This window comes from Streptomyces sp. NPDC050147, assembly GCF_040660195.1.
GTDB lineage: Bacteria > Actinomycetota > Actinomycetes > Streptomycetales > Streptomycetaceae > Streptomyces.
Genome location: NZ_JBFALJ010000024.1, coordinates 1 through 161,506, shown reverse-complemented (window position 1 = coordinate 161,506; position 161,506 = coordinate 1). Strand labels below are relative to the sequence as shown.

The 161,506-nt window shown below is 70.6% G+C and carries 156 protein-coding genes, 1 pseudogene and 1 riboswitch; of the genes and pseudogenes, 72 read left to right on the top strand and 85 right to left on the bottom strand.

Annotated features, from left to right (window positions below):
- Positions 1-386: 386 nt before the first annotated feature.
- Positions 387-1,028: a DNA-3-methyladenine glycosylase gene (locus tag AB0I94_RS31325; protein WP_363313072.1), complete on the bottom strand. Its 642-nt coding sequence runs from the start codon at positions 1,026-1,028 to the stop codon at positions 387-389.
- Positions 1,029-1,187: 159 nt separating this feature from the next.
- On the opposite strand from AB0I94_RS31325, the gene AB0I94_RS31320 reads away from it, so the two are divergent.
- The 3 genes from AB0I94_RS31320 to AB0I94_RS31310 all read left to right on the top strand — a co-directional run bounded on the left by AB0I94_RS31320 (position 1,188) and on the right by AB0I94_RS31310 (position 3,222).
- On the top strand, positions 1,188-1,970 hold the full coding sequence (locus AB0I94_RS31320; protein ID WP_363313071.1) for a sporulation protein: 783 nt from the start codon (positions 1,188-1,190) through the stop codon (positions 1,968-1,970).
- Between the two features lie 60 nt (positions 1,971-2,030).
- Positions 2,031-2,570, top strand: a complete 540-nt coding sequence (locus tag AB0I94_RS31315) for a YbhB/YbcL family Raf kinase inhibitor-like protein (RefSeq protein WP_363313070.1) — start codon at positions 2,031-2,033, stop codon at positions 2,568-2,570.
- Between the two features lie 145 nt (positions 2,571-2,715).
- Positions 2,716-3,222: an HNH endonuclease gene (locus AB0I94_RS31310; RefSeq protein ID WP_363313069.1), complete on the top strand. Its 507-nt coding sequence runs from the start codon at positions 2,716-2,718 to the stop codon at positions 3,220-3,222.
- A 61-nt stretch (positions 3,223-3,283) separates the two neighbouring features.
- On the opposite strand, the gene AB0I94_RS31305 is transcribed toward AB0I94_RS31310, so the two are convergent.
- From AB0I94_RS31305 to AB0I94_RS31295, 3 genes are all read right to left on the bottom strand, one after another.
- Positions 3,284-4,225 carry an SPFH domain-containing protein gene (locus AB0I94_RS31305; protein WP_363313068.1) on the bottom strand — a complete coding sequence of 314 codons (942 nt, stop codon included), beginning with the start codon at positions 4,223-4,225 and terminating at the stop codon, positions 3,284-3,286.
- A gap of 137 nt (positions 4,226-4,362) precedes the next feature.
- Positions 4,363-4,791 carry an NfeD family protein gene (locus tag AB0I94_RS31300; protein ID WP_363313067.1) on the bottom strand — a complete coding sequence of 143 codons (429 nt, stop codon included), beginning with the start codon at positions 4,789-4,791 and terminating at the stop codon, positions 4,363-4,365.
- 95 nt (positions 4,792-4,886) lie between these two features.
- Positions 4,887-5,684: an ABC transporter ATP-binding protein gene (locus AB0I94_RS31295; RefSeq protein WP_363313066.1), complete on the bottom strand. Its 798-nt coding sequence runs from the start codon at positions 5,682-5,684 to the stop codon at positions 4,887-4,889.
- A 123-nt stretch (positions 5,685-5,807) separates the two neighbouring features.
- Here AB0I94_RS31295 and AB0I94_RS31290 point away from each other — a divergent pair, with 123 nt between their 5' ends.
- Positions 5,808-6,587, top strand: coding sequence for a hypothetical protein (locus AB0I94_RS31290; RefSeq protein WP_363313065.1), 780 nt, complete (start codon positions 5,808-5,810; stop codon positions 6,585-6,587).
- A gap of 198 nt (positions 6,588-6,785) precedes the next feature.
- Here the strand turns inward: AB0I94_RS31290 and AB0I94_RS31285 are convergent, their stop codons facing one another.
- The 3 genes from AB0I94_RS31285 to AB0I94_RS31275 form a co-directional block, all read right to left on the bottom strand.
- Entirely contained in the window at positions 6,786-7,031 is a 246-nt protein-coding gene (locus tag AB0I94_RS31285) for a chaplin (RefSeq protein WP_363313064.1), read from the bottom strand.
- A gap of 170 nt (positions 7,032-7,201) precedes the next feature.
- Positions 7,202-7,876 (bottom strand): response regulator transcription factor, encoded by a 675-nt coding sequence (locus AB0I94_RS31280; RefSeq protein WP_363313063.1) that lies wholly within the window; start codon positions 7,874-7,876, stop codon positions 7,202-7,204.
- The gene (locus AB0I94_RS31275; protein WP_363313062.1) at positions 7,869-9,014 is read right to left on the bottom strand and encodes a GAF domain-containing sensor histidine kinase; all 1,146 of its coding nucleotides are present in this window, start codon (positions 9,012-9,014) and stop codon (positions 7,869-7,871) included. The genes AB0I94_RS31280 and AB0I94_RS31275 overlap by 8 nt, the downstream gene beginning before the upstream one ends.
- Positions 9,015-9,206: 192 nt before the next feature.
- On the opposite strand from AB0I94_RS31275, the gene AB0I94_RS31270 reads away from it, so the two are divergent.
- From AB0I94_RS31270 to AB0I94_RS31260, 3 genes are all read left to right on the top strand, one after another.
- On the top strand, positions 9,207-9,923 hold the full coding sequence (locus tag AB0I94_RS31270) for an SDR family oxidoreductase (RefSeq protein WP_363313061.1): 717 nt from the start codon (positions 9,207-9,209) through the stop codon (positions 9,921-9,923).
- Positions 9,920-11,002, top strand: a complete 1,083-nt coding sequence (locus tag AB0I94_RS31265; protein ID WP_363313060.1) for an S-adenosylmethionine:tRNA ribosyltransferase-isomerase — start codon at positions 9,920-9,922, stop codon at positions 11,000-11,002. Before AB0I94_RS31270 ends, AB0I94_RS31265 begins: the two co-directional genes overlap by 4 nt.
- A gap of 290 nt (positions 11,003-11,292) precedes the next feature.
- Entirely contained in the window at positions 11,293-12,003 is a 711-nt protein-coding gene (locus AB0I94_RS31260) for a transglycosylase SLT domain-containing protein (protein WP_363313059.1), read from the top strand.
- Between the two features lie 102 nt (positions 12,004-12,105).
- Here AB0I94_RS31260 and AB0I94_RS31255 read toward each other — a convergent pair whose 3' ends face one another.
- Entirely contained in the window at positions 12,106-14,715 is a 2,610-nt protein-coding gene (locus AB0I94_RS31255; protein ID WP_363313058.1) for an FHA domain-containing protein, read from the bottom strand.
- A gap of 264 nt (positions 14,716-14,979) precedes the next feature.
- Here AB0I94_RS31255 and AB0I94_RS31250 point away from each other — a divergent pair, with 264 nt between their 5' ends.
- Together AB0I94_RS31250 and serB are read left to right on the top strand one after the other, a co-directional pair.
- Positions 14,980-16,836 carry a streptophobe family protein gene (locus AB0I94_RS31250; RefSeq protein ID WP_363313057.1) on the top strand — a complete coding sequence of 619 codons (1,857 nt, stop codon included), beginning with the start codon at positions 14,980-14,982 and terminating at the stop codon, positions 16,834-16,836.
- A gap of 466 nt (positions 16,837-17,302) precedes the next feature.
- Entirely contained in the window at positions 17,303-18,517 is a 1,215-nt protein-coding gene (gene serB, locus AB0I94_RS31245; protein ID WP_363313056.1) for a phosphoserine phosphatase SerB, read from the top strand.
- 91 nt (positions 18,518-18,608) lie between these two features.
- On the opposite strand, the gene AB0I94_RS31240 is transcribed toward serB, so the two are convergent.
- From AB0I94_RS31240 to AB0I94_RS31225, 4 genes are all read right to left on the bottom strand, one after another.
- A complete protein-coding gene (locus tag AB0I94_RS31240; RefSeq protein WP_363313055.1) occupies positions 18,609-19,127 on the bottom strand; it encodes a histidine phosphatase family protein in 519 nt (172 codons plus the stop codon).
- Between the two features lie 88 nt (positions 19,128-19,215).
- Complete coding sequence (locus AB0I94_RS31235; protein ID WP_363313054.1) at positions 19,216-19,440, bottom strand: hypothetical protein; 225 nt, start codon at positions 19,438-19,440, stop codon at positions 19,216-19,218.
- 179 nt (positions 19,441-19,619) lie between these two features.
- Complete coding sequence (locus AB0I94_RS31230) at positions 19,620-19,736, bottom strand: SGM_5486 family transporter-associated protein (protein WP_107059069.1); 117 nt, start codon at positions 19,734-19,736, stop codon at positions 19,620-19,622.
- 146 nt (positions 19,737-19,882) lie between these two features.
- Positions 19,883-21,187: an MFS transporter gene (locus AB0I94_RS31225; RefSeq protein ID WP_363313053.1), complete on the bottom strand. Its 1,305-nt coding sequence runs from the start codon at positions 21,185-21,187 to the stop codon at positions 19,883-19,885.
- A 126-nt stretch (positions 21,188-21,313) separates the two neighbouring features.
- On the opposite strand from AB0I94_RS31225, the gene AB0I94_RS31220 reads away from it, so the two are divergent.
- Positions 21,314-22,006, top strand: coding sequence for a FadR/GntR family transcriptional regulator (locus tag AB0I94_RS31220; protein WP_363313052.1), 693 nt, complete (start codon positions 21,314-21,316; stop codon positions 22,004-22,006).
- 87 nt (positions 22,007-22,093) lie between these two features.
- On the opposite strand, the gene AB0I94_RS31215 is transcribed toward AB0I94_RS31220, so the two are convergent.
- The 6 genes from AB0I94_RS31215 to AB0I94_RS31190 all read right to left on the bottom strand — a co-directional run bounded on the left by AB0I94_RS31215 (position 22,094) and on the right by AB0I94_RS31190 (position 28,649).
- Entirely contained in the window at positions 22,094-22,429 is a 336-nt protein-coding gene (locus tag AB0I94_RS31215; protein ID WP_363313051.1) for a hypothetical protein, read from the bottom strand.
- Between the two features lie 136 nt (positions 22,430-22,565).
- Positions 22,566-23,327, bottom strand: coding sequence for an enoyl-ACP reductase FabI (gene fabI / locus AB0I94_RS31210; protein ID WP_363313050.1), 762 nt, complete (start codon positions 23,325-23,327; stop codon positions 22,566-22,568).
- Positions 23,328-23,332: 5 nt separating this feature from the next.
- Entirely contained in the window at positions 23,333-24,052 is a 720-nt protein-coding gene (gene fabG, locus AB0I94_RS31205; RefSeq protein WP_363313049.1) for a 3-oxoacyl-[acyl-carrier-protein] reductase, read from the bottom strand.
- 215 nt (positions 24,053-24,267) lie between these two features.
- The gene (locus AB0I94_RS31200) at positions 24,268-26,424 is read right to left on the bottom strand and encodes an AIPR family protein (RefSeq protein WP_363313048.1); all 2,157 of its coding nucleotides are present in this window, start codon (positions 26,422-26,424) and stop codon (positions 24,268-24,270) included.
- 51 nt (positions 26,425-26,475) lie between these two features.
- Positions 26,476-27,981 carry an N-6 DNA methylase gene (locus AB0I94_RS31195; protein ID WP_363313047.1) on the bottom strand — a complete coding sequence of 502 codons (1,506 nt, stop codon included), beginning with the start codon at positions 27,979-27,981 and terminating at the stop codon, positions 26,476-26,478.
- 197 nt (positions 27,982-28,178) lie between these two features.
- Positions 28,179-28,649 carry an ATP-binding protein gene (locus AB0I94_RS31190; RefSeq protein ID WP_363313046.1) on the bottom strand — a complete coding sequence of 157 codons (471 nt, stop codon included), beginning with the start codon at positions 28,647-28,649 and terminating at the stop codon, positions 28,179-28,181.
- A gap of 93 nt (positions 28,650-28,742) precedes the next feature.
- Between AB0I94_RS31190 and AB0I94_RS31185 the strand changes: the two genes are divergently transcribed.
- Complete coding sequence (locus AB0I94_RS31185) at positions 28,743-29,666, top strand: DUF5753 domain-containing protein (RefSeq protein ID WP_363313045.1); 924 nt, start codon at positions 28,743-28,745, stop codon at positions 29,664-29,666.
- The gene (locus AB0I94_RS31180) at positions 29,666-29,887 is read left to right on the top strand and encodes a DUF397 domain-containing protein (protein WP_363313044.1); all 222 of its coding nucleotides are present in this window, start codon (positions 29,666-29,668) and stop codon (positions 29,885-29,887) included. The genes AB0I94_RS31185 and AB0I94_RS31180 overlap by 1 nt, the downstream gene beginning before the upstream one ends.
- A gap of 65 nt (positions 29,888-29,952) precedes the next feature.
- On the opposite strand, the gene AB0I94_RS31175 is transcribed toward AB0I94_RS31180, so the two are convergent.
- Genes AB0I94_RS31175 through AB0I94_RS31165 form a run of 3 tightly spaced genes read right to left on the bottom strand, consistent with a single transcriptional unit; the run spans position 29,953 to position 36,721 of the window.
- Positions 29,953-31,563 (bottom strand): class I SAM-dependent DNA methyltransferase, encoded by a 1,611-nt coding sequence (locus tag AB0I94_RS31175; protein ID WP_363313043.1) that lies wholly within the window; start codon positions 31,561-31,563, stop codon positions 29,953-29,955.
- 8 nt (positions 31,564-31,571) lie between these two features.
- Positions 31,572-32,987, bottom strand: coding sequence for a restriction endonuclease subunit S (locus AB0I94_RS31170; protein ID WP_363313042.1), 1,416 nt, complete (start codon positions 32,985-32,987; stop codon positions 31,572-31,574).
- Positions 32,988-33,037: 50 nt separating this feature from the next.
- Positions 33,038-36,721, bottom strand: coding sequence for a DEAD/DEAH box helicase family protein (locus AB0I94_RS31165; RefSeq protein WP_363313041.1), 3,684 nt, complete (start codon positions 36,719-36,721; stop codon positions 33,038-33,040).
- Positions 36,722-36,940: 219 nt separating this feature from the next.
- Here AB0I94_RS31165 and AB0I94_RS31160 point away from each other — a divergent pair, with 219 nt between their 5' ends.
- The 3 genes from AB0I94_RS31160 to tyrS all read left to right on the top strand — a co-directional run bounded on the left by AB0I94_RS31160 (position 36,941) and on the right by tyrS (position 41,212).
- Positions 36,941-38,464 carry a TldD/PmbA family protein gene (locus AB0I94_RS31160; protein ID WP_363313040.1) on the top strand — a complete coding sequence of 508 codons (1,524 nt, stop codon included), beginning with the start codon at positions 36,941-36,943 and terminating at the stop codon, positions 38,462-38,464.
- Positions 38,461-39,852, top strand: a complete 1,392-nt coding sequence (locus AB0I94_RS31155) for a TldD/PmbA family protein (protein WP_363313039.1) — start codon at positions 38,461-38,463, stop codon at positions 39,850-39,852. Before AB0I94_RS31160 ends, AB0I94_RS31155 begins: the two co-directional genes overlap by 4 nt.
- Before the next feature lie 73 nt (positions 39,853-39,925).
- Entirely contained in the window at positions 39,926-41,212 is a 1,287-nt protein-coding gene (tyrS, locus tag AB0I94_RS31150; protein WP_363313038.1) for a tyrosine--tRNA ligase, read from the top strand.
- An 83-nt stretch (positions 41,213-41,295) separates the two neighbouring features.
- Here tyrS and AB0I94_RS31145 read toward each other — a convergent pair whose 3' ends face one another.
- On the bottom strand, positions 41,296-41,571 hold the full coding sequence (locus tag AB0I94_RS31145; protein ID WP_363313037.1) for a GlsB/YeaQ/YmgE family stress response membrane protein: 276 nt from the start codon (positions 41,569-41,571) through the stop codon (positions 41,296-41,298).
- A gap of 215 nt (positions 41,572-41,786) precedes the next feature.
- On the opposite strand from AB0I94_RS31145, the gene AB0I94_RS31140 reads away from it, so the two are divergent.
- Both AB0I94_RS31140 and AB0I94_RS31135 read left to right on the top strand, forming a co-directional pair.
- Entirely contained in the window at positions 41,787-42,176 is a 390-nt protein-coding gene (locus tag AB0I94_RS31140) for a DUF3099 domain-containing protein (RefSeq protein ID WP_363313036.1), read from the top strand.
- Positions 42,177-42,365: 189 nt separating this feature from the next.
- Entirely contained in the window at positions 42,366-42,581 is a 216-nt protein-coding gene (locus AB0I94_RS31135) for a hypothetical protein (RefSeq protein WP_363313035.1), read from the top strand.
- A gap of 17 nt (positions 42,582-42,598) precedes the next feature.
- Here the strand turns inward: AB0I94_RS31135 and moaA are convergent, their stop codons facing one another.
- The 3 genes from moaA to AB0I94_RS31120 all read right to left on the bottom strand — a co-directional run bounded on the left by moaA (position 42,599) and on the right by AB0I94_RS31120 (position 45,813).
- Positions 42,599-43,606, bottom strand: a complete 1,008-nt coding sequence (gene moaA, locus AB0I94_RS31130) for a GTP 3',8-cyclase MoaA (RefSeq protein ID WP_363313080.1) — start codon at positions 43,604-43,606, stop codon at positions 42,599-42,601.
- Positions 43,607-43,813: 207 nt separating this feature from the next.
- The gene (locus AB0I94_RS31125) at positions 43,814-45,448 is read right to left on the bottom strand and encodes a cation acetate symporter (protein ID WP_363313034.1); all 1,635 of its coding nucleotides are present in this window, start codon (positions 45,446-45,448) and stop codon (positions 43,814-43,816) included.
- Positions 45,445-45,813, bottom strand: a complete 369-nt coding sequence (locus tag AB0I94_RS31120; protein WP_363313033.1) for a DUF485 domain-containing protein — start codon at positions 45,811-45,813, stop codon at positions 45,445-45,447. The genes AB0I94_RS31125 and AB0I94_RS31120 overlap by 4 nt, the downstream gene beginning before the upstream one ends.
- A 328-nt stretch (positions 45,814-46,141) precedes the next feature.
- Here AB0I94_RS31120 and AB0I94_RS31115 point away from each other — a divergent pair, with 328 nt between their 5' ends.
- The 4 genes and pseudogenes from AB0I94_RS31115 to AB0I94_RS31100 all read left to right on the top strand — a co-directional run bounded on the left by AB0I94_RS31115 (position 46,142) and on the right by AB0I94_RS31100 (position 51,923).
- On the top strand, positions 46,142-47,677 hold the full coding sequence (locus tag AB0I94_RS31115) for a S8 family serine peptidase (protein WP_363313032.1): 1,536 nt from the start codon (positions 46,142-46,144) through the stop codon (positions 47,675-47,677).
- A 14-nt stretch (positions 47,678-47,691) separates the two neighbouring features.
- The gene (locus AB0I94_RS31110) at positions 47,692-49,275 is read left to right on the top strand and encodes a S8 family serine peptidase (RefSeq protein ID WP_363313031.1); all 1,584 of its coding nucleotides are present in this window, start codon (positions 47,692-47,694) and stop codon (positions 49,273-49,275) included.
- 122 nt (positions 49,276-49,397) lie between these two features.
- Positions 49,398-50,780 (top strand): annotated as a pseudogene (locus AB0I94_RS31105) (CoA transferase).
- A gap of 84 nt (positions 50,781-50,864) precedes the next feature.
- Positions 50,865-51,923, top strand: a complete 1,059-nt coding sequence (locus AB0I94_RS31100) for a CopD family protein (RefSeq protein WP_363313030.1) — start codon at positions 50,865-50,867, stop codon at positions 51,921-51,923.
- Here AB0I94_RS31100 and AB0I94_RS31095 read toward each other — a convergent pair.
- From AB0I94_RS31095 to AB0I94_RS31070, 6 genes are all read right to left on the bottom strand, one after another.
- Positions 51,853-52,593 carry a lysoplasmalogenase gene (locus AB0I94_RS31095; RefSeq protein ID WP_363313029.1) on the bottom strand — a complete coding sequence of 247 codons (741 nt, stop codon included), beginning with the start codon at positions 52,591-52,593 and terminating at the stop codon, positions 51,853-51,855. The two genes, AB0I94_RS31100 and AB0I94_RS31095, sit on opposite strands and share 71 nt — an antisense overlap.
- On the bottom strand, positions 52,590-53,498 hold the full coding sequence (locus tag AB0I94_RS31090; protein ID WP_363313028.1) for a sterol desaturase family protein: 909 nt from the start codon (positions 53,496-53,498) through the stop codon (positions 52,590-52,592). Before AB0I94_RS31090 ends, AB0I94_RS31095 begins: the two co-directional genes overlap by 4 nt.
- A gap of 169 nt (positions 53,499-53,667) precedes the next feature.
- Positions 53,668-54,906 (bottom strand): amidohydrolase family protein, encoded by a 1,239-nt coding sequence (locus AB0I94_RS31085; protein ID WP_363313079.1) that lies wholly within the window; start codon positions 54,904-54,906, stop codon positions 53,668-53,670.
- A gap of 47 nt (positions 54,907-54,953) precedes the next feature.
- On the bottom strand, positions 54,954-56,246 hold the full coding sequence (locus AB0I94_RS31080) for an amidohydrolase family protein (RefSeq protein WP_363313027.1): 1,293 nt from the start codon (positions 56,244-56,246) through the stop codon (positions 54,954-54,956).
- Positions 56,247-56,256: 10 nt separating this feature from the next.
- Entirely contained in the window at positions 56,257-57,141 is an 885-nt protein-coding gene (locus AB0I94_RS31075; RefSeq protein ID WP_363313026.1) for an SDR family NAD(P)-dependent oxidoreductase, read from the bottom strand.
- 1 nt (position 57,142) lies between these two features.
- Positions 57,143-57,940, bottom strand: coding sequence for an acetoacetate decarboxylase family protein (locus AB0I94_RS31070; RefSeq protein ID WP_363313025.1), 798 nt, complete (start codon positions 57,938-57,940; stop codon positions 57,143-57,145).
- Between the two features lie 107 nt (positions 57,941-58,047).
- On the opposite strand from AB0I94_RS31070, the gene AB0I94_RS31065 reads away from it, so the two are divergent.
- From AB0I94_RS31065 to AB0I94_RS31045, 5 genes are all read left to right on the top strand, one after another.
- The gene (locus tag AB0I94_RS31065; RefSeq protein ID WP_363313024.1) at positions 58,048-58,716 is read left to right on the top strand and encodes a TetR family transcriptional regulator; all 669 of its coding nucleotides are present in this window, start codon (positions 58,048-58,050) and stop codon (positions 58,714-58,716) included.
- 31 nt (positions 58,717-58,747) lie between these two features.
- The gene (locus AB0I94_RS31060; protein WP_363313023.1) at positions 58,748-59,755 is read left to right on the top strand and encodes a DEDDh family exonuclease; all 1,008 of its coding nucleotides are present in this window, start codon (positions 58,748-58,750) and stop codon (positions 59,753-59,755) included.
- Positions 59,756-59,841: 86 nt separating this feature from the next.
- Positions 59,842-60,075 (top strand): hypothetical protein, encoded by a 234-nt coding sequence (locus AB0I94_RS31055; protein ID WP_363313022.1) that lies wholly within the window; start codon positions 59,842-59,844, stop codon positions 60,073-60,075.
- A 95-nt stretch (positions 60,076-60,170) separates the two neighbouring features.
- Complete coding sequence (locus AB0I94_RS31050; RefSeq protein ID WP_363313078.1) at positions 60,171-60,965, top strand: SURF1 family protein; 795 nt, start codon at positions 60,171-60,173, stop codon at positions 60,963-60,965.
- 42 nt (positions 60,966-61,007) lie between these two features.
- On the top strand, positions 61,008-61,763 hold the full coding sequence (locus AB0I94_RS31045) for an SDR family oxidoreductase (RefSeq protein WP_363313021.1): 756 nt from the start codon (positions 61,008-61,010) through the stop codon (positions 61,761-61,763).
- Positions 61,764-61,801: 38 nt separating this feature from the next.
- Here AB0I94_RS31045 and amaP read toward each other — a convergent pair whose 3' ends face one another.
- The 5 genes from amaP to AB0I94_RS31020 all read right to left on the bottom strand — a co-directional run bounded on the left by amaP (position 61,802) and on the right by AB0I94_RS31020 (position 64,183).
- The gene (gene amaP, locus AB0I94_RS31040) at positions 61,802-62,380 is read right to left on the bottom strand and encodes an alkaline shock response membrane anchor protein AmaP (RefSeq protein WP_363313020.1); all 579 of its coding nucleotides are present in this window, start codon (positions 62,378-62,380) and stop codon (positions 61,802-61,804) included.
- 7 nt (positions 62,381-62,387) lie between these two features.
- A complete protein-coding gene (locus AB0I94_RS31035; RefSeq protein WP_363313019.1) occupies positions 62,388-63,074 on the bottom strand; it encodes a DUF6286 domain-containing protein in 687 nt (228 codons plus the stop codon).
- Positions 63,071-63,415: a hypothetical protein gene (locus AB0I94_RS31030; protein ID WP_363313018.1), complete on the bottom strand. Its 345-nt coding sequence runs from the start codon at positions 63,413-63,415 to the stop codon at positions 63,071-63,073. The genes AB0I94_RS31035 and AB0I94_RS31030 overlap by 4 nt, the downstream gene beginning before the upstream one ends.
- Before the next feature lie 3 nt (positions 63,416-63,418).
- Positions 63,419-63,607: a hypothetical protein gene (locus AB0I94_RS31025; RefSeq protein ID WP_249590721.1), complete on the bottom strand. Its 189-nt coding sequence runs from the start codon at positions 63,605-63,607 to the stop codon at positions 63,419-63,421.
- A gap of 78 nt (positions 63,608-63,685) precedes the next feature.
- Entirely contained in the window at positions 63,686-64,183 is a 498-nt protein-coding gene (locus AB0I94_RS31020; protein ID WP_363313017.1) for an Asp23/Gls24 family envelope stress response protein, read from the bottom strand.
- Between the two features lie 93 nt (positions 64,184-64,276).
- On the opposite strand from AB0I94_RS31020, the gene AB0I94_RS31015 reads away from it, so the two are divergent.
- The gene (locus AB0I94_RS31015; protein WP_363313016.1) at positions 64,277-65,014 is read left to right on the top strand and encodes a nucleopolyhedrovirus P10 family protein; all 738 of its coding nucleotides are present in this window, start codon (positions 64,277-64,279) and stop codon (positions 65,012-65,014) included.
- Between the two features lie 5 nt (positions 65,015-65,019).
- Here AB0I94_RS31015 and AB0I94_RS31010 read toward each other — a convergent pair whose 3' ends face one another.
- The 4 genes from AB0I94_RS31010 to AB0I94_RS30995 form a co-directional block, all read right to left on the bottom strand.
- Positions 65,020-65,832, bottom strand: coding sequence for an enoyl-CoA hydratase/isomerase family protein (locus tag AB0I94_RS31010; RefSeq protein ID WP_363313015.1), 813 nt, complete (start codon positions 65,830-65,832; stop codon positions 65,020-65,022).
- Positions 65,833-66,000: 168 nt separating this feature from the next.
- A complete protein-coding gene (locus tag AB0I94_RS31005; protein WP_249590717.1) occupies positions 66,001-66,222 on the bottom strand; it encodes a helix-turn-helix domain-containing protein in 222 nt (73 codons plus the stop codon).
- A gap of 391 nt (positions 66,223-66,613) precedes the next feature.
- Positions 66,614-68,212: a ribosomal protection-like ABC-F family protein gene (abc-f, locus tag AB0I94_RS31000; protein ID WP_363313014.1), complete on the bottom strand. Its 1,599-nt coding sequence runs from the start codon at positions 68,210-68,212 to the stop codon at positions 66,614-66,616.
- 92 nt (positions 68,213-68,304) lie between these two features.
- Positions 68,305-69,090 carry a hypothetical protein gene (locus AB0I94_RS30995; RefSeq protein WP_363313013.1) on the bottom strand — a complete coding sequence of 262 codons (786 nt, stop codon included), beginning with the start codon at positions 69,088-69,090 and terminating at the stop codon, positions 68,305-68,307.
- 284 nt (positions 69,091-69,374) lie between these two features.
- Between AB0I94_RS30995 and AB0I94_RS30990 the strand changes: the two genes are divergently transcribed.
- Positions 69,375-70,265 (top strand): neutral zinc metallopeptidase, encoded by an 891-nt coding sequence (locus AB0I94_RS30990; RefSeq protein ID WP_363313012.1) that lies wholly within the window; start codon positions 69,375-69,377, stop codon positions 70,263-70,265.
- Positions 70,266-70,281: 16 nt separating this feature from the next.
- Here the strand turns inward: AB0I94_RS30990 and AB0I94_RS30985 are convergent, their stop codons facing one another.
- The 3 genes from AB0I94_RS30985 to AB0I94_RS30975 all read right to left on the bottom strand — a co-directional run bounded on the left by AB0I94_RS30985 (position 70,282) and on the right by AB0I94_RS30975 (position 73,781).
- Complete coding sequence (locus tag AB0I94_RS30985; protein WP_363313011.1) at positions 70,282-71,763, bottom strand: hypothetical protein; 1,482 nt, start codon at positions 71,761-71,763, stop codon at positions 70,282-70,284.
- An 87-nt stretch (positions 71,764-71,850) separates the two neighbouring features.
- Entirely contained in the window at positions 71,851-72,987 is a 1,137-nt protein-coding gene (locus tag AB0I94_RS30980) for a prolyl oligopeptidase family serine peptidase (protein ID WP_363313010.1), read from the bottom strand.
- A gap of 116 nt (positions 72,988-73,103) precedes the next feature.
- Positions 73,104-73,781: a class II aldolase/adducin family protein gene (locus AB0I94_RS30975; protein ID WP_363313009.1), complete on the bottom strand. Its 678-nt coding sequence runs from the start codon at positions 73,779-73,781 to the stop codon at positions 73,104-73,106.
- Between the two features lie 267 nt (positions 73,782-74,048).
- Between AB0I94_RS30975 and AB0I94_RS30970 the strand changes: the two genes are divergently transcribed.
- The 9 genes from AB0I94_RS30970 to cobI all read left to right on the top strand — a co-directional run bounded on the left by AB0I94_RS30970 (position 74,049) and on the right by cobI (position 86,970).
- Positions 74,049-75,323 carry an inorganic phosphate transporter gene (locus AB0I94_RS30970; protein ID WP_363313008.1) on the top strand — a complete coding sequence of 425 codons (1,275 nt, stop codon included), beginning with the start codon at positions 74,049-74,051 and terminating at the stop codon, positions 75,321-75,323.
- A 12-nt stretch (positions 75,324-75,335) separates the two neighbouring features.
- Positions 75,336-75,572, top strand: a complete 237-nt coding sequence (locus AB0I94_RS30965) for a hypothetical protein (protein WP_363313007.1) — start codon at positions 75,336-75,338, stop codon at positions 75,570-75,572.
- 141 nt (positions 75,573-75,713) lie between these two features.
- Positions 75,714-75,856: riboswitch (cobalamin riboswitch) on the top strand.
- 108 nt (positions 75,857-75,964) lie between these two features.
- Positions 75,965-76,906 (top strand): cobalamin biosynthesis protein, encoded by a 942-nt coding sequence (locus tag AB0I94_RS30960; protein ID WP_363313006.1) that lies wholly within the window; start codon positions 75,965-75,967, stop codon positions 76,904-76,906.
- A complete protein-coding gene (locus AB0I94_RS30955; RefSeq protein ID WP_363313005.1) occupies positions 76,903-78,411 on the top strand; it encodes a cobyric acid synthase in 1,509 nt (502 codons plus the stop codon). Before AB0I94_RS30960 ends, AB0I94_RS30955 begins: the two co-directional genes overlap by 4 nt.
- A complete protein-coding gene (cobN, locus tag AB0I94_RS30950) occupies positions 78,408-82,082 on the top strand; it encodes a cobaltochelatase subunit CobN (RefSeq protein ID WP_363313004.1) in 3,675 nt (1,224 codons plus the stop codon). Before AB0I94_RS30955 ends, cobN begins: the two co-directional genes overlap by 4 nt.
- Before the next feature lie 46 nt (positions 82,083-82,128).
- Positions 82,129-84,180: a putative cobaltochelatase gene (locus AB0I94_RS30945; protein ID WP_363313003.1), complete on the top strand. Its 2,052-nt coding sequence runs from the start codon at positions 82,129-82,131 to the stop codon at positions 84,178-84,180.
- Complete coding sequence (gene cobO, locus AB0I94_RS30940) at positions 84,180-84,788, top strand: cob(I)yrinic acid a,c-diamide adenosyltransferase (RefSeq protein ID WP_363313002.1); 609 nt, start codon at positions 84,180-84,182, stop codon at positions 84,786-84,788. Before AB0I94_RS30945 ends, cobO begins: the two co-directional genes overlap by 1 nt.
- Complete coding sequence (locus AB0I94_RS30935) at positions 84,782-86,224, top strand: cobyrinate a,c-diamide synthase (protein ID WP_363313001.1); 1,443 nt, start codon at positions 84,782-84,784, stop codon at positions 86,222-86,224. The genes cobO and AB0I94_RS30935 overlap by 7 nt, the downstream gene beginning before the upstream one ends.
- Complete coding sequence (gene cobI, locus AB0I94_RS30930) at positions 86,221-86,970, top strand: precorrin-2 C(20)-methyltransferase (protein ID WP_363313000.1); 750 nt, start codon at positions 86,221-86,223, stop codon at positions 86,968-86,970. Before AB0I94_RS30935 ends, cobI begins: the two co-directional genes overlap by 4 nt.
- 29 nt (positions 86,971-86,999) lie before the next feature.
- Here the strand turns inward: cobI and AB0I94_RS30925 are convergent, their stop codons facing one another.
- A complete protein-coding gene (locus tag AB0I94_RS30925; RefSeq protein ID WP_363312999.1) occupies positions 87,000-87,731 on the bottom strand; it encodes a ZIP family metal transporter in 732 nt (243 codons plus the stop codon).
- A 92-nt stretch (positions 87,732-87,823) separates the two neighbouring features.
- On the opposite strand from AB0I94_RS30925, the gene cobM reads away from it, so the two are divergent.
- From cobM to cobC, 6 genes are read left to right on the top strand one after another with little or no spacing between them, the layout of a single operon-like run.
- Positions 87,824-88,648, top strand: coding sequence for a precorrin-4 C(11)-methyltransferase (gene cobM / locus AB0I94_RS30920; protein WP_363312998.1), 825 nt, complete (start codon positions 87,824-87,826; stop codon positions 88,646-88,648).
- Positions 88,645-89,925, top strand: coding sequence for a precorrin-6y C5,15-methyltransferase (decarboxylating) subunit CbiE (cbiE, locus tag AB0I94_RS30915; protein ID WP_363312997.1), 1,281 nt, complete (start codon positions 88,645-88,647; stop codon positions 89,923-89,925). The genes cobM and cbiE overlap by 4 nt, the downstream gene beginning before the upstream one ends.
- On the top strand, positions 89,922-91,646 hold the full coding sequence (cobJ, locus tag AB0I94_RS30910) for a precorrin-3B C(17)-methyltransferase (protein ID WP_363312996.1): 1,725 nt from the start codon (positions 89,922-89,924) through the stop codon (positions 91,644-91,646). Before cbiE ends, cobJ begins: the two co-directional genes overlap by 4 nt.
- The gene (locus AB0I94_RS30905) at positions 91,643-92,263 is read left to right on the top strand and encodes a precorrin-8X methylmutase (protein ID WP_363312995.1); all 621 of its coding nucleotides are present in this window, start codon (positions 91,643-91,645) and stop codon (positions 92,261-92,263) included. Before cobJ ends, AB0I94_RS30905 begins: the two co-directional genes overlap by 4 nt.
- On the top strand, positions 92,260-93,198 hold the full coding sequence (locus tag AB0I94_RS30900; RefSeq protein ID WP_363312994.1) for a sirohydrochlorin chelatase: 939 nt from the start codon (positions 92,260-92,262) through the stop codon (positions 93,196-93,198). Before AB0I94_RS30905 ends, AB0I94_RS30900 begins: the two co-directional genes overlap by 4 nt.
- Positions 93,182-94,264: an Rv2231c family pyridoxal phosphate-dependent protein CobC gene (cobC, locus tag AB0I94_RS30895; protein WP_363312993.1), complete on the top strand. Its 1,083-nt coding sequence runs from the start codon at positions 93,182-93,184 to the stop codon at positions 94,262-94,264. The genes AB0I94_RS30900 and cobC overlap by 17 nt, the downstream gene beginning before the upstream one ends.
- 247 nt (positions 94,265-94,511) lie before the next feature.
- Here cobC and AB0I94_RS30890 read toward each other — a convergent pair whose 3' ends face one another.
- Complete coding sequence (locus AB0I94_RS30890; RefSeq protein WP_363312992.1) at positions 94,512-95,447, bottom strand: SCO1860 family LAETG-anchored protein; 936 nt, start codon at positions 95,445-95,447, stop codon at positions 94,512-94,514.
- Positions 95,448-95,775: 328 nt separating this feature from the next.
- On the opposite strand from AB0I94_RS30890, the gene AB0I94_RS30885 reads away from it, so the two are divergent.
- The gene (locus tag AB0I94_RS30885) at positions 95,776-96,543 is read left to right on the top strand and encodes a 2-phosphosulfolactate phosphatase (RefSeq protein ID WP_363312991.1); all 768 of its coding nucleotides are present in this window, start codon (positions 95,776-95,778) and stop codon (positions 96,541-96,543) included.
- 126 nt (positions 96,544-96,669) lie between these two features.
- On the opposite strand, the gene AB0I94_RS30880 is transcribed toward AB0I94_RS30885, so the two are convergent.
- A complete protein-coding gene (locus AB0I94_RS30880; protein ID WP_363312990.1) occupies positions 96,670-97,758 on the bottom strand; it encodes an amidohydrolase family protein in 1,089 nt (362 codons plus the stop codon).
- A 76-nt stretch (positions 97,759-97,834) separates the two neighbouring features.
- On the opposite strand from AB0I94_RS30880, the gene AB0I94_RS30875 reads away from it, so the two are divergent.
- The 5 genes from AB0I94_RS30875 (at position 97,835) to thpD (ending at position 102,784) form a co-directional block, all read left to right on the top strand.
- Positions 97,835-98,938, top strand: coding sequence for an aminotransferase class V-fold PLP-dependent enzyme (locus tag AB0I94_RS30875; RefSeq protein ID WP_363312989.1), 1,104 nt, complete (start codon positions 97,835-97,837; stop codon positions 98,936-98,938).
- A 446-nt stretch (positions 98,939-99,384) separates the two neighbouring features.
- Positions 99,385-99,978 carry a diaminobutyrate acetyltransferase gene (ectA, locus tag AB0I94_RS30870; protein WP_363312988.1) on the top strand — a complete coding sequence of 198 codons (594 nt, stop codon included), beginning with the start codon at positions 99,385-99,387 and terminating at the stop codon, positions 99,976-99,978.
- A 75-nt stretch (positions 99,979-100,053) separates the two neighbouring features.
- Positions 100,054-101,325: a diaminobutyrate--2-oxoglutarate transaminase gene (gene ectB / locus AB0I94_RS30865; protein WP_363312987.1), complete on the top strand. Its 1,272-nt coding sequence runs from the start codon at positions 100,054-100,056 to the stop codon at positions 101,323-101,325.
- Positions 101,326-101,378: 53 nt separating this feature from the next.
- A complete protein-coding gene (locus AB0I94_RS30860) occupies positions 101,379-101,783 on the top strand; it encodes an ectoine synthase (RefSeq protein ID WP_363312986.1) in 405 nt (134 codons plus the stop codon).
- A gap of 101 nt (positions 101,784-101,884) precedes the next feature.
- Positions 101,885-102,784, top strand: coding sequence for an ectoine hydroxylase (gene thpD / locus AB0I94_RS30855; protein WP_363312985.1), 900 nt, complete (start codon positions 101,885-101,887; stop codon positions 102,782-102,784).
- A gap of 53 nt (positions 102,785-102,837) precedes the next feature.
- On the opposite strand, the gene AB0I94_RS30850 is transcribed toward thpD, so the two are convergent.
- Entirely contained in the window at positions 102,838-103,905 is a 1,068-nt protein-coding gene (locus tag AB0I94_RS30850; protein WP_363312984.1) for an alkene reductase, read from the bottom strand.
- 122 nt (positions 103,906-104,027) lie between these two features.
- Here AB0I94_RS30850 and AB0I94_RS30845 point away from each other — a divergent pair, with 122 nt between their 5' ends.
- Positions 104,028-104,534: a MarR family winged helix-turn-helix transcriptional regulator gene (locus AB0I94_RS30845; protein WP_363312983.1), complete on the top strand. Its 507-nt coding sequence runs from the start codon at positions 104,028-104,030 to the stop codon at positions 104,532-104,534.
- Positions 104,535-104,684: 150 nt separating this feature from the next.
- Here the strand turns inward: AB0I94_RS30845 and AB0I94_RS30840 are convergent, their stop codons facing one another.
- The 4 genes from AB0I94_RS30840 to AB0I94_RS30825 all read right to left on the bottom strand — a co-directional run bounded on the left by AB0I94_RS30840 (position 104,685) and on the right by AB0I94_RS30825 (position 108,146).
- Positions 104,685-105,731: an aminotransferase class V-fold PLP-dependent enzyme gene (locus AB0I94_RS30840; protein WP_363312982.1), complete on the bottom strand. Its 1,047-nt coding sequence runs from the start codon at positions 105,729-105,731 to the stop codon at positions 104,685-104,687.
- A gap of 71 nt (positions 105,732-105,802) precedes the next feature.
- The gene (locus tag AB0I94_RS30835; RefSeq protein ID WP_363312981.1) at positions 105,803-106,510 is read right to left on the bottom strand and encodes a DsbA family oxidoreductase; all 708 of its coding nucleotides are present in this window, start codon (positions 106,508-106,510) and stop codon (positions 105,803-105,805) included.
- Positions 106,511-106,587: 77 nt separating this feature from the next.
- Positions 106,588-107,067: a GNAT family N-acetyltransferase gene (locus AB0I94_RS30830; protein WP_363312980.1), complete on the bottom strand. Its 480-nt coding sequence runs from the start codon at positions 107,065-107,067 to the stop codon at positions 106,588-106,590.
- Between the two features lie 65 nt (positions 107,068-107,132).
- On the bottom strand, positions 107,133-108,146 hold the full coding sequence (locus AB0I94_RS30825; RefSeq protein WP_363312979.1) for a helix-turn-helix domain-containing protein: 1,014 nt from the start codon (positions 108,144-108,146) through the stop codon (positions 107,133-107,135).
- Between the two features lie 197 nt (positions 108,147-108,343).
- Here AB0I94_RS30825 and AB0I94_RS30820 point away from each other — a divergent pair, with 197 nt between their 5' ends.
- Positions 108,344-109,621 carry an MFS transporter gene (locus AB0I94_RS30820; protein ID WP_363313077.1) on the top strand — a complete coding sequence of 426 codons (1,278 nt, stop codon included), beginning with the start codon at positions 108,344-108,346 and terminating at the stop codon, positions 109,619-109,621.
- A gap of 100 nt (positions 109,622-109,721) precedes the next feature.
- On the opposite strand, the gene AB0I94_RS30815 is transcribed toward AB0I94_RS30820, so the two are convergent.
- Both AB0I94_RS30815 and AB0I94_RS30810 read right to left on the bottom strand, forming a co-directional pair.
- Positions 109,722-110,330: a DUF1349 domain-containing protein gene (locus AB0I94_RS30815; protein WP_363312978.1), complete on the bottom strand. Its 609-nt coding sequence runs from the start codon at positions 110,328-110,330 to the stop codon at positions 109,722-109,724.
- Between the two features lie 5 nt (positions 110,331-110,335).
- The gene (locus AB0I94_RS30810) at positions 110,336-111,865 is read right to left on the bottom strand and encodes an aldehyde dehydrogenase (NADP(+)) (protein WP_363312977.1); all 1,530 of its coding nucleotides are present in this window, start codon (positions 111,863-111,865) and stop codon (positions 110,336-110,338) included.
- Between the two features lie 136 nt (positions 111,866-112,001).
- Between AB0I94_RS30810 and AB0I94_RS30805 the strand changes: the two genes are divergently transcribed.
- The 6 genes from AB0I94_RS30805 (at position 112,002) to AB0I94_RS30780 (ending at position 118,095) form a co-directional block, all read left to right on the top strand.
- On the top strand, positions 112,002-112,772 hold the full coding sequence (locus AB0I94_RS30805) for an IclR family transcriptional regulator (protein ID WP_344529914.1): 771 nt from the start codon (positions 112,002-112,004) through the stop codon (positions 112,770-112,772).
- A 30-nt stretch (positions 112,773-112,802) separates the two neighbouring features.
- Positions 112,803-113,273, top strand: a complete 471-nt coding sequence (locus AB0I94_RS30800; protein WP_363313076.1) for a GNAT family N-acetyltransferase — start codon at positions 112,803-112,805, stop codon at positions 113,271-113,273.
- Positions 113,274-113,529: 256 nt separating this feature from the next.
- Positions 113,530-114,540 carry a hypothetical protein gene (locus AB0I94_RS30795; RefSeq protein WP_363312976.1) on the top strand — a complete coding sequence of 337 codons (1,011 nt, stop codon included), beginning with the start codon at positions 113,530-113,532 and terminating at the stop codon, positions 114,538-114,540.
- Complete coding sequence (locus AB0I94_RS30790) at positions 114,537-115,817, top strand: histidine kinase (RefSeq protein WP_363312975.1); 1,281 nt, start codon at positions 114,537-114,539, stop codon at positions 115,815-115,817. The genes AB0I94_RS30795 and AB0I94_RS30790 overlap by 4 nt, the downstream gene beginning before the upstream one ends.
- Positions 115,818-115,849: 32 nt before the next feature.
- Positions 115,850-116,518, top strand: coding sequence for a response regulator transcription factor (locus AB0I94_RS30785; protein WP_363313075.1), 669 nt, complete (start codon positions 115,850-115,852; stop codon positions 116,516-116,518).
- A 128-nt stretch (positions 116,519-116,646) separates the two neighbouring features.
- Positions 116,647-118,095 carry a penicillin-binding transpeptidase domain-containing protein gene (locus tag AB0I94_RS30780; protein WP_363312974.1) on the top strand — a complete coding sequence of 483 codons (1,449 nt, stop codon included), beginning with the start codon at positions 116,647-116,649 and terminating at the stop codon, positions 118,093-118,095.
- Positions 118,096-118,159: 64 nt separating this feature from the next.
- Here AB0I94_RS30780 and AB0I94_RS30775 read toward each other — a convergent pair whose 3' ends face one another.
- The 8 genes from AB0I94_RS30775 to AB0I94_RS30740 all read right to left on the bottom strand — a co-directional run bounded on the left by AB0I94_RS30775 (position 118,160) and on the right by AB0I94_RS30740 (position 125,302).
- On the bottom strand, positions 118,160-118,873 hold the full coding sequence (locus tag AB0I94_RS30775; protein ID WP_363312973.1) for a hypothetical protein: 714 nt from the start codon (positions 118,871-118,873) through the stop codon (positions 118,160-118,162).
- Positions 118,870-119,232: a PadR family transcriptional regulator gene (locus tag AB0I94_RS30770; RefSeq protein ID WP_363312972.1), complete on the bottom strand. Its 363-nt coding sequence runs from the start codon at positions 119,230-119,232 to the stop codon at positions 118,870-118,872. Before AB0I94_RS30770 ends, AB0I94_RS30775 begins: the two co-directional genes overlap by 4 nt.
- Positions 119,229-119,987 carry a CPBP family intramembrane glutamic endopeptidase gene (locus AB0I94_RS30765; protein WP_363312971.1) on the bottom strand — a complete coding sequence of 253 codons (759 nt, stop codon included), beginning with the start codon at positions 119,985-119,987 and terminating at the stop codon, positions 119,229-119,231. Before AB0I94_RS30765 ends, AB0I94_RS30770 begins: the two co-directional genes overlap by 4 nt.
- Positions 119,988-120,132: 145 nt before the next feature.
- Positions 120,133-120,936 carry an HAD family acid phosphatase gene (locus AB0I94_RS30760; RefSeq protein ID WP_363312970.1) on the bottom strand — a complete coding sequence of 268 codons (804 nt, stop codon included), beginning with the start codon at positions 120,934-120,936 and terminating at the stop codon, positions 120,133-120,135.
- Between the two features lie 145 nt (positions 120,937-121,081).
- Positions 121,082-121,669 (bottom strand): TIGR03086 family metal-binding protein, encoded by a 588-nt coding sequence (locus tag AB0I94_RS30755; RefSeq protein ID WP_363312969.1) that lies wholly within the window; start codon positions 121,667-121,669, stop codon positions 121,082-121,084.
- 96 nt (positions 121,670-121,765) lie between these two features.
- Complete coding sequence (locus AB0I94_RS30750) at positions 121,766-123,115, bottom strand: S28 family serine protease (protein ID WP_363312968.1); 1,350 nt, start codon at positions 123,113-123,115, stop codon at positions 121,766-121,768.
- A gap of 70 nt (positions 123,116-123,185) precedes the next feature.
- The gene (locus AB0I94_RS30745; RefSeq protein ID WP_363312967.1) at positions 123,186-124,352 is read right to left on the bottom strand and encodes a hypothetical protein; all 1,167 of its coding nucleotides are present in this window, start codon (positions 124,350-124,352) and stop codon (positions 123,186-123,188) included.
- Positions 124,349-125,302, bottom strand: coding sequence for a 5-dehydro-4-deoxyglucarate dehydratase (locus tag AB0I94_RS30740; protein WP_363312966.1), 954 nt, complete (start codon positions 125,300-125,302; stop codon positions 124,349-124,351). Before AB0I94_RS30740 ends, AB0I94_RS30745 begins: the two co-directional genes overlap by 4 nt.
- 239 nt (positions 125,303-125,541) lie before the next feature.
- Between AB0I94_RS30740 and AB0I94_RS30735 the strand changes: the two genes are divergently transcribed.
- The 7 genes from AB0I94_RS30735 to AB0I94_RS30705 all read left to right on the top strand — a co-directional run bounded on the left by AB0I94_RS30735 (position 125,542) and on the right by AB0I94_RS30705 (position 133,029).
- Positions 125,542-126,351, top strand: coding sequence for an NAD(P)-dependent oxidoreductase (locus AB0I94_RS30735; RefSeq protein WP_363312965.1), 810 nt, complete (start codon positions 125,542-125,544; stop codon positions 126,349-126,351).
- A 309-nt stretch (positions 126,352-126,660) separates the two neighbouring features.
- Positions 126,661-127,431: a DeoR/GlpR family DNA-binding transcription regulator gene (locus AB0I94_RS30730; protein ID WP_363312964.1), complete on the top strand. Its 771-nt coding sequence runs from the start codon at positions 126,661-126,663 to the stop codon at positions 127,429-127,431.
- Between the two features lie 108 nt (positions 127,432-127,539).
- A complete protein-coding gene (locus AB0I94_RS30725; protein WP_363312963.1) occupies positions 127,540-128,913 on the top strand; it encodes a sugar ABC transporter substrate-binding protein in 1,374 nt (457 codons plus the stop codon).
- Positions 128,910-129,866 carry a sugar ABC transporter permease gene (locus tag AB0I94_RS30720; protein ID WP_363312962.1) on the top strand — a complete coding sequence of 319 codons (957 nt, stop codon included), beginning with the start codon at positions 128,910-128,912 and terminating at the stop codon, positions 129,864-129,866. The genes AB0I94_RS30725 and AB0I94_RS30720 overlap by 4 nt, the downstream gene beginning before the upstream one ends.
- Positions 129,863-130,732 carry a carbohydrate ABC transporter permease gene (locus AB0I94_RS30715; RefSeq protein WP_363312961.1) on the top strand — a complete coding sequence of 290 codons (870 nt, stop codon included), beginning with the start codon at positions 129,863-129,865 and terminating at the stop codon, positions 130,730-130,732. The genes AB0I94_RS30720 and AB0I94_RS30715 overlap by 4 nt, the downstream gene beginning before the upstream one ends.
- Entirely contained in the window at positions 130,729-131,718 is a 990-nt protein-coding gene (locus AB0I94_RS30710) for a zinc-dependent alcohol dehydrogenase family protein (protein ID WP_363312960.1), read from the top strand. The genes AB0I94_RS30715 and AB0I94_RS30710 overlap by 4 nt, the downstream gene beginning before the upstream one ends.
- A gap of 84 nt (positions 131,719-131,802) precedes the next feature.
- A complete protein-coding gene (locus AB0I94_RS30705) occupies positions 131,803-133,029 on the top strand; it encodes a TerD family protein (RefSeq protein ID WP_363313074.1) in 1,227 nt (408 codons plus the stop codon).
- A gap of 133 nt (positions 133,030-133,162) precedes the next feature.
- Here the strand turns inward: AB0I94_RS30705 and AB0I94_RS30700 are convergent, their stop codons facing one another.
- The 4 genes from AB0I94_RS30700 to AB0I94_RS30685 form a co-directional block, all read right to left on the bottom strand.
- Positions 133,163-133,390, bottom strand: coding sequence for a CarD family transcriptional regulator (locus tag AB0I94_RS30700; protein WP_363312959.1), 228 nt, complete (start codon positions 133,388-133,390; stop codon positions 133,163-133,165).
- A 196-nt stretch (positions 133,391-133,586) separates the two neighbouring features.
- Positions 133,587-134,609 (bottom strand): 1-aminocyclopropane-1-carboxylate deaminase, encoded by a 1,023-nt coding sequence (locus AB0I94_RS30695; RefSeq protein WP_363312958.1) that lies wholly within the window; start codon positions 134,607-134,609, stop codon positions 133,587-133,589.
- Positions 134,610-134,635: 26 nt separating this feature from the next.
- Entirely contained in the window at positions 134,636-135,280 is a 645-nt protein-coding gene (locus AB0I94_RS30690; RefSeq protein WP_363312957.1) for a GntR family transcriptional regulator, read from the bottom strand.
- 96 nt (positions 135,281-135,376) lie between these two features.
- Positions 135,377-136,816: an alkaline phosphatase PhoX gene (locus tag AB0I94_RS30685; protein WP_363312956.1), complete on the bottom strand. Its 1,440-nt coding sequence runs from the start codon at positions 136,814-136,816 to the stop codon at positions 135,377-135,379.
- A gap of 104 nt (positions 136,817-136,920) precedes the next feature.
- Here AB0I94_RS30685 and AB0I94_RS30680 point away from each other — a divergent pair, with 104 nt between their 5' ends.
- The 4 genes from AB0I94_RS30680 (at position 136,921) to AB0I94_RS30665 (ending at position 139,781) form a co-directional block, all read left to right on the top strand.
- Positions 136,921-137,688, top strand: coding sequence for an SDR family oxidoreductase (locus AB0I94_RS30680; RefSeq protein WP_363312955.1), 768 nt, complete (start codon positions 136,921-136,923; stop codon positions 137,686-137,688).
- Positions 137,689-137,859: 171 nt separating this feature from the next.
- The gene (locus tag AB0I94_RS30675; RefSeq protein ID WP_363312954.1) at positions 137,860-138,087 is read left to right on the top strand and encodes a hypothetical protein; all 228 of its coding nucleotides are present in this window, start codon (positions 137,860-137,862) and stop codon (positions 138,085-138,087) included.
- Between the two features lie 64 nt (positions 138,088-138,151).
- Positions 138,152-139,306, top strand: a complete 1,155-nt coding sequence (locus tag AB0I94_RS30670; RefSeq protein ID WP_363312953.1) for a hypothetical protein — start codon at positions 138,152-138,154, stop codon at positions 139,304-139,306.
- A 28-nt stretch (positions 139,307-139,334) separates the two neighbouring features.
- Positions 139,335-139,781 carry a hypothetical protein gene (locus tag AB0I94_RS30665; protein WP_363312952.1) on the top strand — a complete coding sequence of 149 codons (447 nt, stop codon included), beginning with the start codon at positions 139,335-139,337 and terminating at the stop codon, positions 139,779-139,781.
- Positions 139,782-139,887: 106 nt separating this feature from the next.
- Here AB0I94_RS30665 and AB0I94_RS30660 read toward each other — a convergent pair whose 3' ends face one another.
- Positions 139,888-141,345, bottom strand: coding sequence for a hypothetical protein (locus AB0I94_RS30660; RefSeq protein WP_363312951.1), 1,458 nt, complete (start codon positions 141,343-141,345; stop codon positions 139,888-139,890).
- 240 nt (positions 141,346-141,585) lie between these two features.
- On the opposite strand from AB0I94_RS30660, the gene AB0I94_RS30655 reads away from it, so the two are divergent.
- Positions 141,586-143,451, top strand: a complete 1,866-nt coding sequence (locus tag AB0I94_RS30655) for an endonuclease/exonuclease/phosphatase family protein (RefSeq protein WP_363312950.1) — start codon at positions 141,586-141,588, stop codon at positions 143,449-143,451.
- Positions 143,452-143,461: 10 nt separating this feature from the next.
- Here the strand turns inward: AB0I94_RS30655 and AB0I94_RS30650 are convergent, their stop codons facing one another.
- From AB0I94_RS30650 to AB0I94_RS30630, 5 genes are all read right to left on the bottom strand, one after another.
- Complete coding sequence (locus AB0I94_RS30650) at positions 143,462-144,202, bottom strand: SRPBCC domain-containing protein (RefSeq protein WP_363312949.1); 741 nt, start codon at positions 144,200-144,202, stop codon at positions 143,462-143,464.
- A gap of 183 nt (positions 144,203-144,385) precedes the next feature.
- Positions 144,386-144,949 (bottom strand): antibiotic biosynthesis monooxygenase, encoded by a 564-nt coding sequence (locus AB0I94_RS30645; RefSeq protein WP_363312948.1) that lies wholly within the window; start codon positions 144,947-144,949, stop codon positions 144,386-144,388.
- Between the two features lie 76 nt (positions 144,950-145,025).
- Complete coding sequence (locus AB0I94_RS30640; RefSeq protein ID WP_363312947.1) at positions 145,026-145,814, bottom strand: SGNH/GDSL hydrolase family protein; 789 nt, start codon at positions 145,812-145,814, stop codon at positions 145,026-145,028.
- A 171-nt stretch (positions 145,815-145,985) separates the two neighbouring features.
- Positions 145,986-146,654 carry a hypothetical protein gene (locus AB0I94_RS30635; protein ID WP_363312946.1) on the bottom strand — a complete coding sequence of 223 codons (669 nt, stop codon included), beginning with the start codon at positions 146,652-146,654 and terminating at the stop codon, positions 145,986-145,988.
- Positions 146,651-146,833 (bottom strand): hypothetical protein, encoded by a 183-nt coding sequence (locus AB0I94_RS30630; protein WP_363312945.1) that lies wholly within the window; start codon positions 146,831-146,833, stop codon positions 146,651-146,653. The genes AB0I94_RS30635 and AB0I94_RS30630 overlap by 4 nt, the downstream gene beginning before the upstream one ends.
- 195 nt (positions 146,834-147,028) lie before the next feature.
- On the opposite strand from AB0I94_RS30630, the gene dapA reads away from it, so the two are divergent.
- Positions 147,029-147,973 carry a 4-hydroxy-tetrahydrodipicolinate synthase gene (dapA, locus tag AB0I94_RS30625; RefSeq protein ID WP_363312944.1) on the top strand — a complete coding sequence of 315 codons (945 nt, stop codon included), beginning with the start codon at positions 147,029-147,031 and terminating at the stop codon, positions 147,971-147,973.
- Here dapA and AB0I94_RS30620 read toward each other — a convergent pair.
- The 6 genes from AB0I94_RS30620 to AB0I94_RS30595 form a co-directional block, all read right to left on the bottom strand.
- The gene (locus AB0I94_RS30620; protein WP_363312943.1) at positions 147,960-149,183 is read right to left on the bottom strand and encodes a WD40 repeat domain-containing protein; all 1,224 of its coding nucleotides are present in this window, start codon (positions 149,181-149,183) and stop codon (positions 147,960-147,962) included. The genes dapA and AB0I94_RS30620 overlap by 14 nt on opposite strands.
- Positions 149,180-149,788: a SigE family RNA polymerase sigma factor gene (locus AB0I94_RS30615; RefSeq protein WP_363313073.1), complete on the bottom strand. Its 609-nt coding sequence runs from the start codon at positions 149,786-149,788 to the stop codon at positions 149,180-149,182. Before AB0I94_RS30615 ends, AB0I94_RS30620 begins: the two co-directional genes overlap by 4 nt.
- 89 nt (positions 149,789-149,877) lie before the next feature.
- On the bottom strand, positions 149,878-150,474 hold the full coding sequence (locus AB0I94_RS30610) for a hypothetical protein (protein WP_363312942.1): 597 nt from the start codon (positions 150,472-150,474) through the stop codon (positions 149,878-149,880).
- Positions 150,475-150,581: 107 nt separating this feature from the next.
- Positions 150,582-151,571, bottom strand: coding sequence for a 2,3,4,5-tetrahydropyridine-2,6-dicarboxylate N-succinyltransferase (gene dapD / locus AB0I94_RS30605; protein ID WP_363312941.1), 990 nt, complete (start codon positions 151,569-151,571; stop codon positions 150,582-150,584).
- Positions 151,572-151,706: 135 nt separating this feature from the next.
- A complete protein-coding gene (locus AB0I94_RS30600; protein WP_363312940.1) occupies positions 151,707-152,252 on the bottom strand; it encodes a TetR family transcriptional regulator C-terminal domain-containing protein in 546 nt (181 codons plus the stop codon).
- Entirely contained in the window at positions 152,252-152,572 is a 321-nt protein-coding gene (locus tag AB0I94_RS30595; RefSeq protein WP_363312939.1) for a multidrug efflux SMR transporter, read from the bottom strand. Before AB0I94_RS30595 ends, AB0I94_RS30600 begins: the two co-directional genes overlap by 1 nt.
- Before the next feature lie 135 nt (positions 152,573-152,707).
- Between AB0I94_RS30595 and AB0I94_RS30590 the strand changes: the two genes are divergently transcribed.
- Positions 152,708-153,814, top strand: a complete 1,107-nt coding sequence (locus AB0I94_RS30590; RefSeq protein ID WP_363312938.1) for a hypothetical protein — start codon at positions 152,708-152,710, stop codon at positions 153,812-153,814.
- A 55-nt stretch (positions 153,815-153,869) separates the two neighbouring features.
- On the opposite strand, the gene AB0I94_RS30585 is transcribed toward AB0I94_RS30590, so the two are convergent.
- The 8 genes from AB0I94_RS30585 to AB0I94_RS30550 form a co-directional block, all read right to left on the bottom strand.
- Positions 153,870-154,205 carry a metal-sulfur cluster assembly factor gene (locus AB0I94_RS30585; RefSeq protein WP_160504340.1) on the bottom strand — a complete coding sequence of 112 codons (336 nt, stop codon included), beginning with the start codon at positions 154,203-154,205 and terminating at the stop codon, positions 153,870-153,872.
- Positions 154,202-154,672 carry a Fe-S cluster assembly sulfur transfer protein SufU gene (gene sufU / locus AB0I94_RS30580; protein WP_363312937.1) on the bottom strand — a complete coding sequence of 157 codons (471 nt, stop codon included), beginning with the start codon at positions 154,670-154,672 and terminating at the stop codon, positions 154,202-154,204. The genes AB0I94_RS30585 and sufU overlap by 4 nt, the downstream gene beginning before the upstream one ends.
- 16 nt (positions 154,673-154,688) lie before the next feature.
- The gene (locus tag AB0I94_RS30575; RefSeq protein ID WP_363312936.1) at positions 154,689-155,957 is read right to left on the bottom strand and encodes a cysteine desulfurase; all 1,269 of its coding nucleotides are present in this window, start codon (positions 155,955-155,957) and stop codon (positions 154,689-154,691) included.
- Positions 155,954-156,718: a Fe-S cluster assembly ATPase SufC gene (sufC, locus tag AB0I94_RS30570; RefSeq protein ID WP_363312935.1), complete on the bottom strand. Its 765-nt coding sequence runs from the start codon at positions 156,716-156,718 to the stop codon at positions 155,954-155,956. Before sufC ends, AB0I94_RS30575 begins: the two co-directional genes overlap by 4 nt.
- Before the next feature lie 5 nt (positions 156,719-156,723).
- Positions 156,724-157,041 (bottom strand): bifunctional 3-phenylpropionate/cinnamic acid dioxygenase ferredoxin subunit, encoded by a 318-nt coding sequence (locus AB0I94_RS30565; protein WP_363312934.1) that lies wholly within the window; start codon positions 157,039-157,041, stop codon positions 156,724-156,726.
- Complete coding sequence (sufD, locus tag AB0I94_RS30560; protein WP_363312933.1) at positions 157,038-158,231, bottom strand: Fe-S cluster assembly protein SufD; 1,194 nt, start codon at positions 158,229-158,231, stop codon at positions 157,038-157,040. Before sufD ends, AB0I94_RS30565 begins: the two co-directional genes overlap by 4 nt.
- A gap of 70 nt (positions 158,232-158,301) precedes the next feature.
- Positions 158,302-159,723 carry a Fe-S cluster assembly protein SufB gene (gene sufB / locus AB0I94_RS30555; protein ID WP_363312932.1) on the bottom strand — a complete coding sequence of 474 codons (1,422 nt, stop codon included), beginning with the start codon at positions 159,721-159,723 and terminating at the stop codon, positions 158,302-158,304.
- Positions 159,720-160,442, bottom strand: a complete 723-nt coding sequence (locus tag AB0I94_RS30550) for a metalloregulator ArsR/SmtB family transcription factor (RefSeq protein WP_363312931.1) — start codon at positions 160,440-160,442, stop codon at positions 159,720-159,722. Before AB0I94_RS30550 ends, sufB begins: the two co-directional genes overlap by 4 nt.
- 161 nt (positions 160,443-160,603) lie before the next feature.
- Between AB0I94_RS30550 and AB0I94_RS30545 the strand changes: the two genes are divergently transcribed.
- The gene (locus AB0I94_RS30545; RefSeq protein WP_363312930.1) at positions 160,604-161,419 is read left to right on the top strand and encodes an AAC(3) family N-acetyltransferase; all 816 of its coding nucleotides are present in this window, start codon (positions 160,604-160,606) and stop codon (positions 161,417-161,419) included.
- The last annotated feature ends 87 nt before the right edge of the window (positions 161,420-161,506 follow it).

The following is a 161,506-nucleotide window of genomic DNA, read 5'->3' as shown; positions in this document are numbered from 1 at the left end:
GGCGTTGACTTTTGGCACGCTGTTGAGTTCTCAAGGAACGGACGCTTCCTTTGTACTCACCCTCTCGGGCTTTCCTCCGGGCGCTTCCCTTCGGTATTTCGTGTTTCCAACCTTACCAGATCCGTTTTCCGTTCCGTTTCCGGTTCGGATTTCATTTCCGGTGGCCGTTGGAGGGCCTTTGCCTTTCGGCGTGTTCACTACGTTAGCGGATTCCCTCCGCAACTCATAATCGAGTTCCGCGAGTTCGAATTCCGGCATGCGAGCATGCGAAATGCGCCCCCGCTGAGGGGAAGTCGTAGGTAGTGGTTGGCCGCTCCCGGTTGCCGGCAGATTGCCGTACCCGGGTCAAGCGGCTCGGACTACATTACGGTCCGCCCAGGGCCGCGTCAAGTTCGGCGGCGGCGGGGCGTGTGGGCTCGATAGGGGCTCACCGTCGGGTCGTTGGGCGCCCAGAAGCGCCAGGGATGGACGGCGCCGTCGCCGCCGACTCCCGTACGCGGGCCACTGCTGACCTGGGCGGGGTCCATGGGGGTGCCCGCGAGGAGAGTGAGGGGGGCGTCCCCTCCCGCGCAGAGGTCGGAGCCGTTCAGACTGCGGTCCACGTCGAGGGCTGTGGCCAGGCGGGCCGGGCCTTTGGCCAGTTCCCTGTCATTGCGGGCCGAGAGTCGACGCTTGCGGGCGATGTCGGCGCCGGTCGTGATCTCCCCGGCCCGGAGCAGGACTCCGCTCGCCTTGCCTTCCGGACCACACACGACGTTGAGGCAGTGCCACATGCCGTAGGTGAAGTAGACGTAGGCGTATCCGGGCGGACCGAACATCACGCTGTTGCGGGCGGTGGGGCCGCGATAGGCGTGCGACCCCGGGTCGGCCTCGCCCGCGTAGGCCTCCACCTCTGTCAGGCGCAGCTCGATCGGACCCTCCGGTGAGCTGCGCACGAGGATGCGGCCCAGCAGATCCGGTGCCACGTCGAGGACAGGGCGCTCAAAGAAGTCATGGGTAAGGGGCGTACGGTCAGGGGCCTCGATCATGGCGTCCGAGCGTACTGGAGAGAGTCCGTGTGAGCGGGTGGTCTCCTGCTGGACGGATCGCCAGGTGAGGACGCGGAACCGGATGTGGGTTCACCGCGTTTGTATGGATCAAGGATTCAAGTCGAGACGAACCACAGGCGGGGCCTGGGGAGGAGAGTCATGGGGTTCAAGAAGCTGCTTGCGAGCCTGGGGGCCGGCGGTGCGTCGGTGGAGACGGTGCTGACCGAGGTCAACGTCGTACCGGGTGGTGTCGTCCAGGGTGAGGTGCGGATCCAGGGCGGGTCCGTGGACCAGGAGATCGAGGGTCTCTCCGTCGGTCTGCAGGCGCGGGTCGAGGTCGAGGGCAACGACCAGGAGACGAAGCAGGACATCGAGTTCACCAAGCTGCGGCTCGGTGGGGCCTTCACGCTTCAGGCGGGCCAGGTGCACGCGGTGCCGTTCGGGCTCGAGATCCCCTGGGAGACGCCGGTCACCTCCATCGACGGGCAGCAGCTGCGCGGGATGAACATCGGTGTGACCACCGAGCTCGAGATCGCGCGGGCCGTGGACTCCGGCGACCTGGACCCCGTCAACGTGCACCCGCTGCCGGCGCAGCAGGCCATCCTCGACGCGTTCGTCCAGCTGGGCTTCCGCTTCAAGAGTGCGGACATGGAGCGGGGTCACATCCGTGGCACGCGGCAGAAGCTGCCGTTCTACCAGGAGATCGAGTTCTTCCCGCCGCAGCAGTACCGCGGGCTCAACCAGGTCGAGTTGAGCTTCGTTGCCGACGACCGCGAGATGGACGTCATCCTGGAGATGGACAAGAAGCCGGGCCTCTTCAGTGAGGGCAGCGACTCGTTCCGGTCGTTCAAGGTCGGTCTGAACGACTTCCAGGGCACGGACTGGGCGGCGTACCTCAACGAGTGGCTGTCCCAGGTCGGCAGCAAGCGCAACTGGTCCTAGGCTCGGGAGAGCAGAGCTGTAGAGCTGCCGACGAGTAGGAACCAACCAGGAGGTGCCGACGTGACCGAGCTCAAGAGGCCGCCGCTTCCGCATGACTTCCATCCGCCCGTGCCGTCGTTCACGGTCGTGAGCGAGGACTTCGAGCCGGGTGCGGTCCTTAAGGACGCTCAGGTCCAGGCGGCCGGGAACACCTCGCCGCATCTGCGGTGGGAAGGCTTCCCGCCGGAGACCAAGAGCTTCGCCGTGACGTGCTTCGACCCGGACGCCCCCACGGGCAGCGGGTTCTGGCACTGGTCCGTCATCGACATCCCGGTGTCGGTGACCGAACTGCCCACCGGTGCGGGCAGCGGCAAGTTCGAGGGGCTGCCCGAGGGCGCGGTGCAGGTGCGCAACGACTACGGGGCGAAGGAATTCGGGGGCGCCGCGCCGCCTCCCGGTGATCCGGCGCACCGTTATGTGTTCACCGTGTACGCGGTGGACCAGGAGAAGCTCGGGCCGGACTCCGACGCTTCGCCTGCCGTCGTCGGATTCAACCTCCGGTTCCACACGCTGGGGCGTGCGCAAGTCCTTGCCGAGTACGCGGCTCCCGCCGACAGCTGAGCGTTCACTGAACGTTTGCCCGCCCCTGGTCATGGAAGTGATCAGGGGCGGGCATTTTTATTGCGTTGTCCATCTCGGCGTGCCCGGCCAAAGTTGATCCCGACCCGCCGGGGGTGGGTCGGTGTGGATACGGGAGGTGGGCGAAATGCGGGACACGCTGGTACTGAACGCGAGCTTCGAGCCGCTGTCGACGGTGACGCTGAACCGTGCCGTCGTGCTGGTGCTGCAGGACAAGGCAGTCGTCGAGCACGCCCACCCCGGACTCCGTGTGCGCGCGGCAGCGGTCGAGATACCGGTGCCTCGGGTGATCAGGCTCTGCAGGTATGTACGGGTGCCTTTCCGAAGACGGGCTCCCTGGTCGCGGCGGGGTGTTCTCGTACGGGACCAGCACAAGTGCGCGTACTGCGGGAGGCGGGCGACGACCGTGGACCACGTGGTGCCGCGGGCACAGGGCGGTACGGACTCCTGGCTGAACACGGTCGCTTCGTGCGCGACGGACAATCACCGCAAGGCGGACCGTACGCCTGAGGAGGCCGGGATGCCCTTGTTGCGGCAGCCCTTTGAGCCGACTCCCGCGGACGCCATGCTGCTGGCACTGGGCCGGAACGAGTTGGCGGCGCTGCCGGAGTGGCTGGCGGCGCCTGCCGCGTAGCCGCCCGGCCCTGGCTGAGCGCGCAGTTCCCCGCGCCCCTTCGGGGCGCGGGTTTCTTGCGTCAGTCGATCGGCGGCTGTTCGCGGCGCTCCTTGCCCTGTGCGGGCACCGAACCGCCGCCGCCCCCCATGGGGCCGAAGTTGCCGAGTGCGCCACCGAGGCCCTTGAGTGCGTCGCCGATCTCGCTGGGGACGATCCAGAGCTTGTTCGCGTCGCCCTCGGCGATCTTCGGGAGCATCTGGAGGTACTGGTACGCGAGGAGCTTCTGGTCCGCGTCACCGGCGTGGATGGACTCGAAGACCGTGCGGATCGCCTGGGCCTCGCCCTCGGCGCGCAGGGCCGCGGCTTTCGCCTCACCCTCGGCACGCAGGATCGCGGACTGCTTCTCGCCTTCGGCGCGCAGGATCTCCGACTGCCGTACACCTTCGGCCTGGAGGATCGCGGCGCGCTTGTCGCGGTCGGCGCGCATCTGCTTCTCCATCGAGTCCTGGATGGAGGTCGGCGGCTCGATCGCCTTGAGCTCGACGCGGTTGACGCGGATGCCCCACTTGCCGGTGGCCTCGTCGAGGACGCCGCGCAGCGCCGCGTTGATCTCCTCGCGGGAGGTCAGGGTCCGCTCGAGGTCCATGCCACCGATGATGTTGCGCAGCGTGGTGACGGTGAGCTGCTCGATCGCCTGGATGTAGCTGGCGACCTCGTACGTCGCGGCGCGGGCGTCGGTCACCTGGTAGTAGATGACGGTGTCGATGTTCACCACGAGGTTGTCCTGGGTGATCACCGGCTGGGGCGGGAAGGGTACGACCTGTTCACGGAGGTCGATGCGGTTGCGGATCGAGTCGATGAACGGGACGACGATGTTCAGGCCCGCGTTCAGCGTCCGTGTGTAGCGGCCGAAACGCTCGACGATCGCCGCGCTGGCCTGCGGGATGACCTGGATCGTCTTGATCAGGGCGATGAAGACCAGCACCACCAGAATGATCAGGACGATGATGATTGGTTGCATCGTTGTTTCCCCGTACCCCTCTTGCCTCGGTTTTCCCCGGCAGATCCGCAGAGCCAGAACGCGGTCGGCGAAGATCTTGCTGGTCGAGTCTGTCAGACCGTCGCACACCCCGTGGTCGAATCACATGACGATGGCCGTCACATGACGATGGCGGTCGCTCCGTCGATCTCGACGACATCCACCTCGCGTCCCGCCTCGTAGCTCTCGGCGGTGTCGAGCGAGCGGGCCGACCAGACCTCGCCGGCGAGCTTGATCCGGCCGCCGGAGGCGTCGACGCGTTCCAGGACGACGGCAGTCTTGCCCTTCAAGGCCTCCACTCCCGTGGCCAGTTCGGGCCGTTGGGCACGGTGTCTCGCCGCAACGGGGCGCACGACCGCGATGAGCGCGACCGACACCGCGGCGAATACGACGACTTGGAGCACGGTGCCGCCGCCGAGGCCCGCGGTCACGGCGCCCGCGACGGCGCCCACGGAGAGCATGCCGAACTCCGGCATCGCGGTCAGTACGAGCGGGATTCCGAGCGCGGCGGCGCCGATCAGCCACCACACCCATGCGTCGATGTCCACATGGTCATGGTAGGACCGCGGGACCTTCCCGCACAGGGCACGTGATCTACCGACCGGCGTGGGCCCGGCAGTTCGCGCCGGTGCCGGGTAGGCCGTCAGCCGAGCGGGAGACCCTGGGCGCTCCAGCGCTCGCCCCGCTCCTCGACCACCAGGGGCAGTCCGAAGCACAGGGAGAGGTTGCGGGAGGTCAGTTCGAGCTCCAGCGGGCCCGCGGCCATGATCTTGCCCTGGCGGATCATGAGGACGTGGGTGAAACCGGGGGCGATCTCCTCGACGTGGTGCGTGACCATGATCATCGAAGGGGCGATGGGGTCACGGGCCAGGCGGCCGAGGCGGCGTACGAGGTCTTCGCGGCCGCCGAGGTCGAGGCCCGCGGCGGGCTCGTCCAGGAGGAGCAGCTCGGGGTCGGTCATCAGGGCGCGCGCGATCAGGGTGCGCTTGCGCTCTCCCTCGGAGAGGGTGCCGAACTTGCGGTCCAGGTAGTCGCTCATGCCGAGGCGGTCGAGGAAGGCGCGGGCGCGCTGCTCGTCGACGTCCTCGTAGTTCTCGTGCCAGCCGGCGGTCATGCCGTACGCGGCCGTGAGCACTGTCTGGAGCACGGTCTGGTTCTTGGGCAGCTTCTCGGCCATCGCGATGCCGGCCACGCCGATGCGCGGGCGGAGCTCGAAGACGTCGGTGCCGGGCTTCCCCAGGGTCTCGCCGAGGATGGTGGCGGTTCCGGTGCTCGGGTAGAGGTAGCTGGACGCGACGTTCAGGAGGGTGGTCTTCCCCGCGCCGTTCGGTCCGAGGATGACCCAGCGCTCACCCTCCTTGACCGACCAGGAGACCTGGTCCACCAGAGCCCGGCCCTCGCGGACCACGGATACGTCCTCCAGCTCCAGTACATCGCTCATGAGCGCGTTGTCTCCCATTGCAGTCTCGGCTTTCGCTTGCGTCTGTGGACGCAGTCCCCTGGGAGAAAACCTACGCCACCGGTCGAGCACTCCAGCCCTTAGCCCGGTCCTTAGGCTGTACGCATGCTCTCGGAACCACGCTCAGGACGCTTGGCGGCATGGGGAAATGCCCTTCTTGCCGGACTTGTCTCACCGGACGACGCGGTGCTCGCGATCGTCGGTGACGACGCCGTACACCGGGTCGAAGGTCTTCCCGGCGAGTCGGGGCCCGTCGGTCTCACGCTCGCCCTCGGACGACTGCGCACGCTCGGAGTGACCGGGTTCCGGGTCGCGCTGCCCGCGCCGGGGCATCCGCTCGGGCTGAGCGGGCCGCCCGACTTCAACGCGCGGGCCCTGGACGCGGAGGAGGCGGTCGTCGCCTTCGGGGCGCCGTACGGCCTCGTGCCCGAGGTGTCCGAGGCGGGGCCCGCCGGTGATGTGCACGTGGAGGTCCTCTGGCACTGCCTGCCCGTTCGGGAGGCGCCGCCCGCCGATGTGCCCTCGCTGAGCGAGGCGGAGCGTGAGCTCGCCGAGGCGCTGCGGGATGCGACGGCAGTGCTCTCACGGCTCGACGTCGCGGGCTCGGGGCCGGTCGCCGAGGCGGCGGTGGACGCGTACCGGGCGCGGGCGGAGCGCGGGCGTGAGGCGCTCGCGCCCGGATATCCGGCACGTGCCGTACGGGTGTTGGAGCTGGCGCAGCGGGTCGGCCTGCTGATCTCGGTGGCGTACGAGAACGGCCATGGCGGGGCCGTGAGCGCCTCGGAGATGGCGGCGCGGGGTGAGGCGCTCCGGCCGGTGGAACGGACGGCACGGCGGGCACAGGTGGCCGCGTACAACGCTTATGTGGAGGAGCGGGAGCGGTAGCCCTGGGGGCGCCTGGGCGGTTCCTGGGTGCGCCTTCGGCCGCGGGTGTTCCGTGGCTTGTCGCGCCCACGCGGCGGAGCCGCATATCGATACAGCCCCGCGCCCCTACGGGGCGGCCCCTCGGCGCCCCCAGGACGCCGGACCGGCCCCCCGGGATTTTCGAGGGGCCGGTAGTCACTGCTGCGCCTGGGGGATGCGTCAGGCGTTGAGACCGTCGTTCGCGAAGGCCGGGTTGAGGGCGCCGATGACCGACACGGTGTTGCCCACGGCGTTCACGGGGATGTGCACAGGCGCCTGGACGAGGTTGCCCGAGCCGACGCCCGGCGACTGCACGGCCTTGCCGTCGGCGTGCGCGCCGCCCGAGGCGGACGCGAGACCGGCACCGGCGACGACGAGGCCACCCGCCACCATCGTGACAGCAGCGGCCTTCTTCAGGTTCTTCACTTCTGGACCCTCCTAGCGATCGCTGCGGCCAGCCGCCGCAGCACGCACTGGAGAACGGCCGGGCGGCGCGCAGGTTGCGCCATACGAGGGACATCTACACGACGGTATGAATCTCAGCCCGGAACGCGACGGCCCGCTTCGGCGGTTGACGGAGTGCGCAGAAACGTTAATCAGCCGGTCACACCGTGTCGTACGGCCCACAGGGCGGCCTGGGTGCGGTCGGCGAGGTCCAGCTTCATCAGGATGTTCGAGACGTGGGTCTTGACGGTCTTCTCGGAGAGCACGAGGGCCCGCGCGATCTCGCGGTTCGAGCGGCCGTCGGCGATGAGCCCCAGGACCTCGCGCTCCCGCTCGGTGAGCGAACCGCCCCTCCCCTGCCCCGTGTTGGCCTCCTCCTGGGACAGCAGCGCCCCCGCCACCTCGGGCTGGAGCAGCACATGCCCCGCGTGCACGGAACGGATGGCACCCGCGAGAGCGTCCGGGTCCACGTCCTTGTAGACATACCCGGCGGCACCGGCTCGCAGGGCCGGGACGACCGTGCGCTGCTCGGTGAAGCTGGTGACGATGAGCACGCGCGCGGGGTTGGCCAGTTCGCGGAGCTTCCGCAGCGCCTCGACCCCGTCCATGCCCGGCATCTTGACGTCCATGAGGACGACGTCCGGCTTCAACTTCTCGGCCTGCTCGACCCCTTCGGCGCCGTCCGACGCCTCGCCCACGACCTCGATGTCGTCCTGCACCTCGAGGAACGTACGCAGACCGCGGCGGACCACCTGGTGGTCGTCGACCAGCAGCACCCGGATGCCCGTCTTCGGGTCGGGCTTCGGATGGGACACAGCGTCAGCCACCGGGAACCTCCATCTCGATCGTCGTGCCCTTGCCGGGCTCCGATTCCACGGTCAGCCGTCCGCCGACCCCGCCGGCCCTGTCCCGCATCGAGACCAGGCCCAAGTGCCGCCCCGCGCGCCGGATCACGCGCGGGTCGAAGCCACTGCCGTCGTCCGAGACCCGCAGCACGGCTCCGGCGCCGCGCCGCACCAGGGTCACGCGGACGCTTTCCGCGCCGGAGTGCCGCAAGGCATTGTGCAGCGCCTCCTGGGCGACGCGCAGCATCGCTTCCTCCTGGGCCGCGGGCAAGGCGCGGACCGCGCAACTCTCGAAGGTGACCGCGGCGGAATGCGCGCGGTCCAGGACCTGCGTGTGCGTGCGCAAGGTGGCCACCAGACCGTCCTCGTCCAGGGCCGCGGGGCGCAATTCCACGACGGCGGCGCGCAGTTCGTCAGCCGCCTCGGCCGCGAGCGCGGCCACCTGCTGGAGTTCGCCCTTGGCGCGCGAGGGGTCGCGGTCCACCAGGGCGGCCGCGGCCTGGGCGGTCAGGCGCAGCGAGAACAGCTTCTGGCTGACGGCGTCATGCAGTTCGTGGGCGAGGCGCGAGCGCTCCTCGGCGATGGTCAGCTCGCGGCTGCGTTCGTAAAGGCGTGCGTTCGTGAGGGCTATCGCGGCGTGCTGGGCGAGGATCGTGAGGAGCTCTTCGTCCTCCGCGGTGAAGCCGCAGCCGCCCGTCGGCTTGGGACACCTCTTGTTGGCGAGGAAGAGCACGCCGAGTGTCTCGTCCCCGTACCGGATCGGCAGGCCCAGGAAGTCGGACATGTCCGGGTGGGCGGACGGCCAGCCCTCGAAGCGCGGGTCCTCGCGCACGTCGGCGAGGCGCTCGGGCTCGGCCTTGTGCAGCATCGCGGCGAGGATGCCGTGCTGGCGGGGCAGCGGGCCGATGGCGCGCCACTGCTCGTCGCTGACGCCGTCGACGACGAACTGGGCGAACCCGCCGTGGTCGTCCGGGACGCCGAGCGCCGCATACTCCGCGTCGAGCAGTTCGCGGGCCGAGGCGACGATCGTCTTCAGGACGTCGCGCACCTCGAGTTGCCTGCTCATGGCCAAGAGCGCGGAGCTCACCGCGTTCAGGCCGGACCGGGGACCTTGACTCATGGCCTCACCGTACCGGCGGGGTGTGACAGCGCGTATCGGACCTGTGATGGCCATCGCCTAGGGCGGTGGGCGTAGGCCCAAGGGCCCTGCGCTGTTGCGGCCGGCGCACGAGGCGCCTGGAGCGGACCCGTTCCTACCGTGAGGTCATCCGCTGGAGAAGCGGACGCAGGGCGACCCGAGGGGACGGATGTCATGCCGGTAGCGATCATCACGGGGGCTTCGAAGGGACTGGGGCGCGCGCTGGCGGCGGCGCTCGCCGAGCGGGGCTGGGGTCTGGTGCTCGACGCGAGAACGGCCGGCGCGCTCGACGAGGCCGCCCGGGATCTGGCGGGGCGCGGCGCGCGCGTGGAGGCCGTCGCCGGTGATGTCACGGACGCCGGGCACCGGGCGGATCTGGTGGCCGCGGCGCGCAAGCTGGGCGGTCTCGATCTGCTGGTGAACAACGCGAGCGCGCTGGGCGCGGAGCCTCTCGTACGGCTTGAGGAGCTCACGCTGGAGGGGTTGCGGCAGGCTCTGGAGACCAACGTCGTGGCGGCTCTGGGTCTTGTGCAAGAGGCGTTGCCCCTGTTGCGGGCCTCGGAGGCGGGGGCTGTGGTCGACGTCAGCTCCGACGCGGCCGTCGAGGCGTACGAGACGTGGGGTGGGTACGGGGCGTCCAAGGCCGCTCTTGATCATCTGTCGGCGGTTCTCGCCGTGGAGGAACCGTGGCTCCGGGTGTGGGCGGTCGATCCCGGTGACATGCGGACCGATCTCTACGAGGCGGCTGTCCCGGACGATGACGCCTCGGGGCGGCCCTTGCCCGAGACGGTGGTGCCCGCCCTCCTGCGGTTGCTCCACGAGCGCCCGGCCAGCGGGCGGTACTCCGCTCCTTCTCTGCTGGACGCCTCTTCCTCTGGGGAAGCGCGATGACGCTGGCCGTGCGGGTGCCCGACGAGCTGGCGGCGCGCGTCCCGGCCGAGCAGCGTGGCCCGGGGCTCGGCAGGGACGCGGTGCGGCTGCTCGTGTCGCGCGGGACGGAGGTCTCCCATCACGCGTTCACGGACCTGCCCGCGCTGCTGCGGGCCGGGGACCTGCTGATCGTCAACACCTCGCCGACCCTGCCCGCGGCGGTCGACGGAACCGTCGGGCACGCGCGCGTGGTGGTGCATTTCTCGACGCGGGGTGACGACGGACGGTGGGCCGTCGAGTTGCGCGACCCGGATGGCAGGGGCACCACGCGCGCGCGGGCGGGCGGGCCCGCGCATACGGTCGTGCGGCTCCCCGCAGGCGTACGCCTGGTCGTCGAGGAGCCACTGGCCCCGGGGAGCGGGCGGCTGTGGTGGGCCCGGGTGTCGGCCGATGTGCCCTCGCTGCTGCGGCGGCACGGGCGCCCCATCCGTTACTCCTATACGGAGAGGGACCAGCCGCTCTCCGCGCACCAGACCGTGTTCGCGCTGCCGTCGGCCGACGGGACGGGCAGCGCGGAGATGCCGAGTGCGGCCCGGCCGTTCACCGCGGAGCTGGTGGCGCGGCTGGTGAGCCGGGGTGTGCAGTTCGCGCCGGTCACCCTGCACACGGGGGTGGCGTCGCCCGAGGCGCACGAGCCGCCGTATCCCGAGCTCTTCGCGGTGCCCGGAACGTCGGCGCGGCTGATCAACGCCGCCGGAGCAGGCGGCGGACGGGTCATCGCGGTCGGCACGACGGCCGTGCGCGCGGTCGAGTCCGCCACGGGGCCCGAAGGGGTGGTCCGGGCCGCAGCGGGCCGTACGGAGCTCGTGGTGACGCCCGAGCGGGGCGTGCGCGTGGTGGACGGGCTGCTCACGGGCCTGCACGAGCCGCAGGCCTCGCATCTGCTGATGCTGGAGGCGGTCGCGGGCCGGGCCGCCGTGGAGCGGGGTTACGCGGAGGCCGTACGCCGTCTCTACCTCTGGCACGAGTTCGGCGACGTACATCTCCTCCTTCCGGAGGAGTTTGCTCACTTAGAGAATTGCGACGGCAACTATCGGTGAGGTTGTTACGTGTCCGATGTGAGCCCGCGCATAGGACGTGCATCACGTACTAAGGTCCCTAGTGGACGGAAAGTCCATTTTGGGCGGAGGTGCTCTGCCGTCAGACCGGACAAAGCACACCCTGATCCACTACCCGGCATCGTACGTCACTGCTTTGCCACAGAATTTTGCGGCCGCTAACAATTGCACCGTCGCTCGGCGCCGCGGTCTCGCACCGCGGCGTTTGTGCCGGGTAAGCAAATGTCCCCGCCGGCCAGAGCGACCTCCGCGATTCGAAGAGGTCCATCCGCATGCCCAAGCTCAGCACCCCTGGTCATAGTCGCCCCGCGCCGACCAAGATCCAGAAGTTCTCGATCGCCGGTGTCGCCACGCTCGGCGCCGCTGCCCTCGCGTTCTCCCTCGTGCCGGGCAGCGCCGACGCCGGAACCGAAACCCAGAGCCTTGAGGCCGCCCCGGTGGCCCTCAAGCAGAACGTCGACGCCCAGCAGGCCGTCCACGCCGGTGTCATCAAGCAGCACAACACCGCCGACAAGAACGCCAAGGCCGCGAAGGCGAAGGCCGAGGCGGACGCCGCCGCGAAGAAGAAGGCCGACGAGGAAGCCGCGGCCAAGAAGAAGGCCGAGGACGAGCGCAAGGCCAAGGAAGCCGCGAGCCGTGCCGCCGCGCGCAAGCCGGTCTACGCCAACAACCTCGACGGCTGGATCCGCCAGTCCCTGGACATCATGAAGGCCAAGGGCATCCCCGGTTCCTACGAGGGCCTGCACCGCAACATCATCCGTGAGTCCGCGGGCGACCCGAACGCCAAGAACGGCTGGGACATCAACGCCATCAACGGCACCCCGTCCGTCGGCCTGCTCCAGGTCATCCAGCCCACGTTCGACGCGTACCACGTCGAGGGCACGTCCACGAACATCTACGACCCGGTCGCCAACATCACGGCCGCGGCCAACTACGCGGCCGACCGCTACGGCTCGATGGACAACGTGAACAGCGCCTACTGAGCCTGATCTCCTGATCAACGGACCTCTTCACCGAGGCTCGACAGACGCCGAAGGGCGGCACCCCACAGGGGTGCCGCCCTTCTCGTCGCTCTCAGGGGCCCGCTACTTGCGCATGACCTCCGGCTCGTGGCGGCGCAGCAGCCGTGCGACCGCGAAGCCGCAGGCGATGCCGATCAGGAGCAGGATCGTGATGTTCATGCCCCACTGGCCGGCCGAGTGCTCCCACAGCGGGTCGAGATCGCCCGGCTTCTTCGGGTCCCACGGCGGCATGAGGTGGGCGAGGTCCAGCGTGGCGCCCGCGCCGGCGATGGCCCAGCGCGACGGCATCAGCCAGGCGAACTGTTCGAGGCCCGGCGAGCCGTAGACCTGGAAGAGCACACCGGTGAAGACGACCTGGACGATCGCGAACATCACCAGGAGCGGCATGGTCTTCTCGGCGGTCTTCACCAGCGAGGAGATGACCAGGCCGAACATCATCGAGGTGAAGCCCAGGGCGATGATGACCAGGCAGATCTCGACGGCCGGGGGCATGATCAGGCCCTCTTCCGGCATGTCGCGCGTCGCGAAGCCGATGCCGCAGATGATGACGCCCTGGAAGGCCGTGATCAGGCCGAGGACGATGACCTTGGACATCAGGTACGCCGAGCGGGAGAGGCCGGTGGCCCGCTCCCGTTCGTAGATGACCCGTTCCTTGATCAGCTCTCGTACGGAGTTGGCCGCACCCGAGAAGCACATGCCGACCGCGAGGATCAGCATGATCGTTCCGGCGTCGCCGTTGAACTTCGACGGCGGCTTGGGGGGCCCGAGTCCGAAGTCGGCCGGGATCACGACGCTGACGATGCCGAGGACCGCGGGCAGGATCACCATCAGACCCAGGAAGCCCTTGTCGGAGGCGATCACCGAGGTGTAGCGGCGGATCAGGGTCCACAGCTGCGAGCCCCAGCCCTGCGGCTTGGGCGGCTTGATCGCCTGCGGCGGCGGCATGTGGACCGACTGCGCGGCCACGGCGTCGATGTCGGCGGCGTACATCTGGTAGTGCTGCGAGCCCTTCCAGCGGCCCGCCCAGTCGTAGTCGCGGTAGTTCTCGAACGCCGAGAAGACGTCCGCCCACGTCTGGTAGCCGAAGAAGTTGAGCGCTTCCTCCGGCGGACCGAAGTACGCGACCGAGCCGCCCGGCGCCATCACCAGGAGCTTGTCGCAGATCGCCAGCTCGGCGACGGAGTGCGTGACGACGAGGACCGTGCGGCCGTCGTCGGCGAGGCCGCGCAGGAGCTGCATGACGTCGCGGTCCATGCCCGGGTCGAGGCCGGAGGTCGGCTCGTCCAGGAAGATCAACGACGGCTTGGTGAGGAGCTCGAGGGCCACCGACACGCGCTTGCGCTGGCCACCGGAGAGGGAGGTGACCTTCTTCTCCTTGTGGATGTCCAGCTTCAGCTCGCGCAGCACCTCGTCGATGCGCTGCTGGCGCTCCTGCTCGCTGGTGTCCGAGGGGAAGCGCAGCTTGGCGGCGTACTTGAGGGCCTTCTTGACGGTCAGTTCCTTGTGCAGGATGTCGTCCTGCGGGACCAGACCGATGCGCTGGCGCAGCTCGGCGAACTGCTTGTAGAGGTTCCGGTTGTCGTAGAGGACGTCACCCTTGTTGGCTGGCCGGTAGCCGGTGAGCGCCTTGAGCAGGGTGGACTTTCCGGAGCCCGAGGGGCCGATGACCGCGATGAGCGACTTCTCGGGGACGCCGAAGGAGACGTCCTTGAGGATGTCCTTGCCGCCGTCGACCGTCACCGTCAGATGGCGGGCGGAGAAGGAGATCTCACCGGTGTCGACGAACTCTTCGAGCCGGTCGCCGACGAGCCGGAACGTCGAGTGGCCGACGCTGACGATGTCGTTCGGGCCGATGAGGGCCGTCCCCGACTTCGCGACCGGCTGACCGTTGATGTACGTGCCGTTGTGCGAGCCGAGGTCGTGGATCTCGAATCGGCCGTCCGGCGTGGCCGTGAACTCGGCGTGGTGCCGCGAGACCTGGAGGTCGGAGACGACCAGCTCGTTCTCCAGGGCACGGCCGATGCGCATCTTGCGGCCGAGCGAGAGCTGGTGGAACGTCGTCGGGCTGCGGTCTCCGTAGACCGGCGGGGCCCCCGCGACACCGCCGGAACCCGCGCCGGGGCCCTGCTGCTGCGGGACCTGCGGCTGCTGGGGCTGTTGAGGCTGCTGGTGATGAGCCTGCTTCTGGGGCTGCTGCCAGCCCTGCTGCTGGGGCATCTGCTGCTGCGCGTGGTGCTGCGGCGCCTGCTGCTGGGGTGCCTGGGCGGCCCAGCCGGGTCCGCCCTGCTGCTGCGCGTGGTGCTGCGGTGCCTGGTGTTGCGGCGCGGCCTGTGCCTGATGGGCGGCCTGCTGCGGCGCGGACACGGCGGCGGCGCCCGAGGCGCTGCCGGACACATTCAGCCGCGGACCGTCGGTCGCGTTGCCGAGGTTCACGGCCGAGCCGGGGCCGATTTCCATCTGGTGGATCCGCTGGCCCTGCACAAAGGTGCCGTTGGTGCTGCCGTGGTCCTCGATGACCCAACTGCGGCCGCTCCAGCTGATCGTGGCATGACGCCAGGACACCCTGGCGTCGTCAAGCGCGAGATCCCCCTGCGGATCACGTCCGAGGGTGTACGACCTGGACGGATCGAGCGTCCAGGTCCTTCCATTCAATTCCAGTACGAGTTCCGGCACTCCAGCCCCACTGAGTTGTCCCCCGAGCTAGCCCCCGTCATGGGGAGTCTAGGGATGTCGAACATCGGGAGGAACTATTTCAGGCGGAGGCCTCTGACCGAAAGTCGGGCCTTGTGAAGACTGCGTACGCACCGCCATGACCGCCCCGTTGACGGGGCAGAAACCGCCCCGGAGAGTAGTAACCGCCCATGAGTGCATACGGATCATGAGCATTGCGCACATCCCACGTATATCGGGTGGCGTGGTGCGAGTCGGGGGGTCCAGATGGAGACCGGCGGGAAGCGGGTTGAGGGCAGGGGCGTGCGGTGGGGCGATGTGCTGCTCTCCGCGATCGCCGCCGTGAGCTGGGCTCTTGTCGGCATGGCCGGTACGGCGGCGCTCGGTCTGCATCTTCTCGGCGCAAACGAGGTGGGGTCCCTGGGGCCGATGACGGCTGCCGTGGTGGCGCTCGGCGCGGGCGGCTCGGTCACCCCGTCCGGCGACGTGTCGGCGTTCGGCCTCGATGGCGCCGAGGCGACCACCGCGATCGACATCGCGCCGCTGGGCGTCGGGCTCGCGGGCGCGGTCCTCCTTGCGTATTTTTTCCTACGCTCCTTGCGCACGGCGGGAGTTGTGATCACGCCGGCCGAACTCGCCGCACGGGTGGGTACGGTGATCGCCCTCTTTCTCGCGATGCTCGGGGGGCTCGCGTGGGCGGGTCACGACATCATCACGATCGACGGTGACCAACTGGGGATCGACAAGGGCATCGGCGAGGGGATCGACCAGCTCCCCGACGACATCACGGACAAACTTCCCGACGGGCTCGGTGACATCGGCGGTCTGCTGCCCGACCGGCTCGGTGATCTCGCACAGGCGAAGGCGGCCGTCGGTTTCACCGTGGACACGGGTCCGACCCTGCTCGGGGGCGCGGCGTGGGTGATCGGAGTCCTGCTGATCGCGCTGCTCGCCTCACGTCGTACGCCGCTGCCGCGCGGGTGGGACGCTGTGCACCGCGTGGTGCGGCCTGCCGCGTCCGCGCTGGTCATGGTGGCGCTCGTGGCGGTGCTCGCCGGGCTCGCGGCGGCGCTGTACGCGATGATCGGCGACGCCCACCCCAAGCGGATCGCGGGCGCCGCGCTGCTCGGGGCGCCGAACGGGGTGTGGCTCGGGGTGCCGATCGGACTCTTCGTGCCGTGGGACGGCGAGGCGACGGGCGAGCTGGCGAAGCTTCTGCCGGATCCGCTGGACGACCTTCTGGCGGGGTCGGGGGCCGCGGGGAACGAGGCGGTGACGCTGGGGCGGCTCGCGGAGCTCGACAGCAGGGTCTGGCTCCTCGGCGTCGCGGCGGCGCTGATGATCCTGTTCGCGGGGGTGCTCACCGCTGCCCGCACTCCTTACTCACGTGGCGAGACGGGCGCCCTGCGGTTCGCTGGGCAGTGCGCGGTGCGGCTCGGCGTGCTGACGGCGCTCGCGCTGCCGTTGCTGGTGTGGCTCACGGGGGTGTCCGCGGACGCCTCGCTGTCGGTACTCGGCTTCGACGCGTTCGGGGCGGGGATCGAGCTGCACGGACAACTGGGGATGGCGTTGCTCCTCGGTGCGGCGTGGGGTGCGGGGGCGGGAGCGGTGGGGGCGTTGCTCGCTGTGGCGAGTGGGGCCGCGGGGGGACGGGTTTCGCCGTTCGCCTTCGCCGGGGAGGGGCCTGGGGTGGTGCCGGCCGCTGGGGTGGCGGCGGGGGCGGGGCAGGGCGGTGCGGGGCGCCTTGGTGCGGGGCAGGCCGGTGGGGGGCAGGGCGGTGCGGGGCAGGCCGGTGCGGGGCAGGCCGGTGCGGGGCAGCGCGGTGCGGGGCAGGCCGGTGCGGGGCAGCGCGGTGCGGGGCAGGCCGGGGCCGCGGGGCCGTACAGCCCCAGCGATCCGTATCGGCCCGCGAACCCCGACACCAATCCGTACCTCCGGCCGCCGCGTGATGTCTCCGGGGCGCCGACGGTGGTGGGACCGATCACTCCCCCGCCGCAGCCGAAGCCGCCCCGCTCTTCGGGCGACGGGGACTTGTTTCCGCCGCCTCCGCCGCCTCCGCCTCCCCCGCCTCCGCCGCCGGGGCGGGGGCGGGGGCAGGGGCCCTCGGGGGGCAGGGGACGGTAGTGGCCGCTTCTCCTTTGACCGCGGGGGTCACGTGACCGCCGGGTCCGACTGCGGGGTCCGACCGCGGGGTCCGACCGCGGGGTCCGACCGCGGGGTCCGACCGCGGGGTCCGACCGCGGGGTCCGACCGCGGGGTCCGGCAGGGGGGTCCGGCAGGGGGGTCCGGCAGGGGGGTCCGGCAGGGGGGTCCGGCAGGGGGGTCCGGCAGGGGCGTTCCTGTCCCGCCGCTTCGCGGCGGATGTCTCCCTCCCACCCACCCGATCACCCGGCAGCCGGTCGGGGCCGTCGAAGCACGGGGCGATCGGGTGGGTAGGAGGGGGGAGGAATCAGCCGTGAAGCGGCGGTCAAAGATCCTCGGCGGGGCAGCAGGCGAAGACGTGGGCCACCCCGTGCCCACCCCGGGGCCCTGTCCGGCCCGCGGACCACCCCGGCGGCCGGGCCGGGGCGCCGGATACGGTGTGCTCACCATGAGCGCTTCGCAGCCCCCGCAGCCCGCCGATGTCCCCACGCTCCTCGTCAAGATCTTCGGCAAGGACCGTCCCGGAATCACCGCAGGCCTCTTCGACACCCTCGCCGCCTACTCCGTCGACGTAGTCGACATCGAGCAGGTCGTCACCCGTGGCCGCATAGTGCTGTGCGCGCTCGTGACCGAGCCGCCGGCCGGCCTGGAGGGCGACCTGCGGTCCACCGTCCACAGCTGGGCCGAGTCCCTGAAGATGCAGGCCGAGATCATCTCGGGCATCGGCGACAACCGCCCGCGTGGCCTCGGCCGGTCCCACGTCACCGTGCTCGGCCACCCCCTGACCGCGGAGTCGACCGCCTCCATCGCGGCCAGCATCACCGCGACCGGCGGCAACATCGACCGTATCTTCCGGCTCGCCAAGTATCCCGTCACCGCGGTGGAGTTCGCCGTCTCCGGCACGGAGACCGAGCCGCTGCGCACCGCCCTCGCCCTGGAGGCCGCGAAGCTCGGCGTGGACGTGGCCGTCGTCGCCGCGGGTCTGCACCGCCGCGCCCAGCGGCTCATCGTGATGGACGTGGACTCGACCCTCATCCAGGACGAGGTGATCGAGCTCTTCGCGGCGCACGCGGGCTGCGAGGACAAGGTCGCCGAGGTGACCGAGGCCGCGATGCGCGGCGAACTGGACTTCGAGCAGTCCCTGCACGCGCGCGTGGAGCTCCTCGCCGGGCTCGACGCCTCGGTCGTCGACAAGGTCCGCACCGAGGTCCGCCTCACCCCCGGCGCCCGCACCCTCATCCGCACGCTCAAGCGCCTCGGCTACCAAGTGGGCGTCGTCTCGGGCGGGTTCACCCAGGTGACCGACGATCTGAAGGAACGTCTCGGCCTCGACTTCGCCCAGGCCAACACCCTGGAGATCGTCGACGGCAAGCTCACCGGCAAGGTGACCGGAGAGATCGTGGACCGTGCGGGCAAGGCCAGGCTGCTGCGCCGCTTCGCCGAGGAGGCCGGGGTCCCGCTGGAGCAGACCGTCGCGATCGGCGACGGCGCCAATGACCTCGACATGCTGAACGCGGCCGGTCTCGGTGTCGCCTTCAACGCCAAGCCGGTCGTCCGGGAGGCCGCACACACCGCGGTGAACGTCCCCTTCCTCGACACCGTCCTCTACCTCCTCGGGGTCACCCGCGAAGAGGTAGAGGCGGCGGACACGCACACCGACTGAGGTCGGGTCGACACCTTCCTCGTCGCGCCATACACCGATGGCCCCGGTACCGCTGCGGTACCGGGGCCATCGGTGTATGTGCGTCAGGGAGTCACTCGGAGGGCGCCCAGTAGTCGACGAGCGTGCCGACCCCCGGCTCCAGGGCCTTCCACGAGCCGGAGTACGTCAGGACGGCGAAGGCCGAGGTCGGGAAGCCGCGGCGGTCCATTCGTGTACGGGCGTCACCCTCGGCGTCGCCGGAGAGGATGTCGGCGAGCCCCTGCACTCCGGGGTTGTGGCCGATCAGTACGACGTTCTGCACGTCGTCCGGGGTCTCGTTCAGCACGGCGATCAGCTCGCCCGGAGAGGCTTCGTACAGCCGCTCCTCGTAGACGGTCTTGGGCCTGTGCGGCAGCTCATGGACGGCGAGCTTCCATGTCTCGCGGGTCCTGGCGGCGGTCGAGCAGAGGGCCAGGTCGAAAGGGATGCCGCTGTCGGCCAGCTTGCGCCCGGCGACGGGGGCATCCTTGCGGCCGCGCTCCGCGAGCGGCCGTTCGTGGTCGGTCACCTGCGGCCAGTCGGCCTTCGCATGCCGGAAGAGGATAATCCTGCGGGGTTCTGCGACGCTCATGCATCCCAGCTTCGCATGAAACGCGCCAGCGGGCGCAGGGAGTTGGTGTGCTCCCCCACCACGGGTGACGGCGTCCGGCCGGGCCAGGTCACAGGGTCGTGCCGGACACGGTCTCCCGGATGCGCTCGAGCATATGCGTGACAACCGGCTCGCCGCTCGCCGCGTGTGCGTCGGCGGGGTTCAGTATCAGCAGGAGCAGGGTCGCGAAGGCGATGGCGGGGAGGGCGATCGCCCACCACGGAAGCTGGATCTCGACGCTCGCAGAGTCCTTGGGGGCTCCCGGGTCGCGCTGAGTGTGCGAACGGGCCGACATGCCGCCTCCGTGGTCTTCGAGTCCTGCGTGCCGCGTCCTTGCGGGCACATCTCGAAGGTACGGATCCGGCGACCCTCAGCACATCCGGTGATCCACCCACTTGACCCTGACACTGACCCCCTAGGGGATGGTGGTGCTAGCCCCACCATGGCCCCATCACCGGCACCGCCGGGGTCAGTTCACGGCGAGGCGATGGAGGCGATGATCCCGATGATCACGGTGATGGCCAGCATCGCGCCGAGCACGATGAGCAGCTTCTTCTGGCCGTTCTGGGGGTTCGGGTCGAGCACAGGCATGGGGAGAGTCTCGCACCCTTTGTCCGAGGAGTCGCCGCCGGGGTTCCGGGAACGACCGCCGCCCGCGCCCGACACCCGCCACCGCCGCCCGCGCCAGGCGCCCGCGACCGCCGTCGGCATTAAGGCGCCCGCGTCAAGCACCCGCGTCAAGCGGCCGCCGCGACCTCGTCCTCGACCGTGCGGTTGCGGCCGGCCAGGACGCCCACCACGATCTGCGGCACCATCAGGCCCGCCATGAGCGCGATCGGCAGGCCCCAGCCGCCGCTGTGCTGGTAGAGCACGCCCACCAGGAGCGGCCCGGGAATCGAGATCAGGTAGCCCGTGCTCTGCGCGAAGGCCGAGAGCTTGGCGACGCCCACACTGCTCTTGGCCCGCATGCCGACCATCGTGAGGGCCAGCGGGAAGGCGCAGTTGGAGACGCCGAGCAGCAGGGCCCACGCCCAGGCGCCGCTCTCGGGGGCGAGGTACAGGCCCGCGTATCCGGCGAGGCCGCAGACGCCGAGCACGACCACCACGGGGCCCTGGTTCGGCAGCCGGGTGGCGACCCGCGGGATCACGAAGGCCAGCGGCACGCCCATCGCCATGGTGACGGCGAGGAGCACGCCGGCCTCCCCCGCCGGGACCCCGGCGTCACGGAAGATCTGCGGCATCCAGCCCATCGTGATGTACGCGGCCGTGGCCTGGAGCCCGAAGAAACAGGCGAGCGCCCACGCCGTACGGCTGCGGGTGATGCGCAGTCCCGCGTCTTCCTGGCGCACCTCGGAGCTGACGTGCTCCGGAGCGGCCGACGCGGCGCTCCGGTCCCGTACGAGCGGCACCCAGGGCACGATGGCGACGACGGCGAGCGCCGCCCACACCACGAGGCCGTTCTGCCAACTGCCGCCCAGCGCATCGGTCATGGGCACGGTGATGGCCGCGGCCAGCGAGGTGCCGAGGGCGAGCGCCATCGAGTAGAGCCCGGTCATCGAGCCGACCCGGTCGGGGAACCAGCGCTTGACGATCACCGGCATCAGGACGTTGCTGACCGCGATGCCCATGAGGGCGAGCGCGCTCGCGGCGAGGAAGCCGACGGTGCCGCCAAGGAAGGGGCGGATCGCCAGGCCCGTGGCGATGGCGACCATGCCCGCGCAGACCACCGCGCTGGGGCCGAACCGGCGGGCGAGCCGTGGTGCCATCACTCCGAAGACCGCGAAGCAGAGCGGCGGGACCGAGGTGAGCAGCCCGGCGAGCGTGCCGCTCATGCCGAGCCCGTCGCGTACCTCTTCGAGGAGCGAACCGAGGCTGGTGATGGCCGGACGGAGGTTGAGGGCGGCGAGGACGATGCCGACCATGACGAGACGCGTCGCCCACGCGCGCGTGGGGGGCTGTTTCTTCGCTGCCCCGTGCGCCGCGTCGGTACGTATCGGTGTCGTCGGTGCCGGTGTCATCGTCCTGGTTTCCTCACTAGCCATGGAGCCATCATAGAATCATGGGATGATTGGCTGTCCAATCCGATCGCGTCACATCTTCCGTAACCTCGTCCCGCACGGTCCCGCCCGTCACGGTCCCGCCCGTCATCCCGCGCACGAAGGAACGTCATGCCGCTGACCACCCCTCACCGATCGGCGCTCTCCGAGCAGGTCATCGCCGAGCTGCGCAACCAGATCTCCTCGGGCGAGTGGCCGGTCGGCTCCCGCATCCCCACCGAGCCCGAGCTGGTCGAGCAGCTGGGCGTGGCGCGCAACACCGTCCGGGAGGCGGTCCGCGCCCTCGCGCACAACGGCCTCCTCGACATCCGCCAGGGCTCCGGCACCTACGTGGTCGCGACGAGCGAACTGGCCGGCGTCATGCAGCGCAGGTTCGCCGGCACCGATCCGCGGCACATCGCGGAGCTGCGCAGCACGCTGGAGTCGAGCGCGGCGAAGCTGGCCGCGCAGCGCCGCACGGAGCGCGACCTCAGGCAGCTGGACGCCCTCCTGGAGCGCCGCGAGGCGGCCTGGGCATCAGGTGACGCCGAGGCCTTCGTGGCGGCCGACGCGACCTTCCACCTGGCCGTCGTGGCCGCGTCCCACAACGACGCGATGACGGCCATGTACGCGGACCTCGGCGAGGTCCTGGTGGACTGGCTGCGCGAGGACATCGGCGAGGAGCTGACCCCCGAGAGCCACATGGACCACGCCCGGCTCGTCGACGCGATCCGCGAGAACGACGCGGAGGCGGCGGCCAAGGAGGCGGCGGGCTACCCCTTCATGTGCCGCCGGGAGCTGTTCGACGGTCCCGCGCGGCCGTGATCCGCTCAGAGGAAGACGCAGTGGGAGACGCGATGGGACGCGTTCGCCCCTGAACCGAAACCGTTGAGGGCCGCTCGCCCTTGGCCTTCACTTCTCGTGGCTGACCCAGACGGCCCGGATCTCCTTCCAGCACCGTCCGGTGAGGCGCACGGTCTGCGCGGGCCCGGCCTCGACGGACACGCCGTCGCTGTCGATGTCCCACCACTTCTCGCACTCCACGTGCAGCCGCACCCGGTCCGTCTCGGGGTACGGGTTGTGGCAGTACACGACCGCGTCCGAGCCCTCGACGCTGGTGCGGCACTCCGAGCCGAAGGGCCGCGGTTCGACGGTCTCCACGCGCGCGCGTGGGGGCTTCGCCTCTGAGACGGCATGTGACGCGGCGCCGTACGGCAGGGCGATCAGCAGGGAGAGAGCGGCGAGCACCGCAGGAGGTGACGGGCGCACACCTCAGGGTGCGCGGTCCCGTACCGACCGCGCCTGGTCAGTGGGCCGAACGGGCGACGCCCCGCCTCCCGCACGGCGCGGGGGACGGGGCGTCAGAAGCGTACGAGATGGCTGCTCAGGCACCCATCATGTGCACGCCGCCGTCGACGTGGATGATCTCGCCGGTCGTCTTCGGGAAGAAGTCCGAGAGCAGCGCGACGATGCCGCGGCCCGCGGGCTCCGGGTCGGCCATGTCCCAGTCCAGCGGGGAGCGGGTGTTCCACACGTCCGCGAGGTCGGCGAAGCCCGGGATGGACTTGGCCGCCATGGAACCGATCGGGCCCGCCGAGATCATGTTGCAGCGGATGTTCTCCTTGCCCAGATCGCGGGCGAGGTAGCGGCTGGTGGCCTCCAGGGCGGCCTTGGCCGGGCCCATCCAGTCGTACTTCGGCCAGGCGAACTGCGCGTCGAAGGTGAGGCCGACGACCGAGGCGCCGCCCTCGAACAGCGGACGGCACGCCATGGTGAGCGACTTCAGGGAGAACGCCGAGACGTGCATGGCCGTCGCGACGTCGTCGAAGGACGCCTCGAGGAAGTTGAAGGCACCCTGCGGGGCGAAGCCGATGGAGTGCACGACGCCGTCGAGGCCGCCGAGCTCGTCGTTGACCAGGCCCGCGAGCCGGTCGAGGTGCTCCTGGTTGGTCACGTCGAGCTCGATGACCTTGGCGGGCTTGGGCAGCTTCTTGGCGATGCGCTCGGTGAGCGTGGGGCGCGGGAAGGCGGTGAGGATGATCTCGGCGCCCTGCTCCTGCGCGACCTTGGCCGCGTGGAACGCGATGGACGACTCCATCAGGACGCCCGTGATCAAAATCTTCTTGCCGTCGAGAATTCCGCTCATGGTGATCAGTGACCCATGCCCAATCCGCCGTCAACGGGGATGACGGCTCCAGTGATGTACGACGCGTCGTCCGAGGCGAGGAACTTCACCGCGGCGGCGATCTCCTCGGGCTGCGCGTAACGGCCGAGCGGCACCTGCGCCATGATGTTCGACCGCTGCTCGTCGGTGAGCGCCTTGGTCATGTCGGTGTCGACGAAACCGGGCGCCACGACGTTGAAAGTGAGGTTGCGCGACCCGAGCTCACGGGCGAGCGAGCGCGCGAAGCCGACCAGGCCCGCCTTGGAGGCGGCGTAGTTCGCCTGTCCCGGACCGCCCATCAGGCCGACGACGGAGGAGATCAGCACGACGCGGCCCTTCTTGGCGCGCAGCATGCCGCGGTTGGCGCGCTTGACGACACGGAAGGTGCCGGTGAGGTTGGTGTCGAGAACGGACGTGAAGTCCTCCTCGGACATCCGCATGAGGAGCTGGTCCTTGGTGATCCCGGCGTTGGCCACCAGGATCTCCACCGGACCGTGCTTCTCCTCGATCTCCTTGTAGGCCTGCTCCACCTGCTCGGAGTCAGTGATGTCGCACTTGACGGCGAGGACTCCGAGCTCCGTGAGGGCCTGGGGCGGCTCACCCGAGCGGTAGGTGATCGCGACCTGATCGCCGGCGTCGGCGAAGACGCGGGCGATGGCGAGGCCGATGCCCCGGTTTCCTCCGGTGACGAGAACCGAGCGGCTCAACGGATCACCCTTTCGATAGCGGTCTGGTACCTCGAAAACCTATCGGTACGGTGCTCCATACGGAGAATCGGCGACCGACAGTGGCGCACCGGACTCACTGTCGGGTCTCTACAGTCGACACGCCTTCCGCCAGTCCGCCACGCTGGGTGCGTGCGCGGTCAGCCTGGCCTCGCGGGCGGCGTCACGGCCTGGGGATCTCCGTGCCACTCGGCCGCCTACTCGGCGTCCTTCTCCTCTTCCATACCGTCGAGAAGCCGCCGGGCGAGGATGGCGAGCGTCTCTCCGTCCTGGGTGGCCCAGCGAGCGGTGCCCTGGTTCGAGACGGGACGTCCTTCCCATTCGGCCAGCTCCCACATCCGTGCGATCAGCCCGCTGGGCGAGTACGCGAGGCCGTCGGCGGACCAGACGATCGGGCGCGCCCGGTTGGTGTTGGTCCACTTTGCGAGCGCCCTGCGCGGGTTCGCATCGAGCCATGCGGCCAACGCGTCCTTCTCCGGCTGTAGATACAGGGCCAGATGAAGGGGCGCCCCTTCGTCCAGGGCAGCGCTGTTGACGATGACATGCACCGCGTTGGGCCTACGGCGCTTGCGTGGCTTGTTCTCCTGACGCCGGTACTTCGCGGCTGCGTCCTCGGTCCCGCCGCCTTCGAGGGCTGTGAGGACCGTGGTCACGAGGTCGGCGGCCTGCCCTGGGTCAGCGCACACGCGCTGGAGACTCGATCGGGTTCCCACCTCCTCGTCCAGGGCCTGCACAAGCATCGGGACGGTGCGCTTGACCAGGTCGGGCACTTGCCCCACGGCTGCGGCAGCCCAAGCGAGCGACTGGTCCGGCTCGCCCATGCCGGCGTCCTGGACGAGCAACTGCCGGAACACCAGGTGGGTGACGAGGAAGGTGCCGTCGTCGATGACTGCAGCCGCTCGCCCCGCGTACTGTTCGCGTTCCGTACGCAAAGCCGTACGTACCGCCCGTAGGACGTTCACGGCGTTCCAGGTTTCGTACACGCTGGGCACGGAGCGAAAGAGGGGGTCGTAGATACCGCTGCTTCCCCGTTCCCACAGCACGTCGGTGGAGCCGGACGCGACGAGCCGGGCCACGAACCGGCTGCCGCTGTGGGCGCAGGCGAGCGCGCACGCGGCTTCTACGACGGAGCAGCCCTCGTCGTCCTGCGGTTCGAGTTCGCTGCGGCGCACGCTGTACACGAGTCCGAACTCAGCACGGAATTCTTCGATGAGCACCGCCTGGACGGGGTCGAGGGCAATGCGGTCTCGCTCGGTGATGTGGTTCTGCCGGTTGGTGGCCTGCGTGGTGCGGTTGGCGAACTCGGTGTCGCCGCCGGTGACGATGAAACGGACAGTGACCTGGGCGAGTCCGGCTTCCTCGGCCTTCTGCGCGGCGTCGATGACAGAGCGTACGGTCTGTGCGCCGTTCACCACGCTGGCGCCGTGTGCCGTGAGGCGGACGGCGTGACGCTCGGGGAACTTCTGCGATCCGGTCACCACTTCCACGGAGTCGCACAGGACCGTGACCCCGTTGTTGAAGTACCAGAAGTGGGACGGCTCGTCAGTGAGGGTGTCTACCAGTTCCTTGTTGATGGGGGTCAGCCCCAGCGGGTTGCGGATGTTGCGGACGAACAGCTCGTTGCCATGCTCGGCCCAGCTCGCGACCTCTTCCGCCTGCATGACTCCCTCGTAGGAGAGGTAGGGCGAGGACACGCTGAACCAGGGTTGAAGCAGCGCTTCCAGCGTGACGGGTTCGCTTCGCTGATCCTTCAGAACCAGAGCGTGGATGTCCGGAGCGTGCAGGAACCGGTGATCGACGTAATCTCCATGGGAGTTGAACTCCACCTCGCCGTTCTTGATGACCTGTCGTACGCCCGGCGAAGGCAGTTTGGTCCCCATGAGGGCGATCACTTGCGTGATCCGGGTGGTCTTCTCGCCGATAAGGTCATGTGCCCGCTTGGCAAGGATCTGTCCACGGGGGTTGAACTGGGCAGCCTCTCCGGAGTCGATGAGGGTCAGTCCCGCGAAAAGCTTGTGCACCGCGGTCTCGTCCGCCTTGGCCGTCCCCTCCGGACTCCACTTGGCCTGTACGAGGTAAATGTGTGCCGCCGCCTCGTCGATGGCGATGGCGTCGATGCCCTGGTCCTGGCCGCCGTCGATGACGCAGTCGGCCGCCTGCTCGGGGGTCCACCCCGTCATAATGCGCACGGCGTGCGCCGCCAAGGCGCGGGAGCGGAATGCGGGCTTGGTCTTCTCCGGCGGCCGATTACCGAAGTCGCTCACGTCGATGAGACCGGTATACGTCTCGTCGAAGGCACGCTGTGTCTGACGGACCGGAGCGGGGACGACGGGGTGCTGGGGAGTCGCGTTCATAGTCTTCCTGTCCGGCCGGCTACGAGCGGCGAAGGGGGCTGTAAGGGAGCATCAGCTGAGGGAGTCCAGTACCACCTGGAAGCTCCGCTGCGCGTCGCCGAGATGGTTCACGATCGACTGCGCGATGTCGCGCGGATCGCCGAAGTCGTCCGATGCGGCGGCGAGATGGGCCTTCAGATCAAGGCTGGCGCTGGAGCTGTCCAGTATCCGACGGATGGCGTCACGGTCGTAGCGCTTGAAACGCTCCGATTCCGTACGGCCGGACACCCCTTCGTCGCCAGGTCGGTACGCCTCCAGGAACTCCGCGAAGTCGTCCTCGGTAAGCGGGTTCTCGGTGTTCGTATGGTGGCGGTCACGAACGTCGTAGACCCACAGCTCGTCGGTGGCCGGCTCGTCGGTCGGGCGCGGTACGGACTTGGTGAAGAACAGCACGTTCGTCTTGGAGCCGGTGTCGTGGAACATGCCGGTAGGCAGCCGCAGCAGGGTGTGCACATCGCAGTACTTCAAGAGCCTTTTGCGGATGGTGGCCGCCGCCCCGCCGTGGAACAGCACCCCGTCGGGGACAAATATGGCCGCTCTGGCTCCCTGCGGCAGGGTGATGGCCAGATGCTGGAGGAAATTGGCGGGCAGAGTCGCGTTCTGCGCCCAGAAGTCGTCCCGCCGCTCGGTGTTCGTCTCAACACTCCTGAACGGCGGGTTGCAAATAGCGACCGTGGCGGCCACATCCCGCTCGTGCCGACGTACCACGCGTTCCTTCTCCTTGAGAGAGTCGTCACGCAGTATCGGGGGTACGTCGTGGAACGGACGGCCGGTGTTGAGGAGCACGTTCATCGCGGCCAGGCGGCACATCTGTACGTCGATGTCAGCACCGGCGATGGCGGCGGCGTCGACACGGCCCCCGTGCGCGGCCATCTCACGATGAGCGGCTATGAGGCTGGTGCCGACGCCGACGGCGGCATCGACCACGCGGTCCTGCGGGGTGACGGCGAGGGCCTTCGCAATAACCTTGAGCAGGTAAGGCGGGGTGAGGAACTGGCCCGTCTCCCGCTTGGCCCGGATGTCGTCACGGCATTCGGCAATCAGCAGGGAGTAGGCGGTACCAAGTTCATCCTGGTTCACGCCCGACCACCTGTAAGGGTCGAACTCCTCGACGATCAGTCGTCCGAGTTCCGCCATCTTGTCTGCGGGCCAGGGGCGGGAGTCCTGGAAGACGACGCTCGCGATGGCCCGGCGGGGGTCCGGCGGGTTCGGCTTGCCGAGTTCGGTCAACAACGCGGCGAGGTCACGGTGCAGATCCTCACCACTGGCCAGTACGAGGCGTGGCCAACTGTCCGCCGGGGCGATCGGCTGGGTCGCGAACACTCCTGCGCGCTGGGCGCGTTCATGGTCGAGCTTGAGGAAGAGCAGATACCCGATGTGCTCGGTGAACTCCAGCCGGGTCAGTCCTCGCTCACTGGTCCTCTGCTCGTAGAATCGCTTCCAGCGCTCGAAGATCCCCTTCCCCGTCCAACGGCTCTCCGGCCCTCTCGCCCCGATGGTGTCGCGCTCCGTCGCCATTCCCCACCCGTTCTCGAACGTCCCGGACCGAGTGGATACGCCGACGGGCCACCCCCCTGTTCCGGCAGCGTCGGAACCGGCGACGAAGCGCTCTGAGAACACATCAGGACCGGCCGAACGAGCCGCAGGCGATCAACTCCCCTCCATCGTAGGCACAACCTTGGCACCTGGGGTTGTGAGCAGAGCTTTTTAACCTGTCAGGCGCCGCTCTCCCCCTGCGCCGGAATCCGGCAGCGCACCTGCTTGCCGACCGGCGTGCCCGCGACCCGCCACCCCGGGGCGAGCAGATCGACCAGCGGCAGCCCGCGCCCCGACTCCACCTCGAGATCATCCAGCCGTACGTAGGCTCGCACGGGGAGCGCCAGGCGATATGGGTCGTGCAGCCTGACCCTGACGCCTCGCTCCGCACCGCCGCCGAACCTCTGCGGCGGCTCGACCGCCACCTCGGCGACGAGCGGCACGAAGTCACCGCAGGCACGGACCGCGTTCCCGAACAGCTCAGACATCACCAACTGCACGGCGTACGACTGGCCTTCGTCCGCTCCGGCGTCGGCCAGCGTCTTGCCGATGAGGGCGCGGGTGGCACGGAGGTGGTCAGGGGTGGCGGAGAGATGGAGGACGAAGCCGGTGGGGGTGGGGGTGTGGTACCAGCCGAGGGAGTGAGACATGGGGGACTCCTGACGTCGGAGGTGAACTTTCGTCGCCTTGCGATGCCTTGAGAATGACTTCCCCTCCCTTTAAATCGCAACCTTTCTACCCGAATGGGTGACAGTTTCTCCCTGCACGCCGTGGAGGCGTCGCAAGAATGGCAACATGTCAGCATGCCGAACGCCCCCTTGGCCCCAACCGTCAGACGTCGCCGCCTAGGAGGGGCACTACGCAGGCTCCGCAACGAGGCCGGTTTGAGCCTGGACCGCGCCGCCTCCGCGATGGCGTGGCAGAGCCCGAAGATGTCGAAAATCGAAAATGCCGTACAGGCGATCCGACCTGCCGACCTGGACAAGCTGCTCACGGTCTACGGAGTGAACGACCGCGAGGTCCGCAGCGTCTTGGAGCAGCTGAGGAACGACGCCGCAAAGAAGGGCTGGTGGCAGGCCTATTCGCAAGTCGTCAGCCCTCTGTACGCGGATTACATCTCGCTGGAAACGGACGCTGAGGTGGTGTGCTCCTGGTCGCCGCTACTGATTCCGGGGCTGCTGCAGAACGCCGCCTACGCGCGCGAGACGATCGCCGGGATCACCACCACTCGAAGCGCCGAAGAGGTCACGGCACTGGCGGAGGTGCGTATGGCTCGCCAATCCGTGCTCAGCCGGCCCGGCGCCCCTCTGGAGTTCTGGGCCATCATCCACGAGGCGGCGCTGCACCTGAGATTCGCGAGCCGGCCCGGCACCATGCGCGAGCAGTTGCGCAGACTACGCGAGACCGCAGAACTCCCCAACGTGACGGTGCAGTTGATGCCTCTCAGCGCAACTCCCCATCCAGGGCTTGAGGGCGGCTTCTCCCTCACCAAGTTCCGGGCACCGCTACCCAGCGTCGTCCTCTTGGAGAACCCAGGCGGAGCCACGTACGTTGAAGGCGAAGACGCGGTCCCCTTCGAGCGGGCGTACGAACGCATTCGCGCAACCGCCTTGCCTGTCGAGGACTCACTCGTACACATCGCCGAGCTGGAAGAAGGCCTCCGTTAGTGACCGACCGCAAGACTGAGCTGTACGAACAAGACCTCGATGACGCCGTCTGGCGCAAGGCAACAGCCAGTGGAGCCGAGAACGACTGCGTCGAGGTCGCCGAGCTGCCGCACGGTGCACGGGCCGTACGTGACTCGAAGAACACGGAGCGGGAACCGCTGCGGTTCACCGCGTCGGAGTGGGCCGCGTTCCGAGCAGGAGTGATCGCGGGCGAGCTATGAGCTCGTAGAGGAGGAAACAGCGATGGGCCGGTGGTTCTCGAAGAACCACCGGCCCATCGCCATGCCTACTTGTCATCGGCCGACGGCGACGCGTCCTTCTTCAGGGCTCGGGCTACGGCCGTGAACTCAGCCAGTGCCACTTCGAGTTCGTCGACAATCTCCTGGGCGATCACGTCCGGCGACGCGTACTTCTTGGTTGAGGCGCCCGACTTGAGCACCGTGAGGTCCAGGTTGGCCTTGTCCCGGGCCATCAACTCGTCGTAGTCGTACGCGCGGAAGCGGTCGCTCGGCGTGCGCTTGGTGAAGTCCGTACCACCAGAGTGGTACGCGGCGACGAAGTCATCCAGGTGTTGGCGGCCCAACTGTCGCTGCTTCAGCGTGAAACGCTGGTCCGAGCGGAAGTCGTAGACCCAGAGCTTGCGGGTACCGGGGCGACCTCCGGTGCGCTGGCCCGTCTTCTCGAAGAACAAGACGTTGGCCTTGACACCGTTGGCGTAGAAGATTCCGGTCGGCAGGCGCAGGAGGGTGTGCACGTCGCAGAGGTTGAGCAAGTTCCTGCGGATGGTCTCACCGGCGCCGCCCTCGAAGAGGACGTTGTCGGGGAGGACAAGAGCGGCTCGGCCGTTGGTCTTCAGCAGGTTGTAGATGTGCTGGACGAAGTTGAGCTGCTTGTTGGTGGTCGGCACCCAGAAGTCGGTACGGGATGTGTACGACTCACCGGTCACCGAGCCGACGCCGAAGGGCGGGTTGGCGAGCACGATGTCGTAGTGCCGCTTCGGGGGGCGGGCCAGGGAGTCCTGGATGGTGATGAGCGGCTTGGCCTCGGAGTGTCCGATGCCGTGCAGCAGCATGTTCATCAGGGCGAGGCGGCCGGTCTCGCGGACGAGTTCGTAACCGGTGATCGCGCCGGTCTGGAGGGCACGGCCCTTGTCGCCGTACAGCTCGTCCTCGTAGTTCTGGACGAGGTGGGCATGCGCCGCAATGAGGAAGCCGCCGGTGCCGCAGGCCGGGTCGGTGATGGTCTCGCCGAGCTTCGGCTGAACACAGTCGACCATGGCGTCGATGAGCGGGCGGGGTGTGAAGTACTGGCCCGCGCCGGTCTTGCGGTCCTCGGCGCCGCGCTGGAGGAGGCCTTCGTAGGCGTCGCCCTTGAGGTCCTGCTTCTCGGTGGTCCAGGTGTTTGGGTCGATCAAATCCTTGATCAGGCGGTCGAGGACGGCCGGTTCATGGATCTTGTTTTGCGCCTTGGTGAAGACCTCACCGAGCATGGTGCCGCCGCGCTGACCCAGGTCCTTGAGGATGAACTCATAGTGATCAAGCAGCGCTTCAGCGGACCGGGTAGTCAAGCTCTTCCAGTCCCGGCCCTCAGGGACGAGAGGCTGTTCGGGAGCGTTACGCCGGAAGGCAGCCGGGCGGTTGGCGCGCTCGTCGGCCATCTTCAGGAAGAGGAGGTACGTGAGCTGCTCGACGTAGTCGAGGGTGGAGACGCCGGAGTGGCGGAGCAGTTCGCAGTACGACCAGAGGCGGTTGACGAGGGTGGAGGTCGAGGTCGGGGTGACTGGGACGGCCTTGTTCTTGGCTTTCGCCGTGCGGGGGGCGGGAGTTGCGCTGAGTCCCGAAGGGGCTGCCGTCTCGGCGGGATCCGCGGAGGCCGGCTTCTCGGTGCTGCTGGTCATGATGGTGCTCACAGGGGAAGTGCTTCCTGGATGCCGGAGGAAACCGGTCGGCCGGAGGTCTGGGAGGCAGCCGGGGACGTCGTACGAGGCGCGCGCTTACGCCTGGTCGTCTCAGTGTCGGCGGCCTGCTGAGCGCGGATCCGCTCAAGGAGGGCAGAAGCGGGCTCGTCGTTGGGGTCCTGGGTAACCAGGACCCCGGTGAATGCAGCGTGGAGGAGGGCTGCACGAAGCCGCCCAGCTTCGCGGGCCTGCTCGTCCAGCGGCCGTTTCAACGGCTTCACGAGCCTCATTGTATCCGCAATAGCCGTGGCCACGTCTCTCTGCCCCGCACCTTCAGGGGGGATAGGAATCCGAGCAGAGCGAACAGTTACCTGCGAGATATTTCGCATCGAGTCGCTGGTTCCTGTAGCTGCCGCTGAATACTGCGCTCGCACCGGTTGCGACGAGAGAACTTCGATGAGCCAATCCCTATCAACCTCTGCTTTCGGGACCAATCTCAGACTCTTATCACTGAGCATCAATTTAGGACGGGTAGCGCCGACTAGAACGGGAGCACCGACGTAATCGACAGTATTCGCGCGACTCACGAGAATATCGCCACTATGAATCTCATATTCAGAATTCGGTTCGCGTTCGAAGGGCAATGCTTTATTCTCGTCAGCTCTAAACTCACCCCAGGTCATAGCACTGACTTTAATGACGCCCCACTCATCATCGCGAGCTGTTCTCGGAAGGCAAGTGAAAGATCTCCCGGCCTCGATCTTTGCGAGGACGTCCCCCACAACACCCCATCTCCACCCCTCGGGTAGCGAATCCCCATCTGCTGGCCAGACATCGCGGGAACGCGCAGCATGGATAAGGTGCTCAAAGCTGTCGGCGGCCAGACCCAAGGCCGCCTCGCCCGCTTCGATATGCGCCAACTGATCATCCAGCTTGGCGACGATGCGGTGCTGTTCAGCGAGAGGCGGGACCACGATCGCCGTATCCAGGAGAGCCTTACGGGACACGCTCGCCTGGTTCACATGATTATTCAGGATCGACTTGAAATACCCAGTTGCCCACATGTGGTGCAACTGTGCAGCTAGGAACTTTCCATCCAACCCTTCCGGGCCGCGCAGCCGGTTCATGTGATTCGAGAAAGCGAGCGGCTCGGCGGAATCTACCCACGCCGTCTTCCCGACCAGTGCCGGGCTATTCGTGTTGTTGAACAGGACGTCACCCAGTTCGACGCGTCGGTCAGATTCATCGACGACGTAGCGAGCATCCAGGGTGTCCATCACTCCATTACGAGTGATGTTCATCGGGCGGAGATGAAGGATTCCCTCGCCGTCACGGTTGTGTTTCCCGCTGGCAAATCCCGATTGTACCTCCACACCCAATTCCCCGAGCGTCGCCCGAACCCACCCCGTAGGCAGCTCGCCCATGACATCCCCCTCGGCCCCCGAACCCCCCGGCCCCATACCCGAGTCGGTCGTCACGCGCTCAGCTCCTTGTCCAGTTCATTAATAATGCGTTCCGCCCGCGTCCCACCGAATTCGGCAATGAATCCATCCGTGCCGTTATGCGAAGTGAAAGGGGCGTAATCGAGGTCAGCGGTGTCGAAGCGTACACGCTCGGCTGTCGCTGCGGCGATGCGGTCGAGCCACCAGCGTTGACGTTCGGTGAAACGGGTCCCCGCTTGTTCCTGACGGGCTATCCACGCCCGATACCGCTCGCGCACAAGCTCCTCGTACGGGCGCGGAGCCGGGGCACCCCGCTCCGCGCCACCCGCTAGTTCGTAGCGGAGCAGGGCCAACAGATCGGAGGCCGTGTGCTTGCGGCGGGCCTCGTCTATGACCACCTCGCCCATCTTCTCGTACGCCTTCCAGAGTCTGTCCGGGGTCCAGGCGCGCGGCGGGCGGGCGATGCTGCGGGCCACATCCTTGAGCCTATTCATCGCGACGCCCGGCGGTATGTCGGAGCCGGCGCTGAACGCGATGGACATCGCCGCGATCTCGTCACGGTTGTCGGTGATGTACCGGCGCCAGTCGCGGACCGTCTCCGCCGCCGTGTCCTTGTCATCGACGACAGCGCCCGCACGGAGCAGTTCGTCCGCGCCGTTCTCGTCGTAGAGGATGTCCTTCGCGCGTCGCATCTCCAGCAGACGGGCGCGCAGCGGCGGCTGGGCGGCCAGTGGCTGAACGGCCTTCTCGATGAGATCACGTACCGCGCGCTCGGGGTTTCGGCGCGCGCGCTCGGCGGCTTCCCTGGTCTCCATCTGCCGGTCCGCCGAAACGGCGTCGACCATCCCGTGAACGATCTTCGTCAGTTCCAGTCCGCCGCTCAGGCGCTGAATCTCCGTGCGCTCCTCGTCCGTCAGCTGGATGTCGAGTTTGGCGAGGCGAGCCGCGAGAGTGGAGACCTCTTCTTCCTCGATGGTGTTCGCGGCAGTCTTACGGAGCAGCTTTTCCAGGCTGATCTGTTTGTCGGTGTGCCGTTCCAGCGGCGCCGCGTCGACCTTCGGCCTCTTCGTCACGCCGACCGCGTCGACGATCACGAAGCGGGTCTTGGGGCCAACGCCGGGGGTGACCTTCTCGAAGTCCGTGAGAGACAGAGTCCGGGCACCGCGGCCTTTCATCTGCTCGAAGTACGCCCAGCTCTTGACGTCCCTCAGGAATAGCAGGCACTCAAGCGGCTTGACGTCCGTACCCGTGGCGATCATGTCGACGGTCACCGCGATGCGTAGCTCAGGGAGGTTACGGAAGGCCGAGAGGCGCTCGGCGGCGTTGCGTGCCGCGCTGGTGATCTTCGCGCAGAAGTTGTTGCCCTTGCCGAAGACGTCGCGGACGACCTCGACGATCTCCTCCGCATGGTTGTCGTTCTTGGCGAAGACCAACGTCTTGGGTACGTACGTCTCGTCCCACAGCAGAGCGTCCGTGGCCGGGTCGCGTTTGCCCCGCTCGGGGAAGATCTCCGTGAACAGTCGGTCGCGGAAGGTCTGGACGACCGTACGCAACTGATCCTTGCTGATGACTCCGACACCGACCTGGTTGGCGCCGTACTCGATGTCCTCGTCGATGTCCTCGTAGCGCTGGCGGCGCGTGCGGCGGTCGCGGACGGGGATGGTGCCGTGCGCGATGACACCGCCCTCAACTGTTATCCGCGTCTCGATCTCGTAGACGGAGAAGTCGACGTTGACGCGGTCGGCCACCGCCTCCTGGTACGAGTACTCGCTGACCAGGTTGCCGTTGAAGTAGCCGAAGGTCTGGGCTACAGGAGTGGCGGTGAGGCCGACGATGGGGGCGTCGAAGTATTCGAGGACGGAGCGCCACTTGCCGTAGATGGAGCGGTGGCACTCGTCGACGACGATCAGGTCGAAGGCCTCCGGAGGAATGTCCGCGTTGTAGCCGACCTCGATGACGCCCGGTACATCGACGTCGTAGTCGATCTCGCCGTCATCTCGTTCGGTACCTGGCAAGGTGGCGTCCGTGAGCTCCATGTAGAGGCGCTGGACGGTGGAGATGACGACCTTGGAGGAGGCGAACATGCCCTCCGCCCCGAGACGTTGGACGTTGTAGAGGTCGGCGAACTTGCGGTCGGTGTCGGGGGTTTTGAAGTTCTCGAACTCGGCGAAGGCCTGCACACCGAGGTTGTTGCGGTCGACGAGGAACAGGACGCGCTCGGCTCGCGCGTGCTTGAGCATCCGGTACGAGAACGTCACCGCTGTGAACGTCTTGCCCGCACCGGTGGCCATCTGGACGAGGGAGCGGGACTGTCCCATCCCTTGCTGACCCCTACCGAGTGCCACTGACTCCTCCACACCGCGCACCGCCTTGATCTGCGCGGGTCGCAGTGGGCGTTCGTCGAGTTCCGGCATGCGCCAGCGCAACCGGGCCCGGTAGCTGGGGGCCTGCTCGTCCTCCTCGGCCTGGCGGACCCAGCGGGCCAGTGTGCGCGGCTGGTGGAAGGAGAAAATGCGGCGGGTACGGGAGTCCGGGTCGAGGACGGACCGGAAGCGGGTCTCGCCGCCGTCGCTCACATACCGGAACGGGAGCGGGGTGCGCCAGGCGCTGAGGCGCTGCTGGGCATCAGTGAGGTGATCGGCATAGCCGTCGGCCTGTGCCTCGGCGGCGGACAGGTCGGCGCCTTCGCGCTTGGCCTCTACGACACCGACGAGCTTGCGGTCGACGTACAGAGCGTAGTCGGCGCGGCCCTGGGCCGTGGTGACCTCACGGACGGCAACGCCGTTGCCCCGCCGGTCGCCCTGGACGTGGAGGTTGAGGTCGGCGCCGGCGTCCTGGACGTCCCAGCCTGCCGCCCTGAGCATGGCGTCGAGCCGTTTGCGGACCTGCACTTCGGTGAGGGGTTCACGCGAAGCCTGCTCGGCGTTGTCGAGCAGGCGGGCACGCTCGGCGACGGCGGCCGACGCGGCGGCCCGGTCAGTGGTGTCGGCACGTCGGCGGCCACTGTGCGTGGCTTCGGCGGCGGCCTGGAACTCCGTGAGCTGGTCCTGCATGGCCGCGACCGCAAGGGCCAGTTCCTCGCGCTCGGCCCGCGCCTGAGCGAGTTCACGCTCGACGGCGGCTCGGGCGGCCTGCTCCGCCTGAGCCTGGGATGCCTGGTCGCGGTAGCTGAGGCGGGCCTCTTCCAACTCCCTGCGAGCTCGGGCGACGTCCTGAAGCAGGCGCTCGTTCACAGCGCCCGGGGCACGGTCCGGGCTGGGCGGCACGAACGGCAATTGCTCGCGCGAGCCGGTGAGCAGCCGGTGATACCAGATCCCGAGGCGGAAGCAGGTGCGCAGCGCGCGGAAGGCGTCGTCGGCGCTGTCGAGTCCCGCATGGTTCGCGTCGTTGCCAAGAGCGCGCACGTCGTGGAAGGCGGTGTTCACGTCACCGTGGAGGTACCCCTCCCTGTCCAGTGCCCGCAGCCGGTCGAACTGGGTGCTGCCCTCCACACGGACGCGGCCCCTGCTGACCAGGTCGGCCGCCATGGCTTCCCCGAACTGACGGGACTTGATCAGGGACGTGTTCGGGTCACTGAAGACATGACTCTCGGCAGCGGTTCCGTACGCGACGAGCAGCGGAAGGTGTGGCAGCAGGAACCCGAAGTTGCGGGACTGCCTGGCCAGGCGTTCGAGTCGGGGGTCTGGTGCCTGCAACGCCCCGTCTGCGCTGCTCATGGGGTGGTACCGCCTCTCCGAAAGTGCAAAGGTCGTCGCGTTTGCGCAGTGTGATCGCCCGTTGAGCCTAACCGGGGGCCGCTCTTTCTCGCCGGTCTTCGGCACTACAGCTCCGACCGGCGTGACCTGGCTCCGGCCACCATCGAATAGGCGCGCCGCCGCACTTGGCGACGTGGTTCACTCACCCGGACTACGCCATGACCGAAGGGAAGGCCGCATATGGCCCATGAGATCGATCAATCGTTCCTCGCGCTGCCCTTGCGTGCCCTCGCCGACGCGGCGCTCGCCCGCGCGCGTGCCCTGGGCGCCGACCACGCGGACTTCCGCTTCGAGCGGGTGCGCAGCGCGTCCTGGCGGCTGCGGGACGCCAGGCCGTCCGGTACCTCGGACACCACGGACCTCGGCTACGCGGTCCGCGTCGTGCACGGCGGGACCTGGGGGTTCGCCTCGGGGGTCGATCTGACGATGGACGCGGCGGCGAAGGTCGCGTCCCAGGCCGTGGCGATGGCGAAGCTCTCGGCCAAGGTCATCAAGGCGGCCGGGTCGGACGAGAGGGTCGAGCTCGCGGATGAGCCCGTGCACGCCGACAAGACCTGGGTATCGGCGTACGAGATCGACCCCTTCTCCGTGCCGGAGGAGGAGAAGAGCGGACTGCTCGCCGAGTGGAGCTCCCGGCTGCTCGCCGCCGACGGCGTCTCGCACGTCGACGCCTCGCTGCTCACCGTGCACGAGAACAAGTTCTACGCGAACACGGCGGGGACGGTGACCACGCAGCAGCGGGTCCGGCTGCACCCGCAGCTCACCGCGGTCGCGGTCGACGAGACCAGCGGCGAGTTCGACTCGATGCGGACCATCGCACCGCCCGTCGGGCGCGGCTGGGAGTACCTCACGGGGACCGGCTGGGACTGGGACGCGGAGCTCGCGCGCATCCCGGAGCACCTCGCCGAGAAGATGCGGGCGCCGAGCGTGGAGGCGGGTACGTACGATCTGGTCGTCGATCCGTCCAATCTCTGGCTGACCATCCACGAGTCCATCGGGCACGCCACCGAGCTGGACCGCGCCCTCGGCTACGAGGCCGCGTACGCGGGGACGTCGTTCGCCACCTTCGACCAGCTCGGCAAGCTCGCGTACGGCTCGTCGGCCATGAACGTGACGGGCGACAGGACGGCCGAGCACGGCCTTGCGACCATCGGGTACGACGACGAGGGCGTGGCCGCCCAGTCCTGGGACCTGGTGAAGGACGGCACCCTGGTCGGCTACCAGCTGGACCGGCGCATCGCGCGGCTCACCGGCTTCGAGCGCTCCAACGGCTGCGCCTACGCGGACTCCCCCGGCCATGTGCCGGTGCAGCGCATGGCGAACGTGTCGCTCCAGCCTGATCCCGGCGGGCTCGGCACGGAGGATCTGATCGCGGGTGTGGACCGGGGCATTTACGTCGTAGGCGACCGTTCTTGGTCTATCGACATGCAGAGGTACAACTTTCAATTCACCGGGCAGCGCTTCTACCGCATCGAGAACGGCCGCATCACCGGTCAGCTCCGCGATGTCGCGTACCAGGCGACGACCACCGACTTCTGGGGTTCGATGGCGGCGGTCGGCGGCCCGCAGACGTACGTGCTCGGTGGCGCCTTCAACTGCGGCAAGGCTCAGCCGGGCCAGGTCGCGGCGGTCTCCCACGGCTGCCCCTCGGCCCTGTTCCGAGGCGTGAACATCCTCAACACGACGCAGGAGGCGGGTCGATGAGCCGTAGCACCAAGCCGCACGAGATCGTCGAGCGCGCCCTCGAACTGTCCACCGCCGACGGCTGCGTGGTCATCGCCGACGAGCACTCGACCGCGAACCTGCGCTGGGCGGGCAACGCCCTGACCACGAACGGCGTCACCCGAGGCCGCACCCTCACGGTCGTCGCGACCGTCGACGGCAAGGAAGGCACCGCATCGGGCGTCGTCTCGCGCTCGGCCGTGACCGCCGCCGATCTCGAGCCCCTGGTCCGCGCCGCCGAGCACGCCGCGCGCGGGGCGGGTCCCGCCGAGGACGCGCAGCCGCTGGTGGCCGGGGCGAAGGAGTCGGCGGACTTCAGGGACGCGCCCGTCGAGACGTCCTCCGCGGTCTTCGGGGACTTCGCCCCGGCGCTCGGCGAGGCGTTCGCCACGGCCCGCGCGGGCGGGCGCGAGCTGTACGGCTTCGCCAACCACGAACACACGACGAGCTATCTCGGTACGTCGACGGGCCTGCGCCTGCGGCACGACCAGCCCAACGGAACCCTTGAGGTCAACGCCAAGTCCCCGGACCGCACGAAGTCCGCGTGGGCGGGGCGCTCGACCCGGGACTTCAAGGACGTCGACCCACGCGCGCTCGACGCCGAGCTCTCCCAGCGCCAGGAGTGGGCCCAGCGGCGGATCGACCTGCCGGCCGGGCGGTACGAGACGCTGCTCCCGCCGACCGCCGTCGCCGACCTGCTGATCTACCAGCTGTGGTCGGCGTCGGCGCGGGACGCGGCCGAGGGCCGGACGGTGTTCTCCAAGCCGGGCGGCGGCACCCGTGTCGGTGACCGGCTGGCCGAGCTGCCCCTGACGCTGCGCAGCGATCCGAACGAGCCGGGCCTGGAGTCCGCCCCGTTCGTGCTCGCGCACGCGTCGGGCGGCGACTCGTCCGTCTTCGACAACGGGCTTCCGCTGGCCGCCACCGAGTGGGTGCGCGCGGGCGAGCTCGCGCGTCTGACCAGCACCCGGCACAGCGCGGGCCTGACCGGACTGCCGGTGGCCCCCGCCATCGACAACCTCATCCTGGACGGCGGCACCGACCGCACCCTGGAGGAGATGGTCGCGGACACGGAGCGCGGGCTGCTCCTGACCTGCCTCTGGTACATCCGCGAGGTCGACCCGGCGACCCTGCTGCTCACCGGGCTCACCCGGGACGGCGTCTATCTCGTGGAGAACGGCGAGGTCGTGGGCGAGGTGAACAACTTCCGCTTCAACGAGTCGCCGGTGGATCTGCTCATCCGGGCCTCGGAGGCCGGGCGTACGGAGAAGACGCTGCCCAGGGAGTGGGGCGACTGGTTCACCAGGGCCGCGATGCCCACCCTGCGCATCCCCGACTTCAACATGAGCTCGGTCAGCCAAGGCGTGTGACGCCCATAGACTGGCCGGTGCCGGCCGGTACCGGCCAGACACCTTTCAGGACCTTTCAAGGAGACACAAGACCGTGACGGACATCGTCGACGAGCTGAAGTGGCGGGGACTTTTCGCCCTGTCCACGGACGAAGATGCACTGCGCAAGGCGCTCGCGGACGGCCCCGTCACGTTCTATTGCGGCTTCGACCCGACCGCGGCCAGTCTGCACGTCGGGCACCTGGTGCAGGTCCTCACCGTCCGCAGGCTCCAGCAGGCGGGGCACCGCCCGCTGGCCCTCGTCGGCGGCGCGACGGGCCAGATCGGTGACCCGCGGCCGACCGCCGAGCGCACCCTGAACGACCCGGAGACGGTCGCGAACTGGGTGGCGCGGCTGCGCGGGCAGATCGAGCCGTTCCTGTCCTTCGAGGGCGAGAACGCCGCGGTGATGGTCAACAACCTGGACTGGACCGCGGGCATGTCCGCGATCGAGTTCCTGCGGGACATCGGCAAGCACTTCCGCGTGAACAAGATGCTGACCAAGGACTCCGTGGCCCGGCGCCTGGAGTCCCAGGAGGGCATCTCGTACACGGAGTTCAGCTACCAGCTGCTCCAGGGCATGGACTTCCTGGAGCTCTACCGGCGCTACGGCTGCACGCTGCAGACCGGTGGCAGCGACCAGTGGGGCAACCTCACGGCGGGCATCGACCTGATCCACCGCCTGGAGCCGGACGCCACGGTGCACGCCGTCGGCACGCCGCTGATGGTCAAGGCCGACGGCACGAAGTTCGGCAAGTCCGAGAGCGGCGCCGTCTGGCTCGACCCGGCGATGACCACGCCGTACGCGTTCTACCAGTTCTGGCTGAACGTGGACGACCGGGACGTCTCGACGTACATGCGCATCCTCAGCTTCAAGTCCCGCGAGGAGCTCGAGGAGATCGAGAAGCTCACCGAGGAGCGCCCGCAGGCCCGTGCGGCCCAGCGCGCGCTCGCCGAGGAGCTGACGACGCTGGTGCACGGCGCCGACCAGTGCGCCGCGGTCATCGCCGCGTCCAAGGCGCTGTTCGGCCAGGGCGAGCTCGGTGACCTCGACGAGGCGACGCTGAGCGCGGCCCTCTCCGAGCTGCCGCGCGTCCAGGTCGCCGAGCTCGGCCCGGTGGTGGACCTCCTCGCGGAGGTCGGCCTGGTCGCGAGCAAGTCCGCGGCCCGGCGCACGGTCAAGGAGGGCGGGGCCTACGTGAACAACGCGAAGGTCGCCTCCGAGGACGCCGTCCCGTCCCGCGACGAGCTCCTGCACGGGCGCTGGCTGGTGCTGCGCCGGGGCAAGAAGAACCTGGCGGCCGTCGAGGTCACTGAGGTCGCTGAGGTCACCGCGGGCTGACCCGCGTTCCCGTACTCGCACGAGAGGGGCCGGTCCGTACGGGCCGGCCCCTCTCGCGAGCCGTGGTCTCGTGGTCTCGCGGATCAGGCGCGTTGCTTGTTGCCCTTGATCATCTTGTACGCCATGTCTCCCAGGCCCACGACGACGAGCGCCGCCACGAGCTGCAGGGCGTGCCGGCCCCAGTCGATTCCCTTGGTGTCATCGATGCCGAACCCAGAGGCAAGCGAGTTGCCGATGATCGCGCCGATGATGCCGAAGATCGTGGTCAGCCAGAGCGGACTGTGCTGCTTGCCGGGCAGGATCGCCTTGGCGATCAGCCCGAGCACGAATCCCACGATGATGGCCCACAACCAGCTCATAGCTGCCTCCTCATTCGGCTCAACATGAGCATTACCGCAAGTGTCGGCCGAGCCTGCATACGGCGCATGTCGGGCACCCCCATACGTGGCATGACGCAGACAGGACGCCGAGAAGGGGCCTGCCCCGGTCTCGAAGGCTGCGCAGCCCCGGCGTAACGTGGAGCGGGTCCGGGCCGGGGAGCGCCCGGCTTCTTGCGAGCAGGCGGTGGAATGCGATGCGGAAGCAGAGCAGTGCCCAGGTCTTCCGGATCACAGGGGCCCGACAGGGACTCGCGGAGGATGTGCGGGGCAGACAGCGGCGGTACGTGATCTCGATGTCGATCCGTACTCTTTCGGTCATTGCCGCAGCGGTGCTGTGGAACGTCGAGCGGCATGTCGCCCTCGTCGCACTGGTGCTCGGCATCCTCCTGCCGTACATCTCCGTCGTGATCGCCAACGCGGGGCGGGAGAGCGTTCCTTCGCTGCCGTCGACCTTCGTACCGGCGCCGTCCCGGCCTATGCTCGCGCCGCCGCCCCCGCGCGACGAGTCCGCGGAACCCGTCCCGGAGGCCGGCGCGGGCCCCGCGCCGGGCGAGCCCAACGCTCCCTCAGGCCATCAGAACTGACCGTCGACGTTGCGCCAAGCTCAAGAAAAGCTCAGATCAATCATGTGGTTCCGGTGCCAGGCACCGGGTACCCCGTGACATACTTCGTACGCGCTCCGCATCCCCCGTCGGAGCGACAGACCGACGCCGGGCAGCTCCCCCCGTGGCTGCTCGGCGTCGCCTTGTTTTGAACGCACTTGGACGTTACCCGTGAGCGACGAAACCCCGATCTGTTCCGCCAAGGCCTGCCGCGCGGCCGCTGTGTGGGTGCTGGCGTGGAACAACCCGAAGATCCACACGCCGGAGCGCCGCAAGACGTGGCTCGCGTGTACGGAACACCGCGAGCACCTCTCTCAATTCCTGGGCGTACGCGGCATGTTGAAGGACGTCGTGCCGCTCGCCGAGTGGGAGAACCGGGAGAGTTAGCCCGCCACCCGGGAGAGCTAGCCGCCGATCGCCGACATCGGGCGCTCGGGCTGCAGGAACGCCGGGTCGTCGAGGCCGGAGCCCGCCTTCTTACCCCACATCGCGAGCTTCCAGATGCGCGCGATCGCCTCGTCCGAGCCCTCGGAGCTGCCCTCGTCGTTCGCCCGCAGAGCCGCCCTCAGGTCGGTCTCCTCGGTGGCGAACAGGCAGGTGCGAACCTGGCCGTCGGCCGTCAGGCGGGTGCGGTCGCAGGCCGAGCAGAACGGGCGGGTGACGGAGGCGATGACGCCGACGCGGTGCGGACCGCCGTCCACCAGCCAGCGCTCGGCCGGCGCGGAGCCGCGCTCGCCGGAGCCCTCTTCGGTGAGCTCGAAGCGCGTACGCAGCGACTGCAGGATGTCACCGGCGGTGATCATGCCGTCGCGCTTCCAGCCGTGCTGGGCGTCCAGGGGCATCTGCTCGATGAACCGCAGTTCGTAGTCGTTCTCGACGGCCCAGGCGAGGAGGTCCGGGGCCTCGTCGTCGTTCAGGCCCGGCATCAGGACCGTGTTGACCTTGACCGGGGTCAGGCCGGCGTCACGGGCCGCCTCAAGGCCTTCCAGCACGTCCTTGTGGCGGTCGCGGCGGGTGAGGGTCTTGAAGACGTCCGGGCGCAGGGTGTCCAGGGAGACGTTCACCCGGTCGAGGCCCGCGGCCTTGAGGGCGGCGGCGGTGCGCTTGAGGCCGATGCCGTTCGTCGTCAGGGACATCTTGGGGCGCGGCTCCAGCTGGGCGCAGCGCTCGACTATGCCGACGAGGCCGGGGCGCAGGAGCGGCTCACCGCCGGTGAAGCGGACCTCGGTGATGCCGAGCTGCGTCACGGCGATCCGGACGAGGCGCACGATCTCGTCGTCGGTGAGGAGCTCGGACTTGGACAGCCACTGCAGGCCCTCCTCGGGCATGCAGTACGTGCACCGCAGATTGCACTTGTCGGTCAGCGAAACCCGCAGATCGGTGGCCACGCGGCCGTAGGTGTCGATGAGCACGTCGGCCCCCTCCCTGATCCTGTTCAGCCAGTCCGGTTCGGATACCACGAGCCTACGTGACGGGGCTGACATCGGCGGGGGCCCGATCCCACGAGGAGCGGTGCGGCCGCGTCGTAGAGATCTACAACGATCTACGACGCGGCCGCTGACGTGCGCGTTCAGGTGGAACTCAGGCGGATAGGGCGGATTCGGCGGACGCTAGGGGGCTCAGTGCGCTCCGGTGCCCGTGAGGGACCGCACCTCCAGCTCCGCGTACTTGCCCTTGTCCGGCTCGTCCTTGGACAGCATCGTGCCGAGCCAGCCGAGCAGGAAGCCCAGCGGGATCGAGATCAGGCCCGGGTTCTCCAGCGGGAAGAAGTCGAAGTTGGCGCTGGGGAACATCGAGGTGGGCTTGCCCGAGACGACCGGCGAGAACAGCACCAGGCCGACCGCGACCACGAGCCCGCCGTAGATGGACCAGAGCGCGCCCTGTGTGGTGAACCGCTTCCAGAAGAGGCTGTAGAGGATCGTCGGCAGGTTCGCGGAGGCCGCGACGGCGAAGGCGAGGGCGACCAGGCCTGCCACGTTGAGGTCGCGGGCCAAGGCGCCAAGGGCGATGGAGACGATGCCGATGAGGACGGTCGACCAGCGAGCGGCCTTCATCTCCTCCTTCTCGGTGGCCTTGCCCTTGCGGATGACGTTGGCGTAGATGTCGTGCGCGAACGAGGACGACGAGGCGAGGGTGAGACCCGCGACGACCGCGAGGATCGTGGCGAAGGCGACCGCGGAGATCACGGCGAGCAGGAGCGCGCCGCCGGTGGAGTCGCCACCGCCGCCGATCTCCAGGGCGGCGAGCGGCGCCGCGGTGTTGCCCGCCTTGTTCGAGGCGATGATGTCGCCGGGCTTGAGCAGGGCGGCGGCGCCGAAGCCGAGGACGATCGTCATCAGGTAGAAGGAGCCGATGATGCCGATGGCCCAGTTCACGGACTTACGCGCGGCCTGGGAGGTCGGCACCGTGTAGAAGCGGATCAGGATGTGCGGCAGTCCCGCCGTGCCGAGCACCAGGGCGATTCCGAGCGAGAGGAAGTCCAGCTTCGAGGTGCCGCTCGCGCCGTACTTGAGACCGGGCTCCAGGAAGGCCGAGCCCTTGCCGCTGTTGGAGGCGGCGGTGCCGAGCAGGTCGGAGACGTTGAAGTTGAACTTCAGCAGGATCAGGAAGGTGATCAGCACGGTGCCCGCGATGAGCAGCACGGCCTTGACCATCTGCACCCAGGTGGTGCCCTTCATGCCGCCGATGGTGACGTAGACGATCATCAGGACGCCGACCAGGGCGACGATCAGGATCTTGCCCGCGTCGCTGGTGATGCCGAGCAGCAGCGAGACCAGGACGCCCGCGCCCGCCATCTGCGCGAGCAGGTAGAAGATCGAGACGACGATCGTGGAGGTGCCCGCGGCGGTGCGCACCGGACGCTGGCGCATGCGGAAGGCCAGAACGTCGCCCATCGTGTAGCGGCCGGAGTTGCGCAGCGGCTCGGCGACAAGCAGGAGCGCCACCAGCCAGGCGACCAGGAAGCCGATGGAGTAGAGGAAGCCGTCGTACCCGAAGAGCGCGATGGCGCCCGCGATGCCGAGGAAGGACGCGGCGGACATGTAGTCGCCGGAAATCGCCAGGCCGTTCTGGAAGCCGGTGAACTGGCGGCCGCCCGCGTAGAAGTCGGCGGCGCTCTTCGTCTGGCGCCCCGCCCAGACGGTGATGAAGAGGGTCGCGACGACGAAGGCCGCGAAGAGGCTGATGATCAGCGCTCGGTGCTCGGAGGCGTCGGACGCCGCCGCCAGGACAGTGGTGTTCAGCGCGGGGCTCATGCGCCGCCCTCCAGACGGGACTTGATCGCCTCGGCCTTGGGGTCGAGCTTGGTGGCCGCGTGGTGGGAGTACCACCAGGCGATGAGGAACGTGGTCAGGAACTGCGCGAGGCCGAGCACCAGGGCGACGTTGATGTTGCCGAACAGCTTGGTGCCCATGAAGTCGCCCGCGTAGTTCGAGAGCAGAACGTACGCGAGATACCAGACGATGAAGGCGACGGTCAGCGGAAAGGCGAACGAGCGGTGCGCCTTGCGGAGTTCACCGAACTCGGGACTCGCTTGCTCTTGGAGGAATTCTTCCGTGGACGGCGCGTACGGGACGGGGGCTTCTCCGTCCTTGGACGGTGGGGATGCTTCGGGGGCCACGGAGTCTTCTCCTCGTGGTGCGGGTGCGGTGGGGACGGACAGCTGATCCATTGGCTCTCTCCGGTCCGGCAGTGATGCGGATCACGTGAGCCACGGATGGCGATGCTAAGGCCATGGGACGTGATCCGACAGGGGTCGATGTTGCTTCTGTTACCTGTTCAACGTCTCGATGGCACGCGCGGCGCGGTGTGAGCCCCTGCTTTCTTCTGGAACCCATTGCTGGCCTGGGAGTTCGGGGGATAGCTTCACCCTGCACAGCCCGTCATGTACCTGCCCGATCACTTGTTGTGTTCGGGCAGTTCACGTATCCGGATGATGTGGAGATCCCATGGCTCATCTGCGTTCCAGACGTCGCATCGCGCTCACCGTGCCCCTCGGCATCGCGCTCGCGGCATCGGTCGGCTTCGCTCCGGGCATCGCGACCGCGGCCCCCGACGCCCCCGCCACCGCGTCGGCCAAGGCCGATGCCCCGACGCTCGCGTACGTCGTCAACACCCGCACGGACTCCAAGACGATCGCGTACGTCAAGAAGGCGATCGCCAGGGCGGACGGCAACGTCGTCGTCGCCTACCCGAAGATCGGCGTGATCGTCGCGCACTCGGCCAACCCCGACTTCGGCAAGCAGCTGCGCAAGGTCAAGGGCGTCCAGTCCGCGGGCGCGACCCGCACCTCGCCCCTGACCGCAGCGGGCACCACGGAGGAGGGCGCCCCGACCCTCCTGTCGAAGTCCGAGGCCAAGTCGCTCAAGGCGCAGGCCGGTCCGGACGCCGAGCCCCTCGAAGCCGACCAGTGGGACCTGCGCGCGATAGGCGCCGACAAGGCAGCCAAGATCAACCCGGGCAGCAAGAAGGTCACCGTCGGCGTCATCGACACCGGAGTCGACGACACCCACCCGGACCTCGCGCCCAACTTCTCGGCCTCGCAGTCGGCGAACTGTGTCGGCGGCAAGGCGGACACCTCCCCCGGCGCCTGGCGCCCTGAGAAGCCCGACCACTACCACGGCACGCACGTGGCGGGCGAGATAGCCGCCGCGCGCAACGGCGTGGGCGTCGCGGGCGTCGCGCCCGGCGTGAAGGTCGCGGGCATCAAGGTGGCCGACCCGGTCAGCGAGCTGTTCTTCCCCGAGAGCGTCGTCTGCGCGTTCGTGTTCGCCGCCGACAAGGGCATCGAGATCACGAACAACAGCTACTACGTGGACCCGTGGCTCTACAACTGCATGGACGACCCGGACCAGCGGGCCATCGTCGACGCGGTCAACCGCGCCCAGCTGTACGCCCAGAAGAAGGGCACCCTGAACCTGGCGTCGGCGGGCAACTCCAACCACGACCTCGCCTCCGACGAGATCCTGGACGACTCGAGCCCGGACGACTCGACGCCGGTGCCGCGCACCATCGACCCGTCCGAGTGCTTCGACCTCCCGACGCAGCTGCCGGGCGTGGTCACGGTCAGCGCGACGGGCGTGCAGGACCTCAAGTCGTACTACTCGACGTACGGCGAGGGCGTCATCGATGTCGCCGCCCCCGGCGGCGACAAGTACCAGATCCCGGCCGACACCCCGTCGAAGAACGGCCGCATCCTCTCCACGATGCCGGGCAACGAGTACGCCTGGCTGCAGGGCACCTCGATGGCGTCGCCGCACGCCTCGGGCGTGGCCGCGCTCCTGAAGTCGACGCACCCCAAGGCGAGCCCCGCCGAGCTCCAGCGCCTCCTCAAGAAGCAGGCCGACAACCCGGGCTGCCCGACGGAGCCGTACGACCCGGACGGTGACGGCAAGGTCGACGCGGTCTGCGAGGGCGGCAAGAACAAGAACGGCTTCTACGGCAGCGGGATCGTCGACGCGCTCGACGCCGTGAAGAAGAAGTGAGGGGCCCGCACTCCATGACCGCACCCTTCACGCGCTCCCGTCGCGTGCTCGCACTTCCGCTCGGCATGGCGGTGGCCTCGGCCGTCGCCTTCCTGCCGGGCACGGCAGCGGCACAGCCCGACGCCGCGGCGCGGCCTGACACCCCGGTGTCGTCGGCCGTGTCGGCCCTCGGTGCGCTCACGGACGGCACGTCGATGAGCTACGTCGTCAACGTCCGGTCCGGGCACGGCGGTTCGCCGTCGGCCAAGACGTCGGCGTACGTGAAGAAGGCCATCGCCAAGGCGGGCGGCACCGTCGTCATCGCGTACGACAGGATCGGCGTGATCGTCGTCCACTCGTCGAACGCGGACTTCGCCATGGAGATCCGCAAGGCGAAGGGCGTCGCGTCGGCGGGGGCCACCCGCACCGCGCCGCTCTCCGCGCAGTCCGACGACGCGCTCGAGGCCGACCGGCCGCTGACCGCCGCCGAGGCGAAGCAGGCGGCCGGGCAGGCGGGCGCGGGCCAGGACGAGCTGGAGCCGCTCCAGTGGGATCTGCCCGCCATCAAGGCGGACAAGGCCCACAAGGAGTCGCTCGGCAGCTCCAGGGTCACCGTCGGCGTCCTGGACTCCGGCGTGGACGACACGCACCCGGACATCGCGCCGAACTTCGACGCGAAGGCGTCCGCGAGCTGTCTGGGCGGTGTGCCCGTGCAGAAGGACAGCGCGTGGCGTCCGGTGGCCAAGGAGAGCGACCACGGCATGCACGTGGCGGGCACCATAGCCGCCGCGAAGAACGGCACCGGCGTCACCGGTGTCGCTCCGGGCGTGAAGGTCGCGAGCCTGAAGGTGGCCGAGCCCGCGACCGGCATGTACTACACGGAGGCCGTGGTCTGCGGCTTCATGTGGGCGGCCGATCACGGCGTCGACGTCACCAACTCCAGCTACTACACCGACCCGTGGCTGTTCAACTGCAAGACGGACGCCGACCAGAAGGCCCTGGTCGACGCCGTCGGGCGGGCCACCCGGTACGCGGAGCGCAAGGGTGCGGTGAACGTCGCGGCGGCCGGTAACGCCAAGACGGACCTCGCGCAGGACGAGATCGTGGACGACTCCAGCCCGGACGACACGACGCCCACGGAGCGGACCATCAAGACCGCGGACTGCCTCGACCTGCCGTCGCAGCTTCCGGGTGTCGTGACCGTCTCGGCCACGGGCGCGAAGGGCATCAAGTCCTCGTACTCGAACTACGGCAAGGGTGTCATCGACATCGCGGCGCCCGGCGGCGACTCGACGAGGTATCAGACGCCCCAGGCGCCGGCCACGGACGGTCGCATCCTGTCGACCCTTCCCGGCGGCAAGTTCGGCTACAAGGCGGGTACGTCGATGGCGTCACCGCACGCGGCTGGCGTCGCCGCGCTCATCAAGTCGGCCCACCCGCACGCGTCCTCGACGAAGGTCAAGGCGCTGCTCTACGGCGAGGCCGACGCCATGAAGTGCACCGATCCGTACGACTTCGACGGCGACGGCAAGGTCGACGCGGTGTGCGCGGGCGGCAAGAACAAGAACGGCTTCTACGGCGTGGGCATGATCGACGCCCTGGACGCCGTCCGGAAGTAGCGGGTTCGCGAGACGAGCCGGGCCGGGCGGTCGCGTACCGCCCGGCCCTTCGCCGCATCTGTGCCCCCTCCTTCGCCGCGGAGCAACCCGCGCGGCATAGTGCACGCATGACGCACCCACCGATGGCCGGTACGCGGGCGGCCTGGGCCGCGCTCGGTGGCGATCCCGCTCTCCTCGCCCGTGTGACACCCGTCGTACGGTCCGGCGCGCTGCCCGCGAAGCTCCCCGTGCGTGAGCTGGCCCGCGGCTGCGTCGGGGCCTGTGCGCTGGCCGCCGCCGAGCTGACCGCCGTCCGCACCGGGCAGGACGCGCCCCGGGTGCGGGTCGACGACGGGGCGGTGGCCACCGCGTTCACCAGTGAGCGCCACCTCCTCGTGGACGGGCGCGCGCCGGTCACCTTCGCGCCCCTGTCCCGCTTCTGGCGCACCGCGGACGGCTGGGTGCGGACACACGCCAACTACGCCCACCATCGCGAGGCGCTGCTGGCCGCGCTGGGAGACTCCGGCCCTTCGGTGGAGTCGGTGGCCGCGCGGCTCAGGGAGCGGTCCTCCCTGGAGGTCGAGGACGCGGTGTACGCCGCCGGTGGCCTCGCCGTGGCGCTGCGTACGCCCGAGGAGTGGGCCGCGCACCCGCAGGGCGTCGCGGTGGCCGAGCGGCCGCTGCTGAGCCGCGAGCGGATCGCTGACGGAGCCGCACGGACCCTGCCCGCACTCACCGGCTCCCCCGCACTGCCCGCCGCCGGCCTCCGCGTCCTCGACCTCACCCGGGTCGTCGCGGGCCCCGTCGCCACCCGCACGCTCGCGCTCCTGGGCGCGGACGTGCTGCGGGTCGACTCGCCCCGGCTGCCCGAACTCCCGGACCAGCACGCCGACACCGGCTTCGGGAAGCGGTCAGCAACGCTCGACCTGGCATAGCGCGCCGACCGGCGTACGTTCGACGAGCTGCTCGCCCGGGCCGATGTGGTCGTGACCGGCTACCGGCCCGGCGCCCTCGACCGCTTCGGGCTCGCTCCGGAGGCGCTGGCCGAGAGCGCTCCGGGGATCGTGGTGGCGCAGCTCTCGGCGTGGGGCGCGTACGGGCCGTGGGCGGACCGGCGGGGCTTCGACAGTCTGGTGCAGGTCGCCACGGGGATCGCGGCTGTCGAGGGGGCGGCCGAACCCGGTGCGCTGCCCGCCCAGGCCTTGGACCACGGCACGGGCTATCTGCTGGCCGCCGCCGTCCTGCGCTCCCTCGCCGAGCAGGCGGGGGGCGAGGGCGGGGCCCGGTGCGTGCGGCTGTCTCTCGCACGGACGGCGCAGTGGCTGCTGGCGGAGAGTGGTGGCAGGGAGGGCAGCGGCTTGGAGGGCGGCGACGTCGCGTGCGGTCCCGGGGCCTGGCTGGCCGAGACGGACAGTGCGCTGGGCCGGCTGCGGTTCGCGCTGCCGCCGGTCGCCTTCGCGGGCGGGCCGGTGAACTGGGAGCGCCCGCCGGGCCGTTGGGGCGCGGATACACCCGAATGGCGCTGACGGAGGACTGTCGGGCGGAATGCGATTCCACCAGTTGTTTGCCAGGACTTGCCCGTTAAGGGGGCACCTGGTGAAGATCTTGTAGTGAGTTCCATACAACCGTCCGCCGGCCCCGGCGGCGAGCCCGCCGCCGAAGCGGTCGCCGCCACGCCCCGCGCCTCGCATCGCGCCCCGCGCCACCGGTCCTCCACGGCCCGCGCCGTCACCGTCCTCGTCCTGGTGACCGTCGCCGCGCTCGTCCCGCTGCTCGGCCCGTCGGTGGCGCTGAGCGGCACCGGGGAGGCCGAGGCGCCCGGCACCGCGGGGATCACGTTCCTGCGCACGGTGATGTTCGCCGCGCTCTGCGTGCAGTTGGGCGAGGTGTACGCGATCCGTCTGGCCCGCCGGGTGCCGGGCGCTCCGCTGGACCGCGAGCCGCGGAGCTGGGCGGCGTACGCGGCGGTCGCGGGCCTCGTCTCCGCCCTCGGCCTGGCTTCGGTGGTGGCCACCGGCAACCTGGTCCCGCATCAGCTCTCCGACATGGACATCGGCGGTCTCTACGCGTCGCGGGACGGCAGGCTGGCTCTCCTGGAGGTCAACGCCTTCATCGTGGCGCTGCTCTGCTCGCGTTCGCGCCGCCCCTCCACTGCCGCGCTTCCGCTGGCCGCGGTGATCGTGGCGGAGGCACTGCGGGCCCATCCCCCGGTGGAGGACACCCCGCTCATCGGCACCGGCCTGACCCTGGTGCATCTGACCTGCGGCGTGCTGTGGGCGGGCGGTCTGTTGCAGGTGCTGCGGATGATGCGGCTGTGGCGGCCGTTCGCTCCGGAGGCGGGCGCGGCGGTACTGGGGCTCTACGCGCGCGTGGCGGCCGTTCTCTTCGCCGCGATCACGGTGACGGGGGTGTGCAGCACGCTGCGCAGGATGCCGCCGAGCACGGTCGTCGACCAGCTGACGGAGACGGCTTACGGGCGCGCGTTGCTCGCCAAAGTGCTCCTCGTGGTGGCCGTGGCCGTCCTCGCGCTGCTCGCACGCCGGCGTCTGCGCACGTCGCCCGATCCGGTCGCGGCGTACTCCCCCGCGCGCGGGGAGGTCATCGTGCTCGCGGTCGTGGTGACGGTGTCGGCTCTGCTGACCGCGTTGCCGCTGCCGATTCGCTGGTGAGCCGCGCCGGCCGCTGGGGCGGTCGGGTCTGCGCCGCCAGTACGCCGCGGACCAGCAGGAACTGTGCGGCGATGTAGGTGAGCATGATCCAGAAGTCGGAGCGCGGGGCCTGGGGCCACTCGGCGACACCGGTCGCGATGAGGGTGTCCGACAGGAGGAACAGCGCGCCGCCGGCCGCCGCGGTGAGGCCGAGGCTTGTGGCGGCGAGCGCCATCGCGGTGAGCAGGAGGCTGTAGCCCGCCACCGGTCCGCGCATGTCCGGCGGGAGGTCCGGCCAGAGAAGGGCGACCGTGACGATGAGGGCAGCGGCGTACGCGGCCACAAGCCAGGCACCACGCGCGCGTGGTGTGCCGTGGCGCTTGAAGAGGACGAGGTAGCAGACGTGCCCCGCCGCGAAGGAGCCCATTCCCGCCAGGAACGCGGGGTCGGTGTCGAAGAGCAGGAGGGTGTCGCCTCCCCAGCCGAAGAGGAGGGCCGCGGTCAGCAGGCGCGGGCCGTTGACCGTGACGACGTACGCCGCCAGGAGCGGCATCAGCAGGGGCTTGGAGACCGCGTGCCCGGTGCCGGAGTCCACCAGGAGTGCGGCCAGGTCGCCCGCTGCCGCCAGGGCGAACGCGGCCAGGAGCAGCTTTGCCGCCGAGCGCCTGCCCGCGACGGGGCCAGGGGTCACGCTGCGCCCTCTGTCACCGGCTCTGTCACCGGCTCCTGCGCGGCCCCCTGCGCGGTCCGGGGCTTCACGGGTTCCTGGGGCTGCCAGCCCGGGCCCCGGAACAGCCTGCCGCCCCGCTCGCGCCAGCTGGTCGCCTTTCTGAGGTCCTTGGCTATCGCCACGTACTCGTGTGTGGCCACGCGCAGCGGGTTGTACGTGGTGATGTTCTTCGTGAGGCCGTAGACGGGGCGGTCCGTCTCCGCGACCCAGGAGCCGAACATCCGGTCCCAGATGATCAGGATGCCGCCGAAGTTGCGGTCCAGGTAGCCGCCCTGCGACGCGTGGTGGACGCGGTGGTGCGAGGGGGTGTTGAAGACGAACTCGAAGGGGCGCGGAAGCTTTCCGATGCGCTCGGTGTGGATCCAGAACTGGTAGACGAGGTTCGCCGACGAACAGAACGCGAGCGCCGCCGGATGCACGCCGACAGCGATCAGCGGGAGGTAGAACGGCCAGACCGTCAGGCTCGTCCAGGGCTGGCGCAGCGCCGTCGTGAGGTTGAACTTGCGGCTGGAGTGGTGCACGACGTGGCAGGCCCACAGGATGCGGATGACGTGGTGCCCGCGGTGCGACCAGTAGTAGAAGAAGTCCTGCGCGAGCAGCATCAACGGGATCGTCCACCACAGGACGGGGATGTGCAGCGGCGTCAGCGCGTACACCGCCGTGTAGATCGCCACGATGGGGATCTTCCACAAGAGGTCGAAGACGAGACTGCCGAGCCCCATGGTGACGGAGGTGGCGGCGTCCTTCGTCTCGTATCCGGCTTCGTCCTCGTCGGGATGGATCCGGTGGCTCACGATCTCCACGACGGTGAGCAGCACGAAAGCAGGTATGGACCACAGCACGACATCGGGCAGGTTCGGCGGCATGCGTGCACCGTAGAGGCCCCCGGTCAGCCGCCGCTAGACGTAGTTACCGACAAGTATTACCCGCGGTAAAGGAGCGGATGTTGGTGATCCCCGCCAAAAGCGGACGCTCAGCAAACCTGCTCTGCGTCGTGCGTCGCCTCCGTCGCGCGGGGAGCACCTCACCGCGTCGTCACCAGACGCGTACCGACCCTCCCGGAGCGAACACCGGGCTCGTAGCACCGGCGGGCGTCTCCTTGAGGGGCTCGTCCAGTTCCCGGACGGTCGGTCCGCACTTCGCCGCGACGGCGTCCAGCCGCTCCAGGTCGAAGCCGTAGACGCGGGCCGCGTTGCCGCCGACCATCGCCGCGATCTCGTCCTTCGGAAGGCCCGCGTAGGCGATGCGCAGACCTTCGCGCGAGTACGGGTGCGTGCCTTCGTCGTGCGGGTAGTCGCTGCCCCACATGATCTTGTCGAGACCGATCCGGTCCCTCATCTGTGCCTCGTGCGGACGCATGAAGCTCGCCCCGACGAAACAGTTCTCGCGCCAGACCTCGGACGGACCCTTGCCCATCGAGGCCGCGAGGCCCGCGCCGAACTTCGACTCCGCCGTCCCGGAGCCGTCCGCCTTGGCGGCCGCGGCGACCAGGCGCCCGTGGTAGTAGTCCAGCATGTCGAGCACGCCCGGGATCCATCCCGAGCCCTGCTCGGTGAGGACCAGCCGCAGCTCCGGGTGGCGGCGGAAGGCGCCGCCGAACACCAGGTGCCACAGCGCCCGGTGCGAGAACCACGTCGTCTCCACCATGAACACGGCGCGCGCGGCCGGTTCCTCGCCGAGCGGCGGAGAGGCCGACCCCGCATGGTGGTTGACCGGCACGCCACGCTCGGCGCAAGCCGCCCAGATCGGGTCGTACGTGGCCGAGTAGAGCTCCGTGAGCCCGCTGCCCGGAGGCGTCCCGGGCAGCAGCAGACCGCCGGTCAGGCCCGCGTCGGCCGACCGGTGGATCTCCTTGACGGCCTCGTCCACGTCGTTCAGGAGGATCTGGAAGACGCCCGCCCTGCGCCCCGGCGCCGCGGCGCAGAAGTCGGCGAGCCAGCGGTTATGGGCCCGCAGGCCCGCCCAGCGTTGCTCGAACTCCGCGCGGGTGGGTGCCGGCGCCATCAGGGAAGCGCTCGGGAAGAAGGGCGGGATGGTGTTCGGGAAGACGACCTCGGCGACGATGCCGTCCCGCTCCAGTTCGGCGACGCGGCGGTCCGAGTTCCAGTTGCGGTCGGCGGTGTCGGCGAGCAGGTCCTCGTACGGATTGACGTACGCGGCAGCCCACGCGTCGAACGCGTCATGGTGGCGCGACTCCAGGTAGGGCTTGTAGTCGAGGAGATCGGCGCCCGCGTGGCAGTCGGCCGAGATGACGGTGTAACGCTCTTCGGCCATGTGCTCGGCCGGGCGGTCGGTCGTGTCCCGCGTCGTGCGCTGTCGGCTCATGTGTCCGCTCCCAGTACCGGGAAGTCGTTGTCGGTCAGCCAATGGCGGCCCACGTCGCGCGAGCGCGCCCAGGACGCCTCGACGGCCGCCTGTGCGGCCTCTTCGGTGGCCTGGCCGAGTTCGGCGGGCGTCGGGCCGATCCGGCGGGCCAGCGGCGCCAGCTTCTCGGTGTCGAAGCCGAAGACCTCGGCGGCCGCCAGACCCAGCATCCGGCGGGTCTCGCCCACGGGGATGTCGTGGAAGGTTTTCCTCAGCCACGCGCGCGTGTCGGGCCAGGTTCCCTCGGGGTGCGGGAAGTCGCTGCCCCAGAGGATGTTGTCGACGCCGATCTCGTAGCGCTGGGCGAGTTCGCGGCGCTTGGTGTTGGTCGCGCAGACGAAGAGCTGGCGGTCCAGGTACTCGTGCGGGGGCCGCTTGAGCTCCGCGAACGGGGAGAGCTTCTTGCCGCCGTGCGCGCCCAGATAGAGGCGGTCCATGAACCACAGGAGGTTCGGCAGCCACCAGCAGCCGGACTCCGCGACGCCGAACTTCAGCCCCGGGTGGCGTTCGAAGACGCCCGACCAGAGCATGAACCACAGCGGCCGCGCGGGCCACCAGGTCACTTCGGAGACGTAGATCCCCAGGTGGTCGCCGTACTCGTGGCGGGGCGCGGCCCCGGAGTGGGTCACCACGGGCATCGCGCACTCGGCGGCCGCCGCCCACACGGGGTCGTAACGACGGTCGTGGTAGGGCGCCTTGTCGACCCACATGGAGGGGATCATCAGCGCGCCGAGCCCGGACTCCTTGGCCCGGTGGACCTCGGCGACGACCCGGTCGACCTCTCCGGTGATGGGCAACAGGGCGACTCCGCAGTGCCGTTCGGGGTGCTCGGACACGAAGTCGGCCAGCCAGCGGTTGTGCGCCTGCGCGCCCGCCATGCCGAGCTCGGGGTCCTGGTCCCCGGAGAGACCGAGTCCCACTCCGAAGGGCGCGGCCGTCCGGCTGTCCACGGCGTCCGCGTCGGGGAAGACGACCTCGGCGGCCACTCCGTCGCCGTCGAGCTCCTTGAGGCGCTGCGCGGTGTCCCAGCCGCCGCGCAGGCCCTCCTCGTTGTCCTGGAACCACTTGGCGGCGAACGCGTCGTTGCGGATGCCGAGCCGGGTCGCCTCCGCGCGGCGGGCGTCGCGCTCCCCCAGGAACCGGTCGAAGTCCCGGTGGAACCGGCTGTCGAGATAGGGCCGGTACTCCTCGGTGGGAAGCCCGGCGTGGCAGTCGGAGGAGATGATCAGGTAGGGGTCCTGGTCGGTCATCACGTGCCCTTCAGTCCAGAATGAAGCTCTCCAGATACGCCGGGTCGGTGCGGTCCAGCATCGACCGCGACCTGGCCTTGATCTGCCGGTCGCTGTGCTCGCTCTCGGGAAGCAGCCAGAAGCGGCCGGCCGCGATCCCCTCCGCCACGAAGTCCGCCACCTGCTCGACGGGCGTGAACTCGACTTCCTCGCCCGCGTCCTTCATGGCGGACTCCCACTGGTCGAGAGAGCGGTAAGGGGCCTTGCGGGGACGGGTCTTGGCATACCGGTCGGGGCGGTTGCGGTGCGACTCCCACAGCCCCGTGCGCAGCATGTGCGGCCCCGGAAAGAGCACGGAGGCGCCCACGCGCGCGCGGGCGGCCTTCAGGTGCGCGTACAGCGACTCCGTCATCGTCACGACGGCCGCCTTGGTGACCGCGTACACGGACGCCGTCGGCAGCGGCGCGATGCCGCCGTCACCTGATGAGGTGTTGACGACATGGCCGGGATCGCCGCCCGCGATCATCCGGGGCACGAAGGCCTGGATGCCGTGGAAGACGCCCCACACATTGACCTCGAAGGCCCACTTCCAGTCGTTCGGCTCGTGCTCCCACATGCGGCCCTCGGCCCCCGAGCCGACCCCCGCGTTGTTGCACAGCACGTGGACGGCGCCGAACTTCTCGTACGCCGCTTCGGCGAGCGCGAAGACCTGTTCGCGCGAGCCGACGTCGACCACGCGCGCGTGCACGCTCGCCCCGTCCTCGCGCAGCCCCGCCGCCGCCTTCTCCAGGGCGCCCTCCTCGACGTCCGCGAGGACCACCTTCAGACCGTCGGCCGCGAACCGTCGCGCCATGGCCAGGCCGATGCCGCTCGCCGCGCCCGTGACGACGGCGACCTGACCTTCCCGCAACTCCATCTCAGACGCTCCCCTCGGGCGGGCCGTCGAGGATCTGCTGCGGGTCGTCGTAGCGCTGGTGGATGTAGGGCAGCAGCGCCTGCGCGCTGACCCGCTCGGCCACCCTGCCCTTCTGGTCGGTGGTCTTCTCGCCGATGGTGATCTCGACGACCTTGCGTACGGGGAGGTCGGCGACCGGGTCGTACATCGACTCGCGCAGGACGACGTCCCCGGTGACACCCTCCAGCTTGCGGAACTTCTCGTTGCGCACGCAGTGCACGAGCACCGGGTCCGCGTCGAAGCCCGAACCGTCCACCGCGGGGAGGAACTTGAAGTAGAAGTCCGTCTTGCGGACCGGCTCCGGAAGCGGCAGGGCGCCACTGACCGCGCCGCGCACCTCCACGAAGGCGATGCCGTGCCGGGCCAGCCGGGCGCGCACGACCAGGCCGTCGCGCTCCACCTCGACCTCGCCCAGCTTCTTCGGCTCCCCGAAGACCTCACGTCCGCCGATCAGGGCCCGCTCGTGGGTCATCGGCATGACGAGCGGATACCAGCCCGCCACCCCGCCGTGCTCCGCGGCGACGGCCACCGAGCCCGCGCCGAGCGGATACCCGGGCAGGTCGACCTTGCTGATGTTGGCCCGCACCAGTGGCAGGCCGGTGGGCTTCAGCGGGGGCGGGAGGACCGCCGCCACGGCGTCCGGATCGCTCTCCCAGACGGCCACCACACCCGTGGACCAGATGTCGGGCAGCTTCGAACTCGCGCTGCGCGCCGCGGCGATCTCCGCCTCGGTGCGCGCTCCGTACCGTACGCGTGCCATGTCGTACCACCCTTCGTCAGCGCGGGACCCGGCCCCGCGGCGGGGACTTGCGGGAGGACTTCCCAAGGTCTTGCGGGCGGTTCTGTAACACAGTTACAACAGGACTCGTGAAGAGTGAAGAGACGCGTACGCATCCGGACCGGGAACGCGGCCATCTCGACCGGGAACAGGTCCTCGCCGCCGCCACGGCACTCGTCAAGCAGCACGGCCCGCAGGCTCTGACGATGCGCAAGCTCGCCGCCGACCTCGGCACCGCCGTCACCTCGATCTACTGGCACGTCGGCAACCGCGAGTCGCTTCTGGACGCCCTCGTCGAGCGCACCCTCGCCGATCTCGGCGCGATCCATCCCGCCGGTCGCACCCCCGACCAGCGCATCGTGTCCGTCGCGCGCGCCTTGCGCCGCCGGTTGCGCGACCATCCGCACCTCATCGCGATGGTGCACGAACGCGGCCTCACCGAGCGGATGTTCCTGCCCGCCCAGCGGGTCCTGGTCCACGAGGTGCACGCGGCGGGCCTGCGCGGTGCCCGGGCCGCCGACGCCGTACGCGCCGTGCAGGTCCACGTCGTCGGCCACCTCCTCGTCGAGCGCAACCGTGAACGCGCCCCCGTGCAGCGCCCCGGCGAGGAAGAACTGTGGGGTACGCAGACGGCCGAACAGGACCCGGAACTCGCCCGCGCGCTCGCCCGACCCGCCGATCCCGAGGCGCTGTTCACCCTGTCGGTGAAGGCACTGGTGTCCGGACTTCTCGGCCGAGGAAACGGCCCAGGGACCTGACTGTCAGTCGTGGCCCGTATCCTCATGGACCATGCTCGAAGACCAGACGACCGCAGCGTCCGCAGCCACCTGGCCGGTCGCGTACCCAACGGGGTACGCGGTCGTCGACGTCGAGACCACCGGTCTCGCGCGCGACGACCGCATAGTGTCGGCTGCCGTCTACCGCGTGGACGCCCGGGGCGAGGTGGAGGACCACTGGTACACGCTGGTCAACCCCCAGCGCGACCCCGGACCCGTATGGATCCACGGCCTCACCAGCTCGGTGCTGGCCGACGCGCCCCTCTTCAAGGACATCGCCGAGGAGTTCGCCGCGCGCCTGGCCGACCGCGTCCTGGTCGCGCACAACGCCGTCTTCGACTGGTCGATGATCGCCAGGGAGTACGCACGCGCCGAGCTCACCGCCCCGGTGCGCCAGCGCCTATGCACCATCGCCCTCTCCAAGGAGCTGCGACTCCCGCTGCCCAACCACAAGCTGGAGTCGCTCGCCGCGCACTTCGGCGTCGAACAGCGCAACGCGCACAACGCGCTCGACGACGCGCGCGTGCTCGCCGAGGCCTTCCGTCCCAGCCTCAAGGCCGCGGCCTCCGGAGGGGTGCGGCTGCCGCTCCTGGAGTGCCGTCCGCTCACCGAGTGGTCCGACGGCGCGCCCCGGATCGTCCCCCAGCCGACCGGCCCCGGCTCCTCGGGGTCCTCGTACTCCTCGTACGGCCCGTCGAGTTGGCGTCCCTCGCGCAAACGGCCCGCCTGCCCCTATCCCAACCCAGGTCGGTACGAACCGGGCAAACAGCTTCAACAGGGCATGCGTGTGGCGTTCTCCGGCGACACCTCCGTCGAGCGCGATCTCCTGGAGGACCGCGCGGTCGAGGCCGGGCTGCACATCGCGACGAGCGTGTCGCGCCTGACCAGCCTGCTCGTCACGAACGACCCGGACTCGGGCACCTCCAAGACCGTGAAGGCACGGTCCTTCGGCACCCCCGTCGTCGACGAGGCCGCGTTCGGCCAGCTCCTCCAGGACGTCGCTCCGGCGGCGGAGGGCTGAGCCGCCCGCGGGCGATCGGGTGATTGTCGGGCCGGTCCCCGCCTGCTTGCTCGCATGCGGGCGCCTCGCGTCCCACCCTGTGGCGCATGGCACGTTGCGAGGTCTGCGGAAACGACTACGGCATGTCGTTCGAGGTGCACGCGCAAGGCGCGGTGCACGTCTTCGACTGCTTCTCCTGCGCCATTCACCGCATGGCGCCCATCTGTGAACACTGCCGCTGCCGGATCATCGGCCAGGGCGTGGAGGCCGACGGGCGGTGGTACTGCGGTGCGCACTGCTCGCGGGCGGAGGGGCAGGTGGGCATCGTCGACAGGGTGTGACCCGGCCTCTCCCCCAGAGCCTCAAGGGCCCCCGCCGCTCCATTCCGGAGTACCCCACCCCCGTGCACCCCACGACCGAGTTGTACCGTCGTGGGGTGTACCGCTTCCTGTTGTCCCGGCAGTGGGTGATCCTCACCCTCATCGGCCTCGTTCTCATCCCCACGATGATCGAGCTGGGCTTCTGGCAGTTGCACCGCCACGAGCACCGCGTCGCGCACAACGCGGAGATCTCCGAGGCCTTGGACGCCGATCCGGTACCGGCCGAGCGGCTGACCTCGCCCGGCCACTCCGTGACGGACTCCGAGCGCTACCGCCGGGTGAGCGCGCGGGGGACGTTCGACACGAAGGACGAGGTCGTCGTACGGCGCCGGACCAACGCCGACGAGGAGATCGGGTTCCACGTCCTGACCCCGTTCGTCCTCGACGACGGCAAGGTCCTGCTGGTCAACCGGGGCTGGATTCCGGCGAACGGACCGCAGACGGCGTTCCCCAAGATCCCCGCCGCGCCCAAGGGCGAGATCACCGTCACGGGCCGTCTGATGGCCGACGAGACGTCCGCGCAGAGCGGCATCAAGGATGTCCAGGGGCTGCCGGACCGTCAGATCATGCTGATCAGCAGCGGGCAGCAGGCGCACAGCCTCGGCAAGGAGGTGCTCGGCGGCTACGTCGAGCTGACCTCGCCGGAGCCCGCCGACGGCTCCCCCCAGCTCATCGGCGAACCCGAGCACGGCGACATCGGCCCGCACATGGCGTACGCGGTCCAGTGGTGGCTGTTCTGCACGGGCGTGCCCATCGGCTGGGTGGTCCTGGTGCGCAGGGAGGTCCGGGACCGCCGCGCGGCTGCCGCGGAGACGGCGCCCGCGACGGAGTCGACGCCGGCCGCCGTTTAGCGGGCCTCGCGTTCCGTGGCCGGGACGCGGCAGGATGGGGCCATGGATCTTGGACTGAAGGACCGCGTCTACGTCATCACCGGCGCCACCCGGGGCCTCGGCAACGCCGCCGCGCGTGCGCTGGTCGCGGACGGCGCGAAGGTACTGATCACCGGCCGGGACGAGAAGACGGTCGCCGAGGCGGCGACCGAGCTCGGCGACAACGCCCGGGGCCTCGCGGCGGACAACGCCGATCCTGCCGTCGCCGGCCGGCTGATCTCCGCCGCGCGTGAGCATTTCGGCCGCTTCGACGGTGTGCTGATCAGTGTCGGCGGCCCCGCGCCCGGCTTCGCCGCGGACAACACGGACGAGCAGTGGGAGTCGGCCTTCGAGTCCGTCTTCCTCGGGGCGGTACGTCTTGCCCGTTCCGCGGCGGCGGAGCTCGGCGAGGGAGGCGTCATCGGCTTCGTCCTCTCCGCCTCCGTGCACGAGCCGATTGCGGGCCTGACCATCTCCAACGGACTGCGGCCCGGCCTCGCGGGCTTCGCGAAGTCGCTCTCGGACGAGCTCGGGCCCCGGGGCATCCGCGTCGTGGGGCTGCTTCCGTCCCGCATCGACACGGACCGGGTGCGGCAGCTCGACGGGCTCTCCGCGGACCCCGAGGCGACCCGGGCGGGCCACGAGTCGCGCATCCCGCTACGGCGTTATGGGACCCCGGAGGAGTTCGGGCGTACGGCGGCGTTCTTCCTCTCGCCCGCCGCGTCCTACCTGACGGGCGTCATGCTGCCGGTGGACGGCGGGGCGCGGCGCGGGTTCTGACTGTCCTCGATCGCCCGGCGGGCCGGGGCGTGCGGCCGTCAACTGACCCGCTCGGCCCGGTGCCTCACGGCTCGCAGCCACACCACCGCGGGCAGCCGGGCGAGCCCCGCCGAATCCCTCGCGTGCGTCAGCGCCTCCACGGAGAGCCGGTGCAGTGCCTCACCGGGGGTGGCGTGCGGCTCGAGGAGCAGGGACACCCGCGCCTCGGGGGCGTTGCGACGCCCGGTCAGGGTGACCCCGGCCCGCTGCACACCCTCCAGCGACTCCGCCTCCCCCACGATCACGCTCTCCAGGGCCCGCCCCCGCAGCAGCGCGCCCTCACCGTCCCCGGTCTCCACGAGCACCTCGGCCAGCCTCCGCCGCCGCAACTGCGCCACCAGCCACCACAGGGCGAGCAGCAGCAACACCGCGAGCACGGCGATGACCGTGGGCCAGAACCAGCCCTCGTCCCGCCACCGCGACCGGTCCGCGTCGCTCAGCAGGACGTCGCGCTTCCCGTCGTGGACCCACCACGACGGCGGCGACGCGCCGAGCCCGACCGCGAGGACCGAGCCGCCCCCGGCCACGAGCACCAGGCCGATCAGGCCGAGCACCACCCGGTTGACCGTCTTCAGCATCGCGCGCTCAGCCCTTCCTGCCAGGCCGTGCCACCCGGACGGAGAGCGCGGGGCCGCGGGCGAGGCCCAGGTCCCGGATGCCGTCGGCCAGCGTGGCGTCCAAGTCGCTGCGTACGTCGTCGAGTTCGCGGAAGTGCGAGACCGCGCGCACGTCCGCCTTCGAGCGCGTCATACGGACCCGCACCGACTGCACCCCGGACACGTCCATCGCCCGGTCCCGCAGCACCGTCGCGGCGGCACCCCGGTGCAGCCCCGCCCGTACGTCCGCGTCCGAGCGCCGCATCGCGAGGACCGCCCGCAGCCCGGGCGTCACGGCGAGCACGAGCAGCCAGAGCCCGGCCGCCGCGGCCACCCCGGCGCCGACGAGGACCGCCGTGTCGTCCAGGGGCCGCTCGCCGAGTTCGCGGGCGAGGTCGCGCCGCCACCCCAGGGCGGAGTGTCCGGCCCGCACCGCCGCGACGTCGTACAGCAAGAGCCCCGCGCCGCCGAGGATCAGCAGGGCGAGGACGGCGGCGGGCACGCGTCGCGGTGACCAGAAGCGGGCCGCCCTGGTCTCGTCGGCCAGCGTGGGCGGCGGGTCGTAGGACGCCGCGGAGGCCGACTGGTCGAGTTCGCTCTCGGCGCGTTCGACGACGGGCAGCGGCTGTGTGCCGCCACCGCCGCCCGCCCTGTGAGACCCCTGAGCCTCGCTCATCGCGTCCTCCCCCGCGCCGCGGCGCGCATGTGTGCCGAGTGCAGCCGCTCGACCTGGACCGCGACCTCGGGCACTTCCATCCCCGCCAACGCCTTTACCCGCTCGGCGACCTGGCGACGCACCGCACCGCACTGCCCGCCGATGTCCGAGGGGTAGTCCAGCTCGACGCTGACCCGGACGCGGGCGACATCATGGCGGACGTTCACGGTCGCGTGGGGTGGCGAGCAGTCCGCGGGCAACTCCGTCAGCGCCTCACGTGCCGCCTGCGCCGCGATCTTCGCGACGACCCGGTCGGCGATCAGGGTCGCGCCGCGCTCTTTGGGCCCGACCTGTGCCGCCACGGCTCACCGCCGCCGGTCGTCGCCACGGGTACGGAAGAAGTCGCCGAGCTCCAGGTCCCCCTCCAGGAACCGGCCCGCGACGAACCCTATGGCGCCCAACGCGGCCACCAGCAAGAACGCCCCGAACCCGCCGAAGTACCCGGCGAAGCCGAGCGCCATTCCGGCCACCATGCCGATCACGGCCATGCTCATCGTGCGCTCCTTAGCAAGACGCGGCTGAGGTGGGGCAGTTCCCGTACAAGGACGCGTGCGGGGACGCGTACGGGGATGTCACTGAAGGCGGCCTTGCGGCTCATCGTCTTCCTCGTCCGGGAGCTTCACATCGCTCACCGCGATGTTGACCTCGACGACCTCGAGGCCGGTCATGCGCTCGACCGCCCCGATGACGTTCTCCCGCACGTCGCGCGCGACGTCCGCGATCGGCACCCCGTACTCGACGACGATCTCCAGGTCGAGTGCCGTCTGTACCTCACCGACCTCGGCCTTCACACCGCGCGACACCGACTTGGTCCCGGAGCCGCCGGGCACCCGGTCGCGTACGGCCCCGAAGGTTCTCGCGAGTCCGCCGCCCATCGCGTGGACGCCGTCGACGTCGCGGGCCGCGAGCCCGGCGATCTTCTCGACCACGCCGTCCGCGATGGTCGTGCGCCCCCGGGTGGCGGGGTCGCCGCCGCCCCTCTTGGTCGCGCCGCTCTTCCCCCCCGCCTCGTCGGTGGACTCCTTCGCGAGGGTTCCCTGAGGCAGGTTCCGCTGTCCGGTGTCGGTCATCGCCGTCCGTCCCTTTCGAAAGGGGATCTACTCCTTCGCCCACACTAAGTGCGGTTACGTCCTCGCGCGCCAGGGATGGGGCAGGCTGGGGGAATGACGGGTGACGGATGGACCGAGGCGGTACGGCGGCAGCTGGGCCTGGGGCGGGTTCTCCCGCTGGGCGGCCCGGGTGACGGCTCCTGGCTGACCGAGGCGTGCGCGGACGGGGTATTGCGCCATGCGGCGCAGCGGGTGAGCGGCGTACGTCTCGGTGCTCTGCGGGTGGCGCTCGCCGACCCGTCGCGGGCATACGCCCCCTCCGTGCCCCCGCCGCCGAGCGCGCTGCCGCCGGGACCGCTGCGGATCACGGCGGAGTTCGCGGCCGAGCCGGCCGAGCCGCTTCCCGCGGCGGCTGCCCGGCTCCGGACCGCGCTGGTGACGGCGGCCGATGAGTGGCTCGGCCTGGTGGTCGAGAAGGTGGACCTCAGCGTGACGACGCTGCTCGACGTGGGACAGGCCCCCGTGGACGTAGCGGCGGAGGCGGAGAAGACACCGCCGGACGGGGCGCAGGCCGCCCCGGGAAACGGCGACGAGGCGCGGGTGGCGAGCGCCGCCCTCGAAGTGCCCGGCGTACGGCGGCTGACCGGCGCACTCGGCGGCTTCGGCCGCGCCGTCCACCTCGCCGAGCCCCCGGCGGCGGGCGCCTCCCTGCCGCGCCGCAACGCGCGCGTGGAGCTGGCGACGGACCGCGAACACCGCGCCCTGGACGTGGCGCTCGCGGTCCGCTCGGCGGTCGGTGCGGCACTGACCGACCGCCCTTCGGTGACCGTCCTGGTCACCGCGGTGGAGTGACGGCGTCAGTCGCCGATCCCCGCCAGGTCCCGCAGGCGACGTCCTTGGGCGGCACGCTCGGCGGTGCGCTGCTCCTCGTACGTACGGCCCGCGACACCCTGGAGGAGGGCCTTGGTCTCGATGACGGCGTCGCGCGGCGCGGTGAGCAGCGCGGCCGCCAGATCGCTCACGGACGCGTCGAGCTGGTCCGCGGGCACGACAAGGTTGGCCAGGCCCACGCGCTCGGCCTCGGGGGCGTGGACGAACCGCCCGGTGGCGCAGATCTCCAGCGCGCGGGCATAGCCGACAAGCCCCACGAGAGGGTGCGTGCCGGTGAGGTCGGGCACCAGGCCCAGGCTGGTCTCGCGCATGGCGAACTGCACGTCGTCCGCGGCGATCCGCAGGTCACAGGCGAGTGCGAGCTGGAAGCCCGCACCGATGGCATGCCCCTGTACGGCGGCGATGGACACGATGTCACTGCGCCGCCACCAGGTGAACGCCTCCTGATATTCGGCGATCGTCGCGTCGAGGACGTCGTCGTCACCGCGCGCCAGATCGATGAAGGACGGCTCACCGTCGAAGCCCTCGGGCGTGAACGCCTGTCGGTCGAGGCCCGCGGAGAAGGACTTGCCCTCACCGCGGAGCACGACGACACGGACACTGCCCGGCAACATCCGGCCTGCCTCGGCCAACGCCCTCCACAGCGCGGGAGATTGGGCGTTGCGCTTGGCCGGGTTGGCCAGCGTCACCGTGGCGACGGCGTCGTCGACAGTCAGGCGTACGCCGTCCTTGTCGAGTACCGGTGCGGATCCGCCGAGTTCACTGCCGGGCGAAACCATTGGGGCCTCCGATGGTGGTGTGCGGTCGGTGCGGACGCGCGTGCGCGCCCGTAAGTGACTGCACAGTAACCACCCGGTCGACAGCGGATACCCTCAGGTCCCTTCAAGGGCCCTGGGGGGCGATCGACCGGGTGGCCACCGTCGAAGCCGGTGAACCGCCCGCAGCCGTCAGCCGGCTGCGGCCTTCTTGCCTCGCGTCGCCCCGCCGCGTCCCCGCAGCGTGACTCCGGACTCGCTGAGCATGCGGTGCACAAAGCCGTACGAACGGCCCGTCTCCTCGGCCAACGCCCGGATGCTCGCACCGCTGTCGTACTTCTTCTTCAGGTCTGCCGCGAGCTTGTCACGCGCGGCGCCGGTTACCCGGCTGCCCTTCTTCAGAGTCTCGGCCACCCGTGCCTCCTCATAGGAAGTGCGCTCTGGACTTCTCATGATCACCCCTCCCGGGCTTCCTGGCCACCCATTCGGCAAGGTCCGTGCGACGAGGTTTCCCGCCGGGGAAGGCGACACCATGAGCGGAACCCTTGATTCCGTGCATCGAAATCCGTACGGCCGAATGAGTTGCGGACCGAAGTCCCAGGTCAGCGCGGTGGCGGGCGGGAGCCGGGCTCGACGCCCCGGCCGCAACGGGAATCCGTGTATCCCACACTTCGGTACGAGGAGACCTCACACAGATGAAGGATCACGGCTCGGCCGAATGATCCATACGCTGTGGATCAGTTATTCGATCAACCAAGGTGGACTCTGCGGGCGCCTCGGCGGCGCGATCCGCCGCCCCGCCCGATCAGGCGAGCGCGACGAGATCCGCGTAGTCCTGGCCCCACAGGTCCTCGACGCCGTCGGGCAGCAGGATGATCCGCTCCGGCTGGAGGGCCTCCACCGCGCCCTCGTCGTGCGTGACGAGGACGACCGCGCCCTTGTAGGTGCGCAGCGCGCCGAGGATCTCCTCGCGGCTCGCCGGGTCGAGGTTGTTCGTGGGCTCGTCGAGGAGCAGCACGTTGGCGGAGGAGACCACCAGGGTGGCGAGCGCCAGACGGGTCTTCTCGCCGCCGGACAGCACGCCCGCGGGCTTGTCGACGTCGTCGCCGGAGAAGAGGAAGGAACCGAGCGTCTTGCGGACCGACACGAGGTCGAGGTCGGGAGCGGCCGAGCGCATGTTCTCCAGGACCGTGCGCTCCGGGTCGAGGGTCTCGTGCTCCTGCGCGTAGTAGCCGAGCTTCAGGCCGTGGCCCTCGATGACCTGGCCGGTGTCGGGCTTCTCGGCGCCGCCGAGGAGGCGCAGGAGCGTGGTCTTGCCCGCGCCGTTGAGGCCGAGGATGACGACGCGTGAGCCCTTGTCGATGGCGAGGTCGACGTCCGTGAAGATCTCCAGGGAGCCGTACGACTTCGAGAGCCCCTCGGCCATCAGCGGGGTCTTGCCGCAGGGCGAGGGGTCGGGGAAGCGCAGCTTGGCGACCTTGTCGCTCTGGCGCACCTCCTCGAGGCCCGCGAGGAGCTTGTCGGCCCGCTTGGCCATGTTCTGCGCGGCGACGGTCTTGGTGGCCTTGGCGCGCATCTTGTCGGCCTGCGAGTGGAGCTGGCTGGCCTTCTTCTCGGCGTTCTGACGCTCGCGCTTGCGGCGCTTCTCGTCGGACTCGCGCTGCTGCTGGTAGAGCCGCCAGCCCATGTTGTAGACGTCGATCTGGGCGCGGTTGGCGTCCAGATAGAAGACCTTGTTCACGACCGTCTCGACCAGGTCGACGTCGTGGGAGATCACGATGAAGCCGCCGCGGTAGGACTTGAGGTAGTCCCTGAGCCAGACGATGGAGTCGGCGTCGAGGTGGTTCGTCGGCTCGTCGAGGAGCAGGGTGTCGGCGTCCGAGAAGAGGATGCGGGCCAGCTCGACGCGGCGGCGCTGACCACCGGAGAGCGTATGGAGCGGCTGGCCGAGCACGCGGTCGGGGAGGCTGAGCGCGGCGGCGATGGTGGAGGCCTCGGCCTCGGCGGCGTACCCGCCCTTGGTGAGGAACTCCGTCTCCTGGCGCTCGTACTGCTTCATCGCCTTGTCGCGGGTGGCGCCCGAGCCGTTGGCGATGCGCTGTTCGTTCTCGCGCATCTTGCGGATGAGGGTGTCGAGCCCGCGGGCGGAGAGGATGCGGTCGCGGGCGAGCACGTCCAGGTCGCCGGTGCGCGGGTCCTGCGGGAGGTAGCCGACGTCTCCGGAGCGGCTGATCGTGCCGCCGGCGGGGGTGCCCTCACCGGCGAGGCACTTGGTGAGCGTGGTCTTGCCCGCGCCGTTGCGGCCCACCAGGCCGATGCGGTCGCCCTTGGCGATCCGGAAGGAAGCGTTCTCGATGAGGATGCGGGCGCCGGCGCGCAGCTCGATGCCGGAAGCGGTGATCACGGACAGACTCCAGGGCAGGGGGGATGGACGGCGGAAGGAAGGAAGGCGATCACGCCGTCTAATGCACGAGGAGAAGGGCCATGCGGTCAATTCTAACGGGGTGGGGCAAGCTCTTGTTCTGCCCGGGTTCCCGGGCCGTCCGGGGCGCCGCCCGGCAGCTCGTTGCCCAGGGGTTTACGGCGGGGGACGATGCGGCCGAGTTCGTCCACCGCGATCAGCTGTGAGGTCCACGGCGTCGTGGCGTCGCCGCAGGGCTGGGCGATCATCAGAGCTTCTCCGTGGCGCATCGAACGGGCGGGTTCGAAGGCGCAGCCGCGGCGGGCGGGCAGCACCCAGCGCAGGTCGCCGTCGGCGCTGCGGTAGGCGGCGACGCGCTGTGGGGTGACGACGGCGAGCATGCGTCCGCGGGGGTCGAGCGGCTGGAGGACTCCGGCGGCGCCGCGGGCGTCGGGGGAGCGCAGCCAGGACGCGCCGGCGGGGATGGCGCGGTGCCAGCGGACGGCGCTGCCGTCGGCGCGTGCGGTGTCGGTCACCATCCCGTCGCTCCAGAGCGCGACGGCGTGCCCGGGGGCCGGGAGCAGCGCGAGCGGGCGGGCTCCCTCGCGGCTGTACGTCCAGCGCGGGCGCCCGCTCGCCCGGTCGTACGCCTGGACCACGCGGCCCTGGGTGCGGAGCTCGGGGGTCGCTGTGCCGTCGTCCACGCGCGCGTGGACGGTGAGGTGGTCTCCGTAGGGGGCCGGTCGCGCGTGGTGGGCCGCGGTGATGAGCGGCAGGGCGAGCAGGCCGAGGGCGACCGGGAGGGCGAACCGGGAGCCGCGGCGCGCTCGCACCGGTCTCCCGAACCGGGTTCCGGACACCTCGAACGGCACTACGGACACGACGCCCCCTCTGCGGCACCTCTGCCGGTACCTCCCCGGCATCTCTGCCGGTCTCAGCCGGCAGCTCGGCCGGTGTCCCACGGAACAGGCGCAGAGCGTAGCGGCGGCGTCACCGCGCGGCCCCGGGCGACGGCCTCGACACGACGCACCGTCCGGTGAGGGTCCCCCGTTCGGACCTCCGTCCGGCGCCCTTCGGGGCGGGGCACATCAGGATGAAGGCGCCGGCATCTCGGCACAGGGCGGCGCGACGCCGTCCCGGACGCGAGGCAGAGGGTGGTGCGCCCGTGCGGTTCGACGACAACGCCGATCTGGACACGTCCGAGGTACAGGACGTACGGGGCAGCCGGATTCCCGGCGGCAAGGCGACGGTCGGCGGCGGCGTCGCGGGACTGATCGCGCTGCTTCTGGGGCTGTTCTTCGGGGTCGGCCCCGACCAGCTCGGCCTCTCCTCCGGCGACGAGGAGCCCGCCGCCACCTCCTCGTCCCTGGCACAGGTCCAGCAGAGCTGCCGTACGGGGCAGGACGCGAACACCAAGGACGACTGCCGCATGGTCGCGGTGGTCAACAGCGTCCAGGACTACTGGCGCCCGGAGTTCCAGCGCAGGAAGGGGACCTACTCCCCCGCGCCCACCGTCCTTTACACCAGCCGGGTGGGCACGGCGTGCGGCGCCGCGTCGTCGGCGGTCGGCCCGTTCTACTGCCCCGGTGACCGGAAGGTCTATCTGGACCTGGGCTTCTTCGAGGAGCTGCGGACCACGTTCGGCGCCGGCGGCGGGCCCTTCGCGCAGGCGTACGTCGTGGCGCACGAGTACGGGCACCACGTGCAGAACCTGATGGGGACGCTGCGGCGCTCCCAGGACGGGCGTACGGGACGGGACAGCAACGCCGTGAGGGTCGAGTTGCAGGCCGACTGCTACGCGGGCGTCTGGGCACGGCACGCGACCCGTACCCCCGACGACAGGACGGGCAGGCCGCTGATCACCAGCCTCACCGACGCGGACATCCGCGAGGGCCTGGACGCGGCGGCCGCCGTGGGCGACGACCGCATCCAGGAGAAGTTCCAGGGCCGGGTCACCCCCGAGTCCTGGACGCACGGCTCGGCCGAGCAGCGCCGGCAGTGGTTCCACCAGGGCTACCGCACCGGCGACATGGCGCGGTGCGACACCTTCCGGTGAGCCCTGCGGCCGGGTCTCAGACGCCGCCGGTGTGCACCTGGAAGGCCGCCCTGCGCACGGCCTTGGCCAGCGCGGGGTCGGGGTGGACCGCGGCGAGCGCGACCAGGACCTGGACCGTGCGGGGGTGGCCGATGCGGCGCACCTCGTCCAGGAGCGCGGGCACCGTGGGCTGTACCGCGGACTCCAGGTGGCGGATGAGGAGATGCGTCTCCCCGTGGTCGACGACGGCCGCGGCGGTGTCGACCCACAGCCACGTCGACTCGTCCCGCGTCAGGACGAGGTGGACGTCCTCGGGGTCGGCGCCCTCCTGCTCGGCGAGCCAGATGAGGGCGTAGGGCCGCAGCGGGGTCTCGTCCACGACGGCCCGCACCTCCGCCTCGGCCGGGGCGCCGACCACCCGCAGGGCCTCGAAGGCGAGGCCGCGCAGGAGGGCGTCCTCGCCGCGGGCCGCGTCCAGGAGTTCGGTGACGGCGCTGCCGACGGGGCGGGCCGCGAGCCAGGCGCGGTACTCGGAGCGGGCCGCGTTCGGGCGCAGCCGCGCGCAGCCGCGGAGCATGTCGTCGGCGGACTGCTCGATGTTGCCGGCCGGGCTCTGCGCGGCCACGCAGATCTGCTCCAGCTTGACCCAGACCGCCCAGCTGCCGAGCGGCGTGAGGGTGGCCTGCCCGTCGGCGTACGTCAGCGCGCCGACGGCGGCGAGGCCGCGCAGCGCCCAGTCGAGGAGGGTGGCCAGGGCCGGGGTGTCGGCCGGGTCGACCGGCTCGGGCTGGGGGCCGTAGGGGATCTCGCAGCGTTCCGTGCGCAGTTCCGTGACGCGCTGGTCGAGGAGGTCGAGGAGTTGCGGCACGGGCACGGGGCCCGCCGAGAGCTGCAGCAGGGTGAGCAGTTGCGGCATGGCCTCGACGACCTCGGCCACGGTGGCGGGCGCCAGTTCGCGCGACGCCGCGTGCGTCAGCGACCACGCGTCGAAGAGGGCGACCCAACCGCGCAGTACGGCGGCGTCGTCCCGGTCCCAGGCGCGCAGCCGCCAGCCGGGGCGGGCGCTGTCGCCGTGCACCTCGATGAGGCCGGCGAGCCGTGCGCTATCCCAGTCGGCGCGGACCTGATCCGGGGTCAGCGCCAGCTCGACGGCGGCCCGTTCGGCGGTCTCGGCGGAGAGGGTGCCGCGTGGCTCGCCGGACTCTCCGGCTCCGTCGACGGCCGGGGTGGTGGCCGGAGCCACGGCGGGGCCGCGTCCCGGGCGCAGGGACGCGTCGGCCCAGCGCGCGACCCGTACGGCGTCGGCGAGGTGCTTGCGCGCCATGCGTGCCAGCTCCCCGGGGGCGGGGGTGCCCTCGGGTGGCCGGGGCGCGGGACGGCGCGCGCGCTGCTGTGTCACTGCGCCGGGGGCGGTCAGGGGTCGCGCTGTGCCGCGCTCCGCCCCCGCTCGCCTCTCGGCCCTGGGGGACTGAGCGCGGACGAGTCGGAGCCTTGAGTCGCGCGGGATACGGGACGTCACGGGAGCAGTCTTCCTGTTGACGGTCCGAAAACCCAAACGGAATGCTTGCGCAAGGCTCCGGAGCGCTGCCCCGGGGGTTTACGCGCGCTACATGAGGGGCGTGAGGAAGCGCCGCAGCGCCTCTTCGTAGCCCGCCGGGTCGGCGTTCCACATGGCGCCGTGCGGTGCATCCGGAACGGTGTGGAGAGTGACCAGTTCCGGGCGGCGTTCGGCCAGTTGACGGGAGAGCGCCCAGGGGGCGATCACGTCGTCGGGGCCGTGGACGAGGAGGGTGGGGACCTTGAGCACCTCGGGGTCGGCGGCCTCCAGGATGCGGTCGCCGCGCAGGCCCGTGCGGCCCTGGGCGGCGCGCACCGCGAGCGGCAGGAGGGGGCCGGGGGTGCGGCGGGCCGCGGCGAGCGCGCGCAGGGTCGTCTCCCAGTTCAGCACCGGGGAGTCAAGGACGAGTCCGCTGATCCGGTCGCGCAAGGCCGAGTACGCGGCGGCGTGCAGGGCCATGGCGGCGCCGGTGGACCAGCCGTGCAGGATGACGTTCCGGGCTCCGTTGCGCACGGCGTAGCGGATGGCGGCGTCCAGGTCGCGCCACTCGGTCTCGCCGAGATGGCCCAGGCCGTCCGGGGAGCGGGGCGCGCCGAGGTCGCCACGGTAGGCGAGGTCGAGCACCGGGAACTGCTGGTGGTGCAGGAAGCCCAGGACGACCATGGGGTGCTCGCGGGTGGTGCCGAGGCCGTGCACGGTGATCACCCAGGTGTCGCGGAAGCCCGGCACGAACCAGGCGGGCAGCCCGCCGAGTTCGCCGGGGATGTCGACGTCCGCGTGGTCGATGTCCAGGGCGGCGTGCGGGTCGCCGATGTGGACCTGCGGGGTGAGCCAGACCTTCGCCCCGGGTTCCAGGGAGCCGTGCGTGACGCGCTCGAGGCGGCGTACGACGGTGTCCGCCGCGTGCGGCGCGGCGTCCAGGACGGGGCCGATCACGGCGTGGCTGCCGTTGCCGCTGAGGCCGTACGTGCCGGGGCGCAGGCTCGCGAGGGCGCGGGTCAGGGTGATCTGGCCCGCGGCCGTGGAGTGGACCGTGAGGCGCGGCTCGGTCGGTAGCGGGCGGCCCGCAGGAGCTTTCAGGGCCGCGTTGCTGGCGAAGCGGCCCGCGGCGACGGCGGCTGCGCCGCCCAGAAGGGCGGTGGTGACGGCGGTGACGGCCGTTGCCGTCGCTTTGGCTGGGCGCACCTGCCCAGTGTCCGGCCCTGACCCGGCTGAGGCCAGTGGGCGGGGCCCGCGGGGTGATGTCACTTCGGCCGGTCGTCCCGCGGGGCGACGGCTGCCCTGCCGCGGCCCGCGTGACGTCACTGTTGGCCGTAGCCCCGCAGCCTGTCCTCCGCTTCCCTGAGCTGGCCCGCGGACAGGAGGGTCGGGGCGTGGCCCGGTACGGAGCTGGCCGTGAGCCAGAGGCGGGACATCCACTCCAGCTGTGCCGTGCGGTCGTACGCCTGGTCCAGAGTGTCTCCGTATGTGATGGTTCCGTGGTTCTGCAGCAGGCAGCCTGTGCGCTCCCTGAGGGCCCGGAGCATGTTCTCGGCCAACTCCTCCGAGCCGTAGGGCGCGTACCGGGCGACGCGGACCGGGCCGCCGAGGGCGGCCGCCATGTAGTGCACGGGCGGCAGCTCCGGGACCAGGGTGGAGACGGCGGTGGCGTGCACCGCGTGGGTGTGGACCACGGCTCCGGCGTACGTCGTGCGGTAGACGGCCAGGTGCATGGGCAGTTCGCTGGTCGGGGCGAGATCGCCGAAGAGCTGGTTGCCGTCCGTGTCGACACCGACCGCGTCCCGCGGCGTCAGGCGGTCGTACGGCACGCCGCTGGGGGTGACCAGGATCGTGCCGCCGACGCGCACCGAGACATTGCCCGACGTGCCGACCACCAGACCGTCCGCGACCGTCCTGCGGGCCGCCTCCACCAGCTCGTCCCATGCCCGCTCCAGCGCGTCCTGCCGGCCCGCGCCCCGCTCGTCCCGCTGCTCCGTCATGCCGTGATCCTGCCAGGTGATCAGAATCTCTTCGACGGCTCGCTGAAGCAGTCGAAGAGCTTCGCCCGGGGGTAGCAGAAACCCCCTTGGAGGCCATGATTCCGGGCCTCCCGGTGCCGCTCCGGGAGATCTTCGCCGAGGCTCCGGAAGAACCGGAGTGACGGCGCCCCGCATTGGGTCACCGCAAGGCCCGACCCAGTTCACTTTCCGTTCACCCAGGTTGCCTACGTTCCACTTGCCACTGACGTCCAACAGAAGCCTGGGTAAATGGAACACATCACGCTTCTCCTCGGGATCGTGATCGTTACCGCTCTCGTGTTTGACTTCACGAACGGTTTCCACGACACAGCCAACGCGATGGCCACCACCATCTCGACTGGCGCTCTCAAGCCCAAGACGGCGGTGGCCATGTCCGCCGTGCTGAACCTCGTCGGCGCTTTCCTCTCCGTCGAAGTCGCCAAGACCATCTCCGGCGGCATCGTCAACGAGGACGGACTGAAGACAGAGGTGATCTTCGCGGCGCTTGTCGGCGCGATTCTCTGGAACCTGATGACCTGGCTGGTGGGCCTGCCCTCCAGCTCCTCCCACGCGCTCTTCGGCGGCCTCATCGGCGCCGCTGTCATGTCGATGGGCTGGTCGTCGATCGACGGCGGCACCGTCGTCACCAAGATCCTGCTTCCCGCGATCGCCGCGCCCCTCGTGGCCGGTCTGGCCGCGACGCTGGCCACGCGCCTGACGTACCGCATCGGCCGCAACACCGACACCAAGGCCACCGCCAAGGGCTATCGCGTGGGGCAGATCGCCTCCGCGGGCCTCGTCTCGCTGGCCCACGGCACGAACGACGCGCAGAAGACCATGGGCATCATCACGCTCGCCCTGGTCACCGGCGGCGTCCTGAGCCCGGGCTCCAACCCCCCGATGTGGGTCATCGTCTCGGCCGGTGTCGCCATCGCGCTCGGCACCTACCTCGGCGGCTGGCGCATCATCCGCACCATGGGCAAGGGCCTCACCGACCTCCAGCCGCAGCAGGGCTTCGCCGCCCAGACCAGCGCCGCGACGGTCATCCTGGCCTCCTCGCACCTGGGCTTCTCGCTCTCCACCACCCAGTCCTGCTCCGGCGCCGTGATGGGCGCGGGCCTCGGCCGCAAGGGCGGCGTCGTCCGCTGGTCCACGGCGTCCCGCATGTTCATCGCCTGGGGCCTGACGCTGCCGGCCGCCGGCCTGGTCGGCGCGGGCGCGGAGTTCCTCACCAAGCAGGGACCCTGGGGCGTCGCGGTGACCGCCGCGCTGCTGGTGGCCGGCTCGGCCGTGATCTGGGTGCTGTCCCGGCGCAACGCCGTCGACCACACGAACGTCGCCGACGACGAGATCGGCGGCTCCTCCGCCGACGAGCCCGCCGGCGTCGTGACCACCGCGATGGCCGCGGTCACCCCGCCGCCCACCGGGTCGGCCGTGGCGAGCGCGGACGTCGACTTCGTCAAGGCCACCATCCCGGCCCCGACCGGCACCGCGGCGGACCCCGCCCGGCCCGCCACGGTGTAAGGACACATCAGCATGAACATCGACTGGGCAGCGCTCGGCTCCGTCTTCGGAGTCAGCCTCGCGGTGACGGTGGCCCTGGTGGGCCTGTTCACCCTCGGCATCATCGGCCTCTCCAAGCACGAGGCGGCCACGTCCGGCGCCTCCTCCGCCGCGGGCGGCACCGCCACCGCGGCACGCACCGGCGCCTACGCGTGCTTCGCGCTCTGCGCGGCGGCCGTGGCGTACGGGATCTATCTGATCGTCGCCTGACAACCGTGGTTTCGAGTGGGGTGCGGGACGCTTCGGCGTCCCGCACCCCGCTTTCGTGCGACGGCTCGGCGAGCGCCCCCTCACAGGCCCGGCTGTGGGCCTCAGCACACTCTCCCGTCGCAGGTCAACGGCGAGTTGACGGGCCTTCGCGGGCCGTGGTGGACTGCCGGAGCCAATACGGCAGCAGGAGAGGAAGCCGGTGCGAATCCGGCGCGGTCCCGCCACTGTCACCGAGGAGCTGACTCCTCGGAAGCCAGGAACTCTCGCCGCCGATCACGTCGAACCAGGGCGCGGACACCCTGAGTGAGGACATATCGCCATGCGCGGCCGCCCGTTGCCGGACCAGTTCCCGAGCGTGAGCTCTCTTCTCGGCACAGCGACCGGCTGACGCCATGCGTGCCGATCGCGACTTCGCGTACGGCGCCGCCGCCGGCCTCCTCGGTGATCTGTTCCTCGGCGATCCTCGCCGCGGGCATCCGGTCGCCGCGTTCGGTCGGGCCGCGGGAGCCGTCGAGCGTGTGCTGTGGCGTGACCACCGCGGGTGGGGCGCCCTGCACGCCGTGGTGTGTGCCGGGGGCGCGGCCGGTGCCGCCGCCCTGGCTTCTTCTCTCGTACGGGACTCACGCGCCGCGTCCGTCGCGCTGACCGCCGCCACCACCTGGGCCGTGCTCGGCGGCACCTCGCTGGGGCGTGAGGCGCGGGCCGTCGGCGGGGCGCTCGCCGCCGGGGACATCGAGGTGGCACGGGAGCGGCTGCCGCATCTGTGCGGCCGCGATCCGCAGGCCCTCGACGCCGACGGCATCGCGCGCGCCGTGGTCGAGTCCGTCGCCGAGAACACGTCCGACGCCGTGGTCGGGGCCCTCGTGTGGGGCGCCGTCGGCGGGGTGCCGGGGCTTGTGGCCTTCCGGGCCGTCAACACGCTCGACGCCATGGTCGGGCACAAGTCCGTGCGCTACCGGCGCTACGGCTGGGCTTCCGCACGTCTCGACGACGTACTGGGGTGGCCGGGGGCCCGGCTCACCGCCGTACTCGCGGCTATCGCCGGGGAGTCGCCGCGCGGTGCGGTGCGGGCCTGGCGGGAGGACGCCGCCAAGCATCCGAGCCCCAACGCCGGGCCCGTCGAGGCCGCCTTCGCCGGGGCGTTGGGCGTACGGCTCGGGGGGACGCTCTCGTACGCGGGGCGCGTCGAGCACCGGCCCGTCCTCAACGGGGACGGGCGGGGTGTCGAAGTCTCCGACATCGAACGGGCCATGAAGCTGTCGCGCCGGGTGGGTCTCCTTGCCCTGGGCGTTGCGGCGGCCGTGAGCGCTCTACGGAAAGGCAGGGCCTCATGAATGGTGGACTGCTCGTCGCCGGAACCACCTCCGACGCGGGGAAGAGCGTCGTCACCGCCGGGATCTGCCGGTGGCTGGCCCGCAAAGGGGTCTCCGTGGCGCCCTTCAAGGCGCAGAACATGTCCCTCAACTCCTTCGTCACGCGCGAAGGTGCCGAGATCGGGCGGGCCCAGGCCATGCAGGCGCAGGCCGCCATGGTCGAGCCGACCGCGCTGATGAACCCCGTGCTGCTCAAGCCGGGCAGCGACCGCAGCAGCCAGGTCGTCCTCATGGGCAAGCCCGTCGGTGAGATGAGCGCGCGCGGCTACCACGGAGGGCGGCAGGAAGCGCTGCTCTCCACCGTCGTGGGATGCCTCGAGGAACTTCGGGGCAGCTATGACGCCGTGATCTGCGAAGGCGCGGGCAGCCCCGCCGAGATCAATCTGCGGCGCACCGACATCGTGAACATGGGGATCGCGCGGGCAGCCCGCTTCCCCGTGGTCGTGGTGGGAGACATCGACCGCGGAGGTGTCTTCGCCTCCTTCTTCGGGACCACCGCGCTGTTGAGCGCCGAGGACCAGGACCTGATCGCCGGGTATCTCGTCAACAAGTTCCGGGGCGACGTCTCGTTGCTGGAGCCGGGGCTCGACATGCTGCACCGGCTCACCGGGCGGCGCACGTTCGGTGTGCTGCCGTTCCAGCACGGCCTCGGCATCGACGAGGAGGACGGCCTTCGGGTCTCCCTGCGGGGCGCCGTGCGGGAGTCGATGGTCGCTCCCCCGGTCGGTGAGGACGTGCTGCGGGTCGCCGTCTGTGCCGTACCGCTGATGTCCAACTTCACGGACGTGGACGCGCTGGCCGCCGAACCGGGCGTCGTCGTGCGGTTCGTGGACCGGGCCGAGGAGCTCGTCGACGCCGATCTCGTGGTCGTACCCGGCACGCGCGGCACCGTGCGCGCCCTGGAGTGGCTGCGCGAGCGCGGCCTGGCCGACGCCCTCGCGCGGCGCGCCGCCGAGGGGCGCCCCGTGCTCGGGATCTGCGGCGGTTTCCAGGTGCTCGGCGAGCACATCGAGGACGACGTCGAGTCGCGGGCGGGTGCCGTGGACGGGCTCGGACTGCTGCCCGTGCGCGTGCGGTTCGCCCGCGAGAAGACCCTCGCGAGACCGGTCGGCGAAGCCCTCGGCGAACGCGTCGAGGGATACGAGATCCACCACGGCGTCGCTCAAGTCCTGGGCGGAGACACCTTCCTGGACGGCTGCCGCGTCGGCGAGGTGTGGGGCACGCACTGGCACGGCTCCCTGGAGTCCGACGCTTTCCGGCGCCGCTTCCTCGCCGAGGTCGCCCGCGCCGCCGGGCGCCGCTTCGTGCCCGCGCCGGACACCAGCTTCGGCGTACTGCGCGAGGAGCAGCTCGACCTGCTCGGCGACCTGATCGAAGAACACGCGGACACGGACGCGCTGCTCAGCCTGATCGAGACCGGCGCACCCGCCGGTCTCCCCTTCATCGCACCGGGGGCACCCTCATGACCGTCCTGCTTCTGTCCACCGCCGACACGGACCTCCTTGCCGCCCGTGCCTCCGGCGCCCCCTACCGCATCGGCAACCCGACCCGGGTCGACGCGCAGGCGGAGCTGCCCGCGCTGATCGAGGGCGCGGACATCGCCGTCGTACGTCTGCTCGGCGGGAAGCGGGCGTGGGAGGACGGCCTCGCGGCGCTGAAGGCCGCAGGCATCCCGACGGTGCTGCTCGGTGGCGAGGCCGTGCCGGACGCGGAGCTGATGGCGGAGTCGACCGTGCACGCGGGGTCCGTGGCGGAGGCGCTGCGGTATCTCGTCGAGGGCGGGCCGGCGAATCTGCGCGAACTGGCGCGGTTCCTCGAGGAGGACGTCCTCGCGGCGGGACACGCGCGCTCCGGCGGCTCCCACGAGCGGCAGAGCGCCGAACCGCAGAAGATGCCCGAGTACGGGGTGCACGGCTCGCGCCCGTACGTCGAGGGCCGTCCGACCGTGGGTGTGCTCTTCTACCGGGCGCACCATCTCTCCGGCAACACCGGCTTCGTGGACACGCTGTGCGACGCGATCGAGGCGCGGGGCGCCAACGCCCTTGCCGTGTACTGCGGTTCCCTGCGCGGCGCGGACACCGGGCTTTACGAGATCCTCGGGCGGGCGGACGCGTTGGTCGCCACCGTTCTCGCCGCGGGCGGCACGCACGCGTCGGGGGCGAGCGCGGGCGGCGACGAGGAGGCGTGGGACATCGGCGCCCTCGCCGACCTCAACATCCCTGTCCTGCAAGGACTTTGCCTGACCTCGTCGCGCGCCACGTGGGACGCGTCGGACGCCGCGCTCTCCCCCATGGACGCGGCCATGCAGGTGGCGATCCCCGAGTTCGACGGCCGCGTCATCACCGTGCCGTTCTCCTTCAAGGAGCAGGGCCCCGACGACGTACCGGTCTATGTGGCCGACCCCGAGCGCGCCGCCCGTGTCGCCGGAATCGCCCTGCGCCACGCCCAGTTGAAGCACAAGCCCAACGCGGAGAAGAAGCTCGCCCTGGTCTTCACCGCGTACCCGACCAAGCACTCGCGCGTCGGCAACGCGGTCGGCCTCGACACCCCCGCCTCGGCGATCCGCGTCCTCGACTCGCTGCGGGATGCCGGATACGCCGTCGAGGGCCACCCGGACAACGGCGACGAGCTGATCCACCGGCTCATCAACGCGGGCGGCCACGACGTCGAGTGGCTCACCGAGGAGCAGCTCGCCGCCGCTCCCGCGCGGGTGCCGCTCGCCGACTACCGGGCGTGGTTCGACAAGCTGGACCCCGAACTGCGCGACGGCATGCTGGAGGCGTGGGGCGAGCCGCCCGGCAACCTGTACGTGGACGGCGACGACATCGTCCTTGCCTCCCTGCAGTTCGGGAACGTCGTCGTGATGATCCAGCCGCCGCGCGGCTTCGGCGAGAACCCCATCGCGATCTACCACGACCCCGACATGCCGCCCTCGCATCACTACATGGCGGCCTACCGCTGGCTGGAGCTGTCCTTCGGCGCCGACGCGATCGTCCACATGGGCAAGCACGGCACGATGGAGTGGCTGCCGGGCAAGGGCCTCGGCCTGAGCGGCGGTTGTGCCCCTGACGCGGTGCTCGGCGAGCTGCCGCTGATCTACCCGTTCATCGTGAACGACCCCGGCGAGGGCACCCAGGCCAAGCGGCGCGGCCACGCGACGGTGGTGGACCACCTGGTGCCGCCGATGGCTCGCGCGGACACGTACGGTGATCTGGCGAAGCTGGAGCAGCTCCTCGACGAGTACGCGCTGGTCAGCGACCTGGATCCGACCAAGGCCCCTACCGTGCGGGCGCAGATCTGGACGCTCGTGAAGGCCGCCGAGCTCCACCACGACCTGCATGTGGACGAGCAGCCCGACGACCAGGCCTTCGACGAGTTCGTCATGCACATCGACGGCTATCTGTGCGAGATCAAGGACGTGCAGATCCGCGACGGTCTGCACATCCTCGGGGGCGGCCCCGAGGGCGAGGCGCGTGTCAATCTGGTCCTCGCCGTCCTGCGCGCCTCGCAGGTCTGGGGCGGTCAGGCGAACGCCCTGCCCGGCTTGCGGGCCTGCCTCGCCGAGCACTTCGGGCTCAGCGAGAAGGAGCTGCTCGCCGAGCCGGGCGCGGCGGTGAAGGTCGCGGACGGCCTGACGGCCCTGGTCGACGGGCCCGCGCGGACCGGCGCGGACGCGGTGGACCTCCTGGAGCAGCTGTGCCGCCGCCTCGCCGAGGGCATGGAGGAGCGCGGCTGGGAGCTCGCGGCGGTGCGGGAGCTCGTGCGGGACGTGGTCGGGACCGAACTGCCGCCCGCCGTGGCCGTGTTGGGCTTCGCGTGCGAGGAGGTCGTGCCGCGGCTCGCCAAGACCACGGACGAGATCGGGCACATTCTGCGGGCGCTCGACGGCGGATACGTCCCGGCAGGGCCTTCCGGCTCGCCGACGCGCGGGCTCGTGAACGTGCTGCCGACCGGCCGCAACTTCTACTCCGTCGACCCCAAGGCGATCCCCTCCCGCCTCTCCTGGGAGGTCGGCCAGTCGCTCGCCGACTCGCTGATCGCCCGCTATCTGGCGGACACCGGCGACTACCCGAAGTCGGTCGGCCTGACCGTGTGGGGTACGTCGGCGATGCGTACGCAGGGCGACGACATCGCGGAGATCCTGGCGCTCCTCGGCTGCCGCCCCGTGTGGGACGACGCGTCCCGCCGGGTGACCGGGTTCGAGATCGTGCCGGTGGAGGAGCTGGGACGGCCGCGCGTCGATGTGACGGTGCGGATCTCCGGCTTCTTCCGCGACGCGTTCCCCCACGTCATCGGCCTGATCGACGACGCGGTGCGAGCCGTGGCGGAGCTGGACGAGGCCCCGGAGTCCAACTACGTACGCGCGCACTCCGACGAGGACACCGCCGAGCACGGCGACCGGCGCCGGGCCACCTCCCGCATCTTCGGCTCCAAGCCCGGGGCCTACGGCGCGGGCCTGCTTCCGCTGATCGACGCGCGGAACTGGCGCAGCGACGCCGACCTCGCCGAGGTGTACGCGGTGTGGGGCGGTTACGCCTACGGGCGCGGACTCGACGGCAAGGCCGCGCGCGGTGACATGGAGACCGCGTTCCGGCGGATCGCCGTCGCCGCGAAGAACGTGGACACCCGGGAGCACGACCTGGTCGACGCCGACGACTACTTCCAGTACCACGGCGGCATGGTCGCCATGGTGCGGCACCTGACGGGCGAGTCCCCCGAGGCGTACGTGGGCGACTCGGCCACCCCCGACCAGGTGAAGACGCGGACCCTGGGCGAGGAGACCCACCGCGTCTTCCGAGCCCGTGTGGTCAACCCCCGCTGGATGGCGGCCATGCGGCGCCACGGCTACAAGGGCGCCTTCGAGATGGCCGCCACCGTGGACTATCTCTTCGGGTACGACGCGACCGCGGGCGTGGTCGACGACTGGATGTACGAGAAGCTCTCCGCCGAGTACGTCTTCGACCCCGAGAACCGGGAGTTCATGCAGAAGTCCAACCCCTGGGCCCTGCGCGGCATTTCGGAGCGGCTGCTCGAAGCCGCCGAGCGGGGCCTTTGGGCCGAGCCGGACGCGGGGACGCTGGAGCGACTGCGGGCCACCTACCTGGAGCTTGAGGGCGAGTTGGAGGGGGACGGGTGAGGCCCGCCGTCCCCTGCCCCGCCCCGGATCACGCAATGGAGGCCTTGTGAGTACCCCCTATCCGTTCACCGCCCTCGTCGGCCAGGACGACCTGCGGCTCGCCCTGCTGCTCAACGCCGTGTCGCCCGCCGTCGGCGGCGTGCTCGTCCGCGGCGAGAAGGGCACCGCCAAGTCCACCGCCGTGCGGGCGCTTTCCGCGCTGCTTCCGCAGGTGCCCGTCGTTGCGGGCTGCCGGTTCTCCTGTGACCCGGCAGCCCCCGACCCCGCCTGCCCCGACGGTCCGCACGAGGCGGGCGGGGCCTCCGTGCGGGACGCCCGGATGGTCGAGCTGCCCGTCGGTGCCTCCGAGGACCGCCTGGTCGGTGCGCTCGACATCGAGCGGGCGCTCGCCGAGGGTGTCAAGGCCTTCGAGCCCGGCCTGCTCGCCGACGCCCACCGCGGCATCCTCTACGTCGACGAAGTGAACCTGCTGCACGACCACCTGGTCGACCTGCTGCTCGACGCCGCCGCCATGGGAGCCTCGTACGTCGAGCGTGAGGGCGTCTCCGTACGGCATGCCGCACGGTTCCTGCTCGTGGGCACCATGAACCCCGAAGAGGGCGAACTGCGCCCGCAGTTGCTCGACCGGTTCGGGCTCACCGTCGAGGTCGCCGCCTCGCGCGAGACCGACCAGCGGGTGGAGGTCGTACGGCGGCGGCTCGCGTACGACGACGACGCGGAGGGGTTCGCCGCGCGGTGGCACGACGAGGAGTCCGCGCTGCGGGCCCGGATCATCGCGGCCCGCGCACTGCTCCCCCAGGTGCGGCTCGGCGACGGGGCGCTGCGGCAGATCGCCGCCACCTGCGCGGCCTTCGAGGTCGACGGGATGCGGGCCGACATCGTGATGGCGCGTACGGCGACGGCGCTCGCCGCCTGGGCGGGCCGCGAGGACGTGCTCGCGGAGGATGTGCGCCAGGCCGCGCTCCTCGCGCTTCCGCACCGGCGTCGGCGCAACCCCTTCGACGCGCCGGGGCTCGACGAGGACAAGCTCGACGACACGCTGGAGCAGGCCGCGGGTGACGACGAGGGGGACGGCGGGGACGACGATCCCGACGGCGGAGGCGGCCCCGGTGGGGGCGGGCAGCCGCCGGAGAGCGGGCCGGACGCGCCCGAGGCCGCAGACTCGCCCGAGGCTTCGGACTCCCCGGCCGACGGGCAGGAGACGGGCCAGGACGACGAGTCCGCCCCCTCCCAGGCGCCCGCCGCAGGCGGCGGTGAGCAGCAGGCCGTGCGGGCCGCGGAGCCCTTTCGCACCAAGATGCTGAGCGTGCCCGGCCTCGGCGAGGGTGCCGCCGGGCGGCGCTCCCGGGCGCGCACCGAGCACGGGCGGACCACCGGGGCCCGGCGGCCCCGAGGGGCGCTCACCAAGCTGCACCTGGCGGCCACCGTGCAGGCGGCGGCTCCCCATCAGCGGGCGCGCGGTCGGTCGGGGCGTGGTCTCGTCGTGCGGCGTGACGATCTGCGGCAGGCGACGCGGGAGGGGCGTGAGGGGAACCTCGTGCTCTTCGTCGTGGACGCCTCCGGGTCCATGGCCGCTCGGCAGCGGATGAGCGCCGTGAAGGGTGCGGTGCTCTCGCTGCTCCTCGACGCCTATCAGCGGCGGGACAAGGTCGGGCTCATCACCTTCCGTGGGGCCGATGCCGAGGTGGCGCTGCCGCCGACCTCCTCCGTCGACGCGGCCGCCGCCCGACTGGAGACGCTGCCCACGGGCGGGCGTACGCCGGTGGCGGCCGGGCTGCTCAAGGCGCACGAGGTGCTGCGGGTGGAGCGGCTGCGCGATCCTGCCCGGCGTCCGCTGGTCGTGGTCGTGACGGACGGCAGGGCCACGGGTGGCGTGGAGCCGGTGGCCCGGGCGGGGCGTGCGGCGCGGCTCTTCGGGGCCGCGGGGATCGCCTCGGTGGTCGTGGACTGCGAGTCGGGGCCGGTACGGCTCGGTCTTGCGGGGCAGCTCGCGGGTGAGCTCGGCGGGACCGCCGTGACGCTCGACGAGCTGCGGGCGGAGTCCATCGCGGGGCTCGTCAAGGACGTACAGGGAACTCGTACGAGGAGCGTGGCCTGATGCCTCAGGGGCAGCCGAGCGTGGTGCCGGACGACGGGCTCACCACGCGGCAGCGGCGCAACCGTCCGCTGGTGGTCGTGCACACCGGGATCGGCAAGGGGAAGTCCACCGCGGCTTTCGGGCTCGCGCTGCGGGCCTGGAATCAGGGGTGGCCGATCGGGGTCTTCCAGTTCGTGAAGTCGGCGAAGTGGAAGGTCGGCGAGGAGAACGCGCTCAAGGTCCTCGGGGCCTCCGGCGAGGGCGGGACCGTCGACTGGCACAAGATGGGCGAGGGCTGGTCGTGGATCCAGCGCGCGCCCGCCGACGGCGAGCAGAGCAACGAGGAGAAGGCCCGCGAGGGCTGGGAGCAGGTCAAGCGTGACCTCGCCGCCGAGACGTACCAGCTGTACGTCCTCGACGAGTTCGCCTACCCCATGCACTGGGGGTGGATCGACACGGACGAGGTGATCGAGACGCTCCGGGCGCGCCCCGGGAACCAGCACGTGATCATCACCGGGCGCAACGCGCCCGATGCCCTGGTCGGGTTCGCCGATCTCGTCACCGACATGTCCAAGGTCAAGCATCCGATGGACGCCGGCCAGAAGGGCCAGAGGGGCATCGAGTGGTAGCTCGGCTTGTGGTGGCCGCGCCGTCTTCCGGAAGCGGGAAGACGACCGTCGCCACGGGGTTGATGGCCGCGTTCGCCGCGGCCGGGCTCGCCGTGTCCCCGCACAAGGTGGGGCCCGACTACATCGATCCCGGGTATCACGCGCTGGCCACGGGCCGCCCCGGGCGGAACCTCGACGCCTATATGTGCGGGCCGGAGTTGGTCGCGCCCTTGTTCGCCCATGGGGCGCGGGGGTGCGATCTCGCGGTGGTCGAGGGCGTCATGGGTCTTTACGACGGGGCGTCGGGGCAGGGTGAACTGGCCTCCACCGCGCAGGTGTCGAAGCTGCTTCGGGCGCCGGTCGTCCTCGTCGTCGACGCGTCGTCGCAGTCCCGGTCCGTGGCCGCGCTGGTGCATGGGTTCGCCTCGTGGGACCCGGAGGTGCGGATCGGGGGCGTGATCCTGAACAAGGTGGGATCTGCGCGGCATGAGGGGTTGCTGCGGGAGGCTCTTGATGAGTCGGGGGTCCCGGTCCTCGGGGCGCTGGGGCGGGCGTCGCAGGTCCAGGCGCCGTCGCGGCACCTTGGGCTTGTGCCGGTCGCCGAGCGGCGGGCTGAGGCTGTGGAGTCTGTTGCGGCGTTGGCTTCGCAGGTACGGGAAGGCTGCGACCTGGAGGCGATTCTCGCGCTGGCCCGCAGTGCGCCCGCGTTGGCCGGTGACGCGTGGGATCCGGTTGCGGTGGGTGCCTGCGGCGCTTCTTTCCCCAATCCCGCCCCTTCCCGAAATTCGGCTCCGCCGCCCAGCGCCCCGGAAGATCACCAGCTTCGCCGAGTTCGTCCTCAAACGCCGGGCGGGCTGAAACCCGTTGTCGCCGTCGCCGGTGGGGCCGCGTTCTCCTTCTCGTACGCCGAGCACGCCGAGCTGCTCACCGCAGCCGGTGCCGATGTCGTCACGTTCGATCCGCTGCACGACGAACAACTGCCGCCCGGTACCGCCGGGTTGGTCATCGGGGGCGGGTTCCCCGAGGTGTACGCGCCGGAGCTGTCCGCCAACGAGCCGCTGCGCGAGGCCGTCGCCGAACTGGCGCTGAGCGGCGCGCCCGTGGCCGCCGAGTGCGCCGGACTCCTTTACCTGACGCGGGAGTTGGACGGGAAGCCGATGTGCGGGGTGCTCGACGCGCAGGCGCGGATGTCCGAGCGGCTCACGCTCGGCTACCGCGACGCCGTGGCCGTGTCCGACAGTTCCCTCGCCGTCGCCGGGACGCGGATGCGCGGGCACGAGTTCCACCGCACCGTCGTCGAACCGGGCGCCGGGGCGGTCGCCGCCTGGGGGATGCACGCTCCTGAGCGGCGCCTCGAAGGCTTCGTACAGCAAGGTGTGCACGCGAGTTACCTGCACACGCATTGGGCCGCCGAACCCGGTATCGCCCGTCGGTTCGTAGAGAGGTGCAGAGGATGAGCAGCAAGCTGGTGGGGGTCGGGGTCGGTCCCGGAGACCCCGAGCTCGTCACGGTCAAGGGGGTCAACGCGCTGCGTGCCGCCGCTGTCGTCGTCGTACCCGTGATGGCCGCGCCTGATGGGACAGACGGCGGTGAGCGCGGGCGGGCCGAGGCGACCGTGCTGCACTACGTCCCCGAGGACAAGGTCGTACGCGTCGTGTTCGCGCTCAACGAGCGCAGTGACCGGCAGCGCCGCGAGGCCGCCTGGGACGCCGCCGGTGAGCGGGTCGCCACGCTGCTGCGGGAGCGCGGCTCGGTGGCGTTCGCGACGATCGGCGACCCCAACGTGTACTCGACGTTCACCTATCTCGCGCAGACCATCGCGGAGCTCGTGCCGGGCGTCGAGGTGGAGACCGTGCCCGGGATCACCGCCATGCAGGACCTCGCCGCGCGCAGCGGCGCCGTTCTCACCGAGGGCACCGAGCCGTTGACGCTGGTGCCGGTGACCGCGGGCGCCGCCGTGCTCAAGGACGCGCTCGCCGGGCCTGGCACGGTCGTCGCCTACAAGTTCGGCCGGCTCTCCCATGAGGTGGCCGCCGCGCTCCGGGAGACCGGGCGGACCGACGACGCGGTGTGGGGCTCCGCCCTGGGGCTGCCCGAGGAGTCCATCCAGGGGGCCGCCGAGCTCGGTGACGCGCCGCTGCCGTATCTGTCCACCCTGATCGCTCCCGCGCGGCGCGAGAGCGGCCGGGGCGGGAAGCTGTGACGCACGCGGTGACGCAGGCGGTGACGGCCTCACTCCGCGATGCCCACCACCAGCCAGATGAACGCCGCCCCGGCCACCGTGCACAGCAGCGTCGAGCGGGCCGGGTGCTCGTGATGCGCCTCCGGCAGGATCTCCGCGGCGGCCAGGTAGAGCAGCGCTCCGCCGAAGAAGCCGAGATACCCGCCGAGCAGTTGCTCCGGAATGGTGAACAGGAGCGTCGACGCGGCGCCCGCCACCGGGGCCACCGCGTCCGCGAAGAGCATCGCGAGGGCCTTGCGGCGGGCGTTCCCGTACAGGCTCGTGAGTGTGTACGTGTTGAAGCCGTCCGCGAAGTCGTGGGCGATGACCGCGACGGCCACCGCGAGGCCCATGCCGCCGCCCACCTGGAACGCGGCGCCGATCGCGATGCCGTCCATGGCGCTGTGGCCGACCATCGCTCCGGCCGCCGTCAGGCCCACTTGGGGGACCCGGCCGTTCGTGTGCTCGTCCGCACCGTGCGCGGCGTGCCGGCCCGCGAGGAGGTGCTCCACCAGGTGCGCGGCGAGGAAACCCGCCACGAACAGGAGCAGCGCCGCCGGTACGCCGAAGACCGGGGTGCCCGTGGCCTCCAGCGCCTCCGGCAGCAGGTCGAGCCCGACCACGCCGAGCATCAGGCCGCCCGCGAGCCCCAGGACGAGGTGGCGCCGGTCAGTGACCCGCTGGGCCGTCCAGCCGCCCACCAGGGTCATCACAAAAGCGCCGAGCGCCACGAACACCGCCATGCGCCCTTGCTAGCCGATTGACCCCCTGCCCCGCACATCCGGCGCGGGGCGACACCCCTTGTTTTTCTGTTTCGTACGAGAGGAACCCACCCATGGCCGACGCCGAAGCCACCACCGGCAAGGTGACCTTTGTCGGGGCAGGGCCCGGCGCCGCCGACCTGCTCACCTTCCGTGCCGCACGAGCGATCGCGGACGCCGATGTCGTCATCTGGGCGGCCAGCCTCGTACAGGCGGAAGTTCTCGAACACGCGCGTGAAGGCGCAGAGATCCTCGACTCGGCGGCGATGTCCCTCGAAGAGGTGGTCTCCGTCTACGAGCGGGCTGCCACCGAGGGCCTGAAGGTCGCCCGGATCCACTCCGGCGACCCGGCCCTGTGGGGCGGCACGCAGGAGCAGGTCGACCGGTGCGCCGATCTCGGTGTTCAGACCGAGATCGTGCCCGGCGTCTCGTCGTTCTCGGCGGTCGCGGCGATCGCGCAGCGCGAGCTGACCATCCCCGAGGTCGCCCAGTCCGTGATCCTGACCCGGCTCGGCGGCGGCAAGACGCCGATGCCGCCCGGCGAGGAGGTACGGGAGTTCGCGCGGCACGGCACGACGATGGCGCTGTTCCTCTCGACCGCGCGCAGCGGCCAGCTGGTGCGGGAGCTTCTGGAGGGCGGCTACCCGACGACCACGCCCGTCGTCATCGCGTACCAGGTGACGTGGCCGGAGGAGCTCGTGCTGCACTGCACCATCGAGACCCTCGAAGAGACGGTCAAGGAGCACAAGCTCTGGAAGCACACCCTCTTCCTGGTCGGCCCCGCCCTCTCCGCGCACGGCACCCGCTCGCACCTGTACCACCCGGGCCACTTCCACGGCTTCCGCAAGGCCGACCCGCAGGCACGGGCCGCGCTCCGTGCCGACAAGGCCAAATCATGATCACCGTCGTCGGTACGGGGACGGGGGCGCCGCTCGACGCGGCGGCTCTCGAAGCGGTGCGCGCCGCGGGGCTCGTGGTGGGCGCCCGGCGGCACATCGAGGCCGCCCCGCTGCCGCCGGGGACGGCCCGGGTGGTGATGGGGCCGCTCGCCCCCGCGCTCGACGCCATCGAGGAGCGGCTGGTCAAGGCGGACGGGGCCGCAGAGGACACAGCGGGCGGCGGTGTCGTCGTGCTCGCCTCCGGGGACCCGGGGTTCTTCGGGATCGTGCGGGCGCTCGCCGAGCGGTTCGGGCCCGCCGCGCTGGACATCCGGCCCGGCGTCTCGTCGGTCGCCACCGCCTTCGCGCGCGTCGGGCTCCCGTGGGACGACGCGGTGGTGGTGAGCGCGCACGGGCGCGATCTGCGCACCGCCGTGAACGTCTGCCGCGCGCATCCCAAGGTGGCCGTCCTGACCGGCCCCGGCAGTGGCCCCGCCGAGCTCGCCGGGGAGCTGACGCGCCGCTGCGACACCCGCACCCTCGTCGTCGCCTCCGCCCTGGGCGACCCGGAGCACGAGCGCGTCGAGCGGGTCACTTTGGCCGAGGCCGCGGGCCGCGACTGGGGTGCGGCGGTGAGCGTCGTCCTGTGCCTGGACGAGGAACGGGCCCTGGCGCCGGTGCGGACCGTCGCCGGGCCACGGCTCTCCCCCCGCCGATGGGCCCTGGACGAGGACGAGTTCACGCACCGCGACTCGATGATCACCAAGTTCGAGGTGCGGGCGCTCGCCCTGGCCCGGCTCGGGCCGCGCACCGGGGACCTCGTGTGGGACATCGGCGCGGGGTCCGGGTCGGTCGCCGTGGAGTGCGCGCGGTTCGGCGCGGCCGTCGTCGCCGTGGAGAAGACCGCCGACGGGGTCGAGCGCGTGCGGGCCAACGCCGCCGCGCACGGCGTCGACGTACGGGCGGTGCACGGGGCGGCGCCCACCGTCCTCTCCGATCTCTCGGATCCGGACGCCGTGTTCATCGGGGGCGGTGGCCGTGAGCTGCCCGCCATAGTGACCGCGTGCGCGCGGCGGGCGCCGCGGACCGTCGTGGTCGCCATGGCGGCGATCGACCGGGTGCCCGCGGTCCGGGCCGCGCTGAGCGGCGCCGGGTACGACTGCGACGGCGTACTGCTGCAGTCCTCGCGGCTCGCGCCGCTGCCCGGTGAGGTCACGCGGCTCGCCGCGGCCAATCCGGTCTTTCTGGTGTGGGGCACCCGCCCCGCATCTTCCTTGCCTGAAGGAGAAGTTCAGTGATCGGCCTGATCTCCGCCACGTCGGCGGGCGGCGCGGCACGCGACCGCGTCGCCGCGGCGTGGCCCTCGCGGACGCGGGTGTACGAGGGTCCCGTGCGGGAGGCCTTGGAGCGGGCCTTCGCGGAGTGCGAGCAGGTGGTGTGCTTCCTCGCCACCGGCGCCGTCGTGCGCCTTGCCGCGCCGCTCCTGCGGGGCAAGGACGTCGACCCCGGGGTCGTGTGCGTCGACGAGGCCGGGCGTTTCGCGGTCGCCCTGCTCGGCGGCCACGAGGGGGGCGCCAACGCGCTGGCCCACGAGGTGGCGGACGTCCTGGGGGCCACGCCTGTGGTGACGACGGCGACCGATGCCGTGGACGTGCCGGGGCTCGACACGCTCGGCCTGCCGGTCGAGGGGGATGTCGCCGGGGTCACCCGCGCGATCCTCGACGGCGAACCGGTGGCCCTGGAGGGCGGGTTCGGCCACCCGCTGCCGCCGCTGCCGTCCCCTGTCACGTCCGGGCAGCGGCAGCCGGGGCAGCCCGTGATCCGGGTGACGGACCGGGTGCTCGAACTCGGCCCGGGTGAGGTCGTGTTGCGGCCCGGTTCGCTCACCGTGGGCGTGGGTGCCAGCAAGGGCGCGCCCACCGAGGAAGTCCTCGGGCTCATCGAGAGCGCCCTGCGGGACGCGGGCCTGTCCCCCGCCTCCGTCGCCGCGCTCGCGACCGTCGACGCGAAGGCCGAAGAGCCCGGCATCGTCGAGGCGGCGGCGCGGCTCGGGGTGCCGGTCGTGACGTACCCGGCCGACGAGCTGGCCGGTGTCGACGTGCCGAACCCCTCCGACGCGCCGCTCGCAGCCGTCGGCACGCCCTCCGTCGCGGAAGCCGCCGCTATGCGCGGCGGCGGTGAACTCCTCGTGCCGAAGCGGAAGTCGGCGCCCGAGGGCCGTGCGCCCATGGCGACCTGCGCGGTGGTGCGTCGCGCACCCCGCGGGCGGCTCGCCGTGGTCGGGCTCGGTCCCGGCGCACGGGATCTGCTGACGCCGCGCGCCCGCGGGGAGCTGCGCAGGGCCTCGGTCCTGGTCGGCCTCGACCAGTACGTCGATCAGATCCGCGACCTGCTCAGGCCCGGCACGCGGGTCATCGAGTCGGGTCTGGGCGCCGAGGAGGAGCGGGCCCGTACCGCTGTCGCCGAGGCGCAGAAGGGGCAGGCGGTCGCGCTGATCGGGTCCGGTGACGCGGGCGTGTACGCGATGGCCTCGCCCGCGCTCGCCGAGGCGAGCGACGACATCGACGTCATCGGAGTGCCCGGCGTGACGGCCGCGCTCGCCGCCGCGGCGATCCTCGGCGCGCCGCTCGGCCACGACCACGTCTCCATCAGCCTGTCCGACCTGCACACTCCGTGGGAGGTCATCGAGCGCCGGGTGCGCGCGGCGGCCGAGGCCGACATCATCGTCACGTTCTACAACCCGCGCAGCCGGGGCCGCGACTGGCAGCTCCCGAAGGCCCTGTCGATCCTCGCGGAGCACCGCGAGCCCACGACGCCCGTGGGTGTCGTGCGCAACGCCTCGCGCCCGGACGAGTCGGCGCTGCTGAGCACGATCGGCGAACTCGACCCGGCGGTCGTCGACATGATGACGGTCGTGACCGTCGGCAACACCGCGACCCGCGAGATCGCGGGCCGCATGGTGACCCCGCGCGGCTACCGCTGGCAGCACGCGGCCGTCCCTTCGGAGGTGTCCCAGTGACCCGTGTCGTCCACCCCATCGAGCAGGAGTCGTTCCGGCGGCTGAGGGCACGCCTGGACACCTCCCACTTCGCGCCCCTGACCCGCGCGGTCGTGGAGCGCGTCATCCACTCCGCCGCCGACCTCGAGTACGCGACGGACCTCGTCACCGACGAGGACGCCCTGGTGGCCGCCCATGCGGCGCTGCACGCGGGCGCGCCCGTGGTCGCCGACGTGGAGATGGTGGCCGCGGGCATCACGAAGCGGCAGGCGGTCTGCCGCCTCAAGGACGCCAAGTCCCAGGGGACACTGACCCGTTCGGCCCACGCGATCCGCCTCGCGTACGAGGAAGTGGGCCCCGGCGCTCTCTGGGTGATCGGCTGCGCGCCGACCGCACTGGAGGAACTGCTCGTCCTCGACGCCGCGCCCGCGCTCGTCATCGGCCTGCCGGTGGGCTTCGTGGGGGCGGCGGAGTCGAAGGCGGCTCTGCGCGAGAGCGGGCTTCCGGCCGTCAGCAACGTGTCGGAGAAGGGCGGCTCGGCGGTGGCCGCCGCGGCGCTGAACGCGCTGCTGTATCACCCCGCGCCGACGTCCGGCGTGAACGTAACAATCACCGAAGCATCCAAGGAGTCCCAGTGACCACCCCGCCCGCACTGCTCATCGCCGGACACGGCACCCGTGACGACGCCGGAGCGGACGCCTTCCGGGACTTCGTGCAGGAGCTCGCCCGCCGCAACCCCGAGCTGCCGGTCGCCGGCGGTTTCATCGAACTGTCCCCGCCGCCGCTGGGCGACGCGGTCACCGACCTCGTGGAGCGGGGCGTCAAACGCTTCGCCGCCGTCCCGCTGATGCTGGTGTCGGCCGGGCACGCCAAGGGTGACATCCCCGCGGCGCTCACCCGCGAGAAGGAGCGCCACCCCGGCATCTCGTACACCTACGGCCGCCCGCTCGGCCCGCACCCCTCGCTCCTGAAGGTCCTCGACCGCCGCCTGGACGAGGCGCTGGGCGGCTCGGCCCGCACGCCCGAGGACCGCGCGGACGTGACGGTGCTGCTCGTGGGCCGCGGTTCGACCGACCCGGACGCCAACGCCGAGGTGCACAAGGCGGCGCGGCTGCTGTGGGAGGGGCGTGGCTACGCGGGCGTGGAGACTGCGTTCGTGTCGCTCGCGGCGCCGGACGTGCCCTCGGGCCTCGACCGCTGCGTACGCCTTGGTGCCAAGCGGATCGTGGTCCTGCCCTACTTCCTGTTCACCGGCATCCTGCCGGACCGGGTGCGTCGGCAGACGGACGGCTGGGCCGCGGCGCACCCCGGCACCGAGGTGCTCTCGGCGAACGTGATCGGCCCCGAGGAGGAGCTCCTCGACCTCGTCATGGAGCGCTACCGGGAGGCGGTCAAGGGCGATCTGCGGATGAACTGCGACTCCTGCGTCTACCGCATCGCCCTGCCCGGCTTCGAGGACAAGGTGGGGCTCCCGCAGCAGCCGCACTTCCACCCGGACGACGACGGGGACCACGCGCACGGGCATGGCCACGGGCATGGTCACCACCACGGGTCCCATGCGCACTCCCACTGAGAGCGAGGCCGGGGCCGAGTACGACGGCGAACTGGACCTGCGGCATCACGGCGACGCCGAGGTCCGGGGCGCCGTCGGCATCACCGATCTCGCGGTGAACGTCCGCGCGGACACCCCTCCCGCCTGGCTGAAGCGGCACATCGCCGCCTCGCTGGACGGCCTCGCCGCCTACCCGGACGGCCGGGCGGCGCGGGCGGCGGTGGCGAAGCGGCACGGCGTCACGCCGGACCGGGTGCTGCTCACGTCGGGCGCGGCGGAGGCATTCGTGCTCCTCGCCCGTGCGCTGAAGGTACGTCAGCCCGTCGTGGTGCACCCGCAGTTCACCGAGCCGGAGGCCGCGCTGCGGGACGCGGGACATGCGGTGGGGCGGGTGCTGCTCCGGGAGGAGGACGGCTTCCGCCTCTCGGGGGCGGGGGTTCCCAAGGAGGCCGACCTGGTCGTGATCGGCAACCCGACGAACCCGACCTCGGTCCTCCACCCGGCGGCCTCGATCACCGAACTGGCGCGCCCTGGACGGGTGTTGGTGGTGGACGAGGCGTTCATGGACGCGGTGCCGGGTGAACGGGAGGCGCTGGCGGGTCGCACGGACGTACCGGGCCTGGTGGTGCTGCGGAGCCTCACCAAGACGTGGGGCCTTGCGGGGCTGCGGATCGGCTACGTCCTGTCCGACCCGGAGACGATCGCCGCCCTGTCGCGGGCACAGCCCCTGTGGCCGGTGTCTTCGCCCGCCCTCGCGGCGGCGGAGGCGTGCGTGGCACCTGCGGCGCTGGCCGAGGCGTCGGCGGCGGCGCTGCGGGTGGCTGCCGACCGGGCCTGTTTCCTGGGCGGGCTGCGGGAGTTCGCCCCCTTCGGGGTGCGGGCCGTCGAGCCCGCGGAGGGGCCCTTCGTCCTGCTCCGGGCTCCGGGGGCCCATACCCTGCGTGAACGCTTGCGGGAGCGAGGCTTCGCCTTGCGGCGGGGGGATACGTTTCCGGGGCTTGGCCCGGAGTGGCTGCGAGTCGCGGTGCGTGACCGGGGGACGACGGATCGGCTTCTGGGGGCGTTGCGGGGGGAGCTGGGGGGCTGAGGCCCTTTCCTTTCCCCAACCCCACCCCTTCCCAAAAACCCGCTCTGGCGCGGGGGCCTTGGTGACCGTCGTCACCGGCTCCGCCGAGTTCGTCCTCAAACGCCGGACGGGCTGAACGTTTCCGGCCGGAGCTTGAGGCCGTCTCGTACGGAGTCTGGGGCGGAGCCCCAGTTTCGGGAAGGGGTGCCCGCGCGCGGAGCGCGCTGATGGGTGCAGCGGGGAAAGCCCCCGCAGGGTCCGCCCCGCCTCAGCCCTTACGCCCCCGGCGAGTCATCGCCACCGCCCCGCCCCCCGCAGCGAGCAGCAGAGCCCCGCCCCCCACCAGATAGGGAGTGGACGAGCTCCCCCCGGTCTCGGCGAGGTTAGCCTCCTGCGGCTTCGTCGCGACGGGCTTCTCCCCCGCACCCCCCTGCGGCTTCACCGGCGGAGCCGAGGGCTCAGGCTCGGCGACCGCCGGCGCCGCAGGCGTCTCGCAGGACGCCCCCGCCAGCGTCACCGTCCCCTCCACCTCCGCGACGTTCAGCTTCAGGGGGTTCACGGAGACCTTCAGCTCCAGCGCGGACGCCGCCGCCGTACGCGACGTCGTGTGCGCCTTCGACAGGTCGAGCCGCACCTCTCCGACCCCCGGCACCTTCACGTGCGTCGTTCCCCCGGCCGACAGCGTGACCTTCTTACCGAGCACGGTGACGCCACCCAGCACATTCGCCTCGGCGACAGGCCGCTTGCCCGCCGCGCAGACCGCCTTGGACGTCACCTGCTCGACCTCGATCAGGGACAGCAGGGGCAGGCCCGGCACATGCACCTTCGCCCGCGCGATGTTGCTGTGACCCTCCGCCTTGCCGTTCTCGACGGTCGCCTTCGCGGTGGCGGCGTCCGCCCGCAGCACGCTGAACGGCTGCCCGCCGTCGACCCCGTCCAGCGTGGCGGTGAGGGCGGTCTTCTCGGCGCTGGCCGGCGCCTGGACTTCGTTGAGCGAGACCTTGAGCGGGACGTTCAGGGTCTTGTTGAGCAGGGACACGTCGAGCCCGGTGCGCAGCACGACGGCGTTCGCGCGGCCCTTGTCGCCGCCCGTGGCCCCGGCGGGTGCCGCGGTGGCGAACGCCGCGGGTCCCGCGGCGAGAACCGTGGCGGTGGCGATCACGCCGAGGCGGCGTGCGGGCAGGCGGAAGGTGTTGCTGTTCAAGGTGGTGGAACCCCCACATGAGTTACGGAGCCGCCGGAAGCCTCGCGCTTCGCTGGATGGGGACATCGCATGAGCACGACACCGGCGACATCGACAGAGGGAATCTTTACGCACTGAGAGTGAAAGGCCAGCGACGAAGCGTGAGTTCACTCCAAAGGGAGGTTTCCGTCCCTGCTTTCGAATCTTCCGGCACGGGCGTTCCCCCGAGTCACCCGGGCAACTCCCTGGCTCGAACACGCCGGTTGACGCCGTCGCCATGGCCGAATGATGTGTAACGAACCGAGGTCCGTACGCGTAACGCTCCGTCAATATGAGTCACATGGGGCAGATGACGCGGACGCGTGGCGAGGAATGGTCCACACAGGGCACGTACGGGGTGCGGTTCGAGTGGGGACCCGAAGGGGCCCGGCGGCTCACGGCGGGCGGGGACGTGGCGTGCCTGGTCGTCGTCGACGTGCTGTCGTTCACGACGGCGGTGTCGGTCGCCGTGGACGCGGGGACGAGGGTCTTCCCGTACGCGTGGCGGGACGAGAGCGCCGTCGCCTTCGCGGCCGGGCGGGACGCCGAACTGGCCGTGGGACGGCGGGCGGTGACCGCCGGGTCGCCCTGGTCCCTCTCCCCCGCCGCGCTGCGCCGGGCGCCCTTCGCGCCACGCCTCGTGCTGCCCTCGCCCAACGGTTCGGCGATCGCCGCCGCGGCGGGTACGTCCGGTGCGGTCGTCGCGGGGTGTCTCAGGAACGCGGCGGCGGTGGGGAGTTGGCTGACGGGGCAGGGGTACGGGGTGCCCGGCCGGCCGGTGGCCGTGGTCGCCGCGGGCGAGCGCTGGGGCGACGGGAGCCTGCGTCCTTCCCTGGAGGATCTGCTGGGGGCGGGGGCGATCGTCTCCTCGATCCGGGATGCGGTGCTCTCGCCGGAGGCGGCCGTGGCGGCAGCCTCGTACACCTCCTGCGCCGATGTGGCCGCGGCGGTCACCGGCTGCGCGTCGGGGCGGGAGCTGCGGGACTACGGCTTCGCGGAGGATGTGGCGGTCGCCGTGGAGGTGGGGGCTTCGGAGGAGGTGCCAGTGTGGGCGGAGGGGGCCTTCTCCCGCAGGTGAGGACGGAATCGGCGGAGCCGGTGACCACGGCCGGCAAGGCCCCCGCGCCCAGCGGCCCGCGGTTTGCGGCGGAGCCGGAAACGTCACAGCGGGAAGGGGCTGGATCAGGGAAGGGGGAACCCGCCCCTACCCCACCACCCTCCCGTTCAGCACAACCCTCCGCGGCGCGGCCAGCACCCCCACGTCCTCCCGCGGATCGGCCCCGTACACCACCAGATCCGCCGGCGCTCCCTCCACCAGGCCGGGACGCCCCAGCCAGGACCTCGCTCCCCACGTCGTCGCCGACAGGGCGTCCACCGCCGGGATGCCCGCGAGCCGCAGCTCTGCCACCTCGGCGGCGACGAGGCCGTGGGCCAGTGAACCGCCCGCGTCCGTGCCCGCGTACACCGGCACTCCGGCGTCGTACGCGGCCCGCACCGTGTCGTAGCGGCGCTCGTACAGCCGCCGCATGTGCCGCGACCACTGGGGGAACTTCGACTCGCCGCCGTCGGCGAGCTGCGGGAACGTCGCGATGTTCACCAGCGTCGGGACGATCGCGACGCCCCGCTCGGCGAAGAGCGGAATGGTCTCCTCGGTCAGTCCGGTGGCGTGCTCGACACAGTCGATGCCCGCCTCCACCAGGTCCCGCAGGGAGTCCTCGGCGAAGCAGTGCGCCGTCACACGCGCCCCGAGCCGGTGCGCCTCCGCGATCGCCGCCTCCACCGCGGGCCGGGGCCAGCATGCCGTCAGGTCTCCGGCGTCGCGGTCGATCCAGTCGCCGACCAGCTTGACCCAGCCGTCGCCGCGCCGCGCCTCCTGCGCGACGTACGCGACGAGGTCGGAGGGCTCGATCTCGTGGGCGTAGTTGCGGATGTAGCGGCGCGTACGCGCGATGTGGCGGCCCGCGCGGATGATTTTGGGGAGGTCGTCACGGTCGTCGATCCAGCGGGTGTCGGACGGGGAGCCGGCGTCGCGGATCAGGAGGGCGCCGATCTCGCGGTCGGTCAGCGCCTGCTTCTCCGCCGTGGCCGCGTCCACCGGGCCGTGCGTGTCCAGGCCGACGTGACAGTGCGCGTCGACCAGGCCGGGAAGTGTCCAGCCGTCGATCGTGACGTCCGGTGCCGCCGACGGGCGGTCGTACGTCACCCTGCCCCCGACCACCCACAATTCGTCCCGGACCTCGTCCGGGCCGACGAGCACCCGCCCCTTCACGTGCAGCACCGTGTGATCGCTCATGTACAGCAGCTTAAAAGGCTGTCGGTAGGCTCGGTCCGGCAGCCCGAACGAACTCGTGAGCGAAGTGAGCAGCACCGTGACGACGCATCCATTCCTTGACCTGGCCCCCTTGAGCGCCCAGCACTTCGCCTCCATCGAGGAGCGCGTCGCCGGGCTGCTCTCCACCTCCCAGGACGTCGTGATCATGCAGGGTGAGGCGCTGCTGCCCCTGGAAGGCTGCATCCGGGGTGCGGCTCAGCCCGGCACGACCGCGCTGAACGTCATCACCGGTCCTTACGGGCAGACCTTCGGCAACTGGCTGCGGGACTGCGGGGCGACCGTCGTCGATCTCGCCGTGCCCTTCCACACGGCCGTGACCGCGGAGCAGGTGCGCGAGGCACTGGCCGCGCACCCGGAGATCGACTTCGTCTCACTCGTGCACGCCGAGGCCGCGACCGGCAACACCAATCCCGTGGCCGAGATCGGTGAGGTCGTACGCCGGCACGGCGCCCTCTTCATGCTCGACGCCGTCGCCTCGGTGGCCGCCGAGCCGCTGCTCCCGGACGCGTGGGGCGTGGACCTGTGCGTGATCGGCGCGCAGAAGGCGATGGGCGGCCCGGCGGGTGTCTCGGCGGTCTCCGTGAGCGAGCGGGCCTGGACGCGCCTCGCCGCCAACCCACGGGCGCCGCGCCGCTCCTACCTCTCCCTCCTGGACTGGAAGGAGCGCTGGATCGACGGCGGGCGCAAGGCGCTGCTGCACGCCCCGGCCCAGTTGGAGATGCTGGCCCTCGAAGCGTGCGTGGAGCGCATCGAGGCGGAGGGTCTTGACGCGCTGATGGCGCGGCACGCCACCGCCGCCGCCGCGACGCGTGCGGGCGCGCTCGCCCTCGGCGGCGGCCTCACGCCGTACGTCCACGAGGCGCGGGACGCCGCTCCGGTCGCCACGACGCTGCGCGCCCCGCAGGGCGTCGACGCGTCGGCGCTCGTCGCCAAGGCGCTCGCCGCGGACCCGGTCCTTCCGCTGGTCGCCGGTGGTGGCGCCCTGGCCAAGGAGATGATCCGGGTCAACCACTACGGTCCGGACGCGACCCGTGGCGTCGTGCACGCCTCACTGGCCGCCCTGGGCGCCGCGATGGGTGAGGCCGGTCTCACGGTCGACCTCGAAGCGGCACGGCGCGCGGTGACGGCGGCCTGGCAGTAGGCACGGAGGCTGCGGAGCTCGCTCGCCGGCTCGATCTCTACGGGGGTCCGGCGGGGGGCTTCATCCCGGGCCCGGAGCGCGTGCGAGCAGGAAGTGGTCGTAACGGGGCCGTAAATACTCTACGTAAATTCACGGACGAATTCTCACCGCTTCTTTATCCACTTTATCAGCACAGCTTCCCGTATTCTTCTGCCCGCTTTCCGGAGTCCTAAACACTAAGATTTCGGCAACGCCAAGTGTCACAATTCGGACATGCTTCGAGGGAGTTGCGACTATGTGACGTACTCCACATCGCGTCCGATATGAACCGTATGACCCCACCAAATCAGGCCATAGTGCCGAGGTTTCCTGCGGGCGCGCACCCCCGCGTGATAACACATCGAGCGCTCTGACGTAACCCCTCTCGCCGATGCAATCCGAGAAATTGCTCGGTAAATTCAATCCGCATGACCGCTGCACAAGCCGATCTACCGACCGACCTGCTAGCGAATTCCCTGGAAATGCCCGAGGGGTTGCGACTCGACACCCCCGACGTCGCCGACGGCGCCGCGATCTGGCGCATCGCCCGCGACTCGAAGGTGTTGGACCTCAACTCCTCGTACAGCTACCTGCTGTGGTGCCGCGACTTCGCGGCGACCTCCGTGGTGGCCAGGGACTCGAACGGTGAGCCCGCGGGGTTCATCACCGGCTACATCCGGCCCGAGCGGCCGCGCACCCTGGTGGTCTGGCAGGTGGCCGTCGACCAGGCGCACCGCGGCCGCGGCCTTGCCGGTGCGCTGCTCGACGGTCTCACCGCCAAGGTCGCCGCCGACCGGGAGCTGGTCTCGGTCGAAACGACCATCACGCCGGACAACGCGCCGTCCCAGCGGCTGTTCACCTCGTACGCACAGCGCCACGGAGCGTCGGTCGAGCGCACGGTGCTCTTCGACGCCGGGCTCTTCCCCGACGAGGGGCACGAGCCCGAGGTCCTGTTCCTCATCGAGCCGATAGCCCAGACCGGGAAAGTCGCGCAGATCGAACCGGTCGAGCCGGTCGGCTGAGTTCCGCCGATCCCCCCACGCACCATCAGTCATCCCCCCACCTCCCACGTCTTTCCATCTCCCAGGAGATCTGCTGTGACCATCACCCAGCCCGACCTGAGCGTCTTCGAGACCCTGGAGTCGGAGGTGCGCAGCTACTGCCGCGGTTGGCCTACTGTCTTCGACCGTGCGCAGGGGAGCCGCATGTTCGACGAGGACGGCCACTCGTACCTCGACTTCTTCGCCGGGGCCGGCTCGCTCAACTACGGCCACAACAACCCGGTCCTCAAACGCGCCCTGATCGACTACCTGGAGCGCGACAGCATCGTCCACGGACTCGACATGTCGACGACCGCCAAGCGCGCGTTCCTCGAGTCGTTCCAGAACATCATTCTGCGTCCGCGTGACCTGCCGTACAAGGTCATGTTCCCGGGCCCGACGGGCACCAACGCCGTCGAGTCCGCGCTGAAGCTGGCCCGCAAGGTCAAGGGCCGCGAGTCGATCGTGTCGTTCACGAACGCCTTCCACGGCATGTCGCTCGGCTCGCTCGCCGTGACCGGCAACGCCTTCAAGCGCGCCGGTGCCGGCATCCCGCTGGTGCACGGCACGCCGATGCCCTTCGACCGCTACCTCGAAGGCACGACCCCCGACTTCGTCTGGTTCGAGCGTCTGCTCGAGGACCAGGGCTCCGGCCTCAACCAGCCCGCCGCCGTGATCGTCGAGACGGTGCAGGGCGAGGGCGGCATCAACGTCGCCCGCGCCGAGTGGCTCCGCAAGCTCGCCGAAGTGTGCGAGCGCTGGGACATGCTGCTCATCGTCGACGACATCCAGATGGGCTGCGGCCGCACCGGCGCGTTCTTCTCCTTCGAGGAGGCGGGCATCACGCCGGACATCGTGACGGTGTCCAAGTCCATCAGCGGCTACGGCATGCCGATGGCGCTGACGCTGTTCAAGCCCGAGCTGGACATCTGGGAGCCGGGCGAGCACAACGGCACCTTCCGCGGCAACAACCCGGCGTTCGTCACGGCCGCCGCCGCCCTGGAGACCTACTGGTCCGACGGCCCGGCCATGGAGAAGCAGACCCGTGCCCGCGGCGAGCAGGTCGAGGAGGCGTTCAAGGCGATCGTCGACGAGAACTCCGGCGCCATCAAGGAGTACCGCGGCCGCGGCCTGGTCTGGGGCATGGAGTTCCTCGACAAGGCACGCGCGGGCGCCATCGCCAAGCGCGCCTTCGAACTCGGTCTGCTCATCGAGACCTCAGGACCCGAGAGCGAGGTCGTCAAGCTCCTTCCGGCGCTGACGATCACCGCCGACGAGCTGGACGAAGGACTTCGTACGCTCGCCCGCGCGGTGCGCGAGACCGCCTGAGCGGTTTTCGGGCCGCGTCCTCACCCCCGTAAGAGAAAAGGAACCAAGTCACCGTGATCGTCCGTTCGTTCAAGGACATTGAAGGCACCGACCGGCACGTGAAGTCCGCGTCCGGAACCTGGGAGAGCAAGCGCATCGTCCTCGCCAAGGAGCGGGTGGGCTTCTCGGTCCACGAGACCATCCTGTACGCGGGTACGGAGACGTCGATGTGGTACGCCAACCACATCGAGGCCGTCGTATGCACCAAGGGCGAGGCCGAGCTGACCGACGACACGACCGGAGAGAAGTACACGATCACGCCGGGCACCATGTACCTGCTCGACGGGCACGAGAAGCACACGATGCGGATCAAGGAGGACTTCCACTGCATCTGTGTCTTCAACCCGCCCGTCACGGGTCGTGAGGACCACGACGAGAACGGCGTGTACCCGCTGCTCACGGAGCCGGACCCGGCCTAGCCGGAGCGCGCACCCTGAATCTCCCCCGCCGCCCTCTTCCTCTGGGCGGCGGGGGTGTACATCCCGGAAAGGGCCGTACGAGAGGAGAGGCAGGCAACACCATGACCACCGCACCCGAACGCACCGCCGACCTGTACCCGACCCGAGGCACCGAAGAGGTCCTCATCGAGCGCAAGGACCCCGTCGTGTGGTCCGAGCCGGGTACGCCGGGGCCGATCACGGCCGACGAACTGGCGGGGTTCGACCGGGACGGATTCCTGGCGATCGACCAGCTCATCACCCCTGACGAGGTGAGCGTCTACCACGCCGAGCTGGCGCGGTTGATGAACGACCCCACGATGCGGGCGGACGAGCGCTCGATCGTGGAGCCGCGCTCCCAGGAGATCCGCACCATTTTTGAGGTGCACAAAATCAGCGAGCTGTTCGCGAAGCTCGCCGCCGACCCGCGAGTGGTGGGACGGGCCCGGCAGATCCTGGGCTCCGACGTCTACGTCCACCAGTCCCGGATCAACGTCAAGCCGGGCTTCGGGGCCTCCGGGTTCTACTGGCACTCGGACTTCGAGACCTGGCACGCCGAGGACGGACTCCCGAACATGCGGACCGTCTCGGTCTCGATCGCGCTCACCAAGAATCACGACACCAACGGTGGCCTCATGATCATGCCGGGGTCGCACAAGACGTTCCTCGGCTGTGAGGGCGCAACGCCGAAGGACAACTACAAGCGGTCCCTGCAGATGCAGGACGCGGGCATTCCCTCGAACGAGACGCTGACCAGACTCGCCTCGGACTACGGCATCCGGCTCTTCACCGGTGAGGCGGGCTCCGCGACCTGGTTCGACTGCAATGCCATGCACGGTTCGGGGGACAACATCACGCCCTTCCCGCGCAGCAACGTCTTCATCGTGTTCAACAGCGTGGAGAACACGGCGGTGGAGCCGTTCGCGGCGCCGGTCCGGCGGCCGGAATACATTGGGGCTCGGGACTTCACTCCGGTGAAGTAAGCGCTTCCGTACGCGAGTTGGCCCGGCACCTGGGGGTGCCGGGCCACACTTGGTTACAGCGCCGGGTAGTCCGTGTAGCCCTTCTCCGTGCCGCCGTAGAAGGTGGCCGGGTCAGGCGTGTTGTACGGGCCTTCGGCCTTGAGACGGGCCGGCAGGTCCGGGTTGGCCAGGAACAGCGCGCCGAACGCGACGATGTCCGCGGTGCCGTCCTCGATGAGCGCGAGCGCGTCGGGCCCCGTGGGGCCCTCGGTCGACGGGTTCAGGATGAAGGGGCCGTTGAAGCTCCCGCGCAGGGTGGCCACCAGGTCGCGGATCGGACCCACCTCCATGAGGTGCAGGTAGGCCAGGTCCAAGGCGCTCACCTCCTTCACCAGGGAGGTGTACGTCGCTTCGAGTTCGTCCGCCGGCTCGGAGATGTCGTTGGAGGGGTTGCCGGGCGAGAGGCGCAGGCCCGTGCGGGCGGCTCCGATCTCGGCGGCGACGGCCCTCGCGGTCTCGACCGCGAAGCGGATGCGGTTCTCCGGGGTGCCGCCCCACTCGTCGGTGCGCCGGTTGGAGCCGGGAGCCAGGAACTGGTGGATCAAGTACCCGTTGGCGCCGTGCAGTTCGACTCCGTCGAAGCCCGCGTCGATCGCGTTGCGGGCCGCGGTCGCGAAGTCGGCGATGGTGGCGCGGACCTCGTCGCCGGTGAGCTCTCGGGGCGTGACGTAGTCCTTCGGACCCTCGGCCGTGTAGACCTGTCCCTGGGGCGCGACCGCCGAGGGGGCCACGTTCACCAGGCCGTCGGGGAGCAGTAGGGGGTGGCCGACGCGGCCCGCGTGCATGATCTGGGCGAAGATCTTGCCGCCGGCGGCGTGGACGGCGGAAGTGACCTTGCGCCACGACTCGACCTGCTCGCCGGTGTGCAGGCCCGGGGTGTCCGGATAGCCCTGGCCGACCGCGGAGGGCTGGATGCCCTCCGTGATGATCAGGCCGGCCGAGGCGCGCTGGGCGTAGTACTGGGCGGTGAGTTCCGTGGCGGTGCCGCCTTCGCCCGCCCGGCTCCGGGTCATCGGGGCCATGGCGATGCGGTTGGCGAGCGGGGTGCCCGCGAGGTCGATGGAGTCGAACGCGGTGGTCATCTGATTGCCCCCAGGGAAGGTTGTTGGTCGGCCAAGTAAATGGGCCGGACGTCACTGTAACTCATTCCTTGGCCGACCAAGCTAATATGGAGGAGTACTTTCTTCTCCTCTCAGGAGCCCTGATGAAGGCCTCGGCCGACCCCGCCTGTACCGAGCTCCCCACCGCGGCGCGGCGGGGCCCCGTCAGCCACACCGTGAGCCGGGTGGCCCGGCTGCACCGGATCGCGGCGGGCAAGGTGCTCAAGGGGCTCGGGCTCTACCCCGGCCAGGAGTTCGTGATGATGTACCTCTGGGACGCCGGGCCCGTGCGGCAGTCGGAGCTCATCAAGGCGGTCGACCTGGACCCCTCGACGGTCACCAAGATGCTCCAACGCCTGGAACAGGCAGGTCACGTACGCCGCCGCCCGGACCCGGACGACCGCCGAGCGGTCCTGGTCGAGGCCACGGACACGAGCTGCGGGTTGCTGGCGGAGGTGGAGAGAGCGTGGGGCGAGCTGGAGGAGCAGACGCTCGCGGGGCTGAATCCGGACGAGCGGGTGGAGCTGGCGCGGCTGCTCGGCCGGGTGGAGTCAAACCTGTGCACGGAAACGGCGGACTGCCCCCTGGAGGCGAGGGGCGGGGGCGCCTAGGCACCAGAGTCAGAGCCAGGCCAGGGATGCCGACCGGGTCAGGACCCCCTGCGCGGCGGCTTCGCTGCCGGAAACCCCCCTCGCCACCGTCAGCGCGGCGGCGGCACCGGCCAACCGCGCACCCGCGCACCCGCGCACCCGCGCCAGGGTTCAGCCGGAGAGCACGTCGAGGATCCGGTCCACGTCCGTCTCGGTGTTGTACAGGTGGAACGAGGCCCGCAGGTGTCCCGCCCGCGCGGAGGTGATGATCCCGGCCCGGCTCAACTCCGGCTCTCTGTCGGCGAGTCCGCGTACGGAGACGATGGGGGACGCGCCCGGCACCGGCTCGTGGCCCAGTTCCGCGAGCCCGGCGCGGTAGCGGGCCGCGAGCGCCGTGTCGTGGGCGTGGACCGCTTCGATTCCGGTCTCCTCCAGGTACGCCAGGGCCGCCGCAGCACCGTGGTACGCGAGGAAGGCGGGGGGTTCGTCGAAGCGGTGCGCGTCGGGGGCCAGTTCGGTGAGCGGGCCGTACGTGGAGTTCCAGCTGTCCGCCGACGCCAGCCAGCCGCCGTGCAGCGGGACGAGTGACTCCTGCGCCTCCTCGCTCACCGTCAGGAAGGAGGTGCCGCGCGGGCAGAGCAGCCATTTGAACGCGCCGGTGACGGTGTAGTCGTACAGGCTCGCGTCGAAGGGCAGCCAACCCGCCGCCTGGGTCGCGTCGTTGAGGGTCCGGGCGCCGTGGACGGCGGCGGCCTCGCGTATCGCCGCGTCGTCGGCGATCCTGCCGTCGGCCGACTGGACGAGGGAGTACACGACGAGGGCCGTGGTGGAGTGGATCGACTCGGCGAGGTCCTCGAGGGGCGCATAGCGGATCTTGAGGTCGCCGCGCACCACGAAGGGGTTGATGATCGAGCTGAAGTCGCCTTCCGGGAACAGGACTTCGGAGCCCGGCCGCTGCGCCGCCGCGATGAGTCCCGCGTGCACGGCGACCGACCCGCCGTTCGCCACACGGGCGTGGGGCACTCCCACGAGCCGGGCGAAGGACTCACGGGCGGCCTGGACGATCCCGAAGTCGCCGGAGCCGCTCCGTCTGCCCGCGCCGTTCTCCGCCGCGAGGCGCTGGATCGCCTCGACAGCCCGGGAGGGCAGCAGGCCGCAGCTCGCCGTGTTCAGATACGTCGACGTGGGCGCGAACTCGGCGCCGTTGATGTTCCCCATGGGATCACTCTCGCGCCCGTTCGCGCCCACGTCCATCCCGTATATCGGCGCTTACGCGTGGCCGCGTCGCCTCAGCCTTGCGGAACCGCGCAGCCGTCGGGGCCGCAGGCGTCACCGTCCGCGAGCGTGGTGAGCGGCGAACGGCTGCCCCACGCCTGCTCCAGAGCCTGCGCGAAGACATCGGCGGGCTGGGCGCCGGAGACACCGTACTTGCGGTCGAGGACGAAGAACGGCACGCCGTTCGCGCCGAGCTCGGCCGCCTCACGCTCGTCGGTGCGTACGTCGTCGGCGTACCGGGAGGGGTCGGCGAGCACCGCGCGGGCCGCGTCCGCGTCGAGACCGGCCGCGACCGCGAGCTCCACGAGCCGCTCGTCGTCGTCGAAGACGGAGCGCTCCTCGGCGAAGTTGGCGCGGTAGAGGAGCCCGAGCAGCGCGTCCTGCCTGCCCTGCTCCTTGGCGAAGTGCAGCAGGCGGTGCATGTCGAAGGTGCTGCCGTGGTCGCGGCCCTCGGTGAGGTAGTCGAGGCCCTCGGACGAGGCGTTCACACCGAGGTTCCGCTCGGCCTCCTGAGCCTGCTCCTCGCTCATGCCGTACTTCTTGGCGAGCATCGGGATCACGGGCCCGCTGTCACCCTTGGCGCGCGAGGGGTCGAGCTCGAAGGAGCGGTGCACCACCTCGACGTCGTCGCGGTGCGGGAAGGCGGCGAGCGCCTTCTCGAAGCGGGCCTTGCCCACGTAGCACCAGGGGCAGGCGATGTCGCTCCAGATCTCGACGCGCATGTGACTAGCTCTCTTCGGGTCGAACGGTAGTGCGGAGGGTCCCTCCGGTCAGTTGAAGAACGTACGACCCGGTCCGGTCATTCCCCAGGCGGTACGGACAGCCGCATCCGCAGGTGCGTGCCCGCGCCCTCGTCCTGCTCCGCCGGCTGCCAGCCGTGGCGTACGTAGAAGGCCTGGGCGCGCCGGTTCTCCCGGTGCACCTCCAGGGTGGCCGTCCGGACGCCGTCGGCCCGCCACTCCTCCACGCAAGCGGCGTGCAGGTCCGTGCCGATGCCCGCGCGCCAGTGCTCGGGGTCGACGTGGAACTGGAAGAGGGTCATGGCGTCCGCCTCCTCGCCCCCGGACGTACGGAAGGACGCGACGCCCACGATCCGGCCCTCGCGGACCGCGCACAGCACGTGTCCGACACGGCGCTCGATGGCGCCCCGCCACAGCGCTGTCCCGTCGACGCCTTCTTCCGGCAGCCCCTCGGGGTAGTACGTGGCACGGGCGCGGGCGTGCAGGGCCGCGAGGGCCGGGGCGTCGTCGGGCAGGGCGGTGCGTATGACGGTCGGCATCACGGTCCGCATCGTCGTGGGGAGAGTCGTGCTGGGGGGAGGCGTCGTGGCGGGAACTGAGTGGATCATGCTGCGATAGACGTGTTCCGGGAGCCTTGAGTTCCGAGGCGGCTGAACTGGGCGCGGTAGGCGCTCGGCGTGAGCCCGGTGCGGCGCACCAGGTGGCCGCGGAGCGAGTCGGCGGTGCCGAGCCCGCAGGCCCGCGCCACCTGGTCCATGGCGAGCGAGGTCGTCTCCAGGAGCTCCTTGGCCCGCTCGACGCGCTGGTGAAGCAGCCACTGCAGCGGGCTCACCCCGCTCTCCGCGTGGAAGCGCCGGGTGAGGGTGCGCACGCTGACGCCCGCCTGCCGCGCGAGGTCGGTGAGCGTGAGCGGCTCGTCGAGGTGGCGCATGGCCCAGCCCCGGGTGTCGGCGCAGGCGTTGCCGCGCTCGGGCGGGAGCGGGGTCTGGGTGAACTGGGTCTGGCCGCCGGGCCGTACGGGGGCGACGAGCGCGGCCCTCGCCACCCGGTTGGCGACGGCGGCGCCGCAGTCGGTGCGGATGATGTGCAGGCACAGGTCGATCCCCGCGGCGTACCCGGAGGACGTCATGACCTGCCCGTCCTCCACGTAGAGGACGTCCCCCTTGAGGTCGAGCGCGGGATAGCGGCTGCGCAGTTCCTCGGCGAGCTCCCAGTACGTGGTCGCGCTGCGCCCGTCGAGCAGCCCCGCCTCGGCGAGCACGAAGGCACCGCTGCAGATGGACGCGATGCGCCGGCCCGCGTCGGCGGCCTCGCGGACGGCTGCGACGGTCCGCGGATCGGGTTCGTAACGGTGCCCGGTGCCCGCGACGAGAAGGGTGTCGGCGCCGCGCAGGGTGTCGAGCCCCCGCTCCACCTGGAGGCTGAGTCCGCCGGTGGTGGCGACGGGGCCGGGCTGCGGGGTGCAGACGACCACCTCGTATCCAAGGCCGCCCGCCACCTCGACCTTCCCGAAGAGCATCTCGGGGATCGCGAGGTTGAACATCGACACCGGTGAGGGCGCGATGACGGCGACGCGGTGGGGCCGATGGGATCGGGGCGCGGACTTCGGGCGGGACATGGCCAGAACCTCCGGAGGTATGGCATTCAGGCCACTACTGTAGCCACGCCGCCGTCAGCAGACTCATGGGCATGGCAGCAACCAACTCCCTCTCCGAGGACCCCCGCACGGCCGCGAGCGTGGAGCCGCGGACACCCCGCCCCGTGCCCGGCGGCAGCACGGGCCGCACCTCCCCCGCCCTCACGCTCACGGCGGCCATGCTCGGCTTCGCCCTGATCACGCTCGACGCCTCCGTGGTGAACGTGGCGCTGCCCGCGATCGGCGACTCCCTGGGCGGCGGCATGTCCGGGCTCCAGTGGGTCGTGGACGCCTACACCCTGGCCTTCGCCGCCCTGATGCTCTCCACGGGCGCCCTCTCCGACCGGATCGGCGCGACCAGGGCGTACGCGATCGGCATCGCGGTGTTCACCGCCGCCTCGGTGGCGTGCGGGCTCGCGCCGTCGCTGCCCGTCCTGATCGGCGCGCGGGTGGTGCAGGGCGTGGCGGCCGCCGTGGTCCTGCCCGCCTCGCTCTCCCTCGTCCGCCAGGCCTACTCCGACGCGGCCAAGAGGGCGCGCGCGGTGGCCATGTGGGCGGCGGGCGGTTCGGTGGCGGTGGCGCTCGGCCCGGTCGCGGGCGGCGCGCTGACCACGGCGTGGGACTGGAGCGGCATCTTCTTCATCAACGTCCCGCTGGGCGCGGTGGCGCTGGTCCTGCTGTTGCGGGCTCCGCGCTCGGAGCGGCGTCCCGCGCCCCTGGACGTGCCGGGCCAGTTGCTCGCCGTCCTGACGCTGACGGCCCTGACCTTCGCCGTCATCGAGGGCGGTACGACGGGTCTGATCGCCCTGGTCGTCGCGGTGGCGGCGGGTGCGGTGTTCCTGTGGACGGAGGCGCGGCAGGCGCATCCGGTGGTGCCGCCGGGTCTGTTCCGCGACCGGACCGTCGCGATCACCGTCGCGGCCGGGGCCGCGTGCAGCGTCGCCTTCTACGGTCTCGTCTTCGTCTTCAGCCTCTTCTTCCAGGAGGTGCAGGGGCGTTCGGCGCTGTGGGCCGGGCTGATGTTCCTGCCGATGACCGGGCTCATCGCGGTCACGAACGTCGTGGCGGGGAAGCTGGCGGCGCGGGTGGGGCCGCGGGTTCCGATGCTGGTGGGGCAGGCGGTGGCGGTACTGGGGCTGCTGGTCCTGCTGTTCGCCGACGCGTCGACGCCCGCGCTGGGCCTGGCGTTCCTCATGGTGCCGCTGGCTCTGGGGTGCGCGCTGACCATTCCGCCGCTCACCGCGGCGATGATGGAAGCGGTGCCCGCCGACCGGGCGGGTCTTGCCGCGGGGGTCCTCAACTCGGCCCGGCAGGTGGCCGGGGGGCTGGGGATCGCGGCCTTCGGGGGGCTGGTGGCGGGGGACTTCGTCTCGGGGATGCGGGTCAGTCTGTTGATCGCGGCGGGGGTGTTGGCGGTGACGGGGGTGGCGACGCTGGGGCTGCGGCGCGGGCGTTGATTTTCCCCAACCCCACCCCTTCCCAAAAACCCGCTCCGGCGCGGGGGCCTTGAGTGCCGTTGATCACCGGCCCCGAGAACGGCGCCCACCCCGCGGGGTACTAGGACCCGTCCCTCAGGCCCTGAGGCCAGTTCGGACGGAACTCGATCCCGTCGTACGTCACCACGCACCCCTCCCCGACCGGGGACTGCGCCATGAAGCCGACCAGCGCCGCGCCCGCCGCCTTCTCCTCCCCGAGGGAGAAGATGCGGACGAACGTCCAGTGCTTGCCGTCCAGCGAGGCGTGGAAGGCGAAGGCCGAACCGGTGCGGCTGATGCGGAGCCAGACGCTGCTGCCGTCCACCACGAACGCGTTCGCGTCGTCGGAGCGGCCGCGGGTGACGACCGTGCAGACCGTCGCCTCGTCCGGCGACCGCTCCAGGCAGAGCTTCGCCCACTCCCGGTCGCCGACGTGCAGGTACAGGACGCCCGCGTCGAACGCCGCCGCGAAACCGACCGTCACCCGGGCGATCAGCTGGAAGTCGCCCTCGGGCGCCCCGAGGAGGCGAGGCGCGTCCGACGCGGGGTCGAGCGCCTCGCCCGTCGGGGGCACGAAGCGGTCCTGCCGGGCGCCCGCCCAGCCGGTGAGCACCCCGTCCTCGTACGACCAGTTGCCGTCGGGGCCGTACGTGCGCAGGGAGAAGGGCAGTTCCGGGATGTTGACGTCCATGGACGTCAGTGTTCCAGGCGCCCGTCGTAGCGCCGCGGGAGCCCCAGCGGGTTCTCGTCCCGCAGCTCGGGCGGGAGCAGCGCGGCAGGCGTGTTCTGGTACGCGACAGGGCGCAGCCAGCGTTCGATCGCCGTACCGCCCACGGAGGTGGAGGTGGACGTCGTCGCGGGGTACGGCCCGCCGTGGTGCTGCGCGGGCGCCACCGCGACCCCGGTCGGCCAGCCGTTGACCAGCAGGCGCCCGGCCAGCGGCGTGAGTTCGGCGAGCAGCGCGGCCCCGCGCCCTTCGCCCGCCGCCTCCTCGGCGGACAGCTGCACCGTCGCCGTGAGGTTGCCGGAGAGCCGGGTGAGGGCGGCGGTGATCTCCGCGTCGTCCTCGTAGCGCGCGACGACCGTCACCGGGCCGAAGCACTCCTCCAGGAGCAGGTCGTGCTCCCCCTCGGTGGCGAGCTTCGCCGCCGGGACCGTCAGGAAGCCCGCGCTCACCGTGTGCTCGCCGCCCGCGCCCGGTGTCACCGGCGCGTCCACGTCCGGCAGTTCGGCGCGCTCGCGCACGCCCGCCACGAAGTTGTCCCGCATCCGGTGGTCGAGAAGGACCCCGGCCTCGGTGTCGCTGACCGCCTCCGTCAGGGACTTCAGGAGCCGGTCGCCGCCCGCTCCGGCCGGTGCGAAGACCAGGCCGGGCTTGACGCAGAACTGGCCGACGCCGAGCGTCATCGAGCCCGCGAGGCCCGCGCCGATCTCCTCCGCACGCTCGACCGCGGCGGCCTCGGTCACGACGACCGGGTTGAGCGAGCCGAGCTCGCCGTGGAAGGGGATCGGCACGGGGCGCGCCGCCGCCGCGTCGAAGAGGGCACGGCCACCGCGGATCGAGCCCGTGAAGCCCGCGCCGGACACGAGCGGGTGCTTGACGAGCTCGACGCCCGCGTCGAAGCCGTGCACGAGGCCGAGGACGCCCTCGGGGATGCCGTGCCGGGCGGCGGCCCGCCGCAGCGTCGACGCCACCAGCTCGGAGGTGGCCGGGTGGTCCGGGTGCGCCTTGACGACCACGGGGCAGCCCGCGGCGAGCGCGCTCGCGGTGTCACCGCCGGGGACGGAGAAGGCGAACGGGAAGTTGGACGCGGAGTAGACGGCCACGACGCCCAGCGGGATCTTGTAGCGCCGCAGGTCCGGGATGGGCGGCGTCGCGCTGCTGTCGGGGTGGTCGATGACGACGCCCAGGAAGCCGCCCTCGTCGACGACGTCCGCGAAGGCCCGCAACTGGTAGCAGGTGCGGGCGAGTTCGCCGGTGAGCCGGACGGGGCCGAGCGCGGTCTCCGCGTCCGCGGCCTCCACGAGGTGGTCCTTGGCCGCGTCGAGCAGTTCGGCCGCGGAGCGCAGGAAGGCGGCGCGCACGGTGCGGTCGGCGAGGGCGTCCTGGGCGGCGAGGGCGGCGCGTACCGTCTCGTCCACCTCTTGGGCTGTGGCCTCGACCGCAACCTGTTCGCGCTGCTTCCCGGTTCGGGGGTCGACACTCCAGACTGGTGTTGCTGCCACCGCGGGGTCCTCCAGAGGTGATGCCACAGATGTGCTGCCACCCACCTGGGCTGTTCGATATGCTGAACGCTGTCTCCGATGATGAATAGCGGAGGCTTCGGAGACTATTTCTCGTCGAACTAAGGGGTCAAGGGCGATGTCGGCTGGCGAGACTGGCGGGGCACAGGTCAAGTCCGCTGTGCGGACGGTGGAGTTGCTCGAATATTTCGCGGGACGTCCCGGAATGCACTCTTTGGCCGCCGTCCAGGAGGCCGTCGGTTACCCCAAGTCCAGCCTCTACATGCTCCTTCGTACGCTGGTGGAGCTCGGCTGGGTGGAGACGGACGCCACAGGTACGCGGTACGGCATCGGAGTGCGGGCCCTGCTGGTCGGCACCTCGTACATCGACGGTGACGAGGTGGTGGCCGCGGCGCGTCCGACGCTCGACCGCCTCTCGGACGACACCACGGAGACGATCCACCTGGCGCGCCTCGACGGCACGAACGTCGTCTACCTCGCCACGCGCCAGTCGCAGCACTACCTGCGGCCCTTCACGCGGGTGGGCCGCCGCCTCCCGGCGCACTCGACGTCCCTGGGCAAGGCGCTGCTCGCCACCCACACCGACGAGCAGGTCCGCAAGATGCTTCCGGAGACGCTGCCCGCGCTGACCGAGCACACCATCACCGACCGCGAGAAGCTGATCGAGGAGCTGCGCACGGTCCGTGAGCAGGGCTTCGCGGTGGACCGCGAGGAGAACACCCTCGGCCTGCGCTGCTTCGGTGTCGCGATCCCCTACCGCACGCCCGCGCGGGACGCGATCAGCTGCTCCGTGCCGGTGGCGCGGCTGACGCCGGCGCACGAACAGATGGTGAAGGACGCGTTGTTCGACGCGCGGGACCGGCTGTCACTGGCGACTCGTAGGCTCTGAGCCATGGTGAGCATGGAGAGCACAGAGAGCATCGATGTCAGGCTGCGCCCGGTGCACGACAGCGATCTGCCGGTCTTCTACCGGCAGATGAACGATCCCGAGGCGAACCGCCTTGCGGCCTTCACCTCGCCGAAGACGGCTGACTGGACGCTCTTTGAAGCCCATTGGAAGGGGCTGAGGGAGTCGGCCGACGTCGTCGCGCGCACGGTCCTCGCGGACGGCGACGTGGTAGGCAGCGCGGCGGTGTACGGGGAGCCGGGTGAGCGGGAGGTCACGTACTGGATCGACCGCTACTACTGGGGTCGGGGGCTGGCCACGGCTGCCTTGCGGGCACTGTTGGCGGAGGTGGAGGAACGGCCGCTCCACGCCCGTGCGGCGGCGGACAACGCCGGGTCCCTGCGGGTGCTCGAGAAGTGTGGCTTCCGGGTCACGGCCGCCGAGCGGGGCTTCGCGCATGCGCGGGGTGAAGAGATCGATGAGGCCGTGCTGGTGTTGGCGTAGGAGCGGGTTCTCTTTCCCCGACCCCGCCCCTTCCCGGCTGTAACAATCTGCGGCTCCGCCGCGGGCCGCTGCGCCGGAGCCTGGCGTGCCGTCATCACCGGCTCCGCCGAGTCCGTCCTCAAACTCCCCCAAGCTCTTAAAGAGCAGGGGGGACCCCCACGACGGGCTGAAACCGGGCGCCCCTCCCCCGCGCGGCGGACCCGGATCATCGCCACGCAGGACGTACTACGGGCCTCGCCCCGGCAGCGTAGGGCGCATGAGTCAGCCACTCGTCCCCGCCCTGCGCACCCTCGCCATCCTCGCGGCCCTCCCCTACCTCACCCTCAAGGTCGCCTGGATCGCGGGCAGTCACCTCGGCATTCCCGCGGGCAGCAGCCTCCTTGAGCACCGCGGCACCATGATCTTCGCCAACAGCCTCACCCTCCTGATGGACGCGAGTGTCATCGTTCTCGCGCTGCTCCTGACCCGCCCCTGGGGCCTGCGATCCCCCGCCTGGCTGCTCACGCTCCCCATGTGGGCCGCCACCGGTCTGCTGACGCCGATCATGATCGGATTCCCCCTCCAGCTCCTGATCAAGGCGCTCGGCGGCAGCATCAACGAGCCCTCCACGCAGAGCGGTGAGGGCGACGGCGCCTTTCTCGACTCCTGGGTCTTCGGGGTCGTCTACGGCGGTTTCATCGTCCAGGGCCTGGCCCTCGGCGCCCTGTTCGTCCGCTACGCACGCGACCGCTGGGGGCACGTGTGGCGGGGCCGCGCAGGCGATCCGCCCCGCGCTCGCGCCACCGGCCACCGCGGCGTTCAACGAGGTGCCGCTCTCGCCGCCGCCCTCCTCGCCCTCGCGCCCATGACCATGCATCTCCTCTGGGTCACCGGCTCCACCGTCGGCCTCAGCGAGGCGCGGGCCGGAGAGCGTACGACCGACTTCTACGCCCTCGAAGCGCTGGACATGATCTACCTCGGCTCCGCGGTCGCCGGCGGTCTGCTCCTAGCCTTCCGGGCCTTCCGGTGGCTCCCCGTCCTGCCCGTCAAGGTGCCGCTCGCCCTGGCCTGGGTCGGCTCGGGAGCGGTCGCCTGCTGGGGCGGCTGGCTGCTGTTCGCCTCGGTGGGCGGCACGGACGACATCAGCCGACAGCCGACGGCGGCGATGCTCCTGACCTACTCTGTGCAGATGATCGCGGGGATGCTGGTGGCAACCGTCGGGGTGGGCTTCCTCAGGGAGCGGGCGGGGGCCGCCGGGCAGGTCGCGGCTGATCGGCACCCGGCGTGAAGACGTTCGCAGCGGCGGCGTCGGCCCTGTTCGGGCGGCGGACACGGCGCCGGTGGGTCCATCTGATCCTCGGCGGCGCGCTCGCCATGCCGTACGTCTTCGTGGGCTCCGTCGTCGTCGGACCGCTGCTCGGCGATGACCAGGTGCTCGGCTCGCTCAACTCGCAGCTCAGCGCGTTCGCCGCGGGGTTGCCGCTCGCCGCGATCACCGCGCTCTTCCCGCTCACGCGGCCCCTGTCGGCGGCCGCGGTGCGCGCGCTGTGCGACGTGCCGGGCGACGCGCTCGCCGAGGGGCCCGCACGCTCCCGGCAGGCGCGCGGACGCACCGTCGCGTGGTTCACGCTGCACCTCGGGGTCGGCGGAATCATCAGCGGGATGTCCCTCGCGCTGCCGCCGTTCGCGGCGGTCCTCATCGCGCTGCCGTTCGCCGCGGCGCTGCGCGGCAGCCGGATCGGGATGCCCGAAGTCTTCGGCGAGAGCTGGATGCTCGCGCTCTCCCCGGTCATCGGAATCCTCTGCCTCGTCGCCCTCGCGGGGTGCGCGGCGGCGGCCGGGGGCCTGCTCGCGCGCTGTGCGCCCGAACTCCTCGGGCCCTCGCCCGCGGACCGGCTCGCGGCGGCCGAGCAGCGCGCCGCGGACCTCGCCGTACGCAACCGCCTCGCCCGGGAGCTGCACGACTCGGTGGGCCACGCCCTCAGCGCGGTGACGCTGCAGGCGAGCGCCGCCCGCAGGGTCCTGGCCAGCGACCCGGAGTTCGTCCGCGAGGCGCTCGCCGCCATCGAGGAGACGACCCGGCGCACGGTGGGCGAACTCGACGCCGTTCTGGGGGTGCTGCGGGAGGGCGGAAGCGACCAGGCGAGTCCGACGGCCCCCGCACCCACCCTCTCCGCCGATCTCGACGGGCTCCTCAAGCGCACCCGCGCGGGCGGCCTGCGGGTGCGGGCCACGGTCGATCTCGGCCCCGAAGGCCCGGACGCCCTGCCCGCGATGGTGTCCCGCGAGGCCTACCGCATCGTCCAGGAGAGCCTGAGCAACGCGCTGCGGCACGCGGGCCCCGACGCCCCGGTGGCCCTCTCGATCGCCCTGGACGGCACCGACCTGGCGATCCTCGCGGAGAACCCGCTGCCCCCTGACATCCCCGCCCCCCGCCCCGGCGGCGGCCACGGCCTGCGCGGCATCACCGACCGGGCCAGACTCCTCGGCGGCACCGTGCGGACGGGGCCGGCCGCCGGGGTGTGGCGCGTGGACGTGAGACTCCCCCTGAAGGGACCCGCATGACGACCGACCTCCCCGAAGGGACCCGTACACACATGACCGGGACAGCCGCGGCCCCCATCCGCATCGTGCTCGCCGACGACGAGCGCATGGTGCGTACCGCCCTGCGCGTGATCCTCTCCGCCGAGCCGGACCTGGAGGTCGTCGGCGAGGCGGCGAGCGGCGCGGAGGCGGTCTCCGCCGTGCGCGAGCTGAAGCCCGACGTGGTGCTCATGGACGTACGCATGCCGGAGATCGACGGCATCCGGGCCACCGAGCAGATCCTGCGGACGCAGGCAGAGCCGCCGCGCATCGTGGTCGTGACGACCTTCGAGAACGACTCCTACGTGTACGAGGCGCTGCGCGCCGGGGCCTCCGGGTTCCTGCTCAAGCGGGCCGACGCGGACTCCCTCGTGCAGGCGGTGCGGCTCGTCGCGCGCAGCGACTCGCTGCTCTTCCCCGCGGCGGTGCGCGCCCTGGCCGCCGAGCACGCGCGCGCGAAGCCCGCGGTACCGGCCTGGGTGGGCAGGCTGACGGGGCGCGAGAGCGAGGTGCTGCGGCTGATGGCGGCGGGGCTGACCAACGCGGAGATCGCGGGGCGGATGGGCGTGGGCCCGGCGACGGTGAAGACGCATGTGGCATCGGTGCTGGCCAAGACGGGGGCGCGGGACCGCACGCAGGCGGTGATCGCGGCGTACGAGGCGGGCTTCATGAACGCCGACTGATCCGGTGGACCGATCCGGTGGACCGATCCGGTGGCCGGGGCGTCACCGACAGTCCCGCAGTATGAGGAATCTCTGAGAAACCCGGCAGAACGGAACGAATACCTCCGCGCCACTCGTCCTTTCACGGGATGAACAAGACGATCAGGCACGCCTCGGTCTTCACGCTGCTGCTCGTGGTCGCCCTCCTGGTGCGGGCGACGTGGGTGCAGTTCTACGACTCGAAGGCTCTCGCGGACGACAACCTGAACCGGCGCAACGTGATCGAGCAGTACGCGAACCCGCTGGGCGACATCATCGTGGGCGGTGAGGCGATCACCGGCTCCGAGCGGACGAAGGGCGGCGACCTCGCGTACAAGCGCACGTACAAGGACGGTGATCTGTACTCGTCCGTCACGGGCTACAGCTCGCAGGTGTACGGGGCCACGCAGCTTGAGGGCATCTACAAGGACGTCCTCGACGGCACCGACAACCGGCTGAAGAACCCGCTGGACACGCTCACCAACAAGCGTGCCGACCCGGGTGACGTGGTCACGACGATCGACCCGGCGGTGCAGAAGGCCGCCTACAAGTCGCTCGGCGACAAGAAGGGCGCGGCGGTCGCCGTCGACCCGAAGACGGGCAAGATCCTCGGCATGGTGTCGACGCCCTCGTACGACCCCTCGGACATCAGCGGCTCCACGGACTCCAAGGAGTGGCAGGCGCTCCTGAAGGACGAGGACAAGCCGATGGTCAACCGCGCGCTGCGGCAGCCGCTGCCGCCGGGTTCGACGTTCAAGCTGGTCGTCGCCGCGGCGGCCCTGGAGGACGGGCTCTACGGCTCGGCGGACACCGGGACCGACAGCCCGAACCCGTACACGCTGCCCGGTACGCGCACGGTCCTGAAGAACGAGAGCGCGAGCGCGCCCTGCGAGGACGCCACGATCCGTACGGCGCTGCAGTACTCGTGCAACAACGTCTTCGCGAAGATGGCCGTCGACCTGGGTCAGGACAAGGTGAAGTCGATGGCCGAGAAGATGGGCTTCAACACCGACAAGCTGGACGTGCCGGTGCGGGCGTCGCAGAGCGTGTACCCCTCGGACATGGACAAGGCCCAGACGGCGCTGACCGGCATCGGCCAGTTCGACGTGACGGCGACGCCGCTTCAGATGTCGATGGTCTCGGGGGCGATCGCCAACGGCGGCGAGCTGGCCTCGCCGCACATGGTCTCCCAGATCACCGACTCGAACGGCGATGTCCTCGACTCGTTCGACGACGCGGACTCCGAGCGCGTGATGAGCGAGAGCACGGCGAGCCAGCTGCAGTCCGCGATGGAGACGGTCGTCGAGAAGGGGACGGGCACGAACGCGCGGATCAGTGGCGCGGACGTGGGCGGCAAGACGGGCACGGCCCAGCACGGCGAGAACAACAGCAAGACGCCGTACGCCTGGTTCACCTCGTACGCCAAGGGCGGCGACGGCAAGGAGGTCGCGGTGGCGGTCATCGTCGAGTCCTCGGACGCGGCGAGGTCCGAGGTCAGCGGCAACGGCCTGGCGGCACCGATCGCGAAGGCGATGATGTCGGCGGCGCTGAAGTCGTAACAGCCTCGGCTGTGCCCACGAAGCCGCGGGGTGCCGGTCAAGACGGACGGGCACCCCGCGGAGGTCAACGGCGCGATCTCCACACCTGGAAGGCCCACAGGGTGGAAAGAGGCAGTGCCCCCATCACCGCTCCCCCGGCGAAGCCGAGCCCTGTCTCGTAGCCACCGCCGCCCAGGGCCAGGGCGACCCCCGTCAGGACTAGGGCGACGACGACGAAACCCACCAGAAGGTAGAACTTCCGGCTCAGAAAGTTCGACCGCTCAGGCACCGCGGGTGGCAGTGAAACCTCCGCCCCGGGCCCGAGGCTCGCAGCCACGGGCCGCTTGAACCACGCGTAGACGATCCAGTTCCCGCAGGCCTCCCAGCCCTCGGGGGCCAGCCGCTCGTCAAGACCTTCGCGCCCCCGCGTGACCAGCTCACGCCGGTACTCCCAGCGCTGCGGTCGCTCCAGGTCCCGGTGGCTGACGAAGCGCCCGAGCGCGTCGACCCGCTCGACCTCCCAGCCCTCGCCGCCGAAGCGGTTGAGCAGCTCCTCGTCGACATACGTGTCGGCGGTCCACCGCCACGTCTCGACGTGCGCGCCGGGCACCTCGGGCTCCCGGCCCCCCGCGGGCACCAGCTCACGGGCGAACTCCTCCGCGGGCCCGAACTCGGCCTCCGGGTCCTCGGCACCCGACTCCTCCAGGTGCGCCCGAAGATCCGCTACGGTCACCTCGACGCGGTCGGCCGGGACGCCCTGCTCACGCAACAGCCCGGCGAGGTCGTCGAAGTACCTCATCGCACACCCGCCTTCGCCAGAAGCTCACGTACCGACCCGTCGAAGGCGAGCCACAGCCCGCCCTGCTCGCCGAGCGTGGCGCGCCCGGCGTCCGTCAGGGAGTAGTAGCGCCGGCCGGGGCCCTTCTCGGTGGCCCGGAACTCGGCGGCGACCAGGCCCGCCTCTTCGAGACGGTTGAGCACGGGGTAGAGCGTGCCGCCCTTGATCTGGCCGAAGCCCGCGGCGCCCAGGAGCTTCGCGATCTCGTAGCCGTAGCTCTCGCCGTCGGTGAGGGCGGCGAGCACGAGCAGATCGAGTACGCCCTTGAACCAGCTGGCCCGGCGGTCGCTCTTCGCGCCTCCGGAGGCGGGTGCGGTCATGGTCGGCTGCCCTTCGGGGTCGGCGCGTAGGTGGGGTAGCTGTTGACCGGCTCCGGCACGGGGAGCGTCAAGTCCCGTACCGAGAGGGCGATGTGGACGGCGATGGGCAGCAGCAAGCTGCCGGTCGAGACATAGAGCCCGGCGAACAGCACCCCGACGACACCGAAGGCGATGACGCCACTGCGGCCCTGGTAGAGCCCGGCGACGGCGTACGCGAGCACCGAAAGCGCCGCCGCCGCGTAGAGGTTGAGGCCGAGCACGCCGACGCCGAAGGCGATCAGGAGCCCGCGGTAGACGAGTTCGGCGCAGATGCCGTCGGTCACGGCGACGGCGATCGCGAGGCGGCGCTCCCGCGCCGTGCGCGGCAGCATCGCCTGGATGGAGGCGAGCCCCGGCACGTTCCTGCCGCCTTCGGCGAGGGCGCGCATCTTCCGGCCCGACACCACCGAGATGGCCGCCACGAGAACGATGACGACAGCCGTGGACATCGGCGACTCGGGGGCCGCGATGCCGAGGTCGGCGGCGGCCATGCCCGGTGAGAGCACCAGCGCCGCCATCGCGAGCGCGGCGAAAACCCACCAGAAGACGAGCACGAAGGTGAAGTAGCCGACGAGGGCGCGCGGTTCGGTGTCCCGGCGGCGCGCGAGCGAGCCGTAGAGACGGCGGCCGAGCCAGGGCTCACCGAACAGCAAGTAGGCGCCGAGCACAGCGGTGACGGCGGTGGACGCGACGGAGAAGTCCGGCGAGACGGTCATGGGATCCCCCTTCCCGAAGGGGCCGCGCGGCGTGTGCCGGACGGCCCCATGAGCGTGTGAGCTACCTAGACCGTAAAGCGACCTAGTCAGGAATGCAACCTAGCTCGCGATGCAGAGCCTCTCCGCACGCCGCAGAAGGCGTGGACTACTCCACGAAGTACGTCGGGTTCGGCAGCTTGTACGTCTTGTCCGCGTATCCGCCCGCGAGGTCGGAGACCTGGTCGCCGAAGCTGCCGACGATGTTGTGGCCGGTCGACTCGATGTGCTTGCGGGTGCCTTCCTTGAACTGCACGGTGGTGCACTCCCACTTGGCGGGCGTGGCGCAGTGGCTCAGGTAGGCGGGCGGGGTGGCCTTGTTCTTGGTGAACACGTGCTCGGCGTCGAGCTGGGTGTCGAACCCGGCCCTGGCGAGGTTGGTGACGGCGCCCTCACGCTGCGACTCGCTCAGGCCGGTCAGGAAGAAGACCTCGACGCCCTTGCTCTTGGCGTACTTCACGAGTTCGGGCATGCCGAAGACCGCGGGACGCTTGGCCGCCTTCACGTACGCGTCCCATGTGGCGCCGTTGTACGTGTAGTTGGTCCTCTTCTCGTAGTCGAAGCTGAGCAGCGAGGTGTCGTCCACGTCGAGGACGATCGCGGGCTTCTCACCGTGGGCGCCGCCCTTCGAGCCGTGCGCGGCGGCCTTCCTGATGTCCTTCTTCGCCTTCGCCTGGATGCGCGCCAGGTCCTTGGCGTACGGGCTGTCGGGCGAGGAGCGCCAGACACCGTCGGCGTCCTCGTACGCGCCGTAGTAGTCGTCTATCTCGCCGACGAGCACGCCGATGTTCTGGGGTTCGGCGGTGTGCCGCGCCGACGCGTTGTCGGCGGTGGCGGCGCCGGTGCCGTACAGCGCGGCACCGGCGACGGCACAGGCAGTGGCGATGCCGGCCACCCGAAGGGAGTTGCGCATGGGTCGATTTCTCCGGATCAGAGTGAGTGCGGGGGCAACAGGTACGAGCAGGTCAGGCCTGTCTACGCGCACTGTCTACGCGCATCACACGCCTCCCCGCGAGACCCTTTACCCGATCAATACCTGATCCGGGGAAACCCTGGGGTCAGGCTCCGGGAGTCCACCCCGGGTCCCGGCCACTGAGGCCGATCACGCGGTCGAGGAGCGGGGCGTCGTCCGGCACCGGGACCGGCGTCCCGAACGGGCTGTCCTCGGAGGCGTCGCCCTCCTGGGGCGTGAGCAACTCGTGCGCGACCGCGAGGCTCGCCTCGTCAGGTGCGTACGCCTGACCCGTCGCCCGCGCCAGGTCCCAGCCGTGCACGACGAGCTCGTCCAGGGCCACGGCCCCGGCGACGGCACCCGGCAGATCGATGCCACCGGCCCGCGTCATGCCCTCGTACGCGGCCGGGTCGCGCCACACCTCCACCAGCTCGTCGAGCAGCTTCGGCAGCTCGACGCGCCACTCGGGGCCGACGTCCGGGAGGGAGTCCCCCGGGCTCTGGTCGAGCCCCGGCCCCAGGTCCTTGCGCCCGGCGTCGCGGAACGCGCCCGTCAGGCCGACCAGATGCCCCAGCAGATGGCGTACTCGATACTCCGGACAGGGGGTGGGCGCCGAGAGCTGCTCGTCGGTGATGCCCTCCGCCACGGCCACCACCAACCGGGCCTGCCGCTCGAAGTCGACGATCTTCGTCATGGGACCTCCCGCATCTGGGCGGCCCCACACGGTGGACCGCTGCCTGCCCTGTAGACCGGCCCGGAACCCGGAACTCATCGCCGCGGCCGGGGCGGGCTACTTCACGTCGGCCCAGCGCTTGATGGTCGCGATGGCCTCGGCCTGCTCGGTGGCGGGCAGCTTGGCGATGGAGGCGCCGTGGTTGGAGCCGGGGGCCTCGTAGCGGTAGGAGTCGCGGTGGCTGGGAGTGAACTTCTCCGCGCTCCACGGGTCGTTCTCGCCGTAGATGAACATCATCCGCTGGCCGCGTGTCTTCACCCAGCGGTCGACGTCGGCGATGGTCCTGTTGTTGTACGAGCCGCGCATCGCCTCGGGCAGCACGGAGTTGGGCTGGTAGATGTCCGGGTAGTGGCGGACGCCTTTGAGGTGCTTGAACTTCAGGTCGGCCCAGCCCAGTTGGGTGGCGGCCTGGCGGTAGTAGGGGCCCGTGCCGTTCGTGCCGAGGGTCTCGTCCTGGTAGACGCTGAGGCCGTGCTTCTTCGACCAGTCGTAGAGCTCGTCGTCGCCCGCCTTCTTGGCGTCGGGCACGGTCGGGCAGTCGTCTACGGTTCCGCTCTGCCAGAAGTTCCACACCTGGTCGAGCACCGCGAACTCGTAGGCGCGGTCGGTGGTGCCGAGCGTCTCCTCGAAGGTGTCGCCGTTGGCCTTGGCGTCCGCCTCGAACTTGGGGAGCAGCGCCTCACGACGTACGAGCATCTCGCGCTGCACGGCGTTGAGCGCGGTGCGGCACTCGGCCGTGCCGACCGTCCTGAAGAACCGCTCGTAGCCGCTGTCGTCCTTGTTATTGGCGTCGTTCGGGGCCACGAAAGCGACGACCGCGTCCAGGTCGTCGGGGTAGAACCGCTCGTGATACGTCGCCGTCATCCCGCCCTTGCTCGCGCCCGTGCCGAGCCATTTCCCCTTTTCGATGCCGCGCAGCGCCTGGGTGAGGCGGTGCTCGTCGGCGGCCTCCTGCTGCACGGTGAGCTTGGACCAGTCGGAGCCGGCCGGGCCCGAGGGGCGGGACTTCTCGAAGTAGCGGTGCTCGACGCTGACCTGGTTGGCGTCGATCAGCTTGGTGAGGGCGGTGGTGTGGGACGCCAGGGTGTAGCCGCCGGTGTAAAGGACGGTCGGCTTGTCCGTGGCCTTGTGCCAGAGCGTGGCGCGCTGGGTGAACGTACCGGCGGCGGGGTTGCCGTGGTCGACGGGCTGGACGTACGTGAGGGTGTAGAAGGGGTGGCCCTCCCTGTCGGCCACGGAGACGACCTTCATGCCGGCAATCTTCTCCAACTGCTCCCGGATGTCCGCCTTGGTGTCCGCCGCCGGCCTCGCGTCACCCTGCGCGGTCGCGGGCGCCGCCCCGCCGAGTACGGCCGCGCCCGCCATGAATCCGGCGCAGACCAGCGCGGATATCCCCTTGTTGCGCACCTTGTCTCCTCGCACTGGAGCGAAATGGTTGCGCGGATGGTAACCGCTTCCACTCGCGGTGCGACAGGGGCTAGGTGAGGCGTGCCAGGGCCGTCGTCACGTGCGCGAGATCCGCGTCGGACGCCAAACCGGCGTGGTAGAGACGCAGTTCGTCCGCGCCGAGCGTGACCGCGTACTCGGCGTCGGCGGCGAGGGTTGCGGGGCTGCCGCCCATGCCGGATACGACGGTGAGGTTCGCGGCGAGGGTCGTGCGGCCGGAGCGGTGCTCGTGGAAGGGCGCGAGCGCCTGGGCGCCGCCCGTGCAGGGCACGACCACGCCATCGGCCACGGAGAGGATGTGCCGCGGGTCGACTCCGGCGTTGGCGCCGCAGTGGTACGCCACCGGATCGGCGTGCAGCAGTACTTGGAAGCCGTCCGGGGCGGCGGCGCGCACCGCGGCGATCGCCGCCTCCTGGAGTGTGCGGGCGGTTTCCTCGCGCCACGCGCGCGTGGCGGCCGCCGGCTCGGCGCCCAGGAGCTTCTCCACCGTCTCCCAGCCGCCGGGGGGCTCCTCGCCGCGCCACACGGGCTCCAGGGCGCGGCGGACGCTGGCCGCCAACTCGTCCGGGGCGAGGCCCTGCCCGGCGTACCCCGCACGGCAGTGCGCGCAGAAGCACAGGGACATCAGGTACTGCCCGGCCTCGCCGAGCGGCACTCCCGCGGTCTTGTCGTGGGCGTGCAGATGCGCGAGGCCGTACCAGCCGAGGGACTCCAGTTCGGTGCCGCGCGCGCCGGGCCGGACGGCGGCCTCCGCCGCGAGGTCGACGAGGTACGCGCGCGTGGCGGGCTGTGCGATGCAGGGCGCCCAGGGGTAGCGGTCTCCGTAGGCGTTGACGACGGAGGTGTCCGGGTGGTCGGCGCCCATACGGGAGTTGTGGGCGAGGACCACCCAGGTGTGCACGTCGAGTCCGGCGTCCGCCAGCGCCTCGGCGGCCTCTCCGTAGGCGTCGCCGGGGGCCCAGCTTCCGGCCGCGTAGGGGCGCAGTTCGCGTCCCTCCCACCGGTCGCCGGGCTCGTACAGCACCGCCGCGTGCTCGGCGGTGACGATGCGGTGGCGCGGGTGGCGGGGGGTCAGCGCGCGCGTGGAGTGGTAGGCGGAGGCGAGGGTGACCTGCTGGACGCCGAGGTCCACGACGCGCGCCGGAGCGGCCGGGTCGCCGACGACGTCCCAGGGGTACAGGAAGGCGGAGGTCTTCACGCGCCCTCCTCCCGCAGCAGGGCGCGCCCGCGCTCGGTCAGCTCGGTGAGGCGCTTGATGTGCTCGTCGGCGGGTTCGTGCAGCGGCGTCCGCACCCCGCCGACGTCGAGCCCGGCCAGACGTACGCCCGCCTTGACGAGAGAGACGGCGTATCCCCGGCCCTCGGCGCGCAGCTCCACGAAGGGGCGGTAGAAGCCGTCGATGAGCCGGTTCACGGTGGCGTCGCCCTCGGCGGTCCCGGCGTTGAAGGCCCGGTGGAAGGCGAGCGCGATGTCGGGCGCGAAGCAGAAGACGGCCGACGAGTAGAGCCTCACGCCGATGCCGCGGTAGGCGAGGCCGGTCAGCTCGGCGGTGGGCAGGCCGTTGAAGTAGAGGAATTCATGCGGGACTTCCGCACGTACGGCGCTGACGACGCGCTGCATCAGGTCCATGTCGCCGAGGCCGTCCTTGAACCCGATGATGCCCTCGGTGCGGGCGAGTTCGACCACGGTTTCCGGGGTGAACACGGCGTTGTCGCGCTGGTAGACGATGACTTCGAGGGAGGTGGCCGCGGCCAGTTCCGCGTAGTGGCGCAGGAGGCCCTCCTGCCCGGCGATCACCAGGTAGGGCGGCATCGCGAGGAGCCCGTCGGCGCCCGCGTCCTCGGCGAACCGCGCGTACCTGACGGCGAGCGCGGTGCCGTACCCGGCGCCCGCGACCACCGGCACCCGTCCCGCGGTCTCCTCGACGGCGGCGGCGACGCACGCCCGGAACTCCTCGGGCGTCAGGGCGTGGAACTCACCCGTGCCGCAGCAGGCGAACACGGCCGCCGCGCCCGCCTCGACCCCCGCGCGCACGTGCGCGCGGAACACGTCGAGGTCGATGGAGCCGTCAGGACCGTAGGCGGTGACCGGGAAGAACAGCGGCCCGCTGGGAATGTCGAGTCGAGCGGCGAGGGGTGCTGACGTCACGGGCTCTCCCTTAGCGTGCACGTTTCTGATCCACGTCCATATTTCTGAACACGCCCACGCTAAGGCGCCTCTTGAGCCCTGGTCAAGCGGCGAGGCCACCAAGAGGACCTTGATTCGCGAGCGGATTCTCCACCTCCGTACGGCACTTGACGCGACGCGGCGTCGATCTCTAGCGTGTCCACAGATGTGAATGCTGTACGTGCACACGAATGCAGCCGCTGACCCGAGGAGACCCCCTCATGCCCGCTCCCCGCACCGTCCTGCTCACCGGCGCCGCAGGCGGCCTCGGCACCTTGATGCGGGGGCTGCTTCCGGCGCACGGCCACGACCTGCGGCTGCTCGACGTGCGGCCCGTCGAGGGCGAGCCGGACGCGATCACGGCCGACCTCGCCGACAAGAAGGCGCTGCGGGAGGCCGTGCGGGGCGTCGACGCGGTCATCCATCTCGCGGGCATCTCTCTGGAGTCCTCCTTCGACAAGATCCTGCGGGCGAACATCGAGGGGACGTACAACCTCTACGAGGCCGCGCGCGAGGAGGGCGTCCGCCGTGTCGTCTTCGCGTCGTCGAACCACGCGGTGGGGTTCACGCCCCGGCCCGTCGGCGACGATCCGCTGATCGCGGTGGACACGCCGCGCCGCCCCGACACGTTCTACGGCCTCTCGAAGTCCTTCGGCGAGGATCTCGCCCAGTTCTACTGGGACAAGCACGGCATGGAGACCGTCTCGGTGCGGATCGGTTCGTGCTTCCCTGAGCCGACGAGCGTGCGGATGCTGTCGGTCTGGATGAGCCCCGGGGACGGGGCCCGCCTCTTCCACGCGGCGCTGACCGCTCCCGCGGTGGGGCACACGGTGGTGTACGGCTCGTCGGCCAACACGCGGCTGTGGTGGGACCTTTCGTCGGCGCGTGCCCTCGGCTACGAGCCGCAGGACGATTCGGAGCAGTACGCGCAGAAGCTGGTGGCGGAGCAGGGTGAGCTGGATCCCGGGAACCCGGATCACGCGAACCTCGGGGGTCACTTCTGCACGAACCCGCCGGTGTGGCCGTACTAGGTGCTTCTTCCCCAACCCCGCCCCTTCCCGAAAACCCGCTGGCGCGGGGGCCTTGTACGCACCGTCATCACCGGCTTCGCCGAGCTCGTCCTCAAACGCCGGACGGGCTGATTCCCGCACCCGGGCACCGAACGGGCACCCCCGACCCCCCGAACGGGCACCCCTCACGCCCGAAGCAGAGGCCGAAGCCCCGCCGAACGGGCAGAGACGGGCACCATCGCCCCGGTTCCGAGCCTGTTCACACACCTCACCCCGCTGTAGAACTTTCCCCCAGGGCCCGAACGGGCACAGCGAGGGAAGGAGGCGGCCATGACCGCGGAAGAGCGCCAGCGGAAGATCGTCCGGGCCGCACGGACCTCCGGCTCCGTGGACGTCACCGCGCTCGCCACCGAACTGGGCGTCGCCAAGGAAACCGTCCGCCGGGACCTGCGCGCCCTGGAGGACCACGGCCTGGTCCGCCGCACCCACGGCGGCGCCTACCCCGTGGAGAGCGCCGGCTTCGAGACGACCCTCGCCTTCCGCACCACCATGCACGTCCCGGAGAAGAGAAGGATCGCCACGGCCGCCGCCGAGCTCCTCGGCGACGCCGAAACCGTCTTCGTGGACGAGGGCTTCACCCCGCAGCTCATCGCCGAGGCACTCCCCGAGGCCGCCAAAGGCCGCCCCCTGACCGTGGTCACCGCCTCCCTGGCCACCGCCGGCGCCCTCGCCGAGGCCGACCACATGTCCGTACTCCTCCTCGGCGGCCGCGTCCGCCCCGGCACCCTCGCGACCGTCGACCACTGGACGACGCGCATGCTGGCCGGGTTCGTGATCGACCTCGCCTACATCGGGGCCAACGGCATTTCCCGTGAACACGGCCTGACCACGCCCGACCCCGCGGTCAGCGAGGTCAAGACGCAGGCCATCCGCGCGTCGCGACGCACCGTTTTCGCGGGCGTGCACACCAAGTTCGGGGCGACGAGCTTCTGCAGGTTCGGCCATGTCGGGGAGCTGGAGGCGATCGTCACGAGCACCCAGCTGCCCGCCTCCGAGGCACACCGGTACTCGCTCCAGGGCCCTCAGGTCATCCGCGTCTGACACGTCCCCCACCCGCTCCGATCGCCCTCCCCCGCCACCTCCCGTGGTCCCGCGCGCCCGAAAACACCTCCTCACACCCCATAAGTCCCCCTACGTCCAGGAGCATCCATGCGAACCCAGAGCCGACGGAGGTCGCGCGCACTCGCCGCGGCAGCCGCAGGGACGCTGCTTGCCCCGCTGCTCTCCGGCTGCTGGGCCGGGGCCGGCGGGACCGGTTCAGGCGGCGACTCCATCAACGTACTGATGGTGAACAACCCGCAGATGGTCGAGTTGCAGAAGCTCACCGCCGCCCACTTCACCAAGGAAACGGGCATCAAGGTGAACTTCACGGTCCTGCCCGAGAACGACGTCCGCGACAAGATCAGCCAGGACTTCGCCAACCAGGCGGGCCAGTACGACGTCGCCACGCTCAGCAACTACGAGATCCCGATCTACGCCAAGAACGACTGGCTGCACGAACTCGGCTCGTACACCCGCAAGGACAAGGCGTACGACGAGAAGGACGTACTTCCGTCGATGCGCCAGTCGCTCACCGGCGACGACGGCAAGCTCTACGGGCAGCCCTTCTACGGAGAGTCGTCCTTCCTGATGTACCGGAAGGACGTCTTCAAGAAGGCCGGTCTCACCATGCCCGAGCACCCCACCTGGCAACAGGTGGCCAAGCTCGCGGGTGACGTCGAAGACGCCGGCGCCGAGCCCGGGATGAAGGGCATCTGTCTGCGCGGGCTCCCGGGCTGGGGTGAGGTGATCGCACCCCTGACGAGCGTGGTGAACACCTTCGGAGGGACCTGGTTCGACAAGGACTGGAAGGCCCGCCTCGACTCCCCCGAGTTCGAGAAGGCGACCCGCTTCTACGTGGACCTCGTCCGCGAACACGGCCAGTCCGGAGCCGCCCAGTCCGGCTACGCCGAGTGCCTGAACAACCTCACCCAGGGCAAGACCGCCATGTGGTACGACGCCACGGCCGCCGCCGGGTCGCTGGAGTCCGCCAAGTCCCCGGTCAAGGGCAAGATCGGCTATGTACCGGCGCCCGTGGAGAAGACCGAGAGCTCCGGCTGGCTCTACACCTGGGCCTGGGGCCTGCAGAAGGCGTCGCGCAACCCGGACAAGGCCTGGAAGTTCGTCTCCTGGGCGTCCAGCAAGGAGTACGAGGAACTGGTCGGCGAGAAGATCGGCTGGTCCAACGTCCCCGCGGGCAAGCGCGCCTCCACCTACGCCAACCCCGAGTACCGCAAGGAAGCCGCCGCCTTCCAGGACGTCACCCACGCCGCCATCGAGGGCGCGAGGCCGCGTGACCCGGGCGTGCAGCCCCGCCCCGCGCCCGGCATCCAGTTCGTCGGCATCCCCGAGTTCACCGACCTCGGCACGAAGGTCTCCCAGGAGATCAGCGCGGCCATCGCCGGGCGCCAGTCCGTCGAATCGGCCCTCGAGAAGTCACAGAAGCTCGCCGAGAAGATCGCCGAGGAGTACGAGGGACGATGACCGCCACCGCGAGCACCACCACCGTCGCGCCCACGACCGCGCGCGTGTCCCCACCCAGGAAGCCACGAGGCCGGCTCCGCGCCTGGGCCACCAGGGCCCCGCTCCTGCCCGCCCTGATCTTCATGGTCGTCGTCACCCAGCTGCCGTTCGTGGCCACGCTGGTGATCTCCTTCTTCGACTGGAACGCCCTCTACCCCGACGCCCGCAGCTTCGCCGGACTCGACAACTACTCCGAGGTCCTCACCGACCCGGACCTGCGCAAATCCGTCCTGACGACCATCGTGCTCACGGCCACCGTCGTGCTCGCGAGCCTCGTCATCGGCCTCGGGCTCGCCCTGCTCCTCGACCGGAAGTTCCGGGGCCGCGGCCTGGTGCGTACGTTGCTCATCGCGCCGTTCCTGCTGGTGCCGGTGGCCGCCGCGCTGCTGTGGAAGCACGTGCTCTACAACCCCGAGTACGGCCTCTTCAACGGCCTGCTCCACTGGGTGGGCGGTGACGGCGCCGCCCAGCCCGACTGGGTCTCCAACATGCCCCTGATCGCCATCGAGGCCTCCCTGATCTGGCAGTGGACGCCCTTCATGATGCTGATCCTGCTCGCGGGTCTGCAGAGCCGCGACAGTGAGCTCATCGAGGCGGCCCGCATGGACGGCGCGGGCAACTGGCAGGTGTTCCGGTATCTGACGCTGCCGCATCTGCGCCGCTACCTGGAGCTGGGGTCGCTGCTCGGCTCGATCTACATCGTGCAGAACTTCGACGCCGTCTTCACGATCACCTCGGGCGGCCTCGGCACCGCCAACCTGCCCTACACCGTCTACCAGAGCTTCTACCAGGCACACGAGAACGGCCTGGCGTCCGCCGCCGGTGTCCTCGTCGTCATCGGTTCCCTCATCATCGCGACCTTCGCGCTGCGGGTCGTCTCGTCCCTGTTCCGTGAGGAGGCGTCCCGCGCATGACCACCGCCGTGACGCAAGCACGTACCCGGCCCGTAAGCCGGTTCCGTATCCGTGGATCGGCGGGCCTCGGCCTCGCCGCCTGGCTGGCCGGACTCCTGTTCTTCCTGCCCATCGCCTGGATGACGCTGACCTCCTTCCACTCGGAGGAGGACGCCGCGACCAATCCGCCCTCGCTCGCCGCCTCGCTCACCCTGGACGGCTACCGCGAGTTCTTCGGCTCGGGCGGCGGCGCGAGCCCCTGGCCCTCGCTCATCAACTCGACCGTGGCGTCGGTCGCCTCGACCCTGCTGGTGCTGCTCCTCGCGCTCCCTGCCGCGTACGCGCTCTCCATCAGGCCGGTGAAGAAGTGGACGGACGTCCTGTTCTTCTTCCTCTCGACGAAGATGCTGCCGGTGGTGGCGGGCCTCCTGCCGATCTATCTCTTCGCCAAGAACACCGAGATGCTCGACAACATCTGGCTGCTCGTCATCCTCTACACGTCGATGAACCTGCCGATCGCGGTGTGGATGATGCAGTCCTTCCTCGCCGAGGTGCCGGTCGCGATCATCGAGGCCGCGCAGATCGACGGGGCGCGCCTGCCCACCATCCTCACGCGTGTGGTGGCCCCCATCGCGCTGCCGGGCATCGCGGCGACCTCCCTGATCTGCTTCATCTTCAGCTGGAACGAACTTCTCTTCGCGCGGGTGCTCACGGGCGTCGTCGCCCAGACCGCGCCCGTGTTCCTGACCGGCTTCATCACCAGCCAGGGCCTGTTCCTGGCGAAGGTGTGCGCCGCGTCGCTCGTGATCTCCCTGCCGGTGCTCGCCGCGGGGTTCGCCGCCCAGGACAAGCTGGTCCAGGGCCTGTCGTTGGGAGCCGTCAAGTGAAGGCCGCCATCATCGAGTCCGTCGGCAAGGCCGTCGTCGGCGAGATGCCCGACCCCACCCCGGGGCCGCGCGAGGTCGTCGTCGAGGTCGCCGCGTGCGGTCTGTGCGGGACCGATCTGCACATCCTGCAGGGCGAGTTCGCGCCCACCCTGCCGGTGGTGCCGGGGCACGAGTTCGCCGGGGAGGTGGTGGGGCTCGGCCGCGAGGTCACCGAGCTCGCGGTCGGCGACCGGGTCGCCGTCGACCCCTCGCTCTACTGCCACGAGTGCCGCTACTGCCGCACCGGCCACAACAACCTCTGCGAGCGCTGGGCCGCCATCGGCGTCACCACGGCGGGCGGCGCGGCCCAGTACGCCCTCGCGCCGGTCGCCAACTGTGTGCGGCTCCCCGAGAACGTACGCACCCAGGACGCGGCCCTCATCGAGCCGCTGTCCTGCGCGGTGCGCGGCTACGACGTGCTCCGCGCCCGGCTGGGCGCCCACGTCCTGATCTACGGCTCCGGGACCATGGGCCTGATGATGCTGGAGCTCGCCAAGCGGACGGGGGCGGCGAGCGTGGACATCGTGGACCTCAACCCGGACCGCCTCGCCACGGCGCGGCAGCTGGGCGTGTCGGGGTCGGCCGCGGGCGCGGACGAACTGGAGCGGCCGCAGGGGTGGGACATCGTGGTCGACGCCACGGGGAACGCGAAAGCGATCCAGGACGGCCTCGGGCGCGTCGCCAAGGCGGGGACGTTCCTGCAGTTCGGTGTCGCCGACTACGCGACGCGGGTCAGCATCGATCCGTACCGCATCTACAACCAGGAGATCACCATCACCGGGTCGATGGCGGTGCTGCACAGCTACGAGCGGGCGGCGGAGCTGTTCGCCGGGGGCGTGCTCGACCCGGACGTCTTCATCAGCGACAGGCTCCCCCTCGACACCTACCCCCAGGCCCTGGAACGGTTCGCCTCGGGGGTGGGCCGGAAGATCGTGGTGGTGCCGTAGGGCGTCCGCGGGGGCGGAGAGAGAAACTTCCGCGGGTAAGGGAACGGCAAAGCCCGGACGTTCGTTACCTCATGCATGACAGCTATGACCCCCGGCTCGAACATCCCTCTCTCCGCCACCCGCGTGGCGGTTGACGTCGCCGCACCGGTGCGGCTCGACGTATCGGGCCTGCTGCTCACCGCCGACGGCAAGGTGCGCTCCGACGACGACTTCATCTTCTTCAACCAGCCCTCCGGTCCCGGTGTGACCTATCAGTCGGGCGGCGGCACGACCCCCGACAAGATCACGGTGGACACCAGTGCGGTGCCCGCCGGCATCGAGAAGATCGTCGTCACCGCGAGCCCGGACGCGGCGGGCCAGTCCTTCCAGGGCGTCGAGCCCACCGCCACCATCCGCAACGCGGACGACGGTTCCGTCCTCGCCACGTTCACGCCCCCGCAGCTCGGCGGCGAGACCGCCCTGGTCATCGTCGAGGTCTATCTGCGAAACGGCGCCTGGAAGGCCCGCGCCGTCGGCCAGGGGTACTCGAACGGCCTGGCCGGCATCGCGACGGACTTCGGTGTCTCGGTCGAGGAGCCCGCGGCCCCGGCCGCTCCCGCCGCCGCCGCGCCCGCCGCCCCGATGGCGCCTCCGTCGGGCGCGCCGGTCCAGAGCCCGCCCCCGCCGGTCGCGGACCCGCGCCTCGCCGCGCCCGCGGCGCCGCCGGCGCCGGCGGCCCCCGCGCCCGGCGCCGGGAAGATCAACCTGGACAAGGGCCGGGTGAACCTCCAGAAGAACCAGACCGTTTCCCTGGTCAAGGGCGGCAAGCCGCTCCTCTCGCAGGTCAAGATGGGCCTCGGCTGGGAGCCGGCGTACGGCGGCAAGGACATCGACCTGGACGCCTCCGTCATCGCGTACGGCCCGACGCGCAAGCACGTGGACAGCTGCTACTTCGGCAAGCTGTCGATCGTGAACGGCGCGATCAAGCACTCGGGCGACAACCTCACGGGCGAGGGCGGCGGTGACGACGAGGTGATCGTCGTGGACCTGGGCCGGCTGCCGCAGGACGTGACGGGTCTCGTCTTCACGGTGAACTCGTTCTCGGGTCAGAAGTTCACGCAGGTCGCCAAGGCGTACTGCCGTCTGCTCGACGCGGCCACGGGCGAGGAGCTGGTCCGCTTCGACCTCACGAACGCCGAGGCGCAGACGGGCGTGATGATGGCCAAGCTGATCAAGCAGTTCACGGGTGAGTGGGAAATGACCGCCATGGGTGACTTCGTCAAGTCACGCACCGTGCGCGGAATGGTGAAGCCCGCGGCGCAGGCGCTGTAGCCGCCCTCGCCCGCCCGGCGGACGGGCGGGACCGCGGGAGGAAAGCGCAGGGGCGGCCGACAGGGAAGGGGTGGACCTTCCCGTCGGCCGCCCCTTGTCGTGCGGAGGGACGCGCGCGCAGGCGTACGTCAGATCAGAGCTTGGACAGCTTGGGATAGGGGCTCAGGAACCTGCCCTGGCGGCCCTGGAAGTCGATGACCACTGCTTCCTCGCCTTCGACTCCGACGATGCGTCCGAGCCCGTACTGGTCGTGCGAGACCCGGTCGCCCACGGCGAACTGCTCGATGGGCGGTGCGGGGGGCTTCGGAACGTTGAAAGGACTGTTCGGCAGATGGCGTCGGGTACCGGGGGGCCTCGTCATGTTCCGAGTATGCGCCCTCGGGACCCCGACGCACCATGCTCCGAGCTCACACGGTCCTCACATCGGCATCAAACCGACACACAACTGCAGGTCACTCGTAGCGGTACGTAGTTGTTCCGTGGCACCACGCGTACGACGCGCACATACGTGCCACACAGACCTCGGTCGCCTTCACGCCCCCCGGGAGAGGGCGGGATCAGAACAGGGCGCTGTAGGCATTCAGGGCGGGCTGCCCGCCGAGGTGGGCGTACAGGACGGTCGCGTCGCGCGCGATCTCGCCCCTGTCCACCAGGTCGATCATCCCGGCCATCGACTTCCCCTCGTACACCGGGTCGGTCACCATGCCCTCCGTGCGGGCCACGAGCCGCATCGCGTCCAGGGTGGCCTCGTCGGGGAGGCCGTAGGTGCCCGCGTGATAGCGCGCGTCCAACTCGATGTCTGCGTCCTTCACCTCTGCCCGTACGCCGATGAGTTCGGCCGTCCCGCGCGCGATCCTGGCGATCTGCTCACGGGTGCGGTCCGGGTCGGCCGAGGCGTCGATGCCGAGAACGCGGCGGGGGCGGGCGCCCTCCTCCGCAAGCGCGGCGAAGCCGGCGACCATACCCGCCTGCGTGGATCCGGTCACCGAGCAGACCACGATGGTGTCGAAGAACACCCCGAACTCCTCCTCCTGCTCCGCCACCTCGTACGCCCAGCGCGCGAAGCCCAGACCGCCGAGCCGGTGCTCGGAGCAGCCGGCCGGGATCGCGTACGGCCTGCCGCCCGCCTCCTCGACCTCGCGCACCGCCTGCTCCCAGCTCTCCTTGATGCCGATGCCGAATCCAGCGCGTACGAGGCGTATGTCGGCGCCCGCGAGCCTGCTGATGAGGATGTTGCCGACCTTGTCGTAGACGGAGTCGGGCCAGTCGACCCAACTCTCCTGGACCAGCACGCACTTGAGTCCGGCGCGGGCGGCGACGGCCGCGACCTGGCGGGTGTGGTTGGACTGCACGCCGCCGATCGACACGAGGGTGTCGCAGCCTTGGGCGAGCGCGTCGGCGACCAGGAACTCCAGCTTGCGCGTCTTGTTGCCGCCGTACGCGATCCCGGAGTTGCAGTCCTCGCGCTTGGCCCAGAGGGCGGCTCCGCCGAGGTGGTGGGTGAGGCGGTCCAGTGGATGGACGGGTGAAGGGCCGAAGAGGAGGGGGTAGCGGGCGTACGAGTCGAGGGGTGTGGACACGTGGGCCTCCGGCCGTTTCAGGGGCTTCAGGGGTGGGCGAGCTCTTCCAGGACGCGCCAGATCTCCGTGGTGACGGCCGCCGCCGCTTCCGGGTCGCCGTCCGCGCACGCGTCGATCAGCCGCTCGTGCAGTTCGGCGGAGCCGCAGGTCACGCCCTCGGCGAAGCGCTGCCTCTCCAAGCGGCGGATGAGGGGGGTGTAGCGGGCGATGGTGGCCGAGGCCGCGCTGTTGCCGCAGGCCGTGACGAGGACACCGTGCAGGTCGTCGTCGGCCCGCAGGGCGCCCTCCACGTCGCCGGACGCGACGGCCGCGGCGAAGCGCCGGTTGGCCTCCCGCATCGCGTAGAGGTGCGCGGGCTCCAGGCGGGGCACCGCGCCGCGTGCGACGAGTTCGTGCATGGCGCGGACGACGGCCGCCGCGTCCCGCACGTCGGCCGCGTCCAGCGGCGTGACACGGGTGTGGCTCTGCGGTTTGGTCTCCAGGAGGCCTTCGTCGACGAGCCGCGCGAACGCCTCGCGGACGGGCGCGCGGGACAGGCCGAGCGACGCGGCCAGGTCGGCGTCCCGCACGACGCTGCCCGGCGCGATGTCCCCGCCCACGATCGCGTCACGGATCGATGCGTACGCCTGATCCCTGAGGAGGGTGCGGCGCACCGGTTGCATGGCTCCCATGCACTGAAATGTTAGATGTCAATTCCCGGAGCGAGCAAGGGTCCTGACAATTGCCACCGGAAGCGGAAGCCGGGAAGCCCGGAAGCCCCAAGTTCCTCAGCCGCGCTGCCTCCGCCACGGGCCGGTGATCGCCAGCAGGATGCCGGGCGACTGGATGCTGGCGTAGAGCGTCTTGCCGTCGGGGGAGAACGTGACGCCGGCGAACTCGCTGTAGGAGGGCTTCTCGGGGGTGCCCGCGTTGAGTTCGTTGCGTGCGATGGGGTACGTGCGGCCGCGCTCTGTCGCTCCGAAGAGGTGCTGGACGCCGTCGCCGTCCTCGGCGATGACGAGGCCGCCGTACGGGGAGACGGTGATGTTGTCCGGGCCGTCGAAGGCGCCGTCCTTCGCGGGGTCCGGGTTGACGCCGAGCAGGACCTTCAGAGTGAGGGTGCGGCGCGACGGGTGGTAGAACCACACCTGCCCGTCGTGCGGGACGGGGCTCTCGCCGCGGGCGAACGAGGCGACGATGTAGACACCGCCGTCACCCCACCACATGCCTTCGAGCTTGCGGGCACGCGTGATGTCACCGTCGTCGAACTGCTCGCGCACCGGGACCGTGCGGGCGTCGCGGTCCGGGACCTCCACCCAGTCCACGCCGTACACCGTGCCGATCTTGGTGGCGCGGGACAGGTCGTCCACGAAGCGGCCGCCGGAGTCGAAGCACTTGGGCGCCTTCAGTGCGCCGGCGTCGTCGGCGAGGGTGCGCAGCTTGCCGCGGCCGTGCTCGAAGCCCTTCGGCGGGGTCCAGCGGTAGAACAGGCCATTGGGCTTGGAGGCGTCCTCGGTGAGGTAGAGGTGGCCGCGCCTGGGGTCGACGACGACGGCCTCGTGGGCGTAGCGGCCCAGCGCCTTGATGGGCTTGGGGGCCCGGTTGGCACGCCGGTCGTAGGGGTCGACCTCGAAGACGTAGCCGTGGTCCTTGGTCATGCCGTTCTGGCCTGCCCGGTCCTCGGTCTCCTCGCCGGTCAGCCAGGTGCCCCAAGGGGTGCTGCCGCCCGCACAGTTGGTGGCCGTGCCCGCGATGCCCACCCACTCGGCGACCTGACCGTCGCGGCGCACCTCGACGACCGTGCAGCCGCCGGAAGCGGCCGGGTCGTACACGAGGCCTTCGGTGAGCGGGACCGGGTGCTTCCACTTGGAGCGGGGGCCGCTCAGTTCGTGGTTGTTGACCAGCAGAGTCACCCCGCGCGGGCCCGCGAAGGTGGCCGTACCGTCGTGGTTGGACGGCGTGAACTCGCCGGTCTCCAGCTTCGTCCTGCCGCTGTGCGTCAGGACGCGGTACGAGAATCCGGCGGGCAGCGCGAGCAGGCCCTCGGGGTCGGGGACGAGGGGCCCGTACCCCGGGGCGCCGCCGAGTGCGTCGGCCCCGTCCTGGGTCGTTCCCTCGGCGGCGAGCGCGCCGGGGGCGGTGGCGAGCGCGCCGACGCTGCCGGTCAGCACGACCCCCGCACCGGTGATCGCTGAGCGTCTGGCGAAGTCCCTGCGGGTGAGCGACATGATGTCTCCTGGGGCGGGTTCCGGCCGGGCTGCTGTCGGCGTCACGTTCCCGCTCACGTATAAACGGCGGTTGAACGCCGTACGACGTCAAGGGGCTTCCTTCCATGAACCTGCCAGGCACCGACCGCCGCGTGCTGATCAGCGGCGCCTCCCGAGGTCTGGGCAGAGCCCTCGCCCAGGCCTTCGCTCACAACGGTGACCGCGTCGCGGTGCACTACGGCTCGCGCGAGGAGGATGCGCGCGCGACGCTCGCCTCGCTCAAGGGTGACGGCCATGCGCTGGTGGGCGGGGATCTGTCGGAGCCCGCGGGCGCGGCGGACGTCGCGGGGCGGGCGGCCACGGCGCTCGGCGGCCTCGACGTGCTGGTCAACAACGCCGCCGTGAACCTGCCGCACCCGCTCGCCGACACGTCGTACGAGGACTGGACGGCGCTCTGGCAGCGGCACGTATCGATAAATCTTCTCGCGACGGCCAACCTCAGTTACCTGGCGGCACGCCGGATGATCGACCAGGGCACGGGCGGCCGGATCGTGAACATCGGCTCGCGCGGCGCCTTCCGGGGCGAGCCCGATCACCCGGCCTACGGGGCGACGAAGGCCGCCGTGCACGCGCTCGGGCAGTCCCTCGCCGTGTCGCTCGCGCCGTACGGGATCGCGGTGGCGTCGGTGGCGCCCGGCTTCTTCGAGACGGAGAGGGTGGCGCACCGGCTCAGCGGGGACGAGGGCGCGGCGATCCGTGCGCAGAGCCCGTTCGGGCGGGCGGGGACGGCGGAGGAGATCGCCGCCGCGGTGCTGTGGCTCGCCTCGCCCGTCGCGGAGTGGGCGTCGGGCACGGTCCTGGACCTCAACGGCGCCTCACATCTGCGTACGTGAACCAGAGGTTCCCGGGCCCCTGAGTCAGTGGTCGGAAGCATCTTCGTAAACAAGGTCAACAGGCACGGATCACCCGTAAAGCCAAGATTTCGTGCGGAACGCCTTGACCCCGCACTCCACTCGGCAATAGACATCCCCTACCTGCATCACCCGTTGGGGGAGGCGAGCCGCGTGGACGCACAGCAGGCACGCAGCCTCCATGAGGACCGGCTGATGAAGCTGGCCAATGTCACCGGTGTCGGCATCGGGAAGGACGACCACTCGCGGGCGGACGTGATCGTCGTCTTCGTGACCCGCAAAGTGCCCCGTGACCGGCTCCGGGACGAAGACGTGATTCCGGAAGTGCTCGAAGGCGTCCCCGTGCGCGTGCTCGCCATCGGTGAGCCCGCGGCGCAGTAGGACGGCCCTCGAAAGCCGACCGGAACTCCACCCTTCAACCAAGGGGAAGAGGTGGTCTGGCGTGGTGAGCCAGCCCGAATTGATGCGCGGACCCACCGGCGGTCAGCTCAGCGACAGCTCACGCCGGCAGGCGGCAGGGGACTTCCTGGGCCCCCAGACGTCACCGGCCAACGTCGTCGGCTTCGGCCACGGCGTGAAGTGGATCGACGGAGAGCCCACCGGCGAACCCGCGGTCATCGTGTTCGTGACCCAGAAGGTCCCGGAGTCCATGCTCCCGGAGCGGGACGTCATCCCCTCCCAGATGGACGACGGCACCCCCACCGACGTCGTCGCCGTCGGCCACGTCGCCGCTCAACGGCAGCAGCGCAAGGCCGGCCGCACGGACGACCGCTCGGTGACGTACGGCCCGGACGGCGGCGTGAGCGAGCAGCTCGCGGGCCTTTCGCAACCCATGGTGGAGGAGCTCGGCGGGCATGGCGCGTTCGAGCCGCAGCTCCTCAAGCGCCGCATGCGCCCGTGCCCCTCCGGCTTCTCGGTCGGCAACGTACGCGTGACGGCCGGCACGCTCGGCAGCGTGGTCTACGACTTCCTGCCCGGCGCCTCGGTCGACCCGCCGGGCCCCGGCCTCGGCGTACCGGCGAAGTTCTACATCCTCTCCAACAACCACGTGCTCGCCGACTCCAACCGCGCTCAGCTGGGCAGCGCGATCGTGCAGCCGGGCGTCTTCGACGGCGGCCAGGACCCGGCCGACCGCATCGCGACCCTGGAGCGCTTCATCACGATCCAGTTCGCCCCGCAGATTCCGCTGGAGCGGCACAACAACGTCGTCGACGCCGCGCTCGGCACCGTCGACTTCCAGGACGCGACCCGCGAGACGTACTTCAGCGGTGCGCCCCGCGCCTGGCGCCGCAAGGCGAACGTCGCGGTCGGCGACCCGGTGAAGAAGACCGGCCGTACCACCAACATCTCCTTCGGCCGGATCATCGCCGTCGACGCCACCATCGACGTCAACTTCGGCACGGCGGGCACGGCCCGGTTCAAGGACCAGATCCTGACGACGAACATCTCGGCGGGCGGCGACTCGGGGTCCCTGGTGACCTCGCTCGACAACGTCGCCCTCGGCCTGCTGTTCGCCGGTTCCTCCACCGTCACCGTGCTCAACCACTTCGAGAACGTCCGCGCGCTGCTGCGGGTCGAGGTCTCCGAACAGCTGGCCTGACCGGTCGCACCACGAGAGGAGGGTTTTCATGACCACTCAGGCACGCAAGCAGAAGGGCCGGGCCCGCGGCGAGCACCGCTTCCACAATCCGCAGGGCGCCGAGGTCAAGACGCGCGACGAGGCGTTCGCCGCGACCCAGGACGTGTCCGCCGAGGCGGTGGCCACCGCCGCCGAGCTGGAGCTGCACAACGGCGCGATCACCTTCGCCGTCGAGGTGAAGTTCAACCCGAACACCTACCCGCACGTGGTGACCGGCGGCCAGATCACCTCCGGCATCTGCGGCGCTCCGTGGGAGATCACGGGCGGTTTCATCGGCGACACGATGCGCCTGGACGCCAAGCGCACGGGCCAGGGCTCCTGCGCCGACACGATCACGATCGTCGGCGAGTACCAGAACCCTCCGGCGTACCGGGGGACGTACGGCTTCAACGGCGCCACGTCGTCGTTCAAGCACACGACGCTGTATCAGTGCTGAGTCAGCCCTGAGTCAGCCCTGAGTCAGTGCCGAATCGGTGCTGTATCGGTGCTGAGCCGAACCGGCCGGCGGCCGGGCCGGAACTTCCGGCCCGGCCGCTGTGGCGTCAAACCCCTTGCTGCGAACGCGCCTTGAAGGCAGCCTTGCGGGCTTCCTTGGCCACCTTCTTGTCGGGATGCAGCCGTCCCATCGCCTCCAGGACGTCCGCGGTGGCGGGGTGTTCGACCCGCCAGGCCGCGGCGAAGAAACCGCTGTGCTGCTCGGAAAGGCCCTCCACGAGACCCTGCAGCTCATCCGAGTTGCCCTCGGCCGCGAGCTGCGCGGCGATCGTGTCGATGGTCAGCCAGAAGACCAGCGCCTCGGAGGGCGCGGGCACGTCGGCCGCCCCGTGCTCGGCCAGCCACACGCGGGCGAGCCCACCGAGCTCGGCGTCGTCGAGCACCTCCCGCAGGGCGGGCTCCGCCTCGCGGCCCACCAGCGAGAGCGCCTGCTGGCAGCGCAGCCGCCTGAGCGGCGCGCCCTCGTCCCCGCCCCGCGCGGCGGCCAGCAACTCCCGTGCCGCCGCCAGCGGTTCGTGCCGGGCGAGCCACTGCTCGATCTCGGCCTGCGCGGCGGCCTGCGGGAAACCGGCCGTCCCCTCGAGCAGCGCGTCGGCGCCCTTGTCCGCGAGATCGCCGACCGCCGGGGCGTCCACGCCCGCCTCCAGCATCCGCGCCCGGATGCCGTACACACCCAGCGGGGTGAGCCGGACCATGCCGTACCGCGTGACGTCCTCGTCGTCCGGGAGCGGCGCCTCGGCCTCGTCGATGTCCACCATGAGGGCCTCGTCGACCGGCTGGTACTCGACGAGCCCGAGCGGCTCGAAGAGCCGGAACTGGTCGTCGAGCTTCATCATCGCGTCCGACACCTGCTCCAGGACGTCGTCCGTCGGCTCCCCCATGTCGTCGGGCACGATCATCGACGCGGCGAGCGCGGGCAGCGGCACCGGACCCTCGCCCGCCCCGGCGTCCCCCGCGGTGAGCAGGTACAGGTTGCCGAGCACGCCGTCCAGGAAGTCCGCCTCCGCCTGCGGGTCCCAGCCGAGCTCCTCGAAGTCGACCTCGCCCTTCTCCTCCAGGACGTCCAGGAGATTGTCCATGTCGGGCACGGTCGCGTCCGAGTAGACGGTGTCCAGGGCGCCGAGCCAGACGGCCAGGATGTCCTGCGGGCTGCCGGAGGAGAGCGCGGCGAGGTCCTCGCCCGCGGTCACCGTGCCCGGCGCGTCCTCACCCTCCGACTCGTCCGCGTCCGTGACGTCCACCAGGCCCGTGTCGACGGCCACGCGCCAGGCCTCGCTCGCGTAGGCGGCGGCGTCCGGGTCGTCCGCTTCGAGACCCAGCTCGGCCGCGGCGGCCGGCAGCTGCTCCTCGACGAGCTCACCGCCCGCCCCGACACGCGTCTCGGGCCCCGCCCAGCGGGCGAGCCGCGCGGCGCGGGAGAGCAGCGGTGTGGCGAGCGCGGCCCGCGCGAGTTCCGCTTCGGAGTGCAGGAGCACCGGCGGCAGGGTGGCGGGACTTACGGACATCGGCTGGTTCTCCTCCGGGGGAAAGCAACGGGTCGGCTGGGCTGAAGCCTAGACGGATTTCGACCCATGCCGCCCGGTTCATGTCCCTGTCAGGAGACATACACGGTGAGAACACCCGCCGAACCTTGACAACTCCCCTGGGCACACAAGAGATTGACGCGCGTAGAGCGCTGTGCGCCCACCGGCCCGCCGCTCGCTCTCACCTCTTCATACGACCTCACCCTCATCCGGAGTTCCTCGATGCCGCACATACCCCGTGCCACCCGGCCCGCCGTGAGATCCGCCGCCGTCTCGACCGTCGTGGCGACCGCCCTCGCCGCCGGTCTGCTCGCCGTGAGCTCCTCGTCCGCTTCCGCCGCCGAGGTGCGCGTCCACGACATCCAGGGCGCCACCCGCCTCTCTCCCCTCGCGGGGCAGCAGGTCACGGACGTGACGGGCATCGTGACCGGCGTCCGTACGTACGGTTCGAAGGGCTTCTGGATCCAGGACCCGAACGCGGACTCCGACCCCGCGACCAGCGAAGGCGTCTTCGTCTACACCGGCTCCGCCGCCCTGACCGTGCGGGCCGGAGACGCGGTCCGCGTCTCCGGGACCGTCGGCGAGTACGTTCCCGGCGGCGAGGCGTCCGGCAACCAGTCCCTGACGCAGCTCACCAAGCCGACGGTGACGGTCGAGTCGTCCGGCAACGCGCTGCCCGCGCCCGTCACGGTGACCGCCAAGTCGGTGCCTTCCGCGTACGCGCCCGACGGCGACCCGAGGGACGGCGGCAGCATCAACGCGCTGCCCCTGAAGCCGCGCTCGTACGCCCTCGACCTGTACGAGTCCCTGGAGGGCATGAACGTACGTGTCGGGACCTCGCGCGTGGTGGGCGCCACGGATCCGTACGCGGAGCTGTGGATCACCGTGAAGCCGCACGAGAACCCGAACCGGCGCGGCGGCACGGTGTACGGGTCCTACGACGACCAGAACACCGGGCGCCTGCAGATCCAGCAGCTGGCTCCGGTCTCCGAGCGGCCCTTCCCGAAGGCGAACGTCGGCGACTCGCTGTCCGGTGGCGCCGAAGGGCCCCTGGACTTCAACCAGTTCGGCGGTTACACGCTGGTCGCGCGGACGCTCGGCACGGTCGAGGACAAGGGGCTCGTACGGGAGAAGACCCGGCGGCAGGCCAAGGGCGAGCTCGCCGTCGCGACGTACAACGTCGGGAATCTCGACCCCGGCGACCCGCAGACGAAGTTCGACGCGCTGGCCGGGGCCGTCGTCTCGAATCTCGCGTCGCCCGACATCCTCGCCCTGGAGGAGATCCAGGACGACAACGGCGCGAAGAACGACGGGACCGTCTCGGCGGAGGCGACCCTGAAGAAGTTCGCGGACGCGATCGTCGCCGCGGGCGGTCCTCGGTACGAGTGGCGGTCCATCGATCCGCAGAACAACAAGGACGGCGGGGAGCCGGGCGGGAACATCCGCCAGGTGTTCCTCTTCAACCCCGAGCGGGTCTCCTTCACGGACCGTGGCGACGGCGACGCGACGACGGGCACGGGCGTCGTGCGTTCCTCCGGGCACGCCGCGCTGACGCTCTCCCCCGGCCGCGTCGACCCCGCGAACACCGCGTGGGCGGACAGCCGCAAGCCGCTGGCCGGGGAGTTCCGTTTCCGGGGGCGCAGTGTGATCGTGGTCGCGAACCACTTCGGGTCGAAGGGCGGCGACGAAGGGCTCACGTCACGGCACCAGCCGCCGGTGCGGTCGTCGGAGGCGAAGCGGCTGCGGCAGGCGCAGGCGGTCAACTCCTTCGTGCGGGACGTGCGGAAGGCGCAGAAGAACGCGGACGTGGTGGTCGTCGGTGACGTGAACGACTTCGAGTTCTCGCGGACGACCGCCGCGCTGGAGGCGGGCGGCGCGCTGAGGTCCGCCGTCGATTCCCTCCCGCGGTCGGAGCGTTACTCGTACGTCTACCAGGGCAACTCCCAGGTCCTCGACCAGATTCTGACCAGCCCGGGTGTGGGGCGCGCGGGGCCGGGCGGCTTCTCGTACGACAGCGTGCACATCAACGCGGAGTTCGCCGAGCAGAACAGTGATCACGACCCGCAGGTGCTGAGGTTCAGGCCGTAGCGTTCTTCCGTCACGCGTAGAGCCTGAGCAGCCAGTCCCGCCACGCCATTTCGGTGCCCTTGGCGTCGGCCTGCGGCGCGAAGTCGTGGATGCTGATGCCCACCGGGGCACCGAAGTGGTTGCGGCCGAAGAAGCGGTAGAGCGCGGTGTCCGTGCGCAGGCCGATGAAGTGCCTGCTGCGGAAGTCGATCATCGCGTCGAGAGGTTCGCCGGGGGCGTCCACGCGTATGCGTGCGCCTTCCGACGCGTCGTCGGGGAGGCCGAGGCGGCGGCCCAGCCTGGTGAAGGCGTGCGGGGCCGTGGAGGGGGCCGGTCCGTCGAGGGTGGTGAAGGTGACGGGCAGGCCCCTGAAGTACGTGAGGTACTGGCGCAGGGTGTGCAGGTAGAAGTCGGTGTGCCTGCTGGCTTCCTCGTACTGGGCGTCCCAGTCGTCGGTGAGGATGCCGCTGTGCACGTAGCGGACCCAGGAACGGCGGCCGCCGTCGCGGGGCTCGATGGTGCGGTCGAGCTGGTTGACGGTCTGACCGGGCGGAAGGCCTCCGAGGCGGTCGACGCGGTCGGTGAGGCGGTGCGGTGGCTCCCAGTGGGTCACGACGCCGCCGAAGGGGGCGGCGCCGCCCTCGCGCGGTTCGTACTCCAGCATGGGCCACAGCCAGCCGCCGGTGCCGGTGGTGAACGCGTCCCAGACCTCGGCAGGAGAGGCATCGACCTCGAACTCCCGCTCGATCTCGAACTCCTTGCCCGCGGTCATGACGACTCCCCCCTGACGTCCCGCACCGCTTCAACATCCCACCGGCACCCCTTCCCGTCCAGGGCGGTGGTGGTGCCGGGGAAGGGGTGTGGCACGGCCGGGCAGGGAGTGCGTGATGAGCGGGAAATCGCCGTCGTCCGAGCGCCCGACCGCACGACCGCACGACCGCTCGACCGCGAGAGATCAGCGCGGTTCCATTCCATGAGCCAAGCGGTACCTGCCCTCGACGGGCAGCCCTTCCCCGCTCTCCCACTCCGCGTAGCTGATCACCCGCTCGCCGTCCGTCGTCACGTGGAAGTGGACGGAGATCAGACCCGGGGCCCCCCGCGGAACCTCCGCCTCCCCCTCGGTGATCACGATCGCCCCGGCCACCCGGTCATCGCCGGCCGCCCGCGCCACCCCGTCCCGCAGCCGCGTCTTGTGCAGCCCCAGCCGCTCGATGCCCGGCACGGCCTCGTCGATCTCGGCGTTCCGCTCGTCCCTGCCGTGTGCGAAGAAGTCCTGGTACGCCTCGTCGTCCCGCCAGTGCGAGCGGTGCGCCACCGTCGAGCCGTCCGCGCCCGTGTACACGGTGTACGAGAGCAGGCCCTCGTGCGGCCACGGGCGGCTCTCCCAGGCCCAGGCGATCGCCTCGACCGTGGCCCGCTGGCGCTCCGGCGTGCCCGTGCTCCATGTGCTGAGGAAGACGAGCCCGCCGTCCGCGCGGGCCGGGTCGGGGAGGGCGGTGGCGTCGACGTGTGCCTTCATGGCGTTCTCCTTCAGCGTGTGGACGGGCCCTGCGCGGCCCGTGACGCACACACTGCGACCTCAAGTTCACTTGAGGTCAAGCCCGTTCAGAAGAAGCCATCGGGGCCAGTTCCGGCCGCTTCGCCTCGCGTCCGTCACCCGAGGAGCGGCCCCTGAGGCGCCGCCACACCCACGGGCCCATGAACCCCGCGAACCACGCCGCCTCCGCCGCCAGTGCCCGCAGCGTGGAGACCGGAGGCGGTGGGGGCAGCAGTGGCCGTATCCAGTCCTCGTGGCCGGGGATGCCCAGCGCGTCCGCCATGCCGGCGGCGATCCGGGCGTGCCCCAGAGGGCTCGCGTGCAGGCGGTCGGTGCTCCACAGGCGGGGGTCCGTGGTGACCCGGTGCGGGAACGTGTCGAGGACGGCGACTCCATGGCGGTCCGCCGCCGCGCGGATGCGGGCGTTCAGGTCCAGGACGCGGGGCAGCGCCCTGCGCGCCAGCGGCGAGATCCGCCCGAGGTCGGGGAACGTCACGGTGGCCACACGCGCACCCGCCGCGGTCAGCTCGGTGAACATGTCCTCGATGTCGCCGGCCACTTGGGCCGCGTCGAAGCCGGGGCGCACCAGGTCGTTCATGCCCGCCATCACCGTGACCAGGTCCGGGCGCAGCGCGAGGGCCGGGGCCAGTTGCTCGGCCTTGATGCGGGCCGTCAGCCTGCCCCGCACGGCGAGGTTCGCGTATCCGAACTCCGGGTTGCCCTCGGCCAGTATCTCGGCGAGCCGGTCGGCCCAGCCGCGGTATCCGTGCACCTCGTCACCGTCGCCGACCCCTTCCGTCTGACTGTCGCCGATCGCGACATAGCGGGCGTACGCATGCGTCGTCATGGCCAGAGCCTCCCCTTGAAGCCATGGCACGTCAACGCGACGGCGACCGCCGGCCACACCGCTGCTCAGCGGACGTGCCCGCCGCCGTCCACCAGGGGATTCACGCCCGTGCGGTACGAGGCGTTCGCGCCGAGGGCCGCGTCCGGTGACGCCCGTGCCGGACGGCGCGCGCTAACTCCGCTCGTCCCCCGCGAGCCGCGCCAACTCGCCCTGGAACACGTCGAGTCGGGCCTGCAGCAACGCCGCCTCGGCGACCAGTTCGGGCACCCCCATGGCCTGGTAGGGCGACCCCGGCACGGACTCCGGGGGCGCCGCGGTGACCGTGAGGCCCTCCCCGGCGAGGCGGGCGAACTCCGCGAGCCGCACCGACGCGCGCCTGCCCGCACAGACCCCGCACACCCCCTCGCCCCCCCGCCACCCCGGCCTGCCCCACCCGGCGTCCACGAGGACCGACGCTCGCGCCCCGCAGTCGCACGGCCGCACCGTCACCGCGCGCACCCGCTGCCGCGCGTACCTGAATCCGCGCTCGAAGCGGATGTACGCGCCGAGCACCGTGACCTGGAGCAGCGCCGCCCCGCGGTGCTCGCCCACGCACAGAAGGGCCTGCGCCACGGCCCGTTCGTGGACACAGTGGAAGCCGCAGTCGCAGCGGCGGTGCGGCGCCGCGTGCCGCCGGCCGTAGACGCAGCGGGCCTCGTCGAGCGCGCCGTAGGGCAGGGCGGCGCCCAGGGAGACGCCGGTGAACCCCGCCCGCGCGCCGTCCTGGGAGAGCGCGAGGCGGGCGATCTTGTATCCGGTCGGCGGCTCCTTCGGACGTTCCGCGGGGAGCCGCAGCCTCATCGGACGGCCGGGACCTCGACCGCGGGGACCTCGGCCGCCGGCTCCTCGGCCGTCGCCGCCGGTTCGGGCTCGGGCTCCGCGTGCCCGGGCTCGGCGTACCGCTCAAGGTCTTTCTCCCCCGGGCGCTCCTGGGGAGCTTCTTCGGCGATCCCGGTGGCGAGTGCTTTGCCCAGCCTCATGACGCCTCCTGTGGCGACCGCCGCGCGGCCGTCCGTCGACTACCGTCGGCCCATGGTGGCCCATACAGGGGCGAGTTGGCACTAGGCCGTGTCCTGGGGCGTAGGCCTGCCGACGGCATCCTCTTAGCGTTCCTGCTGAATACCTCGTAGCAGAATTAAGTGGAGCTTCAGCGTTGGCGTACCGACACTGCCTCTATGACCTCACCCTCGCCCTCTCCATCGCCCTCCCCTACGGCCCCTCCCCTCGGCCGCGCTCTCTGCGCGATGGTCACGCCGTTCACCGACGAGGGTCTGCTGGACCTCGACGGCGCCCAACTGCTGGCCGAGCGGCTGGTGGACGACGGTTGCGACGGACTCGTGCTCTCCGGCACCACCGGCGAGTCCCCCACCACCTCCGACAGCGAGAAGGCAGCGCTCGTGCGGGCCGTCGCCGAGGCGGTCGGCGACCGAGCCACGATCGTCGCGGGCGTCGGCAGCTGCGCCACGCGGCACACCGTCGAGATGGCGCTGGAGGCCGAGAAGGCGGGCGCGGACGCCCTGCTGGTGGTGACGCCCTACTACAGCAAGCCGCCGCAGGACGCCGTCGAGGCGCACTTCCTGGAGGTCGCCGACGCGGCGGGGCTCCCGCTCGCCCTCTACGACATCCCGGGCCGCACCGGGACCCGCATCGAGCCGGAGACGATGCTGCGGCTCGCGGAGCATCCACGGATCGTCGCCGTGAAGGACTGCGCGTACGACCTGATGGGCACCCAGAAGGTGCTGTCGCGGACCGACTTGGCGTACTACACCGGCTGCGACGAGTTCATCCTCGCGCTGTACGCGGTGGGCGGCGCGGGATACATCAGCACGGTGGCGAACGCCGCGCCCGGACAACTGCGGGCGATCATCGACGCGTTCGACGCGGGCGACACCGCGTCCGCTCGCCGAGGTCAGCAAGAAGCCATGGAGCTCATCGAGTTGATGATGGGCGCGGGACTCCCGGGCACGGTCACTTCCAAGGCGCTGCTCGGCGCGCTCGGTCTGCCCGCCGGCCCCGTCCGCGCACCACTGCGGCCCGCCGGCCGCGAGGCGACCGACGGGCTGCTGACCGCGTACGAGGCGTTGCGTCAGCGGGCGGTGAACAGGGTCAGCGGGCGGTGAACATCGGCGTCCAGCGCCCCGGATAGGTGGCCGACGCCTTGCGGAAGTCGCTCAGCGGCACGACCTTCTCGCTGCCGACGGTCACCAGCAGAAGCTGATTGCGGTACTCCCCCTTGCCGTCGCACTTCTCGGGGGCGCAGCCCCACGCGATGAGCCGCTTGTCGTCGGCCCAGGCGAGGAGCTGCTGCCCCGGCACCGTGGTGACCTTCTTGCCGGTCGTGGGGTCCAGGAGCGGCGAGCCCTTGTCGTTGCCGTCGCTCGCGAGCAGCTTGCCGTCGGGCGACAGGCCGGCCTCGGGCCAGCCCGCGTACTTCTCGGCGGCGGGCGCCTCGGTCTTGGCTCCCGCCAGGGTGTACCAGGCGCGGTTCTCGCCGTCGGCCCCCATCGCCAGTTGTACGTAGAGCAGCTCGCCGTCACGGCTCCACTCCAGGTCCTCCCGCGGGTTGCCGTCGAAGAAGCCGAACTCGCCGGCGCTCTTCTGGGGCAGCTCACGGAAGGCGCCCACGTCCCCCGAGGCGGCGTCCACGACGAAGAAACCCGTGCGGCTGCCGTGCGGCTGGGGATCGTTGTCGGGGTGGTCGTCGGGCAGGTCGATCAGCCGGTCGGGATTCTTGCTGTACGCGGTGGCGACCAGCTTGCTGCCGTCCGGCGACCAACTGACGCCCGCGACCGGGTGGTTCACCGGGATCCAGCGTTCCAACTTGCCGGTGATCAGGTCGAGGACGCCGATGCGCCGAGCCGGGAGTTCGCCCTCCAGGACGGCGGCCGTCCGCATGCCGGGCGCGACATCGATCCAGGCCCACTTCTTGGACGCCTTCTCGTACTTCCCGGTCCTCTGGTCGAGAAGACCGTAGGTGCGAGTGACGAGCCGGTCGCCGTCCGGCTGATCGGTGGTCCTCGTCGTGTAGAACGCGGCGAGCGCGGTGTTCCCCGCCGCGATCAGGTCGCGGGGCGGCGACTGGTCGGGGTGGGCGACGACATCGCCGGTCTGTCCGTCGCTCGCCGGACGTACGCCGTCGCCCCCGTCGAGCGCGGGAACCGCCACCGCGGCGGCCACCACCGCGGCCGTGGCGACCGCGAGGCCCGCGATGGTCCGGGTCCTGCGGCGACGCCTCACGGTCAGCACCCGCTCGGCGAAACCGGCCGGGGGCCGCACGCCGTCGTCCGCCTGCTCCTGGAGCGACGCGCGCACCAGCTCTTCGACGTTCACGGTTGTACCTCCACGGGTGACACGGACGAGACGGGCGACACGGGCGACACGGGCGACACGGACGAGTGGTCACGGCGCGGCGGCTGCCGCCCGGCTCCGGGGTCCGGCCCGTCGAGCGCCGCGAGCTCGGGGGCGAGACCGCGCAACTTGGCGAGCGAGCGGTGCGTGGTGCTGCGCACGGTGCCGACGGAGCAGCCGAGGAGCCGGGCCACGTCGGCCTCCGGCAGGTCCTCGAAGTAGCGCAGGACCAGTACGGTGCGCTGGCGCGTGGTGAGCCGGGCGAGCGCGGCCCGCATCACGACGCGCAGCTCGGCGGCGCCCGCGCCGTCCCGCTCGGCGCTCTCCGGCGGCTCGGCGACGGCCAGTTCGCGCCGCGGCCACTTCAGGCGCCAGCGGCTCACCTGCTGCCGGTAGAGGATCTGCCGGACGTACGCTTCCGGGTCGTCGATCCTGTGCCAGCGGCCCGCGGCCTTGACCAGCGCGTTCTGCAGCAGGTCCTCGGCCGCGTGCCGGTCGCCGCCGCTGAGCAGTACGGCGGTCTTCAGCAGCGTCGATGTCCGGGTCGCCACGAACTCCCGGAAGTTCTCCTGTGCCTGGGCATCCATCGTCACCTTCGCTCCCTGGTGGGCCTGCTGCCCCCCTCACCCATGAAGACGGTCCCGGATGCCTCCGGCTATGCCTGTGTCCGCGTGATTCAGCCCGCGGCGGGGAAGCCCCCTGCCTTGGTCCACCGGAGTGTGTCGCCGCCCCGGCTGAACGTGACCTTCTTGCCCCCGGCGGCGACGGCGATCTTCTCCCAGCCGTCGAAGTCCTTCGTGAGGTGCGTGGCCCACTTCGTCAGCGGGCCCGTGGCGACCGCGGCGACCGACTCGGTCGGCGGCTCACCGTCGGCGCAGTAGACGCCGAAGTCCCCGAAAGCCGCGACGGTGCCGTCCTTGGCCTTGAGCGTGATGCCCTGACAGGCGTCGGTCCTGGTCTTGTGGACCACGGCCGACTTCGACCAGCCCTTGGCCTCGGGGCTGTAGTCCTGCACGAAGAGCCCCTTGCCCTTCATGTAATGCATCGCCACGCGCCGCCCGTCGGCGAGCTTGACCTGTGCGTTGAACGGGCTCGGGCTGCCGCTCCAGGGGATGTCGCTCTTCTCCAGCGGATGGCGGTGGTCGCCGTTGGATATCCGGTTCGCCCCCTGGGCCGCGTCGCCGCCCACGCCAGGGCTCTGACCGCACCCTGCCACCAGCGCGAGTATCACCGTCCCGCTCAGGGCAAGGGCCCGGATCCCCGCTCGGTGCATGTCTGCCTCCTGTCGTCCCGCACGGCCCGCGCCATGACGGGAGGGCAGCTTACGCAAGAGCGCCCTCCGGGAGACCGGAGGGCGCTCTGTTCCGCGGGCGGCGGTGATCAGTTGTGGCTGTGCAGCACGTCGTTCAGACCGCCCCACACCGCGTTGTTCGGGCGGGCCTCGACGGCGCCGGTCACCGAGTTGCGGCGGAAGAGGATGTTCGAGGCGCCGGAGAGCTCGCGGGCCTTGACGATCTGCCCGTCGGGCATGGTCACGCGGGACCCGGCGGTGACGTAGAGGCCGGCCTCGACGACGCACTCGTCGCCGAGGGCGATACCGACGCCCGCCTCGGCGCCGATCAGGCAGCGCTCGCCGATGACGATGCGGACGTTGCCGCCGCCGGAGAGGGTGCCCATCGTGGAGGCGCCGCCGCCGATGTCGGAGCCGTCACCGACGACGACACCGGCGGAGATGCGGCCCTCGACCATGGAGGTGCCGAGCGTGCCCGCGTTGAAGTTCACGAAGCCCTCGTGCATGACCGTCGTGCCCTCGGCGAGGTGCGCGCCAAGGCGCACGCGGTCGGCGTCGGCGATGCGGACACCCTTCGGCGCGACGTAGTCCGTCATGCGGGGGAACTTGTCGACGGAGGTCACCGAGAGGTGCAGGCCCTCGGCGCGGGCGTTGAGCCGGACCTTCTCGACGTCGTCCACGGCGACCGGGCCGAGCGAGGTCCAGGCGACGTTGGCGAGGAAGGCGAACTGGCCGTCGAGGTTCACGCCGTGCGGCTTGACCAGGCGGTGCGAGAGCAGGTGCAGGCGCAGGTAGACGTCGTGGGCGTCCATCGGCTTCTCGTCCAGGGAGGCGATGACCGTACGCACGGCGACGATCTCCACGCCACGGCGGGCGTCCCGGCCGATGGCCTTGCCCGCGCCCTCACCGAGCAGCTGCACGGCACGCTCGGTGGTGAGCCGCTCGGTGCCCGCGGGGCCCGCTTCGGCGACGAGCTCGGGCGCGGGGAACCAGGTGTCGAGAACAGTGCCGTCGGCGGTGAGGGTGGCGAGGCCTGCGGCGACGGCGCCGGTGGTGCGAGATGCAGTCGTGTCGGTCATGGGTGAAACCTAACCGGAGGTGCGGCGCGCGGGCGAACCGGTCTCAGCGACCGGGCCTCGGGGCGGTGGGGCCGCCCGGGGACATGCCCCGCCGGCACCGGGACGAAGCCGGTGGCGGACGGCCGCCGCCTCCCGTCAACCACCCGACGCAATCAGCCGGTTGAACATCTCGCGCGCGTACGCCTCGTCGTACACGCCGTCCGTGAGCAGTACCTGCAGGCATATCCCGTCCATCAGGGCGACCAGGGCGCGCGCGGTGGCCTGGTCGGTGCGTTCGGCGAACACCCCGGCGAGTCCGTCGCACCAGCAGGCGGCGACGGGCCGCAGCGCGGGCCTGCGCAGCGCAGCCAGGTACAGCTCGTACTCGAGCTCGATCCCCGTGCGTTCCTGGCCGAGCCACATCCCGAGCACCTCGGCGATCTCACCGGCGAGGTCGACCCGCGGGTCCTGGAAGCCGCCTCGGCCCGCGACCACCTTCGCGAAGCCCTCGTTGGCCTGCTCCAGAGCGGCGAGCAACAGTTCGTCGAGTGTCTTGAAGTGGTAGGTGGTCGAGCCGAGCGGCACATCGGCCTCGGCCGCCGCCGACCGGTGGCTGAGCCCGCCGATCCCCTTCTGCCCCACCACTCGGATCGCGGCGTCGATGATCCGCTGCCGGCGCTCGGGGTCGTACCGGCGGGCCATCAGTGGGCACCGCCCAGATTGAGCACGACGACGCCCGCGATCACGAGAACGATCCCCGCGATCTTGACCAGGCCGGTGGACTCGCCGAGGAACAGCATCCCGATGGCGGCGACCGCGGCAGTGCCCGCTCCCGCCCAGATCGCGTACGCGGTTCCGACGGACAGCGTCTTGAGGGTCTGTGCGAGCAATGTGAAGGCGATGACGTACCCCACGACGGTGATCAGCGAGGGCCAGAGCTTGCTGAACCCCTCGCTGTACTTCATGGCCGTCGTCCCGGCCACCTCCGCCGCGATGGCCGCGGCCAGCAGTCCGTATCCCATGTGTACGACAGTACACAACGTTGTGTACGGGCGTACGCAGAAGCCGTGGGGCAACCGGTTAAGGTGACGCGATCACTGTGGGGGCCACAGAGCACACGCGGCGAGAACCGCACGACGCTATGGAGCACAAGAGCGATGCCGGACACATCGGGGTGGGGACCACAGACGCCTTACGGCGGACCACCGGGTCCTTACGGCGCGCCGCCCGGCTGGGGCTGGAACGGCAGCGGCTGGGCGCCGCCGCCCCCGCCGCCGAAGCCGGGCGTCATCCCCCTCGCGCCGCTCGGCGCCAACCACATCATCGGCGGCGCGTTCGCGACGATGCGGCGCTACGCCAAGCCGCTGTTCGGAACCGCCGCCGCGGCCTACGGCCTGCTCGCCGTCGTCGTCGTGGCCGGTCTCGGACTCGCCTACGTCGCGACCCGGGAGCACATCAGCGCCATGTACGAACCGGACGCGGACTTCACCTGGGACGACGGCAGGCCGATCCTCGTCGCGTTCGGCCTGGCGTGGCTGCTGTTCATGCTCGCCTCGCTGGTCGTCAACTCGTTCATCCAGGCCTCGTGCGCCGCCACGCTGCACGAGGCGGTACTCGGCCGCCCGGCGTCGTTCGGCGCGGTCTGGCGCAAGGCGTGGTCACGGACGCCGTCCGTGCTGGCCGTGACCTTGCTGCTCTCGCTCATCCTGATGCTGCCGGTAGCCGCTTTCGCGCTGGTCCTCTTCTCCATCCTCTTCCTGATGATGACCCAGTCGCTCATCCCCATCGGCCTGGTCTTCCCGCTGTTCCTGGTGTCGATGCCACTCGCGGCCTGGCTGTACGTCCTGTTCGCCTTCGCCCCGGCGGCCGCGGCCCTGGAATCGGCGGGCCCCTTCACGGCGTTGCGTCGCTCCGTGCGCCTGGTGCGCGGCGCCTGGTGGCGCACCTTCGGCATCTCGCTGCTCGCGGGCCTCATCGTGGTGGGCGTCTCCCTCGCCCTCCGACTGCCCCTTCAGTTCGCCGCGCCGACCCCGCCCGCGGTCGACCCGGACGACTCCGCGTCGGCCTACCTCCTCGACCAGCTGCGCTCCCAGTTCGGCCTGTACGCCGTCCTCGGCCTGCTCGGCAGCTTCCTCGCCCAACTGGCCGCCACCGTGTTCCTCCCGCTGGTGACCGCCCTGCTGTACCTCGACAGCCGCATCCGCAAGGAGGGCCTGGCGCACACCCTGACGGCAGCCTCGTCGGCCCCGCAGCCCGTGCCGTAGAAACAGTTCGGCCCCCCGCGCCGAAGCGCGGGGGGCCGAACCATGGGTACGTGTCTCAGACGTTGAACCCGAGCGCGCGAAGCTGCTCGCGGCCGTCGTCCGTGATCTTGTCCGGGCCCCACGGCGGCATCCAGACCCAGTTGATCCTGAGTTCGTTGACGATGCCGTCCGTGGCGGACTTCGCCTGATCCTCGATGACGTCCGTCAGCGGGCAGGCCGCCGAGGTGAGCGTCATGTCGATCGTCGCGATGTTCGCGTCGTCGACGTGGATGCCGTAGATCAGGCCGAGGTTGACGACGTCGATGCCCAGCTCGGGGTCGACCACGTCGTACAGCGCCTCGCGCACCTCTTCTTCGGAGGCGGGCTTGGTCAGTGTTTCGTTCTCGCTCATGCGGTCTTCCTCTCAGCGACGTCTTCGGTACCCAGCGCCTGCGCCGTCGCGTCCTTCCACGCCATCCAGCTCAGCAGAGCACACTTCACACGCGCCGGATACTTCGAGACCCCGGCGAACGCGACGGCGTCCTCCAGAACCTCCTCCATCGCGTCGTCCGGCTCCAGCTTGCCCTTGGACTGCATCAGCTCCAGGAAGGCTTCCTGGATCTTCTGCGCGTCCGCGAGCTCCTTGCCGACCAGGAGGTCGTTCAGGACGGATGCGCTGGCCTGGCTGATGGAGCAGCCCTGCCCCTCGTACGACACGTCGGCGATCGTCGACCCGTCGTACTTCACGCGCAGCGTGATCTCGTCGCCGCACGTCGGGTTGACGTGGTGCACCTCGGCGTCGCCATCACGAAGACCGCGCCCGTGCGGGTGCTTGTAGTGGTCCAGGATGACTTCCTGGTACATCGAATCCAGCTTCACGTTCCCGGTCAGCCCCTCAGCCGAAGAAGTTCCGTACGTGCTCCAGGCCGTCGACGAGCGCGTCGATCTCGCCGGGCGTGGAGTACAGATAGAACGACGCTCGCGTGGTCGCAGGAATTCCGTAACGGAGGCAGACGGGGCGGGCGCAGTGGTGACCCACGCGGACCGCGATGCCTTCCTCGTCCAGGACCTGGCCCACGTCGTGCGGGTGGATGTCGCCGAGCGTGAACGAGATCGCGGCACCGCGGTCCTCGGCCGACGCCGGGCCGATGATCCGGAGGTCGGGGACCTCCAGGAGCCGCTTGACCGCGTACTCGGTGATCGCGTGCTCATGAGCGGCGATCTTGTCCATACCGATGGCCGAGAGGTAGTCCACGGCCGCGCCCAGGCCGACGGCCTGGGAGACCGGGGGCGTGCCCGCCTCGAACTTGTGCGGCGCGGGAGCGTAGGTCGACGAGCTCATCGACACGGTCTCGATCATCTCGCCGCCGCCGAGGAAGGGCGGAAGGTCCTCCAGGAGCTCCTGCCGTCCCCACAGCACGCCGATGCCCGTCGGGCCGAGCATCTTGTGACCGGTGAAGGCCACGAAGTCGGCCTGCAGCGCCTGCACGTCGAGCACCATGTGCGGGGCCGCCTGCGAGGCGTCGATCAGCACCAGGGCGCCGACCTCCTGCGCACGGCGGACGATCGCCTCGACGGGGTTGTGCGTGCCCAGGATGTTCGAGACCAGGACGAAGGAGACGATCTTCGTCTTCTCCGTGATGATCTCGTTCATGTTCGACAGGTCGAGCCGGCCGTCGTCCGTGAGACCGAACCACTTCAGCTTCGCGCCCGTGCGCTGCGAGAGCAGCTGCCACGGCACGATGTTGGAGTGGTGCTCCATCTCCGTGATGACGATCTCGGTCTCGTGGTCCACGCGGTAGGGCTCGTCGGCCCAGCCCAGCATGTTGGCCACGAGGTTGAGCGACTCCGAGGCGTTCTTGGTGAAGATCACCTCGTTGCGGCTCGGCGCGTTGATGAACGCCGCGACCTTGTCACGGGCGCCCTCGTAGAGCGCCGTGGCCTCCTCCGCGAGGATGTGCACTCCGCGGTGGACGTTGGCGTTGTGCTTCTCGTAGTACTCGTTCATTACGTCGAGCACCTGGCGCGGCGTCTGGGACGTCGCCGCGTTGTCCAGGTAGACGAGCTTCTTGCCGTCGTGGATCGTGCGATCCAGGATCGGGAAGTCCTTGCGGATCGCCTCGGTGTCGAGGAGGCCGGTGAGCCCCTGGTGGGCCACTGTCACGCGGATACGCCACCCTTCGTGTAAGCCTCGTAGCCCTCGGCCTCGAGCTTGTCGGCGAGCTCGGCGCCGCCGGACTCGGCGATGCGGCCGTTCGCGAAGACGTGCACGAAGTCGGGCTTGATGTAGCGCAGGATGCGCGTGTAGTGCGTGATCAGCAGGGTGCCGACCTCGCCGGTCTCACGGACGCGGTTGACGCCGTCCGAGACCTGGCGCAGGGCGTCGACGTCCAAGCCGGAGTCGGTCTCGTCGAGGATCGCGATCTTCGGCTTGAGGAGCTCCATCTGGAGGATCTCGTGGCGCTTCTTCTCACCGCCGGAGAAGCCCTCGTTCACGTTGCGCTCGGCGAAGGCCGGGTCCATCTGGAGCTGCTCCATCGCGGACTTGACCTCCTTCACCCAGGTGCGCAGCTTGGGGGCCTCGCCGCGGATCGCCGTCGCCGACGTACGCAGGAAGTTGGAGACCGAGACGCCGGGAACCTCGACCGGGTACTGCATGGCCAGGAACATGCCGGCGCGGGCGCGCTCGTCGACGGACATCTCGAGGACGTCCTCGCCGTCGAGCGTGACGGTGCCCTTGGTGATCGTGTACTTGGGGTGTCCCGCGACGGAGTAGGCGAGCGTCGACTTGCCGGAGCCGTTCGGGCCCATGATGGCGTGGGTCTCGCCCTGCTTAACGGTCAGGTCGACACCCTTGAGGATTTCCTTGGTGCCGTTCTCGACCTCGACGGTGACGTGCAGGTCGCGGATTTCAAGCGTTGCCATGTGCCTCAGGACTCCTGGGTGACGGAGACGAGCACATCGTCCCCTTCGATCTTTACGGGGTATACGGGGACGGGGCGCGTCGCGGGCAGACCGGACGGCTTGCCGGTGCGGAGGTCGAAGGCGGAGCCGTGCAGCCAGCATTCGATCTGACAGTCCTCCACCTCTCCCTCGGAGAGGGAGACGTTCGCGTGCGAGCAGATGTCGTTGATCGCGAACACCTCGCCCTCGGTGTGGACGACCGAGACCGGCGTGCCGTCGAGTTCCACCCGCTTCGGGGTGTCCTCCGACAGCTCGCTCAGGCCACAGGCGCGTACGAAGGTCATGCGGTCGACGCCTCCAACTCCTCTTCGATCTTGGTGAGGAGCCGCTCTTCGACGTCGGGCAGGCCGATCTGCTGGATCAGCTCGGCGAAGAATCCACGGACGACCAGGCGGCGCGCCTCGCCCTCCGGGATACCGCGCGACTGCAGGTAGAAGAGCTGCTCGTCGTCGAAGCGGCCGGTCGCCGAGGCGTGGCCCGCTCCGACGATCTCGCCGGTCTCGATCTCGAGGTTCGGCACGGAGTCGACGCGGGCGCCGTCGGTCAGAACCAGGTTGCGGTTCAACTCGTACGTGTCCGTGCCCTCGGCGGCGGCCTCGATGAGGACGTCGCCGATCCACACCGCGTGGGCGTCGTCGCCCTGGAGCGCGCCCTTGTAGACGACGTTCGACTTGCAGTGCGGCTGGTTGTGGTCGACAAGGAGGCGGTGCTCCTGGTGCTGGCCGGCGTCGGTGACGTACAGGCCGATGAGCTCGGCCTCGCCGCCCGGGCCCGCGTACTCGACGCGGGGGTGCAGGCGCACCAGGTCGCCGCCGAAGGTCACGACGACCGACTTGAAGGAGGCGTCCCGGCCGATCAGCGCGTTGTGCTGCGCGACGTGCACGGCCTTGTCGTCCCAGTCCTGGACGGAGACGACGGTGAGCTTGGCGCCGTCGCCGACGACGAAGTCGACGTTGGCGGCGAGCACGGCGTCACCGGTGTGGTCGATGACGACGAGGGCCTCGGCGAACGCGCCCAGCTCGATGACCTGGTGCGCGAAGGCGGTGCCGCCCTCGCCGTGCACGGCGATCCGGATCGGCTCGGTGAGGACCGTCTCCTTGGGGACGGACACGACCGAGGCCTTCTCGAAGGACGCGTAGGCCTGCGCGGCGACGCGGTCGACGGGCTTGCCCGCCTTGCCCACGCGCGCGTCGTCACGGCCGACGGTCTCCTGGGTCACGCCCGCCGGGGCCGTCACCTCGACGCGGATGCCGCCGGTGGCGCCCCCGTCGGGAATTGCCGTGCCGTCGTGCAGCCCGCGCAGGCGCTCCAGCGGCGTGAACCGCCACTCCTCCTCGCGGCCGTGGGGGACGGGGAAGTCCGCCACGTCGAAGGACGGGGGCGCGCTCATGCGGGTGGCGACGGTGGACTCGGCGGCCACCGCGATGGATCCGGCGGTGGTGGACCCCACCGGGATATTCTGAGCCTCAGCCATGGCTGTCGTCGTGCTCTCTCTCTGCGTCACTGCGTAAGAAGTCAGTCGCTGCGGGGGACGGCGGCCGGTCTTAACCGACCGAGCCCTCCATCTGCAGCTCGATCAGCCGGTTCAGCTCCAGGGCGTACTCCATCGGGAGCTCCTTGGCGATCGGCTCGACGAAGCCGCGCACGATCATCGCCATGGCCTCGAACTCCGTCAGACCGCGGCTCATCAGGTAGAAGAGCTGGTCGTCGGAGACCTTGGAGACCGTGGCCTCGTGCCCCATCGACACGTCGTCCTCGCGGACGTCGACGTAGGGGTAGGTGTCCGAGCGGGAGATCGTGTCCACGAGCAGCGCGTCACAGAGCACGTTCGACTTCGAGCCGTGAGCGCCCTCACCGATCTCGACCAGACCGCGGTACGAGGTGCGGCCGCCGCCTCGTGCCACCGACTTGGAGACGATGTTCGAGGAGGTGTTCGGCGCCATGTGGACCATCTTGGAGCCGGCGTCCTGGTGCTGGCCCTCGCCCGCGAAGGCGATCGACAGGGTCTCGCCCTTGGCGTGCTCGCCCATCAGGTAGACGGCGGGGTACTTCATCGTCACCTTGGAGCCGATGTTGCCGTCGATCCACTCCATGGTCGCGCCCTCGTACGCCACGGCGCGCTTGGTGACCAGGTTGTAGACGTTGTTCGACCAGTTCTGGATCGTCGTGTAGCGGCAGCGGCCGCCCTTCTTGACGATGATCTCGACCACGGCGGAGTGCAGGGAGTCCGACTTGTAGATCGGCGCCGTGCAGCCCTCGACGTAGTGCACGTAGGCACCCTCGTCGACGATGATCAGCGTCCGCTCGAACTGGCCCATGTTCTCCGTGTTGATACGGAAGTAGGCCTGGAGCGGGATCTCGACGTGCACGCCCTTCGGCACGTAGATGAACGAGCCGCCGGACCACACCGCGGAGTTCAGCGACGCGAACTTGTTGTCGCCGACCGGGATGACCGTGCCGAAGTACTCCTTGAAGAGCTCCGGGTGCTCCTTCAGCGCGGTGTCGGTGTCCATGAAGATGACACCCTGCGCCTCGAGCTCCTCGTTGATCTGGTGGTAGACGACCTCGGACTCGTACTGGGCCGCGACACCGGCGACGAGGCGCTGCTTCTCCGCCTCGGGGATGCCGAGCTTGTCGTACGTGCTCTTGATGTCCTCGGGCAGGTCCTCCCAGGACTGTGCCTGCTTTTCCGTGGACCGCACGAAGTACTTGATGTTGTCGAAGTCGATGCCCGACAGGTCCGAGCCCCAGTTGGGCATGGGCTTCTTGTCGAACAGCCGCAGGCCCTTGAGGCGCAGCTTCGTCATCCACTCGGGCTCGGACTTCTTCTGCGAGATGTCCTTGACGACGTCCTCGTTGATGCCGCGCTTGGCAGATGCACCGGCCACATCGGAGTCGGCCCAGCCGTATTCGTACGTGCCCAGACCATCGAGTTCGGGGTGGGCAGTCTCCGTGGGGAGCGTCATTCGGGGTTCCTCCCGGCCGTGCTTGCGGATGCGATATCAGTGGTCTGCGGGGTGATGCTGGGAATGAACGTCGTGCACACGCCGTCGCCGTGGGCGATGGTGGCGAGCCGCTGGACGTGCGTCCCGAGGAGGGCGGAGAAGATCTCCGTCTCCGCCTCGCAAAGTTGTGGGTACTGCTCGGCGACGTGGGCGACCGGGCAGTGGTGCTGGCACAGCTGCTCGCCTACCGGAGCCGTGCGGGCCGTAGCAGCGTACCCGTCGGCGGTCAACGCCTTCGCGAGGGCCTCTGCGCGCTGCTCGGGGGGCGCCGCGTCGATCGTCTTCCGGTAGGCCACGGCCTGGGCGGCCATCCGCTCGCGGGCGAATTCGACGACCGCTTCCTCGCCGTGCCGCTCGCTGATCCAGCGCAGGGCGTCGGCGGCGAGCTTGTCGTACGACTGGTCGAAGGCGTCCCGGCCGCAGTCGGTGAGCGCGAAGACCTTGGCGGGGCGCCCGCGCGTACGTGCGCCGTAGATCCGCTGTTCGCGGGGCTCGACCACGTTCTCGTGCGCGAGGGTGTCGAGGTGCCGGCGCACCGCGGCCTGGGTCAGACCGAGGCGGGTCGCGAGGTCCGCCACCGTGGACGGGCCGTTGTCCAGGATGGAGCGCGCGACCCGGTTGCGTGTGGACCGCTCCCCGGTCGCGAGTTCCTCCTGCGGAGCCTCGCCAACGTTTTTCACAACGCCATTGTTGCGTAATTCCTCAGAGCCTGACAACCCAGGCCGGGATCACGGTTCGGTGCGCTGCATCACTTAGGCATACCTAAGCTGACCTGCGGGAATGATCACTGATCGATCAAATCGGTGGCGGGCGGGGACCGGGGCGAGGAGACTCCCTGAACATGTCGACACCCCCTCCGACCGGCCCTTTGTGCACGCGCGCGTCCCTCGCGGCCGACCTCCGCGAGCTCGGCGTGAACCCCGGGGAGACCCTCCTCGTGCACTCCTCGCTCAGCTCCCTCGGCTGGGTCGCCGGGGGCCAGGTGGCCGTCGTCCAAGCGCTTCTCGACGCATTGGGCCAAAAGGGCACGCTCGTGGTCCCCGCGCAGTCCAGCGACAACTCCGACCCGGCCGAGTGGGAGAACCCGCCGGTACCGGAGTCCTGGTGGCCCCGGATCCGCGCCTCCCTCCCCGCCTACGACCCGCGCACCACCCCCACCCGAGGCGTCGGCGTGATCCCCGAGACCGTACGGACCTGGCCGGGCGCCCTGCGCAGCGCCCACCCCCAGACCTCCTTCGCCGCGGTCGGCCCCCGCGCGTCGGCGCTCCTGGAGGGGCACGCCCTGGACTGCCGCCTCGGTGAGCGCAGCCCGCTGGCCCGCCTCGAGGAATCGGGCGCCCGGGTCCTGCTGCTCGGTGCGGGATTCGATTCCTGCACCTCCTTCCACCTGGCCGAGTACCGGCTCCCGGCGCCCGAAGTGTCGAACTCCTTCGCGGTCATGACCCCGCAGGGCCGCCGCTGGACGACGGTGCGCGAGACCTCGATCACCGAGGAGCGCTTCGACGAACTCGGCGCTGACTTCGAGCGGGACCGCCCCGTGACGCGGGGCCGGGTCGGCGCGGCGACGGCCCGGCTGTTCCCGGTGGCCGACGCGGTGGCGTACGCGGAGCGCTGGCTCGACACCCACCGCTCGCGCGCCGAGTGGGCCCGTTACTGACCTTGTTGGCGTGATGTCGCGAGGGCTGACAAGTCTTGGTTTTCGCAGTAGGCCGGTCATATGAGGTATCCGCAAGGGGGTGGGCTG

Bases quoted from the DNA above. Each gene is read 5' to 3' on its own strand.
- AB0I94_RS30925 (WP_363312999.1), bottom strand. From the start codon at position 87,731: ATGGCGGTGTTCGTGGCGCTCGGCGCTTTTGTGATGACCCTGGTGGGC.
- AB0I94_RS31175 (WP_363313043.1), bottom strand. From the start codon at position 31,563: ATGACCAGCAGCACCGAGAAGCCGGCCTCCGCGGATCCCGCCGAGACG.
- AB0I94_RS31020 (WP_363313017.1), bottom strand. From the start codon at position 64,183: ATGACCGACACCGGACAGCGGAACCTGCCTCAGGGAACCCTCGCGAAG.
- AB0I94_RS30650 (WP_363312949.1), bottom strand. From the start codon at position 144,202: ATGACCGCGGGCAAGGAGTTCGAGATCGAGCGGGAGTTCGAGGTCGAT.
- AB0I94_RS30685 (WP_363312956.1), bottom strand. From the start codon at position 136,816: ATGTCGCTCACCCGCAGGGACTTCGCCAGACGCTCAGCGATCACCGGT.
- AB0I94_RS31190 (WP_363313046.1), bottom strand. From the start codon at position 28,649: ATGTCTCACTCCCTCGGCTGGTACCACACCCCCACCCCCACCGGCTTC.
- AB0I94_RS30780 (WP_363312974.1), top strand. From the start codon at position 116,647: ATGAACAAGACGATCAGGCACGCCTCGGTCTTCACGCTGCTGCTCGTG.
- AB0I94_RS30795 (WP_363312976.1), top strand. From the start codon at position 113,530: ATGAGTCAGCCACTCGTCCCCGCCCTGCGCACCCTCGCCATCCTCGCG.
- AB0I94_RS31320 (WP_363313071.1), top strand. From the start codon at position 1,188: ATGGGGTTCAAGAAGCTGCTTGCGAGCCTGGGGGCCGGCGGTGCGTCG.
- AB0I94_RS30720 (WP_363312962.1), top strand. From the start codon at position 128,910: ATGACCGCCACCGCGAGCACCACCACCGTCGCGCCCACGACCGCGCGC.
- sufD (WP_363312933.1), bottom strand. From the start codon at position 158,231: ATGGCTGAGGCTCAGAATATCCCGGTGGGGTCCACCACCGCCGGATCC.
- AB0I94_RS30645 (WP_363312948.1), bottom strand. From the start codon at position 144,949: ATGAAGGCACACGTCGACGCCACCGCCCTCCCCGACCCGGCCCGCGCG.
- AB0I94_RS31290 (WP_363313065.1), top strand. From the start codon at position 5,808: ATGCTCTCGGAACCACGCTCAGGACGCTTGGCGGCATGGGGAAATGCC.
- AB0I94_RS30635 (WP_363312946.1), bottom strand. From the start codon at position 146,654: ATGAGGCTGCGGCTCCCCGCGGAACGTCCGAAGGAGCCGCCGACCGGA.
- cobO (WP_363313002.1), top strand. From the start codon at position 84,180: ATGCCTCAGGGGCAGCCGAGCGTGGTGCCGGACGACGGGCTCACCACG.
- AB0I94_RS31010 (WP_363313015.1), bottom strand. From the start codon at position 65,832: ATGGTTTCGCCCGGCAGTGAACTCGGCGGATCCGCACCGGTACTCGAC.
- cobN (WP_363313004.1), top strand. From the start codon at position 78,408: ATGACCGTCCTGCTTCTGTCCACCGCCGACACGGACCTCCTTGCCGCC.
- AB0I94_RS31145 (WP_363313037.1), bottom strand. From the start codon at position 41,571: ATGAGCTGGTTGTGGGCCATCATCGTGGGATTCGTGCTCGGGCTGATC.
- AB0I94_RS31165 (WP_363313041.1), bottom strand. From the start codon at position 36,721: ATGAGCAGCGCAGACGGGGCGTTGCAGGCACCAGACCCCCGACTCGAA.
- AB0I94_RS31045 (WP_363313021.1), top strand. From the start codon at position 61,008: ATGGATCTTGGACTGAAGGACCGCGTCTACGTCATCACCGGCGCCACC.
- AB0I94_RS30680 (WP_363312955.1), top strand. From the start codon at position 136,921: ATGAACCTGCCAGGCACCGACCGCCGCGTGCTGATCAGCGGCGCCTCC.
- AB0I94_RS30735 (WP_363312965.1), top strand. From the start codon at position 125,542: ATGCCCGCTCCCCGCACCGTCCTGCTCACCGGCGCCGCAGGCGGCCTC.
- AB0I94_RS31250 (WP_363313057.1), top strand. From the start codon at position 14,980: ATGGAGACCGGCGGGAAGCGGGTTGAGGGCAGGGGCGTGCGGTGGGGC.
- AB0I94_RS31170 (WP_363313042.1), bottom strand. From the start codon at position 32,987: ATGGGCGAGCTGCCTACGGGGTGGGTTCGGGCGACGCTCGGGGAATTG.
- AB0I94_RS31015 (WP_363313016.1), top strand. From the start codon at position 64,277: ATGACGGGTGACGGATGGACCGAGGCGGTACGGCGGCAGCTGGGCCTG.
- AB0I94_RS31325 (WP_363313072.1), bottom strand. From the start codon at position 1,028: ATGATCGAGGCCCCTGACCGTACGCCCCTTACCCATGACTTCTTTGAG.
- AB0I94_RS31070 (WP_363313025.1), bottom strand. From the start codon at position 57,940: ATGGCACGCGTACGGTACGGAGCGCGCACCGAGGCGGAGATCGCCGCG.
- AB0I94_RS31195 (WP_363313047.1), bottom strand. From the start codon at position 27,981: ATGGCGACGGAGCGCGACACCATCGGGGCGAGAGGGCCGGAGAGCCGT.
- AB0I94_RS31025 (WP_249590721.1), bottom strand. From the start codon at position 63,607: ATGAGCATGGCCGTGATCGGCATGGTGGCCGGAATGGCGCTCGGCTTC.
- AB0I94_RS30880 (WP_363312990.1), bottom strand. From the start codon at position 97,758: ATGAGCGATCACACGGTGCTGCACGTGAAGGGGCGGGTGCTCGTCGGC.
- AB0I94_RS30975 (WP_363313009.1), bottom strand. From the start codon at position 73,781: ATGACGGAGCAGCGGGACGAGCGGGGCGCGGGCCGGCAGGACGCGCTG.
- AB0I94_RS31310 (WP_363313069.1), top strand. From the start codon at position 2,716: ATGCGGGACACGCTGGTACTGAACGCGAGCTTCGAGCCGCTGTCGACG.
- serB (WP_363313056.1), top strand. From the start codon at position 17,303: ATGAGCGCTTCGCAGCCCCCGCAGCCCGCCGATGTCCCCACGCTCCTC.
- AB0I94_RS30965 (WP_363313007.1), top strand. From the start codon at position 75,336: ATGAACATCGACTGGGCAGCGCTCGGCTCCGTCTTCGGAGTCAGCCTC.
- dapD (WP_363312941.1), bottom strand. From the start codon at position 151,571: ATGACCGACACGACTGCATCTCGCACCACCGGCGCCGTCGCCGCAGGC.
- AB0I94_RS31230 (WP_107059069.1), bottom strand. From the start codon at position 19,736: ATGCCTGTGCTCGACCCGAACCCCCAGAACGGCCAGAAGAAGCTGCTC.
- AB0I94_RS31220 (WP_363313052.1), top strand. From the start codon at position 21,314: ATGCCGCTGACCACCCCTCACCGATCGGCGCTCTCCGAGCAGGTCATC.
- sufB (WP_363312932.1), bottom strand. From the start codon at position 159,723: ATGACGCTCCCCACGGAGACTGCCCACCCCGAACTCGATGGTCTGGGC.
- AB0I94_RS31235 (WP_363313054.1), bottom strand. From the start codon at position 19,440: ATGTCGGCCCGTTCGCACACTCAGCGCGACCCGGGAGCCCCCAAGGAC.
- AB0I94_RS31085 (WP_363313079.1), bottom strand. From the start codon at position 54,906: ATGGCCGAAGAGCGTTACACCGTCATCTCGGCCGACTGCCACGCGGGC.
- AB0I94_RS31035 (WP_363313019.1), bottom strand. From the start codon at position 63,074: ATGAGCGAGGCTCAGGGGTCTCACAGGGCGGGCGGCGGTGGCGGCACA.
- AB0I94_RS31080 (WP_363313027.1), bottom strand. From the start codon at position 56,246: ATGACCGACCAGGACCCCTACCTGATCATCTCCTCCGACTGCCACGCC.
- AB0I94_RS31160 (WP_363313040.1), top strand. From the start codon at position 36,941: ATGGCCCATGAGATCGATCAATCGTTCCTCGCGCTGCCCTTGCGTGCC.
- AB0I94_RS30825 (WP_363312979.1), bottom strand. From the start codon at position 108,146: ATGTCCCGCCCGAAGTCCGCGCCCCGATCCCATCGGCCCCACCGCGTC.
- AB0I94_RS31240 (WP_363313055.1), bottom strand. From the start codon at position 19,127: ATGAGCGTCGCAGAACCCCGCAGGATTATCCTCTTCCGGCATGCGAAG.
- AB0I94_RS31140 (WP_363313036.1), top strand. From the start codon at position 41,787: ATGCGGAAGCAGAGCAGTGCCCAGGTCTTCCGGATCACAGGGGCCCGA.
- AB0I94_RS30640 (WP_363312947.1), bottom strand. From the start codon at position 145,814: ATGACGACGCATGCGTACGCCCGCTATGTCGCGATCGGCGACAGTCAG.
- AB0I94_RS30820 (WP_363313077.1), top strand. From the start codon at position 108,344: ATGCTCGGCTTCGCCCTGATCACGCTCGACGCCTCCGTGGTGAACGTG.
- AB0I94_RS30775 (WP_363312973.1), bottom strand. From the start codon at position 118,873: ATGAGGTACTTCGACGACCTCGCCGGGCTGTTGCGTGAGCAGGGCGTC.
- AB0I94_RS30755 (WP_363312969.1), bottom strand. From the start codon at position 121,669: ATGACGAAGATCGTCGACTTCGAGCGGCAGGCCCGGTTGGTGGTGGCC.
- AB0I94_RS30660 (WP_363312951.1), bottom strand. From the start codon at position 141,345: ATGTCCGTAAGTCCCGCCACCCTGCCGCCGGTGCTCCTGCACTCCGAA.
- AB0I94_RS30960 (WP_363313006.1), top strand. From the start codon at position 75,965: ATGCGTGCCGATCGCGACTTCGCGTACGGCGCCGCCGCCGGCCTCCTC.
- AB0I94_RS30815 (WP_363312978.1), bottom strand. From the start codon at position 110,330: ATGGACGTCAACATCCCGGAACTGCCCTTCTCCCTGCGCACGTACGGC.
- AB0I94_RS31225 (WP_363313053.1), bottom strand. From the start codon at position 21,187: ATGGCTAGTGAGGAAACCAGGACGATGACACCGGCACCGACGACACCG.
- AB0I94_RS31055 (WP_363313022.1), top strand. From the start codon at position 59,842: ATGGCACGTTGCGAGGTCTGCGGAAACGACTACGGCATGTCGTTCGAG.
- AB0I94_RS31305 (WP_363313068.1), bottom strand. From the start codon at position 4,225: ATGCAACCAATCATCATCGTCCTGATCATTCTGGTGGTGCTGGTCTTC.
- AB0I94_RS31090 (WP_363313028.1), bottom strand. From the start codon at position 53,498: ATGCCGCCGAACCTGCCCGATGTCGTGCTGTGGTCCATACCTGCTTTC.
- cobI (WP_363313000.1), top strand. From the start codon at position 86,221: ATGAGCAGCAAGCTGGTGGGGGTCGGGGTCGGTCCCGGAGACCCCGAG.
- dapA (WP_363312944.1), top strand. From the start codon at position 147,029: ATGACCTCACCCTCGCCCTCTCCATCGCCCTCCCCTACGGCCCCTCCC.
- AB0I94_RS30715 (WP_363312961.1), top strand. From the start codon at position 129,863: ATGACCACCGCCGTGACGCAAGCACGTACCCGGCCCGTAAGCCGGTTC.
- AB0I94_RS30700 (WP_363312959.1), bottom strand. From the start codon at position 133,390: ATGACGAGGCCCCCCGGTACCCGACGCCATCTGCCGAACAGTCCTTTC.
- AB0I94_RS30840 (WP_363312982.1), bottom strand. From the start codon at position 105,731: ATGGGGAACATCAACGGCGCCGAGTTCGCGCCCACGTCGACGTATCTG.
- AB0I94_RS31265 (WP_363313060.1), top strand. From the start codon at position 9,920: ATGACGCTGGCCGTGCGGGTGCCCGACGAGCTGGCGGCGCGCGTCCCG.
- AB0I94_RS30955 (WP_363313005.1), top strand. From the start codon at position 76,903: ATGAATGGTGGACTGCTCGTCGCCGGAACCACCTCCGACGCGGGGAAG.
- AB0I94_RS30885 (WP_363312991.1), top strand. From the start codon at position 95,776: ATGACGCGGACGCGTGGCGAGGAATGGTCCACACAGGGCACGTACGGG.
- AB0I94_RS31275 (WP_363313062.1), bottom strand. From the start codon at position 9,014: ATGAGTCAAGGTCCCCGGTCCGGCCTGAACGCGGTGAGCTCCGCGCTC.
- AB0I94_RS30595 (WP_363312939.1), bottom strand. From the start codon at position 152,572: ATGGGATACGGACTGCTGGCCGCGGCCATCGCGGCGGAGGTGGCCGGG.
- AB0I94_RS31260 (WP_363313059.1), top strand. From the start codon at position 11,293: ATGCCCAAGCTCAGCACCCCTGGTCATAGTCGCCCCGCGCCGACCAAG.
- AB0I94_RS30850 (WP_363312984.1), bottom strand. From the start codon at position 103,905: ATGACCACCGCGTTCGACTCCATCGACCTCGCGGGCACCCCGCTCGCC.
- AB0I94_RS31185 (WP_363313045.1), top strand. From the start codon at position 28,743: ATGGGTGACAGTTTCTCCCTGCACGCCGTGGAGGCGTCGCAAGAATGG.
- AB0I94_RS30970 (WP_363313008.1), top strand. From the start codon at position 74,049: ATGGAACACATCACGCTTCTCCTCGGGATCGTGATCGTTACCGCTCTC.
- AB0I94_RS30805 (WP_344529914.1), top strand. From the start codon at position 112,002: ATGTCGGCTGGCGAGACTGGCGGGGCACAGGTCAAGTCCGCTGTGCGG.
- AB0I94_RS30765 (WP_363312971.1), bottom strand. From the start codon at position 119,987: ATGACCGTCTCGCCGGACTTCTCCGTCGCGTCCACCGCCGTCACCGCT.
- AB0I94_RS30725 (WP_363312963.1), top strand. From the start codon at position 127,540: ATGCGAACCCAGAGCCGACGGAGGTCGCGCGCACTCGCCGCGGCAGCC.
- AB0I94_RS31110 (WP_363313031.1), top strand. From the start codon at position 47,692: ATGACCGCACCCTTCACGCGCTCCCGTCGCGTGCTCGCACTTCCGCTC.
- AB0I94_RS31075 (WP_363313026.1), bottom strand. From the start codon at position 57,141: ATGGAGTTGCGGGAAGGTCAGGTCGCCGTCGTCACGGGCGCGGCGAGC.
- AB0I94_RS31270 (WP_363313061.1), top strand. From the start codon at position 9,207: ATGCCGGTAGCGATCATCACGGGGGCTTCGAAGGGACTGGGGCGCGCG.
- AB0I94_RS30545 (WP_363312930.1), top strand. From the start codon at position 160,604: ATGTCGACACCCCCTCCGACCGGCCCTTTGTGCACGCGCGCGTCCCTC.
- AB0I94_RS30610 (WP_363312942.1), bottom strand. From the start codon at position 150,474: ATGCACCGAGCGGGGATCCGGGCCCTTGCCCTGAGCGGGACGGTGATA.
- amaP (WP_363313020.1), bottom strand. From the start codon at position 62,380: ATGCTGAAGACGGTCAACCGGGTGGTGCTCGGCCTGATCGGCCTGGTG.
- AB0I94_RS30705 (WP_363313074.1), top strand. From the start codon at position 131,803: ATGACCCCCGGCTCGAACATCCCTCTCTCCGCCACCCGCGTGGCGGTT.
- AB0I94_RS31115 (WP_363313032.1), top strand. From the start codon at position 46,142: ATGGCTCATCTGCGTTCCAGACGTCGCATCGCGCTCACCGTGCCCCTC.
- thpD (WP_363312985.1), top strand. From the start codon at position 101,885: ATGACCACCGCACCCGAACGCACCGCCGACCTGTACCCGACCCGAGGC.
- cbiE (WP_363312997.1), top strand. From the start codon at position 88,645: ATGATCACCGTCGTCGGTACGGGGACGGGGGCGCCGCTCGACGCGGCG.
- AB0I94_RS30590 (WP_363312938.1), top strand. From the start codon at position 152,708: ATGCCGGACACATCGGGGTGGGGACCACAGACGCCTTACGGCGGACCA.
- AB0I94_RS30845 (WP_363312983.1), top strand. From the start codon at position 104,028: ATGAAGGCCTCGGCCGACCCCGCCTGTACCGAGCTCCCCACCGCGGCG.
- AB0I94_RS30655 (WP_363312950.1), top strand. From the start codon at position 141,586: ATGCCGCACATACCCCGTGCCACCCGGCCCGCCGTGAGATCCGCCGCC.
- AB0I94_RS30630 (WP_363312945.1), bottom strand. From the start codon at position 146,833: ATGAGGCTGGGCAAAGCACTCGCCACCGGGATCGCCGAAGAAGCTCCC.
- ectA (WP_363312988.1), top strand. From the start codon at position 99,385: ATGACCGCTGCACAAGCCGATCTACCGACCGACCTGCTAGCGAATTCC.
- cobC (WP_363312993.1), top strand. From the start codon at position 93,182: ATGCGCACTCCCACTGAGAGCGAGGCCGGGGCCGAGTACGACGGCGAA.
- cobM (WP_363312998.1), top strand. From the start codon at position 87,824: ATGGCCGACGCCGAAGCCACCACCGGCAAGGTGACCTTTGTCGGGGCA.
- fabI (WP_363313050.1), bottom strand. From the start codon at position 23,327: ATGAGCGGAATTCTCGACGGCAAGAAGATTTTGATCACGGGCGTCCTG.
- AB0I94_RS31155 (WP_363313039.1), top strand. From the start codon at position 38,461: ATGAGCCGTAGCACCAAGCCGCACGAGATCGTCGAGCGCGCCCTCGAA.
- AB0I94_RS30565 (WP_363312934.1), bottom strand. From the start codon at position 157,041: ATGACCTTCGTACGCGCCTGTGGCCTGAGCGAGCTGTCGGAGGACACC.
- AB0I94_RS30730 (WP_363312964.1), top strand. From the start codon at position 126,661: ATGACCGCGGAAGAGCGCCAGCGGAAGATCGTCCGGGCCGCACGGACC.
- AB0I94_RS31125 (WP_363313034.1), bottom strand. From the start codon at position 45,448: ATGAGCCCCGCGCTGAACACCACTGTCCTGGCGGCGGCGTCCGACGCC.
- AB0I94_RS30665 (WP_363312952.1), top strand. From the start codon at position 139,335: ATGACCACTCAGGCACGCAAGCAGAAGGGCCGGGCCCGCGGCGAGCAC.
- AB0I94_RS30785 (WP_363313075.1), top strand. From the start codon at position 115,850: ATGACCGGGACAGCCGCGGCCCCCATCCGCATCGTGCTCGCCGACGAC.
- AB0I94_RS30835 (WP_363312981.1), bottom strand. From the start codon at position 106,510: ATGCGCGTCGAGATCTGGAGCGACATCGCCTGCCCCTGGTGCTACGTG.
- AB0I94_RS30770 (WP_363312972.1), bottom strand. From the start codon at position 119,232: ATGACCGCACCCGCCTCCGGAGGCGCGAAGAGCGACCGCCGGGCCAGC.
- AB0I94_RS30585 (WP_160504340.1), bottom strand. From the start codon at position 154,205: ATGAGCGAGAACGAAACACTGACCAAGCCCGCCTCCGAAGAAGAGGTG.
- AB0I94_RS30600 (WP_363312940.1), bottom strand. From the start codon at position 152,252: ATGGCCCGCCGGTACGACCCCGAGCGCCGGCAGCGGATCATCGACGCC.
- AB0I94_RS31295 (WP_363313066.1), bottom strand. From the start codon at position 5,684: ATGAGCGATGTACTGGAGCTGGAGGACGTATCCGTGGTCCGCGAGGGC.
- AB0I94_RS30830 (WP_363312980.1), bottom strand. From the start codon at position 107,067: ATGCCGACCGTCATACGCACCGCCCTGCCCGACGACGCCCCGGCCCTC.
- AB0I94_RS31060 (WP_363313023.1), top strand. From the start codon at position 58,748: ATGCTCGAAGACCAGACGACCGCAGCGTCCGCAGCCACCTGGCCGGTC.
- AB0I94_RS30760 (WP_363312970.1), bottom strand. From the start codon at position 120,936: ATGCGCAACTCCCTTCGGGTGGCCGGCATCGCCACTGCCTGTGCCGTC.
- sufC (WP_363312935.1), bottom strand. From the start codon at position 156,718: ATGGCAACGCTTGAAATCCGCGACCTGCACGTCACCGTCGAGGTCGAG.
- AB0I94_RS31200 (WP_363313048.1), bottom strand. From the start codon at position 26,424: ATGAACGCGACTCCCCAGCACCCCGTCGTCCCCGCTCCGGTCCGTCAG.
- AB0I94_RS30615 (WP_363313073.1), bottom strand. From the start codon at position 149,788: ATGGATGCCCAGGCACAGGAGAACTTCCGGGAGTTCGTGGCGACCCGG.
- AB0I94_RS30690 (WP_363312957.1), bottom strand. From the start codon at position 135,280: ATGGGAGCCATGCAACCGGTGCGCCGCACCCTCCTCAGGGATCAGGCG.